At 68.9% G+C, this 171,823-nt stretch carries 142 protein-coding genes, 2 rRNA genes and 1 CRISPR repeat array (1 of these 145 only partly in view); of the genes, 65 read left to right on the plus strand and 79 right to left on the minus strand.

Features of this window, described 5'->3' with window-relative positions; genetic code table 11:
• The 3 genes in view from OZ403_RS37865 to OZ403_RS37875 are tightly spaced (each overlapping or abutting the next) and all read right to left on the minus strand, a layout consistent with a single transcriptional unit that may run on beyond the window.
• Positions 1-88: the start of a hypothetical protein gene (locus OZ403_RS37865; RefSeq protein WP_268783035.1), read on the minus strand. The gene continues 272 nt to the left of window position 1, outside the view; only the first 88 of its 360 coding nucleotides appear in the window; it begins with the start codon at positions 86-88; its stop codon lies off the left edge, out of view.
• Positions 85-783: a hypothetical protein gene (locus OZ403_RS37870; RefSeq protein ID WP_328285491.1), complete on the minus strand. Its 699-nt coding sequence runs from the start codon at positions 781-783 to the stop codon at positions 85-87. Before OZ403_RS37870 ends, OZ403_RS37865 begins: the two co-directional genes overlap by 4 nt.
• Entirely contained in the window at positions 780-1,694 is a 915-nt protein-coding gene (locus tag OZ403_RS37875) for a hypothetical protein (RefSeq protein WP_237077832.1), read from the minus strand. Before OZ403_RS37875 ends, OZ403_RS37870 begins: the two co-directional genes overlap by 4 nt.
• A 113-nt stretch (positions 1,695-1,807) precedes the next feature.
• On the opposite strand from OZ403_RS37875, the gene OZ403_RS37880 reads away from it, so the two are divergent.
• Positions 1,808-3,049 carry a glycosyltransferase family 4 protein gene (locus tag OZ403_RS37880; RefSeq protein WP_268783037.1) on the plus strand — a complete coding sequence of 414 codons (1,242 nt, stop codon included), beginning with the start codon at positions 1,808-1,810 and terminating at the stop codon, positions 3,047-3,049.
• On the opposite strand, the gene OZ403_RS37885 is transcribed toward OZ403_RS37880, so the two are convergent.
• From OZ403_RS37885 to OZ403_RS37920, 9 genes are all read right to left on the minus strand, one after another.
• A complete protein-coding gene (locus tag OZ403_RS37885) occupies positions 2,980-4,173 on the minus strand; it encodes a glycosyltransferase (RefSeq protein WP_268783038.1) in 1,194 nt (397 codons plus the stop codon). The two genes, OZ403_RS37880 and OZ403_RS37885, sit on opposite strands and share 70 nt — an antisense overlap.
• A gap of 21 nt (positions 4,174-4,194) precedes the next feature.
• Positions 4,195-4,284, minus strand: a complete 90-nt coding sequence (locus OZ403_RS39870) for a hypothetical protein (RefSeq protein WP_140800415.1) — start codon at positions 4,282-4,284, stop codon at positions 4,195-4,197.
• 21 nt (positions 4,285-4,305) lie between these two features.
• Positions 4,306-5,103, minus strand: coding sequence for a hypothetical protein (locus OZ403_RS37890; RefSeq protein ID WP_268783039.1), 798 nt, complete (start codon positions 5,101-5,103; stop codon positions 4,306-4,308).
• A 107-nt stretch (positions 5,104-5,210) separates the two neighbouring features.
• On the minus strand, positions 5,211-6,275 hold the full coding sequence (locus tag OZ403_RS37895; protein ID WP_268783040.1) for a nicotinamidase: 1,065 nt from the start codon (positions 6,273-6,275) through the stop codon (positions 5,211-5,213).
• A gap of 58 nt (positions 6,276-6,333) precedes the next feature.
• The gene (locus OZ403_RS37900) at positions 6,334-8,211 is read right to left on the minus strand and encodes a hypothetical protein (protein ID WP_268783041.1); all 1,878 of its coding nucleotides are present in this window, start codon (positions 8,209-8,211) and stop codon (positions 6,334-6,336) included.
• Positions 8,212-8,215: 4 nt separating this feature from the next.
• On the minus strand, positions 8,216-9,019 hold the full coding sequence (locus OZ403_RS37905) for a protein phosphatase 2C domain-containing protein (protein ID WP_140796042.1): 804 nt from the start codon (positions 9,017-9,019) through the stop codon (positions 8,216-8,218).
• Between the two features lie 207 nt (positions 9,020-9,226).
• Complete coding sequence (locus OZ403_RS37910) at positions 9,227-9,928, minus strand: NUDIX hydrolase (protein ID WP_328285492.1); 702 nt, start codon at positions 9,926-9,928, stop codon at positions 9,227-9,229.
• Positions 9,929-9,987: 59 nt separating this feature from the next.
• Positions 9,988-10,995, minus strand: a complete 1,008-nt coding sequence (locus tag OZ403_RS37915; protein WP_140800418.1) for a diacylglycerol/lipid kinase family protein — start codon at positions 10,993-10,995, stop codon at positions 9,988-9,990.
• A gap of 83 nt (positions 10,996-11,078) precedes the next feature.
• Positions 11,079-12,083, minus strand: a complete 1,005-nt coding sequence (locus OZ403_RS37920) for an SDR family NAD(P)-dependent oxidoreductase (protein WP_268783042.1) — start codon at positions 12,081-12,083, stop codon at positions 11,079-11,081.
• Between the two features lie 366 nt (positions 12,084-12,449).
• Here OZ403_RS37920 and OZ403_RS37925 point away from each other — a divergent pair, with 366 nt between their 5' ends.
• The 5 genes from OZ403_RS37925 to OZ403_RS37945 all read left to right on the plus strand — a co-directional run bounded on the left by OZ403_RS37925 (position 12,450) and on the right by OZ403_RS37945 (position 22,662).
• Complete coding sequence (locus tag OZ403_RS37925; protein ID WP_268783043.1) at positions 12,450-14,252, plus strand: Ig-like domain-containing protein; 1,803 nt, start codon at positions 12,450-12,452, stop codon at positions 14,250-14,252.
• Positions 14,253-14,301: 49 nt separating this feature from the next.
• A complete protein-coding gene (locus OZ403_RS37930; RefSeq protein WP_442929681.1) occupies positions 14,302-15,819 on the plus strand; it encodes a PEGA domain-containing protein in 1,518 nt (505 codons plus the stop codon).
• A gap of 156 nt (positions 15,820-15,975) precedes the next feature.
• Positions 15,976-17,394, plus strand: coding sequence for an IgA Peptidase M64 (locus OZ403_RS37935; protein ID WP_268783045.1), 1,419 nt, complete (start codon positions 15,976-15,978; stop codon positions 17,392-17,394).
• 119 nt (positions 17,395-17,513) lie between these two features.
• Complete coding sequence (locus tag OZ403_RS37940; protein ID WP_268783046.1) at positions 17,514-19,481, plus strand: Ig-like domain-containing protein; 1,968 nt, start codon at positions 17,514-17,516, stop codon at positions 19,479-19,481.
• A gap of 163 nt (positions 19,482-19,644) precedes the next feature.
• Complete coding sequence (locus OZ403_RS37945; RefSeq protein ID WP_268783047.1) at positions 19,645-22,662, plus strand: putative Ig domain-containing protein; 3,018 nt, start codon at positions 19,645-19,647, stop codon at positions 22,660-22,662.
• Positions 22,663-22,696: 34 nt separating this feature from the next.
• On the opposite strand, the gene OZ403_RS37950 is transcribed toward OZ403_RS37945, so the two are convergent.
• Positions 22,697-23,227, minus strand: coding sequence for a hypothetical protein (locus tag OZ403_RS37950; RefSeq protein ID WP_268783048.1), 531 nt, complete (start codon positions 23,225-23,227; stop codon positions 22,697-22,699).
• A gap of 524 nt (positions 23,228-23,751) precedes the next feature.
• Here OZ403_RS37950 and OZ403_RS37955 point away from each other — a divergent pair.
• Positions 23,752-25,647 (plus strand): hybrid sensor histidine kinase/response regulator, encoded by a 1,896-nt coding sequence (locus tag OZ403_RS37955; protein ID WP_268783049.1) that lies wholly within the window; start codon positions 23,752-23,754, stop codon positions 25,645-25,647.
• Between the two features lie 64 nt (positions 25,648-25,711).
• On the opposite strand, the gene OZ403_RS37960 is transcribed toward OZ403_RS37955, so the two are convergent.
• Both OZ403_RS37960 and OZ403_RS37965 read right to left on the minus strand, forming a co-directional pair.
• Positions 25,712-26,458, minus strand: coding sequence for an SIMPL domain-containing protein (locus OZ403_RS37960; RefSeq protein ID WP_140796053.1), 747 nt, complete (start codon positions 26,456-26,458; stop codon positions 25,712-25,714).
• 169 nt (positions 26,459-26,627) lie between these two features.
• A complete protein-coding gene (locus OZ403_RS37965; RefSeq protein WP_268783050.1) occupies positions 26,628-27,263 on the minus strand; it encodes a hemerythrin domain-containing protein in 636 nt (211 codons plus the stop codon).
• Between the two features lie 279 nt (positions 27,264-27,542).
• Here OZ403_RS37965 and OZ403_RS37970 point away from each other — a divergent pair, with 279 nt between their 5' ends.
• On the plus strand, positions 27,543-28,514 hold the full coding sequence (locus OZ403_RS37970; protein ID WP_268784930.1) for a PDR/VanB family oxidoreductase: 972 nt from the start codon (positions 27,543-27,545) through the stop codon (positions 28,512-28,514).
• 17 nt (positions 28,515-28,531) lie between these two features.
• Here the strand turns inward: OZ403_RS37970 and OZ403_RS37975 are convergent, their stop codons facing one another.
• Positions 28,532-32,656: a two-component regulator propeller domain-containing protein gene (locus OZ403_RS37975; RefSeq protein ID WP_268783051.1), complete on the minus strand. Its 4,125-nt coding sequence runs from the start codon at positions 32,654-32,656 to the stop codon at positions 28,532-28,534.
• 411 nt (positions 32,657-33,067) lie between these two features.
• Here OZ403_RS37975 and OZ403_RS37980 point away from each other — a divergent pair, with 411 nt between their 5' ends.
• Positions 33,068-33,739: a hypothetical protein gene (locus OZ403_RS37980; RefSeq protein WP_268783052.1), complete on the plus strand. Its 672-nt coding sequence runs from the start codon at positions 33,068-33,070 to the stop codon at positions 33,737-33,739.
• A gap of 31 nt (positions 33,740-33,770) precedes the next feature.
• Here OZ403_RS37980 and OZ403_RS37985 read toward each other — a convergent pair whose 3' ends face one another.
• Positions 33,771-36,080 carry a serine/threonine-protein kinase gene (locus tag OZ403_RS37985; protein WP_140877977.1) on the minus strand — a complete coding sequence of 770 codons (2,310 nt, stop codon included), beginning with the start codon at positions 36,078-36,080 and terminating at the stop codon, positions 33,771-33,773.
• Positions 36,081-36,429: 349 nt separating this feature from the next.
• On the opposite strand from OZ403_RS37985, the gene OZ403_RS37990 reads away from it, so the two are divergent.
• Positions 36,430-38,163, plus strand: coding sequence for a S8 family serine peptidase (locus OZ403_RS37990; protein ID WP_268783053.1), 1,734 nt, complete (start codon positions 36,430-36,432; stop codon positions 38,161-38,163).
• Positions 38,164-38,273: 110 nt separating this feature from the next.
• Positions 38,274-38,951: a hypothetical protein gene (locus tag OZ403_RS37995; protein WP_237080061.1), complete on the plus strand. Its 678-nt coding sequence runs from the start codon at positions 38,274-38,276 to the stop codon at positions 38,949-38,951.
• Positions 38,952-39,012: 61 nt separating this feature from the next.
• Here the strand turns inward: OZ403_RS37995 and OZ403_RS38000 are convergent, their stop codons facing one another.
• The gene (locus tag OZ403_RS38000) at positions 39,013-39,471 is read right to left on the minus strand and encodes a DUF2267 domain-containing protein (RefSeq protein ID WP_140796060.1); all 459 of its coding nucleotides are present in this window, start codon (positions 39,469-39,471) and stop codon (positions 39,013-39,015) included.
• 424 nt (positions 39,472-39,895) lie between these two features.
• On the opposite strand from OZ403_RS38000, the gene OZ403_RS38005 reads away from it, so the two are divergent.
• The 7 genes from OZ403_RS38005 (at position 39,896) to OZ403_RS38035 (ending at position 46,398) form a co-directional block, all read left to right on the plus strand.
• A complete protein-coding gene (locus OZ403_RS38005; protein WP_268783054.1) occupies positions 39,896-40,306 on the plus strand; it encodes a hypothetical protein in 411 nt (136 codons plus the stop codon).
• 173 nt (positions 40,307-40,479) lie between these two features.
• On the plus strand, positions 40,480-41,643 hold the full coding sequence (locus OZ403_RS38010; protein ID WP_268783055.1) for a cytochrome-c peroxidase: 1,164 nt from the start codon (positions 40,480-40,482) through the stop codon (positions 41,641-41,643).
• A gap of 60 nt (positions 41,644-41,703) precedes the next feature.
• Positions 41,704-42,234 (plus strand): RNA polymerase sigma factor, encoded by a 531-nt coding sequence (locus OZ403_RS38015; RefSeq protein ID WP_140796063.1) that lies wholly within the window; start codon positions 41,704-41,706, stop codon positions 42,232-42,234.
• A complete protein-coding gene (locus OZ403_RS38020) occupies positions 42,231-42,995 on the plus strand; it encodes a hypothetical protein (RefSeq protein WP_268783056.1) in 765 nt (254 codons plus the stop codon). The genes OZ403_RS38015 and OZ403_RS38020 overlap by 4 nt, the downstream gene beginning before the upstream one ends.
• Positions 42,992-44,524, plus strand: a complete 1,533-nt coding sequence (locus OZ403_RS38025) for a caspase family protein (protein WP_268783057.1) — start codon at positions 42,992-42,994, stop codon at positions 44,522-44,524. The genes OZ403_RS38020 and OZ403_RS38025 overlap by 4 nt, the downstream gene beginning before the upstream one ends.
• 63 nt (positions 44,525-44,587) lie before the next feature.
• On the plus strand, positions 44,588-45,700 hold the full coding sequence (locus tag OZ403_RS38030) for an Ig-like domain-containing protein (protein WP_268783058.1): 1,113 nt from the start codon (positions 44,588-44,590) through the stop codon (positions 45,698-45,700).
• On the plus strand, positions 45,658-46,398 hold the full coding sequence (locus OZ403_RS38035; protein ID WP_268783059.1) for a hypothetical protein: 741 nt from the start codon (positions 45,658-45,660) through the stop codon (positions 46,396-46,398). The genes OZ403_RS38030 and OZ403_RS38035 overlap by 43 nt, the downstream gene beginning before the upstream one ends.
• Positions 46,399-46,452: 54 nt before the next feature.
• Here the strand turns inward: OZ403_RS38035 and OZ403_RS38040 are convergent, their stop codons facing one another.
• The 4 genes from OZ403_RS38040 to OZ403_RS38055 form a co-directional block, all read right to left on the minus strand.
• Positions 46,453-47,859: a M24 family metallopeptidase gene (locus OZ403_RS38040; protein ID WP_140796066.1), complete on the minus strand. Its 1,407-nt coding sequence runs from the start codon at positions 47,857-47,859 to the stop codon at positions 46,453-46,455.
• Positions 47,860-47,980: 121 nt separating this feature from the next.
• Positions 47,981-48,355, minus strand: a complete 375-nt coding sequence (locus OZ403_RS38045; RefSeq protein ID WP_140796067.1) for a hypothetical protein — start codon at positions 48,353-48,355, stop codon at positions 47,981-47,983.
• Positions 48,356-48,477: 122 nt separating this feature from the next.
• On the minus strand, positions 48,478-49,551 hold the full coding sequence (locus OZ403_RS38050; protein WP_237077840.1) for a Kelch repeat-containing protein: 1,074 nt from the start codon (positions 49,549-49,551) through the stop codon (positions 48,478-48,480).
• A gap of 295 nt (positions 49,552-49,846) precedes the next feature.
• Positions 49,847-50,152, minus strand: a complete 306-nt coding sequence (locus tag OZ403_RS38055) for a DUF2171 domain-containing protein (protein ID WP_140796069.1) — start codon at positions 50,150-50,152, stop codon at positions 49,847-49,849.
• 273 nt (positions 50,153-50,425) lie between these two features.
• On the opposite strand from OZ403_RS38055, the gene OZ403_RS38060 reads away from it, so the two are divergent.
• Positions 50,426-50,623, plus strand: coding sequence for a hypothetical protein (locus OZ403_RS38060; RefSeq protein WP_140796070.1), 198 nt, complete (start codon positions 50,426-50,428; stop codon positions 50,621-50,623).
• Positions 50,624-50,629: 6 nt separating this feature from the next.
• Here the strand turns inward: OZ403_RS38060 and OZ403_RS38065 are convergent, their stop codons facing one another.
• A complete protein-coding gene (locus OZ403_RS38065; protein WP_268783060.1) occupies positions 50,630-51,643 on the minus strand; it encodes an ABC transporter ATP-binding protein in 1,014 nt (337 codons plus the stop codon).
• Positions 51,644-51,884: 241 nt separating this feature from the next.
• Here OZ403_RS38065 and OZ403_RS38070 point away from each other — a divergent pair, with 241 nt between their 5' ends.
• From OZ403_RS38070 to OZ403_RS38090, 5 genes are all read left to right on the plus strand, one after another.
• Positions 51,885-52,682 (plus strand): ABC transporter ATP-binding protein, encoded by a 798-nt coding sequence (locus OZ403_RS38070; RefSeq protein ID WP_140796072.1) that lies wholly within the window; start codon positions 51,885-51,887, stop codon positions 52,680-52,682.
• 70 nt (positions 52,683-52,752) lie between these two features.
• Entirely contained in the window at positions 52,753-53,529 is a 777-nt protein-coding gene (locus OZ403_RS38075; protein WP_140877991.1) for a DUF3142 domain-containing protein, read from the plus strand.
• Positions 53,526-55,760 (plus strand): hypothetical protein, encoded by a 2,235-nt coding sequence (locus OZ403_RS38080; protein WP_268783061.1) that lies wholly within the window; start codon positions 53,526-53,528, stop codon positions 55,758-55,760. Before OZ403_RS38075 ends, OZ403_RS38080 begins: the two co-directional genes overlap by 4 nt.
• A 155-nt stretch (positions 55,761-55,915) precedes the next feature.
• Positions 55,916-56,107 (plus strand): hypothetical protein, encoded by a 192-nt coding sequence (locus OZ403_RS38085; protein ID WP_140796075.1) that lies wholly within the window; start codon positions 55,916-55,918, stop codon positions 56,105-56,107.
• Positions 56,107-56,904: a sterol desaturase family protein gene (locus OZ403_RS38090; RefSeq protein ID WP_268783062.1), complete on the plus strand. Its 798-nt coding sequence runs from the start codon at positions 56,107-56,109 to the stop codon at positions 56,902-56,904. Before OZ403_RS38085 ends, OZ403_RS38090 begins: the two co-directional genes overlap by 1 nt.
• Positions 56,905-56,936: 32 nt before the next feature.
• Here OZ403_RS38090 and OZ403_RS38095 read toward each other — a convergent pair whose 3' ends face one another.
• Together OZ403_RS38095 and OZ403_RS38100 are read right to left on the minus strand one after the other, a co-directional pair.
• A complete protein-coding gene (locus OZ403_RS38095; protein ID WP_140796077.1) occupies positions 56,937-57,764 on the minus strand; it encodes an alpha/beta fold hydrolase in 828 nt (275 codons plus the stop codon).
• A gap of 117 nt (positions 57,765-57,881) precedes the next feature.
• The gene (locus OZ403_RS38100; RefSeq protein ID WP_268783063.1) at positions 57,882-59,123 is read right to left on the minus strand and encodes an AAA family ATPase; all 1,242 of its coding nucleotides are present in this window, start codon (positions 59,121-59,123) and stop codon (positions 57,882-57,884) included.
• A 458-nt stretch (positions 59,124-59,581) separates the two neighbouring features.
• Here OZ403_RS38100 and OZ403_RS38105 point away from each other — a divergent pair, with 458 nt between their 5' ends.
• From OZ403_RS38105 to OZ403_RS38140, 8 genes are all read left to right on the plus strand, one after another.
• Complete coding sequence (locus tag OZ403_RS38105; RefSeq protein WP_268783064.1) at positions 59,582-63,556, plus strand: hypothetical protein; 3,975 nt, start codon at positions 59,582-59,584, stop codon at positions 63,554-63,556.
• 627 nt (positions 63,557-64,183) lie between these two features.
• The gene (locus OZ403_RS38110; protein ID WP_268783065.1) at positions 64,184-65,662 is read left to right on the plus strand and encodes a TolC family protein; all 1,479 of its coding nucleotides are present in this window, start codon (positions 64,184-64,186) and stop codon (positions 65,660-65,662) included.
• Complete coding sequence (locus tag OZ403_RS38115; RefSeq protein WP_268783066.1) at positions 65,650-66,807, plus strand: efflux RND transporter periplasmic adaptor subunit; 1,158 nt, start codon at positions 65,650-65,652, stop codon at positions 66,805-66,807. The genes OZ403_RS38110 and OZ403_RS38115 overlap by 13 nt, the downstream gene beginning before the upstream one ends.
• A 9-nt stretch (positions 66,808-66,816) precedes the next feature.
• Positions 66,817-69,978, plus strand: coding sequence for an efflux RND transporter permease subunit (locus tag OZ403_RS38120; RefSeq protein ID WP_268783067.1), 3,162 nt, complete (start codon positions 66,817-66,819; stop codon positions 69,976-69,978).
• 69 nt (positions 69,979-70,047) lie between these two features.
• Positions 70,048-71,910 carry a patatin-like phospholipase family protein gene (locus OZ403_RS38125; protein ID WP_268783068.1) on the plus strand — a complete coding sequence of 621 codons (1,863 nt, stop codon included), beginning with the start codon at positions 70,048-70,050 and terminating at the stop codon, positions 71,908-71,910.
• A complete protein-coding gene (locus tag OZ403_RS38130; RefSeq protein WP_140796084.1) occupies positions 71,907-72,875 on the plus strand; it encodes a 3-oxoacyl-ACP synthase III family protein in 969 nt (322 codons plus the stop codon). Before OZ403_RS38125 ends, OZ403_RS38130 begins: the two co-directional genes overlap by 4 nt.
• Complete coding sequence (locus OZ403_RS38135) at positions 72,872-73,642, plus strand: lysophospholipid acyltransferase family protein (protein WP_140857953.1); 771 nt, start codon at positions 72,872-72,874, stop codon at positions 73,640-73,642. Before OZ403_RS38130 ends, OZ403_RS38135 begins: the two co-directional genes overlap by 4 nt.
• Positions 73,639-74,466, plus strand: a complete 828-nt coding sequence (locus tag OZ403_RS38140; RefSeq protein WP_268783069.1) for an SDR family NAD(P)-dependent oxidoreductase — start codon at positions 73,639-73,641, stop codon at positions 74,464-74,466. Before OZ403_RS38135 ends, OZ403_RS38140 begins: the two co-directional genes overlap by 4 nt.
• A 70-nt stretch (positions 74,467-74,536) precedes the next feature.
• Here the strand turns inward: OZ403_RS38140 and OZ403_RS38145 are convergent, their stop codons facing one another.
• The 4 genes from OZ403_RS38145 to OZ403_RS38160 are packed head-to-tail and all read right to left on the minus strand — an operon-like array spanning position 74,537 to position 80,333.
• On the minus strand, positions 74,537-75,409 hold the full coding sequence (locus OZ403_RS38145; RefSeq protein WP_268783070.1) for a methyltransferase domain-containing protein: 873 nt from the start codon (positions 75,407-75,409) through the stop codon (positions 74,537-74,539).
• Complete coding sequence (locus OZ403_RS38150) at positions 75,406-79,032, minus strand: protein kinase domain-containing protein (protein ID WP_328285493.1); 3,627 nt, start codon at positions 79,030-79,032, stop codon at positions 75,406-75,408. The genes OZ403_RS38145 and OZ403_RS38150 overlap by 4 nt, the downstream gene beginning before the upstream one ends.
• A gap of 53 nt (positions 79,033-79,085) precedes the next feature.
• A complete protein-coding gene (locus tag OZ403_RS38155) occupies positions 79,086-79,754 on the minus strand; it encodes an exopolysaccharide biosynthesis protein (protein ID WP_011557171.1) in 669 nt (222 codons plus the stop codon).
• Between the two features lie 36 nt (positions 79,755-79,790).
• Positions 79,791-80,333 carry a DUF2378 family protein gene (locus tag OZ403_RS38160; protein WP_268783072.1) on the minus strand — a complete coding sequence of 181 codons (543 nt, stop codon included), beginning with the start codon at positions 80,331-80,333 and terminating at the stop codon, positions 79,791-79,793.
• Between the two features lie 222 nt (positions 80,334-80,555).
• Between OZ403_RS38160 and OZ403_RS38165 the strand changes: the two genes are divergently transcribed.
• Positions 80,556-81,212, plus strand: a complete 657-nt coding sequence (locus tag OZ403_RS38165; protein WP_140878015.1) for an SDR family oxidoreductase — start codon at positions 80,556-80,558, stop codon at positions 81,210-81,212.
• Between the two features lie 36 nt (positions 81,213-81,248).
• Here the strand turns inward: OZ403_RS38165 and OZ403_RS38170 are convergent, their stop codons facing one another.
• Positions 81,249-81,425, minus strand: a complete 177-nt coding sequence (locus OZ403_RS38170; protein ID WP_268783073.1) for a hypothetical protein — start codon at positions 81,423-81,425, stop codon at positions 81,249-81,251.
• 122 nt (positions 81,426-81,547) lie between these two features.
• On the opposite strand from OZ403_RS38170, the gene OZ403_RS38175 reads away from it, so the two are divergent.
• From OZ403_RS38175 to OZ403_RS38185, 3 genes are all read left to right on the plus strand, one after another.
• Positions 81,548-81,769: a double-CXXCG motif protein gene (locus OZ403_RS38175; RefSeq protein ID WP_140796092.1), complete on the plus strand. Its 222-nt coding sequence runs from the start codon at positions 81,548-81,550 to the stop codon at positions 81,767-81,769.
• Between the two features lie 129 nt (positions 81,770-81,898).
• Positions 81,899-83,119, plus strand: a complete 1,221-nt coding sequence (locus OZ403_RS38180) for a hypothetical protein (RefSeq protein WP_140800855.1) — start codon at positions 81,899-81,901, stop codon at positions 83,117-83,119.
• Positions 83,120-83,379: 260 nt separating this feature from the next.
• Complete coding sequence (locus OZ403_RS38185; RefSeq protein WP_268783074.1) at positions 83,380-84,747, plus strand: hypothetical protein; 1,368 nt, start codon at positions 83,380-83,382, stop codon at positions 84,745-84,747.
• 350 nt (positions 84,748-85,097) lie between these two features.
• Here OZ403_RS38185 and OZ403_RS38190 read toward each other — a convergent pair whose 3' ends face one another.
• From OZ403_RS38190 to OZ403_RS38250, 13 genes are all read right to left on the minus strand, one after another.
• Entirely contained in the window at positions 85,098-85,838 is a 741-nt protein-coding gene (locus OZ403_RS38190) for an SMI1/KNR4 family protein (RefSeq protein ID WP_237077845.1), read from the minus strand.
• A 31-nt stretch (positions 85,839-85,869) separates the two neighbouring features.
• Entirely contained in the window at positions 85,870-86,967 is a 1,098-nt protein-coding gene (locus tag OZ403_RS38195) for a DUF4150 domain-containing protein (protein WP_140796095.1), read from the minus strand.
• Between the two features lie 9 nt (positions 86,968-86,976).
• Positions 86,977-88,029, minus strand: coding sequence for a 3-oxoacyl-ACP synthase (locus tag OZ403_RS38200; protein ID WP_237077846.1), 1,053 nt, complete (start codon positions 88,027-88,029; stop codon positions 86,977-86,979).
• Positions 88,011-89,033 carry a DUF2169 family type VI secretion system accessory protein gene (locus tag OZ403_RS38205; RefSeq protein WP_140796096.1) on the minus strand — a complete coding sequence of 341 codons (1,023 nt, stop codon included), beginning with the start codon at positions 89,031-89,033 and terminating at the stop codon, positions 88,011-88,013. Before OZ403_RS38205 ends, OZ403_RS38200 begins: the two co-directional genes overlap by 19 nt.
• An 18-nt stretch (positions 89,034-89,051) precedes the next feature.
• Positions 89,052-90,392, minus strand: a complete 1,341-nt coding sequence (locus OZ403_RS38210; RefSeq protein ID WP_268783075.1) for a TIGR02270 family protein — start codon at positions 90,390-90,392, stop codon at positions 89,052-89,054.
• Between the two features lie 386 nt (positions 90,393-90,778).
• Positions 90,779-93,814: a CRISPR direct-repeat array (repeat unit 36 nt; unit sequence GTGCTCAACGCCTTTCGGCATCACGGCGAGCGGGAC).
• A 250-nt stretch (positions 93,815-94,064) separates the two neighbouring features.
• A complete protein-coding gene (gene cas2, locus OZ403_RS38215; RefSeq protein ID WP_090495965.1) occupies positions 94,065-94,358 on the minus strand; it encodes a CRISPR-associated endonuclease Cas2 in 294 nt (97 codons plus the stop codon).
• A gap of 3 nt (positions 94,359-94,361) precedes the next feature.
• Entirely contained in the window at positions 94,362-96,023 is a 1,662-nt protein-coding gene (locus tag OZ403_RS38220; RefSeq protein ID WP_268783076.1) for a type I-MYXAN CRISPR-associated endonuclease Cas4/Cas1, read from the minus strand.
• A 61-nt stretch (positions 96,024-96,084) separates the two neighbouring features.
• Positions 96,085-96,783 (minus strand): type I-MYXAN CRISPR-associated protein Cas5/Cmx5/DevS, encoded by a 699-nt coding sequence (gene cas5, locus OZ403_RS38225; RefSeq protein WP_140796099.1) that lies wholly within the window; start codon positions 96,781-96,783, stop codon positions 96,085-96,087.
• Positions 96,784-97,686, minus strand: a complete 903-nt coding sequence (cas7i, locus tag OZ403_RS38230) for a type I-B CRISPR-associated protein Cas7/Cst2/DevR (RefSeq protein WP_140796100.1) — start codon at positions 97,684-97,686, stop codon at positions 96,784-96,786.
• A 26-nt stretch (positions 97,687-97,712) separates the two neighbouring features.
• Positions 97,713-99,254 carry a type I-MYXAN CRISPR-associated protein Cmx8 gene (cmx8, locus tag OZ403_RS38235; RefSeq protein WP_268784931.1) on the minus strand — a complete coding sequence of 514 codons (1,542 nt, stop codon included), beginning with the start codon at positions 99,252-99,254 and terminating at the stop codon, positions 97,713-97,715.
• On the minus strand, positions 99,142-101,679 hold the full coding sequence (gene cas3 / locus OZ403_RS38240) for a CRISPR-associated helicase Cas3' (protein ID WP_268783077.1): 2,538 nt from the start codon (positions 101,677-101,679) through the stop codon (positions 99,142-99,144). Before cas3 ends, cmx8 begins: the two co-directional genes overlap by 113 nt.
• The gene (gene cas6, locus OZ403_RS38245; protein WP_268783078.1) at positions 101,679-102,308 is read right to left on the minus strand and encodes a type I-MYXAN CRISPR-associated protein Cas6/Cmx6; all 630 of its coding nucleotides are present in this window, start codon (positions 102,306-102,308) and stop codon (positions 101,679-101,681) included. The genes cas3 and cas6 overlap by 1 nt, the downstream gene beginning before the upstream one ends.
• A gap of 98 nt (positions 102,309-102,406) precedes the next feature.
• On the minus strand, positions 102,407-103,876 hold the full coding sequence (locus OZ403_RS38250) for an SAVED domain-containing protein (RefSeq protein WP_268783079.1): 1,470 nt from the start codon (positions 103,874-103,876) through the stop codon (positions 102,407-102,409).
• A gap of 324 nt (positions 103,877-104,200) precedes the next feature.
• Between OZ403_RS38250 and OZ403_RS38255 the strand changes: the two genes are divergently transcribed.
• Together OZ403_RS38255 and OZ403_RS38260 are read left to right on the plus strand one after the other, a co-directional pair.
• Positions 104,201-105,124 carry a DUF2381 family protein gene (locus OZ403_RS38255; protein WP_268783080.1) on the plus strand — a complete coding sequence of 308 codons (924 nt, stop codon included), beginning with the start codon at positions 104,201-104,203 and terminating at the stop codon, positions 105,122-105,124.
• 30 nt (positions 105,125-105,154) lie between these two features.
• On the plus strand, positions 105,155-107,011 hold the full coding sequence (locus tag OZ403_RS38260; protein WP_268783081.1) for a serine/threonine protein kinase: 1,857 nt from the start codon (positions 105,155-105,157) through the stop codon (positions 107,009-107,011).
• A 12-nt stretch (positions 107,012-107,023) separates the two neighbouring features.
• Here the strand turns inward: OZ403_RS38260 and OZ403_RS38265 are convergent, their stop codons facing one another.
• From OZ403_RS38265 to OZ403_RS38275, 3 genes are all read right to left on the minus strand, one after another.
• Positions 107,024-108,112, minus strand: a complete 1,089-nt coding sequence (locus OZ403_RS38265) for an AI-2E family transporter (RefSeq protein WP_237077848.1) — start codon at positions 108,110-108,112, stop codon at positions 107,024-107,026.
• A gap of 149 nt (positions 108,113-108,261) precedes the next feature.
• Positions 108,262-109,179, minus strand: a complete 918-nt coding sequence (locus OZ403_RS38270) for a hypothetical protein (RefSeq protein ID WP_268783082.1) — start codon at positions 109,177-109,179, stop codon at positions 108,262-108,264.
• Positions 109,180-109,292: 113 nt separating this feature from the next.
• Positions 109,293-109,613, minus strand: a complete 321-nt coding sequence (locus tag OZ403_RS38275) for a MarR family transcriptional regulator (protein ID WP_237080068.1) — start codon at positions 109,611-109,613, stop codon at positions 109,293-109,295.
• Positions 109,614-109,644: 31 nt separating this feature from the next.
• Between OZ403_RS38275 and OZ403_RS38280 the strand changes: the two genes are divergently transcribed.
• A complete protein-coding gene (locus OZ403_RS38280; protein ID WP_268783083.1) occupies positions 109,645-110,730 on the plus strand; it encodes an aldo/keto reductase in 1,086 nt (361 codons plus the stop codon).
• Here the strand turns inward: OZ403_RS38280 and OZ403_RS38285 are convergent.
• The 4 genes from OZ403_RS38285 to OZ403_RS38300 all read right to left on the minus strand — a co-directional run bounded on the left by OZ403_RS38285 (position 110,724) and on the right by OZ403_RS38300 (position 116,215).
• The gene (locus OZ403_RS38285) at positions 110,724-110,996 is read right to left on the minus strand and encodes a hypothetical protein (protein WP_268783084.1); all 273 of its coding nucleotides are present in this window, start codon (positions 110,994-110,996) and stop codon (positions 110,724-110,726) included. The two genes, OZ403_RS38280 and OZ403_RS38285, sit on opposite strands and share 7 nt — an antisense overlap.
• Before the next feature lie 114 nt (positions 110,997-111,110).
• Complete coding sequence (locus OZ403_RS38290) at positions 111,111-112,109, minus strand: SWIM zinc finger family protein (RefSeq protein WP_268783085.1); 999 nt, start codon at positions 112,107-112,109, stop codon at positions 111,111-111,113.
• On the minus strand, positions 112,106-115,084 hold the full coding sequence (locus tag OZ403_RS38295; RefSeq protein ID WP_268783086.1) for a DEAD/DEAH box helicase: 2,979 nt from the start codon (positions 115,082-115,084) through the stop codon (positions 112,106-112,108). Before OZ403_RS38295 ends, OZ403_RS38290 begins: the two co-directional genes overlap by 4 nt.
• A 234-nt stretch (positions 115,085-115,318) precedes the next feature.
• A complete protein-coding gene (locus OZ403_RS38300; protein WP_237077851.1) occupies positions 115,319-116,215 on the minus strand; it encodes a VWA domain-containing protein in 897 nt (298 codons plus the stop codon).
• A gap of 72 nt (positions 116,216-116,287) precedes the next feature.
• Here OZ403_RS38300 and OZ403_RS38305 point away from each other — a divergent pair, with 72 nt between their 5' ends.
• Positions 116,288-117,139: a hypothetical protein gene (locus OZ403_RS38305; RefSeq protein WP_268783087.1), complete on the plus strand. Its 852-nt coding sequence runs from the start codon at positions 116,288-116,290 to the stop codon at positions 117,137-117,139.
• 9 nt (positions 117,140-117,148) lie between these two features.
• On the opposite strand, the gene OZ403_RS38310 is transcribed toward OZ403_RS38305, so the two are convergent.
• The 3 genes from OZ403_RS38310 to OZ403_RS38320 form a co-directional block, all read right to left on the minus strand.
• Positions 117,149-117,958 (minus strand): carbohydrate ABC transporter permease, encoded by an 810-nt coding sequence (locus OZ403_RS38310; protein ID WP_268783088.1) that lies wholly within the window; start codon positions 117,956-117,958, stop codon positions 117,149-117,151.
• Entirely contained in the window at positions 117,958-118,833 is an 876-nt protein-coding gene (locus OZ403_RS38315) for a carbohydrate ABC transporter permease (RefSeq protein ID WP_268783089.1), read from the minus strand. Before OZ403_RS38315 ends, OZ403_RS38310 begins: the two co-directional genes overlap by 1 nt.
• Before the next feature lie 118 nt (positions 118,834-118,951).
• Positions 118,952-120,232 carry an ABC transporter substrate-binding protein gene (locus OZ403_RS38320; RefSeq protein WP_268783090.1) on the minus strand — a complete coding sequence of 427 codons (1,281 nt, stop codon included), beginning with the start codon at positions 120,230-120,232 and terminating at the stop codon, positions 118,952-118,954.
• A gap of 243 nt (positions 120,233-120,475) precedes the next feature.
• Here OZ403_RS38320 and OZ403_RS38325 point away from each other — a divergent pair, with 243 nt between their 5' ends.
• From OZ403_RS38325 to OZ403_RS38340, 4 genes are all read left to right on the plus strand, one after another.
• Positions 120,476-120,895, plus strand: coding sequence for an STAS/SEC14 domain-containing protein (locus tag OZ403_RS38325; RefSeq protein WP_140857975.1), 420 nt, complete (start codon positions 120,476-120,478; stop codon positions 120,893-120,895).
• Positions 120,896-120,989: 94 nt separating this feature from the next.
• The gene (locus OZ403_RS38330) at positions 120,990-121,403 is read left to right on the plus strand and encodes an STAS/SEC14 domain-containing protein (protein ID WP_171410306.1); all 414 of its coding nucleotides are present in this window, start codon (positions 120,990-120,992) and stop codon (positions 121,401-121,403) included.
• Positions 121,404-121,785: 382 nt separating this feature from the next.
• Positions 121,786-123,075, plus strand: coding sequence for a cytochrome P450 (locus OZ403_RS38335; protein ID WP_140878041.1), 1,290 nt, complete (start codon positions 121,786-121,788; stop codon positions 123,073-123,075).
• Positions 123,076-123,385: 310 nt separating this feature from the next.
• Positions 123,386-124,438: a fatty acid desaturase family protein gene (locus OZ403_RS38340; protein ID WP_140796119.1), complete on the plus strand. Its 1,053-nt coding sequence runs from the start codon at positions 123,386-123,388 to the stop codon at positions 124,436-124,438.
• Positions 124,439-124,527: 89 nt separating this feature from the next.
• Here OZ403_RS38340 and OZ403_RS38345 read toward each other — a convergent pair whose 3' ends face one another.
• The gene (locus tag OZ403_RS38345; protein WP_268783091.1) at positions 124,528-125,544 is read right to left on the minus strand and encodes a DUF4846 domain-containing protein; all 1,017 of its coding nucleotides are present in this window, start codon (positions 125,542-125,544) and stop codon (positions 124,528-124,530) included.
• Positions 125,545-125,661: 117 nt separating this feature from the next.
• On the opposite strand from OZ403_RS38345, the gene OZ403_RS38350 reads away from it, so the two are divergent.
• Entirely contained in the window at positions 125,662-126,261 is a 600-nt protein-coding gene (locus OZ403_RS38350) for a CDP-alcohol phosphatidyltransferase family protein (RefSeq protein WP_140796121.1), read from the plus strand.
• 11 nt (positions 126,262-126,272) lie between these two features.
• Here the strand turns inward: OZ403_RS38350 and OZ403_RS38355 are convergent, their stop codons facing one another.
• Both OZ403_RS38355 and OZ403_RS38360 read right to left on the minus strand, forming a co-directional pair.
• Positions 126,273-126,494 (minus strand): hypothetical protein, encoded by a 222-nt coding sequence (locus OZ403_RS38355; protein WP_237077852.1) that lies wholly within the window; start codon positions 126,492-126,494, stop codon positions 126,273-126,275.
• Positions 126,495-126,563: 69 nt separating this feature from the next.
• A complete protein-coding gene (locus tag OZ403_RS38360; protein ID WP_268783092.1) occupies positions 126,564-127,202 on the minus strand; it encodes a hypothetical protein in 639 nt (212 codons plus the stop codon).
• Between the two features lie 273 nt (positions 127,203-127,475).
• Here OZ403_RS38360 and OZ403_RS38365 point away from each other — a divergent pair, with 273 nt between their 5' ends.
• Entirely contained in the window at positions 127,476-128,795 is a 1,320-nt protein-coding gene (locus OZ403_RS38365) for a DsbA family protein (RefSeq protein WP_268783093.1), read from the plus strand.
• Between the two features lie 12 nt (positions 128,796-128,807).
• Here OZ403_RS38365 and OZ403_RS38370 read toward each other — a convergent pair whose 3' ends face one another.
• From OZ403_RS38370 to OZ403_RS38380, 3 genes are all read right to left on the minus strand, one after another.
• On the minus strand, positions 128,808-130,388 hold the full coding sequence (locus tag OZ403_RS38370; protein WP_268783094.1) for a carboxypeptidase-like regulatory domain-containing protein: 1,581 nt from the start codon (positions 130,386-130,388) through the stop codon (positions 128,808-128,810).
• A gap of 73 nt (positions 130,389-130,461) precedes the next feature.
• Positions 130,462-130,830 carry a DUF2845 domain-containing protein gene (locus tag OZ403_RS38375; RefSeq protein ID WP_140878045.1) on the minus strand — a complete coding sequence of 123 codons (369 nt, stop codon included), beginning with the start codon at positions 130,828-130,830 and terminating at the stop codon, positions 130,462-130,464.
• A 40-nt stretch (positions 130,831-130,870) separates the two neighbouring features.
• Positions 130,871-131,962 carry a 2-oxoglutarate and iron-dependent oxygenase domain-containing protein gene (locus tag OZ403_RS38380; protein WP_140796126.1) on the minus strand — a complete coding sequence of 364 codons (1,092 nt, stop codon included), beginning with the start codon at positions 131,960-131,962 and terminating at the stop codon, positions 130,871-130,873.
• Between the two features lie 276 nt (positions 131,963-132,238).
• Between OZ403_RS38380 and OZ403_RS38385 the strand changes: the two genes are divergently transcribed.
• Positions 132,239-132,394: a hypothetical protein gene (locus OZ403_RS38385; protein ID WP_268783095.1), complete on the plus strand. Its 156-nt coding sequence runs from the start codon at positions 132,239-132,241 to the stop codon at positions 132,392-132,394.
• Here OZ403_RS38385 and mltA read toward each other — a convergent pair.
• Positions 132,378-133,613: a murein transglycosylase A gene (gene mltA / locus OZ403_RS38390; RefSeq protein ID WP_268783096.1), complete on the minus strand. Its 1,236-nt coding sequence runs from the start codon at positions 133,611-133,613 to the stop codon at positions 132,378-132,380. The two genes, OZ403_RS38385 and mltA, sit on opposite strands and share 17 nt — an antisense overlap.
• A gap of 50 nt (positions 133,614-133,663) precedes the next feature.
• Between mltA and OZ403_RS38395 the strand changes: the two genes are divergently transcribed.
• Together OZ403_RS38395 and OZ403_RS38400 are read left to right on the plus strand one after the other, a co-directional pair.
• Positions 133,664-134,245: a hypothetical protein gene (locus OZ403_RS38395; protein ID WP_268783097.1), complete on the plus strand. Its 582-nt coding sequence runs from the start codon at positions 133,664-133,666 to the stop codon at positions 134,243-134,245.
• Positions 134,246-134,247: 2 nt separating this feature from the next.
• On the plus strand, positions 134,248-135,441 hold the full coding sequence (locus OZ403_RS38400; protein ID WP_268783098.1) for a hypothetical protein: 1,194 nt from the start codon (positions 134,248-134,250) through the stop codon (positions 135,439-135,441).
• A gap of 9 nt (positions 135,442-135,450) precedes the next feature.
• On the opposite strand, the gene OZ403_RS38405 is transcribed toward OZ403_RS38400, so the two are convergent.
• From OZ403_RS38405 to OZ403_RS38420, 4 genes are all read right to left on the minus strand, one after another.
• Positions 135,451-136,215 carry a hypothetical protein gene (locus tag OZ403_RS38405; protein ID WP_268783099.1) on the minus strand — a complete coding sequence of 255 codons (765 nt, stop codon included), beginning with the start codon at positions 136,213-136,215 and terminating at the stop codon, positions 135,451-135,453.
• Positions 136,216-136,329: 114 nt separating this feature from the next.
• Positions 136,330-137,151 (minus strand): SDR family oxidoreductase, encoded by an 822-nt coding sequence (locus tag OZ403_RS38410; RefSeq protein WP_140796131.1) that lies wholly within the window; start codon positions 137,149-137,151, stop codon positions 136,330-136,332.
• 64 nt (positions 137,152-137,215) lie between these two features.
• Entirely contained in the window at positions 137,216-138,892 is a 1,677-nt protein-coding gene (locus tag OZ403_RS38415; RefSeq protein WP_268783100.1) for an isovaleryl-CoA dehydrogenase, read from the minus strand.
• Between the two features lie 94 nt (positions 138,893-138,986).
• Positions 138,987-139,871, minus strand: a complete 885-nt coding sequence (locus OZ403_RS38420; protein ID WP_268783101.1) for a LysR family transcriptional regulator — start codon at positions 139,869-139,871, stop codon at positions 138,987-138,989.
• Positions 139,872-139,959: 88 nt separating this feature from the next.
• Here OZ403_RS38420 and OZ403_RS38425 point away from each other — a divergent pair, with 88 nt between their 5' ends.
• Entirely contained in the window at positions 139,960-140,901 is a 942-nt protein-coding gene (locus OZ403_RS38425) for an MBL fold metallo-hydrolase (protein WP_268783102.1), read from the plus strand.
• A 12-nt stretch (positions 140,902-140,913) separates the two neighbouring features.
• Here the strand turns inward: OZ403_RS38425 and OZ403_RS38430 are convergent, their stop codons facing one another.
• Complete coding sequence (locus OZ403_RS38430) at positions 140,914-141,900, minus strand: extracellular catalytic domain type 1 short-chain-length polyhydroxyalkanoate depolymerase (protein WP_268783103.1); 987 nt, start codon at positions 141,898-141,900, stop codon at positions 140,914-140,916.
• Between the two features lie 32 nt (positions 141,901-141,932).
• Positions 141,933-142,748, minus strand: a complete 816-nt coding sequence (locus OZ403_RS38435) for an alpha/beta fold hydrolase (RefSeq protein WP_140796135.1) — start codon at positions 142,746-142,748, stop codon at positions 141,933-141,935.
• 86 nt (positions 142,749-142,834) lie between these two features.
• Between OZ403_RS38435 and OZ403_RS38440 the strand changes: the two genes are divergently transcribed.
• Complete coding sequence (locus tag OZ403_RS38440; protein WP_140800486.1) at positions 142,835-143,485, plus strand: TetR/AcrR family transcriptional regulator; 651 nt, start codon at positions 142,835-142,837, stop codon at positions 143,483-143,485.
• Between the two features lie 10 nt (positions 143,486-143,495).
• Here the strand turns inward: OZ403_RS38440 and OZ403_RS38445 are convergent, their stop codons facing one another.
• A complete protein-coding gene (locus OZ403_RS38445) occupies positions 143,496-143,669 on the minus strand; it encodes a hypothetical protein (protein WP_161604949.1) in 174 nt (57 codons plus the stop codon).
• A gap of 167 nt (positions 143,670-143,836) precedes the next feature.
• Here OZ403_RS38445 and OZ403_RS38450 point away from each other — a divergent pair, with 167 nt between their 5' ends.
• The gene (locus OZ403_RS38450; protein WP_268783104.1) at positions 143,837-144,598 is read left to right on the plus strand and encodes an outer membrane beta-barrel protein; all 762 of its coding nucleotides are present in this window, start codon (positions 143,837-143,839) and stop codon (positions 144,596-144,598) included.
• A 19-nt stretch (positions 144,599-144,617) separates the two neighbouring features.
• On the opposite strand, the gene OZ403_RS38455 is transcribed toward OZ403_RS38450, so the two are convergent.
• The 3 genes from OZ403_RS38455 to mhpA all read right to left on the minus strand — a co-directional run bounded on the left by OZ403_RS38455 (position 144,618) and on the right by mhpA (position 148,300).
• Complete coding sequence (locus OZ403_RS38455) at positions 144,618-146,234, minus strand: transglycosylase SLT domain-containing protein (protein WP_268783105.1); 1,617 nt, start codon at positions 146,232-146,234, stop codon at positions 144,618-144,620.
• A complete protein-coding gene (locus OZ403_RS38460) occupies positions 146,231-146,632 on the minus strand; it encodes a BlaI/MecI/CopY family transcriptional regulator (protein WP_140796139.1) in 402 nt (133 codons plus the stop codon). Before OZ403_RS38460 ends, OZ403_RS38455 begins: the two co-directional genes overlap by 4 nt.
• 87 nt (positions 146,633-146,719) lie before the next feature.
• Positions 146,720-148,300, minus strand: coding sequence for a bifunctional 3-(3-hydroxy-phenyl)propionate/3-hydroxycinnamic acid hydroxylase MhpA (gene mhpA / locus OZ403_RS38465; RefSeq protein WP_140796140.1), 1,581 nt, complete (start codon positions 148,298-148,300; stop codon positions 146,720-146,722).
• A 228-nt stretch (positions 148,301-148,528) separates the two neighbouring features.
• Between mhpA and OZ403_RS38470 the strand changes: the two genes are divergently transcribed.
• Positions 148,529-150,601, plus strand: a complete 2,073-nt coding sequence (locus tag OZ403_RS38470) for a BTAD domain-containing putative transcriptional regulator (RefSeq protein WP_140796141.1) — start codon at positions 148,529-148,531, stop codon at positions 150,599-150,601.
• Positions 150,602-150,616: 15 nt separating this feature from the next.
• On the opposite strand, the gene OZ403_RS38475 is transcribed toward OZ403_RS38470, so the two are convergent.
• Positions 150,617-151,522, minus strand: coding sequence for a LysR family transcriptional regulator (locus OZ403_RS38475; protein WP_140796142.1), 906 nt, complete (start codon positions 151,520-151,522; stop codon positions 150,617-150,619).
• A gap of 118 nt (positions 151,523-151,640) precedes the next feature.
• Between OZ403_RS38475 and OZ403_RS38480 the strand changes: the two genes are divergently transcribed.
• Together OZ403_RS38480 and OZ403_RS38485 are read left to right on the plus strand one after the other, a co-directional pair.
• Positions 151,641-152,690: an NAD(P)-dependent alcohol dehydrogenase gene (locus tag OZ403_RS38480; protein ID WP_268783106.1), complete on the plus strand. Its 1,050-nt coding sequence runs from the start codon at positions 151,641-151,643 to the stop codon at positions 152,688-152,690.
• 177 nt (positions 152,691-152,867) lie between these two features.
• The gene (locus OZ403_RS38485) at positions 152,868-153,161 is read left to right on the plus strand and encodes a FruA-associating protein, FapA (RefSeq protein ID WP_090495641.1); all 294 of its coding nucleotides are present in this window, start codon (positions 152,868-152,870) and stop codon (positions 153,159-153,161) included.
• Positions 153,162-153,215: 54 nt separating this feature from the next.
• Here the strand turns inward: OZ403_RS38485 and OZ403_RS38490 are convergent, their stop codons facing one another.
• Complete coding sequence (locus tag OZ403_RS38490; protein WP_140878067.1) at positions 153,216-154,466, minus strand: acyltransferase family protein; 1,251 nt, start codon at positions 154,464-154,466, stop codon at positions 153,216-153,218.
• A 159-nt stretch (positions 154,467-154,625) separates the two neighbouring features.
• On the opposite strand from OZ403_RS38490, the gene OZ403_RS38495 reads away from it, so the two are divergent.
• Positions 154,626-155,240 (plus strand): RNA polymerase sigma factor, encoded by a 615-nt coding sequence (locus OZ403_RS38495; protein WP_090495643.1) that lies wholly within the window; start codon positions 154,626-154,628, stop codon positions 155,238-155,240.
• Positions 155,237-155,725: an anti-sigma factor family protein gene (locus tag OZ403_RS38500; RefSeq protein WP_140857998.1), complete on the plus strand. Its 489-nt coding sequence runs from the start codon at positions 155,237-155,239 to the stop codon at positions 155,723-155,725. Before OZ403_RS38495 ends, OZ403_RS38500 begins: the two co-directional genes overlap by 4 nt.
• Positions 155,726-155,741: 16 nt before the next feature.
• On the opposite strand, the gene OZ403_RS38505 is transcribed toward OZ403_RS38500, so the two are convergent.
• Both OZ403_RS38505 and glpD read right to left on the minus strand, forming a co-directional pair.
• Positions 155,742-157,547: a S8 family serine peptidase gene (locus tag OZ403_RS38505; protein ID WP_140858001.1), complete on the minus strand. Its 1,806-nt coding sequence runs from the start codon at positions 157,545-157,547 to the stop codon at positions 155,742-155,744.
• A gap of 234 nt (positions 157,548-157,781) precedes the next feature.
• Positions 157,782-159,479: a glycerol-3-phosphate dehydrogenase gene (glpD, locus tag OZ403_RS38510; RefSeq protein ID WP_268783107.1), complete on the minus strand. Its 1,698-nt coding sequence runs from the start codon at positions 159,477-159,479 to the stop codon at positions 157,782-157,784.
• A 186-nt stretch (positions 159,480-159,665) separates the two neighbouring features.
• On the opposite strand from glpD, the gene OZ403_RS38515 reads away from it, so the two are divergent.
• From OZ403_RS38515 to OZ403_RS38530, 4 genes are all read left to right on the plus strand, one after another.
• Positions 159,666-160,079 (plus strand): hypothetical protein, encoded by a 414-nt coding sequence (locus OZ403_RS38515; RefSeq protein ID WP_268783108.1) that lies wholly within the window; start codon positions 159,666-159,668, stop codon positions 160,077-160,079.
• An 897-nt stretch (positions 160,080-160,976) separates the two neighbouring features.
• A complete protein-coding gene (locus OZ403_RS38520) occupies positions 160,977-162,932 on the plus strand; it encodes a TonB-dependent receptor (protein ID WP_268784932.1) in 1,956 nt (651 codons plus the stop codon).
• Positions 162,929-163,687: a hypothetical protein gene (locus OZ403_RS38525; protein ID WP_140800496.1), complete on the plus strand. Its 759-nt coding sequence runs from the start codon at positions 162,929-162,931 to the stop codon at positions 163,685-163,687. Before OZ403_RS38520 ends, OZ403_RS38525 begins: the two co-directional genes overlap by 4 nt.
• Entirely contained in the window at positions 163,684-164,523 is an 840-nt protein-coding gene (locus OZ403_RS38530) for a hypothetical protein (protein ID WP_140796149.1), read from the plus strand. The genes OZ403_RS38525 and OZ403_RS38530 overlap by 4 nt, the downstream gene beginning before the upstream one ends.
• 111 nt (positions 164,524-164,634) lie before the next feature.
• Here the strand turns inward: OZ403_RS38530 and OZ403_RS38535 are convergent, their stop codons facing one another.
• Entirely contained in the window at positions 164,635-164,862 is a 228-nt protein-coding gene (locus OZ403_RS38535; RefSeq protein WP_140796150.1) for a hypothetical protein, read from the minus strand.
• A gap of 211 nt (positions 164,863-165,073) precedes the next feature.
• Between OZ403_RS38535 and OZ403_RS38540 the strand changes: the two genes are divergently transcribed.
• The 3 genes from OZ403_RS38540 (at position 165,074) to OZ403_RS38545 (ending at position 166,966) form a co-directional block, all read left to right on the plus strand.
• Positions 165,074-165,499, plus strand: a complete 426-nt coding sequence (locus OZ403_RS38540) for a hypothetical protein (protein ID WP_140796151.1) — start codon at positions 165,074-165,076, stop codon at positions 165,497-165,499.
• Positions 165,500-165,617: 118 nt separating this feature from the next.
• Entirely contained in the window at positions 165,618-165,962 is a 345-nt protein-coding gene (locus tag OZ403_RS39560; protein WP_140796152.1) for a hypothetical protein, read from the plus strand.
• A 47-nt stretch (positions 165,963-166,009) separates the two neighbouring features.
• Positions 166,010-166,966 carry a tetratricopeptide repeat protein gene (locus OZ403_RS38545; RefSeq protein WP_268783109.1) on the plus strand — a complete coding sequence of 319 codons (957 nt, stop codon included), beginning with the start codon at positions 166,010-166,012 and terminating at the stop codon, positions 166,964-166,966.
• A gap of 18 nt (positions 166,967-166,984) precedes the next feature.
• Here the strand turns inward: OZ403_RS38545 and OZ403_RS38550 are convergent, their stop codons facing one another.
• A complete protein-coding gene (locus OZ403_RS38550; protein WP_140796154.1) occupies positions 166,985-167,287 on the minus strand; it encodes a hypothetical protein in 303 nt (100 codons plus the stop codon).
• Between the two features lie 70 nt (positions 167,288-167,357).
• On the opposite strand from OZ403_RS38550, the gene OZ403_RS38555 reads away from it, so the two are divergent.
• Positions 167,358-167,558, plus strand: coding sequence for a SlyX family protein (locus OZ403_RS38555; protein WP_002640911.1), 201 nt, complete (start codon positions 167,358-167,360; stop codon positions 167,556-167,558).
• Between the two features lie 3 nt (positions 167,559-167,561).
• Here OZ403_RS38555 and OZ403_RS38560 read toward each other — a convergent pair whose 3' ends face one another.
• The 3 genes from OZ403_RS38560 to OZ403_RS38570 all read right to left on the minus strand — a co-directional run bounded on the left by OZ403_RS38560 (position 167,562) and on the right by OZ403_RS38570 (position 171,636).
• Entirely contained in the window at positions 167,562-168,005 is a 444-nt protein-coding gene (locus OZ403_RS38560; protein WP_026114287.1) for a hypothetical protein, read from the minus strand.
• Positions 168,006-168,395: 390 nt separating this feature from the next.
• Positions 168,396-168,512: ribosomal RNA gene (gene rrf / locus OZ403_RS38565) — 5S ribosomal RNA — on the minus strand.
• A gap of 161 nt (positions 168,513-168,673) precedes the next feature.
• Positions 168,674-171,636: ribosomal RNA gene (locus OZ403_RS38570) — 23S ribosomal RNA — on the minus strand.
• Positions 171,637-171,823 lie beyond the last annotated feature (187 nt).

Consider the following 171,823-nt stretch of genomic DNA (forward strand, 5'->3'; position numbering starts at 1 on the left):
CGCACCGCATGCACGTCATGGCAGCGGGGCTCCCGCAGCCATGGGAGAAGAGGAAGCCCACGTTCTCCTGGCAGACCAATCCACTCATGGCTGGGCCAGCTCCTGGGACGGCGGCGCCTGGAGGTGGAAGAGCAGCGCCATGCGCAGCGGCAGCTCCAGCGCCTCGAAAGCGAGACACGCGGCGGCCTCCGCCGCCAGCAACGACTTGGTGGCGAGCAACGTGCGCCCCTGCGCATCACGCAGGGACACCTTGCCCTCGCGCACCTTCACGCGGGCCACGTTCGCGCCAGCGCCGTCCTGGATGCGAGCACCGTCGTCCTCCGGCCACACGGAGTACAGGAGCGTGCCCTTCATGTCGTTGAGGCGCCAGCCCGGCCCCTGCCGCGCGAGCGTGAACAGCACCTGCCGCTGCTCACCGTCCCGCACGGTGAGCGCCCCGCCCGCGGAGCCGACGACATATCCCAGCGCCACGTCATCCGGGCCGGAGACCTTCAGCGACGCGCCCTTCCACTTGTAACGCGCCAGCTCGCGCTCCTCGCCATCCACCAGCTTGGCGCCGTCATCCTTCGGCTTGAGGGAGAAGCGCTCGCGGTCGGCGTCGTCCTTGAACTTGAGCTTGCCCTCGAGGCCCTTCACGTCCGCGGCGGCGACGGGGGCGCCGGCGGCCTCCTGAGCGCGAACGGCTTGCGGCGCCTCGGCGTCACCGGACTTGGAGCACCCGGCGGCGCCCGTGAGCGCGACCAGGGAACAACAGAGAAGGAACCGGCCCATGCCCATCATCACGAAGCCTTCGCCTGCTGACGCAGTTGTCTGGAGGAGTTGAGGACCTGGTAGAGGCTCAGCAGCATCATCACCACCGTCTTCGGCGCATCCACCGCGTTCCCCTGGACGTTGGGCCCGGCATCCCAGTCCTTCTCCACGAGGGTGCGCAGGAACATCCGGTCCTCACCCAACTGAAGCTTGTCCACGGCGACGTCCTCCGGCAGGCGCATCGCCTGACGGGCCTCCGGCTCGAGCAGCGCCAGTCCCTGATGACGCTCCGCCTTCACGCGCAATTGGACCTGGAGCAACGCCCAGCTGTCCTGCCGGTGCTTCGTCTTGTACTTGCCGCTGATGCTGCGCCGGGTGCGCGACCGCTTCATGAGCCGCTGCACCATGGCGATGCGCAGGTGCGTGCCGTCCAGCAGCCGCGTCCGGAGGGTGAACCACGGGTCACCGAAGTTCTCCGCGTTCCAGCCGCTGGGCGTGGTGTGCTTGCCGAGCAGCTTCTCCGGGCTGTCCACGGGCGTGAAGTCGAGCTCCAGCCTCACCGGCGCGTCAGGGCCGATGTCACGACGCAGCCGATGGATGACCTGAGCGGCCAGCGTGTACCGCCGGTTCTCCAGGTCCAGGCGCCGGAAGCGAAGGTACACGACGAAGCACCCCACGGTCCCCGCGAGCAGCACGAGGCCCAACCACAGGGTGAGCCGCAGCGCGAGTGCGTCCTCAAGCCCCTCATGCAGCGTCATCCGGTAGATGAAGACGACGACGGTGGCGGCCAGACACACCCAGGCCGACTGCCGCCAGTTCCGCCGCGACTGCTCCACATCCATGTCCAGGAGGCGCAGCCGCTCGAGGTCGTCCCGCAGCTCCCGGATGGGTCCGCTGCACCTGTAGACGCGTTCCTTGCGGAAGCGGTCGATGTTGAATGCCACGGCGAGTCGCGCCCCCTCGGCGGAACGAAAGAAGGGGAAGCGTAAGGGGCCGTGCCGTAGGGGTCAAACCCTCCTGTTTGCCGGCCCGGCCGAGCCGCGATAGCAACGCGAGTGTGTCTCCCCCTCCCGGCACCGGCATCGTCTACGCGTCGTTCGACCGCTTCCCTTCTCCCAAGGGCGCCGCGGTGCACATCCGGGCCTTCGTGGAGTCACTGGGCGCGGCCTTTGGCCGAGTCGACCTGGTCGCGCTTCGGGACAACCCCACCGCGCCCACCGGGCCGCTCGCGCTGGCGGAGGGCGTGACGTACCACCCGCTGGAATCACGCGGGAAGGACCTGATGGCCCAGGCCCTGTCGTTCCGCTCGCACCTGGCGGCATGGTGGCGCGAAAGGCCGCGAGCCTCCGTCGTGCACGTGCGCTCCATCTTCGAGGGCTACCCCGTCGCCTGCCGGAAGGAAGCGCTGACGGACGCGCTCGTCTTCGAGGTGAACGGCCTGCCCTCCATCGAGCTGAAGTATCACTACCCGGACGTGGCGGATGACGCGGAGCTCTTGCGCAAGCTGGTGGCGCAGGAGGACGTCTGTCTCTCGCGCGCGGACCTGGTGGTGACACCGAGCGAGGTGACGGCGGAGTACCTCGTGACGACACGAGGCGTGGATGCCTCCCGGGTGCGGGTGATTCCGAACGGCGCCGACCTGGAGGTGTTCCGGTACGCGCCGCCGCGCCCGCTGGAGCCCGGGCGCCCCGTGCGACTGCTGTACAGCGGGACGATGACGTCCTGGCAGGGTGTGCACCATGCCATCGAGGCCTGCCGGTTGCTGCGGCGGGACATGCCCACGGTGCTGACGCTGGTGGGCCCGCTGCGCCGGCACACGCGACGGGCGCTGATGGACCGGTGCGGTGACCTGCTGCTGGAGGGCGCCGTGGAGTTGCTGGAGCCCCTGCCCCAGGCGGAGCTGGCGGCGCTGCACCATGCCTGCGACGTGGTGCTGGTGCCCCTGCCCTTCAACGACCGCAACTGCGTGCAGGGCTGCTGCCCACTGAAGCTGCTGGAGGCCATGGCCACCGGGACGCCCGTGGTGGCCAGCAACCTCCCCGTGGTGAGCACCCTGGCCGCGCCGGACGAGGTGATGCTGATACGGCCGGGCTCGGCGAAGGCGATTGCTGAAGCAGTGAAGGCCCTGCGGGAGGACCCCACCCTGGGCCCCGCGATGAGCGCGAAGGCACGGGCGCGAGTGGAGCGCGACTTCCCATGGAGCCGCGCGGGCGAAGCCCTGGTGAGCGCCTACGAAGAGCGGCTCGGAATGGCACGGGCCAGCACGCGACGGAGCACCTCCGCCTCCGCGTGGGCCTGAAAGCGCTCCTCGATGCGCTGACGGGCGGCGGCGCCCATCGCGGCGCGCTGTTCGAGCGGCAGGGAGAGGACATCCAGGCACGCCTGCCCCAGGTGATTGAGCAGGGCCTTGGAGACGATGAAGCCGTTGCGTCCGGCGTCCACGGCCTCGGGGATGCCGCCAGCGTCGCTGGCGATGACGGGCCGGGCACAGGCCATGGCCTCCAGCAAGGCGTTGGGCATGCCTTCCCACAGCGACGGCTGGAGATAGACGTCACACAGGCGCAGGTGCGCGGCGATGGCCTGCGGTGTGTCCAGCGGCCCGGAGATGAGGATGCGGGCGGCGTCCTCGGGATGCTCGGCGCGGAAGGCGACCAGGTGCTCGGCGTCGCGCGGTCGCACCTCGCCGATGACGAGCAGGCACGCGGGCCGGACGCGGCGCACCTCGGTGAGGGCGGAGAGCAGGAAGGGCAGCCCCTTCTTGTGCCGGAGCTCACCGGAGAAGCCGAGCACGGCTTCGTCGGGCGCGATGCCCAACCGCTCCCGGAGCGCCGGGTCCGCGGGACCGGGGGAGAAGATGCCGGTGTCGACGGCGTTGGGGATGACCTCCACGGTTTCGTCCCGTCCCAGGAGCATGCACATCTTCCGGCCCAGGTCCGCGGAGGCCGCGGTGAGGACGCGGGCACGTTGCAGCGTCCACAGCAGGCGCGCGAAGTCGCCCGGAGGGAACATGAACTGGTCCACGTCGTTGCCCCGGGCGCTGACGGTGGAGGCAATGCCCACGGACTCGGCGAAGGCCACGGCGAGGAACCCGGGCGGAGACAGGTAGTGACCCCACACCAGGTCATAGCGTTGCTTCGCGTGCAGGTAGCCGAGCACGTCGAGCGTGTGCTGCATGGACAGGTCCGTGCTGCCGAACAGCCCCAGCCGGTGGAGCGTCACACCCTGCGCGAAGGGTGAGACGTCCCCGGCGTCCTCCACCGTCTGGAGCGCGCCTGGCGCCGCCGTGCGCGTCCAGGCCAGCACGTCCACCCGGGCGCCCAGCTTCACCAGCGAGCCCGCGGTGCGCGCGCCACTGCGGGCCAGGCCGCCGATGTCGGGAGGAAAGCGTTCAGCGATGAGGAGGACGCGCGGGCTGTCGGACATGGCCGAGCAACGCTACCTCCATCACGCGCCATCGCCACCCGCAACCTGGGCCTGGAGCCGGCCCAACAGGCGCGCGGCTGTCTTGCGTGAGGCGCCCAGGAGCACGGCCACCGCCCCCCTGGGGGTGCCCCCTCACTGCCCGAAGCCCCCTAGCGCCGTACGGCTGAAGCTCGCGGCCCCCTGACTCACGCGCGCGGCGGACTGGCTGAACACCTGGAACGCCGCGCGAATCTCCTGTGCGCTCTGTCCCGGCGTGAGAATCCACTTATCGTCGATGCCCATCTCGCGGAACACGCGCCGGAAGTCCGTGCTCCCGTCGTTGATGCCCATCGCCGCGACGATGTGATTCTCCGCGCGCTTCAGGTCATTCACCAGCGCCGCCACGTCCTTTGCCTTCGCCGACGTCGAGTGCTGGTCCGAGCCATCCGTAATCAACAGCGTCACTGTCCGCACCGGCACGCCGTTGGCGCTGAACTCCTGCGCCTTCGCCAGCACCGTTCCCAGCAGCACCACCGACTGGTCGTACAGCGGCGTGCCATGGTCCGCCTGGTAGTTCCTGGCATGCATCCGCACCACGTCCTCCACCGGCCGGTACGGGTTCAGCACGAACCCGTTGAGGTAGCGCGTGTGGAAGAGGACGCCATCCTTCTGCTTGCTCGCCAGCAGCGCGTCCAGCACCAGGTTGTGCCCGTCACACACCGTCTTCGAATGCCCGGAGTAGTCGATGCTCCCCGAGTCATCCGGCATCACCGTCACCAGCACCACCTCGCTGGACTGCACGTCCTCCACGCAGACGCCGAGCCCCGCCTGAATCTGCGCGCCCAGGTCCACCACCGTCAGTGCCTGCAGCCCCGCCGGGCTCAGAACACCCTCCGCGTGTGCGTCATCGAAGAGCTTCCGGATGCCACTGCCATTCGCCTTGCTGCTCATGTCCCGTGCTCCTTCTCCCTCTCTCGAGGGCAGGGCTCCGCCTGTCCCGCGCGTGCGAGCGCAGGCGAAGCGATTGCGGTGTGTCGTCACGCCTCGCGCCGCGAGGCTCAGGCGATGCGCAGGTCCGGCCAGCTCGCCAGCGGGTCCGTGGACTTCACCAGGTGCATCCCCGCGTCCGCGAAGCGCTTCAGCGACGCCTCCGCCTGCGGGGTGAAGTCCGCCGCGAAGCCGCCCTTGCCGTCCGGCACCGTCACCGACGACATGCAGTCCGTCAGCAGGTACACCTTGCGAGCCAGCGCCGCGTCCTGCGCGACAATCTCCCCGAGCAGGTCGTCGATGGAGCTCTTCACGCAGTGGCTCGCCGCCTGCCCTGCGATCACCACCGCGTCCGCGGTGAGCAGCGTCTTGAGGAACTGGGTATTGCGCTGCGCCAAGGGCTGACCGTCATGCCGCCCCAGCACCTCCGGGCGCAGCACCGAGTAATTCTCCGTCAGCGGATTGCCGCCCTTCACCTCCGCCCACGACTGCATGCCACGCGCGAAGGAGTGGAACAGCCGCGCCTCCTGCACCACACCCGCCAGCGCGTGTCCGTCGCTTCCCAGCAGGCAGTGCGGCGGCCACAGGTACAGCGTGTACTTGCCCGCCCGCTCCAACTCCTCGCAGTAGTACTTCACCTGCTTGAGCAGCCAGGGGTAGTTGCCACCGCACAGCCACTTCGCCATCGCGGGGTTGGGGCGCGCCTGCCCACGCTCAATCTGCTCGCGTGTCACCTCGCGGTACGGAGTCAGCGGCTGGTCGTCCTGGTCCACCCAGAAGGACGGGAAGAAAATCTGGTACGCGAAGTGGGTATCGAGCGTCGCCGTCATGTTCGTCAGCGAGCCCAGGTTGCGGTAGATGAACTCCGCGATGCGACGGCTGTCATCCACCGCGCCGCGCCCGCTGCGGCCCGCCACGAAGAGCGAGCCCTCCGGGAAGCAGAAGTCCTTCTGCACGTCGATGAGCAACAGGTGCAGGTTGAACGCATCCGTCGCCGACATGGAGACGTCATTCGCCGCGCGCCAGCGCTGGGCCTCCACCTGGAGCTTCCCCGCGTCAGGGCTGTATCCGAACTGCCCGGCATGGGCCGCGTCGTAGAACCTCGGAAGCGGAAGCGCCTTCACTTGCGTCTTCATCGTCCTACCTCCTGTGAGGCGTGGAGGCACCCGCTCCACGCGGTTGTGAGAAGTCCCTTCAGTTCGTTCGCAGCACGGTGATGTCCTGCCGCCCCACCACCGCCAGCCCCTGCCGCACGAGGAAGAGCGAGCAACCCGCGTCCACGAAGGGCTCGGCATCCGGGAACTCGCGCGCCGCCTCCAGGCGGCCCTGCCGAAGCTCCACACGGGTGAGCCCCGCATCGGTGGCGCAGAACAGCGCGTCGCCCGCCGCGCACCGTCCACGCGGCGCGTTGCCCAGCCACGAGCCGTCACCGGCCTCCGCCACCGCGCTCGCACGCACGGCCCCGTCAGCGCCCACCACCACGCAGTGATGCAGCGTGCGCCCACCGGCTTCCTCCACCAGGAACAGCCACGCGGAGGACCCATCGAAGACACAGTCCACGTCCACGAGCTTTCCCATGGGCCAGGGGAGCGACAGTCCATCCTTCAAGCCCAGGCGTTCCGCATCGAAGACGAAGGCGCCGCGCAGGCCACCCGCGCGATGGAAGCCCAACCCGAAGTGTGGCCCCACGAAGAGCCACGTCTGTCCTTCGAGCACCGCGCCCACGTGCTCCGGCCCATACGTACCGTCCCGCCACAGCCCGCCGCCCACAGCCCAGTACCGGTGCCGCGCGTTGGTGGCGAAAGCGGACTGGCCCTCCGGCGCATCCACGCCCATGCGGTCCGGAGGCCGGCCGGGCGCCAGCACCGCCACCTCACCGCCCCGGCCCACCAGCGTCACGTCCCCTTGCAATGCCCAGCGCAGCGACGGGTCCAGCGCCCCGCGCAACACGACGCGTCCGTCCTCGCGCCGGTACGCGCCATCCGCGTGGTATAGCCAGCGAAGGACACCCGCCTCGTTGCTCGCGTGCACCAGCACGCCTCGCGTGGAGAACAACCGCGTCGCCGTCACCTGGCCTCGGACCGACGACACCGGCGTGGCGGCCGCGGTGGCGTGAGGCTGGCACGTCGGGCAGGCCGCTCGCGCATGCTCCACGCCGCACGACGCGCAGGAGGTGAAGCGCAGTCCTTCCAGCAGCGGATGCGGAAAGGCCCCGCGAAGGTCCTCCACGAAGACGCGGTGCAGGTGGTGCAGCACGTCGTCCGGCAAGGTCGCCAATGGCAGCGCGGGCTTCGGATACTGCACTTCTGGATGGAACACGGTGATGCGCTGGAGCACCCGGCCTGCGGAGGTCGTCCGCGCGGCCGCGCTCTTGGGCTTGTAGACGCCTCCGTGCGGCCCCACGCACAGCAGCGACTGCATCACCGCGACGGCATAGGCATACCAATCACTCTCAATGGACGCTGGCCGGCTGGGAACCAGCCCTTGCGTTCCCGTGCTCCCGAGCCGCAGCGGGTCGAGGAAACGCTCCGTGAACACCGGACAGAGGAACCCTCCGAACTGGAAGCTGTCCGCGTCGATGAGGTACGCCTCCGACACCCCCGCCACGAGCACGTTGAGGTCGTTGAAGTCCCCCACCACCACGCCCGACGCGTGCACCGCGTCGAGCGTCCGATGCAGCTCGCGCAGCACGTCCACCACCCGCCCGGACGCCGCGCCTGCCCTGCGGAACGACGGCTCTCCGAAGCGCCGCAAGGGCTCCACGCCGTCCAGCTTGCGCATGGCGTAGCCCAGGACCTCGCGCGCCTTCTTGTCCATCGCCAAGGACTGGGGCACCACCACGCGGCCGGGAAGTCCTGCCGGGAAGACGCGCAGCTTGCGCTGGTGCTCGTCCAACCGGACGCGCGCCGCGGCCTGCTCCGCGGGCAGGCCCGTGTAGTCGGGGTGCTCGGGTGGCTTGAACACCTTGAGGGCGCGGCCATCTCCCAGGTCGAATACGTCCGCCTCGCCGCCCTTGCCCAGCGCTCGGGCGGGGTTCAACCGCACCTTCTTGCCTTCGAGCCAGACGTCCATGGCCTCACGCCCTCCCCATGCGGCGGCGCAGCACCACCAGCGTGGTGTCATCCGGCAGCAGGCCCGGAGTTCGCGACAGTTGCTGGGAGGCGAAGTCCGCGCGCACGGCTTCTCGGTTGAGCAAGGCCAACCGGCGGCGCAGGGCATCCGGGTTGGCGAAGTACCGGTCCTCCGTCCAGAGCCGTGACAGCGGCCCGACGAGTTCGTCCCCCGCCGGCATGCGCGTGGTGGCCAGCCGCTCCAGGTCCGCCACACCGTCGGTGCCCAGCAGCAGCGCGTGGACGTCCTCCGTGGGCACCAGGGCCCGCGGGGTCAGCGCGACGTCCTCTCCGTGCATCAACGCATAGGCGAGATACGGCGGCGCGTTCCCCGGAAATGGCCCGAGTGGATGCACCTCGCCATTGAGCGCCCACACGCCGTCTCCCGCGGAGAAGACGAGCGTCAGCGAGGGCGTCACCACCGCGCCCACCACGGTGAAGAGGAAGTCCCCCATCACCTCCCGCCCCAGGTCCGCCCGGAGCTCACTGAGCAGACACAACACGTCCTCACGAAGTCCTGGCAGGAAGGTGGGCTCATCCACGCGCTCACCGTCCGCGAGCCGCACCAGCGCGGCCCGCGCCAATCTGCGCGCGCCCAGCTGTGCGCCCAGCTCACTGCAGGGCTGGCTGCCACAGCCGTCCGTCACCACGGCCACCAGGCCATGCTCACTGGCGCGGATGCACAGCGCATCCTGGTTGTTGCGACCCGCTCGGGCGTGCTCCCGGCCCAGCACCGAGGCAGCGGCGATGTCGAAGGGCAGTGCGGACATGGCTCTCCCGTGGCCTTGAAAGGGCACGTGCGGCGAGACAGGCGGCGATACGGCGGCACACTTCGACCCGTGGACACCCCACGGGCAGCGGCCCCTCACGAACCTGGGTTGAGCCCATGTTCGTGTCTCGGTGACACGAACATAGTGTCTAAATGACACGATGTCAATGTCACGAGGTCCCGGGGCGTCCCTGGAGCCCGCAATGGGTCAGAGCTCGAAGTTGAAGCCCGCCTTCTCCAGCTGCTTGTACTTCTTGTGGTCGAACCGGTAGAGGCGCGCGGCCCGGTGGGAGACGTCCTGCTCCACCTCGTCCAGTTCCTCGAGCAGATCCATGGCGAGGATCTTCTTGCGGAAGTTCCGCTTGTCGAGCTCCCGCTCCAGGATGACCTCGTACAGCCGCTGGAGCTGCGTCAGCGTGAACTTGGGAGGCAGCAGCTCGAAGCCGATGGGCTGATAGCGGACCTTGCCCTTGAGCCGATGCAGCGCCGTGCCGAGCACGTCCGCGTGGTCGAAGGCCAGCTTCGGCGTATCCCAGACGGAGAACCACGCCGCGTCCCGCGCGTCCGTCGCCGCATGCGGCACGTGGTCACTGAGCTTCACCAGCGCGAAGTACGCCACCGTGACGACGCGCCCGCGTGGATCTCTCCCCGGCGTGCCGAACGTGTAGAGCTGCTCCAGGTGGTTCGGCCGGATGCCCGCCTCCTCATCCAGCTCCCGGCGCGCGGCGTCGTCGAGCGACTCCTCCATCCGCACGAAGCCGCCCGGCAACGCCCACCGCCCCGCGAAGGGTTCCACCCCGCGGCGGATGAGCAGCACCTTCAGGTCCTCGTCATCCAGACCGAAGACGACACAGTCCACCGTCAGCGCCGGCCTCGGGTACTCATAGGTGTAGCTCACGGGTCCCGGCATAGTGTCCGGAACACACCCGGGTCAAGTCGCGGACGGAGTGGCCGCCGGGCCCACGCGGCCTAGGTCCGGACCATGCGCGACAGCTGGCGCCAGTCGACGAGCTGAACGCTCTCCTCGGCCAGGTCGAACTCCAGCGAGCGCCGCATGCCGATGACGTCGCCGCCCATCTGGAAGGGCACTTCCCGGTCGAAGTCCATGCGCAGGCGCTGGACGAACCAGTCATGCATGTGGGGCATCGGGTGCTCGCCGCGCCAGAGGCGGAACATGTTCCGGGTGGCCTCGATCACGCCGGCACCATAGACGCGCACAGACAGCCGGTGGGGCACCGCCTCCGCGAAGGGGAAGGCCTTGAAGCCGAAGCCCCACTCGGGCGTGGTGGCCGCGCCGGCGACGCCCGCGGGCCCCCGGTACAGGAGCGCGCCCTTGTCCCCATGCGGCACGGGCTGCACGGAACCCCGCGCGTCCACCGTGAGGGCGGGGTCGCCCAGGTTGTAGACGGACACCATGGGGTTGCCCTCGCCGAAGACGTGGCGAGGCACCGTCCGGGTGAACATGGCGCCCAGGTAGCCGCGCAGGCCGGCCTGGGTGCTGCGCAGCGGACCGGAGGCGGCGAGCTGGTTCTTGAAGTCCTGAATCATCTCCGCGTCCCAGCCGGTGCCGGCGAAGGGGGCCACCTTGCCCTCCACGCGGACCAGGGCGAAGGGGCGCAGGGGCGGCAGGCGCTCGCCCACGGCGGCAATCTGCTTCAAGGCCTCCGCGGGCCGGGGCGCGCCGGTGACGCGGGCCCAGGCGTTGCCGGTACCCATGGGGAGGACGCCAATGGCCGGCAGGGCCACCCCCGCGGTGCGCAGCTCGTTGAGCAGCCCGGTAATCGTCCCGTCACCACCGCCCGCCAGGAGGAGGGAGGGCGGATTGGGCCGGAGTGTGTCCGAAATCCAGGCACGGGCCTCCTCGAGCGAACGGGTGAGCGCCACGCGAGCCCGGGGCAGGAAGCGCTGGACCAGCCCCCCCATACCTTCGGAGCCCCGGCGTGCACGCAGGTTGACGAGGACGGCGATGTCATTCATGGCGAGCGGGACTCTCTCCACGCTTTGTCATGGCCCGGTCACGGCGCAGCAACCGGTGACGCGTCGTGACGCAATAATGACCCTCATACTCCCAGTGCATGGGCGAAACGGGCCTTCAGCCCCCGTGCCTCCCGCTTCTTTCCGAGAGAGAACGCCGCCGCGGCCACGCCCCCGGCGACCAGCAGTCGGCGCAGCCATTGCTTGCCCGCCGCGTGGTGGCCCCCCGAGGTCCCCGTTCCCTCCACCATCGGACGGAAGAGCGTCCCAGAGGTGTGGCCCTGGCGCTCCTTCTCGAAGTGATGGGCCTCGGTGACGCCGTTCATGGTGCGCTCGAAGGTGCGGGGCAGCAGGCCGTGCATGGCGGCGAAGCTCCGAGCGGCGGGGCCGACGAAGACCTCGTGCTTGGGGCTGCGGAGGACACGAAGGATGGCCCGCGCGACGCGCTCCGGCGTGTAGACGGGCTCCACGGGACGGATGCGCCAGCCGGTGTAGTTGGCAGTGTGTTGCCACAGCGGCGTGTCGATGGCCGCGGGGAGCACGGTACACACATCGATGCCGGTGCCGAGAAACTCCTGGCGGACAGACGCCGAGAAGCCGCGCACGGCGTGCTTCGAGGCCACGTAGGCGCTGACATACGGCGCGGCGACCGTCCCGAAGGTCGAGGAGACGTTGACCAGTGTGCCGTAGCCCTGCCGACGGAACTGGGCCACGGCGGCGCGGGCGCCGCTGACGGTGCCGAAGAAGTTCGTCTCCATCACCTGTCGGAAGGCGTCATCCGGCGTCTCTTCGAGACGGCCCATGAGGTAGACGCCCGCGTTGTTGATCCACGCATCGAAGTGGCCGAAGACCCTGCGCGCCTCGTCCGCCAGGTGCTGCACGGCGGCCGCGTCGGACACGTCCGTGGGCACGACGTGGGCATGGACACCGAGCACCTGACACTCGCGAGCCAGGTCCTCCAGCGGTTCCTCGCGCCGGGCGGCCAGGACGACGTGGGCCCCCTTGTTCGCCAGGGCCAGCGCGGTGGCGCGACCGATGCCACTGGACGCGCCGGTGACGACGACGACTTGGTTCTTCCAGGCTCGCTTCATGTCCGCGTTCTCCTTACCGGGCCGAGCCCCAGCACATGGCCTGAGTTCCCCTCGCGAAGATGGCGATTGCACACAGCGACGCACCGGGTCATCGAACACCTGGCTGGAGGGCAGGCGGCAGAGCGGCGCGAGAGTCCACGTCGCAGACCGCCGCCGGGGATGGGGGTCCACTGCCGGGACGGGGGCCTGGGCGCGAAGCGGTGCGTCCGCACGGGACGTGGAGGCGGGGCTCCACGCGGGTAAGGGGTGGAGATGGCTCGGCTTTTCGCGGAGCACGGGCGGGTTGGAGGAAGCGGAGCGGGCTTGGTATGTGCGAGCGACTGTCGGGCAGGAAACGGAACGCAACCTGCACTCGGCCCGCGAGCCATGAACATCTCCGAACGCTTCCTTCCGCCGCCCTGGACGGCGGCCGTCGTCCTCCTGTGTGCGTCCGCGTGCATCAACGTGCCAGCCGTCGAGCCCGCACAGGCAGAGGTGCGAATCACCGCGCCGGCGGGAACGGCCTACACGAATGGTGTGGTCGAGGTCCGACTCGACGTGACCGGCCATACGCCGGACCGAGTGGAACTGCTCAAGGACGGCGAAGTGATGGCGGAGCTGGCGCCGCCATACACGTACACCTGGGACACGGCGGGAGAAGCCGAAGGGACGTACCGGCTGGAGGCACGCGCGGCCCTGGGAGACCTCGCGTATGTGAGCGCGAGCCGCGAGGTGGTGGTGGACCGAACGCCGCCACGGGTGGTGTCCCGTGTTCCAGAGCAGGGCGCCCAGGAGGTCTGGGTGCAGAGCCCCATCCGCGCCGAATTCTCCGAGCCCGTGAAGCGAAGCACTGTGACGACGGAGTCCGTGCACCTGACAGTGGGCGACGTGGCCATGGCGCACACTGTGTCCCTGTCGGAGGACGGGAAGACGGTGACGGTGGTGCCCGTGACAGAGATGACCGCGCCGAGCGCCGTGGCGCTGGCCTTCTCTGGGACAGTGACGGACATGGCTGGGAATGCCGCTGTGAATCTGGGGGAGGCGTGGAACTGGGCTGTTCCTGAGTTCGTGCCGTATCCGGTGCATTCCAGGACACCACCCGGGCCCTATTCATGGACGACGGCCTACATCCAGCTAGACCCGAACGGGCACCCCATAGTCTTGACCCCCGTATTCGATGGCCAGGACCACCTATTCGTGAGCCGCTGGGCGGGCAATGCCTGGGAGCAACTTGGGGCTGATCTCAAAACAAGTACAAGCGACTATTCACTTCATTCCCCAAACATCCAGATAGCCTCAGACGGAACGCCCGTAGTTGCGTGGCAAGAAGACCTAGGCGCCGAATTCAACAACTATGTCCACGTCGCTCGCTGGACTGGACACACCTGGGAGCGCCTCGGGGGAGAGCAAGGAATTCTTCCAGAGCGGCCGCACGCATGGGAAATCTCCCTACAGCTCACCAGTCGAGACCACCCTCTTGTAGCCATCAAAATGGACCCAGAAGATCCCGAAGGCGGAACCATCCATGTATACCAATTAGCCGAAAACGATTGGCAGCGCATCGGCCCTCCGGTTTCCGGCCCAGTGAGCTCCGCACCAGGAAAACCAACACTTGCAATTGATCGCCTAGACAACCCCATTGTCGCCTTCAGCCATGCGGCCCCCGGTTCACAACTCTTCTCACAAAGATGGACCGGAAGCACCTGGGAGCTACTAGGCAGCACCGTCAACCCAAGCAATATTCCTCACAGTGGCAGGGGGGACAGCCTCATCACTTTCACTCCAGACAACCGCCCCACAATCCTCTGGTCTGGCCGCAGCAACACATCAACAACGAACGACTTCTTCTCCAGCCAATGGAACAACAACGAATGGGTCTCTCTTGGCTCCCCACCCAAGCGGTCTGAGTTGAACCACAGAGGAATCTATGGCGCGCACATCACTTCTCAGGGGGAACTAATCACTGCCTCGCTGGAGAACGAAGATGGGAAATTCACTCTGAGCATCAATCGCCACAAGGGCGACACCTGGGAGGAGCTCTGGAACACGCGTGACGCCTTCAATGGAACGCGGACTGACATCCAATACGCAAGCATGGCCGCGGACTCCCACGGGAACATTGCCATTGCATGGCTTGAGCAAAGAGGCGACCCGCGCCGAGAGGTCGTCATATATCGCCGCAACAGGTAGCCGCGCTCGCCCTAGCCCTATCAGCCATCTGTATCAAAGAGAGTCAACGATGAGGATCGCACCAGTAATCGCCACATGCCTTATATCAACACTGGCGTACTCAGCACCCCGCCGCACGGTGGTGGCCAGCGGCGACTGCAAGGACGCGGAGCTGAGCGGGCAGGCCAAGGCATTCCTGGGTGCCCTCGCCTCGCGCCCCGAGCAGGACACCCTCACCGCCAACCAGTTCAGCGACCGGCTCTTCCCGCAGCCCACCAAGAGCTATGAGGACCTTCAGCGACAGCTCGAAGCGGCCCAAGACCAGTTCTACGAAGGCCGCAACGCCAGGACGCTCCAGGCCGTCGACGAAGCCCTGCAGCAGATCACTCGGCTCCCCGTGGGAGACGCCCGCTGGAAGCTCTACGTCGAAGCCCAACTCCTCCACGGCCTCAACTACCGCGCCATGGGCAAGCCAAAGGAGAGCGACACCGCGTTCCGCAACGTGCTGAGGCTCCAGCCCGAGTACCAGCTCAACCCGGACTACTTTGCCCCTTCCGTTCGGCAGAACTTCGACAAGCTCCGGAAAGAACTCGCACAGACGCGCAAGGTGAAGCTGTCCGTGAAGTCCACGCTGCCCGCCGCGGACGTGTACCTGGATGGGCTCAAGCTGGGACAGACGCCGCTGTCACTCGATGCCGTCCCGGGCACCTATCACCTCACGCTCGTCAAAGGAGCAACCACGAGCTTCCCACGGCACATCCAGGTGCAGGGCACGGAGACGCCGTTACTCGTCGACGTGGCCTATGAGGGCGCTGTCTCCGCGAGCCCCTTCCCCTGCCTCGCCACCTCCGACGGCAACGACGAGCGCACGCTGAGCCATGCGGTCCGGCTGGGCGGCACGCTCGGCGTGGAGGAAGTCATCGTCGTCCGCCTCGAGCGCCCGAGCAGCGGGCCCAAGTGGTTCGCGGCCACCGTCCTCAATGTCGAAGGAGGACAGAAGCTTCGCGAAGGCGGCTTCAAGACCCAGGGCACGGACGCTCCGGACGAGGCACTCGCGGCGCTGGTCGACTTCGTCACCACCGGCCGCTCGCCCTCCAACCTCGTGGTGATGAACGCCAATGGAAAGGCCCCATGGGACACGCCCGGAGGCGTGAGCCGGAACGGGAGCGCGTCAGCAGGCGGCATGGACCTGACTGCCCCCAACCTCATGTCAGAGAGCGACGCGTCCAGGACACGTTCCACCTCCGGACTTCGCACGGCCTCGTATGTCGCGCTGGGAACGGGAGTGGCCGCATTCGGTGGCGCGGGCATCGTCCGCCTTCTTGCCCAGAAAGATGTGAACGCACTGGAGAAGCGGCTCGACAACGGCCGGATTCTGTCCAGTGACAAGGAGGCGATGGGGCTTCGCGACTCGCTGGTTCAGAAGAGCAACGTCCTCAATGGGTTGCTCATCAGTGGAGGCGCGGCGGTTGTCACGGGTGCGGTGCTCTACCTCCTGTCTCCTGATTCGAGCTCGGCACCGCCCGTCTCGGTCGGGCTCTCCGCGGACAGCCACGGCGCGGCGGCCTCACTGTCTGGTTCGTTCTGACGCACTATTCACGAATCCAAGGACACGCATTCCGCGAGAGGTGGACCATCCGAGTCAGCCCACCTCCTGAGCAGGCAAGCAGACACGTCGAGTGCTGGATGGGAAAGGCGCGTCAACACACACCCGCAGGCGACCACGGCGCATAGAGTGCCGCCCATGATGCGAGCCCTCTTCGTCCTGCTGCTGGCCACGAGCGCCTCCGCGGCCTCTCCCCGAACCCTCCGGGTCGACTACTTCCACACCGGGAACGCCACCGAGGAACGGTTCAGCCTCGACAAGGTCGTCGTCGAGCCGTTGCCCTGGCCCGGCCACCCGGAACGCGCCATCGACGAGACGAACCTCGGCAAGTACCTCTTCGAGGTGCGGGACCGGGAGAACAACCGGCTCCTGTTCTCGCGAGGCTTCGCGTCCATCTACGGCGAGTGGGAGGTCACGAACGAGGCGCGCAGCAACAACCGCACCTTCCATGAGTCGCTCCGCTTCCCCGCGCCTGAGCGCCCCGTGCAGGTGCTCCTCAAGAAGCGGGATGCCCAGAATGCCTTCCGCGAAGTGTGGTCGCTGATTGTCGACCCGAAGGACATGTTCGTCGACTCCTCGTCACCTCCCGCGCCCGGGCCGCTGCTGAAACTGCTGGAGAACGGGCCGTCAGCGCAGAAGGTCGACTTGCTCATCCTGGGGGACGGCTACACGAAGGCCGAGCACGCCAAGTTCGAGAAGGATGCCCGGCACATGGTGGACATCCTCTTCACCTTCTCTCCCTTCAAGGAGCGCAAGTCGGACTTCAACGTGTGGGGGCTTGTCCCCGCCGCGGCCCAGTCCGGCATCTCTCGCCCTTCGACGGGAGTCCACCGGCGCTCTCCCATCGGCGCCACCTACGATGCCTTTGGCAGTGAGCGCTACGTGCTCACCTTCGACAACAAGGCCTTCCGCGAGGCAGCGGCCTTCGCGCCCTACGAGTTCGTAGAGATCCTGGTCAACGGCAACACCTACGGCGGCGGCGGCATCTTCGGGCTCTACGGCACCGTCGCCTCGGACAGCCTGTGGGCGCCCTATGTCTTCGTGCACGAGTTCGGCCACCACTTCGCTGGGCTGGCCGACGAGTACTACACCTCTGAATCCGTCTATGCGCCCGCCGCGGACCGCCTGGAGCCCTGGGAGAAGAACGTCACCGCGCTCCACTCCCCCGAAGACCTGAAGTGGAAGCACCTGGTGTCACCAGGAACACCCCTGCCTACCCCCTGGAACAAGGAGGGATACGAAAAGCATGCCACCGCCGTGCAGAAGCAGCGCGGCCAGATTCGGGCGCAGCGAAAGCCCGAGTCAGACATGGACAAGCTCTTCCTGACCCAGCGGGACTGGGAGGAAAAGTTCCTTTCCTCTCAGAAGTATTCAGGCCGGGTCGGGGCCTTCGAGGGGGCCATGTACGAGTCGAAGGGCTACTACCGGCCACAGGCAGACTGCGTGATGTTCACTCGGGATCGCGTTCCATTCTGCGCGGTGTGTCAGAGCGCCATCTCCGAAGTCATCGACCTGTATTCCGGGCCTTCGGCCAGGTCTCCTCAGGCCAATCCCTGAACCCCTGAAAACCAGGAAGCGGCTTGTGTGAAATGCCCATGTCACCAGGAGCGGACATTGGATTGCCCTCCGGTTCAGGTGTAAGGGGGACACAACCTGCTTCCCATGGAGGGGAACTCATGCAGAGACGATTTTGGCTCCCGGCGGTCGTCACGGCCGTGATGGTCACGATGGGCACGGGATGTGGCGACGAATGCGTTGACCAGTTTGACTGCCGCAGTGACAAGGGCTCGCCGGCCGCCGGCAAGCAGTGGACCTGTAACTCTGGAACGTGCGAGCAGCGCGACATCTCCCAGGGCCCGGATGCGGGCACCGAGGAAGACGCGGGCACCGAGCCGGATGCCGGCGAAGGTGACGCGGGGACCGACCCGGACGCCGGCACGGAGGGCTGCACCAGCAACGCGACCTGCGCTCTGACCGAGACCTGCAACACCACGTCGAACACGTGCGAGGACTCGGGCTTTGCCACGCCGGTGGCGACGACCAGCACGCAGATCCAGGCGGTCCGGGATGCAGCGGATGGCGCGCTCGACCCCGCGCTGCCCATCGAGGGTGCGTTCGTCACGTTCATCAAGCCTGCCGTCACGGGCAGCAGCGAGCTCCCCGGCTTCTTCGTCCAGGCCGAGGCCCAGGGCCCCGCCCTGTTCGTGTCCGACGCGACGGCGCTGGCCGCGGTCGCCGTGGGTGACCGGGTCAGCTTCTCCGTGTCGTCGAAGGCGACCACCGGCGGTCTGCGCTCCGCGGTCACCGTCACCGGGACCACGGTCATCAGCCAGGGCCACCCGGTTCAGACCCAGTCGACGGCCACCCCGGCCGGCCTCGCCGTGAACCGCTCCGCGGACACGTCGGACACGCTGGTCACCGGTCTGGACTCCGTGGAGTCCGAGCTCACCTACCTGACGGGCACGATTGCCGCGGCCGGCAGTGGCATTGGCGCCGGCTACACTGGATTCCAGATCACCACCGAGGGTGTCATCGCTGGCGCCGCCAACTTCCGGCTCCGCGTGCCCACGACGCTCGCCACCGAGCTCGACATCATCCAGGGCTGCACGTTCACGCTGAACGCGGGCCCCATCTGGCGGTTCGATGCCAACGCCCAGCCGTCCGCGTTCACGGCCTCCGAGCTCACCCTGTCGGGCTGCGCCGCGCCGACGTTCACGTCGGCTTCGGCGACGTCGATGACGGAGCTCGTGCTCAGCTTCAGCCGCAGCATCTCAGCGGCGAGCATCACCAACGCGCCGGAGCAGTTCACGCTCACCGAGGGGCTGACGATCTCCGAATTCCGCGTCGAGGGTCAGCGGGTCGTCCTGACCACGAGCGAGCAGACCCCGGGCACCACCTACTCCGTCACGGTCGCGAACACCGTGACGGACGTGGCGGGAGGCTCTGTGGCTTCGGAGGCCAGCACGCAGACGTTCCGTGGCTACCGCACGCCGGCCGTTCTCCAGCTGACCGAGGTGCAGCCGAACGGGGGCACGAGCCAAAACCCCAAGGACCTGGTCGAACTTCAGGTCATCACTGCGGGAACCACGTCAGGTCTCATCTTGGTCCAGGACAGCGTCACCGCCACCCCCGGTACACTCGCTAGCTTCCCCGACGTGGATGTCGCGGTCGGCGACATCATCGTGGTGCATCTCAATGTAGCCTCGGACTTCCCTGTCGAAACGCAGGCCAAGAATGAGCACCCGCAGAGTGCCAATTCGACGCACTTCGATACTGCCTGGGATTTCAAGGGCAATGGCGCCAACTCGATCACCTACTCCAGCCGGATCATTCTCGTGCAGGACGCGGCCGGAACCATTCAGGACGCGGTGCCCTTCCGGTCGACAGGCACCCCGCCTGGTGCGTTCCCGGGCCACCTGCAGGCTATCCAGGCGGCCGGTAAGTGGCTGCCGGTGAACTGCGAAGGTGCTCCCTGCACCAACACGTCCACGCCTTCCGCCGGTGACGTGTCCGCATCCTGGGCTGGCATTCCGAACAACGCGGGGCCCACGAGCAACAGCGTCCGCCGCATCAGCGCGACGGACACCAACATGAAGGAAGACTGGGCGGTGGGCGCTCCTTCGTGGGGCCTGCCCAACTTCTAGTCTGACGGTTTCCACATGAAGCCTTCGGGCCGCGGCTCCTTGTGAGCCGCGGCCCTTTTCTTTGCCCTGGGTTCGGTGGGACCCTGTGCGCCGTCGTCACGGCTGCCTCTACAGTGCCGACACTTCATCCGTGGGCCCGACTCCTTCGCGGGCCGGAGTCTTCGTGCGCGCCCATCACGCCCTGCTCCCCATCCTCGCGCTGCTGCTGACCGCATGTTCTGACTCCGCGCCTCCCCGCACTGACGACACCGGACCGGGACTGGCCATCACCACGGAGGCGCTCCCCGCCGCATCCGTCGCGCAGGCCTATCGCAGCTCGCTCACCGCTTCGGGTGGCACACCTGCCTATTCGTGGCGCGTCGCGCAGGGCGCATTGCCCACCGGACTCAGCCTCTCCACCTTGGGCGAAATCACCGGGACGCCCCAATCCGCTGGCACCTCATCCTTCGACGCGGAGGTCCGTGACTCCCGCGGCCGGACTGTTCGCGCCACGTTCGAGCTCGAGGTGCTCAACGCCGCCCTCCAGGTCGCGTCGTCCACGCTCCCCGATGCATACGTCGGCGACAACTACGCCGCGCAACTCGACGCTTCGGGCGGCACGGCGCCGTACACCTGGACGCTTGCGGAGGGCCCTCTCCCGTCGGGCGTGCGCCTCGACGCACAGGGGAGCATCTCCGGCGTTCCCGCCAGCTCCGGCACCTTCTCCGTCACCGTCCACGTGCAGGACGCCACCGGGCTTTCGAGCCAGCGTGCCCTCTCGCTCTCCGCCTTCACCGCGCCCTATCTCGCGGGCGGCACGCTCCCCTCCGCCTCGCTCGGAGCGGCCTACTCCACGGAGCTTCACGCCGTTGGCGGGCGACCACCGCTCACGTTCCGCATCACCTCGGGTGCCTTGCCCACGGGCCTCCAACTGGATGCCAGCCTTGTCCGAGGGACGCCCAACGCTCCAGGAGCCGACTCCTTCACCGTCGAGGTCCAGGACGCCAATCGCCGTGCGGCGTCCGCCACGTTCAACCTCACCGTCCAGGGCGGCATCACCATCACCCCCAGCGCGCTACCGGATGCCTATACCGATGCCGCGTATCGACAAGGCCTGTTGGTGATGGGTGGACGCGCGCCTTATGCCTGGGCGCTCAGCGCGGGTTCACTTCCCGCCGGAATCCGGCTCACCAGCGCCGGCCTGCTCGAAGGCACCGCGTCCACGACGGGTACCTTCTCCTTCTCCGTCCAAGTCACCGACGCCGACGCACGCGTCGCCACCCGGGCGCTCGACCTTGTCGTGTACCGGCCTCCGTCCGCGAACGGACCGGCGCTTCAGCTCGACGGGTATGTCTCGCAGTCCTTCAGCGCCACGTACACCGTCACCGGCGGAAAGGCGCCGTATTCGTTCGCTCCAGCCAGCCCCCTTCCCTCCTGGCTGCAGCTGTCCTCCTCCGGACAGCTTTCGGGCACACCGCCCGCTCCTGGAACCACCAGCGGACAGGCCGTCGTCACCGACGCGAACGGACGGACGGGCACACGGGACTTCACCCTCACGGTCTACGAACTCCCCACCGTCGTCACCACGTCGCTGCCCGATGCGCGCAAGGACGTTCCCTACTCCACCCAACTGCAAGCATCCGGCGGCAAGGCGCCGCTTTCCTGGCACATCGTGTCGGGGATGCCGCCTTCGGGGCTCACGCTTTCAACATCAGGAACACTCAGCGGCACCCTCTCGGAGCTCGGGTACTCAGCGTTCACAGTCACAGTGACGGATGCAACGGGCCAGCAGGGTTGGCACGCGATGGTCCTCCACGTGCGCACCGCCAGCGCACCCCTCACAGTGGCCCATTGGAACCTCGAGTGGTTCGGTGCCACCACCCAAGGCCCTCCGGACTCCACCTCGGAGGGCGGAACGCCGGACGACCTTCAGATTGCCCACGCGCGCGACATCATTCGCGACTCGGGGGCCAACGTGTGGGGCCTCGTGGAGATGGTGGACGCCGCGGACTTCGCCACCCTCAAGGAGCAGCTCCCCGGCTTCAATGGCTTCCTCGCCAATGACACGTCCTTCGTCCCCAACGGAACGGCCTACTACAGCAATAGCGAGCAGAAGCCCGGCATCCTCTACGACAGCACCCTCACGCTTCAGGAGGCGCAGCTCATCCTCACCGCGAACGCCGCGGACTTCGGTGGCCGGCCGCCGCTGCGCGTGAACTTCACCACCACCGTCCAGGGCGTGAGCACCCAACTGGTCGTCATCGTCGTTCACCTGAAGGCGTTCGACAACGAGACCGCCTACGGACAACGGCAACGCTCTAGCGCGGCGCTCAAGTCGTATCTCGACACATCCCTGCCCACCGAACGCGTGCTCGTCATTGGCGACTGGAATGATGACGTCGACCAGTCCATCACCCGAGGCAGCGACGGCGGCTATCTGCCCACTCCCTTCGCGCCGTTCGTGGCCGACACGCAGCGCTACACCTTCATCACCGAGCCCCTATCCCGGCTCGGCCAGCGCACCACCGTCGACTATCGCGACGCCATCGACCACACGCTCGCCTCCAACGAGATGGCCACGAACTACCTGCCCGGCTCCGTCGAAATCCTGCGGCCGGACGGGTGGCTTCCCAACTACGGCAACATCGTCAGCGACCACTATCCCGTCATCAGCCGCTACGACCTGGGAGACTCCGGTGGCGGCACGGACCCAGAGCCCGTGCCCAACCTCATCATCAACGAAGTCCTGCCCAACGAGCCCATCCCGCCCGGGCAGACCGTGTCGGACACCCATTACGAATTCATCGAGGTGTACAACGCGGGGACATCCACCGCGGACCTGTCCGGCTGGAGCCTGTCGGACTCCGCATCCGTGCGGCATGTCTTCGCTCCTGGCACCACGCTCGCTCCCGGCCGGGTCTTCGTCGTCTTTGGTGGCGCTCGAGGCTTCCCGGCCGGTACGCCCGCTACCGTGGCCGCATCCTCGGGCGGCCTGGGCCTCAACAACGATGGCGACATCGTCAGGCTCCTCGCGCCCGATGGGAGCAACGTCAATGAGATGTCCTACGGAGGCACCTTCGACAACATCTCCTTCAACCGGTCGCCCGACGCCACGCCCGACGCGGCGTTCGACTACCACCACCTGATAACCCCGGGTCTCAGCTCATCCCCGGGCCTCCGCGTGGATGGCCGCGCGTTCTGACCCGCTCACGCGAAAGGCGCCTCCGACCTCGGTTTCAGCGAAGTGAATCGAGCGGCGAGCCTGGGCCCGTGGTGTCCTCGCGTGGGACTGACTCTTGCTGACGCGGTGGTTCGGCACCGGGCCCCGGCATCCCATCCACGAGGTGCGCCACCAGCCCTCCGGGACCATCGCCGTAGGTGACGCGAACCTCGTCTCCCTCGTGATACTCCCGCAGGCCCGTGACGGGCTCGCCCTTCATGTAGAGGCGGGTCTGCTCATCCACTCCGACGTCGTACTCCACGCCGTCGTTGCCGCGGATGAGCAGCTCATTGTCACCCACCCACTCCACGCGGCCATGGAGCAGGTCCGTGGGCGCTGGCCGTCCCGAACCGCCCTGACCCGCCCCCAGCGTTCCCACGGGAACCGAGCCGGAGCCAGGCGCCCCGGATTCCGGGGGCCGCTCGCGTGAGGCCATGAGGCCGCGAAGAACATCCGAGCGGCCTTCTCGCTCGCTCGCGGACGGAGGCCCTCGGTTCTCGCTCCGCTGGCCGCAACCGAGCCACGCGGCGAACAGCCCGAATGCCATCAGCCTCCAACCGCGCGTTGCCCTCATCCGCTCGTGCCCCCGCGTGTGGAAGTTCATCGCGACGGCCGGCCCGCACCCGGACGCCTCCTGTCTCTTCCTCAACATGCGGATGGCCCTGTCGGGCGAGAACCCAGTGCTTCCCAAGGCGCGCCTTGATGGCGACCAGGAAAGCGGTAGAACGCTCCGTCGCACGGCCCCTCTGCCTGCGTGGACGCCCTGACCTCGAACGCAGCCGCCGGCCGTCCCGAACCAGCGCGCCCCAAGCGCCGCGGAACTCCGCATCAAGCCTGCCAGTGAAGGGCCTCCCGCCATGGGCGCCATCCATCTTCCTTTCGCGCTCCCAGGAAGAGCGGGATGGAGAGCAGACGCCCCTGCTTGAGAACTCGACGTACCTGCCGGGCCCTGCCTAATTTCTCGTCTGGCAGCACCCCTCGAGCACAACGGTCCCCGTACTCGTGAGCAAGACAGCAGCCTCCCTCCCAGTCTTGAAGGCTGGCCCGGCACATTCCGCGCCTCCATCATGCGTGTGGCTGGTCGATGACAGTCCCACGCAACTGGCGCAGGCCCGCGAACTGCTGTCGAAGCACTACGCGATTGAGACCTTCAGCAACGCCGAGCAGATGCTGGAGCGGCTGTCCCTGGGGCAGCCTCCCGAGGTGCTCCTCTTGGACTGGCAGTTGCCGGGCATCTCGGGGCTGGACGCGTGCCGCTACGTCCGCGAGCACTACGATGATGTCACCCTCCCCATCCTGATGCTCTCCACCTGGGGAACTCACGATGACTTCACAGAAGGGTTGCGGGCGGGAGCCAACGACTACATCGCCAAGCCCTTGCACGGCGCGGAGCTGCTCGCCCGAGTCGCCAGCCTCCTGCGCATCCATGCTCAGGGCGAACGGCTGAGAGAACGCGAAGCGTACCTGTCCACGACGCTCTCCAGCATCGGTGACGCCGTCATCACCACGGACCGCGCCGGACACGTCGTCCTCCTCAATCCCGCCGCCGAGCGCATCACCGGCTGGCGCACCACGGATGCCCGGCAGCGGCCCATGGCAGAGGTCTTTCGCATCATCGACGCCGCCAGCCGCCAGCCCATCGAGCTGGCGCCCGTTCTGGATACGGAGACGGGGTACGCGGGGCCGACGCTGCTCATCCGCCAGGACGGGACAGAAGTCCCCATCGAGGGCAGCGCCGCGCCGATTCGCACGGGGCCACATGAATTCGCCGGCGCCGTGCTCATCTTCCGCGACGTCTCCGAACAGACCCAGGTGCGTCAGCGCAACGAAGCCCTCACGGAGCGACTGCGCGCCAGTGAGGCGGAGCAGGCCATGCTGCTCGATGCAATCCCCGTCCTGGTCTCGTTCGTCAGCGCGGACGAGCGTTACGGTCGCGTCAACAAAGCGTATGAGGACTGGTTCGGGCTTTCGCAGGAGCAACTCCGGAACCAGAAGATTCGAGACATCATCGGAGAGGCGGCCTACGCCGTGCTGAGCCCCTTCGTGAAGCGGGGGTTGGCGGGAGAGAGCATCTCCTTCGAGCAGCATGACGTGCCCTATCGGTTCGGAGGCAAACGGGACGTGAAGGTGTCCTTCATCGCGCACCGCGAGCCGGGGCAACCCGGGGCCGGCTACGTCGCGCTCCTCCAGGACATCACGGTGCAACGGAAACTGGAGCAGGAGCGGGAGCTGCACGCGCGAAGGCTCCAGGAGCAGGCGGAGTTCGAACAGCAGCTCATCGGCATCGTGAGCCACGACCTGCGCAATCCCCTGGGCGCCATCCTCCTGGGAACGGAACGGCTGAAGCGCTCAGAGGAACTGGATCCAAACGCCCTCAAGACCGTGGACCGCATCCACGCGTCGGCCTCCCGTGCCGTGCGGATGGTGAAGGAGCTCCTCGACTTCACCCAGGCCCGGCTGGGCGGCGGCATCCGGCTCGAGCGCAACCCCGTCGACATCCATGCGCTCGTCCGGACCGCCGTGCAGGAAGTGGAAGAAGCCCACCCTTCCGCCCACGTGAAGGTGGTGACGAGCGGCGATGGACAGGGCGCGTGGGACGCGGACCGGCTCTCCCAGGTGATTCAGAACCTGGTGACGAACGCCGTGAAGTACGGCCAGCCCGAGGCCCCCATCGAGGTGACGCTCAAGGGCGACGGCGACCAGGTGACCCTGCGCGTCCACAACGAAGGTCCCCCCATCCCGCCCGAGCGCCTTCCGAACCTCTTCCAGCCGCTCCAGCGAGGCACCGATGACGTGGACGTCGCGAGCCGCAGCGTGGGGCTGGGCCTCTTCATCGTGAAGGCGGTCGTCGACGCGCACCAGGGGCACATCGACGTGAGCTCCGCGCCAGGAGAAGGGACCACCTTCACCGTCACGCTGCCACGGCGGGCGGCGGTGAGCCCGGAACAGGCGGGGCACACCCGCTGAGCGGAGCCCCTCGACGCGCGCACTCCCATCGGGGGCACCGGTCAGCCCCCGACGGTCCTCGGAACTACTCGATGGCAAAGATGAGCGTCACCTTCGCCTGCACCGTCTGCTCCTCGGGCTGGATGGGCGTCGCCATCGCGCGGGCATCCGCTGCCTCGGCCATCGCGAAGCGCGCCGGGTAGAGCTGCGGCGGCTCCGTCACCGTGCTCGCGTCGAGCACCGCGCCCAGCTTCACGTTCAGCGACGCGGCCAGCACCTCCGCCGACTTGCGAGCCCGCGCCACCGCCTGCCGCAGGGCCTCGCCCTGCACCGCCTCCTGGCGGCTCAGCCCGAAGCGCACCGAGTCCACCCGGTTCGCGCCCGCCGCCAGGGCCTGGTCCAGCAGGTTCCCCACCCGCGACAGGTCCTTCACGTGGACGCTCACCAGATTGCTCACCCGGTAGCCCTTCAGCTTCGGCTCCGTCTGGTTCGGCAGCGGCGGCGCGTACTCCGGGTACACCGAGTAGTTACGCGTCTGGATGTCCCGCCGCGCGATGCCCGCGGACGTCAGCGCCGCAATCACCTTCTCCATCCGCTTCGCGTTCTGCTCGCCCGCCGCCTTCGCGTTCGGCGCCAGCGTCTCCACCGCCACGTCGATGAAGGCCTCGTCGGGCTGCGCCTTCACCTCACCGGTGCCTTCCACGCGAATCGTCCGCACGCCCGCCGGGGCCTGCGCACGCGGCGCGGAGACGGGCTGGGGCTGTGCGAAGGCCGTCAGGCCAGTGAGCAACATCGCTGTCAGCAACAGGGGTCGAACAGGTTGAGCGAACATGGTGCCTCCTCATGAATGGGCCGCTGCGGGTCGTACTGCAACGTCCTTACCCCTTGGAACGGCCGTCAACGGGTGACATTCATATTCCTCGTGCCCGTGCCCGGGGCGCTCCTTCTCCCTCCTGGAAGAAGGAGCGCCGGACTGGCCGGAATCTGGTCCCGGCGGAATGTCACGGACTGGCGGCTTCGGCGCCGGCCATCTCACGCACCACCTGACGGGGGCCCCGGCTCGCCACCGAGCGCACCTTCGTGGTGGCCTTGCGCCGCGCGGCCCTCAGCGCATCCCGGCCCATGTCCATCACCGCCGACACCGCGCCGGCGACCAGGTTGGCGGGCGGCGTGTCCGGCGCCATCGGGTGCGGCCGCGTGGGCGCCGCCTTCCGCGACATCTCCAGGACGTCGCCCATCGTCCGAAGTTCCTGCGGACGGAAGACCTTCTTCAGCGCCGGGAAGAGCTCGCTCTCCTCCTGCAGGACGTGCGCGCGCACGTTCTCCATCAGCACCTGCACCTTCGCATCGAAGCGCTCCGCTTCCGGAGACATGCCGTCCAGTTCCGCCAGCAGCAACTTCACCACGTGGTGCTCCTCCAGCGAGCGCAGCACGTTCGGCCCCAACTCCTCCGAGCGTGAACGAACCGCGGGGTAGAACACCTGCTCCTCGATGGTAGCGTGCACGGACAGCTCGGTGACCATCTGGTCCACCAGCCGACGCTTCAACTTGTGGGCATTGGGGCCCGCCTTCTCGAACTTCCGGAACAGCTGCTCCACCGTCTTGTGGTCCGCCTTCAGCAACGCGATGGCATCCATGGGCTCACCTCCCTGAGAGTTCGTTGGCCGCCGGCTTCCTGGCGCAGTGCGGCATGCCGTGGATGGTGGGGATGACGCCGCTTGGATGCGCGGGCGGTGAACGGACGGCCTGACCGCACGGCTGCTCAACGGGCAACCCGCCGCGCCGCTGGGGATGCGACGGGCTCCGAGACTCCCGGGCAATCACCCGTGGGCGTTTCGCGGGCCAATGTCCGTGCCACCGTACCTCGGGAGGATGGGGTGCGCCGCTGGTGGGACTGGGGAAGGGAGAGCACCGTGATGAATGACATCCTGCGCGTCCGGGTCGCGCGCGTGACTCGCGAGGCCGAGGACATCCTGTCGTATGAGCTGGTCGCGACGGAGGGCGGCACCCTGCCCTCCTTCGAGGCCGGCGCCCACCTGGAGGTCCGCGTCCCAGGTCCGGGAGACTTCCTGCGCTCGTATTCACTCTGCAACGACCCGGAGGAGACCCACCGCTACGTCATCGCCGTGGCCCGCGACGCCAAGGGCCGCGGGGGCTCGAACGCCATGCACGAGCGGGTGCACGAGGGCGACGTGCTGGAGGTGAAGCCTCCTCGCAACAACTTCCCCCTGCTGTTCGCGCGCAGCTACGTGCTGGTGGCGGGAGGCATCGGCATCACCCCCATGCTGTCCATGGCGCGCGCGCTCCAGCGCACCGGCGCGGACTACACGCTGCACTACTGCGCGCGCGAGCCCGGCCGCGCCGCATTTCACGAGCTGCTCTCCCAGGCGCCCTTCGCCGAGCGCGTGCGCTTCTCCTTCGACGGAGGAGACCCGGCCCGGGGCCTGGACGTGAAGGGACTGCTGGCCACGCGACTGCCGGGGGCCCGGCTGTACTGCTGCGGTCCCACGGGGCTGATGAAAGCCGTGCGCGACGCGGCCACCCTGCACCGCTGGCCTTGGGAAAAGGTGCACTTCGAATCCTTCACCGCCGAGGGAACCAGCGCCGCCACGGGCCGGGAGGAGCAGGGCTTCGAGGTGACCATCCGCAGCACGGGCCAGGTGCTGCAGGTGCCCGCTGGCCAGTCGGTGCTCAACGTGCTGCGCCGCAACGGGGTGCGCATCCCCAGTGACTGCGAGGCCGGGACGTGCGGCACCTGCGTCACACGGGTCTGCGCTGGCCAGCCCGACCACCGCGACACCTTCTTCCAGGCGGAGCCCGCGGGTGACCAGCGCATGCTCGTCTGCGTGTCACGCGCCCGCTCCAAGCGGCTGGTGCTGGACCTCTGACACGGCCGGGCCGGGAGCTATGCCGCCCGGCCCGACGCCTCCCGGCGAGCACGCGCCACTTCGGACCGGACGAGCTGACGCAGGGCTTCCGGGTCGAAGGGCTTCTCCACGCGTGGGTTGCCCACGCGCTCCAGGAACGTCCGCGCGGTGGCAGTGAAGGCGCCACCGGTGATGAACACGATGCGTTCCGCCGCTCGCGAGTCCACCTGCGCGAGCGCGTCGTACAGGTCCATCCCGGTCATCTCCGGCATCATCAGGTCGCAGAGCACCACGTCGTAACGGGCCTCTGTCCCGGTCAGCTTCTCCAAGGCTCGCCGCGCGCTCACCAGCACATCCACGTCGTTCTCTCGCGCGAGGGTGCGGCGGATGGCGCCACTCACCAGGGCATCGTCGTCCACCACCAGCACGCGGCCTCGCGTTGCCGCCTCGGTAGGTGCTGGAGCCGGAGCGGACTGGGCGGAGAACCGTCCACCCTCGCCCACGCTGTCTGGAGGCGGCCCGTCCGCGCTCGCGTGGGTGGACGACGGCGCTCCCAGGTGCGAGCCCACGGTGCCCGCATCCGGTGACCGTGACATGCTGGATGTGACACTGGCGTCCTGCGCGGCCATCCACCCTCCGTTCTCCTGGCTTGCCGCCAGGGCGTCGGAATCCGCTGCCCGACCGTCCGTGGACTTCGCCTGTGGCGGCGTGAGGCCCCACCCAGCGTCTTGCGCCCGCTCCGGAGCAGGGGCCCGCGGCGTCGAGTCCATTTCGGCACGCGGAGCTGCCTCGCCACGCAGGCGCATCGTGGTCGCGTCGCTCGCCGCCACACCGTGCTCGACAGACACGTCGGGCGTCGCTGCGATGTGTCCCGAAGACGCTGGAGTCTCGGGCGCCGCGGACGACGCCACGCCTCGCTCCGACGTCGCGGGAGTCTCCACCGAGGCACCGTCCCCTCCAACCCGCTGCGCCTCCGCCGCGGCCCTCAGCGTCACGCGGAACACCGAGCCCCGCCCGGCCTCGCTGTCCACGGCGATGGTGCCGCCCATGGCCGTCAGGTAGGCGTGGCACAGCGACAACCCCAGCCCCGTGCCCACGCCCACCGGCTTCGTCGTGTAGAAGGGGTCGAAGATGCGGCCGAGCAACTCCGGCGAAATCCCGCTGCCCGTGTCGCGCACCTCCGCCACCACCCGCCCATCCAGGCCCCTGCGCGTGACGAGCCGCACCTCGTTCGACTCCGCCTGTCCCTCCGGCAGCGCCTGCGCCGCGTTGATGAGCAGGTTGAGGAACACCTGTGCCAGGCGCGCCTCGTTGCCCTCCACGCGCGGCACGTCGCCGTAGTCGCGCACCAGCTTCGCGCGTGGGCGCAGCTCGCCCATGGCAATCTTCACCGCCGAGTCGAGCACCGCGTGCAACTCCACCGGCCCCTGCTTCTCGTCATCCGGCCGGGAGAACATCTTCAAGTCCTGGACGATGCGCCGCACGCGGTCCGCGCCCAGCAGCGCGTCACGCAGTGCCTGATTCACATCCTTCAAGCGAGCGCCCACGTCGCGCGTCCCGTCCAGCTCCCGCGCGAGCGCGTCCGCCTCCTCGCTGGCGTGCTCCAGGTTCGACACGATGTACGCCAGCGGGTTGTTGATTTCGTGCCCCACGCCCGCCGCGAGCTGCCCCACCGCCGCCAGCCGCCCGGTCTGCACGAGCTGCGCCTGCGCCTGCCGGAGCGTGCGCATGTTCGCCTCCAGCTCCGCGTTGGCCCGCGCCAGCGCCTGCGTGCGGTCCTTCACGCGCTCCGCCAGCCACCGCTCGCGGTCCTTCAACTGCCCCACGCGCAGCAGGTACACGCTGACGCCCAGAATCCCCACGCCCAGCACGCACAGCAGCCAGAAGCCCGTGCGCTGCCACAGCTTCGGCTCCAACACGACGTCCAGGGCCACCGGCTCGGTCCACCCGCCGTCCCGGCCCTTCGCCTGGACCTCGAAGCGGTAGCTGCCCGGCCGCAGGCCGTTGTACAGCGCCCGCCGCGCCTCCGCGTGCACCCACGTGTCGTCGTGGCCCGCCAGCCGGTAGCGGAAGGGCAGCCGCGCCGTGTCCACTGGCGTGAAGGCCGTGAAGCGAATCTCCAGCCGCGAGGCCCCGGGCTCCAGCTCCACCGGCCCCTCCACCGGCACCGGCGTGCCCTGGACGCGCACTTCTTCAATCCGCACCTCGGGCGGCTGCCGGCTCGCACGCACCCGCACCGGGTCCACCACGATGGCGCCGCGCAGGTTGGTGAACCACAGCCGCCCGTCCTGCCCCCGCCACGCCGACGGCTGCGTGTTGCCGTTGCACTCCGCGCTGCGCATGCCGTCACGCGTGTCGAAGTCCAGCGTCGTCAGTCGTGGGCGCACGCCATCCGCCACGTCATCCAGGTCGCGCCGGGACACGCGAGACACGCCCTTGTTGCTGCTCATCCACAGCGAGCCGTCCCCGTCCGACACCAGGCTGAACACCGCGTCGTCGTACAGGCCCTGCGCGACGGTGAAGCGCGCCCAGGTGTCCTCGCGCCACCGGCCCAGCCCCGTCTCCGTGCCCACCCACACCGTACCGTCAGGGTCCGCGTGCAGCGCCAGCACCAGGTCGCCCGGCAACCCGTCCTGCTGCGTGAAGCGCTGGAAGCCCTTCTGCTCGCCGTCCCAGCGCACCAGCCCCGTGTCCGAGCCGAACCACACCCGGCCGCGCGAGTCCTCCACCATGACGATGATGGGGTTGGTGAAGCCGTGCTTCGGGCCGTACACCGTCACGCCGCCGCCATGCATCCGCGCCACGCCCGCTTGCGTGCCCAGCCACGTGTCCCCCCGCGAGTCGACCAGGATGGCCGTCACCACGTCGTGCGGCAGCCCCTGCGCGCGCGACACCCGCGTGAAGCGCTGGCCGTCATACCGGTATGCGCCAGTGAGGGTGCCCACCCACAGCGTCCCGTCAGGCGCCTCGTGCATCGCGGGGATGACGCTCTCCGGAAGCCCCTGCTCGGCGCCCACGTGATGGAACGTGCTGTTCTCGTACCGGAACAGGCCGCTGGTGGTCCCCAGCCACAGCGTGCCGCGGCGGTCCTCCAGCACGGCGCTGACCGTCTCGTCGGCCAGGCCCTCGGGGATGCCATACGTGGCGAAGGGGCCGTCACGCAGGCGCATCAGGCCCGAATAGGTGCCCACCCAGAGGTGGCCGTCCCGGTCCTCCAGCAGCGACAGCACCGCGGACTCCGCCATCCACTCCATGCCGGGCACCGGCTCGCTGAAGCCCTTCGTGTTGTGCCGCGACAGGCCGCCGCGATGCGTGCCCACCCAGAGGTTGCCGTCACCGTCGGCGTACAGCGCGTTGACGGACAGGGACGGCAGGCCTTCATCGGTCGTGAAGCGCCAGGCCACCACGCCATTCCACGAATAGAGGCCCGCTTTCGTCCCCAGCCAGAGCACGCCCGTCGCATCGCGACGCAGCGCCATCACATAGGGCCGGGACTCCGGCCCGGGGAAGGGGAACGGCGCCGGCTCCACGCGCCCATCCACCCAGCGGGCCAGCCCCTCCGGCGTGCCCACCCAGAGCGACGTGCCCTCACCGGGCGTCAGCGCCGTGATGTGGGAGGCAGGCAGGCCATCCGCCACCGTGTACTGGCGCGCCACGCCCTCGCCCAGCGGCACCTGCCAGAGGCCCGTCGTCGTCCCCACCCAGAGCACGCCATCCGCCGCCACCAGCGTCTCCACCCGCGCGGAGTCCAGCGGCGCGGCGGCGCCCGGCGCGCGCTCGAAGTGGCCCTTGCGGTACGCCACCAGCCCCTGGCCCGTGCCCACCCACAGCGTGCCCGACGCATCCTCCGCGAGCGCCTTGATGGTGTGGTTGCGCAGCTCCGGCGCGTTGCGCTTGTCGAACACGGTGAAGCGCGCGCCGTCGAAACGGGCCAGCCCCTCCCACGTGCCCAGCCAGAGGTAGCCGTCGCGCGTCTGCACCATGGACAGCAGGCTGTTCTGCGGCAGCCCGTCGTCGCTGCGCCACATGTCCTGGCTGTACTGCGAGACACGGCGCTGGGGGTCCAGGGCCATGCCCGGCGTTGCCAGGACGAGTCCCACGACGAAGAACCACCCGATGAACCCCCGCCCGAGAGCGCGGGCTCGCTGCCCCGGAGTGCGCATGTCGCCCGCAGTGTCCGGCAGAAACGGCCCAGAGGCCACACGCCGCCGAATTCACCGGAGGTGGAACGTTCAGTGAACGGTCTTGGCGGCAGCGGCGAGGGACCGGCCTCCTCCCCCTGTACAGCCCCACCGACTTCCCCCCGCCGCTGCCGCCGCGTCCGCCACCACCTGTGAAGCCGGGAACCGCACCCCCGGCTCCATCATGGCCTTGGCCATTGCGCGTCCGGCGAGGAGGCCCCGGTGGTGGCGGAGGCCTCCGACGCGTCGCGCAGTGGTGAAGATGCGAGCCACGCCCCCACCGCGCCACTGCGGGAATGCGACACCCTGGGTGTCCCCCGGTCGAACCCAGTGGAGCCATGAGGCGCACGTCCTCCTGTCCGGTCTATGCTCCGCGCGCCGAAAAGAGGGTGGATGAGCAACGGGTCGTTGTTTGCGACGGACCAGGTGACCACGCAGGCGCGGTACCAGTGGCACCTGTGGGTGGCGGATGTGCTGGACCTGGGGACGTCCGTCCTCGTGGGCTGGGGCGCGTTGCGCGCGCTGGAGCAGGACCGGACCCCGCTATCGATGCCCCTGGCCATGGCCCTGGCGTGGCTCACCGCGTCCGCCGTGGGCGGGGTGACGGGCCGGACCTTCTGGCGACAGGTGGCCGGGGTGAAGTTGGTGCACGCGGAGCGCACGCCCGGGTTGCTCCGCGGCCTGGCCCGCGCCTTCACCACGCCGCTGGACCTGCTGCTGAACGGGGTGCTGATGCGCCGTCCCCTGGACACGCTGCTCGGGCTCCACGCGGAGCCCGTCGTTCCCGGCGCGGGCCCCCGCCTCAAGGGCGTGGCGCTCCAACTACCCTGGCTGGCGGTGCTGGCGGGCGCGGTGTGGCTGCTCGTCACCCCCACCAAGGCGGAGATGCTCCAGTACCTGGGCCGCACGCTGACGGGCTGGCACTGCTGCCACGACACGCGCGAGGTGACGTGGCAGTGCCGCACGTCCCTGGACCGCGCGGTGCGCAATGCCCGGAGCGGGGACGCCGAGGTGAAGACGCTCGTCGCCGACTGCCCCGTCGCCGGCGCGCGGCTGGGGCCATGAGCCTTCCGCGCCCGTCACGACGCGGAGCGCCTCAGCGCACCTTCACCCGCAGCTCGCCTTCCTTGCAGATGACGCCCAGGTAGCCGGAGCCCACGTCGAAGTTCGGGTTGTGGCGGAAACGGCTGGCCGTCTTCCGGTCCCCGGCCTTCACGACGCCCAGCCACGCCGCTTTGCGGATGTCCTTCACCACGTAGCAGTCAGACCAGTCGATGGACTCGTTGTTCTGGACCTCCACACCCGGGTCCAGGAAGCCGCCCACCCCGCCCTGCACGCTCACGTGCCCGCGCAGCGTGCGCTTCGCGGGGGCCGCGGCCACGACGGCCTCCACCTCGCCCTTGTCGGGCTCGGCGACCTGCGCCTGGGACTCCTCGGTCGCCGACGCGCCGGCGGGGGCGTCATCCCGTCCAGGCGCCGCCACGAAGAGGTCCACCGAAGCCGCCAGGGCACGGTCATCCAGTTCGATGAACGCCCGCGTGGGCCGCATCGCGACGCCGCGTCCCGGCCGCACCACCCGGGCCCGCCCCAGCACCTCGCGCTTGCCGTTCTTCAACGGCCCCAGCACGTCCATCTCCGCGCCCGGGAGGAAGCCCCGCCCGATGATGCCCCGGTCGACATAGTTGCGCCCGTTCGCGCTCTGAATCGGGAGCACCTTCGCCGGCGTGGCATAGACGACGGCGGGCTCGACGGGGACCGCCGGCTTCTTCGCGGGCGTCTTCACCGACGCGGGGCGCGGCGCCCGAGCCCGCTCGGGCTCCGCCTTGTCGTTCTCGGCGGCACCCGGCTCGCCCGCGGCAACCACCGCCGCACCGGCGTCAGCGCCCGTGCCCGCGTCGGACAAGGGCGCGGCTTCCGCGCTCGCCCCCTGCCGCGCGGCGGCGCCGGGCGTCTCCACCCCCTTGTCCGAGGCCAAGGGCGGCGCGACCTGCCCTGAAGCGCCGGCCACGGGCCCGGTGGCCACCGGCGCCACACCCGACGACTGGACGAAGAGCGCGGTGACGGCGGAGGTGGCAATCACCAGCAACACGGCAATGGCGGCATAGAGCCCCACCGGCCGCTTCCGGGACGCCCGCTCCTCCAGCGCCGCCGCGGACACGACGGTGGGCGCGACGAAGGACTGGGACGCGGCGGGCTCGCCACCCGAAGCCACCACGACGCTGGAGGACGAGCCGGAAGGCGGCCGCACCGAGGTGGTCCCGGTGCCCAGGTCATCGCCGTCCGCATAGATGGCGCCGGGACGGGCCACGCCTCCCGAGCCGAACCCGGGCTGCGCCGCCGGGCCGCGCATCAGCGTGGGCTCGAAGCCCGCGGCCTGCTGCGGCCCGGTGCCATAACCCGGCGCGGGGGTGCGGCGGTGGTTGGAGGACGAAGACACCTTGGAGATGAGCTTGCGCTGGGCGTCGAACGCCTCCGGGCACAGCCCGCGCACGAAGTACCCCACCTCCTCGGCGCCCATCGAGGCACCCGAGCGCACCAACTCCGTGTTGAGCGCGCGCGCCAGCTCGTCCGAACGCATGTAGCGGTCATCCGGACGGGCCGTCAGCGCGCGGCGCACGACGGCGTCCAGCGCGGCGTCCACGTCCGGCCGCAGCTCGCTCAGCGACGGCACCACCGGCTGCGACATGGCCGCCATCATCTCGCCCACCGTCCCGTGGGGGATGAGCGAGCGGCCGGCCAGCATCTCCCACACCACGACGCCACATGAGTAGATGTCGCTGCGGTGGTCCAGGGGCTCGGCGCGCACCTGCTCGGGGGACATGTACCCCAGCTTCCCCATCACCGTGGACGGCAGCGTGTACTTGCTGCGCGCCGCGGACTTGGCGAGGCCGAAGTCGATGACCTTCACCTCGCCCTCGTAGGACACCATGACGTTGTGCGGGGACACGTCGCGGTGGACGATGCCCAGCGGCGAGCCGTCCGGCCCTGTCTTGCGGTGCGCGTAGCCCAGGCCCTCCGCGATGCGCTGACCCAGGAACAACGCCACCGGCACCGGCACCGCCACGCCCTGCGAGCGTGCCTGCTCCAACAGGTAGGCCAGATCCACGCCGGCCACATACTCCAACGCCATGAAGTACGTGCCGTCCGCCTCACCCATGTCGTAGACCTGGGCAATGGACGAGTGCACCAGGTGCACCAGCACCTTGGCCTCGTGGTGGAACCGGTCCAGGAACTGACGGTCCTTCAGCAGCGCCGGCAGAATCGTCTTCACGATGCACGGCTTCTCGAAGCCGGCCGCGCCGCTGATTTTCGCCAGGTACACCTCCCCCATGCCCCCCTGGCCCAGGGGGTGGACGAGCTCATAGCGCCCAAGGAAGCGGGAGGACTCTGTAGGGACGGTACTCATGGCGTCTGGCGGCAGCGAAGCACCCGAAAGCGGACGGAATCAAGCAGCGGGCGACTTCCTTCCCTCAGACACCGCCAGGGCCTTGGACGGAAACTCGCCCTCCGACAGTGCGCCCGCCGCGTACCCGTCGGGCAGGGTGGGTGTTCAGGAGAGCGGCGAATGCCGGGTGCGTGCGTGAAGGCAACCCCGACTTGGGCCGCGATTCCGCCGCTCAACACATGCGGTGTGAACCGCCGCACCTCAGGCAGGGGGGCGCCCCCCAGTCCGTTGCCACGCTTTCGCGAAATGCGCTCCCTGGTGGATGCGCGCCCGGTGTCTCCGCCGGGCGCCGTTCGAGAAGGAGCGGCTCATGAAGCGGTGGGGACTCATGGGACTGTTGGCACTCGCGGCATGTGGGCCGGACGACTCCTCAGACAAGGGAGCCCAGAGCCAGGTCTGCCCGAACATCATCGCGGGCTCCCTGTCCGAACCCGTGGAGACACGGCACGTCCAGGCCCCCCTGACGGATGACGACGGCCGGCAGCGGGTCATCATCCGTTATCGGAATCAGGGGGTGATGGCCACCGCCCGCGTGCATCAGGTGGGTGGACAGGTGACAACCACCTTCCGCTCCACGCCCGCGGTGGCGGCGCGCATGTCGCTCCAGGAACAGCGAGCGCTCCTGGCCGAAGACCCGACAGTGGAGAGCATCGAGCTGGACCAGGAGTGGCGCGCCCTGGCCCCCGCCACCGTACCGATTCATCCCGTCCTGGCCTCGGTAGCGCGGGGCGCCACGCCACGCGAGTTCACCCCCGGGCTGCGCAAGGTCCAGGCGCACGAGGTGTGGGACGTGGATGGGGACGGACTGCCGGACCCGGACCGGCCCACTGGTGCGGGCGTGCGGCTGTGTGTCATCGACAGCGGCCTGGATTTGGAGCACCCGGAGCTGCGCGACGCGGTCGTCGCCGGCCGCGACCTGCTGGAGAACGATGACGACCCCTCCGACTTCAGCAGCGGCCACGGCTGGGGCACCGGCCACGGCACGCACGTGGCGGGCATCATCGCGGCGCGGCCAGGCCACGGCGGGCGCGGCTCACCCCAGCTGCCGGACACCGGGGTGATGGGTGTGGCACCGGGCGTGGAGCTGGTCATCGCCCGGGTGCTGGACATCCACGGCCTCACGCACATGAGCTTCGTCCTGGCGGCGGTGGAGTACTGCGCGGAACAGGGCGCCAAGGTCATCTCCCTGTCGCTGGGCGGCGGCGTGCCCTCCAAGACGACGTTCGAGGTCTTCGAGGCGGCCCACGCGCAGGGCATCCTGGTGGTGGCCGCGTCGGGCAACAGCAACGCCCAGCGGGTGGACTACCCCGCGTCGGACCCGCACGTGCTGGCGGTGGGCGCGGTGGACGCCCTGGACCAGCGGGCCACCTTCTCCTCCGGCGGAAGCCAGCTGGCGCTGGTGGCCCCGGGCGTGGACGTGCTGTCCACCTTCCCGCGCGGACAGGGCGCGTTCTCCACGGTGGACGTGCGGGACACCCAGCCGCTGTCGCGCTCACTGCTGTATGCCCCCATCGAGAACAAGTGGGGCAAGCTGGTGGACTGCGGGGGCGGCGCGACGCTGGACTCGTGCCAGGGCAGCACGTGCAACGGCTTCGTCGCGTACGTGCGGCACGGCGAGGTGCCCACCGACATGGCCATGGTCAACGTGATGAAGCAGGGCGCGCGCGCCGTCATCTTCGGCAACTCGAGCTGGGAGGGCGGCGTGGACATCCTCGCCATGCCTCGGCGAGGGCAGTGGGTGCCCGCCGTCACCATCACCCAGGCGGGGGGCACCGTGCTGCACCGGATGCTGGGAGAGCTGGCCCGCATCAGCATGAGCCCGGCGGACTACGCCTATATGTCCGGCACCTCCATGGCCACGCCCTACGTGAGCGGCGTGGCCGCGCTGCTCTTCAGCGCCCGTCCCTCCGCCACGCCGGACCAGGTCAAACACGCCCTGTTGTCCTCGGCGAAGGACCTGGGGCCTTCCGGCCATGACGAAGACTTTGGCCATGGGCTGGTGCAGGCCCGCGGCGCGCTGGAGGTCCTCACCCAGCTGCCCTGAGGGGTGGGAAGGACAGCCGCACCAGGTGCCCCACGGCCCGCGTGGGCCTGATTGCCAGGCCCTCCCGCGCGGACCACGTTGCCTTTCGGACGCGAACAAAGGAGTCCGTCATGAAGGCACTCGTACGTGGCGCGTTGTGCGCGGCGGCGCTCTGGGGCGGCGCCGCGCTGGCCCAGGCGGAGGACCGCCCCATCGCGGAGCCGCGCATGCGGTCCGCGGAGACGGTGGAGTTCAGCGACAGCGGGCGGAAGCGGGCCGACACCGGCATCTATGCCCAGCTGGGCGGCGGCCTGGAGGGCTACACCGGTCAGCTCGCCCCGGAGGTCACGCCGGGCTTCTCCTATGGCGCCGCGCTGGGCTACCGGCCGCACGCATTCTTCGCCGTCGAGCTGGGCTACAGCGGCGGCCTGAGCGACATCGACAGCCGCATGGGGCTGCTCGACGACGGCGAGGGCGGACCGGACATCGTCCGCAACGCCGGACAGGCCGTCGTCGTGGGCAGCTTCACCGACACCCGGCTCCAGCCCTACGTCCTGACGGGCATCGGCCTGGACCGCTACAACGTCCGCAACGACGCCCGGGGCGCCGTCCGCGGCTTCTCCGATGACACCAGCGGCTACGTGCCCGCCGGCGCGGGCCTGCGCTACCAGATGGGCAACCTCATCACCGCCGACGCCCGGGTGAACTACAACTTCCTGTTCGACCAGGACTTCGCCCCGGGCGGCCGGGCTCCCGGCGCGCTGGACGGCCGCTACTCGGCGATGCTTTCGCTGGGCGGAACCTACTGACGGCGGCGGCGGAAGCGTCCGGGGCCTTCTCCCCCGGGTGCCCCGCCCCCCTCGAACGGCCTCAGTAGGGCCGGTCGACATGCATTCGCGCGGCGGCCCACGTCCCCTGGAGCCAGGCGGGGAGCTGCTGCTCCAACTTCTTCGCCTCCCCTTCGGTGATTTGGGCATGAAGCGCGGAGAACACGCCGTGGAGCACCAGCCGCACGTTCTCCGGTTCGGCGTTCAGGTGGTTGGCCACCATCAAGTAGAAGTCGTCGCGGTCCAGCTTCGCGGGCGCCTCGCCGCGGTGCCTGTGACAACCGCGCAACAGCTCGCGCACGTCCGGCGAGAGCTGCTCGCGCAGGTGCTCCACCCACGAACCGGACAGGCGCTCCGACAACGCACAGAACACCGCCTCGGCGGCCTTGTCCGCCTCGTAATCCGGAATCTGGGAGGATATTGCGTCCAGAAACGATTTGCGGTCCGTCCCCACGCCCAGTCCCGTCCACGAAGGCGTGCGCTCCTGCTTTTGTATCGACATGATGTCGTCTCCTCTCCCTGCCCTTCACCGTGGGGGTGCGCGGGAGCGCTGACAGCAGACCGCGCGGCGGAGGCAGGGCCGCCCGTCACGTGGGAAGAACCTCCGCGCGCCAAGACCAGACATGCCCGGATTCGGGATTTACGTGTCCGTCATTGGGACCGAGGTGGCAGCCAAACGCGTCAAGCGTTTGTGTTTGATTCGACCGATGATTCCATCTGATGGAGCGCCACGCGGCGTGCTTCGCCGGAAACACATGGCGTTCAAAACTGCCCGGAACTCCTGGGGAACTGTTCAAATCCCGGCCCCGCGAAGAATGCGAGGGGTGGCTGGAATGAATTCCCATCGCAATTGTCTTGGTCGCGCATCGTAGACCGCTTGCACGGCGACCTTGCCGCCATCTCAACCATCAAGAATTGAGGATTTCATGTATCGCATTGCCGTAGCCGCCCTGGTCCTTGCCTCGTCCGGTTGCGCCACCACGGGCGGTGGCGGTGGCCGTGAGGGCAACGCCACCATCGCCGGCGTCATCCGCCTGCCGGAGAGCGGGCTGCGTGCCGATGACGCTTGCGGGCAGCTCCAGGTCATCGTGGCCTCGCCGGACGCGCCCACCAACGGGCTGGGCCGGGCGATGGTGAAGCCGAGCCGCGGCAACCGCTGCTCCTTCACGGTGTCGGGCGTCCCCAGCAACACCAACCTCCAGGTCGGGCTCGCGGCGGGCGGCGGCCTGAAGTGCGAGACGGGCGCCACGCCGACCATCACCCCGGAGCCTTCCACGGTGAAGGTGAACGATTACGGCACCGCCACGCGCGACTTCGCCCTGAGCTGCGGCGCCTGAGGTCCTGAAGCACGCCTGTGACGCCGCCCGTCCAGCCCTCCCCATGGGGCAGGCTTGGCGGCGTCACGCCATCAGCACGAACTCGTCCGGCGGGCAAGGGGCCCTTGTGGATTGATTCGCGTCGAAGGGGACGCGAAGCTTCCCGGGTCCTTCGCAGAAAGACGAGTTGGGTGATGAATCCGTACCGCTTGCGCGCCGTGACGCTCGCCCTGGCCCTGGGCGGGTCGGGCATGGCGTGTGAATCCGAAGAGCCGTTCCCCAACCTCGACGAGTTGGACCAGCTCCGCAGCCTGCACAGCCTGGGGCGGCAGCCGCCGAAGGACAGCACCAACCGGATGGACGGGCTCGCTCGCGCCGAGGCGCTGGGCGACGTGCTGTTCCACGACAGCGGCCTGTCACGCTGCGGCACGGTGTCCTGCGCGAGCTGCCATGGCGGCGAGGGTCTGACGGTGCCCACCGCCAAGGCGAAGGGCTGCGACGGGCACCTGTCCGAGCGCAACCCCCCCACCCTGCTGAACGTGGCCTACAACCGCTGGTTCATGTGGGACGGACGGGCGGACCGGCTCTGGAGCCAGGCCATCCTGCCGCTGCTCAACCCGGTGGAGATGAACACGGACGCGCAGGTGGTGCGCGCCCGGCTCACCGCGGTGGAGTCGTACACCACGGAGTACCAGGCCCTCTTCGGCAAGGCGCCCGCGGACGAGACGGACTCCGCGCTGCTGGCCAACGTGGGCAAGGTGATGGCGGCCTACCAGCGGACGCTGGTGCGCATCGACGCGCCCTTCGACGCGGACGTGCGGCGCTTCATCACGGCGGCGGAGGCCGGCCAGGCGGATGCGGACCCGGCGTACCTGGGGCTGAAGACGTTCCTGCGCAAGGGCCAGTGCATCGTCTGCCACAAGGGGCCGGCGCTCACCGACGACCTGTTCCACAACATCGGCGTGCAGGACAGCAGCCCGGGCGCGGGAGGGCAGTGGAGCGTGCTGACGCCGCTGCTGGACTGGGAGTTCAACGCCGCCAGCCGCTACAGCGACGCGCCCACCGGCACCATCGCGGCGCGGCTCCAGACGCTGCGCACCCAGGCGGACCGGGTGACGCTGGAGGGCGCGTTCCGCACGCCGTCGCTGCGCAACGTGGCCCTGACGGCGCCGTACATGCACACCGGCGCCCAGGCCACGCTGGAGGAGGTCATCGACTTCTACAACGAGGGCGGCGATGCGGCCGGCAGCTTCGTGGGTCAGAAGACGGTGACCATCGTGCCGCTGGAGCTGACGAACGAGGAGAAGCGCGCGCTGGTGACGCTGCTCCAGTCCATGACGGGCACATCGCACCACTGACGGTGACGCGGGGCCCCGGCACCTTTTCACACGGGAAATGTCCCAGTTGTCCCGGCCCCCGTGTCCAAGGTGGCGAAGATGCCGCCAGGGTTGAGCGCCAGGGAGCTCCAGGACCTGTACGACCGGTATGCCCCTGGCATGTACCGGAGGGCCTTCGCCTTGCTTCAGCGGGAGGCGGACGCCTGGGACGCGGTGCAGGAGTCCTGCATCCGCGTCCTCCAATCCGCCGCCGCATTCCGGCGGGAGGCCCGGCCGATGACGTTCATCTACCGGGTGACGACCAACGTCTGCCTCAACATGCTCCGCACCCGGGCCCTGCGGGATGTCGCCCCGGAGGATGCCGGAAGCGAAGGCGCTGTGGACGCGCTCGCCGCCACCGAGTGCCGCGACTTCCTGATGAAGCTGGCGCGCGAGCTGGACGAGCGGGCCCTCACGGTGGCGACGCTGCACTACCTGGACGGGATGTCCCAGGAGGAGATTGCCCAGGCCCTGGGGCTCTCGCGGAAGACCATCGTCCGCGACGTCCAGCGCATTGGCGCCCTGGCCCGCGCGTTGGGCGAGCCCGAGGGGATTCGAAGAGGTGCTGGATGAGTGAACACCTGTCGGACCTCGTCTTGGACGAGGTGGTCGCGGGCGGCGCACAGCCGCCACACCTGACGCACTGCGCCACCTGCCGTGCGCGGCTGGAGCAACTGCGGACGCACGCGGAGGAGGTTCGGACCCGGGCGCACTTCTCCCGCGTCCGGGCCCACGTCCTGTCCGAGGCGGCGGCCCTCCCTCAGGAGCGCGCCACGCCGTGGTTCGCCCGGTGGATGCTCGTCCCCATCCTGGCCACGCTGGCGACGGTGGTGGTCGTCCGAGGCTCGATGACGGAGGTCCCCGAGACCACTCCCGCCGGCCCCGAGACGCCGCCTCCCCTCCTGGGCATGCGGGTGAAGGGACCTCCCCACGTAGAGCTGCTCCGGCTGAAGGACGGCGCGGTGAATCCCCTGCTCCAGGAGGGCGACGAGGTGGCGCTCCGACTCAGGAGCGGAGGCCAGCGCTATGCGCTGGTCGTCGTCATGGACGGCGGGAAACAGGTGGAGGCACTCTGGCCACAAGCGGGCCTGCAGAGCGGCGAGTTGGCCACCGCTCAGCCCGCCCCGTTGTTCCAGGTCACCCAGGGGGATTTCGTGGTGCACGCGCTGTATTCGGAGACACCGCTGCGGCTCGACACGGTTCGGGACTGGTTGAGCACGCTGCGTCCGGAGTGCCGCGCCGCGCCGATGTCCGCGGCCTGTCTGTCGCTCGCCAGCACCCCGCCGGGCGTGGCGCATGCGGCCGTGTCGCTCCAGGTAGAGGCCCGTCCATGACGCTCGCACTGCTCCTGGCGGCGGTGGTGGCGGCGCAACCCACGGCGGCGGACGCGGATGGAAATCCGCGCCGGTTCGCCCTGGCGGTGGGCAACAACCGGGGCTCCAGCGCGGACGCGGTGCTGCGTTACGCGGAGCGCGACGCGCGCACGGTGATGGACGTGTTGTACGAGGTGGGCGGCGTGCGGCGGGACGACGCAGTGCTCGTCCTGGGCCATGACGCGGACACGGTGCGCCAGGCGGTGGCCCGCTTCGAGCGCCACCTCCAAACACAGGCACGGAAGGGCGACCAGCTCTTCGTCTACGTCTCCAGCCACGCGGACGCGGGCGAGCTGCACCTGTCCGGCACGAACCTGCCCCTGCACGAGCTGGTGCGCTTCATCGAGCGCGCGCCCGTGAGCGTCGCGCTCCTCGTGGTGGACTCGTGTCAGTCCGGTGAGGCGGTGCGACTCAAGGGGCTGAAGCCCATCCCCGGCGTCCTGGTCAGCGTGGAGCGGCCGGAGCTGGCGGGACGGGTCATCATCACCGCCTCCGCCGCGGATGAAGCCGCGCAGGAGTCGGACGCGCTCGGAGGCTCCGTCTTCACGCACCACCTGGTCGCGGCGCTGCGAGGAGCAGCGGACGTCTCCGGGGATGGTCGCGTCACGCTCGCGGAGGCCTATACCTACTCCTACGCGCGGACGGTGGAGTCCTCGCTGATGTCCCGCGCGGGCGCGCAGCACCCCAGCTTCCACTTCGACCTCCAGGGAAAGGGAGACCTGGTCCTCTCCTCCCCCGCCCTGGCCACGTCGCTGTTGACGCTCGCCATCGACGAGCCCGGAGACTGGACCGTGTTCACGCTGGCGGGAGAGCCCTTCCTGGGCAACCTGCGCAAGGGCGCGGGCGCGGCCACGCTCGCACTCCCGGCGGGTGGCTACATCGTCACCACCCGCGGCGAACACTCCGCGATGACGGCGCGCGTGCAGGTGCCCGACGCCGGGCGCGCCCAGCTCACACGGGCCCAGCTCCGCCCTCAGCAGTTGGAGGTGAACGCGCTCAAGGGCGAGGCGTCTCCGGCGTGGCGGGTGCATGTGGGGCCCAGCATCGGCAAGCCGCTCGTCCCATCCTTCGGCGCCATGGTGGGTGGCACCGCCGCGCTCCACTACCAACGGACCGCGCCCTGGGCGAACCTGCTGACCGCTGGGGTGGACGTGCGGCATGGGCGGCACCCTTCCGGCAACCTCCGGCAGAACGACCACACGCTGCGGCTGGGCGTGGGACATGACGCACGCGTCTGGCGGAACCTGCGGCTTCACGGCGCGGTGGAGGTCGGCGCCACCCTGTCCCAGCAGTGGCAGCCCAGCAATGGGGAGAAGGCGCTCGCCCTGCAGCCCACCGTGGGCGCAGTGGGAGGTGCGTGGCTCCCTGTGTACGGAGCCTTCGGGATGTCGCTGCTCGTGAACGCGGGACACACCTGGGTGCGTGAGGAGGCGGGCACCGCGTCCGCGCTGTCGCTTGGGGGCAGTCTCGGAATCGGCTTCATGCGCTGAGTCCCAACTCAGAGGCTTCGCGTGTCCAAGGCATGACTCGCGAAATCCTCCGAGAGGTTTCTCATGCCCCCCCGCAGCACTCGCGTCCGCTGGGCGATCCCGTTGCTCTACCTGGCCCTGGGAACCGCCGCTTGTGACACCCTGAAGTCAGAGCCCAAACCTGGCCAGCCTCCGCCCATTGACGAAGAGGAACCGCCTCCCGAGCTGCGCGTCACGGTGCGGACCGAAGGGCCCGAATTCTGCCGGGAAGGACAGTGGACGCTCTCCGTCACCGTGGAAGGCGGCACGCCAGAGCGCGTGGAGCTCCTCACGAACGAGCAGGCGCCCATGACACTGGAGGCGCCGTACCGGCACGTCATCGACTGCGCCACGCACGCCGAGGGCCGCTTCTCGTTCCTGGCGAGAGCCGTGGGCGAGGAACAGAACTTCGAGGCGGAAGAGGCTTCCGTGGTGGCGGTGGACCGCACGGCGCCCACCATCGTCTCCCGTCGCCCGCTCCTCAGCCACCCGTCGGTGAGCGCTCCACTGGCGTTCGTCTTCTCGGAGCCGCTGCTCCCAGGCTCGATTCAAGCCTCGCCCACCCAACTGCGCGACCAGGACGGATTCTCCGTCGCCCATCAAGCGGTCCTCCGTGAGGACGGAACGGTCCTTGAGTTGGTGCCGTCGTCGCCGCTCCGCCCGCCCGTCACGCTCCATGCGGAGCTGCTCCAGCGGACACTGACCGACCGGGCTGGAAACCTGCTCGAACCCAACCTGACAGTCTACACCCGCACCCACAGCGCCACCTACTGGCCGTTCAGCCGCGTCACCGAGCATGAGGGCCCGCTCAACACCTACTATCCCGTGTCCCTCGCACTCGGAGGTGTCTTTCCCAGGACGATGCCCGTCGTCGGATTTGCCAATCTTTACTCACCGGAATCGGACGAGCCATCCGTCGCGCGGTGGGATGGCCATACATGGCAGCAACTCCCTCCGCTCCGAGCGGCGACTGAACGGACTCGGCCCGCCCAGAATCTTCAGGTTGCCGCGCACGGCGAATCCACGTCGCGACCTGGCTCGAGCGGGATGAAGAAACCGGGTTCGACCATATCCATGTGGTGCGCTACGTCGGGACGGACTGGGAACGCGTGGGGATGCCCCACGCCGTTGAATCCGACTCCACCCAGGTCAAGATGACGTTGGGCGAGTTTGGAAGGCCCGTCCTCGCAGTGGAGCGGCTCATCGACTTTCTCGAGACCGAGTTGCGCGTCATCCGTTGGACAGGCACGGAGTGGTTGGCCTTGGGGGACGCGCTCGGCGAGAACCCGGAGCGATTCAGCTCTTCGCAGCACGCAGCCATCGTCGCTGACTCGAAGGTGGTCGTGAGCTGGGTAGAGCGATCCGTCAGCGGCGACACCCTCAACCTCCACGTCCGCGTCTTTGAGGACGGAAGCTGGTCTCCCGTGGGCGAGCCCCTCCCCATCACGGAAGGCACACTCGTGGAGCGAGTCGAGCTCGCGCTTCAAGACTACGACCGCGTCGTCATCGCCTGGAGCGAGCGTCACACCAATGCAAACGTCAGCACCCTCCGGCTCACGTCCGCGGCCCTGGACTCCTGGCGAGCCGAGTGGGCCCCTATCGACCAAGTCGAGGTCTTGAGCAGCGTCAGCACCCATGACTCGCTCAGGCTGGTCGTCGATCGCGACAACGAGCCCTGGTTGGCCTGGAGCGAGCACACGCCGGCTTCTGACACCAAGAGCTACTACCGCAAGCGCCGCGCCACCGGCTGGGAGCCCAAGCAAATCATTTCAGGAGAGACGTTGTCAGGGTTCCTGCTTGATGGGAACGCATTCCCCTGGGCCTTGTCGGGCGGCGCCGTGGTTCGCCCACAGTAAGACGGCGAGCGGCGCCACCCTGGTGCCGCTCGCCATGCCTCACGCGCCCCGTGCTCAGCGCACCAGATGGAAGTCCGTCTGGCGCTTCCAGCCCCAGTGAACGCGGCCCTCGGCGTCGATGGTGATGTCCTCTTCCTGCGCCGAGCGTACCCGCTGGCCGTTCCACTCCGGCACCGCGGACGTGGCCTGCAGCTCGATGGAGTACCACTGGTTCGCAATCACCTTGTGGTCTCCATTGCCGGGCACGCCCTCCTGGCGGTCCCACAGGCCCACCATGGGGCCGGCGCCGTGGCCGTGCAGGCCAATGGGATGCGAGTACACGGTGCCGTCGATGCCCTCGGCGCGCATCCGCTCGAGGGAGGCGCGGAGGATGTCGTTGCCCGTGCGGCCGGGACGCAGCTCCTCGAAGACGATGTCCTGCAGCCGGTTGGACGTCTTCAGCGCGGCCTTCAGCCCTGCGGGGACGTCCTTCTCGCCCTCGCGCAGCACATAGCCCATGTGCTGGGTGTCCGTATTGAGGCCCAGCGCGGTGACGCCGTAGTCACAGTGCAGCACGTCGCCACGCTGGATGATGGGGTCGTCGCCCAGTTCCTGCTCCGTGACGCCCTGCCGCTGGATGTCCACCGAGGGCTGGAACCACGTCTCCAGGCCCAGGTCCGCCAGGCGCTGGCGCATCCACCACTCCACGTCACGGGTGGTGGTGACGCCCGGGGTGATGACCTGGTTGGAGAAGGCGGTCTCGATGATGTTCCACGCCAGCTTCGTCTGCGCCTCGTAGAAGCGGGCCTCGTCCGCGCTGCGCCAGGCGATGAAGTCCACCGCCAGCCCATCCACGGAGGTGAAGCGCTTCACCCAGTCCGGGCCGAGCGCCTCCGCCATGCCCTCGTATTCGCCATGGGTGAGGCCGTCCGCGAAGGCGAAGGTGCGCGACACGTTGAGGGCAATACGCTTCGGCTGGCGCTCCTCCACCACCTGCTTGAGCACCTGCCACTGCTCGGGGCCCCACAGCTCCGCCTCCCGATTCACACCGCCGCCGTCCACCTGCCGCTGCGCGCGGCGCGGCGTGTAGAGCCCTCCCTGCGAGCCACCTCCCAGCGCGAGCCGCTCCACGCCCTGCTCCGGACCTCGGTCGAAGAAGACGTAGATGGTCCGGCGGCGCGCGGCGAACGTCGTTGGCGAGACGAGCGCCTTGAAGACAGGGTCCTCGTTGTACTCGCGCATGGGGATGACCCACATGTCCACGCCGTGCTGGCGCATGAGCTGGGGCAGGGCCTTCTCCACGCGCTCGGCCAGCCATGCCTGCTGGCGCTTCGCCTGCTCACGCAGGGTGCCAAAGGGACGCTCGGGTGCCGGGGACTTCGCCTCGGCGGTGGTGGCGTCCGGTGCCTGTGCCTTCGGAGAGACGGTGGCGCAGGAAGTGGAGAGCAGCAACGGGGCAAGCAACAGGGTCCGAGTGCGCATGGCCGCGCAGTCTGTCACGCACCGGCACGCGGCGCGCGCGGAGTCCGCACGCCGTCAGCGGCTCACGCCCCGAGAGGCCCGCGACTCCGGAACGCAGGGAGCAGCCGTGAAATCGCCGGAGTCAGGGCACGCCCGCACAGGCCGCGCCATCCACGCCGCACACAGCGAGCAGACGGGCTTCGTCGATGGATTGCAGGCAACCGCTCGCGGTGACCGCGTCGAGTTCATCGATGCGCACGCGCATGCACTGCACGCAGCCCGCCTTCGCACCACTTTCGGTTCGCGACAGGTCCGGCTCCACCGCCGCGTAGGCCGCGATGCGGTCAGCCTCACACTGCTCGCGTGACACCGTCAGGGTTCCGCACTGTTCCTCATACGCGCACGCGGATGCCGCCACGCGCTCCGACCAGCCAGCGTAGGAGCGCTGCGGCGCCTCCGAGCCACCACACGCCACGAGCCACACGCACACCACCAGCGACGCCTTCCACGGGTTCATGCCCCCATCTCACCCGGCGCTAGCGCTGGAGTCACCCTCAACGCCTGCCTGCCCGTCCGCCCCCCAGCGACATCGAGCCTCGCCGCGCTCGCCCACACACAGCGAGGCCCGCGAGACGCGCGTCACTCGACCTGCCCGGCCACGGAGAGTTCCATCACGGCCTCGGCGCCTCCCATCTCTCGCGCAGCACACGGCACCACGCCACAAGCATCAGGGACATAGCGCTCGCTCTCGGACAGCATGCCCGCCGCCTCGTTGCCACCGCCCATCACCAGCACCGCGCCATCTCCCAGCGCCAGGGCGCCCAGCTTCTCGCGCGGCTCGTCCAACGCGGGCGCGGAAGACCACGTCTCCGTCTTCAAATCGAAGCGCTCCACCGACGCGAGCGCCCCCGTCGTGTAGTGCTCGCCGCCCATCATCAGCACCGCGCCATCCGGCAGCACCACCGTCGCATGATGCTCACGAGGCACCTTGGGCGCGCCCACCAGCGTCCACACACCCGTCTCCGGCGAATACACCTCCGCCGTGGCCGCCGCGCGGGCCGTGGTTCCACCCACCACCAACACGCGCCCATCCGGAAGCAACGTCACCGAGTGCGCCAACCGGTGCGTGCCCGCCGCCCCACCGGTGAGTCCCGCCTTCTCCCAGAGTCCCGTCACCGGGTCATACAGCTCCGCCTGCAGGCCACTCACGAACAGGGCCTTGCCGTTGGCCAGCACCACCGCCGTCTGGGCCCCACCCCGTGAGAAGCCCGGAGGCGACGCGGCGCTCCACATCCCCTTCGCAGGATCGAACAACTCCGCCGAACGCAGCGGCCGCTGGTCCACATCCGTCCCACCCGCCACCAACACGCGCCCATCCGCCAGCAGCACCGCGGCCGGGTCATTGCGCGCCACGCCCATGGGGCGCACCTCCGTCCACGTCCCGGTGTCCGGCGCATACACCTCCGCGTCCGCAAGCGCGCCCATCGCCAAGCCGTTGGAGCCGCCCATCACCAGCACTCGGCCGTCCGTCAGCCGCACCGCGGCGTGGTTGCGTCGGCGTGTGTGCATGGCCCCCGTCTCACGCCAGCGGCCCGTCTCCGGCTCGAACACCTCGCAGCTGCCCAGCGTTCGGCTCCCGTCATGCCCGCCCGAGGCCAACACACGCCCGCTCTCCATCACCACGAAGGGCAGGAGCTTGCGGGGTGTGGACAAGAACAGGCCCTGCTCCGCCGCCCCGTTCCCCCCGTCCTCCGCGCGTGGACCCGCGCTGCAAGCGAACGAGACAGCGAAGAGAATGACCGTGACACATGATGCCGAAAACCGTTGCATGACCCCACCTGGAATGCCCGTCGAAGCAGTCATGTCTAGACTGACCGTCTGACATTCCAGGGCGGTCCAACCTGAGTGATTCCCGACGCTTACCCGGCCCCCAGCGCCTGTCCGGCGACCTGTCTAGAGCGGGCCGGAGCGAGCGTGCAACGCCTTGCGTCACTCGTTTTCTCGCGGCTCAAGACTCCACGTCGACATTCACGGGCTCGCGCTCCAGTCCGTTGGAATGGCGAGGTGGGAGCGCGCCGCCGTCGTCATCCACCTCCAGCGTGAGGAGCGGATGGTCCGCGTTGACCAGGTAGACGTCGTGGCCGCGGATGAAGTCCACGTCGGAGAACTCCACCAGGTAGTCGCGCCGGGGAATGGGCACCAGCCCCTGCTCCAGTTCGAAGTGCGTGTCCCCGATGCCCGCCACGCGCCCGATGACATGGCCTGTCGCCGTCCGCACGGTCATGCCTTCGTGTACGTCGTCTGTCCGAATCATTCCGGCCTCCTCGCGCTCGGGTGCCCGGCCCGTCCGGGACTCCCAGACAACAGTGCGAGCGGGCATGACGGGACGCACCTGCAACGGTGCACGCGGTGGAGCGCTCGCGACGACGGCCCGCCGCTCCACCACCGCGCGAACGCGGGGGCCGCCGGGCCTCATGTCCTGCCAGGAGAACGCGAGGCGCCAGGCCGCCAGCCCTGGCGTACTCCGGGCAGGCGTCGAGGCCACATGGACATGTGCGTGCCTAACGTTCCAGGCAGGAGGTGCACCATGTTGCTGGAACTGTCCGCCGTGGAGGCGCGCGAGATGAAGCAGGCGCTGGACACAGCGCTGCTCGCGCTCTTGGAAGAGATGGCCCATGCGGACCCGCGCGCCCATCGCGACCTGCTGCGCGAGCGATATGAGCGGCTGGACCAACTCAACCGCCGGCTCGACATGAGCCTGGAGGGAGAACAGGTCTACGCCTGAGGCCCGCTACAGGGCCCGGCCCGACTTCGCATCGAAGCGCCGCGGCTTCGCCGCGTCATACCGCAGCCACACCGGAGCGCCCGTGGGCACACGGAAGTCCCCGGCGGCGCGCGCCACCATGCGCTCCCCGGCCACGTCCACCGTCACCCAACTCTCCGCGCCCATGAGTTCCACCAGGTACACGCGGCCCTCCAGCGCGTCCAGTGGCGGCGTGCCCTGCCCCACCTCCAGGTGCTCGGGGCGCAGCCCCAACACCACGTCCGCGTCCGGCAGCCCCAGCGTCCGGGGCCTCACCAGGTTGATGCGCGGCGCGCCGAAGAAGCCCGCCACGAACAGGTTCGCCGGTGCGTCGTACAGCTCGCGCGGCGGGGCCACCTGCAGCACCTCGCCCTGGTTCATCACCACCACGCGGTCCGACAGCGTCATCGCCTCCGCCTGGTCATGGGTGACGTAGACGAAGGTGGCCTTGAGCTGCTCGTGCAGCTTCTTGATTTCCCCCCGCATCTGCGTGCGCAACGCCGCGTCCAGGTTGGACAGCGGCTCGTCGAAGAGGAACACCTTGGGGCGGCGGACCAGGGCGCGCCCCAATGCCACGCGCTGCCGCTGGCCTCCCGACAGCTCCTTCGGCCTGCGCGACAGCAGGCCCTCCAGCCCCAGCAGCGAAGCCACCTCGCGCACGCGCGCGTCGATGTCCTCCTTCGCCATCCCCGCCACCTTCAGCGGGAAGGCGAGGTTCCGCGCCACGTCCAGGTGCGGGTAGAGCGCGTAGCTCTGGAACACCATGGCGATGTCCCGCTCCCGCGGTGACATGTCATTCACCACCGCGCCGTCGATGCGCAGCGTGCCGCCCGACATCTCCTCCAGCCCGGCGATAAGGTTCAGCGTCGTGGACTTGCCGCAGCCCGACGGGCCCACCAGCGAGATGAACTCGCCGTCCGCGATGTCCAGGCTCACGCCCTTCACCGCGACCACGCCGCCCCGGTACACCTTGCGCACGTCCTCCAGGGACACCGTCGCCAAACGCCTTGCCTCCCGGGCGCCCGGCCTCTGGACGCCCCATGTGTCATTCCGTCTCACCCACGGGGCCTCGAAGCATCGCGCCATCCGCTCCCAGGGCAAGCCCCGTGGCGAGAGGCCGCCCCGCCTCTGACCGCCATTCCACACCGGGATGGAAGCCGGGCGGCCGGGCGCCCCTTCCCCACGCCAGGCAGCCGCTTCTTGGAGGCGGAAGGCGGCGGACGCGCACTATGTTCGCGCGGCCATGAGTCCCTCGAGCCCACCGTCCTCCCGCAAGCTGGCCATCGAAGTGCGGGACCTCCACAAGTCCTTCGGAGACCAGCACGCGCTGCGTGGGGTGAATCTGGAAGTGCCAGAGGGCACCACCTGTGTGCTGATGGGCGTGTCCGGGTCGGGCAAGACAGTGCTGATGAAGCACATCATGGGCCTCTTGCGGCCGGACCGGGGCACCGTCCAGGTGGATGGCGAGGACATCGCGCGGATGAACGAGGCCGCGCTGGACCAGATGCGCCGCAAGCAGGGCATCCTCTTCCAGGCGAACGCCCTCTTCGACTCGCTCACCGTGTTCGACAACGTGGCCTTCCCCCTGCGCGAGCGCACCCGCATGCCCGAGGCGGAAATCGCCGAGACGGTGAACAAGACGCTGGAGCGCGTGGGCCTGTCGCATGCGACGCAGCGCTTCCCCGGCGAGCTGTCCGGCGGCATGCAGAAGCGCGTGGGCTTCGCGCGCGCCACCATCCTCCAGCCGAAGATTCTCCTCTACGACGACCCCACCGCCGGACTGGATCCGCTCACCACCGCGGCGGTGAATGAAATCATCACCAGCGGCAAGCAGCAGCTCGGCGCCACCTCGCTGGTGATTACGCCGGACGTGGCCTCCGCCTTCGGCATGGCGGACCACCTGGCCCTGATGCACGAAGGCCGCATCGTGGAGTACGGCCCGCCAGACGCATTTCGCGAATCGCAGCACCCCGCGGTGAAAGCCTTCCTCCGCAACTGGCTCCAGCGTCGCGCGCAGAGCCGTCGCGCGGCCCAGGCCTGAGACGACACACGTTCGGAACGCGCGTTGCACACAATCCGGTCCGCCGCGCGAGTGCGGCCCGACGACCACGATGAGTCTCCCATCTCCTTCGCCCCACGCGGCAGCACGAACACGGCGCGGCCGGCTGGCCACCCTCGCCGTGCTCATGTCGTGCAGCACGCCCACGCCGCCGCCAGCGCCTCCACGCGTGGTGCTCTGGGCCTGGGAGCGGCCGGAGGACCTCCGCTTCCTCGCGACGACGGAGCGCCCGGTCAGCGTGGCCTTCCTGCTGGCCACGCTCGCGCTCACGGAGACGGAGGTGCGCGAACACCCGCGCAGGCAGCCGCTCCACGTTCCGCCCGGGACACCCTTGAGGGCCACGGTGCGGATGGAAGCCCAGCCGGGCGCGTCGCTCGCGAAGTACCCGCCCGAAAGACTGCACGCGCTGGCGGACCGGCTCGCCACGCTGGCGCGCCTTCCGGAGCTGACGGCGCTCCAGATTGACTTCGATGCCCGCGCGTCCGAATACGACGCCTACGTCGCGCTGCTCCAGGCGCTCCGTCAGAAGCTGCCCCCATCGATGGCGCTGTCCATCACCGGCCTCGCCTCATGGTGCACGCCCGGAAGCTGGCTGACGCACGCGCCCGTGGACGAGGTGGTGCCCCAGCTCTTCCGTATGGGCCCGGAAGCCCCCACGTGGCGGGCCCGCTTCGCGCGCGGACTGCCCGCCCCATGCCGGGGCAGCGTGGGGCTCGCGCTCGATGAGTGGCAGCCCGTGCCCCCTGGCGTCTCCACCCTCTACGTCTTCAACCCCCGGCCCTGGACGCCCGAGGCGTTCGCGCGCGCGGTGGCGGAGCTCCATCCATGAAGAAGCTACTCATCACCGTCACCAGCGGCCTTGCGTTCCTGCTCACCCCCACCGAAGCGCGGGCGTGTGCCTACGATTCCGCCGGGCCCGTGTTCGTCACCAGCAGCCATCCCGACTGGCCTCTCTCCACCTTCGCGGCCGGGCGGCTGGGCGTGGTGCACGGCTCGATGCGCACCGCCTACCTCGCGTTCGCCTACCGGACGATGATGGGCATTCCCACCACGCCCGAGGAGCAACAGCCCCTGGTGACGCGCTGGGAGCTCATGCACCAGGCGTTGCCGGAACACCTCTCCCTGACACCTGGATTCCAGCGCTGGCTGGCGGTACGGAAGCAGGTGGCGCCTCAGCTCCCGGAAGCCTCGCCCGAGCATTCCCGGCAGGTGAAATACGCACAGGTCCCCCGCATCCAGGGTGACGCGTTTCAGCGCGCCGCGAACACCGCCACCGACCTGGCCCAGGCGTGGAAGAAGCACCCCGCGCTGGTGGAGGAGTGGGTGCGCAACCAGGACACCGTCTTCGGCCCGTGCGCCATCCTGCCGGAGCCCGACCCGCGGCTGGATGAAGGCGTGAGCGCGCAGCACCAGGCCCGCCGGCGGGACGAGCGCGCCTACCAGGAGGCGGCCTCGCGCTTCTACTGCGACGACTATCCCGGCGCCCTGTCCTCGTTCCAGAAGCTCGCTGCGTCGAAGGAATCGCCCTACCGGGCGCTCGCCGCCTACCTCGTGGCGCGCACCCACGTCCGGCAGGCGCTGATGGAAAAGAAGGGTGAGTATCACTTCGAGTCGCGGGAAGACGCCGTCTTCCTCTCGCGGCTGAGCGAGGCGGACCGGGTGCTCGATGGCGTGCTCGCCTCCCAGGAGCTGCGGAGCGTCCATGCGCCCGCGCGCGGCTTGCGGAGCCTGGTGCGCTACCGGCTGCGACCCAAGACCTGGCACTGCGAGCTGCTGTCGCACGTGCTCGAACCCGGGACGGGAACCGCCCTCGCCGCGGAGCTGGGCGACCTCGACCTGATGTCGCGGGAAGCGAGCACCTGCGAGGGCCTCCCCGCGCCCGCCGAGGCGCTCCAGGCGTGGCTCCACGCCATGAAGGACACGCCCTACAGCACGGCGCCCGATGCGGAGCGCCGCGCGCAATACGACGGAGCCCTGGCCCGCTGGAAGAAGACGGCGCACATGCCGTGGCTCGTCGCCGCGCTGCGCAAGGCGACGCCGGACGCTCCGGGCGTGCCGGAGCTGCTCGCCGCATCCGCGAAGGTCGCGCCCACGTCTCCCGCCGGCCTGACGGTGGCGTACCATGCCGCGCGGCTCTTGCATGGCCGAGGCGAGGTGGAGGCGGCGCGGGCGCGGCTCGCGACGGTGCCCGCCGAGCTGACCCGGGACCTTCCCTCCACGGACAACCTGCTGCGCGAGGAGCGGCTCGCGGTGGCCAGAGACCTGGACGAGGCCATGCGGGAAGCCGTCAACATCATCGCCGACTATGAAATGAGCAGCAGCTACTCCGAGCCCTACACCACGCCGCTGGCCGAACGGCCCCGGCTCTTCAGCCCGCGCGCAGTGGCCATGCTGGAGCCCCGGCTGACAGCGAAGCGCATGGGTGAGCTGGCTGCGGGGGACACCCTGCCTCCGCCCCTCCGGCGCCAGCTCATGTGGACCGCCTTCGCGCGCGCCACCGTCGCGGGTGACGGCGCGACGATTCAGGCCGTGGCGAAGCGCCTGGCGGAGACGGAGCCCAAGGCCAAGGCGGAGCTGCTGGCGCTCGCCAACAAGCCCACGCCCGAGGAGCGTCAATTCGAGGCCCAGCTGCTCCTCATGGGACTGCCCGCCGTCTCCGCGCGGCTCCACTCGGGCGAGGACCGGCTGGCGAACACGCATCCGAACCTCAGCCTCACCATGGACATGTCCTACCAGCGCAATTGGTGGTGCGGCCCGAAGCCGGACGCGAGCGTGCCCGCCGTGCACTTCGAGGACACGCCCGACGCACCGGACGCGGCGCGGGAGTGGAAGGCCCTCCAGGACGCGGGCAACTCGGTGCCCTACTTCGCCCGCGTCGCCATGGCCTGGGCCCGGGCCCACCCGGATGACCCGCGCTCGCCCATCGCCCTGTTCCGCGCGGTCCGCGCCAGCAAGCGCGGCTGCGGACAGGCCACGCGCGAGGCACGGGATGCCTTCCGGTATCTCCACAAGCACTACGGCAAGACGAGCTGGGCGAAGCGCACGCCCTACGTGTACTGACGGCCCGCCTACAGCACGCTCTGGGTGGCCTGGCGGATGCGTTCGGGATGTGGGGGGACTGTCTGGACCATCTTCTCAGTCACTGAGCTGTTGTGCGTTTGCGTTCGAATGGCACGCGTGGTGTAGCCTCCCGGACAACGGGAGTACGCGTGTCCATGCAAACACAAGGCAGCAAGGTTCTTCGTACGGTGACGGTGGTCCTCGCGGTCCTCCTGCTGGGTTTCGTGGTGGCGACGGCGGCTGGAACCTTCTTCGGTGGGACCAAGATCCGCCCGCTGTTCGGCATGCCGGAGGGCGGCCCGCCGGCTCTCGATGACGGTGACGCGGCGCCCCCGGCCACGCCGTGATGAGCCTGGAGGTCCTAGGCGGGGGGGCCGCGATTTCCTTCGGGGTGCTCGCGTGTGTCTTCTGGCCCTTGGAGAAGGCCTGGGCCGCGCGCCCCGGCCAGCCGCTGCTGCGTCCTGCCTTCCGCACCGACCTCGCCTACTTCGTCGCGCAGTACCTGGTGCTCGCGCCACTGGCGCTGCTCGTGCTGAGCCGCGTGAAGGCGCTCTGCCATGTGGACGTCCTGACCGGGTTCCAGGCCGCCGTGGCACGCCAGCCCTGGTGGCTCCAGGCGATGGAAGCGGTGGTGCTCTGCGACCTGCTCGTCTACGGCTTCCACCGCCTGTCCCACCAGGTGGGCTTCCTCTGGCGCTTCCACGCCGTCCACCACTCCGCCGAGCACCTCGACTGGCTCGCCGCGCACCGCGAGCACCCCGTGGACGGACTGCTCACGCAGTTGGTGGTGAACCTTCCCGCGTTGATGATGGGCTTTCCGCTCGAGACGCTGGCGATGCTCATCGCCTTCCGCGGGATGTGGGCCATCTTCATCCACTCCAACGTCCGGCTGCCGCTGGGGCCGTTGGGCTTCCTCTTCGGCGCACCGGAGCTGCACCACTGGCACCACGCGCGCGAACGGCACACGCGGCACAACTTCGGCAACCTCGCGCCGTGGACGGACTGGCTCTTCGGCACCTACCACCGGCCCACTGGGCCCGAGCAGTATCCGCTCGGGCTCGTGGAGCCGTTTCCCCGGCGCTTCTGGGCCCAGCTCTTCTCGCCCGTGGCGCGGGCGACTGACAGCAGGAATACGCAACGCTGAGCAGGAATTTCGTTCCCGCTGACGGCAATCCGTCACCCCGCCCTGGAGGTCCGCGTCTCTGATTGCGCGTCCAGGAACGTCCCCAAGGTGGCATTGACGAGCGCGGGCTCCTCCACGGTGGAGGAGTGCCCTCCGCGCGGCAGTGTCACCAGGCGTGAGCCGGGGATGAGCCGGTGCAAGCGCTGCGCCTTGGCGGGGACAGTGGCCGTGTCCTCGGCGCCGACGACGACGAGCGTGGGCACGCGGATGTGTGGGATTTCGTGGGCCACGCCGCGCCGTTCGATGACGCCGTTGACGGCGCGCCAGATGTCGCGGCGGTTCTCCATGAGGCGCGTGCGCCAGCGGCTGCGCTCCTCGGCCCGATTGGGGTCCGTCATGAAGCTGCGGCCGAACATGATGCGCATCACCGGGTCCGCCACCGGGCGCAGGCCCGCCAGGCGCGCGGTGAGGTTGAGCAGCGTGTAGCGCGGCACGTTGTGAAGGGGCTCCGGGTCGGCGGACGTCTCCATCAGCACCAGCGAGCGCAGCAGGTCCGGCCGCCGCGCGGCGATGCGCATGCCGACGAAGCCGCCCATGGACAGGCCCACGAAGTGACAGGGCCCCACGCCCAGCCGCTCGATGAGTGCCACCGCGTCCAGGTACACCGTCTCCATGTCGATGACGCGCGCCGGAGGCACGGCGCTCTGGCCCTGGCCCCGGTGGTCATAGGCGATGCAGCGGTAACGTCCGCTCAGCGCTTCCACCTGCGGATCGAAGAGGCGGCAACTCCACAGCAGGCCGTGGCTGAAGACGACGGGCACGCCCGTGCCACCCGAGTCCTCGTAGTACAGCTCCGTTCTGTTGACGGTCAGCATCGGCATGCGCGGCACCCTCCCCGGCTGGCGAGGATAGGCGAGCGACTCGCACGAACGGGTACGCCCCTTCGCGGAGCCGTTGGCCGGATGACGTCCCGCGGCCCTCGGGGCCGACGCTGATGATTACCAGAGGCCTTTGGCTTGAAGCAGCTCGCCCACGCGGCGGGGCTCGGCGCGCCAGGCGGTGAAGAAGTCCCCGGCGGCGTCGGGGGACAGGTTCTCCCAGATGAGGCGGCCGGTGTCCTCCTCGCGGCGGCAGCGCACGAAGGTGGAGCGCACCTGCTCGGGCGAGTCGAAGGTGAGGCTGTCGAGCAGCTCTGGGCTTTGGCTGGTGAGCAGGGCCTGCCGGGGTTCGAGCTGCTCGAGGATGGCGCGGACCTGCCGGGGGTGGAAGGCGTGCGCGACCTCGTCCGCGATGACGACGGCGCGGGCGTGGGCCAGATAGTGGAGGAAGGCCACCAGGCGCTTCTGACCGTAGCCGAGCTGACGGGCGGAGATGCGCTGGCCGGCGGCGGTGACGAAGCAGAGGTCCAGGTTGCCCAGGGACAGCGTTTCGTATTTGCCCTGGGGTTGGGTCTCCAGCGGGGACAGGAGCGCCTCCGCGGACGCGAAGCCGAGGAGCCGGGCGGCGTCACGGAGGAAGGGGACGTTCTCCGAGGACAGCACATAGCGGGCGGCGCCCCACTGCGCGGCGGCGACCTTGCGCAGGCCGTCGAGCAGGTCCTCCGAGGCCACGCCCGTGCCCGTGGCGAGCACGCCCTCCGCGCGACGGGAGAGCCGCAGCTCGGCGCGCCAGAGCTGGTCGAAGTGGGCGAGCCCCTCGTCGAAGCGGCGGAGATCGGCCTGCGCGGAGACTTCCCGCGCCATGGCCAGCATCGGCTCGACGGCGGCGGTGCCCTCGCCCGTCTTCTCCACCCAGGCGATGCCGCCCGTCATCAGGACGAGCCAGAGCCGGCCCCCGACTTCGGGAGCGATGCGCTCATGCACGACATCGGTGGTGTCGTCCTCACGGGAGACGCGGAGCTGCTGGCCCTCGCGGTGGATGACCAGCGGCCAGGCCATGTCGCGCGGGGCCACGGTGATGTCCATGGAAAGGCCGCTCGTGCCTTCCGCGCCCGAGGGCACGTTGCGCACGCGCACGGTGATGCGGCCGGTATCCGCGGCCAGTGCATATTCGAGGTCGAACGCCTCATGTCGCAGCGGCGTGAAGTCCGAGCTGACGACGGCGGCGGCGAGGTCCAGCAGCATGGACTTCCCGGTGCCGTTCTCCCCGAGCAGCACGTTGAGGGACGGGCTGAAGAGCAACCGCGTCCCGGACTTCACCGTGCGGAACTGGTGAACCTGGAGCCACTGGAGCTTGAGCATCAGCCTGGAGACTGGCGCCCGGGGCGCTTCAGCGTCAACTCGCGCCGCACGGCGGCACGTCCTCCTGGGAGCCCCAGATGTGCCGGCGCTCGTCCACCCACGCGAACACCTTTCTGGAAAAGGCCGAGTGACTGAGTCCGCTCCGACCCCGGAATGTCCACACCGAAAAAGCCACAAATTCCAACAAGGTCATATAAAAACGATAAAGCTGAAATCACAGACCCAGTCCATCACGAACTGACACCGCGCTACTGGAGCGCCGAAGAAAGCACATGAAAGAAGTCGACCTGCAAATCCCTCACGAAACACATGTTTCAACACATCCGCCCGCGAGAGTGCGCGCCCTGGCACAAACAAGTGTCGCGGCCTCTCCCCGTAGGCAATGGGCGCGGGGCTGGCTGGCCACCCTGGGGCTGTTCACCGCGTGCGCTGTCGAGCCAGCCACATCAGACGAGGCCGTGAGCCAGAGTTGGGCGGCGATAGAGGTGCCACGTGGGTTGGATTTCGGCGGGGCCTTTGGCTACTTCAACAACGGTGTGCTGTCACCGAATCCGGCGACCGGCGCCGCCTCCTGCCCGGAGGGCTACACCCAGACACAGACCTATGGAAAGTCAGGGCTGGACTGGCCGGTATACATCTGCCACCGACCCTCCGAGGAGGGGCGCGCCTCCCTCTACGACTTCGGCGGCATGTGGGGGCACGTCAACAGGAACCAGGTCCTCAACCCCATCACCCAAGCGGCCCGGTGTCCGGCTGGCTATACAGAGCAGAAGTTGCTCGGCACGAACCAGCAGGATTACGGGCTGCATCTGTGTTACCGGCCGCATGTCCCGGGAGTGCCCTCGGAGTACCGCTTCGGCGGCGCACATGGGCACATTGAATCCGCGGCCACGAAGAACCCCGCGACCGGTGCGGCGTCATGCCCGAATGGCTTTGAGCAGACGCAGGTGCTCGGCACCCACAACGTCGACTACCCACTCTATTTCTGCATGGCCCGAGCGTCCCATTGGGACTTCGGCGGCTTCATCGGCACGCGCAACGGCGGTGAGCCTGTCCTGAACCCCGCGACGGACGCGGCGACCTGTCCGGACGGCTATACGCGGACGCAAGTGCTGGGCACGGGCGCCGTCGACCAACCGCTCCACCTCTGCGCCCGCCCCAATTGGGATGGCACCGAACCGGCGCTCGACTTCGGCGGACTGTGGGGCTTCGTCAACGACACCGCCGTGAACAATCCGTATACGAATGCGCAAACCTGTCCGGCAGGGTTCACGGCCCAGAAGGTCCTCGGGACGACGGGGCAAGATCACGACCTCCACGTCTGCTACCGGCCCCATGTCCCCGGAACGGGCCCGACGCTCCCGTTTGGTGGCCTCTGGGGTCACGTCGAGGGCACCCAGGTGCCGAACCCCGTGACGGCCGCCGCGTCGTGTCCCAAGGGATTCACTCCGAAGCAGGTGCTTGGCACGTCCGGTGTCGACGCGGCACTGTACCTCTGCGAGCCGCATTCTGATGCCTTGGAGTTCGGCGGAGCCTTCGGCTACTTCAACAACGGTGTGCTGTCGCCGAATCCGGCGACCGGCGCCGCCTCCTGCCCGTTCGGGTATACCCAGACGCAGGTCCTTGGGACCTGGGGGACCGACTGGGATGTCCACATCTGTCAGCGGCCCGCACGCGAGGGGAGCACTCCCCTCTACGACTTCGGCGGCATGTGGGGGCACGTCAACAGGAACCAGGTCGTCAACCCCATCACCCACGCGGCCCGGTGCCCGGCTGGCTATACAGAGCAGCAGTTGCTCGGCACGAACCAGCGGGATTACGGACTGTATCTGTGTTACCGGCCGCATGTCCCGGGACGGATTCCCGAGAATCGCTTCGGCGGCATGCATGGACATGTCGAGCGGCTCCCCGTGGCCAACCCCGCGACGGGCACGACGGCATGTCCGCCTGGCGCGGTAGAGGCGCAGGTACTGGGGACCCATGGCATGGACTATTCGCTGCACTACTGCATGACGCGCGCGCCGAAATGGGACTTCGGTGGAGTCTTTGGCTATCTCAATGGTGGCAGCCCTGTATCAAACCCAGCGACGGGTGCCCCGTCCTGCCCGGGCGGATATGTCCAGACACAGGTGCTGGGCTCCAGCACCATGGACGCCCCGCTCTTCCTCTGCTCCCGGCCGAACTGGGACAACGCTGAACCCGCGCTCGACTTCGGCGGCATGTGGGGCATCGTCAACGCCGCCTGGGTGAACAACCCCTACACGAATGGGCAGTCCTGCCCGGCGGGCTTCGCCGCGCTGAGAATACTCGGGACAGCGAGACAGGACTCGGACCTCCATGTCTGCTACCGGCACCACGCGCCCGGGATAGTGCCTCCGTATCCGTTTGGCGGCATGTGGGGCTACGTCAACGACGCTCCGGTGTCGAACCCCACGACGAGCACCGCCTCATGCCCCACGGGCTTCATCCCAAGGCAGATACTAGGGACCGCGCACATCGACCACCCAGTGTACTTCTGCGAGCTGCCGGCCAAGAGCCTGGACTTCGGCGGAGCCTTTGGCTTTTTCCACAACGGCACGCTCTCACCGAACCCGGCGACCGGCGCCGCCTCCTGCCCGGAGGGCTATACTAAAACACAAGCGTATGGCACCCATGGGCGCGACTGGAGCGTACACTTCTGTCATAGGCCGTCCCTGGAGGGAGAGGCTCCGCTCTACGACTTTGGTGGCATGTGGGGCTATGTCAACAACACCCTGGTGAGGAACCCAATCACAAACGGCGCCAACTGCCCGGCTGGATATACCGACCAACTCCTGCTCGGCACGAGTCGCCTCGATCATGAACTGCACGTCTGTTACCGGCAACATGTCGCGAACTCACCGGCGGCCGCCCGTTTTGGTGGCATGTATGGATATGTCGAGCAAGCCCCTGTCCCGAACCCCGCGACAGTCACCACGGAGTGCCCGAGCGGATTCGAGCAGACGCAGGTGCTCGGCACCCACAACATCGACTACCCGCTCTACTTCTGCATGGCCCGGGCGCCCCATTGGGACTTCGGTGGCTTCATCGGCACGCGCAACGGCGGTGAACCTGTTCCGAACCCCGTGACGAACGCGGCGACCTGCCCGGACGGCTATACGCGAACGCAGGTGCTGGGCACGAGCGCGGTCGATCAGCCGCTCTACCTCTGCACGCGTCCCAACTGGGGGGATGCCGACCCGGCGCTCGACTTCGGCGGAATGTGGGGCTACGCCGACGGCGTCGCGGTGAACAACCCCTATACGAATGCGCAGACGTGTCCGGCGGGGTTCATCGCCCAGAAGGTGCTCGGGACCACCGGGCAGGACTACGACCTCCACGCATGCTACCGGCCCCACGTTCCCGGGCAGGCCTCTCCGTATGCGTTCGCGGGCCTGTGGGGCCATGTCGAAGGAGCCCAGACACCGAACCCCACGACAGGCGCCACGTCGTGCCCTCGTGGGTTTGCCCCAACGCGGGTGCTGGGCACCCAGGGCACCGACTATCCGTTGTACTTCTGCGAGCTACTCCAAACGAAGTTCGCGCCCCGGCTGCGCTTTGATGGGTCCGCGCGCGGCTACCCCATGTCGGCCCAGGTCTTCTATGACGCGGCGGTCGTGAACCCGCAGCAGGGCATCATCCAGAACACGGACGCCACGACACTGGGAACGGGGACGATTCCCACGTACTACCAGCTCATTGAGTGCGGCCAGCAGGTGCGCATCAAATACTGGTGGTTCTACGGCTACCAGAGCACCTGCGACGACTTCGGCAATGGTGCCCACCACGGCGACTGGGAAGATGTCACGGTGACATTGAGTGAGGACAAGACGACCATCGCCGCCGTCACCTTTTCGATGCACGGCAAGTCCTATACGCGGCTCGCCAGCCGTGGAGGCTTCCAGGTGGAGAACGGCACGCATCCCGTTGTCTACGTAGGGAAGAACTCTCATGCCGCCCACTACAAGCAAGGTGGGAGCGGCGTGACGGACAACTGCCTGCCTTGGGAGGAGTACCGCAACAACTCGACAGGCACGCACCTGGATAGCTGGCTGAACCTGGTGAGCCTCGACACAGGAGCCGAGCCCTGGATAATGGCCGACCGCATCAACAACTTCGCGTGGGGGTACAATGGAGTGAATACCCACCCGACTCGCTCCGGCCCCAGTTGCCGGATGAATGCCGCCAATTGGTCCGCCAATGTACCGACCTGGTGGCACAGCCAGTGCAAAGCGGGCGACCGCGACGACGGGACGACTTGCCACTCCGCGTGTCGCTCCGGGTATACAGACATGGGGCTGACGTGTACGAATTGGAGCATCACCTCGCTCCACACGTATGGGCAAAACATCTATCGGTATGACTACACACTGCCGACGTCGGACCGCGGACTCTTGATTGGAGATCCGCGCTGATGCTGCCGTGGGCGGCCCCTTCAACACCGAGGCGCGGCCCGCAGACCGTTGACCAGGAGTTCAACGGCAACTGACGCCGCCTCACTGGCGTCCAGACCAGCGGGTCGCGGTCCGCAATCCATCTTCTCATGGCTGTCCATCCTCCCAGAGGCAGCCATGAGAAGATGCTTCATCCAGACACGACGGCCCAGACGGAGTCGTCGCCGAGCAGGAAGGCGGCGCGAAGCGCCCTCTGCGGCCTCCTGGATGCACTCGGCCACCGGAGTGACTTCTTCGGTGGGTACAACAATGAGCACCACCATGGCGGCCGGGCGCCCCGGGCCGAGGTGCTCGTCGAGTCCTACGCCGCGCCCCCTGAGCGATTCCTTCGCGGCGTCCCCATGTCGAAGGCCCCGCCAACCGTCATCTGGATGAACGCCCCGCGCGACGCGCCTCCTCACAGGGGCTGCGCAGTGCTCTTTCGGGCTCGCTGTCTCACTCGCGCTGACAGGTTCCGCGGTCGCCCATGCCTGTCCGCCGTCCATCACTGGCGGACAGTGACATCCAAGAATCTGTCCACCAGACGCAGGGCAGCCCCACCGGCCGTGGTGGCTGGGCAACGCGCTTCCTACCTGTGCGCGCGCTCCCATGAATGCCCTGCTGCTCGCAGCCCTGCTGTCCCACGCCTCCAGCCTCCTGCTGGCCCAGGCGGGCCCCGGCACCGACGCGGGCGTGGAGCCACCCGCGACCCGCGCTCCCGTCCTCTCCCCGGAGACACCCGAGCCGCCGCGGTTCCCGGTGTCCGACCCGCTGCTGGAGCCCATTCCCCCGGCCGAGATGCAGGTGGCGACCTGGGACGAGGCGCTGCACCTGCTGCGTCAACGCTCCACCAGCCTGTACACCGCGCTGGCCCAGGTGGAGTCCGCGGCGGGCGTGCAGCGAATCGCCCTGGCCGCATTGCTGCCCACGCTCACCGGCACCGTCTCCGTCCAGTACAACGTGCTCAATCCCAACGCGACGCCGCTCCTGGGTGGTGGCGGCGGTGGCGGCGGCGTGGGAGGCGGTATCGGCGGGGGCATTGGCGGCGACGTCGGAGGCGCCCAGTCACCGGGCCTCACCCGCCCGCCTTTCCTGGGACTGCTGAACGCCACCCAGCCCCTGTTCAACCTCCCGTCCATCATCGCGCTGGGCACCGCGCGCGAGGCCCGGCGCACCGCCAACCTGTCGCTGGCGGAGACGCGGCGCCAGCTCACCAGCGCGCTGGCCCAGTCACTGGTGCTCGTCGCCGCGCAGGAGCGGATGGCCGAGGTCAACCGCGTCAACCTGCGCACCGCCCTGGAGCGGCTGGCCCTCACGGAGCGCCGCTTCGAGCTGGGCGCGGGCACGCGGCTGGACGTGGTGCGCGTGCAGCAGGACACGGAGACGGCGCGCAACCTCGTCGTCCTGGGTGACGAGACCCTGCGCAAGGCCCGCGAGACGCTGGGACTGGTGCTGGGCATTCCTCAAGGCGTGGGACTGGTCCGGGGCGTCCAGTTGGAGACCCTGCTCCAGCACTCGCGGCGGGACTGTCAGCAACTGGAGTCGCTCGACCGGCGCGCGGACATCGCGGTGGCGCGCTCGCGGCGCACGCTGGCCGAGCGGCAGGTGTCGGAAGTGAAGGCGCGTTATGCCCCGACGCTCGCGCTGACCAGCACCACCCTGGCCCTCACCGTGGAAGAGGGCTTCGTGACGGTGCCGGTGTGGAACATCGGCGCCAGCCTGGTGCTGCCCTTCTGGGATGGCGGCGCGCGTGAGGGCCAACTGCGGCAGACGCGCGCGGGCGTGGAGGTGGCGAAGCAAGGGCTGGTGGAGTTGGAGCGCACGGCCTCGGTGGAGGTGCTGCAGGCCCGGCGCGCCGTGGAGGTCGCGGACGCGGCCGCGCGCATCGCGGGCCGGGGACGCGCCCTGGCCGAGGAGAACGACCGGCTCACCCGGCGCAGCTTCGAGGTGGGAACGGGAACCAGCCTGGAGCTCATCCAGACAGCGTCGGACCTCCGCCAGGCGGAGCTGCTGCTGGTGGTGCGCGAGTTCGAGCTGGAGCAGGCGCGGGTCGCGGCGTTCCTCACGGAGGCGGCATGCGATTGGTGAGGACGTGGAGCACGGGGCTCGCCGTACTGCTCCTCGCGGGCTGCCGCTCGCAGGGCGACTCGGGGCCGCAGGGGGGCCAAGCGGCCACGAACCAGCCCATGCCGGTGGAGGTGGAGCGCCTGGCCCCCGCCGAGGTGCGCGAGTCCAACGAGTACCTGGGCGCGCTCATCTCCCGCAGCAGCATCACCGTCTATCCGCAGGTCGCCGGCTACGTGAAGGCGATTCCGCTCGAGCCGGGAGCACGCGTCGAACAGGGGGAAGTGCTGCTCGTGGTGGACCCCCGGCGAGAAAGCGCGGGCCTGCGCGCCACCCAGGCGCAGCAAGCCGCCGCCATGGCGCAGCGAGAGTACGCCCAACAGACGCACAAGCGCAGTGAGCAACTGCTGAAGGAGGGACTCCAGAGCCGCCAGGACTATGACCAGGCGGTGGCGCAGGCACTGCAAGCCGAGGCCAGCGCGCGCGCCATCGAAGCCCAGGTGCAGGCCCAGGAGGTCCAGCTCGGCTTCTACGAAGTGAGCGCGCCCTTCGCCGGCATCGTGGGCGACTACCCGGTGAACGTGGGCGACTTCGTGACGCAGCAGACGGCCCTCACCACACTGGACCAGAGCAACACGCTGGAGCTGTCCGTCCAGATTCCCGTCGAGCGGGCAGGCACCGTCCGGGTGGGCACCACGCCAGTGGAGGTGTTGGACCCAGAGGGCCGGCTCGTGGTGTCAGCACCGGTGTTCTTCGTGGCGCCCACGCCCAACGCCACCACGCAGTTGGTGGAGATACGCGGTGTCTTCGAGAACACCGTGGGCCTGCGCGCCGGACAGTTCGTGCGCGCCCGGGTCGTCTATGCCACGCGGGAGGCTCTGCGCGTCCCGACCTCCGCCGTCACCCGCATCAGCAGCCAGTCCTTCGTCTTCGTGGTGCAGGACTCGGACGCGGGCACCGTGGCGCAGCGGGCGCCGGTGAGCCTGGGCCTCGTCTCCGGCAATGACTACGAGGTGACGGGCGGACTGGACGCGGGCACGCCCGTGGTGCTCAGCGGCATCCAGATGCTCCGCGATGGCCAGCCCATCCAACCCAAGGCCCCCTCGCGCAAGCCACCTCAGGGCGTGGGCGGCAGCGGGACCGACGGCGGCACCCCGCCGGCACAGTGAGGGGCCGCCATGTTCACCGACTTCTTCATCCGCCGTCCCGTCTTCGCCAGTGTGGTGTCCATCATCATCACCCTGGTGGGGGCCATCTCCATCCCCAACCTGCCCGTCGAGCAGTACCCGGACCTGTCCCTGCCCGTGGTGCAGGTGACGGCGACGTACATCGGCGCCTCCGCGGAGACAGTGGAGAGCGCCGTCACCACCGTGCTGGAGCGGCAGCTCAACGGCGTGGAGGGCATGCGTTACATCGCCTCCACCAGCAGCAACACGGGCGTGAGCACCATCACCGTCACCTTCGACCCGGGACGGGACTTGGACATCGCCGCGGTGGACGTCCAGAACCGCGTGGCCACCGCGTCCGCGCAGCTCCCTGCCGCCGTCAACGCGCTGGGCGTCACCATCACCAAGGCCCAGACGCAGCTGCTCATCGCCTTCGGCCTGTTCGACGAGGAGAACCGTTACGAGACGGGCTTCCTCAGCAACTACGCGGACGTCTTCATCCGGGACGCGCTGCTGCGCGTGACGGGCGTGGGCGACGTGCGGATTTTCGGTGAGCGGCGCTTCGCCATGCGGCTGTGGCTGAACCCCACGGAGTTGGCCCGGCGCGGGCTCGCCGCCACGGACGTGGTGAACGCCCTGCGCGCGCAGAACGTTCAAATCGGCGCCGGACAGGTGGGCCAGCCGCCCGCGCCGCCGGGACAGACGTACCAGTTCACGGTGCGCGTGCTGGGGCAGCTCACGTCGGCGGAGGAGTTCGGCAACATCGTGGTGCAGCAGGGGCCGGACGGCTCGCTGGTGCGGCTGAAGGACGTGGGCAGCGCGGAGCTGGGCGCGGAGAACTACGGACAGCTTCTGCGCTTCAACGGCCGCGAAGCCGTGGGCCTGGGCATCTTCCAGCTCCCCGGCTCCAACGCGCTAGACGTGCGCGACGGCGTCGTCGCCGAGCTGGAGCGGCTCAAGGGCAACTTCCCACCGGGAATGCGCTACCAGCGCGCCTTCGACACCACGGCGGCGGTGCAGGCCTCCATCGAGGAGGTGCTGGTGACGCTGGGCGAGGCCATCTTCCTGGTGGTGCTGGTCATCTTCATCTTCCTGCACGGCTGGCGCAGCGTGCTGGTGGTGGCCACCACGCTGCCCGTGTCGCTGGTGGGCACCTTCCTCTTCGTCAACGCGTTCGGCTTCTCCATCAACACGCTGACGCTCTTCGGCCTCACGCTGGCCACGGGCCTGGTGGTGGATGACGCCATCATCGTCATCGAGAACGTCGAGCGCACCATGGAGCAGGACAACGTGGGCCCTCGCGAGGCCACCCACCGGGGCATGAAGCAGGTCGCCGGCGCGCTGGTGGCCATTGCCCTGGTGCTGTCCGCGGTGTTCGTGCCGGTGTCCTTCTTCCCCGGAACCACCGGCATCATCTACCGGCAGTTCGCCCTCACCCTGGCCTTCTCCATCAGCCTGTCCGCGCTGGTGGCGCTCACCCTGTCCCCCGCGCTGTGCGCCATCCTGCTGCGGCCCCACGAAGGCCAGAAGTGGAAGGTCTTCCGCATGTTCGACCGGGGGCTCGACGCGTTCCGAGACGCCTACGGCCGGATGTTGGCGAAGCTCATCGGACCGCTGCGCTGGCCGGTGGTCATCGCCTTCGTCGTGTGTCTGGCCGGCACCATCCTGGTGTACCGCCTCACGCCCACCGGCTTCATCCCGGGCGAGGACCAGGGCTACCTCATCATCGCCGTGCAGGGGCCGGAGGGCACGTCGCTGGACTACACGCGCAATGTGCTGCTCCAGGCGGAAGACGTGCTGCGCCAGCAGCCGGAGGTCGCGGGCATCTTCACCGTGGGCGGCTTCTCGCTGCTGGGCACGGGCGTCAACTACGGCACCCTCTTCGTCAACCTGCACCTGTGGGATGAGCGCAAACGGCCGGACCAGAGCGTGGCGGGACTGGTGGAGCGCCTGAGACGCCCGCTGAGGGCCATTGGCGGCGCACGCGTGTTGCCCTTCGAGCCCCCCGCCATCCGCGGCGTGGGCAGCGTGGGCGGCTTCGAGTTCGTGCTGGAGGACCAGCAAGGTGGCCGAACGCTCGCTCAGCTCGCGCAGACGACGGACATGCTGGTGGGCGCGGCCAGCCAGGACCCGGGCCTGCGCGGCGTCTTCTCCTCATACACAGCGAACACGCCCCTCCTGGACGTGCAGGTGGACCGGGAGAAGGCCCTGGCGATGGGCGTCCCGCTGGATGGCGTCTTCTCCACGCTGCAAGTCTATCTGGGCAGCCAGTACGTGAATGACTTCACCTTCGCCAGCCGCGTGTACCGCGTGTACGTGCAGGCCGCCGTTCCGTTCCGCAACGAGCCGCGCGACATCGACGCGCTCTACGTCCGCTCCGCGAAGGGAGAGATGGTGCCGCTGGAGTCGCTGGTGCAGGTGCGGCCCATCACCAGCGCGCAGAACATCCAGCACTACAACCTGTACCGCTCGGCGACCATCAACGGGCAGGCCGCGCCGGGCTCCAGCTCCGGGCAGGCCCTGGACGCGATGGATGCGGTGGCGCGCAAGACGTTGCCCGTGGGCTACACCTTCGAATGGACGGGCCTGTCCCAGGAGCAGCAGGAGGCGGGCCGCAGCGTGCTGCTCATCTTCGGGCTGGGCGTCGTCTTCGTCTACCTGGTGCTGTCCGCGCAGTATGAGAGCTTCGCCCTGCCCCTGGTCATCCTCCTGGGCGTCCCCGTGGCCATGCTGGGCGCGCTGGGGCTGCAGAATTTGCGCGGCCTCCAGAACGACGTGTTCTGCCAGGTCGGGCTCGTCATGCTGGTGGGTCTGGCCAGCAAGAACGCCATCCTCATCGTCGAGTTCGCCGAGCAGCTCCGCCACGAAGGTCGGAGCGTCGTGGACGCCGCCATTCACTCCGCCCAGACGCGCCTGCGGCCCATCCTGATGACGTCCTTCGCGTTCCTCATGGGCGTGGTGCCGCTGATGCTGGCCTCGGGGGCGGGGGCCTCCGCGCGCAAGTCCCTGGGCACCACCGTGTTCGGCGGCATGCTGCTGTCCACCTTCGTGAACCTCATCTTCATCCCCGTGCTGTACGTGGTGCTGGAGACCGCCAGGCTCCGCGTCCGCCGGCATGGCGATGTCAACACGCCACCGCCCTCCGTCCGCCCACCGGAGCCCCACGCACCCTGAGTGCTGACCAGGGGCCTGAGGGGCCCCTGGATGCCCCGCCGGAGGGGCTTCGTTATCCTGCGGGGTGCCATGTCTCACTTCCCGTCACGCGACGACCGGCGGCGCCAGCGGCTGTATGCGCTCAAGCGTGCGCCCGGGCTCCGTCACCATGGCAACACCGCGCTGCTCCAACTGCTGGGCAAGGGCCAGGACGTGTCCTGGGCTCGCGGCCAGGTGCTGTGCCGGGAAGGCGAGCCCCCCGAGGGCTTCTCCCTCCTCCTGGAGGGCGAGTTGGAGGTCATGCGCGGTGACGCGCTCCTGATGACGCTCCAGCCCGGCACGCCCCTGGGACTGGAGGCGCTGTCGAGCGGCAGCAACGCCTTCACCATCCGCGCGACGACGGACTCCGAGGGCCTCTTCTTTCCGAAGGACGCTGTCGCGAGCCTGCTGCACGCACCCACCGGCGTGCAGGAGCGGCCCCGTCCGCCAGCGGAGGTCATCGCCTTCGAGAGCGACGTGCGCGGCGCGCCCCTGTCCTCCCTCATCGAGTTGGTGGCGAAGGTCATCCACCGCGACTTCGGCGACCGCGTGCTGCTGCTCCGGAGCGCACCGGGCGGGCATGACGCGCCCGTCACGAAGGGGGCGGATGGCGTCCTGCGCGCCACGCTGCCTCCAGCTGAAGCTGGCGGTCCCGGCCTGCTGACCCCATCGGTGCTCCAGCGGCTCACGGCCGAGCACGGCCTCCACTACGTCCTGCTCGACGGCTGCGGCGTGGCGGACGTCGGGATGACAGGCAAGACGGCGCGGCTGGTGACGACGTTGGACGCGCGGCAGACGTCGGCCCCTCGCGTGCTTCCCACCATGGTGGTGGACCCCCGCCGTGCGTCACGCGAATCAGCGCTGAGTGGCCAGTCCCTGCATCCCCAGTGGCTGCCGCCCTGCCCCTTGCGGTTGAGCCTGGACAGGATGGCGCGGGTGCTCGTGGATGACCGACCGCTGGACACCACGATGCTGAGCCCCGCCGAGCAGGACGCCCTCTCCCGCTGGGCCCGTGCCCTCACCCACCGGCGCGTGGGCCTGGCGCTCAGTGGCGGTGGCGTGTGGGGCTTCTACCACGTCCACATCCTGCGCTGGCTGGTGAGCCAGGGCGTGCCCATCGACATCGTCAGCGGCGCCAGCATGGGCGCGCTGGTGGGCGCGTACTTCTGCGGCAGCGCGCTGGATGGACATGACGGACTGGAAGGACTGCGACGGCTGGAGGAGCGGGCCATGAGCCGACAGCTCACCCTGGCCGCCACGGCCGCCATCGTGACCACGTATTCGCTGGAGCGCTTCGTGGAGCAGGACCTGGGCCGGCTCTGCCTGGAGGAGCTGGCCATCCGCTTCCTGCCTGTCACGACGGACCTGACCAGCGGAGACTGCGTGGCGCTGGAGCAGGGGCCGGTGGCCCTGGGGGTGCGCGCCAGCGGCTCGGCGCCGGGTATCTGGGGCCCCACGGTGGTGCCTCCCGCGCGGTACGTGGACGGGGCCTTCACCAGCATGGTTCCCGCGCACGTGCTGTTGAATGCGGGCGCGGACGTCATCTTCTCCAGCAACATCTTCCCCTTCGGCGTCCGGCATGCGTCCCCTCAGCGGCGGTCCGGCCTGGGGCGCTTCCTGGCGGGACTCAATCCGGTGGCCCGCGCGCTGGACCTGGCGGCCAGTGGCGTGCTGCTATTGCACCGCAGTGGTGACGTGGAGAGCCTGCTCGCGGACGTCCGCTACGACATCCAATCCGCGGAGGCACCGCTGCTGACCGCCATGGAGTTCACCAAGGCCCGGGACATCCTCGGACGGGCGGCGGCGGATGCGTCGCTCGCGAAGCGGCTGGAGGAGATGAAGCAGCACTGGCTCCAGGTCAAGGCCCGGGGTGCCCGTGCCCACGCGCATCCAGGAGGACAGCAAGCCGCATGATTCCCGTTCGCATCCTGGGCACCGCCAGTGTCCTTCCCGGCCCCGCAGTGACGACCGCGGAGCTGTGCGCGCGCGTGGGACGTGACGCCGCGGAGGTGGAACGGAAGACAGGCATCCTCACCCGCCACTTCGCGCCACCAGGGACGAAGGCCGCGGACGTGGCGGCACAGGCGCTGCGGGGCGCGCTGGACGCGGCGGGGCTGGAGGCCCGGGCCCTGCGCCGAATCCTCTGCGTCACCTCCATGGGCGGCGACGTCACCACGCCCGCCACCGCCAACCGCGTGGCCGCGGCGCTGGGCCTGTCGGGAAGCTGCGACGCGATGGACCTGAGCAACGCCTGCATGGGCTTCCTGAGCGCCTTCGACCTGGCGGCCCGCTCGGTGGCCACGGGGCTGGGGCCGGTGGGCATCGTGTCGGTGGAGCTGCTGTCGCGCACCACCACGCCCGAGGAGCCCCGCCCCTACCTGGTGCTGGGCGACGCCGCCGCCGCCGCCGTGATGGGCACGGGCCGTTCGGGAGAAGGCGTCCTGGGCGTGGCCCTGGGCAATGACGGCACGCTGCCCACGGACGTGGTGCTGGAGAACCCGACGGCCACCGGCAAGCTGGAGCGGATGCGCTTCCTGACGCCCAGCCAGGAGATGACCCGCGTCGCGCTGGGCGCGCTGGTACGGGCGGCGCGCGCGGCGTTGGACGAGGCGGGCGTGGCCCTTCGCGACGTCGAGTGGGTGCTCACGCACCAGCCGAATGGCAGCATGCTGGAGGCCATCCTCCAGGCGCTGGAGGTGTCACCGGAACGCAGCGTGCGCGTGGTGGACACGGTGGGCAGCGTGGGCTCGGCCTCGCTGGGAACCAGTCTGGACCGGCTGCTGCGCACGCGTCCGGTGAAGCCAGGGCACCGCATCCTCCTGGTGGGCGTGGGCGCGGGCGTGGCCCACGGCGCGGTGTTGTACCAGGTGGGCGGATGAAACAGGCGGGCGGTTGGCCCCTGACGGCATGGCTGACCACGTTCCGGCTGCTGCGCCGGTATCACCGCTACGAGGTGGTGAACCTGGAGCCGCTGCTCCGTCCCGGCGCGAAGCTCATCGTCGGTTACCACGGGCGGCCCCTGGCCGTGGACCTGTGCATGCTGACGGTGACGCTCCACGAACGCCTGGGCTATCTGCCGCACGGAGTGGCGCACGGCGCGTTCAATTCAATTCCGGGCATGCGCACGGTGGCGGACGGACTGGGCTTCGTCACGGGGGATGACCCGCGGCTGGCGGAGGCGGTGGCGCGCGGCGAGCACGTGTTGTTGCAGCCAGGAGGCACGCGCGAGGGCTGCCGTGACTTCCGCCACCGCTACCGCGTCGACTGGGGCGAGCGCATGGGCTACCTGCGCCTGGCGGTGCGCTACCGGCTGCCGATTGTCCCCGTGGGCGGCAGCGGCATGGACGACGCGTACGTGGGCCTCAACGACGGGTACGCGCTCGGCCAGCGGGTGGGGATGCCCGCGCGGCTGCCGCTGTGGCTGGGCGTGGGCGCCACGGGCCTGTGGCCCTTGTCGCTTCCCTTCCCCGTGAAGATGACGCAGTGGGTGGGCGAGCCGCTGACGCGCCACCTGGAGCCAAACTTCGACGCGGGCAACCGGGACGCGATGCGAGCGGTGCATCAGGAAGTGGCGGACGCGGTGCAGGGGCTGCTCGACAGGGCTCGCGACGTGGACAAGGGCAGCACACGGAAGGCGGTGCAATGAGGGAAGGTGAGGGTTCCGAGGCGCGACAGTGGGCGCTCATCCTGGGAGCTTCGTCTGGCACGGGCGCGGCCATCGCGGAGGCGGTGACTCGGAAGCCCGGGTTGAATGTCTTCGGTGTCCACCGGGGCCGGTACGCGGAAAGTGCCGTGCAGTTGGAGCAGCGGGTGCGGGACGCCGGTGGACTCGGTGTGATGTGGCAGGCGGACGCGTCGTCTCCAGAGGCTGCTGAGGCAGGCGTGGCGGCGCTGCGGGAAGTCGCCGGGCCCCGGAGCGTGAAGCTCTTCGTGCATTCGATTGCGGGGGCATCGGTGGGGCGATTCCTGTCCGAGGGCGAGGACCGGCTGCACGCGCGGCGCATCCGCCGGACCTTCGACACGATGGCGCACTCGTTTGTCTTCTGGGCGCAGGCCCTGGTGAATGAAGACATGTTGGCGCCGGAGGCCCGGCTTCTCGGTCTACAAAACCCGCTGGATGAAACGCACCTGGGGAACACAGGACTCATCAGCGCATCGAAGGCGGCGCTGGAGATGTACGTGCGCTACCTCGCCATGGAGCTGGGCCCGCGAGGACACCGCGTCAACCTGCTGAAGTTCGGCACGGTGATGACGCCCGCGCTGAAGCACGTGTACTCGCCCGGGGCCCTGGCGCGCCTGGAGGCGGCCCACGCGAGGATGAATCCCGCGGGACGCATGGGCACCGTGGAGGACGTGGCCCGCTTCGTCACGGTGCTCGCCGGCGAGGAGGCGGGCTGGTTCAACGGCGCCACCATCGACTTCACCGGTGGGATGACGCTGCGGCTGTTGGACCTGGTGCTGAATCCGTGAGGTCAGCCCTGTCCGATGGCCGAGAGACAGGGCTCGGCATCTCCCCCAAGACAGACATGTACGTCGGCCGTCAGGCCCGTGCGTCTTGCTCCGGCATCCGGAACGACAGACAGTAATAAAACGGCGCCACCTGCTCCTCGGTGACGTCGAACGCGCCCGGAGGCAGCAGCTCCCGGGGGCAGTGTGGATCCCACGAGTAGAACGTCATCGCGCGGAACGCGGCGCGCTGGAACAGCGAGGGCCGGAAGGCCGGGTCCATCTGCTCGTCCACGACCACCAGCGGCGTGCCCGGCTTCGCCACGCGCGCCATCTCCGCCAAAGCCCGCTCGGGTGCCCTGTAGCCGCCAATGCCGCCCACGTGAAACACCCGGTCGAACGACGCATCCGGGAACGGCAGCGCGTGCGCATCCGCCATCATCAGCCGCACGCCCGCATAACCTCCAGACCGCAGCCGCCGCTTGCAGTGCTTGAGCATGCCCTCGCTCAGGTCCACGCCCCACACGTCCACGTCGAGCCCCGGCGGCAAGCCATCACGCAGGAGCGGCAGGTTCGCCCCCGAGCCCACGCCCACCTCCAGCACCCGCACCGGGCTGCCGTCCTCGTGCGGCGTCAGCGAGCCGAGTTCCACGCGGCGCATGTATCCCGCGCGCATCCGCGCTTCCGAGACGGATTGAAACAACGGCGTCAGCAGCGTCGTCAGCGGGTCATGCAGCACCGGGAGCCCGTCGTAGATGACGCGCATCAGCCGGTCCGTACCGCGCACCGCGTCCTCGCGATACAGCCGCGCCATGCCGCGCGCCACGCTCCACGCCTCGCCGCAGCCACCGCAGCGCAGCCACCCGTCGCGGATGCGGCCATCCGCCTCGAGCCCGTGGAACACCAGCGCCCCACCACAGGCCGGGCACGACAGCAACGCCACGTCCCGGACACTCACACCGTTCATGAACGCGCGTGCGCCTCCGCGCGGGCCTGCTCATCCCGCATGCCCAGCCGGGTGAACGACTCCACCGCGCGCTGCTGATGGACACACCGCGCCGGGTCCTCCGATGGCAAGTGCCTGGCCAGCGCCAGCCGCGCGTGGGCCTCCTCGAAGGATTGTCCCTTTCTCGATGCGACAGCGATACACCGTCGCCACGCCTCGAAGGCCCGCGTGGCGTCGCCTTCCAGCCAGGCCTCCCGCCCACGCCACAAGCGCGCCGCGGCCTCTCCAAAGGGGAACACCTTGGCGAAGACCTCCGCCTCCCGGCGCGCCGCCTTGGCGCTCGCCACCAGCGAGGCATCCGTGCCCCGCTCCCACAGCGTCAGGAGCACCTCCGCCACCGACATCACGCCGAAGTAGACGAAGTGCGCCACTGGCTTGCCGGACGACATTCTCGCCAGCGCCTGCTCCGCCGCGGCCCGGGCCCCTTCCGCGTCACCTTCACGCAGCCGCAACAGCGCCAGCGTCCCCTCCACGATGATGCGGTCCGTCTGCCCGCCCTGCGCCTCCGTCCACGCCAGCGTCTGGGCCAGCGCGGCGCGAGCCTTCGCGTAGTCGCCCAGCCGCAAATGGATGTGCGCCTGGTAGTGCAACGCCCAGTGCTCCGTCTGGAGCGCCCCGCGCCGCCGCGCCGAGTGCTCCAGCCACGCCATCAGCGGCAGCCCCCGCGCAAACTTCCCCTGGTAGCACGACACCACCGTCAGCAGCGCGCGGCACTCCTCCGCCAACCGCACGTCGCCCACCGAGTCGACGATGCCCATGGCCCGCTCCAGCCACGCCTCGGCCTCCGCCCACCGCGCCACGTACGCGCCATACACGGCGTTGCGGCACAGCACGAAGGCCAGGTCCGCGGGGTTGCCCACGCGCTCGGCCACCTCCAACGCGCGGCGGGACCACGTCTCCGCCACCGACCGGATGGGCAGCGTGCCCGCCACCACCGCCATGCTCGTGTAGCCCCGCGCCAGCTCCGGCGACGCGCCCGCCGGCTCGCACAGGTTCAACGCGCGCAGGCCGGACCAGAGGACGGGCAGCGCCTGGTGCGCATAGATGAACGCATCGAGCAGCCGCATCAACAGCCGACCCGCCACGCGCCGCACCCGCCGCCGCTCCTCGGTCTCCTCGTCGTAGTCCTCCGGCCGGGAGCTCTGCGCCAGCCGCAGCAGGCCCTGCCCCAGCGTCCCCAGCGCCCAGCCCATGCGGCTGGACGGCACGGGCCAGCCGAAGTGCCGCAGCGAACGCTCCGCATGCTCACGGAAGGACTGGAGCTCCCCCAACTGGAAGCGCGTCTCCGCCAGGAGTGCCTCCAGGTGCCCCAACGTCATGGCGTCGCCGCCCACTTCGGTCACCCGCGTCAGCGCCCGGGTGAGGAAAGGCAGTGCTTCGCGGCAGGCGCCCACGCGAAGGGCATCCTCGCCCGCGCGCTGCGCATAGCGAGCCTCACGCAGCGCGTCCCCGGCCATGCCCCAGTGGTAGGTGAGCGCCGCCGTCCACTCCGCCCGCTGCCCATGCGCCGCCTCCATCGCCAGCGCGGCGCGCTGGTGCAGCGCGGGCCGCGCATCCACGGGCAAATCATCCAGCACCCCTTCGCGCAGCTTGTCGTGCGCGAAGCGCCAGCGCCCATCCGCCACGTCCAGCACCGCCGCCGCCGCGCAGTCCGTCAGCCAGTGCTCCACGTCCACATCCGGCGCGGCCTGTTGGAGCAGCGGCACATCCACCTGCCGCCCGACGATGGCGGCCACCTGCAGCAGCTCCCGCGAAGGAACCGGCACCTTCTCCAGCCGCCGCTGCACCAGCCTGCGCACGCCACCAGCGAAGACTCGCTCCGGCAGCGCCATGTCGCCAAGCCGGTCCAGCCCTCCCGCCTCCTCCGCCAGCGCCCGCACCACCTCCACGAGGAAGAAGGGATTGCCCTCCGTCTCGCGCAGCAACAGGTCCACCAGGTGGGGACGGGCCCCGGGTGCCCCCATCATGGACTCACTGAGGATGGAGACCTCCCGAGCGTCCAGCCGAGGCAGCCGCAGCAGCGGCAGGCCCGGCAGCGCCGCGGGAAGCGAAGGCGCCTCATCGTCACGGAAGCTGCCGATGAGCAACAGGCGCAGCGCCAACGCCCGCGCGGCGAGCCGAGAGAGCAGATGCAGCGACTCATCGCCCGCCCAGTGCAGGTCCTCCAGCACCACCACCACGGGCTGAGTCAGCCGCGCGAACACGTCCTCCACCACCTGGAGCAGCCGCGCCTGCACCACGTCCGCGCCCACTTCGGCGGGGTCCGCGACGGGGTGCCCCAACAGCGCCTCGATGTCCGGCACCAGCGGCTTGAGGATGCTGGCCTCGCGCTCGCTCAGCGTGGTGAGGATGGCCAGCCAGCGCAGCACCGGGCGCCATTCCTGGTACGGACTGCCGCCCGCCGCCACGCCCTGGCCCCGCAGCACCACCGCGCCCTTCACCAGCGCCAGCGCACGCAGCTCCTCCAGGAGCCGCGACTTGCCCACGCCGCTCTCCCCACCCACCAGCCACGCGCCGCCGCGGCCCACCATCGCCGACTCCAGCACTGTGGACAGCCGCGCCTGCTCCGCCACCCGGCCCACGTAGCGCGCGGCCTGGAGGAAGCTCTCGCGCGTGGCGGCGGACTCGGGCGGCACCGGCTCACCGGTGGCGGCGCAGAGCTCGGCAATCACCGCGTCCGCGCTGCGGGGCCGCAGCTTCGGGTCCGGTGACACCAGCCGCTCCAGCACGGCCTTCAGCTCGGGCGGGAAGTCCGGCGGCGAGGGCACCTGTCCGGCATGCGGCAGCCGGCCGAACATCATCTGGCTGGCCATGGCGCCCACGCTGAAGAGGTCCGTCACCTCCGAGGGCGGCTGCTCCTCGAACAGCTCCGGCGCGAGGTAGCCCGGCGTGCCGCCCGGCTGCGCGTGGTGGACGTGCTCGCGCCCCACCGCCAGGCCGAAGTCCAGCACCTTCACCTGCCCGTGGGCCACCAGCACGTTGGCGGGCTTGAGGTCACGGTGGATGATGCCGCGCCGGTGCAGGTACGCCAGCGCCATCAGCGTCTGCACCAGCAGCCCCACCTGCACACGCAATGGCTGCCCCGTGCCCGCCTGCACCAGGTGCCGAGCGTCCTCCAGCAGGTCCATGGCCAGATAGGGCCGGTGCTCGGCGTCGAAGCCGTAGTCCAGCACGCTGATGACATGCGGATGGCGCAGCGAGGCGAGCGTCTGGAACTCGTGCGCCAGCGACAGCGCCAGCTCATGCCGGGCGATGGAAGACGGCGTGTACTCGCCCTCGGGCAGCCGAGGCAGCCGCGCCAGGTCCTCCAGCGTCTGGTGCAGCCGCTTCACCGCGACGGGGCCCGCCAGCAGGTCCTGCGCGCGCCACACCGTGCCCGCACCGCCCCGGCCCAGGAAGTCGAGGATGCGGTAGCGCCCACCCACGACCTCGCCTTCCGCGTGGCGACGCGTCGCATCCTCCGGCCGGTGCCGGGTTTCATGAGGAAATTGCCGCATCAGAGGGGGGCCGCCCGCCCCCGATGATAACGGGAACCCCTGGTGGCGGTAGGACTGATTCCAGACGCACCGTAATCCCCGGCTCACCGGGCAAATAAGGCGAGCCCGGGCGGCAGGTCAGCCACTACCCAGGCGCGGGCTCAGCCCCCGCCGAAGACACTGGCCAGGCTGCGGCCCCCCTGCACGGCGCCGTAGATGATGACGGTGAAGTAAGTGAGCGACCCCACCGTCATCCCATGCCCCATGAGGATGAAGTAGCCGTCGCGCTGCAGGATGCCGATGGCGAAGAAGAGCGCGGCCAGCGCGGGCAACGTGTTGCTGAAGGGAATCAGGCCGAACGGCATCATCAGCAGCACGCCCGCGAAGAAGAGCATGAAGCCGTTGAAGCGGTTGGTGCTGGAGCCGTGCGTGAGCGCCAGCAGCCGCGGCTTGCTCATCTTGTCCACGTACTTGGTGAAGACGTCCGCGCCCTTGTCCAACGCCGGGGCCAGGTTGGTGCGCAGCAGCGGCTTGTCCAGCAGCTTCCGGGGCAGCCAGGGCGTCCGGTTGAACGTCACGCCCACGCCGATGAGGACGATGAGCAGGCCGAACACCGTGGACACGCCCGGAATCGACACGGGCAGCAGGAAGGGGAAGGTCAGGATGCAGCAGAAGAGCAGCAGGCCTTGCTCACCACACGCCTGCATCAGCTCCCGCACCGTCAGGGATTCGGGCAACCGCGCGGACAGCGCGCGGAGGGTGGCGGAGAGCTGGGCCTGGGTGTCCGAGAAACCCGTGGACGAAGAGGGGGTGGGCGAAGGCGTCGACATTTCAGGCCGTCACTACCACGCCCTCCCCGTCAATGCTCAGCTCCAAGCGATGTCGTACACCGCTTCCTCGCCCTCCCTCCGGACAATCTGGACCGAGGGGTGTTTGGCCCCGCTGGCCTCCAGCCCCGCCAGGAAGAGCCCCACGTAGAAGCCCGCCACCACCACGGGCCGGCAGGTCAGCTCATACCGGGTGGGCCCCAGCTGCGCCATGTGCGTCTCCAGATAGTTGGTGCCCGTGCGCAGGTTGCGCGTCATCCGCGCCAGCATGCGCTGCGGCCCCAGGAGCCGCACGGTGCCTAGCAGCGCGTTGCCGATGAGCGTGGAGCTGAAGCCCTCCACGAAGCGCCGCCCCACCACCGCGGCGGCCTCGTCCAACGGCGCCTCCGGTGCCAGCGTGGCCGCCGCGACCTTCAGCGCGGCCACCCAGATTTTCAAGGGATAGGCCAGGGCCAGTGAGCCCCGGGCGTCGAGGCCCACCTCGCGCAGCCGGCATACACACGCGTCATCCAGGTCATCGCCCAGGGCGCGAAGCAGCCCCTGGAAGCTCTGCTGGAATACAAGGGGTTCGGGATTTTCCAAGGCGCGGCAATGTATCGCCTGGATGACAGCGCCTCAACCCGGTGGGTGACTGTCTATCGATGGTTATTCAACACCCGGCTTGGGGCGCGGCGTGTGCCTCATTCGACACGGAGCGCCACGCCGCGCTGGGCTCTCGCGACGCAGTGTGATGAAGAGCCGACGGCCCGCGTCATCCCGTAGGCTTGCTCGACACGCCGCCCGTCTTCGCTGGAGTCCGCCATCATGAACACGCCCCCTCGTCACCTCTTCGTCGCTGGCGCCACGGGTGCCACGGGCCGCACGCTGATGCGACAGGCGCTGTCGCGCGGTGCGCCGCCGGTCCTCGCGCACGTCCGGCCGAAGAGCGCGGACAGCGATTTGGTACGCCCGTGGCCCCACAAGGCCGTGGTGGAGCTGTCCGACGGTGAGGCGCTGGTGGAGATGATGCGCGGCTGCACCACGGTGCTCCAGTTGATTGGCACCATGCGCAAGCGCTTCGGGTCGGGCGACACCTACGAGACGAGCGACATTGGCACCACGAGGCAGCTCGTGGAGGCGGCGAAGCGCGCGGGTGTGGACCACCTGGTGCTGCTCAGCTCCGTGGGCGCGGGCCGGCCGGTGGGCGCGTACCTCAAGGCCAAGGCGGAGGCGGAGCGGCTGGTGCGCGACAGCGGCATCCCGTGGACCGTGGTGCGCCCGCCCGCCTTCGAGGGCGAGTACCACCACATCAACCCCGTGCTGCGAGCCCTCACCCGCCTGCCGCCATTGCGGAACATGCGGCCCATCCACCTGGACCAGCTCGCCGCCGTGCTGCTGCGTGTCTCCGAGCAGCGCGCGCCGCTGAACCAGGTGCTGGAAGGCGACACGCTCTGGGCCGAGGTCGCCGCCGCGGGCGCCTGAGCCGTCCTCCGGCGCAGGGCCTGTGGAGTACGTGCTTCAGCGCAGCGAGTCCCAGTGGCACATGGGGTTGGAGCCGCCGGTGAGCACGCGCCAGCCATGCATGATGACCCACAGTTTCCGGTACTGGGAGGGGTCCTGGTTGGACCACCAGAACGGTGACGCGTTGGGGCGCTTGTTCAGCTCGTGGAACGGGCGGTACAGCACCCGCGTCAACGACCGACTCAGGCAAAGCAGGAACAGCCAAACATTTGCATCCGGCGTCATTTCTCGATGCAAACGTTGATTGCTGAGGGCAGCGCGGCGAACGGAGTACCACCAGGATCAACTGCGGACGAATGACCCGCTACTACTTGCTGGAAGAGGACAGCGCCGCGACGGCCCGCCACACCGGGGACTTCAACGCGACACACCGGTGGAAGCTGCCAGGACTCCTGGCCTGCCCTGGCTGTGGCGCAACGTGGGCGAGCGTCGGCCACTACTACCCCGCTGACTGGAGGGCATTCGCTTCCGCGAACTTCCGTTGCGATGAGCATGGAGTCCAGCGGGAAGGCCCTTGAAGCGAGCTCCGGCGACCGGCTGGCACAATGCCTTGCTCCTCGCTCCCCGCACCGGCAAGGTCATGCGCCGAGCCCGGGCGCCGTGCCGGGTGCGCCAGTCCCCCTTCACGGCCAGGAGGACACTCGGTGATGGTGAAGGCCGTGTCACACAAGTGGGAGTTCAAGGCGCGCTTTCGCCGTCACGCCTTCGGCTGGAAGTCGCAGCCGGCCATCACCCGAATCAAGCAGGCGGTGACGGAAATCAAGCAGGCCGCCAAGAAGTCCCCCGTGCTCGCGGCGGAAGGCGCGGTCCTCTTCATCGAGCGCGTGTCCCCCGCGCTGGCGCACGTTGATGGCTCATCGGGTGCCATTGGCGCGGCCGTCAACCATGCCATCGACGCGCTCGTGCCCCTCATCGCGAGCGCGCCCGTGGATGCGGTGACCCGCGACGCGTGGCTGGAGCGGCTCTGGGAGGCCTACCAGGCCGACGACATCCCCTACATCGAATCGCTCGGCAACCACTGGGGCGCGCTGTGCGCGGCGCCAGACGTCGCCTCGGCCTGGGCCGACAACCTCATCGGCACGGTGCGGCTGTCCTGGTCGCCTTCGCCCGACCTGCGCGGCTTCTTCAAGGGCACCACGAATTGTCTGAGCGCGCTCGTCGCCGCCGGGCGCTACGACGAGGTGCTCGCGCTGCTGGAGCTGGCGCCGTACAAGATGTGGCATGACCGCCAGTACGGAGTGAAGGCGCTCGCGGCGCAGGGCCGGACGGAGGAGGCCCTCCGCTACGCCGAGGCGGAGCGCGGGCTGAACGACGCCCCCTTCGCCGTGGCGCGCGCTTGCGAGGCCCTGCTGCTCGCCGCGGGGCGCGCCGAAGAGGCGTACCAGCGCTATGGCCTCCTCGCGAACCAAGGAGGCACCTACCTGGCGACCTTTCGCGCCGTCGCCAAAAAGTATCCTCACAAGGCCGCGGGCGAGGTGCTCGCGGACCTCGTGAGCAGCACACCGGGGGACGAGGGCAAGTGGTTCGCGGCCGCCAAGGACGCGGGCCTCTACGACGAGGCGCTCGGCCTCGCGCGCCAGACGCCTTGCGACCCGAAGACGCTGACGCGCGCGGCCCACGCCTTCGCGAAGACGCAGCCCACCTTCGCCCTGGAAGCGGGCCTGCTCGCGCTCCATTGGCTCGTGCAGGGCTATGGCTACGAGGTCACGCGTCTCGATGTGTACGACGCGTACCAGGCGACGCTCGCGGCGGCGGAGCGGCTGGGCGACACCGCTGGCGCGAGTGCCCGCATCCGGGCACTGCTCGCGGCGGGAGGACCGGGGCAGGACTTCGTGGCGAAGGCGCTCGCCAGGGAGCTGGCTTCGTAGAGGCCCTGGACACCATGCAACGACGCCCCCGATACCGAGGACGTGCCGTGCGCGGGGAGCGCGCCTCGACGCTCGTGGAGGCCCTGGCCGCGCTCTCCACGGAGGAGCTGCGGACCTTCGTGAGCGATGCGCTCGACCGACTCGATGAGGGGCCCCGCGCGGACCTCGAAGACCTGCTGCTCCAGCGTGCTGCCCGGAGCGCCTCTGGATGGAAGCCAGCGGCGCCACCTTCAACCTTCGTCGAGGAGGCCACGGCGTTCGTGGCCGCCGCGCGCCGCGCTGGAAAGGCGGAGCCCTCCGCCGCCGACCATCACCTCCGGCAAGCGCTCACGGCCTCACTCGCGGGTGACTACCACGCTGCCCGCGTGGTGTTCGCGGCGCTGCTCGAACCCATTCGCAACGGAGACATTTATCTCGGGCAGGATGAGCTGGCCGACGAGGTGCTCTCCGTGAATCTTCACGAATGCATCCGTCAGTTTGTGACCACCGTGTACGTGACGACTCCGCTCGCTGAGCGTGCCGACGCGGTGCTCCAGGCGCTCGACGCGGCGCAGGGGCTCTCCTTCGTGGATGACCCACTCGACGAAGTCGCGGCCTCGCTGGGCGGAAACCCTCCGGAGCTCGCCGGCTTTCTTACCCTCTGGATCGCGCGCCTCGAGCGCGACGCCAGACCTGGCGGGGAATGGGAGTCCCCTCGCGAGCGCTGGCTGCGCGCGGCGGTTGTCCGGCGAGAGGGGCCCTCGGGCCTGGCGCGTCTGGCCCGGGCGACGCGACAGCCCTCGACGGCACACGCCTGGTGCGACGCGCTCGTCGCCGCTGGCGACTGGGAACAGGCGCTGCGCGCCTTCGAGGAATGCGCCGCGCTCGTCCGAGACAGCTACTCCCGTGGTGACTTCCTTGATGGAGCCGCGCTGTGCGCGCAGCGGCTCGGCACGACGGACCTCATCGACAAGCTCGAGGCGGCCTGGCTCGGCGCACCGTCGCTCCCGCGGCTCTTGCGCTGGCTGGTCTCCGGTGCCCCCTCGGCGGCGGCCATTCGCGACCGGGCGGCGAGGGCGCTCGGGAAGCCGACGACGAAAGTACCCAGCCTCATCGGACTGCTCCACCTGCTCACCAGTGAACTGAACGACGCCGCGAGGCTTCTCTCTGAGGCGCCAGGGCTGGGCTGGTCACAGGACGAGCATCCCGGTCACGTGCTCTTTCCCGCGTTCGCCTGGTTGCTCGGAGACGCGCGCCCCGGCTCGGCCCATGAAGCGCTGTCGTTGGCGCTACCTGCCCCCACGCCGTCCTCCCCAGAGCTCCCCACCCCGACGCTGCGCGACCTGCTTCAGCGCGCCGGGGTCATGAGCAGATGCTCGGAAACGGACCGCCGGACGCTGCTCGAGGCCATGAAGGCCGCCGCCACGCGAAGGACCGAAGACATCCTCCGTGAGAAGCGGCGCGGCCATTACAGCCAGGCGGCGATACTCGTGGCGTGCTGCGTGGAGCTCGAGGCCGGCCCCGTGACGACAGCCGCGCTGCCCGCGTGGGCGGAAGCCCTGCGCACGAGCACCTCACGGTTTCCGGCATTCCAGAGGGAACTGAACGAAGCAATCAGCAAGGCTCTGCGGCTACCATCCACGGACTGAAGCATTGAAGGGAGCCACCTGGGGTCAGGGCCTCTGCCAACGGTTTTCACAAGGAGAGAAGCGGGGGCTCGGGGGGATAGGCGTCCGGTCAACGACTCTTTCAGACGCTGGGATGCGCCCAGGGAGCCCATCACGGCCACTTCACAGCGACCCTGGCGTTCTCGCAAAATTGCTCAACGCCTTTCGGCATCACGGCGAGCGGGACTTGCCGTCCTCTGGGATGGCAACGGCGGCCGTATCCATCCGGCCAATGACGTGCAGAGGGGCGGGGACACGACCGCGTAAACTGGGCGGGCGTCATGCTCCGTCAACACGGGGCGACCGCGCTCGATTCATCTGACCGGGTAGTACTATACAAGAGTCGTAGAATCCTGGATGACTTCGACCAGCCTCCCGAATTCTCGCTCATCTCGTGCCGCCAACTCGGCGGACAGTCCCCCTCCCAGTGAAGAACGGTCGACGTAGAAGGCTGCGTCACCGCGCTCGTAGAGCGGAGTCAGTGGGCTGGTATGGGGCAGCTTCTGGAAGCCGAGCTGGAGAAGCGTCTCGTCGATGGCTCCCACCAAGGAGGGCGCCACGATTCGGACATTCCCCGTTCCGCTGCTCACGAGCGAAGGGAGGAACCGTCGCCGATGCTCCAGAAGGGCCATCCGCTTCCTGCTGAAGGCCAGCAGGAAGAGCATGTCCTTCAAGGAACCATACAGGGGAACGATGTGGTCCTCGTTCTTGAACGGCTCTTCAGGGTCCGCCTGGACAACAGGACAGTCAGCCTGCTCCGTGGCCTCCCCGCAGTCGAGCAAGAACCTCCCGTAGGTGTCCACGAGCTGGGCGCCAATGAAGATGTACCTCCGAGGAGGACGCCGCTTGCTCGTTTCGTAGAACTTCAGGATCCGGCCGATAGCGAAGTCGGTATCTTCCTCGCGGAGGCTTCCCATGCTTCGTCCCATGCTGAGGAGGAAGTCCTTGTAGTGGGAGGGAAGGGGCCGCTTGAGCAGGCTCTCGAGTCGGGAGACCTCCACTGCCGACGCTCCCTGGGCCTGACTGGAAAATGCGGGTTCGAATCCATTGATGTAATTGAGCAGTTCTTTCATGGCGTAGGGCATCAAACGGGAGCAAGAGAGTTCAGCATGACTTCTTGTTGATGTCGCAGAGCATCTCCGTCAACACCACCTTGCAGGTGTCGCACGAGGGAACGCTCTCGCGGTGTCGGAAGTCCTTCTTGACGTACTCTCCGTTCCGAAGATGTTCGACTGTGACCGTCACGCCAGGCTGCTTGAAGCGCTTCAGGATTCGTGGACGGAACCAGAGCTCGGACATGGAAGAGGGGATATGTCCCTCCCGCAGCGCCTTCTGGACGAGCTGTGGTCCCGCGCAGACGCCGGGCAGGTTCTTGCCAATCTTCTTTTGGCGGAACGAACTCAGGGGGATTTCGTCGCCTCTGGGATTGGTTATCAGCGCGCCCTTGGCGAGTGGCTGACAGAGGCTCCATCTCCCATCTTGGGTTTGCAACCGGTTGACGGCCTCGCCAAATCCATCGAGATAGTAAGAGCCGGACATTGCGGCGTAGATTTTATGATTGAGCCTGCAGATGAGCACGCCAATCATGTACCCCCTAAAGATTTCCGAGCCATCCTCGTCGACATCTGTCTTGAGGATCGAAAGCTTCTTCTCTCGGGTCACTTTCAGTAACTCCCGGAGAAGCTTCCTGGCTTGTGTCAGCGAAAGGTGGGTTTCTGGCAGGCGGTGCTCTGCCTTGTCTTCATTGCAGTTGGGGCACCGGATGTTCCCGTCGACGGGGTCGTCACCATAGACCAGGCCGGTGCCCCCTGCGGAAATGAAGCTCGTGTTGAAGGTGTTCCCATTGTGTAGCGTCGGGTCGAGGAATCGCACCACGCCCTTGCCCTCCACCTTCACGTCCATGCTGCCGCTGCCCCAAGTCATCTTTCCTTTGAACTTGGAAGAGATGAGTCCACCGGCCGTGCCCGGTTCGTCGCCGGAGCTGGTGCTCAGCTCGGAACTCGTCAAGGCGACGGGGTTGCCCTCAATCGTCGTCTTCTTGCTCCCCTTCGCGAGCATTGAGTCCTGGGCGGAGTTGACGAATGGCGTAGGCACCGGCCCTGCCGGTGTCGGGACCTTGCAGACGTCCGGCGCCGCCGAAACATGCGTGTTGCCTGCACCCTTATGCAGAATCGAGCGCCCATTGGCGAAGACCTTGGTCATGGCTCCTCCTCAGTTCCTCGGAATCAGCTCCACGATGCACGCTCCGACGCGACCTCCATCGGAACTTCCGTAGATGAGCGTCCTGCGGCCACCGCGCTGCTTCCACCGCGCCCGGTGCAGCGCCACACCCAGCATGACGGGGCCCGTGCCCGCTCCTGCGTCCCCGAGGCCCTCTCCCGCCACTTCCACGCACAGGGGCTCGGGCATCAGGGCTGTGTTGCGTAGGTACGCCCGGGAAAATTCGGTACCCCAGAAGGATTCTCCCGGCTGGCAAGCCAGGACGCCATCCACCCGCCGTGCCCCGGCCTCCCTGCTCTGCCGCAACTGCCGCAGCACCTTGGTCAGGCCCTCCGCCATGCTGGGGGCCTGTTGGGTGAACGGGGTTGGCTCCACGCCCAGCGCCGTGCCGAGCAGCACGCCCAGGGGCTCCAGTCCCAGTGACGTCGTCGCGCCCGGGCGTGCCAAGGCGACGAATCCCGCGGCCTCGCCCGGAATCCTCCCGTCCCGGTTGACTGGGCCCAGCGTCAGCCGCGCCGAGACCAGTGCCTCCAGCGATGTGGGGTCGCCCAGCGAGTCCACGGCCCCCACCAATGCGAGCGCCCCTGCCTTCCCGGAGCGCAGGTCCACCTGGGCCGCGGTGAGGGCCTCGAAGAATGCAGCCCGCCCCGCCGCGTACGTCTTCACCACCCGTAGGCGTCCTCCCGTGTCCGCCAGTAAATCCGCCAGCAGCGACTCCTGCTGTACCTCCGCTCCCATGCCGGCTTCGGGCAATCCGAGATACAGCGGCAGGGGCCCACCGGGCAGGCCCGTCAACAATGGGAGGAACTCCGAGAGCGCCTGCCGTCCCAGGGCTGCCATGCGCCGTGTCCTCGAAAGGGACGGTGTGAGCAGGCTCAGTCGCGAAGCGCGTACGGGCTCGCCCAGGGCGTCCTTGACAGATGTCTCGGCGAAGCGCACGAGTCCCGCGCGCAGGGATGCGAGCGTCATTCGCGTCGAAGTACCCACGGGCGTACACATGCCGAGGCCCACCACCAGCTCGCCGCTCACGAGACGTCCTCCCATGGCTCCAGCAACCGCACGGAGCTGACCTCGTGCGTGGCCAGCTCTCGGTGAGCAGGGAAGGTCGCGCGCCAGGTGAGCACTACCCGGCGCTCCTCCGGCTCCAGCAACACCGTGTCGAGCATCATGCGCCGACGCTCACGGCGCCGGACAAAGGTGCAGCGCGCCAGCAGACGGAACGAGGGAAGCGTGAATGCGATGGGGCCGTCCGGTGAGACGCCATCCAGCGCCACGAGTTCCCCGCCGCGGAGGTAAGGCGAGGCCTGCAACGCCTGGGGTGCCGTCTGGAGGAAGCGGTCGTCGAAGTCCTCGGGCCAGAGCGGCGCCCGCTGCTCCACCCACGCCCCGTTGTACGTCCCCGCCCACCCGAGGCGAGGCTGCCAGTGTCGCGCCACTGGGCCAAAGCCACACGGCGGCGGCCGGTCCGTCCATTTGTGGATGGGATGCAGGGGCTCCTCGATGGCGGGGAGAGGCTTGTCGATGGCGTCCTTCGCGCTCTCGTAGCAGCCCCGGCCCACGGGGTTTCGCGCCTCGCGCCAGGCCGCGGAGGTACCGCCGAAGCTGTACTCGTACTGAAGCGGCACGGACTCGAAGGGCAGCGGGTCCGACGCGCTCAGGCCCACGAGGCTCCGGTACCAGACGCGTGCGCCCGAAACGAGGGCCTGCTTCTCCAGTGCGCCCACCCGCACCGTCACCTGCGTTCGTGTCACCTTGCGGCCTCGGGGTGCCCACGCACGGCCGTGTAGCAGCACATCGGTAGCCATCCGGGTGTATGCGGCTTGGGACTCGTAGCGGAGGCTCGAATTTTCTGGCTCGCCCCAATACGCGTCGGCCTTCGGTGGAGGAACCTGCTCGTCGCACGGGGACAACGGCGTGGTGGCAAGCCGCCCGGGTAGGGGGAGGGTGAAGCTGCCCGCGACGACGAGGACGAGGCACTCCTCGCCCTGCTTCGTCAGGGAAAGGAAGTCCGTGGCCGCGAACGGGGTGAAGTTCTTGAGGGCGGGCATTGCGTATCGCTCCTGGCCTCAACGCAGGGTATGGATGAGTGGCACGTCCCGCACGTGCGCGCAGTCCGCTCGGGCATTCGCAAGGGCCACGCGCTGGCGGCGGGAGAAGGCGCGCGTCGGGATGACGTGCTTGCCGCGAGTGCGAATGGCCAGCTCTCGCGCTAGAACGTACCGGCGCCGCATGGGGCTGGATTCCAGCGCGTCCACCAGGACGGAGCCGCTGAAGGGTTGTCCCAGCAAATAACGCGTTCCCTTGTCGAAGCGCTTGCGTGCCTCACTCCACCACGCGGTGATGGCGGCCACGTGAGGCCAGGGCAAGTCATCCTCAGGCCTGGGCTCAAGGCTTGCGTCCGGGTCATCCGATGGTTCGGGATGCGTCCTTGGCGGCAGTGCATATGCGCCCTCCAGCCGCAGGCCCGTCATGGTTGAGAAGGCCTCGCCGGCCAAGCGCGCCACCGAGGGCTCCGCAAGGTATTCCAGGCAGGCTTCCACGGCCGTCACGCGTCCACTGAATCCCAGTGCCCATAGGACATCCGGACGCAGTTCTGGTGACTGCAGCAGTTCCACCAGCAGGGCAGTGTCCGCATCTGCGCTGCCAAGCGCGAAGAGCGTGAGGGCTTCGGGCATGCCCGGCTCGCGGCGCTGCACCGCCTTGCGACACGCGTCCCAGGCCAGCCGCACGCCTGATGCCAAGCCCGCTTCCATCGCGGCCGCGCGGATGCCAGGGTGGGCGGAGTCAAGCAGCGCCGGCAACAGCCTGCTCACGGCATCCTCGGGAAGGGGCATTGCCGCACGCAGGGCCGCCATTCGCGCTCGGGGCTCATCGTGCATGAAGAAGCGGGCCAGTATTTCCGGTGGCACCTCCTGGCGGAAGACCAACGCTTCCAGGGCGTGGGCCTGCGCGTCCAAGTCGTTTCTCTTCAGCACCTCCCTCAACTGTGCGCCGAGGCCGGGAGCCTCACTCAGCTCCAAGGCGCGGCGGATCCCGGCGCGAACCTCCGTCGACGCCCCCTGGAATCGTGCAAGCGATTCATCCAGCCCGCCCAGGGACAGCAATGCGTACGTCGCCGCGCTCTGGCGTGAAAGTTCCTCGGAGTCGAAGGCTGGGCGCAACACCAGGGAGAGTGCGGCGGCATCCCCCAGTCCTTCGAGGTGGGCCAGCAGGCGCTCCTCGCGCTCCGCAGTCTCCGTCAGCGTGAAGTCGGGAGCCACCAGGGCTCGCTCCCACTGCTCCCAGTGAAAGGAGGCTTCGTCAAGATGCTCTTCCCATACGTCCACCAGCACCATGTCCCCCCCCTTGGACTGCTGCCGTGATTCTAGTTCCAATGGCTGACTCGCAGGAAGGTAGGGAGCCGTCATACCCAGACGTAAGGAATGGGGGACGACACCTGGCTTCCGCTGAAGACTCTGCGGGCTAGCAAGGAGCGTTCATGACGCCCCTGTTGCCTGACTACGGCCGCCTCCCGATGCCCCATGAGAGTGATAGGGGCCCCGCGGAGGGGAAGGAAGCAGAGGGTCCGAGGAGAGCCGCTGACAAAGCCGCCCGAGGGATGCTTCAGGCCGCGCAGCCCGCGCTGGCCCCCTCCACACCTGCTTGGGGTACCAGAAATGGCCGCAGTTCATCGCCTGGAGCGAAGAGGCCATGGAACCTCGTGAGGCTTGCCCGAGGCGGAGGCACCAGGCACCTCTCGGCGTCACGACGAGAGGGACGAAGCCGGGACTTGCGTTTCAACCACCCACTCCCCGTGCTCAACGCCTTTCGGCATCACGGCGAGCGGGACCGCCGATTCGTCATCGAACATCCGTCGCCGTTCGTGTGCTCAACGCCTTTCGGCATCACGGCGAGCGGGACTGATCCAGACAACTCCCGCATCCCAATCAGCTTCCACGTGCTCAACGCCTTTCGGCATCACGGCGAGCGGGACACGACCCGACGCTGCGCCGCTGCGTCGGTTTCGCCCGTGCTCAACGCCTTTCGGCATCACGGCGAGCGGGACCGGTACACGTCGTCGCCCAGGTCTTCGGTTGCCGGTGCTCAACGCCTTTCGGCATCACGGCGAGCGGGCCCCTGTGCGCTCGGTGTACTCGAACGAGGTTCGCTGCTTGTTCCAGTGCTCAACGCCTTTCGGCATCACGGCGAGCGGGACGCACAAGTTCTCCTGGGCACACGGCCGTCAGGAGAGTGCTCAACGCCTTTCGGCATCACGGCGAGCGGGACTGGTAGCGCGCATCAACGCGCAGCGGCAGCATGTGGTGCTCAACGCCTTTCGGCATCACGGCGAGCGGGACAGAACGTTGAGGCCATGTCGTCCTGCACGAACTTGTGCTCAACGCCTTTCGGCATCACGGCGAGCGGGACGGAGCCGGCCCAGGTGCTTCGCGTCGCGGCGCTTCGGTGCTCAACGCCTTTCGGCATCACGGCGAGCGGGACGCTTGTCGAGAACTTCGACCAGTTCAAAGCCGACCTGTGCTCAACGCCTTTCGGCATCACGGCGAGCGGGACCAAGGCAGCAGACGCGCTCACAAAAGCCGCAGAAGCGTGCTCAACGCCTTTCGGCATCACGGCGAGCGGGACTGAAACTTGCCGCTGCGCAGGTCCACAAGGGCCGCGTGTGCTCAACGCCTTTCGGCATCACGGCGAGCGGGACAGCACGCGGCGCGGTGGTCCTCCCTCCACCTGGAGTGCTCAACGCCTTTCGGCATCACGGCGAGCGGGACCGAGCTGTCGGGCACGCTGGAGAGCGTGTTCCTGTGCTCAACGCCTTTCGGCATCACGGCGAGCGGGACGAGGCGCCGGAGAAGTTCATGCCTCTCGAGTTCGGGTGCTCAACGCCTTTCGGCATCACGGCGAGCGGGACCACCGACGGTACAACCTGTACCTCGAGCCCAGCACCAAGTGCTCAACGCCTTTCGGCATCACGGCGAGCGGGCCCCGCCGCAGCCGCTGGAGGCTGACGTCGAGTCCACGTGCTCAACGCCTTTCGGCATCACGGCGAGCGGGACGACCGTCAGTGCGCCGCGCACCATGGCCGCGACAGCATGTGCTCAACGCCTTTCGGCATCACGGCGAGCGGGACCAGGGCGATTGGCGGCGATTGAATCAAAGTTGGAGTGCTCAACGCCTTTCGGCATCACGGCGAGCGGGACGACAAGGAGCTGGAGCACCAGTCGAACGAGAAGAAGACGTGCTCAACGCCTTTCGGCATCACGGCGAGCGGGACCACGAAGGTGTGTCCCTTATCAACAGAGGGACGAAGTGCTCAACGCCTTTCGGCATCACGGCGAGCGGGACTACACCCCTGCCCAAGTCCTCACCACATACAACTCGTGCTCAACGCCTTTCGGCATCACGGCGAGCGGGACGTGGAGCCGCTGAGCGCGAGCTGCGAGCGCGGTGCTCAACGCCTTTCGGCATCACGGCGAGCGGGACCAACCGTGACCTCGACAGGGAAGAGGTCATTGCCGTGCTCAACGCCTTTCGGCATCACGGCGAGCGGGACGCGGCAGAAGCTGTGCAGTCAGTACCGAGGATGGGCGTGCTCAACGCCTTTCGGCATCACGGCGAGCGGGACTTCGCTCGCCTCTCGGTCGAATCCGCCACCACCCTCTGTGCTCAACGCCTTTCGGCATCACGGCGAGCGGGACGGGCATCGGAGCTTCTGGCCGTGGCGCCGGAATCTCGTGCTCAACGCCTTTCGGCATCACGGCGAGCGGGACTCGATGAGCAGGTTCTGTCCCCACTCCATCGACTGGTGCTCAACGCCTTTCGGCATCACGTCGAGCGGGACTTCCTTGAGTGGTTGAGCTCAGCGCTCGATACCCGGTGCTCAACGCCTTTCGGCATCACGGCGAGCGGGACCGGCTTCGCGGCACGCCATTCGCCGCGCTCCACGTGCTCAACGCCTTTCGGCATCACGGCGAGCGGGACTTACTTCCCGCGCTTGTTTACTACCGTAACCGCAGGTGCTCAACGCCTTTCGGCATCACGGCGAGCGGGACGCGGTCCATGATGACCATGACGAAAAGGGGGTGTGCTCAACGCCTTTCGGCATCACGGCGAGCGGGACTCCTGTTTCTCTATCGCGAATGCTGGGCGGCGTCTGTGCTCAACGCCTTTCGGCATCACGGCGAGCGGGACCAGCAGGGCCTTGAGTTCGGCCACCTGTAGCGGGTGCTCAACGCCTTTCGGCATCACGGCGAGCGGGACTTCCGATACCGTGCCACGGCGTGGCACCGGCGTAGACGTGCTCAACGCCTTTCGGCATCACGGCGAGCGGGACCGGAGCTTCCCAGCATCGGTGTCCCTGTGTGCAGTTGCTGGTGCTCAACGCCTTTCGGCATCACGGCGAGCGGGACGCAAGAGAGTCGTGAATTTCAGAAGTACCAGATGAGTGCTCAACGCCTTTCGGCATCACGGCGAGCGGGACCGAACCACCCCTGCCCGAAACCGAGGCCCAACTCGTGCTCAACGCCTTTCGGCATCACGGCGAGCGGGACCGAGCCAGCCATCACCCGTGCGGCGACGGCCCAAGTGCTCAACGCCTTTCGGCATCACGGCGAGCGGGACCCCACGTCCGGTGGCAAAGCCGTCTACTGCGGCCTGTGCTCAACGCCTTTCGGCATCACGGCGAGCGGGACCAATGAAAATTGTTTGCAGCAATAGAACACCGAAAGTGCTCAACGCCTTTCGGCATCACGGCGAGCGGGACGCTCCCGCCCAGACGTCGCGCTTGGCGAACCCTCTAGTGCTCAACGCCTTTCGGCATCACGGCGAGCGGGACAGCCCGCCTGAATTTCCCAGCAATTCCGGCACCTTACAAGCCCCTTTTCAAGCACCTCCCCCTCCTTTCCCTAGGTTGGCCATTTCAGACCCTACCCGAAATCGCCAACCCCATGAAACCACTCGGCTTTTCATCGATCATGCACCTATTCACCTGTCAAAGAGCCTCAACCCCATGAAACGACAGGGGAATCCGCCACTTTCGCCGTCACGGACCTCCGCCACGGCGAGGTGCTTGATTGTCGCCCACGCTACAGCACCTTGAACGGTGCGGGCTCCTCCGGCCAGTCCTCCTTCGCGTTGATGGCGCGCACGCGCTCCACGCACCCGCCGCACAGCCCAATCACCAGCAACGTATCCACGGCATCCATCCGCCGCGACAGTTCCCAGCGCAGCTTCTCCCGGTCCCGATCCGTCAGCGAGCAACGGAACACGGAGAGCTGCAACCACTCCCCATAGCCCTTCAGCAGGGCATGAACCTTCCGCCACCGCCGCGGGTCGCGGATGTCATAGGTAATCAAATACCAACGCCTCGGCTCGGCCATGGCTCACCTCAAGCGGAACGTCGCGAACAGCCCCGGCTTGCCGGTCCACTCCTTCTCCAGCAGCCGCACCTCCAGTTCCACCAGCCGCGCGTAGCTGAGCGAGTACCCCAGCACGTTGTGCTTCCACGTCTCCCGCTTGCGCCGCTCGTACAGCTCGATGGCCTTCGCCCGCCCCGCCTTGCTGAGCCAGACGTGCTCGGACGTCACCTCGAAGTCCGCGTCCGGGTCCCACGCCCGCCGGTTCACCGAAGCCACCAGCGGCATGTCCGCCAGCGGCACTCGGAACAGCTCCATCACATCCAGCCCCAGCGGCCCCGCCGTGCCCCGGGGCTGGTGGTAGAAGCCAAACGCCACGTCCAGCCCCACCGCCCGGATGGCCGCCTCCACCTCCCGGTGGACCTGGCCATACAAGAAGCCAAGCACCGCGTTGAACCGGTCCCTCGGAGGCCGCCGGTTGCGCCCCTCGAAGCGCAGCCGCGCGTCCACGTCGTCGCCTTGGAGGTACGGCAGCGCGCCGAAGTACCGCGCCGCGCCCGCGCCCTCCAACCCCAGGAGCACCTCCAGCGACGGCGCCTCCTCGCACTTCGGCAGCAGCGCCCGGAGGTCCCGCACCGCCGAGGCCAACACCTGACGCGACTCCGAGTCCCCTCGCGAGGAGCGCAGCAGGAAGCGGAGCTGCCCCTCCAGCTTCGCCGACACTAGGCGACGGGCCAGCCCCAGGCACACGTCCTGCTGCCGTAGCGCCTCGAACTGACGCAGCCGCCGGTGGACGTTGCCTCCTCCGCCGCCCAATCCCCCCAGATAGCGCCCCCCGGACGTGAACCAGTGCACGCCGATGTCGTTCTCCACGCAGTACGCCAGCGCCTGCGCGCTCACCTGCACCGCCCCATGCGCGATGAGCGCCGACACCATGCGCCCTGGCTGCCTCGACGGTGCGCCCTCCCCTTCCGGCGGCGTCACCACCAACTCCTCCGCCGCGCGCCCCACCCGCGTCCCGGGTGTCGCGACGTGCAGCACCTGCCGCACATCATCCTCCGGAAAGAGCCGGGGCCGCTCCTCCCCCGCCACCTGCCGCTCCTCCTCCGGCAGGCACACGGGCGCCAGCGAGCACTTCGCGCACTTGCGCTCCTCCTGTGTCACGGGTGGCCGCTCCCGCGACGCGCGCAGCAGCCGGGCCCTCGCCACGGCCGCCGCCACGGCGCCCCGCAGCGTCGCGTCCAACGGGAAGCGCACCGTCGTATCCGTCTGGTGGTAACGGACCCGGCACTCCACCGGCGCCCCCGGGAAGCGCTCCTCCACCAGGAGGGCGTAGGCCCCCGCCTGGAGCCGGTCGCTCGGCCACGCCTCCGGCGCGTCGCCGCCAGGCGCGTGGCGTCCGCGCTTGTGCTCGTAGACGACCAGCGTCCCCTCCCGCGTCCTCACTGCGTCCACCCGGCCGTGCAACCCCAGGGCCTCGCTCACCAGTTCCAGTTCGACGCGCTCGCCCTCCTCCTGGAGGAGGACGTGCAGCCTCCGCCCCGCGAACACGGCGGCGTCGGCCACGCGCAGCTCCTCCACTTCCTCCAGGTAGAAGAGCCGCTCGCAGTACGCCAACGCGTGCAGCGCGTGCGTGCGGATGGACGGCTCGCCGACGACAGACTTCGGACTCGTGGATGGTGCGTTCATGCCTTGGGGCCCCCCGCCCCCTGGAAACACGACGTGTGAGACCTCCGCGACCGCGCGCGGCTCAGGAAGCAGGCGCCCGGGGCGTCCACGTCCAGGCCCGCTCGGGTGGCTCCCGGGTGGGAACCTCCAAGGGCGCCATCAGCGCGCGCGTCGTCCGGCTGGCATCCTCCCGGTTGATGCCCACCGTCATCCGGTAGGCGCCGCGCCGGGGCTCGGCGCCGGGCTCCAGCCGCGCGTACCAGCGCGCCTCGGGCGGCGCCTCCAGCACGTCCAGCCTGTCGAAGAGGAAGTTGTTGTCTCCCGCGAAGGGCAGCCCATACCGCGCGGCCCCCTCCCCCCGCAGCCCCGCGCTGACGCGGCCCAGGAGCGCATCGTCCTCACACTCCACGCCCACGACGGCCCGCAGGCCCACCAGCAGCTCCCTGCGCACGGGGACAATCCAGTACTTCGCCCCGTGTGTCCGAGCCTTGAGCTCCTGGCCGGAGTTCCCCACCGGGTAGGTGTGGAGCTGCTGGTAGAGGCTGGACACCTCGGGCGGCGTGCCCACCAGCCCCACGGCGATGCGGAGACAAGGACAGTCGTCGCGCATCCGGGTGGTGGCCTCCGGACCTGGGGCGCGCGTCTCCACCCCCGCCAGGTTGAGCACCAGCCCATAGGCCGCGGACGGGGGCATGAAGGGCGCCGTGGAGCGGAACACCCCCGCCTGGAGCGGCCGGAACGCCGCGAAAGGCGCCTGGGCGAGCAACCAGAGGCGTCCCATCTACGCCTCCGAGAACGCGGCCGTGGCGAGCTTCTCCAGCAGCGCCTGCGGGTTGTCGTGCAGGTGCGCGCCCCGCGCCTCCAGCGCCCGCCGCTGCTCTGCTTCCATCTTCCGCACCAGCTCACCGCCCAGCCAGAACTCGCGCGCGTCCAGGTCCGGCGGTCCCCCCACCAGGCGCGACAGCTCCGGGAACTTCCCCTCCTCGTTGAAGCCGTAGCTGTCGTACCCCGCCACGAGCGAGGGCGTCAGGCGCGCCACCACGCTGCGCGGCGCCATTTCAAAGAGGCTCCGGGCGTGGCCTCCCGCCACACCAGACAGCTCACCCAGGGCCTTCAGGAGCTGCGTGGCCCACCGCTTCCCCTCCGGCACCGCCACGCAGTCCCCCACGGCGAGCGCGAAGGGATACTGATAGGCCGTGTACGCCACCTCGCGATGCAAGAGGGCCGAGTTGGCGGAGTTCTTCCACGGGCTCTCCCCCGCGTTGAGCGGCGACTGGTGGAAGGTGGCGTCGAAGCGGTAGGGCAGCAGCGACACCGCCATGTTCATCCGCAGCACGCTGTCCCGCTTGGAAGGATGCGACTTGCCGGGCTTCTTCGCCTTCGAGTCGGCGACCATGTAGCCGAAGAGGAAGTCGTCGGCGTACTTCTCCGCGTGAGGGAACTCCTTGAACTCCACGGCGAGCTGGTCCTCGTCGTGAAGCCGGCGCCGGTTCATGGGCAGGCCATACTTCGTGAGGATCTCCCGCAGCGCGTTGCGCATGGACTCCGGGCTGATGACGGTGTGCTCCGCGCCTCCCCGCGAAATCTTCTGGAGGACGGTGCGGTTCTCCTCGCTCTCCCCCCGGTAGTTGGAGCTGGGCGCGGCATAAGTGAGGACGGTGGCGAACAGGTTCTTGTGGGGCATGTCAGGCTCCGGGGAATGAGACAGGCTCAAGCGGTGGCGGAGAGCGCCAGCAGGGTCAACGTCCGCACGTCTTCGGTGCGCTCGTGCAGCGCGCGGGATAGCCGCACGAACTGCTCGGCCTTGAGGTGGTGGGGCACCGAGCACAGCGTCCCGGCGAAGTACGCGATGAAGTCCGGCCCCGTCCTGCTACGCACGGCGAGGAAGGCGTCCCGGGCGATGCGCTCCTTCTCCTTCTCGTAGTCCGCCTTCTTCTTCGGGTCGTCCTTCACACCGTCCCACTCCATGCCGTGCTTGAGCTTCAGCTTGCGGCCCACGTAGGTGCGCGCGACCTGCAACACGAGCTGCTCCAGGCCCGGGCCCGTGGCAGCGGATTCATTCGATTCCATGTCTTTGTTCCTCTCGAAAGACACCCGGGCGTCATGGCGAAAGCCCTTGGCGCCGAAGGTGGCCGTGTACGGCAGGGTGGAGGCGATGCGGTCGAAGCCGGCGTACCAGGGCCTGCCCCCCACCAGGTTCTGGAGCCGGGTGCGGCGGAAGAGCGGGTCCCACAGCGCCGGATGCTGGAGCGCCTGGTATTCATCCACCATGGACACCGTCGGCTCGAAGCGCGAGGCGCTGTAGGTGCGAACGTTGTTGCCTTCCTTGTCGAGGTGGGCGAGCTCGTAGCCCAGCACCAGCGCGCTGTAGGCCCGCGCGCCCTCCGTCTGGGAGAGCCGCTCGCGCAGCAGCCGCCCCGTCATGAGCGCGGACTCCTCCACCAGGTCCACCAGCGCCGCCCGGGGCCGGAAGCCGCTCACCTCCGTGCTCCGCTCGCGCAGCGCATGCGGCAGCTCTTCACAGAAGGACTGGAGCAGGCCCACGTCGGGAATGACCAACGCGAACCCCGCGTGCTCCTCCTGGATGACCTTGTCCTTCAACTTCAACGCCCGGGGTACATGGACCTGGGTGACGTAGGGCCAGAAGTGCAGGAGGAACCACTCACGCGGAGCGTCCTCGAAGGAGACGCCATCCGCGTTGCGGTCCATGGCGCCGAGGTAGTCGGTGCTGGAGAGCTGCACCGTGCCCGCCTTCTTCGACGTGAGCCGCTTCCAGGCCTTCTCCGCGTCTCCATTGTCTGTCCCCTGCGCCCGGGCGATGAAGGGGAGGCGCGTCGCGGGAACGCCTCGCAGCGTCCTCCAGAGCATGTCCCGCCACAGCTTCACCCACAGGCCCGCGTCGTTCGCGCCTGGCGCGTGGTCGAGCAACAGCCCCGCGCGCGGGACGGGCACCTTGTAGATGAAGTACTTCTTGCGCTTCACCTTGCCCTTCGCGTCCGTCTGTTCGACCTCCTCCTCGCGCAGGGGCGGCTCGTCCTTGCGGGGCTGTGACTCCTTCTGCTCCTCCATGCTCGCGGCGTACAGCTCGTCGAAGAGGCGCCTCATCCCCTCGATGTCCAACTCCACGCGCGCGCCCGCGTCATCCAGGTGGAGGATTCGGGCGATGCCACGCGTCTTCTCCGGGAGGCGCGCCAACCACTTCAGCATGAGGACCAGCCCCGCGAGGCCCGCCCGGTGCTGCGCGCTGGGCAGCGACGCGAGCGAATAGTCCAGCGTCAGCACGGTGGACGCCTCGGCGGGGGCCGTCTCCGCGCGCGTCCGCCCGGGCGGCTTCGCCGCGACGCGCTGGTTCGATGTGCGGGTGCTCATGAAGCAATCTCCTCTGCATGGAAGCCCGACCACTCGTCATAGGCGGCGCCGTGAGCAATCCCCACGTGGGCAGGGAGCCACGGGGGACGCGCCACGTCCTTCGCGACGCACCGCTTCGGGACGGAGACGATGAGCCCGTCCCAGGGTTCGCGCGCCACCCGGGCCACGCGCGCCTGCTCCAGGTCTGGTCGAGGACACACGGTCGCGTGAAGTCCTCTCCATCCCGGAAGGAGCCGGGCGTCGCGAAGTACCCTGCTTCGAGGAAGCGCGTGGAGCCCGACGGCTCCGGCTCTCCACGCGCGTGCGCCTCCAGCGCCTCCGCGAGTCGTCGCTGACAGACAGCGCCCGACCCCAGCGCGCGCAGCATGGCCTCGCTCGACGCCAGCTCCGCCTCCGCATAGGGCGCGGCGCCCAGGGGCGCGTAGGTGACGAGCCGCGCCTGGAAGTCCAACCCTCGCGAGAGATGGCGGTTGGCCCGCCCGAAGCGCTGCACCAGCGAGGTGGGGGGCGCCAACTCGGTGATGAGCACGTCCGCGTCGAGGTCCAGGCTCATCTCGCACACCTGCGTGGTGACGGCGATGGCCGCGCGCGACTTCTGCTTGAAGTCCGCGACCGCCAGCTGGTGCGCCTCCTGCCGGTCCGTGAGCTTGAACCTGCTGTGATAGCAGCGCACGCCTTCCCCCAGCGCCGCGCGCAACCGCGACGCCAATGACTGGCAGCGCGCCACCTGATTCACCACCCAGAGCACCCGGTGTCCCGCGTTGAAGGCCTCCCGGGCGATATCCATCGCCTGGGCCTCACCCTCGACGGGCTCCAACCGGTAGCGCGGATGGGACTCCTGCCACTCGAGGTCCTCGAGCTTCGCCCGCTCCTCGGTGGAGGGATAGACACGCAGCCCGCTCCGCTCCAGCGCCTCCCGGCGCGAGGCCGGAAGCGTGGCGGTCATGCACAGCACGGGCAGGTCGAAGGACTTCAGGAAGCCCACCAGCGTTTCGAACATGCGCGCGTCGAAGCTGTGGACCTCGTCAATGACGAGCGCGCTGTCCGCCAGCATCGGCACAAGACAGGTGCTGGTGTAGCCGTGCTCCATGAAGGACAGGAACTGGTCCGCGGTGGCGCTGAGGTAGCGCTTGTGCCAGTGGCCCAGCGCATGGAGCCGGGCATCCGCCTCGTCCGTGTACTGCTTGCCCGCTGTGCTCTCCGACGGGTTGCTCCGCATCCCTTCGAGCTCATAGCGAGCGAAGCCATGCAGCAGGGCCGCTTCATCCGCTGGCGCCCACCCCGCGTAGTCCCGGAAGCCCTCCGTGGCGGTGCCGCGCGTGGGGTAGAGGAAGATGACCCGGCCGATGCGCCGCGCCTGGGCCTGCGCCCACATCCAGGCGGCCAGCGTCTTGCCCGTACCACACGCGGCAAGCAGCAACGCGCGCGGCCCCAGCTCCGCAGCGCCGAGCTGAAACGCCCGTGGCGTGAAACCGCCCTCCCGAGCCCGGACGAAGTCGATGCGTCGCTCGACGACACCGCGAGCGATGTCCTCGGAGGTCAGCGCTGGCATGTGGGTGAGGTCGTAGAGCCACTCCTGAATGGAATGGCCTTCACGCACCAGCCCGGACGCGGCGGCATCCGCCGCGATGAGTCCTGCCTTCACGGCACGCAGCAAGGCAGCGCGGGAGCCATCGTCGCCTCGGCCGGGACGGAACCGTCGGGCGGCCTGGCGGCCACTCAGATAGGCAGGCTCCCATGGCGCTCCCGGGCCCCAGGGCTCGGGCGGCAGCGCGGGTGGCTGCCCCAGGTCCGCCACCTCCGCGACGCGGAGCAGGATGGCATGCACCTCCGGGTGATCCAGGTGCAGCGCGAACCGCGCCGCCCCTCGGTGCTGACACCAGCGCCACTCGCCCGCGTGCTCCGAGGCCTTGAAGTGGTGCGTGAGCACCGCGGCGGTGATGACGTCGGGGTCCACCTCCGCGTTGGCCGCCAGCCACTGACGGACCTGGGGCAGGTGGAGAATCAAAGCCGACAGGTGCTCATGCCGAAGCGTCTGGAGCACGGGCGCGTTCAACGTTACGGCCCGGAGGAAGTCCGCGTTGGCCTTCCCCACGTCATGGAAGAGGCACGCGAGGCGCAGGTTCAAGAGGAAGCGGGCGGCGGCGGTCTCCTCCACTTTGAAGAAGCGCCGGAAGTTGAGAGCCCATCGGCTGTCTCCCGCGAACAGGGAGATGGCGGCCCGCTCCGTGTCCAGCAGGTGGGCCTCGAGCGTGACGGGGGCGGCGCCTTGCCGAACGCCCTTGGCCAGGAGATGGGAGGCCGCCATCACATGGAGCTCCCCACCGCCGCGCCCTCCCCCGCCTTCAGCGCCACGCGCAGCCGTGGAGGGAGGAAGAGGCCACAGCCCATGTGGCGTCGGCCGCCGAGCCCCCGCTCCTGGAGCAACAGGGAGGACTCGGGAGACAGCGCGCTCACGGTGAGCGCGAAGCCGACCACTTTCTTCCCGGCGATGGAGACAATGCGCCGCCGCCCCACGTAGGGCGTCCCTGAACAGCCCAACTCCGTCATGAACCTCAGCGTGGAGGCATGAAAGGCCGCCTCGTCCATCGCGTGCTTGAAGGTGACGATTCGCGCCGAGAGCGTCGTGGGTGTCGCCAGCAGCGGGTAGACAGTGGGCATTCCCACGCGCAGCTCCCGGCCCGCGAGCTCCAGCGTGCTCCCCGCCAGAGGCAGGAGGTCGGAGAGCGCACCCGGGCCACAACGCAACCGCAGTGTTCCCTTGTCAACCTGAAGCACTTGCTTGTCCTTACGCCTGCCGCGCAGATTGAAGACGCCCACATCCTTGCGTTCGTGCAGCGCGGGGAGGTGACGGGAGAGCGCGGAGAACAAGAGGTAGCCGTGGTCGAGCGGCACCGGGCCGCCCTGCACGGGGAACAGCAGGTCAATGGCAGGCATGAAAGCGACCTTTCCAGAGCGGCATCAGGAAACAGGAAACGTGTGGAGAATAGAGAACGCGACACGAAGTCGGTGAGCGGGCGTCGGCGGCCTGAGGTTCACCCCGTCTGCAATGTGAGAGAGTATGCATACCCACTTGAGCCGGTGCGCTCGTAGGCCACGACCGGGCCCACTGCGTTGAGCCGCTGGCCCAGGAACAGGCAGCACGCAGCGGGGGCATAGAGGATGAGATGTGTGACCGCCGTGCGCAGCTCGTTGCGCGCGCGCCGGAGCTGTTCACGCGCCTGGACGGCGAACGCCACCGCGTCCGCGTCCGCGCCGACGGCGCCGTCATGGGGCCCGTCCTCCGGCTCCAGGTAGAGCACGGCGCGGAAGTGCCCCGGCCGCTCGGCCATGAAGCGCTCCACGTCCGCGCGAGCATCCCCGGTCATCTGGAACACCACCAGCAGCCCCGCAGCGCCCGAGTCGCCCTCGTGCCCCGTGACACGCAATCGGCGCGGAGACGGCTTCGCGTCCGAGCGCCACAAGAAGGTCTCTCCCCTCGTGGGCTGCTCGACGCGAAAGCGGTAGCCGCCCACCTCCGGGAAGTGGAAGCCCACCGCCAGCACCGTGCTCAACGGCAGCTTGCCCCGCAGATCAATCAACGCGCCGTCAGGCCGCCTCGACAGCCGCTGTCGCACAGCCAGCAGCGAAGGCAGCAGCACGTCCCGCCACACTGCCTCCGACGGCACCGCCCGCGTGTCGCGGTCAAAGTGAGGCGTCCAGTCCAGCTCCTCGGTGGGAGGCTGCTCCCACACACGTCGCGCCCACCCATGAATCCAGAGGCTCACGGCGGGCACGTCCTCCCGTGAGGTCAGCAGTCCCCACGCGCGAATGGCATCCCGCAGCGACTCCGGGGTGACGTGCTTCCTGCCGCCGCCGACCTCAATCCACTCCCGGAGCCCGTCCACCGCGATGGCGCGCGGCTGCCGTCCCATGCGCAGGCCAAGCCGCCCCATCCGGTCGTCCACCTGCTCTTCCAATTCGGCGATGCCGCCCACGCCGAGCCGCAAGCGCAAGTCCTTGCAGAACGCCCGCAGCATCTCAGCCGATACACCGAGCCGTTGTTCCCACTCCGCCCAGTGTTTCTTCAGGGCGCCTCGCGGCGGCTGCTCGAAGAACGCGTCCGTGAAGCAGTGGTCCCTTCCATGCAGATAGCGCCCCAGGTCCGCCGCCGATGCCCAGTTGCTCAACAGCCAGATTTCGACGGGCCCCAGGGGCCGCAGCAGCAACCAGCTCTCCAGGAGCTTCCGCAGCAAGGAGTTGCCCACCCGAGGCGGCGTCACCAGTCCCGCCAGGGAGTAGGTATCCCGGTGGTCGACGTGCCACTTCACCTGCATGTATCGGCTGGCCACGCCGGAACCGGGCCGGGCGTGCAGCGTCACGTCATCCGCCGAGCCCGCCGCCGGGTGCTCAACGAAGCCGTGCTGAAAGGGACAGCCTGCGTCGAGCAGCCGGAGCAGCTCGTACCAGCTCAACAGATGCTGATAGCGGTCGCCCTCCAGGCGAGACGCGCTCTGCTCTCCCATGACGCTCCCTCATAGCGACGCCAGGGACGGCGGTGGATACCTCTCCAGGGGTATGGAAGGCGGCGCTCGAAAAGGAAGACGCCAACGCGCGGGGCAACCCATCGCGGGCCCGGTGATTTTTCTTCCGGCGCATGGAGGGAGTGCTCCCGATGCCCCCTGAACGTCCTGCGTGGTTCTGACTACCTTTCAGGTAGATATCGCCCATCCCGAGGTGCCAGACGGAAGCGCGTTCTTCCTCGAAGACAACGGGACATTCGCGCTCCTCCAAGCGTCCCGCAGTGTCATCCCCGTCGAGTAGGTTAGAACCCTGGAGGTTGCCCCTGCGTGTTCCCCCCTGGCTCGTTGGCAATGACGGCGGTGGTGCTCCTGCTGAGCACGGCGGCGCTGGCCCAGACGCCGAACACGAAGCGTTGGCGGCGTATCGAGCGGGCCATGGTCCTGAGCGCAGGCGCGGGCGAGCCCGTCCAGCGACTCCGGCTTGCGCCCGGCGTGGTGACGACGGTGCTGCTCGACTCGGACACCGTGCTGGAAGGTGAGCTGCCCGAGGTCCTACGCGGGCTGTTCACCCGGCTGGACGTCACGGGGACGCATCTGCTGCTCCAGCCCGCCGTCGCGATGCCCGCACGGGGCGTTCCGCCGCTGGTGCTGCGCTTCACGGACGCGGCCGCGCCCCAACGGCTCGTCCTGGAGCTGACCACTGAGGGCAGCGTGGTGGACTCGGTCGTCGACGTCCGGCGCCACCCCGCTACCGTGGCGCAACTGGAAGCCGAGCTGGTGGCACTGCGTGAGCGCAACGCACTGCTGGAGGCCCGGCTGGCCATTGCGCGTCGGCCGGTGCCACACCCGGGCCTCGCGGGCGCCATTCTCTCTGGCGCCATCGGCATCACGGGGGTTCTCGGTACGTGGATGGATACCCCAGCCAGCGAGGCGGAGCTCAAGGTCCGCCAGCTTGATAGCTATCGCTCCGGCTCGTGGGTAGCGCTCGCGGTGAATCTGGAGAACCCGCCGGGCGAGGCGCCCTGGCAACCGGGCATTGCGCGGCTGACCTCGCTGGACTCGAACGGGCGGCCAACAGGCGAGCCGATGGAGCTGCCCCTGTTGCTGCAGGAGCCGCGTCTGTTGCCTGGCCAGAGCGCGGTCGCCGTCGTGCAGTGGCCCGCCCCCACGCGCCCGCCACCCGCCTACGCGCTGGAACTTTGGGACACGGACCGGCGCCGCGGCGCGCGATGGACGCGACTGAAACCGTAGACGTGCTCGATAGCCTCAAAGGAATCCGTCATGCGACTGGAGTCGAACGCAGCTTCCCCAGGCCCCCTCGTGCTGTCTCCTCATGCCCTGCCTGCCGGCACGCGCGTGGAGCGCTGGCGCGTGGAGCGCCGCATCGGCGGCGGCGGCAATGGCACGGTGTATGAAGTGCGCTCACGCCCCAAAGGCCGCAGCTATGCGCTCAAGCTGGCCCACGCCCCCGGCGATCCCCGCTTCCAGCGCGAGGCACGGACGCTTCACCTGCTCCGCCACCCTGGCGTGGTGCGGCTGCAAGCAACGGGGACCTGGCGCGCCGGGGCCTCCGCCTATCCCTACCTCGTGATGGAGCACGTGCGAGGCCGCACGCTGTACGACTGGTCTCGGGCACGCAATCCGACGGCGCGGCACGTCGCCAGTCTGTTGGCGCAGGCCGCGTGGGCCTTGGACGCCGCGCATCGCAGACAGGTACTTCACCGCGACTTCAAGGGGGAGAACCTTCGCGTCGAGGAACGCGGAAGGCTGGTGGTGCTGGACTGGGGCGCGGGCTGGCATCCCCGTGCCGCCCCCATCACCTCCGCCGCGCGGCTGCCGCCCGGGACCGGGCCCTATCGCAGCCCCCAGGCCATCCTCTGGAGCATGAAGGCTCCACGGCAGACCGCCCGCTCCGATCACTACCTCTACACGGTGGCGGACGAACTGTACGCGGTGGGCGTCACCTTTCACCGGTTGGTGGTGGAGCAGTATCCGCCGCTCGTCCTGGACAAGGCGCACTCCCCAGTGACGTCCGCCACCTTGAGAGCCCTCAACCCACGTATGCCCGAGCCGCTCGCGAGCTGGATTGAGGGACTGCTCGCGTTCGCCCCCGAAGCCCGGCCGCGCAGCGCGGGGAGCCTCGCCCGGGAGGCCCAACAGGCCCAGGCGCACGCGGGACCGGACTGGGACATCCCGCTGTTCGACTGGTACGAGGGGCCCTCCACGGCGACACGCACGACATGTGACGAGGACACCTGGGGCCTCGTGGCGCCGGGAGAAGAAGTGGCCCTTCTCCATGCGAGGGCCCTACGCGCGGCCCGGGTTCAGCACCATCGAATGGGCCGCTGGCTGCGGCGCCGGGTGTTCTCGGAGGTCCAGACGCAACCTCGCACGGAGCCAGCGGGCCCGCCGGAGCCGCGGCACGAGAGCCGGTGGATGCGAGTCGCTGGAGCCCTGACGTTGGTTGCGTGCATGGCCTGGGGACTGACGCTCGCGGGCCCGCCTCATGCCGCCCCCACTCCGTCTCATCCCGTTCAGCAACTGGCGCAGACCGGAGGACCAGCCGACACTGGCTCGCCCGCCACGGCCCTTCCGTTTTCCACCGCCGAGCCGCCATGGCCGGAAGATGCCATGTCCACGACCGAGCCACTCGCGCGCTGTGTCCCCCGACTCCACCGTTACCTGCTGGCTGCATTCACCGCGGCCAGTCTCAATGCCTGCTCAGGCACGCAGCTCCGGCCCGAGCCCGCGCGCTGCCCTTCCGAAGCCCTGGAGTCCATGCGTCAGCTCGGGCTCGACCTGAGGTCCCGCGGGCACATCCAGCTCGACATCCAGCAGCCGGACGACTCGTACCAGACGAACTACAGCATCGTCGTCAGCGACGGCCCCATCACCAGCCGGCTCGATGGGCCCATCGACCGCCTCCCGGCCAACACGCTCTTGTACGGGCGCATCTGGACCGGCGGCGAGAAAATCCAGGGCCGCTACACACGCGCGCGGACGCCAGACGGCAGCGAGTACCCGGTGTGCTTCATCCTGGGCAACGAGACAGGCATGTCCAAGTACCGGGGCTCACGGCCCGGCCATACCCGCGCGCACCCGTGGTCCAACGCCCAGGTGGTAGACCACTTCCCCTGACGCAGCGCCGGCTCACGGCGGAGCAACCGTCGAAGGCTTCTCCAGGACACGCGCCTCGTTGCGCAGGCGCAGCTCGTTGCCCGCGGCGGAGAGGACCGCGGCGACGGGCACGGAGAGAAAGGCCCCGGCGACGCCGAAGAGCACGCCCCCGGCGGTGATGGACAGCAGGATGACCACCGGATGCAGCGGCACCGCGCGCCCCATCACCACGGGCTCCAGGACGTTGCTCTCCAGTTGCTGCACGCCCAGCACCACGACGAATGCCAGGAGCGCGTCGAGCGGCCCATTGGTGACGAGTGCGACCAGCACCGCGACCCCGCCCGCCAGGGTGGCGCCGATGACGGGAAAGAACCCGCCCACGAAGGTGAGCGCCGCCAGCGGGAGCACCAGCGGCACGCCGATGATGGCCAGGCCCGCGCCAATGCCCACCGCGTCCACCAGCGCGATGGTGACGACCCCGCGCAGGTAGCCGCTGAGCGTCTTCCAGGCGCGCAGGCCCACCGCGCGCACGGTGTCCCTTCGCTCCGGCGAGGCCCGCGCCAGCACCCAGCCTCCGAGCCGCTCGGTGTCCTTCACGAAGAAGAACAGCAGCGTCAGCGTCAGCAGCCCGCCCGCCACGGCCTGCGCGGCGAAGTTGGCGCCCGCGAGCACGCCGGTGGTGATGCGCCCCAGGTTCGACTTCAAGAAGTCGAGCCCCTTCTCGAACAGGCCGTCGATCTGCTCCCGGGACACGGGGAGCTCCTGCGTCATCCACCCGACGAGGCCCTCCATTCCCTCCTTCACGTTCGAGCCCGCCGCGCCGACCTGCTGGACGATGCGGGGCACGAGCAGGAACACCCCGGCCGCCACCACCAGGAGCAGCACCAACACCGCCAGCAGCGTCGCGAGCGCCCGGGGCACCCGGTGGGCGGACAGCCACCGGACGGGCGGATACAGCAACGTCGCCAGCAGCAGCGCCGCCACTGTCGGCAGGACGATGAGGTAGAGCCGCGCCAGGAGCAGCACGAGCGCCACCACCGCGGCCGCGATCACGAGCAGCTTGCCGCTGAACAGCGCGCCGCGCGTGAGCCAGGAAGCAGAAGGAGGGTCCAGGGTGGCCATACGTCGTGCGCACCCTATGCACGAAGCGGCGCATGGCACCGGGAGGCCACCTGCCGGTGTGGCCTCATGAACGGACGCGGTGGACGCGCGGCTGGAATCCAACGGATGGCCAGGGCGGCCCGTCCCTCAGCGGCGCGCCTTGCGGAAGCTCAAGGCACGTCCACCGGGATGGTCTGCATGAGGGGCACCTGGAGGTCCGTGGGGCGCATCAGCTCGGGGCGGCCACCCGCGGTGCCACCATTCTTGTAGGTGTTGAGCTGACCGGCGATGGTCCACTGCCCCGGCCGGTTGCTGGACCCCTGGGAGTAGTGGATGAAGGGCGTGGCGCCCGTCGGGTCGCCATACTTGCCGGTGGGGTGCGAATAGTCGCTGGGCGTGAAGCTCCCCGCCGGCTTGAGGTTCGGGTGCTGCGAGAGGAAGCCGTCCAGCTCCGCCTTGCCGTTCTTCGAGTAGTCCGCGTGGTGGAGAAAGGACAAGCTGTTGTTCTTCGTGTCGTGCAGGGCGTGGACGGCGCAACCGTTGAGCGCGCCCGTCACCACCGTGGTCGGCTCGCCCGGACGCGGATGCAGCGGCACCCCCTGGATGCCCGCGAACTTGCCCTCACCCGTGGAGAGGTAGTGCATGTAATGCGCCGGGATGCCCTGACCACCGGCGGGCGAGACGGACAGGTTCGTGTTGCCCTGGTGCTGGTGGGCATTGAGCGTCACCACCGAGTCACTGGCGTTGACGAAGGGCTTCTGGGCGGTGGGAAGGGCCACGCCCTGGGGCGCGCCGCCTGGGAACATGTTGTAGGCGTTCAGGACGTTCTGCCCCGAGTAGCCCAGCGGGTTCGCACCGAACGACGAAGTGACGTCCTTGCCCGGCTGCTGCGTGGGCTGGGGGCTCACCTTGCTCGTGGAGGGCTTGCTGCCCTGCGCGTCGAACCCGTCCTTGATGGGGCTCGGCTTGGACGCGGGCTTCGACTCCACGGGCGGAGGGGTGCTCGGCTTGTTCGTCCCGCTCCCGGAGACAGCGGGGCTCTTGGGGACGGAGGGGCTCTTGAAGCCGCCGAACTTGATGCCTTTCATGGGGGATTCCTGTCGTTGATGGGGGTTGAGGGCGTATCGAGGGAGACTGACTGAACCCCACAGCAACTCTCAAGCCAGGCGAAGAGCCAGGAGTCCCCTCCAGGGATTTCCTGTCAATACCAGCGCTTGCGGGCCGCGGATGAAGACAAGGCCCCCACCCGAGGCCGCGCGAACTGGTGACGGGGGTTCGTGCCCTGGTGAGTCCAGTCACCACCCCAAGGCCTCGCTGCGCTCCTTGTGGAGGTGTCGATTTCACGGCGCAGGAAGCCCGCCGCCTCGAGCCGCTTCACGTACAGCGTCACCGAGGGCTTGGGGATGCACAGGACGGCCGCCAGCTCGGCTGGGTAGGGGTGTGCATCCACCTCCGCGAGCACGAATAGTTCCTTCGTCTCGAGCCCCAGCGCGGCGATGTCCGCGGCGACGCTGGAAATCACCGCCCAAGGTAGCACTCCCCAGGAGCCCACCATGCCGCTCAACCACTACGTGACGCTCGGCCGTTCCGGCCTGCGCGTGAGCCCGCTGTGCCTCGGTGCCATGACTTTCGGTGAAGACCTCGGTTGGGGGTCCAGCGTCGAGGAGTCACAGCGCATCATCGACCGGTACATCGAGCGCGGCGGCAACTTCATCGACACCGCGAACTTCTACACGAAGAGTCACTCCGAGAAGATCATCGGTGACCACGTTGGCCGACACCCGGCCCGGCGAGACCGGCTGGTGATTGCGACGAAGTTCAGCGGGAACCTCTATCCGGGAGACCCGAACGGCGGCGGCTCGGGCCGCAAGTCCATCATCTCGGCGGCGGAGAACTCGCTGCGTCGCCTGCAGACCGACTACATCGACCTGTACTGGCTGCATAACTGGGACATCCACACGCCCATCGAGGAGACGATGGCCGCCCTGGAGGACCTCGTCCGGGCTGGCAAGGTCCGCTACATCGGCGTCTCGGACACGCCCGCCTGGAAGATTGCGCAGGCCAACGTGATGGCGCACTTCCGGGGCTGGTCCTCCTTCATCGGGTTGCAGATTGAGTACTCCCTGCTCGAGCGCAGCGTGGAGCAGGAGCTCGTGCCGATGGCCCTCGAGTTCGGGCTTGGAATCACTCCGTGGTCACCGCTGAAGAGTGGCGCGCTCAGCGGCAAGTACACCCGCGCGAACGCCGGGCAGCAGAAGGCCGACCGGAGCGCCTTCCTGGACCAGGTCCTGAACGAGAAGACCTACGCCCTGGTCGACGAGCTGGGCGCCATCGCCCGCGAGCACGGGAGCACCGTGGCGCGTGTGGCGCTGGCCTGGGTGCAGGCGCAGCCGGGCGTGAGCTCGACCATCATCGGCGCGCGGCGGCTGTCGCAGCTGGAGGACAACGTGGGCGCCCTGGAGGTGAAGCTGACCGCCGAGCAGCTCGCCCGGCTCGACGCGCTGACGAAGCCAACCTTCGGGTTCCCCCAGAGCATGCAGCCCATGTTCCCCAGCATCCACAACGGAGGCACCACGGTGAACGGCGTCTTCGCGGAGCCGTCCAACTTCGGGGTGGAGAAGGGCGACAAGGTCTACTGACCCTCCGCCGCGCCCGGGCGCCAACTGGACTTACGGATGCAGATCTTCTTCAAGGTCGCCGCGTAGGTGTTCTCCAAGGCCTTGTCGCTCGTCTTGTCACCGACCAGGACGGTGTACTCCGCGTTCATCATGTTGAAGCGGACGCAGTCCGTGGCGGCGTGCTCGCTCTCTGCCTTTCCCTTGGCGGGCAGCGCTTCGCAATCCGAGGCGAAGGCCGGGCTGACGGCGAGGCACACGACAGCAGTGGCCATCCAGACGTTTCTCATGATTTCGCGTTCCCCCCTCAGGTCGCTTCCCCATGCGTTCACGGCGACCGTGTCGACCTGGCCCCCACCATCGCGTCGAGATGTTGAGGGAGCGTGGAGAGGCTGCTGAGACGGCTACGTTGAGGGCCCACGCTTCGCGCGCCGGGCCGGCTGCTTCGCGCGACTCCGGCCACGCGGCGCCCTGGCTGGCGCGCTCGCATCCCCCGGCTCCCGAAGCGCGATGCGCCGCGCCACCTCCGCCGCCGCGCGGACCGGCGACGCGAGCACGTCCTCCGGCGAAGCCTTCGCGCCCCATGACGCCGGCGCCCCCAACTGCCGCAGCACCGCGCCATGGGTGGCGGGCGCGTCGAACGAGAAGCTCAGCGCCGGTAGCGGCTCGCGAGGGACGTCGTAGCCGTCCCGCGTCAGCTTGCCCGGCTTCACGCTCGGGACCTCGGGCGCCGCCGCCTTCGCGTCCCGCGCCGCCCGCTTCCGCTTCGCCGCGCCGCGCGGCTTGAGCGCCGCCCCGGCAGAGCCAGCCTCACGCGCGGCCCGCAGCGCGCTCAGCACCTGCTCCTTCGTCCGGCCGCGCAGCTCGAACAGGAGGAACGGGTCGCGGTCCAACGCCTCGCCCAGGACGTAATGCGTGGCGGCGACGTGCTTGCACGGGTCTCCCCAGTCCGGACACGAGCAGCCCGTCACCAGCTCTTCGCGGCTCCGCGGGAAGAGGCTGACACCCGCCGCGTGGAAGACCTCGTCGATGGCCTGGGGCATCGTCCCAGCGAGCAACTCCGCCGTGTACTGCGCCCTGCCAGCCATCCCCGCGATGGCCTTCTCCCAGGCGTCCTCGCCGTGCGGCCTGAGCGCCAGCGACACGGCGTAGGGCGTCGGGCGCGAGCCCGTCACCCGCGCGGTGACCTTGCCGCGCCGGATGACCAGGTCATGCGTGCGTCCCGCCCGTGCATACGTCCGGCCCCGGGCCAGCCGTCCCGACTCCCCCTTCAGGACGCGCTCGAGCGCCTCCAGCCACCGCTGGCCCCACCAGGTGGCGCCGGCCTTCTTCACCTTGATGCCATGCGCGGGCGGCGGCCGCTTCGGCGCGGACGTCCAGCCCCAGAACTCCCGGTAGCTCATCGCGACACCGCCTTCTCGTTCGCACGGCCGCGCCGTCGCGGGGCGCGCACCCGCGCGTCGTCTTCCCCTTCCGCCTCGCCATCGTCCGCCACGGCGCCCTCGGACAGCGAGAACAGCTCGCGCAGCGCCGTCGTGTCCAGCTCGGTCACCCAGTGCTCGCCCGTGCCCACGACCTTCTCGGCGAGCTGGCGCTTCTGTTCGAGCAGTTGGTCCACCTTCTCCTCGACGGTGCCCGCGCACACCAGCTTGTGGACCTGCACCGCGCGCGTCTGCCCGATGCGGTACGCGCGGTCGGTGGCCTGGTCCTCGACGGCCGGGTTCCACCAGCGATCGTAATGAAACACATGGCTCGCCGCCGTCAGGTTGAGCCCCGTGCCCCCCGCCTTGACGGACAGCACGAACACGCGCGGACCGTGGGCGTCCTCCTGGAAGCGCCGCACCATCTCGTCGCGCGCCTTGCGGGACGTGCCGCCGTGGAGGAAGAGCACCTCGTGGCCCAGGTGCTCCGACAGGTGCGCCACCAGCTTGTCGCCCATCTCCCGGAACTGCGTGAAGACGAGCGCCTTGTCGCCGGCGGACAGGGCCTCCTCGAGCATCTCCACCACGCGCGCCAGCTTCCCCGAGCGCCCCGGCAGGGGTCCGGACTCCCCGAGGTACTGCGCCGGGTGGTTGGCGATCTGCTTCGTGTACAGAAGCAGCGCGAGCACGCGGCCCCGGCGGGCCATGCCGTCGGCCTCCTCGATGCGCCGCAGCTCCTCGTCCACCACGGCCTTGTAGAGCGAGGCCTGCTCGCGCGTGAGCGTGCAGACGACCTTCATCTCGTTCTTCGCGGGCAGGTCCGTGATGATGGCTGGGTCGCTCTTGAGGCGGCGCAGGACAAAGGGGCTCACGAGGCGGCGCAGCCGGGCCGCGGCCTCTTGATTGCCATGGCGTTCAATGGGCAGCGCCAGCTCGCGCCGGAACGTCTCCATCGGCCCGAGCAGACCCGGGTTGGCGAACTCGAGGATGGACCACAGCTCCGCCAGGCGGTTCTCCACCGGCGTGCCCGTGAGCGCGAAGCGCTGGCTGGCGCGCAGCGCCCGGGCCGCGCGGGCGGTGGCCGACGCCGCGTTCTTGATGTTCTGCGCCTCGTCGAGCACCACCGCGCCCCAGTCCACGCGCGCGAGCAGCGCGGCGTCCCGGCGCAGCAGGCCGTAGGTGGTGAGCACGACGGCGCCGGGCGCGCGGGGGAAGCGGTTCGCCGCGCGGGCGCGCTCGGCGCCGTAGTGCGGCGTCAGGCGCAAGGTGGGAGCGAAGCGGGCGAGCTCACGCTCCCAGTTGCCCACCACGGAGGTGGGGGCCACCAGCAGCGTGGGGCGTGCCTCGCGAGGCGCCTGTTCGAGCCGCCGCAGTAGGAAGGCCAGCACCTGCACCGTCTTGCCGAGGCCCATGTCGTCCGCGAGGCAGGCGCCGAGCCCCAATGAGGCCAGTGTCTCCAGCCAGTGCAGACCGCGCGACTGGTAGGGCCGCAGCGTGGCGCGCAGCGCGCGGGGGGCGTCCTGCGCGGTGGCCCCGCCCTCGCGAAGCAGGCGCAGGCGCTCCTCCAGCGCCCCGGTGGCGAGGACTGTGACGGGAAGCTGTCCGTGGCGCGTCTCGCCGAGCAGGGACACCCGCACCGCCTCGCTCAGCGCCATGCGGCCGGGGCCCTGGGCGAGGTGGCGCTGGATGGCGTCGAGTTCGAGGGGATCCACCGCGACCCACTCGCCGCGAAAGCGCACGAGCGGGGCCTTGCGCTGGGCCAGCAGCGCCAGCTCCTGGGCGGAGAGGGGTTGGTCGCCCAGCACGGCGTCCCAGTCCACGCGCAGCAGCGCGTCGAGCCCGAGTCCCGCGGTGCCACCCACGGCCCCCGCGGCCTTCGTGCTCGCGCCCACGCGCATGCGCAGGCGCAGGCGGCGCCGGCCCGAGGTGGTGAGTTCGCCGGGGACGATGACGCCGAAGCCGGCGTCGGAGAGCACGCGGGCGCCCTCCGAGAGGAACGTCCACGCGGTGTCGGGCTCGAGCAGGAGGGCCTGGGGGCGTGGGCTCTCCAGCACGAGCGCCAGCGGGGGAAAGAGCCGGGCGGCGCGGCCGAGCGCCTCGAGCAGGGACTCCTGCGGGTCACGGAAGGCGCGGCCGAGCTTCTCCAGGCTGCGCCCGCGCGTCTTCCAGACCTCCGCGGCGGGGACGAGCAGGCTCGGGTCGTCCGGGGATTGGAGGTGAAAGCTCAGCACGAAAGGCTCGCGCTCCTCCGTCGGGGGCTCCAGCCGGAAGCAGGCGCGCAGCTTGTCCCGGGCGCCGAGCGCGGGTTCGCTCCAGCGCGTCAGCTCGTCGACGACGGAGCGCTCGGCGAAGCCCTCCGGCGCGAAGTCGCGTCGCGCGCCGGTGAGCGCGTCGCGCCAGCGCTCGTCCCACGAGGCCGCGCGCCGGGCCGGCAACGAAGGCGCACCGCGCGCGGCGCGCACGAAGGCGTCGACGGTGGCGTCGAGGAAGGCACGCAGCAAGGCGTCCGGGGCCCAGACGGCGCGGCCTGGCCTGGCGCCCGCGGGGACGGCGTGCGCGCCGGGCGGCATGCTCCTGGCGAGCGCGGTAACGCGGCTGGCGTCCTCGGTCGCGGAGAGGGCCGCCGCCCAGCGCGCCTCGATGCGCTCGCCCCGCCGCAGGAGCGTTGGCACCACGCGCTCGCGCGCCACCAACTCCAGCGCGAGCTTGCTGGCCAGCGTCCACAGGGCGATGGAGCCGGGAAAGGACTCGGCCTCGGAGGTTTGCACCACCGCGAGCCGCTCGACGGTGGCGGCCAGGGGTAGCCCGCGCCCCTCGCACTCACGCAATCCCTCGGGCGTCACGAGCAGCGCGGAGGCGCGGTCTCCCGTCTCTGGCAAGCCGGCGAGCTCGCGCGGCAGCGGGTCGGGCCCCCAGAGGAACAGCGTCTCGGCGTCGGGCAGGAACACGAGGGGCATCGATGCGAATGTAACCTCCGTCCGGGCAAGCGGCACACTCAAGCAAGCCCGCGAGCGTCCCTGCACGGGGTTGCCGGCACCTCGTGCGGTGGGCCTGCCGAGAAGCCGACACTGCATGGACGATCCGAAGGGCCTCCAACTGGCCCGGCGGACCCACCAACGCAAAGTGGTTTTGCCGCGCGCCGCACCTCGACCTTCTTCGGCGCGAGCATGAGGCTCATGAATGGTGGTGCCCTACCACCCGCCAACGGCCGCCCAATCCTGGAAGACGTGGACCGGGTCGCAGATGGCGTGAAGACCGGTGCGGCCCCTGTTGCCAATCTGGACGCCGTGAAACCGGGTCCCCGCCTCGCGCGCCTGCTCGACCAGGTGGGGGAGGCTGACTGGCACCGGCCACTCGCCGTCACTGACGAAGAGCACGTCCGCCCGCTTCCAGTCCTTCTCTCCGAGACGCTGGACCACCTTGGCCGTGACCTCGGATACATCGCTGCCGCCTCCGAAGGATTGGCCGAGGAACGCCAGCAGCCGTCCGAGGCCACCCTCGGTCAGCGACAGCTCGTGCTCCAGCACCTGCCCAGGACCGCTGTAGGCGTAGAGGAAACACCGGCGCTTCTCCGCATGGGCGGTCCGAAGTGCCTCCAGCACCAGGGCCTTCCCCACCTGTTCCGGAAGACCGTGCATCGAGCCGGACGTGTCCATGACAGCGATGATGGGACCGCGCCGAGGGCGTGGACTTCGTTGCTCGACGGCCTCTTCGCTGTCACGCTCGACGAGCGTTCGCTCCACTTCGAGACCTTCGACGCGATACGTGAGCAACGCGCGCTCGGCCCGGCGCGCGTGCCACAGATGCCCGAGGTTGACCACTTCCACAGGCAGCATTCGCGCCAGCTCCCCGCTCCGCTCGATGCCTCGGGTCTCCGCCGGAACGTGCCTCGTCCAGACCTCGCGACGCTCCTCCTCCAGCCGTCTCATCGGGACGAAGATTGTCTCCGCGATGGTCTCTTCGGCGTCGCTCGCGTGGAGCCGTCCCAGCGAGCGCACCACTTCGGTGAGCTGCGGCAGCTGCTCGACGAGCTCACGAAGACGAACGAGATCCGTCCACCCCAGGTGCCTCAGCACGCCGATGCTCAAGTCCCAGCCGCGCCCCGCCTGTACTTACGAAGGAGCCCTTGTCAGCCCCTACCTCTAGGGTCTCTACACTTCATGACCACCGTCTTCGACCTCATCCTGCGCAGGCTGGTGCAAGGCCATCCCGAGCAACTGTTGCTGCTCCTCTTCGGTGGCCAGCCCCCGGACTTCATCAGAATGGCGGACTCCAGCCTTCCACAGTCCGAGCGGCGCGCGGACACGGTCATGGTCGTGGAAGCCCATGGAGCGCGCTTCGCGGTGGACGTTGAAATCCAGGCCCAGGCAGACCCGCACTTCGCGGCGCGACTGCTCGACTACACAGTCCGCATCCACCGCCGGGAAAAACTCCCCGTGCTTCCGGTCGCCATCTACCTCACGCCTGAGGCAGAGGGTTCGCCACCTCCATATGGTTTCGAGTGCCCCGGAATCCGCGTCCTCACCTTCGACTTCCAGGTGGTCCGCCTTTGGGAAGTGGACTACCTCCAGCCCACCTTGCAAACGGCCGCCGCCCTGCTTCCCCTCTCTGTCCTGGAATCACGCGCGGGGCCCGAGCGAATCGCCTGGGCCGAGTCCCGGATCCGTCAGGCACCGAGCCTTTCGACGGAGGAACGCCTAGACTTGCTCGTGGTACTCGGCACGCTGGCATCCCGCCGGTTCGGGCAGGACAGGCTCAGTCATCGCTTGAGGGACATCATGATTGATTCACCGTTCTGGGAAGAGCAACGCGCGAAGGAGAGAACCCGTCTTTGGAGTCAGCTCCTGCTGACCTTCGCCGAGGCCCGAGGCCTTACGCTTCCTTCCGATGCCAGTGAGTTGCTCGCACTGTTGGACGCGCCCGCCCTCGAGTCCCTCGTCAACAAGGCCGTCACCACCCCGGACATCGCGGCCACCGAGCTGCGCGCCATCCTCACGCGCCAGGGCCACTGAACCCGCCCGCTACTCCTTCACCGCCCCCGCCGTAAGCCCGGACACAATCCGCCGCTGGAACAGCAGCGTCAGCGCCACCAGGGGCAGCGTGGCCACCACGGAGGCCGCGGCAATCTCACCCCACGGTTCACGGTACTCGCTGGCGAACAGGCTGATGGCCACCGGCACGGTGCGCTTCTCCGGCGTGGAGAGGAACGTCAGCGCGTAGAGGAATTCATTCCACGCGAAGATGAAGACAAGAATGGCCGTCGTCGCCAGCCCCGGCGCGGCCAGGGGCAGCAGCACCTGCCGGAAGGCCTGGAACGGCGTGCAGCCATCCACGCGCGCGGCGCGGTAGAGCTCGTCGGGCAGCGCGCGGAAGAACGACGTCAGCACCCACAGCGTCAGCGGCAAAGCAAACGTCGCATACGGCAATGCCAGTCCCACCAGGCTGTCTCGCAACCCCACCGTGCGCAGAATCAGATACAGCGGGCTCACCGTGGCAATCGGCGGGAACATGCTCACCGCCAGCGCCGCGCTCAGCAGCAGCCCCTTGCCGCGGAACTCCAGCTTCGCCAGGGCGAACGCCGCCGCCGCGCCCACCGTGAGACAGAAGCCCGTGGTCAGCGCCGCCACCACCAGCGAGTTCAACACCACGCGCAGGAAGGGCCGCCCCCACAGGACGCTCGCGTAGTTCTCCAGCGTCAGGTGCGAGGGCCACGGCCGGGTCAGCTCGCCATCCGGCCACAGGCTCGTCAGCACCTGCCAGCAGAAGGGCCCCAGAAAGAAGGTCAGGAACGCCACCACCGCCAGCGCGGTGCCCAGTCCCGGCCGCTTCATCACGCCGCCTCCTCTCGCCCCAACAGCCGCAGCCACACCGCCGCCAGCAACACCACGCACAGGAAGGTCGCCACCGACAGCGTGCTCCCGTACCCGAAGTCCCCCGAGCGCATCAGCGTCTTGTACGCGTAGATGCTCAGCGTCTCCGTCGTGTTCGCCGGCCCGCCCTCCGTCAGCACGTAGATGGCGTCGAACACCCGGAACGCATCCAACGAACGGAACAGCAACGCCAGCAGCAGCGCCGGCTTGAGCAACGGCAGCGTTATCGAGACAAAGGTCCGCCACGGCGAGGCCCCGTCCACCCGCGCCGCCTTGTACAGGTCCTCGGAGATGCCTTGCAGGCCCGCGAGCACCAACAGCGCCACGAAGGGCGTCGTCTTCCACACGTCCACCAGGATGGCCGCGTGCAACGCATACCCTGGTGCCCCCAACCAGTTGATGTCCTGCCCGGGCAACAACCGGTTGATGACGCCGTACTCGGGGTTGAACATCCACGCCCACAGCCGAGCACTCACCACGGTGGGAATCGCCCACGGCACCAGCACCGACGCGCGTAAGAGCCCCCTGCCCGGAAACGCCTTCTGGAGCAGCAACGCCAGCGGCACCGCGAGCACCAACTCCACCGTCACCGCCACCGCCGTGAAGTACGCCGTGTTTCCCAGCGCCGCCCAGAAGCGCGAGTCCCCCATCAGGTACGCGTAGTTCTCCAGCCCCGTGAAGCGCCGCTCGCCGAAGACGAGGATGAAGCGGTGCAGGCTCAGCCACACCGCGGCGAGGATGGGGTACAGCGCCACGCCCCCCAGCACCAACACCGCCGGCGCCACCAGCAGGTATGCCTGCCTCCGCTCCCGCGCCAGCGAGCCCCTTGGAGTCATCGCCGCGCCTCCCCCGGAGGGGCCACCCCCACCCGCGAGCCGCACGCACGCAGGGCGCCACCACCCGCCGTCATCGTGCCAGCGCGCCGCCGCCCTCCTCCGCTGAAACGGTGCGTGCTCACGGCCCCTCCCCCGTCAGGTGGTCCACCTGCCGCTGCGCGCGCTTCAGCGCGGCCTCGGGCGTGCGCAGCCCGGCCACGGCGGCGGAGAACTCGCTCTGGAGCACATCCGAAATCAGGTTGTAGTACGGCGTCACCGGCCGAGGCTTCGCGCGCTCCACCATGGGCAGCAGCCCGGCGATGAACGGCGCCTCCTCGCGCAGACGCGCATCCTGGTACACGGCGGGCCGAGGCGGGTTGCGCGCATAGTTCAGCGCCAGCACCCGGTTGGCCTCCGGGGACGTGAGGTGCGCAATCAGCCGCGCCGCCAGCTTCCGCCGCTCCGGCGACACATGGGCATTCACGGCCAGCTGCCACCCGCCCAGCGCCCCCGAACCCGGCTCACCGCTCACCGTCGGCAGCGGGGCGATGCCCACCTTGCCGCGAATGGGCGAGTCCGGCTTCTGCGCCTCGCTCCACGCATACGGCCAGTTGCGCATGAACACCGCGCGCCCTTCCTGGAACACCCGCCGCGACTCCTCCTCCGAGAAGCCCGTCACCGTCGCGGGCGACACCCCGCGCTCCACCAGCCCTCGCAGATACGCGAGCGCCTCGCGCGCGGGCGCGTCATCCAAGAGCACCCGCCCATCCTCCGACAGCGCCCGGCCGCCGTGCCCCCACAGCGCCTCGTACACATTGCAAGACAGTCCTTCGTACTGCCGCCCCTGCCACACGTAGCCCTGGAGCCCGGGCGTCTTCGCCATCGCCTCGCGCGCGAAGCGCTCCAGCTCCGCGTAGGTGCGCGGCGCGCGCGGCACCAGGTCCGTGCGGTAGTAGAGCACCCCCACGTCCAGGTACCAGGGCACCGCATACGTGCGCCCCTCCACCACCACGGCCTCCACGGGGCCGGGGAAGAAGTCCTCACGCAGTTGCTCGGGCGGGAACTCCGCGGACAGGTCCGCGATCCACCCCGCGCGAGCGAACTCGGGCACCCAGACGACGTCCGCCACCAGCACGTCGAAATCCCTCGCCCCACCCTCCAGCGACGTGAGGAAGAACTGGTGCGCCAGGTCGGACGCGTTGGGCAGCGCCTCCGTGACGAGCTCCACCTCCGGATTCTCACGCTCGAAGCGCGCCAGCAGCTCGCGGAACGGCTCCGGAGGCCCCCACAGCGGCTGATACTTGAAGACCAGCCGCGTGCGTCCCCCGGCCTCGCCCGACGCGTCCTGCCGCCGGCAGCCCCAGACGCCCAGGCCCACGACGAGGCCCAGCGCGAGCACGATGGAGGAGACGCGTCTCATGCGCGGGCATGACTCCAGCCACCCCCACCCCCGTCAAGCCCGGGAATCCGTGGTCGGTCCGCGCGTCAACATCCCGGAAGTCTGGCGCACTGAATGAAAACAAACTTTCCAGACATCCAGGCACGTCGCGCAAAGACAATCACGCCCGATGAGTCATCATGAACCAAGGGAGAGCCACGATTCGCTTGGAGGCTGCCTGAGCGGTATTCTCCCCCAGGCAGGAACAACTGGGAGGGGGAAGCGATGAAACAGCAGCCTCGGGATTGGCAGTGCGGAGCCCACCGGGCCCACTTCGAGGAGCCAGACACCCTGGTCGCGGAGTTCAACGGACTCATCACCCTGGAAGAGGTGAAGGAGACGGTGGCGCTCTACCAGCAGACGGCCACCGACCACGGTCAGTACTACCTCATCGCGGATATCGGCCGCTCGCAGCTCGAAGCAGCCGGCCGCAGGTACATGTCGGAGAAGGCCAGCTCCGACTGGTACCACGCCATCCTCTACGTCGGCGCCGACATCGTCATGCAGACCTTCGTCAAGGCCATTGCCCTGGCGCTGCTCTTCACCGGCAAGTCGACCTTCGAGACGGTGTTCGTGAAGACGCAGGACGAAGCCCGCGCCTGGGTGGCCCAGCACCGGCTCCGCCTCAAGAGCAAAGCAGGCTAGCGGGTCAGGAATTCCACGCCCAAATTGACAGGCATGCATCTCGCGCTATTCCCTGGTGGGCGTTATGCTCACCAGGGTTTCTGGAGGGAGTGACATGCAGCAACTGGAATGGAAATTCGGTTCCCACTCGGTGCGCTATGAGGCGCCCGACGTCGTGCAGGCGACCTTCGTCGGTCCCATCGACCTGGATGAAATCAAGCGCGCGGTCGACGTGTACGGGGAGATTGCCCAGCAATACGGGCCCTACTACCTGATCGCCGACATCGGCCGCTCCCAGTTGGGCGCGGAGCCTCGGCGCTACCTGTCGGAGAACGGCAAGGCGGACTGGTTCAAGGGCACCGTGTACGTCGGCGCGGACGTGGTGCAGCAGACCTTCGGCAAGGTCATCGCGCTGGGCATGCTCTTCACCGGCAAGGCGCGCTTCGAGACGACCTTCGTGAAGGACCACGAAGAGGCGCGCGCCTGGGTGGCGCAGCACCGCCAGAAGAACAAGAAGAAGCTGGGCTGAGCCTCCGCCCTATTTCCCCCCCTCATGCCCTGGAGTCCTGACCACCCCACCCGGTGGGCACGCTCCAGGTGCGCCCTCAGTCCGCCCGAATGGCACGCTCTGAGTGAACTTCCGCACACTGTCCGGCCCTGGTCGCATTTTTACTGGAATCAAACGTCAATACTAAAAACCAGTGAAGATGAAAAAGTGTGCCCTTACTGGCAATAAAGCCAGGATTCGTTGTATAGGCGGATTAGGGGAGCCCCACCCTGCCCGGTCGTTCCTCGCTGGCTCCCCACACCCCTGACCCACCGCCTGTAGGGGCCTGGCCCCTCCATTGCCATTCACCCGTTGCAGACGAACCGCGTGCCGGGGGGGCCGCGCTCGTCTGGCGAGCCACGCCATGCCTGTGTCCGTGCAAAAGCAGGAAGAGACCGGAGTTCCAGCCCACGCGTCCGCGGGCCGTTGTCCCCACCTGGGTGCCCAGTACAACCCGTTCACGGGCCCCCACGCGGAGGACCCGCACGCCTTCTTCGAGAAGCTGCGCAAGGACGAGCCCGTCAGCTTCAGCCCCATGCTGAACATGTGGCTGGTCAGCCGCTACGAGGACATCTCCCAGGTGCTGAAGAGCCCGGCGCAGTACTCCAACCGGGACATGCTGGCGAGCGGCACCCACCTCACGGACGAGGCCAAGGCCATCCTGGACCAGGGCTTCCCCACCGCGCACGTGCTGCTGGGCATGGACCCCCCCGAGCACACCCGCCTGCGCCGCCTGATGAACCGGGGCTTCACCGCGCAGCGCATCGCCGGCATGGGCCCCTTCATCCAGGAGATGGCCACCACCCTGGTGGACCGCTTCGCCCAGGACGGTCAGGCGGACCTGGTGCAGCAGCTCGCCTGGCCGCTCCCCGTCCACGTCATCCTCGGCGTCATGGGCGTGCCGCAAGAGGACGTCTGGAAGATCAAGCGCTGGAGCTCCGACTGGCAGCAGCTCGTCTTCGAGTACGTGGCCCCCGAGCTCCAAGTGGAGATGGCGAAGGGCGTCATCGAGTTCCAGCAGTACTGCATCCGCCTCATCGAGGACCGGAAGAAGAACCCGCAGGAGGACCTCACCAGCTACCTGGTGGCCGTGGAGAGCGACGGCGAGGCGCTGAGCATGCACGAGTTGGTCATGGCCGTGGGCGCGTCCATGCTGTCGGCCGGCCATGAGTCCACCACCGCGCTGATGGCCAACGCCTGGAAGCTGGCCCTGCAGCATGGCCTGTGGCAGCGGCTGCGCGACAACCGCGACCTGGTGCCGAAGTTCCTCGAGGAGTCCAGCCGCTACGACTCCGTCTCCCACGCCATGATTCGCACCGCGAAGGAGGACGTGGAGCTGAGCGGGGTGAAGATTCCCCAGGGCTCGCGCCTGCTGCTCCTCTTCGCCGCCGGCAGCCGGGACGAATCCCTCTGCCCCCATTCCAGCAAGCTGGACGTGGACCGGGAGAAGGTGCCGCAGCACCTCACCTACGGCCGCGGCACCCACTTCTGCCTGGGCGCGCCCCTGGCCCGGCTCCAGTTCGAAATCACGACGAACATCCTCCTGGACCGGCTGCCGGCCCCGAAGCTCGTCCCCGGCCAGGACTTCGGCACCTGGCAGAGCCTGGTGCTGCGGCAGATGAAGCACCTGAAGGTGGAGTGGACCCCCACCTGAGCCCACCCTCCCGGGAGTGAACGAGGGCCTGGCGACCGACACTGGTCTCCAGGCCCTTGTCATGTCCGGAGCCCCATGACTTCCAGCGCCGAGCGGACGATTTCCTACAAAGAAGGGTAGAAACCCACCCCACTTGGAGTGAATGGGCGGGACAAATCAGACCCCCATGGGGTACAGGATGACCCGAACAGGCGCGCTCACTCTGGAATGCGTGCATTCCAGAAAGAATTTTCTTGCCTCACCACCCATTTCCGCGCGAAAGAGTCCAGGAACACCCTGCTTCCGAGTAAAGCAGAAGGAGCCCCCCGACATGTACGCTCAAGTGGTGGATGAGGCAGACATTCAGTTCGCGCACCGAGTGGACCGCAAGGCGCTGGCGGCCATCACCCGGGAGATGTCGAAGGTGAACAATGGTCGGGCGCTGTGGGCCATGGCCTGTCAGTGGCTGGTCATCGCGGCGGCATTTGCCTTCGTTCTATTCGTGGACCGCTGGTGGGCCTGGCCGCTGGCGGCGGTGCTCATCGCCACCCGGCAGCACGCGCTGCTGGCGCTGATGCACGAGGCGGCGCACTACCACTTCCTGTCCAACCGCAAGGTGTCGGACGTGGTCAGCGACCTGCTCTGCGCCTTCCCGCTGAACATGACGACGGCGGGCTACCGGCACGAGCACATGCTGCACCACCGCTACGTGAATACGCCGAAGGACCCGTACCTGGCCGGCCAGTTGGTGGACGCCTCCTGGCACTTCCCCCGCACGCCGGTGCGCGCCACGGCCGTCTTCCTGGCGGACGCGCTGGGCCTGTACGCCCCCAACCACCTGAAGGTGGTGCTGCCCTGGACGTACTGGGGCCGCCTGGTGGGCCGCGCCCAGCCCCGCATCTCCGCGGGCGAGCACCTGCGCTACTGGCTGTACGTGGCCACGCTCGTCACGGTGCTGGTGACGACGGGCGCGTGGCTGCACTGGCTGCTCTTGTGGGTGCTGCCGACGACGACGGTGATGATGGCCTTCTTCCGGATGCGCGCCCTGGGTGAGCACCCCATCGAGGAGACGACGTCCGGTGACGAGACGCGCGAGACGCGCGACGTGCTGGGCACCGCGCTGGAGAACTTCTTCATCGCGCCGCTCAACGTGAACCTGCACCTCACCCACCACGCCTTCCCCTCCGTGCCCTTCTACAACCTGCCCGCCATGCACGCGCAGCTCGACAAGGCCGGCCTGTTGGAGGACGGCGTGAATCAGTTCGACACGTACCTGGGTAGGGAGAACAGCCTCATCCAGTACCTCACGCGTGAGCCGGAGGCCTCCGCCGCCGCGGCCGCCGCGGCCCAGCCGTCCCGTCTGAGCCAGCCGCTCCACTCGTGAGGGTTGCCGCGAGCCAGGCCTCGCCCCGTGCCGTCCAGGTGTAGCCGGGGGGCTCCACCCAGGACGGCCGGCGAGGCTTGGGCCCGCGGTCAGAAGCGCCGCAGTGAGGACCAGGGGAAGGGCTTCCAGAAGGGCGTCACCACGTCCTCGCCCTCCAGCGGAAACCAGGGTCCGGTGTCGCCTCCCGCGGAGAGCACGTGGAAGTCCTGCGCGGGCATGAACCCCTGCCCCAGCAGCGCCACCTTCTTCCCCGCCGCGTTGGCCGCCACGTCCAGCACCAGCACCGCGTGCCCGGGGCTTCCACCCAGCACGAAGAAGTCCCCGGGCCGCACGTCTTCGCGCGAAGGCCGCCCCTTGAGGGATTCCAGCGAGTGCGTGCCCGCGTAGGTGAAGACCATGTCCAGCCACGCGCGGAAGCTGGCGCGTGAGGCATCCGGCGCCGCGCCACGCACCCACGACACCTTCGAGCCCGCTACCCGCGCCCGGTCCCCTTCCGCGTACCGAGGCCACTCCGCCAGGTGCCCGCTGGTGAAGCGGTAGGCGAGGCGCTCCCGCTTGCCGCTGGCCCAGAGCCACTCCGCATGGAGGCGGATGACGGAATCCGCGCACTGCTGGAGGTTCGCGGTGCCCACGTCCAGCTCCGCCACCGCCGCCAGCCGCGCGTCATCCGACGCCAGAATCCGCCCACCCTGGTGGCTGAGCACCGGCGTGCCGTCCGGCCTCAGCGGAAGGCCTCGCAGCCAGGCCCCGAAGGACCCCTTCACCACCGGCACCCGCGTGTAGCCCTCCGGCGGCGCCACCGCGGCATCCAAGGGGCGCACCACCGCCTGGGCCGGCAACCATGCGTAGCGCGCCAGCTCCTCCCGCGTCGCGGGCCGGGGCTGGCCCTCCTCCGCGGCCCCCTCGGATACAGGGAGCAGGCACAAGGCCCACAAGAGCGCCCAGGCCCACGGACGAAAGCGGCCCTCGGTGGCGAGCCAGGACGAGGAGGACGAGCACGGCGAGCAGTCGAACGCGGACACGAAGCAGCCATCTCCAGGAGTCAGGGCGGCACGACAGGTGGCGCCGTGGGTTGGAGGTTTCTCACGGGCCTGGAGTTCCCTCACGCTCGCTCGAGCCCAGTCGCTCCCTGACTGCCCCGCGTTCCCGGGGGTGGGTCTACCGCTGAACGCTCGCCGCCCCCGGAACGTGCGCGGCTGGGACCGAGCACTACCTTGAGTCGTATGCGCCGACAGGCGAGCCTCGCGCTGCTCAACACCTTGTCGCTGACCCGGCTGCCCCTGGCGGTGGCCTTCATCCTCGTCCCGGATGCCTGGGTTCGCGCGGGGCTCGTGGTGCTGGCCGCGTTCACGGACTTCCTGGATGGGTGGATTGCCCGGCACAAGGGGCTCGCCACGCGGCTGGGCGCGCTCATCGACCCGGTGGCCGACCGCGCCTTCATGGTGACGGCCATCCTCGTCTGCTACCTCGACGGGCTCATCAGCGGGGTGGCGGTGCTGCTGCTGGTGCTGCGCGACGTCGGCACCACCGTGGGCTTCTTCGTCGCTCGCCTGGCGCCCAGGTTGCGCTCGGTCGAGCTGAAGGCGCGGATGCTGGGCAAGGCCGTCACTTCCTTGCAGCTGGTGACGCTGCTGTGCGTGCTGCTGTTTCCTCCCGCGGTGGTGCCCCTGGTGGCGCTCATCGGCGTGCTGTCCTTCGCGTCGGTGGTGGACTACTCCCACGCGGTGCTGAAGGCCCGGGAGCGGGACGCCGGACCGCGGCGGATGAAGCCGGAGTCCGGCGCGGCATCCTCGGGTTCCTCCCTGCCGCCGGTGCGCAAGTAGGGCCGCGGGCGTCAGGGCTGCGCCGCCGAGTCCGCGGGCTGGGCTTCGGGAAGGCCCAGCACCCGGGCCCTTTCGATGGCGATGGCGGAGCGCTCGCCCTCGCTCATCTCCATCCAGACTTCATCCATGTCGTCGAGCAGACCGTCCTCCTCGGGTGAGTCGCCTTCTGGGTGCCGGGTGCGGACGAGCCGCAGCTTGTTCAGGAGTGCACGGTAACGGTCGTAAGCAGACATGATGGGAACCTCCCCCTCGGGGACGAGCATCGGGCGTGCGACTGACGAAGCGTGGATGGGCCTGGCACCTCACTTCCCAGCCGGAGTGGAGGGGAGCACGGAAATCTCCATGGTCCGCTCTTCATCCAGCAGGTTCACCACCGCTCGGACGTGCTCGCCGGGCTTGAGCTTCCGCAAGGCGATGTTGCGCCCGTCCCGGAACACCCGCGTCCGAGGGTCCACGCGCAGCGTCAGCGGCGGACCGTCCCCGACGGCGATGGCCACCTCCGTGTCGCCCACGGAGCGCACCACGCCGGTGTAGACGGCATCCACCACGGCCGTCCCCGGAGGCGACGGCACGTCCGAGCCCTCAGGTGGCACGTCATTGACGACGCCCGCGGCGCCGGTGCCTCCCGTGCCCTGCTGGGCAGCCGTTTCCCGCTGAGGACTCACCACCCTCGCGCCTGGAGGAATGCCCGCGCTGCCCGTGCCCGTGACTTGCCCCCGGAGCTGCGTCACCTCCTGGCGGAGCTGCAACAGCTCGGCGCGCAGCTGGTCCACTTCGCGCTGGAGCGCCGCGGCGTCCGTCGAAGTCAGGGCTTGTCCTGCTGGCGCCTGTTCCGTCCGCGCGGGCACCTGCTGTGTGCCTTGCGCCGTCGCCACGCCGCCACAGAGCAGCATGGACAGCCCCACGATACCCAACACCCACAAGCTTGCTTTGCGCAGCATGAAGCCCTGACCTCCTTTCCGCTTCAAAGGTGGGGCCTGCCGGGTGACGGACAACCACCGGCCCGGCCGGGATGCGCTGGGAGAGCCACCCACCTGCCGGGCCACCGCCTGCTCCCATGGGGACCGCCCGCAGCGCGGAAATTCTTCGAGGCCGCGCTGAAACTCCAAATCGCCTCGCGTCACTCCATGGGCGCCGGGCCTGAGCAAGCCTGGTCCGGTGGTGTCACGCGGCGGACCGCGGCGCCACGGGTGTGTCTTTTCCTGGAGAACACCATGTCCAAGTCGTCTGTCTGGGTGAGCCTGAGTGTCGGTCTGGCGTTGGGTTTCGTGGGGGGGCGCGTGGCGCGTCCCACGGAGCTGGCCACGGGAACGGCCCATGCGGCCAACCTCGCGGCGAAGACGCCCGCCCCCGGCGCGCGTCCGCGTGCGCCGATTTCGCCCACCGTCTACAAGGTGCCGGTCAATGACTCGCCGACGGCGGGAGCGGAGGACGCGCTCGTCACGTTGGTGGAATTCTCCGACTACGAATGCCCGTTCTGCGCACGTGCGAATGGCACGGTGAAGCAGCTCCAGGAGCGCTATGGCCGCAAGCTGCGCGTGGTGATGAAGCACCACCCGCTGGCCAACCACCCGCGCGCGCGGCCGGCGGCGCTGGCGGCGCTGGCGGCGGGTGAGCAGGGCAAGTTCTGGGAGATGCATGAGGCGCTCTTCACCAACTCGCGAGCGCTGAGCGAAGCCGACCTGGAGCGTTACGCCATGAAGGTGGGCCTGAACATCTCGCGTTGGAACCAGGACCGCGAGGACCCGCGGCTGGCGGAGCGCATCCGCCAGGACGAGGCACTGGCGATGCAGTTGGGCGCCACCGGCACGCCGGCCTTCTACGTGAATGGCCGCTTCATCAGCGGGGCCCAGCCGCTGGAGGTCTTCACGGGCGTCGTGGACGAGGAACTGAGCAAGGCGGAGGCCCTGGTCCGGACGGGCGTGCGGCCGGTGGAGGTCTACGCACGCACCATCTCCGCCGGAAAGGACAGCCAGCCCACGCAACAGATGATGCCCGAGGAGCCGGCCATCCAGCAGGTGGACGTGGGCACCGCGCCGTCCCGGGGCCCGGCCGACGCGCCGGTGACGGTGGTGGCCTTCTCAGACTTCGAGTGCCCGTTCTGCGCCCGCGTGGTGCCGACGATGAAGGCGCTGGAGGCCGCGTATCCCGGCAAGCTGCGCGTGGCCTTCAAGCACCAGCCCCTGGCGCAGCACCCGAATGCGCAGATTGCGGCGGAGGCAGCCATGGAGGCGCACGCGCAGGGCAAGTTCTGGGAGTTCCACGACGTGCTCTTCGCCAACCAGCGCAAGCTGGACCGGGCGTCGCTGGAGGACTACGCGCGGCAGGTGGGCCTGGACGTGGGCCGCTTCAACGCGGCGCTGGACTCGCGCAAGCATGACGCGCACGTGTCCGCGGACGTCGCCCAGGCCATGCGCGTGGGCGCCACGGGCACGCCCACGTTCTTCATCAACGGCCGTCCGGTGACGGGCGCCCGGCCGGTGGAGCACTTCCGCGCCATCATCGACGACGAGCTGCGGAAGGCGGCGCGGTAGTCACGCGGCAACTCACGGCTCCGAGGCCGCGACCTCTGAATCAGAGACCGCGGCCTCCGGCTCCGGCGGCCGTCTCAACACGCCCACGTTCGTCACCTCGCGGGCGTTGACGTTGAACTCCACCGTCCCAAGAGAGGTGCGCAGCACGTGTTTGCCCGGCTTCAGCCCCGGCACGAAGATGCGGCCATCCAACAACGTGTAGTGCGACGCACCGACCCACTCATGGTTGACGGTGATTGCCTCGCGGGAGCCCCAGAGGTGGTCGTCGCCGAAATCCATCATCCCGGCGACGGCGCCCGTCTCCTCCAGGTGGATGTCGACGGACACGCGCTCCCCCTTCCCGCCTCGGACCACGGCGCTGCCCGCGCGGCCATCCGGCAGCCACGCGAAGATTCGCCCCGCGCCCACCCGGGGCGTCACCACGAACTCGGGGCCATCGAAGCGGACGTGCGCATGCTCATCGGCTGAGTTGCCACACCCCCGCCCCCGTGGACCGGGCGTCTGAGCCCCAATCCAAGCCCCCTTCACTGGCGTGCCGTCCGGGAGGAAGACGCGACCGGAGACCTCGAACTCGCCAGGGTCGCTGGAGAACCACGGCCACACCTTCCCTCCTTCCTTCATTTCGGAGAAGGGGAACGCGATGACCGCCGGAGCACCGGGCGCCAGCGTCACGTCCTTCCGTGCCGACACCGCCCGTCCGTCCCGGCGGCCCCACACGGAGACGGAGTGGCGCCCCGACTCGGTGATGCCCGTGAAGGTGCCGTCCTCCTGGGGCCGGAGCTGGACATTCACGTGGACGGACTCCACCGACTCCGCCCCACGCCGGCGCCCCATCACCGGCTTGACGGTGACCGGAACGAACGCGCCCAGTTGGAAGTCGAACCGCCGCACCTCGCCGGCGGTCAGCTCCGCGCCCACGGACCGGCTGAGCCCCTCTCCCTCGGGGGAGAAGGGCGTCATGCTGACGGAGTAGCCCGGCGTCACGCCATCCAGCGTGTAGCGCCCCTGTGCATCCGTCGTGGCCCAGACAGGCGTCATCTCCAGCAACATCGCGTCACCGTGCGCGACCAGCCGGACACCCGCCGCCGGCCTCCCGTCATGCTGGAGGACCTGCCCCTCCACGGCGGCCCCTGGCGGCAGCTTCAACTCCACGAAGAGCGAGCCCCCGGCAACCACGCCCACGTCCCGCTCACAGAGCTCGGCGTGTCCGGCCCCTCGCGCACAGACGGTCATCACGCCCGCGCCAGGCGCCATGAAGGTCGCCTCGCCCGACGCGTCCGTCAGCGCCGTCTCGTCGGGCAACTGATGTCCCAGGCCAGTCGTGAACAGCCCTCGGAGGAGGGATACCCTGGCGCCCGCCAGCGGCGTGCCGCTGTCCTTGGAGACGGCCCGGACCCGAATCGAATCCGCCGCGCCATCCATCGTCGGCGGCGGCAGGGGGAGCGGCGGCAGGGAGGGGAGCCGCGCGAACTCCGGAAAGGGCACCTCCACGAGCACCGGCTGCGCCGCCCGCTCCGCGCGCCACATGCCCAGGCCTCCGAGCACCGCCGCCATGGCACTCAGGCCAATGCCCCAGCGAAACCCGTGCATCATTGAACGGCCCCCAGCTCCAGCAGTGGAACCGGGAGGCTATCACTGTCCGTCCGGGTGGCACATCCCGGCCCGGCTACTCGCTGCCGTAGCCCGCGCTCTGAACGTCGATGAGGCGGCCGTTCTCGAACGTCACCACCTGCATGAAGCGGCGCGGCCCGAAGTTGTAGGTCCACTCCTCGTACTCCCGGGTGACGGAACGCCGCTCCGTCGTGACGCCCCCCGTATTCCTGTCCGGCGTCACCGAGCCCGCCGAGTCCGTCACCGTGCGGAAGTTCTTCGCCGCCGGCTCCCCGCACTTGGCGAGCACCTCGGTCTTGAGCGCCCCATCCGCCACCAGCGCCTGGCCACAGCGGAGCGAGGCCGCCTCCGCCGCCACCGGCACCCCGGCCATTGAAAGCACGACCGCCAATCCGAGAGCACGCATGAGTTGTCTCCTCTCCATTCAGGTCAAAGGGGCAGGATGTCCGCGGGGGCGGAGCACGCTACGCGTAGGGGTTGTAGAACTTCGCGAACGTCGCCTTGGCGAAATCGCCGAAAGTCATTCCAGGCTGGAAGGCGCCCACCTTCTGCTCGGCGGGGTCCACGCCCTCCGGCGGACGCAGGTGCATGTCATTGTCCGGCTGCATGAACACCGCGAAGGTGGCGCGTGAGATGTTGCGGCTGGCCGGATGGGCCAGCGCCTGCACCGCGTGCGGCGTGGACCGCAGCAGCCCGCCGGTGACAATCTGGGAGCTTTCGCCAATCTGGAAGGCCAGGCTGTCCTTCGGGATGACGACCTTGCGCTCCTCGCCCGTCCGCGTGCGCACGTACAGGCCCGCTTCCGGGTCAGGCACCGGGATGTCCTTGCGCGCCGGCTCCTGCGCGCCCGGCTCGGCCTCGAAGTACATGGCCGGGCAGAGCGCCGTGAGCGAGCCGTGGTCGCTGTGCCAGCCGCACCACGAGTCCCGCGTGCGCGGCGTCGCGTCCTCGTTGATGGCGAAGTAGTAGAGCAGCCGCGCCTTGCACGCGCGCGAATCGCGAATCGTCCGAGCCAGCGCCGCGTCCGGTGCCAGGCGGCTGCCCAGCCTGGACTGCACGTACTTGTCGCATTGCTCGGCGACCAGCACGCCCACGTCCACCATCCGCTGGCCCAGCGCCATGAAGGCGGGCCGCAGCTCCGGGAAGTCCGCCTCCGGCCACACGTTGGGGTGGTAGTTCTCCGGGTGCTTCTCGATGAGCGCCGCGTCGGTGTGCGGCACGTCGTACTGCGGGTTGTTGTAGTACGAGCCCTTGAACTCGTCGAACTGGCCAGGGCGCAGCAGCTCCTTCCCGTGGCTCCAGCCGAACGAGTAGCTGCTGCGCGCGTGGACGTAGCGGTCCTTCACCTCGGTGGGCAGCGCGGCGAAGCGGAAGCCCAGGGGCAGCAGGTTGTCGCGCAGCTCGGCCAGCTCGGGAATGCCCCGGACGACGAGCAGGCCAATGCCGTCATGCCCGTAGGCGCGCTCGATGGCGGCGCTCAGGTCCGCGCCCGCCGCGAGCTGCGCATAGTCGAGAAGAACCACTCCGTCTTTCGTTTCCGCCACGTCGCTGCTCATCCCAGGTGCCTCGTGTCTTCTCCCCACGGCGCCACACCGGCATCCGCGCCGGGCAGGGTGTGCACAGGCCACCCGTGACAAGGGAGACGGGTGCCATACTGCCCGGTTTGGGCGCATGCGTGCCACCTGCGTCTCTCGGTGGCGGGCGGAAAGCCCCTGCCCCCCTCCCTGCTCCCGTGCCAGGCCCCGCTCCCTCGTCCCCAAGGGCAGTCGCGCGCGGCGGCAACCAGGCTTCACATGGGGGGACGTATTTCCTCTCACAAGGAGAACCCCGCGATGGAAAGCCCGCTGTATATCGGAGAGGTCCGTACCGTCGGAGAGAGCATGGCGCGCAGCAACACCGACGCGGGCGCCTTCAAGATATTCATGGACGAACCCGTGGAGCTGGGCATCCCGGTGACGTTCGCCGGCAAGGCTACTTCGGGGGCGTGACGGGCACCGGTGCCACCAGGGGCGCGGCGCGGCCGGGCCGGGGGACGAGGAAGAGCAGCCGCCCCTTCTGCTTCATCATCCCCGCCGCCAGCTCCGCCTGCGGGCCCGCGCCCCAGAAGACGTCCACCCGCCCCGCGCCCCGGATGGCCCCGCCCGTGTCCTGGTTGAGCACGAAGCGCGACAGCGGCTTCCACTGCACGGAGCCATCCGCCATGCGCACCGGGCGCTCGGTGTGGATGAAGGCCAGGCCGCCCTTGGGGAACAGCCGCGCGTCCGTCGCGATGGAGCGCCCCGCCGTCACCGGCCGCCCGAGCGAACCCACCGACGCGGTGTTGAGGAAGCGAAAGAACACGTAGGACTCGTTATGGTCGAGCACCCGGTGGCACTGCTGAGGATTCGCGGCCAGCCACGCGCGCAGCGCCTGCATCGACATCTCCTCCTTGGGGATGGCGCCCTCCTGGATGAGCAGCGAGCCGATGCTGCGGTACGGCTTCCCATTCGACGCGGCGTAGCCGATGCGGCGCAGGCTCCCATCTGGCAACAGCAGTGAGCCGCTGCCCTGCACCTCCAGGAAGAAGAGCGCCACCGGGTCCTTGGCCCATGCCAGCTCCAGCTTTCGTCCGCTGAGCCGCCCCCCACGGATGTCCCCGCGCGACCAGTACGGCACCACCTTCCGCCCGTCGAGCCGGCCGAAGACTCGCTCTGACTTGAAGCGCTCCGCGAAGGACTCCAGTGGGACTTCAATCAAGTCGGACGGAGGCCCGTGGATGGGCACGTTGTACACGTCCGTGCGCGTCAGGCTCGCCTCGATGGTGGGCTCGTAGTAGCCGGTGAAGAGCACCTGGCCGTCCTCGCCTCCGGCGGCCTCCAGCGGCTCGAAGTCCTCCAGGACCAGGGCCCACAGAGCCTCCTGCGTGAGGTCCTCGCGAAGCCGCGCGTGCAGGCGCTCCAGGGCGGTCCGCAGCTCGGCGATGGTGACCTGCCGCGCGCCGTAGATGAAGCGATGGTCGGATGGGCGGCTGCGCAGCCACACGAGGCTCTCCGCGACGGCGGTGCGCAGGGACGCGACGTCGCCGTCGTCCCGGGGCTCCATCTTGCGGGACAGGCCGACGAGCGCGTCCTCGGGCTTGGTGACGGGAGCGCGGGTGGGGCTCGGACAGGCCGAGGCGAGGAGCCCCAGCGCCGACAGCAGGAGGATTCGGAGGTGCCGCATGTCCATGTGGCTCCTCTACCTATCGCACCTGCCCCGGTGCGCGAATGGGGACTGGCGTGTGCCGGAATGAGCGAGCAGCCAGCCGTCAGCGGCCGTGGCCGACCGACTTCGCGGCCCGGGCCACCTACGGCATCAACCAGAGCCAGCGCTTCGAACGCTACGCGCGCGTGGGCCCCGACGGCGAAGAAGTGGGCCAGGCCGAGGGCTACCTGCCCTACGCCTTCGAACAGGCCCACACGTTCAAGGCCGCGCTCAGCTACCGCTTCCCTTTCGTCACCGTGGGCGCGGTGGCGCACTTCAACACCGGCCGTCCGGAGAGCGGCCAGTTCGGCTACCGCACCATGCAGCCGGGGACCACGGAGGACGGCACGCCGGAGTGGCGGCCCGTGAGCCGCGACGCCGTGGGGCGCCTGCCGCCCTTCTTCCGGCTGGACGTGCGCGCCTCCCACAGCTGGGCCTTCAACAACTTCGTGCTCGACGTCTACCTGGACGTCTTCAACGTCACCGCGCGCAGTGAGGTCATCAGCCGCAAGTACGGCTTCGAGGAGGCCTCCACGGGAGCCATCGACAAGCTGCGCGTCAGCACCATCGACGTGCCGGTCATCCTGCCCACCCTCGGCGCGAAGGGGACCTTCTGACCATGACTCGCCTCAGGCCCCTGCTCCCCCTGTGCCTGTCGCTCCTGGCGTGCGCGATAGAGCCGGATGACCCCGTGTTCCTCTCCGGCACCGCGCAGGAAGCGGATGGCTCGCCCTGGCGAGGAGGGCCGCTCCTCCTCACCCGCCCGCTGCCCGTTCCCGTCCCAGCGAATGCACCGCCCCGCGTGCGCTTCGAGCCCTGGGCCGAGGTGACACCCGACGCGGACGGCCTCTTCCTCCACCGCCTCACCGCGAGGGAGACCGGCGCGGACGAGATTGTGCGTCCCATCCCCTGGGCAGCACCCAATGCCTTCCAGCTCCTGCTGCCACCGCGCGCGGACGGTGGCAGGGACCTGATCGCCATGGAACTCAACCGGGACTCGGACGCGCCGCCCCTGCGCCTCTGGAACAGCAACGTGCGAGCGGCCGAGGCCCCAGGCGGCGTCATGCTGGCGTGGGATGACATGCCGCAGGTGGCGGACATCCCCGAGCCCGACTACTTCGTGGAGGCGCGCGGCCCCACGGGACGTGCGTGGCTCATTCGGACCGGCGAGCAGGAAGCGCCCTGGCTGGGCCCGGAAATCCTCGAGGACTTCACGGACGGACACGCCCACGTCCAGGCCTTCTCCTCGGGCGCGCGCGTCTGGGTCCACACGTCGCTCTACTACTTCGCCGTCCACGACGCCCCGCCCTTCCGGCTGCCATTCGAAGGACGCGTGCCCATCAGCCGTGGCGCGGACTGCCGCGGCGGCCGGAACGTCGTGAGCCCCTGCCCCTTCACGGATGGCCGGCTCGAGGCCGTCAACGTCCCGGGGCCGCCTCAAGCACTGGCCACGGAGCTCACCCTCATCCTGCCCCAGCCTCTGCGGCCCCGGCAGGTCGTCATCCGGGGTGCCCGGGTGGTGGGACCTCCCGAGCAGGTGCTGCACGTGGAGGGCTCGGTGGACGGGAATGACTGGCAGCTCCTGAGGACGAGCCCCGTGCTTCCCGACCCTACCTCCGGGCCCTACCTGGACGAGACGAACTCGGACTCAGGTAGCCAGGAGCTCTATGTGCGGCTGGAGCTGCCGGTGGACGTGCCCGAGGTCCGCGAGGTGCGCGTGTGGTTCGGGAAGCCGCTTCCAAACGGCGGGCCGCCTCCCTTCAAGCAGAGCATCAGCACGCTCCGAGAGGTCTCCCTCTTCGGAGCGCCCTGACGTCGCCGCTCAGTTGGGCGGGGCGGGCACGACGAAGCGCCCGTCCGCGCCCAGGCGCAGCCGCGTGAGGTAGCGCTGCTGGATGTCCACGTAGAGGTCCTTCCCATTCGGGAAGAGCTTCACCGACGGCACCAGCAGATGGTGCTCCGGAGGCGTGCCCAGGGCCGCCCACGCGCGGCGGCCATCCGTGCCCAACACCACCCAGCGGGTGTTGTTCGCCAGGGAGTCCTCGGTCGGCGCCAGCTTCATCAGGAAGATGGCGTGCTTGCCATCCTGCGCCGCCCAGGTGTCCACGAGCGACGCCTTCCCTTCCATACCGCCCAGCCCCCAGGAGCTCACGATGCAGTGGCCGCCCTCGAAAGGCCGGGCCAGCGTGACCAGAACCCAGGGACTCGGCTTGCCCTCGTCGGTCGTGTGTCGATGAACCACCAGGTCGAGGGGACCACTGGCGAGCGTGAACTGCTTGTGGAAGTCCCGTGGAATGGGGTCCCTTTCGGACCGCGGACTCAGCAGGTCTACGTTCGCATGCCAGGTGCGCGCCTCGCGCCCCTCGTAGGCCTTGTCCTCCAGCGCGGGCTCGTCCGCGATGTCATCCGGACACGCCTTTCCCGAAGGCGCCACGGTGGCCGCCGCGGAGCGCTCACCGGGCAGGTCCAGCTCAATGGGTCCCGACCGAGAGCCCTGCGGCGCGGACGACGTGCCCGAAGACGTGGCACACCCCGACCACCAGCAGCCCAGCACCAGGCCACCCAATCCCAACCACTTCCTGTTCATGAAAGACAGCCCCCTCGGCGCGCGCGGCGCCCCTGACAAGGGCCGTGAGCATGCCACGCCCTCGCGCGGGCTACAGCGACTCCGCGCGCGAGGACGGGCTGGGGCGATGCAGACTCAGATGAAGTAGTCGGGGAGCAGCTCCGCCCCGGGCACCAGTTGGTACTTGTCGAAGTCCGTCACGCCCACGCCGCGGAGGACCTCCTCGTCGATGCAGAAGTTGCCGGTGAACTCGCGGCTCGGCTTGGTGAGGATGGCGTAGGCCGCGTCCGCCATGATTTCCGGCGTCCGGCAGCCGCGGATGGTCTCATCCCCGCCCAGCAGGTTCTGCACCGCCGCGGTGGCGATGACGGTGCGCGGCCAGATGGCGTTCACCGCGATGCCGTCCGAGCGCAGCTCCTCCGCCATGCCCAGCACGCACATGCTCATGCCGAACTTCGCCATGGTGTACGCGACGTGGGGCGCGAACCAGCGCGCCTCCATGTTGAGCGGCGGCGAGTTGTTGAGGATGTGCGGGTTGCTGGCCTTCTTCAGGTACGGAATACACGCCTGCGAACACGCATACGTGCCACGCGTGTTGATGCCGTGCATCAGGTCAAAGCGCTTCATCGGCGTCTCGAGCGTGCCCGTCAGGCTGATGGCGCTGGCGTTGTTCACCAGGATGTCAATGCCGCCGAAGGTCTCCACCGCCTTGGCCACGGCGGCGGCAATCTGCTGCTCGTCGCGGATGTCCACGACACAGGGCAGCGCCTTGCCACCCGCCTTCTCGATTTCCTCCGCCGCCGTGTAGATGGTGCCGGGGAGCTTGGGGTGCGGCTCCGTCGTCTTGGCGGCGATGATGATGTTGGCGCCATCCCGGGCAGCGCGGAGGGCAATGGCCTTGCCGATGCCACGGCTGGCACCGGAGATGAACAGCGTCTTTCCCTGGAGATTGGACATGGGGTGTTCTCCTATCACGAACGGGCGTATGGCTTCCGCAGCGCCACCTTGGCGAGGGACCCCATCACTTCGCCTCCTCGGAGAAGGCGCGCTCGATGAGCATCTGCATGGGGGCGTGGGCCGGTAGCGTGCCAAACGTCTGTCCATGCGCCCCGCCCAGGCGGGACTCGCAGAAGGCATCCGACACAGCGGTGTTGCCCGCACGAATCAGCAGCGACGCCTGGAGCGCCAGCGCCAACCCCTCCACGATGGTGCGCGAGCGCGCCTCCATCGAGTCCGTGTTGGCCAGCTCCTTGTCCAGCCGCGCGGTGGCCTCGTCGTAGGCGGGGTGCCCGCCCTGCGCGGCCAGGAGCTCGGCGAAGAGGGCTTCCCGGCTGGCCGGCTCGCGCGACGCCGCGCGCAGCACGTCCAGGCACTGGATGTTGCCACTGCCCTCCCAGATGGAGTTGAGCGGGGCCTGCCGGTACAGGCGAGGCAGGTTCGTCTCCTCCACGTAGCCCGCGCCGCCCAGACACTCCTGCGCCTCGTTGACGAAGGAGGGCGTGCGCTTGCACACCCAGTACTTCCCCACCGCCGTGGCGATGCGGCAGAACGCGGCCTCCTTCTCATCCCGAGGCGTGGCGTCCACCGCGCGGGAGACGCGCCCGGTGAGCGCGACATGGGCCTCCAGCTCCAGCGCCAGGTCCGCCAGCACGTTGCGCATCAGCGGCTGGTCGATGAGCCGCTTGCCGAACGCCACGCGGTGGCGCGTGTGGTGGATGGCCTGCACCAGCGCCTGACGCATCTGCCCGCTGGAGCCAATCATGCAGTCCTGCCGCGTCAGCGCGACCATCTCCAGGATGGTGGGGACACCGCGGCCCTCCGCGCCCACCATCACCGCGTAGGCACCGTGCAGCTCCACCTCCGAGCTGGCGTTGCTCCAGTCGCCCAGCTTGTCCTTCAGCCGCTGGACGCGGATGGCATTGAGCGCGCCGTCCGGCGTGAAGCGCGGCATCAGGAAGCACGACAGGCCACCCTCCGCGTGCGCCAGCACCAGGAAGGCGTCGCTCATGGGCGCGGAGAAGAACCACTTGTGGCCCACCAGCGCGTAGGGCTGACCGGGCCCACGGCCTTCACCCATGCGGTGCGCCTTGGTGGTGTTGGTGCGCACGTCGGAGCCACCCTGCTTCTCCGTCATGCCCATGCCAATGGTGGCGCCTGACTTCTGCGCGGCGGGGATGAAGCGGCTGTCGTAGGACGCCGAGCTCACGCGCGGCAGCCACTCCATCGCCACCTCCGGCTGGTGGCGCAGCGCGGGCACCGACGCGTACGTCATCGTGAGCGGACAGCTCGTTCCCTGGTCCGCCTGATTGTGCAGATAGAAGAGGGCCATGCGCGCCACGTGGGCGCCGGGCTTGTCCTCGTTGCGCCAGGCGAAACCCGAGACGCCGTGGGCCATGCCCAGCTCCATCAGCCGGTGGTACGCGGGATGGAACTCCACCTCGTCACGGCGGTTGCCATAGCGGTCGAAGGGCCGGAACTTGGGCTTGTTCTCGTTGGCGAGGAACGCCAGCTGCTGCATCTCCCCGCCCACCACGGGGCCGTACTTCGCCAGGTCGGCCTCCGCCCAGCCGCCGCCCTCGCGGGCCACCACCTCGCGGAGCACGGTGTCCGTCGTCCACGCGTCGTACACGAGCGGTGGAGGCTGGTTCGTGACTTCGTGCGTGAGGAAACCGGCGGCAATGGCGTTGCGTTCAGTCATGGTGAAGGTCCTCCTGGGGACAGTGCCCTGTTCCCCTGGATTACCGTGAACACGCGCGGCAGGCCATCGCAACCCGAGGGGCGGATGCGGCGTGTCACCGCTTCTTCGCCTGCTCCAGCTCCTCGACCAGCAGCTCCGAAACCTTCCGCACACGCGGTATGTCGAGCGCAGACTTTGCGCACACCAGGTGCAGCTCGCTCGTGGCGTAGGGCCCCAGATCCACGTCGAGTGGCACGAGGCTCCGCTCCCGCACGAAGCGGTGCCGCAGGTCGCCCAGCACCATGGCCCCCACGCCCGCCTCGGCCGCGGCCAGCATCACCAGGTAGTTGTCCGCGGTGAACACGGGCGAGAAGCCGGGGATGATGGACTCCAGCTGGGGATTGGGCGGCGTCGCATCGAACGGCGGCGCCCAGGCCACCCACGGAATCTGCTGGAGCGCGGGCCGCTTGGGCAGCTTCGCCTTGAGCGACTTCGCCACGAAGACGGCGTTGCGAATCTGCACCCCATACACGCGCTTCAAGTCCGCGTTCGGCGGGCACCGGGCCCGCAGCGCGAGGTCCGCCTCGCCGCGCCCCAGGTCCAGGTACTGAATCCCGGAGAGCACCTCCAACCGCAGCCCCGGGTACTTCTTCGCCACCGCCCCTGAGAAGGGCGCGAGGAAGTCGAAGCACATGTACGGCGCCGCCGTCACCCGCACCAGGCCCCGAGGCGACGTGTCCGACGACTCCGCCGCGCGGTGCAGCTCTCCCGCCCACTCCGCCATCTTCTTGGCCGGAGGCACCAGCCGCTCGCCCGCGGCCGTCAGCACCGCGCCGTCCACGCCTCGGCGAAACAAGGAGGCGCCCACCGCGTACTCCAGCGCCGCCAGCCGCCGGCTCACCGTGGGCTGACCGATGCGGAGCCGCCGCGCCGCCCCACTGAAGCTGCCCGTCTCCGCGATGGCGAGGAACAGCCGCGCGTCATCCCAGGAGATATCCATGAATGCATGACCTCATGCCTGAATCGCCATTTTCCATCCATTCTCGCATCGCTACCTTGCGCCTGTCTCGACGTGCAGGAGCCCCACCATGCGGAACCGTTCCCTCGCCCTCTCGTTCGCCACCGTGTTCGTCACCGCCGCCCTCACGGGCTGCGCCGTCACCTCACACGGCGTGCAGCCCTCCTCCCTCGGCAAGGCGCGCCCCTCTTCGGAGCTGCTGCCAATGCTGGCGCAACCCGGCCCGGTGGAGCTGGAAACGGTCGTCTCTTGCGACTGGGCGGTGGAGCGCGGAGGCCTCATCAACCTGGACCACCCCACCGCGAAGGCGGCGAGCCTGAAGGACGAGGACGAGCCCGTCCAGGTCTTCTTCCACGCCCTCCGCCACCCGGAGAAAGGCCTCTTCATCGTCGACACTGGCGTGGAGACGGCGCTGCGGGACGCGCCGGAGAAGGCCGCCATGCGCGGGCTCGTCGCCAGCGCCATGAACATGGAGAAGATGACGGTGCACGCGCCGCTGGGGGAGTGGCTGGCGAAGCAGCAACAGCCGCTGGCGGGCGTGTTCCTCACGCACCTGCACCCGGACCACATCACCGGCATGGCGGACGTACCCGCCGGGACGCCCGTCTACACCGGACCGGGTGAAGCCTCCGACCGCGCCTTCGTGAACATCGTCGTCCAGGGCAACAGCGACCGGGCCCTGGCCGGCAAGCCGCCGCTGTCGGAGTGGACCTACGCGCGGGAGGACGCCGGCCTGTTCGACGGCGCGGTGGACATCTTCGGGGACGGCTCCGTGTGGGCGCTCTGGCTGCCCGGCCACACGCCCGGCACCACCGCGTACCTGGTGCGCTCCACGAAGGGCCCGGTGCTGCTCGCGGGGGACATCAGCCACACCCGCTGGGGCTGGGAGCACGACGTGGAGCCCGGCTCGTTCAACAACGACGCGAACCGGGCCACGGTGAGCTTCAAGAAGCTGCGCGCGTTCGCCCAGGCACACCCCGAGGTCGAGGTGCGCCTGGGCCACCAACACTGACGCGCAGGTGCCTCAGTTCCGGGCGTGCTGCCGGAAGAAGTCCCACATGATGCTGGTGCCGTCCGGTCCGGACGGGTCGGCGAAGGGATAGCGCGAATCCCCACCGGGCCAGGCGTGGTCCATCCCCTGGATTTCGATGTGCCGCGCCACCAGCGAGCCACCGTAGACGTAGTCCTCCACGGTGTACCCGCGCCCGCCGGGCACCGTCGCGCGCGTCACCTGCGTGGCCACCGGACGGATGCTGTCATTGGCCACGCCGTCATCGCCGTAGTCACTGGTCTGCAGGAACTGCCGCACCGCTTGCCGGCCGTTGACGGAGTCGACCACGCTGTCCTTCGTCCCGTGCACGACAAGCACCGGCACCGTGTGACGCGGACGGCCCGAGCACACCCACGCGTCCCGGCCCCGGTCATCCGGGTGGTAGATGCTGCCGAAGAGCATGGCGAAGCCCGTGCCCGAAATCGTGGTGGCCGCCTTGTACATGGCCCCCGCGCCAATCATCCCCGCGGCGAACACGTCCGAGTAGCAGGCCAACAGCGTCCCCGTGAGCACCGCGCCGGAGCTGACGCCGCCCACGTAGATGCGGCGCGCATCCACCGCGTAGTGCCGCTTCACCTGCTCCACCATGCCCACAACGAGCGCGGGCTCACCGTGGCCCCGCGTCTGGTTGAGCACCAGCATGAAGTTCCAGCACTGCGTGGGGTTCGCGAACGTCGCCTGGTTCGGGTACAGCACCAGGAACTTCTCGGCGTCCGCCTTCTCGTTGAGGCGCGAGAGGCCGGCGAACTGGCTCGGGTTCTGGAAGCAGCCGTGCAGCGCCACCACCAGGGGCAGCGGCGTGTCGGCCTGGTACCCCGTGGGCACCCAGAGCTGGAAGCCCCGGGTCCCTTCGATGCCATGAACCCAGGTGCCGGCGCGTGCGGGCGCAGCGGCGGTGAGCGTGAGGACGGCGAGCAGCAACAACCACGTGCGCGAGCACGCGACAGTGTTCCGCTTCATTGGCTGACTCCTTCGGGGTGGGGGAACCGCGCTCAGCCCGGCTGCCGCGCATCCACCGCGGCGTCCTCGACTCCGGCCAGGAAGGCCTCCACGGCTTCGGCGACCTTGTCGGGCTGGTCATGCGGTGACGCATGGCCGGAATCACTCAACACCTGGAGCCGCGCGTTCGGCAGCAGGTCCACGTAGGCCTGCTTCGTGGACACGGGCGTGTAGTCCCTGTCGGACGCGAGCACCAGCACCGGGCAGGTGATGCCGCCCAGGTGCCGCATGACGCTCCACCCCACCAACCCCTTCGTCGCGCGCAGGTACGCGTCCGGGTCGTTGGCGCTGAATATCTCCAGCGCGCGCTGACGAAGCGCTTCCTGTTCGGGCTTGGGAAAGAGCTTGGGCGCCAGAACCTTCGCCAGCACCGAGGGCCCCAGCAACTTCAGCAGCGTCAGGCGCAGCCCGAACTCGAACTTGCGGCGCAGCGTGCGCGCCACCAGCTCCGGCCCGCTGTTGACGATGACCAGGCTGCGCACCAGCTCCGGCCGGTCCACCGCGAGCTGGAACCCCATCATCCCGCCCATGGACAGGCCCACCACGTGGACGCCGGTGAGTCCCAGCGCGTCACACAGCCCGGCGATGTCCCGGGCGAAGCGCGGCACGCCATAGGCGCCCGGCGGCTTTCCGCTGCGTCCGTGGCCCCGCGCATCGGGAACGATGACGCGATGGCGGCCCGTCAGTCTGGGTGCCACGGACTCCCAGTCCCGGCCTGAGGAGCCAAGGCCGTGAAGAAGCAGCACAGGGGTGCCCTCACCCGATTCCTCGAAGTAGAGGGAGAGCGCCTCGAACTGGAGCAACGGCATGTTCGGACCCCAGATTCAGGTAGGAAGCGTGTCGAACCGCAGGCCCGAAGCTACATGAACGAACGTTCGTTTTTCAAGAGTACCCCATGAGCACCTCCCCCCGCTCTCGCCTGCGCGCCACGGCCGCCCGCCTCCCCCCCACGGCGGCGGCGCCCCCCGAAGGCACGCGCCGACGCATCCTGGAGACGGCCCTGCAGCTCTTCGCGAGCCGCGGCTATCACGACACGTCCATTCGGGACCTGGCGTCGGCCCTGGAGCTGCGGCCCAGCGCGCTGTACGCCCACTTCGCGGCCAAGGACCACGTGCTCGCGGAGCTGGTGCGCATTGGCCACGAGGCCCACTTCGAGGCGTTGGAGACCGCGTTCCAGGGCGCGAAGCCCACGCCGGCGGACCAGGTGCGCGCGCTGGTTCATGCGCACACGCGCGTCCACGCGGAACATCCGCAGCTCGCGCTGGTGGTGAACGAGGAGTTCTACGCGCTGTCGCCGGAGCTGGCGGCGCCCGCGCAAGCGCTGCGGGACAAGGCCAACGCCATGTTGATTGACGCCATCCGGCGCGGCATGGCCCAGGGGCAGTTCTCCCCGCTCCATCCCGAAATCACCGCCGCGGCGATTGTCGGCATGGGCTCTCGCATCCCCCACTGGTTCGAACCCGGCGGCCCCATCGCGGTGGAGACCCTGGCGAAGACCCACGCCGAGTTGGCGCTGCGGATGCTGGGGAGCGTCTCCGGCGCGTGAGGCCGGGCGGTTAACCGCGCATCTGCCTGCGGCCGGACGCCACCTGGAACGCGTACACCGCCAGCGCGGCGATACCCACGAGAAGGACGACCCACAGCAAGCCGCCCACGACGGCGCGAGTCACGGTGAGCACGACCCAGAGCGCGAGCAGCCCCAGTCCCACGTAGAGCAGCCCCTTCATCATCGGCCTCCATGCCACGGGAAAGTCTCTTCATGGTAGGGACGCCCCGCGCGCGCGACAGGGCCCGGCTGCACGGTTGGTTGCTGACCGTTGAATTTTCCAGGCAGGCTGGCGTCAGAAGGCGCATCCACCGCAACGGCGAATCCTTCCTCACGCTGGATACCCTCACCATGACCACTCGCATGCTCTGGAAGCTCACGGCGCTCTCCCTCACCCTGTCCGCTCCCGCCTTCGCGGCGGACTGGCGCAAAGACGGCAACTTCCGGCGCAAGGAGGTCAAGAGCACCGAGGACATCGGGCAGGCGCAAGAGGACCGGGGCTTCGCGCTGGGTCTGCGCGCCGGCTACAGCCTCCCGCTGGGAAGCGCCGTGGCTTCCGAGCGGGGTGAAAACCCCAAGATGAGTGACGCGTACAGCGGCGCCATCCCCTTGCAGGTGGACCTGGGCTACTTCTTCAACTCGAACGTCTACCTGGGCGCCCACTTCCAGTATGCGCCCGTGCTCCTCGCTGAAGACTGCCGCTCCGAAGTCAGCTGCTCCGCCAGCCAGATGCGCTTCGGCATCAACGCGTCCTACCACTTCCGCGCGGGTGAGAAGCTCATGCCCTGGCTGGGCCTGGGCATCGGCTACGAGATGCTCAACATGAAAATCTCCGCGAGCGAGGGAGACATCGAGACCACCATCGGCACGGGCGCCCGCGGCATCGAGTTCGCCTCCGTCCAGGCCGGCGCCGACTACCGCGTCAACGACACGTTCTCCATCGGGCCCTACCTGTCGCTGGCGGCCGGCGTCTACCAGACGGCGACCAGCAGCATCGAGACGAAGAACGTGCCCATCCTCGGCGACATCTCCGAGTCGGACTCGGAGAGCATCGACAACAAGGCGGTCCACGCCTGGATGTCCGGCGGCGTGCGGATGCAGTTCCGCTTCTAGGCCACTCCCGCGGTCCGCATCAGTCCAGCAGGTGCGGGTTGCGCAGGATGAGCAACCCCGCCTGCACGGTGGCGGCGTAGTCGTTGAGATGCCCGGCGTCGACGAGCACCGTGGCATCCCGGCTTCCGCCCGCGACCAGCGCCGCATCCACCTTCTTCGCCCCCTGGTTGTACGCGGTGAGCGCCAGCCGCCAGTCGCCATAGCGCGCGTGCAGGTCCGACAGCAGCGAGGCGGCGGCCTCCGTTTCACGCGCCACGTCCAGCCGCTCGTCCCGCGCGTCGCTCACCTCCAGCCCGTAGCGCCGCGCCGTCTCCGGGATGAACATCCACACGCCCGCGCCACGCATGCCCGGTGCCAGCGAGGGCCGGCCATCCGTCTCCGGCATGTTCGTCGCCGCGGATTCGACGACGGCCACGGCCAGCAGCCCCTCGGGCAGCCCCTTGTCACGTAGCGGCGCGGAGAGCGCCTCCCGCTGCGTCACCAGGTTCGCCAGCGCGCGCTTCATGAACGCGCGTCCCTTCTCCGAACCGGTGAGCGTGTTGAGCCGCGCCAACACATGCGCGTCCACCACCACCGGCAAATCTCCCTCCGGCTGGCTGGACCGGGCGAGCGCCTGTGCCTCCGCGAGCGTCACCGCGCGGCCCTGCGCCACGCCTTGTGACAGCGCCGCGAGCGGCACCAGGACGAGACACAGCGCGGCCAGGAGCGCGGAAACACCCTGGGCACGGGCGGGACGAGGCTGGAAGAGCATCTGGATTCTCCGGGTGGTGGGGTGGGACATGCCGGTGACACCGGCGGGAAGGGAGGACTCGGGCCGCACCGACAAGGCCGCCTGGAGCAGACACCGCGCGTAGGCCTGCGCCTGGGCCCGGCCACTGGCCACCAGCGCTTCGTCACACGCCAGCTCCTGGAGCGAGGCCATCCACCGGGACAGGGCATATGCGCCCGGATGCCAGAAGAAGGCGCCCGTGAGGACGAGCCGCGCGAAGGCCCGGTGTGTGTCGCGCTGACGGTGGTGCTGAAGCTCGTGAAGCACCGTCAGCCGGAAGGACTCCGCGTCCTCCAGCAGCGCGGGCGGCACCACCACCCACGCGGAGGGCTGACGCCCGGCGCGAGGAAACCACGCGGAGAAGGCCGGCATGCCCGCCTCGCCCAGCACCACGGCGACACGCCCCACGCCGCGCACGCGGGGCAGCGACTCCAACTGGCGCAGCATGCGCGCGTGCCGCACGAGCGCCCGCGTGATGAAGGCGCCTCCTCCCACCAAGAGCGCCAGCGCCGCCGCGGGCAGCACGGGAGGCAGCGCGGGCGCGGACTCCCGAGCCCGCGCAGGCTCCGCCACCGGACGCGGCTCCCACAAGGGCGCGGGCAGCCGTCCCGCGTGGCGCGCCACGGAACGCTCGAAGGTGAAGCGGGGCCCGGTGGGAACCAGCGCGTGCACGGCCGCGGCCAACAACGGCAGCACCAGCGTGAGCAGCAACACGCCGCGCGCAACCTTCAAGGACTGCCGCGCCGACAAGGGACGCCCCAACCATGCCAGCAGCGCCAACGCCAGCCATGCCAGCGGCGGCGCCACGGCGAGCAGCAGCGCCTGCGTCAGATAGAGCGACGCGAGCTCACGCAGCACGGCGCTCACGGCTTGCGGCCCTTCGCGTCGAGCAGCTTGCGGAGCTGGTCCACATCCGAGGCGGACAGGGGCACCGCCTCCACCAGCCGCGCCACCAGCGCGGAAGGCGTGCCGTCGAACACCGTCTCCACCAGGTGGCGCACGCTCTGCGCCTCATAGGCGTCGCGCGGCAACACCGCCGAGTACAGGTGGCCACGGCCCTGCTTGCGGCTCTCCACCACGCCCTTCTGCTCCAGGATGCGCAGCACCGTGGAGACGGACGTGTACGCCAGCGCGCGCTCCGGCGGCAGCGCGGCGAGCACGTCCGCCACACTCACCTCACCGAGGCGCCAGACGATGTGCATCAACTCCAGCTCCACCGGCGTCAACGGCCGTGGAGCCACTTCGGGCTCAGGCTTGCGAGTCACGAGCGAACCTCCGTGACGCGCAAACTACTAAGGGCTTAGTTTCAAATCAACTAACCCTTTAGTTCTCCACCGGCGGAGCACCCGGCCCTACACACCGAGCGCCTCCCGCAGCTCCGGCAGGCGCCGCGACTGCACCGCGCCGTAGACGAACCGGTCCGGCCGCAGCACCACCACGTCCGCGGCGCGCTTGGAGAACCAGTCCGCCAGCTTTCCGGTGACGTCCACCAAGGTGGGCGCGTCCTCCTCGGCGCCGTCCACGGCCTCCGCCGGAGGATGGAACGTCAGCATCCGGCCCCCCAGCGACTCGGCCAACTCACGCGCCGCCTCCAGCTCCGCCGACGGCGCGTTGCCCCGGCACAGCACCGTGAACTCATTGCCCAGGGTGTCGTCCAACAGGACCTCCTCACCCGACGGCAGCTTCACGCGCGGCTGGATGAAGTACTCGCCCTTGTCGCCGAAGTAGTAGCCGCTCGCGTGCGCCGGGGCCTCCTTGAACTCGAAGCCCTCGATGAACTTGCGCACCCGGGGGATGCGCTGAAGGGTGCGCATCAGCGCGTCACGCGCGGAGGCCACCCAGGGGTTGCGCGCCAGGAACAGGTGCCCCACCCGGACACACAGCTTCTGCACCGCCTCCACGTGCGGCCGGCGCTCCTGCTCATAGGTGTCCAGCAGCGACGCGGAGGACTGCCCGTGCAGCACGCGCTTCAGCTTCCACGCCAGGTTGGACGCATCCCGCATCCCCGACACCAGGCCCTGGCCCATGAAGGGCGGCATGGTGTGCGCCGCGTCGCCCAGCAGGAAGACGTTGCCCTGGCGCCAACGCGCCGCGTTGAGGCAGTGGAAGGTGTAGACCTGCGCCCGCTCGATGCGCACCCGCTTGGGGTCCACGTACGGCGCGATGAGCTCGGCGATGGTCTCCGACTTCTCCAACTGCTCGCGCGTCTCGCCGGGCATCATCATGAACTCCCAGCGAATCTGATTCACCGCGCCGGTGGCCACGAAGGCCGGACGCTTCGGGTCGCACACGAAGCGGCAGATTTCCGGCGCCTCCCCGTCCACCACGGTGCCGGACACCGCCAGCCAGGGCTCGCCGTAGGCCCGTCCCGACATCGGGATTCCCATCACCTTGCGCACGGTGCTGCGCGCCCCGTCACACGCCAGCAGGTACTTCGCGCGGATGGAGCGCTGCTCCCCGGTGAGCGAATCGCGGTAGCGCACCGTCACCCCGTCGGAGTCCTGCACCACGGCCTCCACGCTCACGCCCTTGCGCAGCTCCACGTGCTCGAAGCGGTTGAGCCCGTCGCGCAGCGCGCCCTCCAGCAGCGGCTGGTGGAAGAACCACAGCGGCGTGTGGCCGAAGCCGAAGTCCGTCTCGCCGGTGTGAATCTCCGCGAAGCGCTTGCCCGTGCCGCCCACGTACTCCGCGAAACGGCTTTCCCGCATGTTGCTTTGCAGCAAATCCAACAGCCCGGTGGACTGGTAGATGCGCAGGCCTTCGTCGTCGCACGAAAAGGCCCGGGGCTCGCCGTGCGGCGTCACGTCCCGCTCCAGCAGCAAGGTGCGTACACCCATGAGACCCAGCAGGTTGCCCGTCAACGCTCCCACCGGACCACACCCGCTGATGATGACGTCCACCTGCGTGTCCGTCTGCTGACTGTCACAACCCATGGATGCCTCCCGGGGCAATGTCTGGCATTTTTAATAACGAATCAGGTGTGACCACGGTGTGACGGGTACGGAAGTCTGGATCAGCATCCGCTCAGAGCGGCGAGCTGCCGTGTGACGGAAAAACCACACGCAAAAATTGTCACTGCTGGGGCAATCCCTACCCGTGACGGAGGTTTTCGGCGGACGTGTTACCTTAGGGCCCCGCCCATGCGAGGAATCCCGGAGGACATGGCAGCCGACGGCCTGGTAAATACACAACGCTTTCACCTGGAACTCTTGGGCGAAGCCCGGCTCCGGGTCGGCGACACACGCATCCCGCTGGAGCGGCGGACCGCGGGCGTCCTCGCATGGCTGGCATTGGAAGGCCCTCACCCGAAGTACCGCCTGGCCGGACTCCTGTGGGCAGAGTCCGGGGAGACGACCGCGCGCAACAACATGCGACAGCTGCTGCGCCGGCTGCGGCTCGCCTGCGGCTCGGAGCTGGTGCAAGGCACCGACGTCCTCTCGCTGTGTGAGGGCGTTGTCTCGGACGCCGCCGAACTCCAGGCCCACGTGCTCGCGGGGCGATTCTCGGAAGCCCTCATGCTGGATGGCGTGCTCCTGGGCGCCCTGGAATACGAAGATTGCTCGGAATTCCAAACATGGTTGGAAGGCGCGCGTGAGCGATTGGACAAGCTTCGCCGCCGGGCCGCCGTGGCGGAGTCGGAGTCGCGGGAGAAGCGGGGGGACCTGACGGGTGCGCTGGCGCTCGTGGAGCAGCTCCTCACCATGGACCCGTATTCGGAAGAAGCGTGGCGCCGGCTGATGCGGCTGCACTACGTGGCGGGCGACCGAATGGCCGCGCTCAACGCCTTCGAGCGGTGCCGCCGCCTGCTGCGCGAGGAGCTGGACACCACGCCGCTGCCGCAGACGGTGGCCCTGGCGCGCGAAATCGAGCGGGGCCCGCCCGCCCCCAAGCAGGTGCCCCCACCCACGAGCCGGCTGCCCCTGTCCGTGCTCCGGCCACCCGTCCTGGTGGGCCGCGAGCGCGAGTGGGCGAGGATGGAGGCCGCCTGGGAGGCGGGGCAGACCATCTTCATCTCTGGCGAGCCGGGCGTGGGCAAGACGCGCCTGGCCCATGACTTCGCGGCGTCGCGGGGCAGCTACCTGCTGCTGGAGGCGCGGCCCGGTGAACAGAGCGTGCCATACTCCTCGCACGTGCGGCTGGTGCGGCAGATGCTGGCCCGGGTTCCCGATCCAAACCTGCCGAGCTGGGTGCGGCGCGAGCTGGCGCGCCTGCTGCCGGACCAGGCCGGGCAGGAAGGCCTGCCCCCGCCCATGGCGGACGAGGCCGACCGCAGCCGCTTCCTGGAAGCGCAGTGCCAGCTCGTCTACCAGCTCGCGGCCAGCATGGACGCCATGGTGGCCGACGACCTCCAGTTCATGGACAGCGCCACCGCGGAGTTCGCGGTGCTGATGCTGTCGCGCCGCCACGCGCCCGAGCCCGGCGGCCGTTTCCCGCGCTTCATCGACACCTACCGGACGGATGAGCTGTCGCCCCAGGCCACCGTCTTCGTCCAGCAATTGGTGACCGCGGGGCTGGCCATCCTGGTGGAGTTGCAGCCCCTGGGCTCCGCTGCGGTGGGCGCGCTGCTCCAGAGCCTGGAGCTTCCCGGCGCGGAGAAGCTGGTGCAGGACGTGACGCGGCACACCGGCGGCAACCCGCTCTTCATCACCGAGACACTGAAGTACCTGCTGGAGACCGGCGGCCTGGAACGCGGCTGGCCCGAACACGTCCCCGCCTCCGGCCGGGGCCAGCAGCTCATCCAGCAGCGGCTGGAGCGGCTGTCCCCCTCCGCGCTGCTGGTGGCCCGGCTGGCGGCGCTGGCGAAGACGGACTTCACGCTGGAGCTGGCCAGCGAGGTGCTGGAGATGAACCCGCTGGCGCTCGTCACGCATGTGGCGGAGCTGGAAGGCGCGCAGATTCTGAGGGGCGAGCGCTTCACCAATGACTTGCTCTTCGAGGTGGTGCGCCAGGGCATCCCCGGCGCGCTGGGCACGCTGCTCCACCGCCGGCTCGCCGTGGCCCTGGAGCAGCGCGGCGCCGCGCCCGTCGTCGTGGCCCAGCACTGGCTGGACGGCCACGAGCCACGCCGCGCGGCCCCCTTCCTCGTCTCCGCCGCCAACGCGGAGGCCGCCGCCCTGCGCCACCTGGAAGCCGCCCTGCTCTATCACCGCGCCGCCGCGCTGCTGGACGAGACGGGCCACGCCGACGAGGCTGCGCTCGTGCGGGGCCGCGTGCGCAACATCCCCACCGCGTAGCCGGGCCGGCTCGGCTCAGCGAGGTGCCGCCGTCACCTCGCGCGCCACGTCCAGGAAGGCGCGGAAGGCGGGCGACACCTGCGCGCGGCTGGGGAAGTAGAGGAAGAAACCCTCCACACGCGCCGCGTAGGGCTCCAACACCAGGCGCAAGGTGCCGCGCGCCAGCTCCGCCTCCACGGACGGCTCGAACACGTAGGCGAGCCCCAGGCCCGCTTCCGCCAGCCCCACGTGCGCCTTCCAATGCGCGCTGATGAACGGCCCGCGCACCGGCACGCGCCAGCTGCGCTGCCCGCGCTCCAGCTCCCACTGGTAGATGGAGCCCGTCGTCTCGGAGCGGATGCAGAGACAGTCGTGCGTCAGCAAATCCCTGGGCCGCTCGGGCGTGCCCCGCCGCTTGAGGTACGCGGGCGCGCCCACCACGACGAAGCGGAAGCCGCCCGACAGGCGCACCTGCACCATGTCGCGCTCCAGCGCCTCCGACATGCGGATGCCGGCATCCAGCCCCTCCGCCACCACGTCCACCAGCCGGTCCTCCACGCGCAGGTCCACCTCCACGCGCGGATGGAGCTGGAGGAAGCGCGCCAGGATGGGCGTCACCACGGGCGTGACGGCGACGGTGGGCACGGTGAGACGCACCGAACCAGACACCTCGCCCGGCTGGGCGGTGGCCGTCTTCAGGGCATCGAGCGCCTGCTCCACCGGCGGCCCGGCGGACTCCAGCAGGCGGCGGCCCGCGTCCGTGAGGGACACACTGCGCGTGGTGCGGGTGAGCAGCACCACGCCCAGCCGCGTCTCCAGCTGCCGGACGGACTGGCTCAGCGCGGACGCGGACACGCCCAGCTCCGTGGCGGCCGCGGCGAAGCTGCGCTTGCGGCCTACCACCAGGAAGGCATTCAGGGCGTTGAGCGGCGTGAAGGCCATTGTGAAGATTTCCTAACCAGCGCGTCCCGATTTCACCTGTTTCGCGCGAGCGAGAGCGGGCGCATATTCCGTTCCGCCGAGCAGTGACAACACTTCAAGCGCCAGGAGAGCACCCCTCATGATTCCCGTTCGCGGCTACGCCGCCCAGGACGCGAAGTCCCCCCTCGCCCCGTTCCAGTTCGAGCGCCGCGAGCCCGGCCCCAGCGACGTGCAGATTGAAATCCTCTACTGCGGCGTCTGCCACTCCGACCTGCACCAGGCGCGCGACGAATGGGGCGGCTCCCTGTTCCCCATGGTGCCCGGCCACGAAATCATCGGCCGCGTGGTCCGCGTGGGGGACCAGGTCAAGAAGGTCAAGGTCGGAGACATGGCGGGCGTCGGCTGCATGGTCGACTCCTGCCGCACCTGCCCCAGCTGCCAGGAAGGCCTGGAGCAGTACTGCGACAAGGGCAACATCCAGACGTACAACGGCAAGGAGAAGGACGGGCGGACGGCAACTCAGGGCGGCTACAGCGAGGCCATCGTCGTGGACGAGGCCTTCACGCTGAGGATTCCGGAGAACCTGGACCCGGCCGCCGCCGCGCCGCTGCTGTGCGCCGGCATCACCACGTACTCGCCGCTGCGGCACTGGAAGGTGCAACCGGGTCAGCGCGTGGGCGTGGTGGGCCTGGGCGGGCTGGGTCACATGGGCGTGAAGCTGGCCAAGGCCATGGGCGCTCACGTCACCGTCTTCAGCCACACCGACCGCAAGAAGCAGGACGCCGCGCGCCTGGGCGCGGACGCCGTCGTGGTGTCCTCGAACAAGGAGGAGATGGCCGCGCAGACGGGCAGGTTCGACTTCATCCTCGACACCGTCTCCGCGCAGCACGACCTCAACGCGTACCTGCGGCTGCTGCGCCGGGACGGCCACCTGGTCCTCGTCGGCGCCCCGGAGAAGCCGCTCGACGTCCGCCCCTTCTCCCTCATCCCCATGCGGCGGAGCTTCTCGGGCTCGATGATTGGGGGTATCCAGGAAACACAGGAAATGCTAGACTTCTGCGGCAAGCACAACATCGTCTCCGACATCGAGCTGATTTCCATCCAGCAGGTGAACGACGCCTATGAGCGGCTGCTGAAGGGAGACGTGAAGTACCGGTTCGTCATCGACCTCGCGAGTCTGCGGAAGTAGCCGCCCGGGAGCTCCGGCTCCCACCTCGCGGGACAACAGCCGCCAGGCAACGACTGCCCCGGCTCGAAGTCGCGCCCCGCCCACCGGCCTTGGAGGGCAGGACAGTGCACGCCATTGCACATCGTCCTGCCCCACTGGTCAGGTGCCTGCTCGCCGTTCGGTGCGAATTCTCAGAGCATGACTACGACGATTGCGCAGGCCGGTTTCGTGAAGGTGACGTCCCCGTACCCCGAGGAGCAAGAGCTGCTGGATCCGGCGCTCGCCGCCCCCACGCCCCAGAAGGCAGCCCAGCTTCGCCAGAAGGCGAGCCATTGGCTCAGCCGTGCACAGAAGGAGCTGCACGACGCCATCTTCGCGCGGGACGGCTCGGAGGCCGGACTGGACCGTTATGCCAGCGCCCGCGCGGAGCTCGACTCGGCGGAGACGTGGGCCCTGCGCGTCGCGGAAGCCTTCTCCATGCGCCGTGATTGACGACGAGCCGGGGGCCCTGGCGCCGGACCGTGGCGCCGGGCACCCCAGCGGACGTCACGCCACCCGGGCGGGAGCCTCTGTCCTTTCGGCCTGGGCGCCCTCCGTCAGCGGCGCCGTCAGCGGCGCCGGAGCGGGGCGCTGGCCGTAGGGGAAGTGGTCCTTGAGCTTCAGCATGTGCTTCTCGAAGAGGTTCCAGCTCACCAGCGCGAGCCCCAGCGAGAGCCCCGCGGCCACCACGTAGAACACCAGCTGCATGGGCATGTCCGAGCCCGCCACCGTCTTCAGCGGCGTCTTCAGCACCGTGCGGCGCAGGATGGCGTCCAGCGGCGAGTGGATGAGGTAGATGGCGTAGCTGTACTTGCCGAAGGTGAGCAGCAGCCGCGTCGTGAGGAAGCGGTGCAGGACGTGGCCCTTGGAGACGGCCACCGCCTTGTACACGCACACGGCGTAGAGCACGGCGATGGCGGTGTAGCCGCCCGTGCGCTTCACCAGCTCGAAGGTGGGGCCCACCGGCAGCACCACCAGCGCGAGCACCACCGGCACCGAGGCCCAGGCCGCCCAGCGCATCCACGGGAACGCCTTCAGGCCCAGCCCTTCCGGGTGGCGCAGCGCCATCGCGAGCAGGCCGCCCATCGCCAGCGAGTCCACGCGGCAGAACGTCACCACGTAGGTGCTCTCGATGCTGGCCCCGTACAGCGTGAGCCCCACGCGCACCAGGATGGCCATGGCGATGGTGCCCAGGCACAACCGGATGGCGCCCCGGTACGACACCGCGGCGATGAGGAAGGGCCAGACGATGTAGAACTGCTCCTCGATGGCCAGCGACCACACCACGCCGAGGATGGGGTGCGTGGTGTCCACCCACAGCTGGTAGAAGTTGGAGAGGTACAGCAGGTACCAGACGGCGCCGTCGGTGGTGATGCGCTCGTCCAGGCCCAGCCGGCCCGCCAGCGATGGCAGCACCAGGAACGACACCGCCAACGCCAGGTAGTAGAGCGGGAAGATGCGCAGGAAGCGGCGCATGTAGAAGTTGCGGAAGAAGTACGGCTGCCCCTTCGCCTCCCAGAGGATGCCGGTGATGAGGAAGCCGGAGAGGACGAAGAACAGGTCCACGCCCGTCCATCCGGCGCCAGCCAGCCACCACGTCACGCGTCCCGCCACGCTCTGGTCGCTCAGGTGGGTCGTGTGGAAGAACACCACCAGCAGGACGGCGAGGCCTCGCACACCGTCCAGCACGGGCAGGTGGCCCTGCAGGCGCGGAGCGTGCGCCGTGGGTGCATCCACACGGCCAGAGTTCAAGGACATGAAAGTTCTCTTACCAACAACGACTGTCATTCAACAAGACCACCACCCAGCGTGCGTGGGATTGCGATGCGGGGTGTCCGTCCTGCCACCAGGCAGCCATGCGCGGGAAAAACGCACGCGCGCGTGAAACTCCCGGGCGGCTCGTGACACCTTGGTGCCGTGGCCCTCCTTTCCGCGATGAAAATGGTGCTAGCAGGTGCGCCCCCGTCCGACACGGACCGGGAGCGGACGCTGCTGCGCCGGGCGCGCACGGGTGACCCCGCGGCCTTCCGCTGGCTGTTCGAACGGCATGCCGCGGGGGTGTGGCGCTTCTTGAAGGATTTGCTGCGCGACGAGGCCGCGGCGGACGAAGCCACGCAGGAGACCTTCGTCCGCGCCCACGCGCGGCTGGGCGCGCTTCGCGACGAGGACCGGCTGGGCGCGTGGCTGCTGGGCATCGCCCGGCACGTGTACCTGGAGTCGCTGCGGCACCGGGGCGTCCACGTGGACATGGACGATGAAGTCCATGGCAGCCAGGTGGAGGCGGTGCTGCCCACGCCCACGCCAGAGGACCTGCTCCTGGACCGGGAACTGGAAGGACTGCTGGCGGGCGCGCTGGGGACGCTGCGCGAGGACCGGCGCGCGGCGCTGCTGCTGCGCATCGACCACGGCCTGCCCTACGAGGAGATTTCAGCGGTGATGGGCTGGTCGCTCCAGAAGGTGAAGAACGAAATCCACCGCGCGCGGCTCCAACTGCGCGAGCACCTGGCCGCACACGTTGGAGGCCACTCATGAGCGCTTGTCGCGAAACTGAACTGGACGCGCTGCTGGCCGACGAACTCTCCCCCGAGGACGCCGCGCGCGTCCGCGCTCACACCCAGGCCTGCCCCGCCTGTCAGCACGCGCTGAGTTGGCTGCGCGCGGAGCGGGGGTGGATGGCGCAGCGAGCGCGGCGCATGCCGGCGCGGCCCGCCCTGGACTTCGCCGCGTTGGAGTCCCGGCTGCGAAAGCCCGTGGTGCCCGCCGCCCCGAAGGTCAGCTGGATGCACTGGGGGAAGATGCTGACCGCCGCCCTGGCGTCGGTGGCCTTCGTGAGCATCACCACGCTCCAGGTGACGCGCCTCCCAAGCGCCGACGAGCCCTGGTCCCGGAACGACGCGCGCACCACCGCCACGCGGACCGTCGACTGGTGTGACGACCCTTCACGGGAAGCCGTGGCGGCGCTGGAAGCCCTGGTGGGGGCGTGCCTGGTGGCCTCCCCCTTGATAACCCTGCGCTGACGCCGGCCGCGGTGACCTACGGCGCCGGAGGCAGCCGGCTCTCGGCGTAGTCGATGGCCTCCACCGCCTGCACCAGGCCGTTGCCGTAGTTCGGATCCCACCCGGTCGGCCCCAAATCCCTGGCCGTATTGAGCAGGGCGTCGCGCACCATCTCCGCATTGAGCCGCTGGGGATTCACGCTCCACACCAACGCCGCCACCCCGGCCACGTGCGGTGTCGACATGGAGGTGCCCGTCTGCAGCGTGTAGTCCAGGCCGGAGACGTCCAACGTCACGTCCTGTCCCATGAGCTCGCGGAGTACGTTGGCCGACTCCAAGGACACGGAGACGGTGGGCACCCACAGCTTGGACGGCCCGTTGAGGGTGAAGTTGCCCGTGCCCTCCTCCGCGGTGTGGTTGCCGATGATGACGGCCTTCGCTCCGGCACGGATGGCGTTGCGCACCTTCTCCTCGAAGAGGATGCCGCCGCCGCGGTCCACGTAGGCGACGAAGCCATCACAGGTGGCGGCCTCTCCACAGTCGGAGACGCTGCTGCCCAGGCCGCAGTTCACCAGCCGCCCCGAATAGGCGCCCACGGCCGAGAACTCCAGGGGGTTGGACACGAACTGCTGGCTGCTCGCGGCCACCTCGCCATACGGCGCCCCGCCGATGATGGTGGCGCTCAACACGCCCACGCCGGGGGCCACCAGATTGATGCCCAGGCCGTACTGGGAGAAGCTGGCCCACTCCTCAGCGAAGGTCACCGCTCCCACGCCCACCACGGAGTCGTACCTGGCCGGGAAAGCCACCTCGCCCGCGCCGGAGTTGCCCGTCGCCGCGATGGCCAGCACGCCATTCGCCTTGGCCTGATTGAAGGCCAGCTCCTCGGCATCGCTTTTCGACCCGGCGCCCAGCGACAGCGACACGATGTTCGCCCCCTGCTCCTGGCACCACTGAAGCGCGGCGATGACATTCACGGTGTCACCCGTGCCGCGCTCGTTCAGCACCCGCGCGATGAGCAGCGACGCGGTGGGGGCCACGCCCACCGTGCCGTTGGGGTCCTCGCCCAGCCGCACCCGGCCGCCCCCGCCCAGCTGCGCGGCGATGGTGGCCGCGGTGTGCGTGCCGTGTCCGCCGCCCCACAGCAGCACGTTGCCCTTCGAGTCCACCTGCGCGTCCAGCGCCAGCGAGTTGGCGGACCCGCTGATGAAGTCCTTGCCCCCGATGAAGGCGGCCTGCAGCTCCGGGTGGCGGTTGTCCCAACCACTGTCGATGACGCACACCTTGATGCCCGTGCCTGAAGGCCGGCCCGGGTCAAGAGCCCCGTCGTTGTCGGCGTCCCAGACCTGGTTGGCCTGCACCATCTTCAGGCCCTCGGTGTACTCCCCCACGGAGCCCACGGTGTTGGGGGGCGGCCGCGGCTCCGCGCCCAGCCACGACTGCGCGGGCAGTGGTGGCCGCGACATGCCGAGCGCGTACACCGGACGGTTGGGCGACACCGACACCACGTCCGGATTCCGGGCGAGCGCCGCGCGTGCCTCGGGAGACACCCGGGCGGACAGCATGTTCAGCGACGGGACGCGCTGCTTCACCTGGCCTCCAGCGCGCGTCACCTCGTTGGCGAAAGCATCCGTGTTGGCCTGCGCGGAGGCGAAGACGCGCTGCCGGAAGGCGATGATGACGTCCTCCGTGCCATCGTCCGTCAGGGCCGCCTCGCTTCGCGCCGCGGACACCACCGTCGGCAACTGGGACATCCCCTCGGTACCGGGGCACGCCTTGGGCTCCTGCTCCGAGCCACATGCCATCAGCCCCCCGACCAGACCCAGCCAGACGCAACGCTTCATTTCACGCTCCTCGAGTGCCCGTCCAGCAGGCGTCGTACGTCACGGCGCGGCTGATGGATTTCCAGGGACGCGCATGAACGGGAGGACACCTGCTTCCGTTCCCGGAGCGCAAGTTAACCACGTCAGCGAATCGGCCGCTCGCGCCCCTGTTCGTGGCAGGACGTGCTGGGCAAGCAGCCGATGGGTGCGGCCGTGAGCCAGCGAACGCTCCCCTGAGGGGGAGCGTTCGCCCTTTCACGCCTCGGCCGGATCCACGCCAAAAAGGCGGAGCGCATCGGCGGCATAGACGTCCAGCTGCCGCTGCGTCTCCGCGGCGTCCCAGCCCAGCCGGGGCGCCATGACCTCGGCCGCCACACGCGCGGCCGCATTCCCCTGGTCGCGCGTCTCGAACGCCACCTTGAGGCGGCGGATGAGCAGGTCCGACAGGGTGTGCACCAGTTCGTGGGTGACACCCCAGGCGGCCTCGGCGGCCCGGTAGGGAAGCCCCTCGGCGAGCGGCCGGGACAACGTAGCGTCCTCTCGCGTCAGGGCCCACACGCGGCGCCAGCGGCTGCCATAGGCGCGCACCAGGTGTACGGCCGTGGCGTCGTCCCCCACCTCGGCGCGAGCCGCGGCGAACTCGGCGTCCAGCGCGCGGATGTCTCCACCCGGCAGGGGCAACGCATCCGTGGGCGAGCGGCGACGGGGCTGGCCCAAGCGTCGCTCCACGGCGTCCACCACGTCGCGCGCCATGACGCGATAGGTGGTGAGCTTGCCACCGCTGATGGCGAGCACGCCGGAGGGGCTCACGTCGATGGCGTGCTCGCGGCTGGCACTGCCCGCGTCGGCCTGCGTGCCGTGGTAGCCGCTGGCCACCAAGGGACGGATGCCGGCCCACGCGCTCACCACGTCCGCGCGAGTGAGGCGCGCCTCGGGGAAGAAGGCGTTGGCGGACTCCAGCAGGTAGGCCACGTCGGACTCGCTGGCGCGGACCTCCGCGGGGTGCGCGCGCGTGGACGTTTCCGTGGTGCCGATGATGGTGAAGTTGTCGGCGGGCAGCACGAACATCACCCGGCCGTCCTTGGGGGACAGCAGCGTGAAGGCGTCGCGGTGGTTGATGCGCTCGCGCGGCACGGCGAGGTGGACACCCTTGCTGCCGCGCACGGCCGGGCTCGTCCCATTCGGCGCATCCAGCCGGCGAATCTCATCACTCCACGGGCCAGTGGCGTTGACGATGACCCGTGCGCGCACGGTGACTTCCTCCCCGGTGAGGTGGTCCACCACCGTCGCGCCGTGCGCTTGTCCCTGCTCCAGGACGAGCCCCTTCACGGACGCGTGGTTGAGGACGACGGCCCCCGCCTCGGACGCGCCCACGGCATTGGCCAGGGTGAGGCGCGCGTCGTCCGTGGCCGCGTCGTAGTAGCGGGCGCCGCCCTTGAGGTGGTCGGTGCGCAGGCCGGGCTCTGCCGCGTGGACCTGCCGGGCGTTGAGCCGCCGGTAGCCCTTCACGTTCCGGAAGAGGGAGAGGGCGTCGTAGAGCATGAGGCCCGCGTTGAGCTTCCAGCGGGGCACGCGGGCACCCGCGTACACGGGCCAGATGAAGGCGAGCGGACGCACCAGGTGCGGGGCGAGCCGCAGCAGGCGTTGACGCTCGATGCTGGATTCGAAGACGAGGCCCAGGTGGCCGTGCTCCAGGTAGCGGAGGCCGCCGTGGATGAGCCGGGACGAGCGGCTGGAGGTGCCACTGGCGAAGTCATCACGCTCGACGAGCGCCACCTTGAGGCCCCGGAGCGCGGCATCCCGCGCCGAGCCCGCGCCGGTGACACCGCCCCCGATGATGAGGACGTCGAAGGCCTCCGTGGCCAGGGCCCGCAGGCGTGCTGCGCGGGACGGAGGCGGGGGCACATCTGCTTCGGAGACAACACGGCTGAGCGCGACGGATTCAGAACGCACGGCATAAGTGTAGCGACGTTGGCCGGCGAGGGCAGCGGAAACCAATGCACTGCGTCAAGCGCGCTACACGGAGCGAGGCTACATGTGTCCGCGAGGCACCCATCCGAGGGGGGACGGTGCCTTGCGCGTCCGGATGAAGACAGATAGGAGGCGGCCGACCCTCCCCTCACCCCGGGCTCCACGGCCTTGTTGAACCCCCACGACCGACGCGACCTGGCCAGCCTGGGACTGATGGTCCTGGTGTACGGGCTCGTGGTGGCGCCGGTGCTGCACGCGGTGGTGGAGCACGGCGATGGTGGTCATCACCCCCCCCATGCCCATTCACACCCGCACGGGCGCGCCCACGCGCACGGTGCGAGGAACGAGCACGCACACCGTGGCGATGAGGGCGCGGGGGAACCCGCACCCGACAGTGAGCGAAAGAGCGGGCACGAGCACCTGACGGGCTCCGTGGAGCACCTGCAGGCGGTCGCGCTGGCCTGGGCGGTGATGAAGCTGCCGCGCGTGCGTGAGGTGTCGTGGTTGGCGGAGCTCCAGCGAGGCCCCACGAGGGCCCCCGGCTCCGCGGTGCGCCCGACGGCGATGCCCCAGGGCCCGTAGCCGTCATCATCCTTGCGCAGCCAACGCAGGGAGCCACGCGTGCGGGGCACGCATGGGTCCGTGTGTCCTGCTCGCTGACTCACTTCTAAACCCGTCCCGGTGGGGTCACTCCCTGAGGCGTCGTGCGCCGCGCGAAGTCCGAGCGTGCGCAAGACGCCCCAGCAAGGGGCCTGCGCCGCCGTGTGTCCGTACGTGCCCGTGCTCCTCGTTGCCGCAATGTCGTCGTGTGTCCTCGCCCTATCGCCCTCGAACCGTCCGCCAGACGTGGCACGAGAGCCACCTCCCGCGTCCGAGCGTGCCGCGGCAGTCACGGGCACGAGCGCACATGACGACGTGCCGCCCTCTGTCAGCACGGAGCGCCAGGCATCTGGCTGGTCAGCACAAGCCCAGTCCGCAGCGTCCGCTGGCGAATCCGCCGCGCATACGCCCCAAGCCAATTCGACGGCCCAACTGCCTGCCGCGCCGAACACGCAGACGCGTGCACCAGAAGCGACGAGACACGGAGCCGCGCAACTTCCCGCCGTGCAGCCATCCAAGGCCATCCAGTCCACGAGCACGGTCGCGCAGCCAACCCATCCACCCGCAGCCAGCGCCATCACGTCCGTGAACTCTCCGGCGGAAGCGGACACATCCCCAGCCAACGAGCCCGGACAACTTCCCAAGGAAGCATCCCCCCCTCACCCCATCGCCCAAACCGCCGACGAAGTCTCGTCGGAGGCAGGCCCCGGTCCGCGCTTCTCCAAGCAAGACGCCCAGGCCGAGGAGTCCCCATCCATCGCGCAGACCGCCGACGCCCCCTCGTCGGAGGCAAGCCCTCGTCCTCTCCCCTCGGAGCAGGAGGCGTCCCTCACCAGCGCATCCGCTCTCGAGGCCAAGGAGCCGCCGTCAAAGTCCACGGTGGTGCGCGGCGCGCGTCCCGCGCAAAGCGCGTCCGAGGTGACGCTGGGCCGGGACATCCTGGACGCGGCGCCACGCAGGAACGCGGTGGACCTCCTGCGAGCCGTCCCTGGCCTCGTGGCCTCGCAACACAGCGGAGAGGGCAAGGCCCAGCAGCTCTTCCTCCGAGGCTTCGACGCACTGCACGGCCAGGACGTGGAACTCGACGTCGGCGGCCTGCCAGTGAACGAGGTGAGCCACATCCACGCGCTGGGCTACGCGGACATCAACTTCGTCATTCCAGAGGTCGTGCAGGCGCTCGAAGTGACGGAAGGTTCCTACCGCGCCGCGCAGGGTGACTTCGCCGTCGCGGGAACGGTCCGCATGGACCTGGGCGCCGCCGAGCCCGGCGTCCACCTCTCTGGCACGCTGGGTCAGTACGGTCAGCGCCGGCTCGTGGCAACAGTGCGGCCGGGAGATGACGCGGGAACCTTCGCCGCGGTGGAGCTGGGTGAAGGCAGAGGCTTCGGCGCGCAGCGGGGCTACGGCCGCGCCTCTCTCCTCGCGCAGGCCAGTGCGACACTCGGAGATGGGCTGACGGTCCGCGCACTCGGAGGCAGCTACGTCACGCGCTTCGACTCTCCGGGCGTGGTGCGCGAGGACGACCTGCTTTCGGGCCGCAGCGATTTCTTCTCCGCCGCCCTGGGCCGCCAGGGCGGTTCGGTGTCACGGCACCAATTGCTGCTCGGCGTGGACCTGCCCCGCACGGGGACCGGGCGCACGAAGCTGGAGGTCTTCGGAATCCTCTCGGACCTGCGGCTGCGCAACAACTTCACCGGCTTCCGTGTCGACGAGCGCGGTGACGGCCTGGAGCAGACGAACAACGCCACCACGCTGGGCGCCCGCGCCGAGCATCGGAGGTCCGTGGCGGCCTTCGGTCGCCCGGTCGCGCTGGCGCTGGGATTGGGCGCACGGCGAGACAGCGTGGAGCAGACGCAGCGGCGCTACCGCGAATCCGACGGCACCTTCTTCTCCGACGAGATTGACGCGGCCTTCACCCAGACAGACGTCTGGGGCTGGGCCGAGGCCCGCATGCCGCTGGGCCGCTGGAGCTTCCGGTTGGGGGGGCGCGCGGACGCGTTGGGTGTGGAGGTCTTCGACGCGCTCGCTTTCCGGGACCCGCGCTACTACGACGGACAGGGCTATTCGCGCAGTGCCTTCGGCGTCCACCTGGGCGCGAAGGCAGGCGTGGAGTACGCGCTGGGAGATGACGCGGACGCCTGGCGCCTGTTCGCCAGCTACGGTGACGGCTTCCGCTCGCCGCAGGCACGCAGCCTCTCTGAGGGCGAGCGCGCCCCCTTCGTCTCCATCCGAGGCGCGGAGCTGGGCTCGCGCAAGGACGGCGAGCACTGGGCCCTGCAGCTCAGCCTCTTCGGCTCGCAGGTGGACAACGACTTCTTCTTCGACCACACCGTGGGCACGACTGTGTACACGGGCCAGACGCTGCGCTCGGGCGTCTCCGCCGCGCTCCAGGCCCGTCCACTGTCAGGGCTCGTCACCTCGGTCAGCGCCACGTTCGCCCACGCCTACGTGCGAGCCTCGGACACACTGCTGCCCTACTTCGCGCCCTTCGTCGCGCGCGCCGACGTGGGCTGGGACGGCCCGCTGACCTGGACGGGGTTCGGCGGTAGCACGCTGTCGCTGGGCACGGGGCTCACCTTCATCGGTCCACGCCCGCTGCCCTTCAGCGAGCGCAGCGCCACCGTGTTCCTCGCGGATGCGCACGTCGCCATCCGCCGGGGCGAGCTGGGGCTGAGGCTGGAGGTCTCGAACCTGCTCGACGCGCGCTGGAGGGATGGCGAGTTCGTCTACGGCTCGCGCTTCGACCCTGCCGCCGCGGCGAGCCTCGTCCCGGCAAGACATTTCACCGCGGGGTCGCCTCGGATGGCCTCGCTTTCCCTGGAGGTCCACCTATGAATCGCAGACACATCCTCACCGGCGCGCTGGCCCTGGCCGCCGCGGCCACGGTCCTGAGCGGCTGTGGCAGCGAAGCCGAGCGGCGCACGTTTCCCGTGGAGGTGACTTCCACGCCCATGTCGGGCGCCAACGAGCGAGGCTGGACGGTGACGGTGGAGTCCGCGCACCTCTCCGTGGGCCCGGTGCGCTTCTTCGAAGGCCGCGCGCTGACGGCCCGCCGCTTCGACTGGTACACGCTCATCGGCGGCACGGCCCATGCGCACCCCGGACACTACTCACCGGGCGACGCGCTGGCCGAGGTGCTGACCACCCGCACCGTGGACCTGCTCACCGGCGCCACGCTGGGCGACGCGAGCGCGGTGACCGGCGAGTACGGCTCCCTGGAGCTGACGCTGACGGCCCCCACGCAGGCCACCGACGCCCAGGGCGTGCTGAGCGGACAGGCGATGCGCGTTCGCGGCACGGCGCGCAACGCGGAGGGCGTCGAGCGGCGCTTCGACGCGCTGACAAGCCTGCCCAAGCCCATTGAGGGCGTGCGCTTCGAGAAGTCGCTGGGGATGGAGGCGGGCCGTGTGCGCATCGCCGTGAAGCTGGGGACGTGGCTGGGCCGCATTGACTTCGCCACCGCGACCGATTCGGACGCGGACGGCGTCTACACCTTCCCCGCCGACAGCCAGGCGCAGAACGCGCTGGTGCGCGGCGTGGAAGACACCACTGCCTACGTCGTGACGTGGGTGGAAGGAGCTGCGCAATGAAGAAGTGGATGCTGGGGCTTTCCTGTCTGGGACTGATGGCGTGCAGTGACGGCGCGGGCACGGTGACGTTCACCACCTACGGCGAGGACTACATCGAGAAGGAGATTCCCGCGGCCGTGGGTGACGAGGACGGCATCGTGGACGGCTGGACGGTGCGCTTCAGCAAGTTCCTCGTGGTGCTCGGCGAGGTGAAGGTCGGCAACCACGACGAGACCGCCATCGAGATGACGCAGGCGCGGGTATTCGACGTGCACAAGCCCGGCCCGGTGGTGGTGGAGACGTTCCGCGATGTGCCGGCGCAGGAGTGGGACCACGTCAGCTTCGCCATCGCGCCCAATGCGAACGCAGTCGCGGGCAACGCGGATGCCGCGGACGTCACGCGGATGAAGGACGGCGGCTACTCCGTCTACATGGAGGGCACGGCGACCAAGGGTACGACGACCAAGCGCTTTGCCTGGGGCTTCACCACCAACACCGTCTACGAGCACTGCAAGAGCCCGGGCCTGGGCGAAGGTGTGACGGTGCCCAAGGACGGCGAGGAGACGGTGCAGCTCACCATCCACGGCGACCACCTCTTCTTCGATGACCTGCAGTCGCCGGACGCGCAGATGCGCTTCGACGCGCTGGCCGCCGCGGACAACCTGGGCATCGCGGGTCCCGACGGAGAGGTGACGCTCGAGGAACTGGCGGCGGTGGACCTGACGGAGCTGCCGTCGGGGCAGTACGGCACGGGTGGCGTGGGCAACGTGCAGACGCTGCGCGACTTCGTCACGGCGCTGACGCGCAACCTGGGGCACTACCGCGGCGAAGGTGAGTGCGAGCCCCGGGCGCGCTGACCACGCGGTGGGATGCTGGCGCGGTGGCACGGGCACGAACGGCCGGCCACCGCGCCAGCATGAGCCCCCAGGCCCGGGGCCGACCCTCCCCGGGCCTGGAGCCTTCAAGGCTCAGCTCTTGTTGTGCGAGGAGCCAGACGAGTTCGCCGCGGAGTTACCCCCCGCCGGGTTGTTCCCGCTGTTATTGCTCCCGCCATTCGGGTTGTTGCCCGACTGCCGAGGGCTGTTGGGGTTCATTTGGTTGGAGCGGTTGTCCTGCGACGCCTTGTGCGCGGGGTTGTTGGGATTCTTGGAGTTGGCGCGCTGGTCGTTCTGGTTCTTGCCGCTGTCCTTGCTCATGGACCTACCTCGGGAGTCCCCAAGCGAAAGTGCCGGGGAGGCCTGAAACTAGGAAGCGGCCCAGGTGGAAACACTCGTGCGGAGGTGTTCGTCCGGTGTCGGGAAGCACACGACATCGCGCGGAGCCGGACACGGAATGCGCGAGCCGCCGCTTTGCCGGATGCGGCGACGAGCAAGGGTGCCTACCTCGTGCCCATGGAGGTGACGCGGCGTGAGGACGGTCACGTACGAGCGCAGTGGGCGAACGAACACGGGCGCACAGGCGCTCCGGCTGGAAGGCATGAAGCACCTGAAGGTGCTGGAGCAGGGTGAGGTGGTCAGCGAGCGCGACCTCACGGGAGCGGAAGTCCAGCGCCTGGGCCCGCTCTTCGAACAAGCCAGCCGCGCCCCGGCCCCCGTCGTCATGGTTCCGCAGGCAGGTGGGCCGGACGGTCTCGCGGTGACGCTCGCGTTCGAGGACGAAGAGTCTCCTCGCGTGCGCGTCGCGGCCGAGCGACTTCCAGCCCAGGGCGCAGGCCCCCTCTACGACACCCTGCTCGAGGAACTGGACCGGCTGCTGACGACCGAGTTGCATGCCCGGGCTCCGCGCCACGCACACGCGGTGCTGCCGCACCAGTTGCGCGAAGAAGAGCAGTAGCGCCTCAGGGCCCGACGCCTCGTGCCGCCCGTCGTCCAGGCAAGCCGCTCATCGGGCGGGCGGGAGCGAGCCCGTAGCCGGGGTTGCTGGCGAGCTCGGCTTCTGTGAAGACAGGAGCATGAGGCGCGTGCAGTTGTCCGTGCATCGCACGGTGGGAGAAGCACGGCTTCTGGCGGGTGCGCTGGAAGCCATGGGAGTGTCAGTAGAGGTACGCGGAGAAGCCCTTGCCCCTTTGAGCGGCGAGATTCCGAGCGCGGAGACCTGGATAGAGTTGTGGGTGGACCCGCGAGACCTTGAGCACGCGAAAGGCCTCCTGGCGGAGCTCCAGGAGAATCAAGAGCAGGCCGAGCGGTCGGTGGAGTGTCCACGGTGCCGCGAAGAGAACCCCGGCAACTTCGAGCTGTGTTGGAGCTGTGGCCTGGAGCTGCCCTCGGGGCTACGTCCAAGACTGCGGGCAGTGTAGTAGCTGGATGCAGGGTGAGGCGGAGCGCGCCTCCAGGAGAATCGGAAGTGCAGGAAGCAGAGGGAGCGCGTCGCCACAGGCTGAGCCGGGGGACCCGAAGCCTGCTCATCGTGTGCACCGTCGTGACGCTCATCCACCTCATTCCACTCTTCCTCCCCAGGAACATGCCCGAGCAGCAGCTGTCCATCGCACGGGCCATGTCGAGCGTGTCGCAGCGTGTCCCTTTCCTGCGGCCCCTGAAGGACGACGCGACGGCCACGCCGGCGGAGCTGAGAGAAGCCGCGACGCTGCTGCTGGATGGGGCGCCAGATGACGCCCATGCGCTGGCCCTGGAGGCGGAACGCCGCAATCCCCAGGAGGTCGAAACCCAGCTCCTGCTGGCGAGAATCTGCGACGTCGAGCGGATGAGCCGGTGTGTGAGCACGGCCCTGTCACGAGCAGAGACGCTGGCCCCACGAGACGCACGGCCGGACCTGCTCCGAGCGGAGCTACAAGAGAAGGACGGGGACGTCGTGGGCGCGGCCGAGGCGATGGGGCGGGCGCATGGAAAGGCGCCCGGCGACCCGCTTGTCGGACTGCGTTACGTCCACCTGCTGAGCGCGGCGAAGCGGGGCGAAGAGGCGCTGGCCGTCCTCCGAACGCTTGAAGGGCGCCTGCCGCATGCCAGGCTCCTGGTGGAACAAGGCCGGGTGCACAGCCGGGAAGGGCACGACGCCGAAGCGGTGAAGCTCTTTCGCGCGGCGGTGGCCGAAGACCCGAAGCTCAGCATGGGCTTCTTCGAGCTCGGGCTCGCCTGGCATCGGCTGGGCAAGGTGGCCACCGCGGAAGAGGCTTTGCGCCAGGCGGACCGCCTGGACCGGGCAGACCCCAAGGCGCTGGCGGCCCTCTGCGCGATTCAGGTCAAGGAGCGGCGCATCGACGATGCCCGGCTCACGCGAATGGACCTTGAGCGGCGCTTTTCCGGCCAGCCGGAGCTGATTCGGAAGTCCTGCAGCATCCCCTGACGCGAAGGGGCCGGAGACCTACTCCCGAGGCTCGATGCCGCGGATCTGTCGGAGCATGCGGGCGGAGGCCTTCACCTCGACGTCCACGGCTCCATCGACGCGCTCGGTGCGCACGACGGCCTGCAGGTAGGGAACCGCCTCCGCATCGCGCGCTTGCTGGAAGAGCAGCTCCCCCAGGGCGAAGCGAGCCCGCGTTAGCAGGACGATGTCCTCGGCGGCGACAGCGGCATCAATGGCGTCGCTGAGAGCGGACTCGGCCATCTCGGGCTGGTTCCGGGCGAGCAGCTCACGAGCACGCTGGATGTGTTCGTCGACGTTCATGCGCAGAGAGCAAGGTTCAACCAGGTGGGGACGCAGGCCGCCTCGCCGGGATAGATATGGGTGGGTGCCCATGGACGAGAAGCGAATCGCCGAGCTGGAAATCCGATACATGCACCAGCAGGAACTGCTGCAGGAGCTCAGCGGCGTGCTGTACGAACAACAGAAGGTCATCGACCAGCTACGAGCAGAGGTGGACCGGCTCAAGCAGAAGCTGGAAGCCGAGCCCGGCCTGGTGGACGCCCGTCATGACGAGCGTCCACCGCATTACTGAGGCTCAGAACTTGTAGCCGAGCCGCAGACCAATGGTCGGGTTGGGCTCCAGGTAGCCCACCTCGAGGCCGATGCTCGCGGCCTTGCCCTGAAGGCCAAAGCCAAACGCGGCGTGCGCCCGGAAGGTGTCGCCACGGCCAAACACGAGCCAGGGACCGACCATGCCTTCGATGTAGACGCCGGACTTGGCGAGGTTCGCACGCAGGACCAGGTCCAACGGAACACCGATGTCGTTGCCCTCGGTGATGAGCATTGCACCGAACCGAGCCCCAACAGACAGCGGCCCCGCGAGCGGCGTCTCAACGCCCAGCGTGAAGTTGAAGACCGCGCTGTCATCAATCCAATAGTCAGCCCCAAGCCCGACACGGACCGCAGCCTCGGAGTTCGTGGGAACGAGGAAGAGGCCGGCCGCGAGCAGCGCGCCAAGGCAAGGACGAAGCAGCTTCATTCGAGAGGCTCCTCTCAACACAGCGGGGGAGCCCACACTCAACCAAGCCGAGCGCGTCGATGCCAGCCACACGGAGGTCCAAATCGTCAAAGGCAGTCGTAGCGGAAGGCAGCGACTCTCAGCGGACGAAGGGCGTTCACTGCAATACGACGCGCGACTCAAGTATCCGCGTCGCAGCTATGGAACCGGTTGGCGTCGTGACAGGAGCAGCGCGGGCCGAGCACCTGTTGGTGCTGGCCACCACGGCGGCCCTGCTGGCGGTGGGGGGCGTGCGCCGGCTGCGCACGCGGCGCCTGGCCCAACGCCCGCGGTGAGGCGCCGAAAACCCAAGACGCCCAAAACAGAAAACCCCCGGTGTCCACGAGGGACACCGGGGGTTTCTCAAAAAGAATCCGGCAGCGACCTACTCTCCCGCGCGGTTTCCCGCGAAGTACCATCGGCTCTGGAGGGCTTAACTTCCGTGTTCGGGATGGGAACGGGTGGGACCCCTCCGACATAGCCACCGGAAAACAAGCGACAGTGCATACAAAGGGTAAGTTTCGAATTTCTTGCTAAGCGAAGTCTCGCTGTGCGTATTTCAGTCTTCCAGGCGAGTGCGTGAAGCACTCGAGCCTCGGCCTTGGCCCCGAGTCCCTTACTCCCCTTGAGGGGGCATGCAAGAGAATGGGGAAAGTAAGCCTCACGACCAATTAGTACCGGTTAGCTGAACGTGTTACCACGCTTACACACCCGGCCTATCAACGTCGTAGTCTTCGACGGGTCTTCAGGGGCTTGCGCCCGGGATACCTGGTCTTGAGGTCGGTTTCCCGCTTAGATGCTTTCAGCGGTTATCCAATCGGCACATGGCTACCCAGCGATGCCTCTGGCGAGACAACTGGTACACCAGCGGTGCCTCCAACCCGGTCCTCTCGTACTAAGGTCAGAGCCTCTCAAGTATCCTACGCCCACAGCAGATAGGGACCAAACTGTCTCACGACGTTTTGAACCCAGCTCGCGTACCGCTTTAATTGGCGAACAGCCAAACCCTTGGGACCTGCTCCAGCCCCAGGATGCGATGAGCCGACATCGAGGTGCCAAACCTCCCCGTCGATGTGAACTCTTGGGGGAGATAAGCCTGTTATCCCCGGAGTACCTTTTATCCGTTGAGCGATGGCCCTTCCATTCAGGACCACCGGATCACTATGACCTGCTTTCGCACCTGCTCGACGTGTCCGTCTCGCAGTCAAGCTCCCTTATGCCATTGCACTCGACGCCCGGTTTCCAATCGGGCTGAGGGAACCATCGCGCGCCTCCGTTACTTTTTGGGAGGCGACCGCCCCAGTCAAACTACCCACCAGACAGTGTCCCAATCCCGGCTGACGGGACATGGTTAGACACCAGAAATCAACAGGGTGGTATTTCACCGTTGCCTCCACCGAACCTAGCGGCCCGGCTTCAAAGGCTCCCACCTATCCTACACAGTCAATCCCTAGTGTCACTGTCAAGTTATAGTAAAGGTTCACGGGGTCTTTCCGTCTTGCTGCGGGTAAACTGCATCGGCACAGCTATTTCAATTTCGCTGAGTCCCTCTCCGAGACAGCGCGGAAGTCGTTACTCCATTCGTGCAGGTCGGAACTTACCCGACAAGGAATTTCGCTACCTTAGGACCGTTATAGTTACGGCCGCCGTTTACTGGGGCTTCGGATCATCGCTTCACCTTGCGGCTGACGAATCCCCTTAACCTTCCAGCACCGGGCAGGAGTCAGACCCTATACGTCGGCTTGTCGCCTTCGCAGAGTCCTGTGTTTTTGGTAAACAGTCGCTACCGCCATTTCTCTGCAACCTCTCTCAGCTCCGGCTGTACGCCTTCACCTACCAGAGGCCCACCTTCTTCCGAAGTTACGGTGGAAATTTGCCTAGTTCCTTGGAGGAGAGTTCTCTCAAGCGCCTTAGGATTTTCTCCTCGCCCACCTGTGTCGGTTTACGGTACGGACACCCTGCAAGCTCCCTACGGGACTTTTCTTGGAAGCAGAGCATCAGCGACTTACCCCTTACGGGGCGCCATGGAGTCTCGGGGATAACTGCCGCGCCTTTATTCGTACGCGACACCCCTACACCTTTAGACTGACACAACCACCGGTCAGCTCGCCTAGCTTTCTCCGTCCTCCCTTAGTTCAACGCTCACAAGATGGTGCAGGAATATTAACCCGCTTTCCATCACCTACGCCTTTCGGCCTCGGCTTAGGTTCCGACTAACCCTGGGAAGATTAACTTGACCCAGGAAACCTTGGGCTTACGGCGAGGGGGTTTCTCACCCCCTTTATCGCTACTCATTTCGGCATCAGCACTCCCAGTCGCTCCAGCCGCCTTTTCAGTCGACCTTCGCTGCAACTGGGACGCTCCCCTACCGCCACACGTTTTACGTGTGACCCGAAGCTTCGGCACTAGTCTTGAGCCCCGTTACATTTTCGGCGCGGCCTGTCTTGACCAGTGAGCTATTACGCTTTCTTTAAAGGATGGCTGCTTCTAAGCCAACCTCCTGGTTGTCAATGACCTGCCACATCCTTTCTAGTGTTCACTTAGACTAGATTTGGGGGCCTTAGCTGTCGGTCTGGGTTATTCCCCTCTTGCCAATGGACGTTATCACCCACTGACTGCGTCCCGGGATAACAATTGCCGGCATTCGGAGTTTGGTACGGTTTGGTAATCTGGTGAGACCCCTAGCCGTTCCAGTGCTCTACCTCCGGCATTGAATTGCCCGAGCCGATACCTAAATATCTTTCGGGGAGAACCAGCTATCACGGAGTTTGATTGGCCTTTCACCCCTACACACAGCTCATCTCAGAAATTTTCAACTTTCACGAGTTCGGTCCTCCATGCGGTGTTACCCGCACTTCAACCTGGCCATGTGTAGATCACCCCGCTTCGGGTTATAATACACGCAACTAAACGCCCTATTCGGACTCGCTTTCGCTCCGGCTCCACCTAACGGCTTAGCCTCGCTACGTATATTAAGTCGCCGAATCATGATGCAAAAGGTACGCTCTCGCACTGGGTTGCCCCGTAGTGCTCGAACTGCTTGTAGACATGCGGTTTCAGGTTCTTTTGACTCCCCTTACCGGGGTTCTTTTCACCTTTCCCTCGCGGTACTTGTTCACTATCGGTCGCCAAGGAGTATTTAGCCTTACCGGATGGTCCCGGCTGATTCAGGCAGGATTGCACGTGTCCCGCCCTACTTGGGTAACCCACTCAGCTCCAACTCGCTTTCGCGTACGCGACTATCACGCTCTTTGGTGCCTCTTTCCAGAGGCTTCCGCTAGCAAGTCAAAGTCCTACCGTGGACCCACTACCCCGACGCCACTTTCGTGGTTTCGGTTTGGGCTTCTCCCATTTCGCTCGCCACTACTTTGGGAATCACTCATTGTTTTCTCTTCCTCAGGGTACTGAGATGTTTCACTTCCCCTGGTTAGCTCCATCCCACCTATGTATTCAGTGAGAGGTAACGCCGCTATTCGCAGCGCTGGGTTTCCCCATTCGGACATCCCCGGATCAACGCTCGGTTGACAGCTCCCCGGGGCTTTTCGCAGCCACCCGCGTCCTTCATCGCCTCTTGGCACCTAGGCATCCACCGCACGCCCTTAGTAGCTTACTTGCCCTAATCTCTTGTTTCACGCCCGCCTCCCGGCGGATTGTCGAAACTCGAAACCAAGGCCCAGACTCCTGCTCTTCGCAGCAAGCCTGGAAGACTTCTTTTTACTTACGCTTGATTAAAAGCACCTGACTCCTTCCCCTCACCTTCGCCTCACGGCGTCGGCTGGGTACTTTCGTCAGGGCTTCTG

Origin of the sequence: Myxococcus sp. NMCA1, assembly GCF_026810205.1 — a bacterium.
Taxonomy (GTDB): Bacteria; Myxococcota; Myxococcia; order Myxococcales; family Myxococcaceae; genus Myxococcus; species Myxococcus xanthus_A.

Coding starts and splice junctions, on each gene's coding strand:
- OZ403_RS37885 (WP_268783038.1), bottom strand. CDS start 4,173: ATGTCCGACAGCCCGCGCGTCCTCCTCATCGCTGAACGCTTTCCTCCC.
- OZ403_RS37890 (WP_268783039.1), bottom strand. CDS start 5,103: ATGAGCAGCAAGGCGAATGGCAGTGGCATCCGGAAGCTCTTCGATGAC.
- OZ403_RS37895 (WP_268783040.1), bottom strand. CDS start 6,275: ATGAAGACGCAAGTGAAGGCGCTTCCGCTTCCGAGGTTCTACGACGCG.
- OZ403_RS37900 (WP_268783041.1), bottom strand. CDS start 8,211: ATGGACGTCTGGCTCGAAGGCAAGAAGGTGCGGTTGAACCCCGCCCGA.
- OZ403_RS37905 (WP_140796042.1), bottom strand. CDS start 9,019: ATGTCCGCACTGCCCTTCGACATCGCCGCTGCCTCGGTGCTGGGCCGG.
- OZ403_RS37910 (WP_328285492.1), bottom strand. CDS start 9,928: ATGCCGGGACCCGTGAGCTACACCTATGAGTACCCGAGGCCGGCGCTG.
- OZ403_RS37915 (WP_140800418.1), bottom strand. CDS start 10,995: ATGAATGACATCGCCGTCCTCGTCAACCTGCGTGCACGCCGGGGCTCC.
- OZ403_RS37920 (WP_268783042.1), bottom strand. CDS start 12,083: ATGAAGCGAGCCTGGAAGAACCAAGTCGTCGTCGTCACCGGCGCGTCC.
- OZ403_RS37925 (WP_268783043.1), top strand. CDS start 12,450: ATGAACATCTCCGAACGCTTCCTTCCGCCGCCCTGGACGGCGGCCGTC.
- OZ403_RS37930 (WP_442929681.1), top strand. CDS start 14,302: ATGAGGATCGCACCAGTAATCGCCACATGCCTTATATCAACACTGGCG.
- OZ403_RS37935 (WP_268783045.1), top strand. CDS start 15,976: ATGATGCGAGCCCTCTTCGTCCTGCTGCTGGCCACGAGCGCCTCCGCG.
- OZ403_RS37940 (WP_268783046.1), top strand. CDS start 17,514: ATGCAGAGACGATTTTGGCTCCCGGCGGTCGTCACGGCCGTGATGGTC.
- OZ403_RS37950 (WP_268783048.1), bottom strand. CDS start 23,227: ATGGCATTCGGGCTGTTCGCCGCGTGGCTCGGTTGCGGCCAGCGGAGC.
- OZ403_RS37960 (WP_140796053.1), bottom strand. CDS start 26,458: ATGTTCGCTCAACCTGTTCGACCCCTGTTGCTGACAGCGATGTTGCTC.
- OZ403_RS37965 (WP_268783050.1), bottom strand. CDS start 27,263: ATGGATGCCATCGCGTTGCTGAAGGCGGACCACAAGACGGTGGAGCAG.
- OZ403_RS37970 (WP_268784930.1), top strand. CDS start 27,543: ATGAATGACATCCTGCGCGTCCGGGTCGCGCGCGTGACTCGCGAGGCC.
- OZ403_RS37975 (WP_268783051.1), bottom strand. CDS start 32,656: ATGCGCACTCCGGGGCAGCGAGCCCGCGCTCTCGGGCGGGGGTTCATC.
- OZ403_RS37980 (WP_268783052.1), top strand. CDS start 33,068: ATGAGCAACGGGTCGTTGTTTGCGACGGACCAGGTGACCACGCAGGCG.
- OZ403_RS37985 (WP_140877977.1), bottom strand. CDS start 36,080: ATGAGTACCGTCCCTACAGAGTCCTCCCGCTTCCTTGGGCGCTATGAG.
- OZ403_RS37990 (WP_268783053.1), top strand. CDS start 36,430: ATGAAGCGGTGGGGACTCATGGGACTGTTGGCACTCGCGGCATGTGGG.
- OZ403_RS37995 (WP_237080061.1), top strand. CDS start 38,274: ATGAAGGCACTCGTACGTGGCGCGTTGTGCGCGGCGGCGCTCTGGGGC.
- OZ403_RS38000 (WP_140796060.1), bottom strand. CDS start 39,471: ATGTCGATACAAAAGCAGGAGCGCACGCCTTCGTGGACGGGACTGGGC.
- OZ403_RS38005 (WP_268783054.1), top strand. CDS start 39,896: ATGTATCGCATTGCCGTAGCCGCCCTGGTCCTTGCCTCGTCCGGTTGC.
- OZ403_RS38010 (WP_268783055.1), top strand. CDS start 40,480: ATGAATCCGTACCGCTTGCGCGCCGTGACGCTCGCCCTGGCCCTGGGC.
- OZ403_RS38020 (WP_268783056.1), top strand. CDS start 42,231: ATGAGTGAACACCTGTCGGACCTCGTCTTGGACGAGGTGGTCGCGGGC.
- OZ403_RS38025 (WP_268783057.1), top strand. CDS start 42,992: ATGACGCTCGCACTGCTCCTGGCGGCGGTGGTGGCGGCGCAACCCACG.
- OZ403_RS38030 (WP_268783058.1), top strand. CDS start 44,588: ATGCCCCCCCGCAGCACTCGCGTCCGCTGGGCGATCCCGTTGCTCTAC.
- OZ403_RS38035 (WP_268783059.1), top strand. CDS start 45,658: ATGCCCCACGCCGTTGAATCCGACTCCACCCAGGTCAAGATGACGTTG.
- OZ403_RS38040 (WP_140796066.1), bottom strand. CDS start 47,859: ATGCGCACTCGGACCCTGTTGCTTGCCCCGTTGCTGCTCTCCACTTCC.
- OZ403_RS38045 (WP_140796067.1), bottom strand. CDS start 48,355: ATGAACCCGTGGAAGGCGTCGCTGGTGGTGTGCGTGTGGCTCGTGGCG.
- OZ403_RS38055 (WP_140796069.1), bottom strand. CDS start 50,152: ATGATTCGGACAGACGACGTACACGAAGGCATGACCGTGCGGACGGCG.
- OZ403_RS38060 (WP_140796070.1), top strand. CDS start 50,426: ATGTTGCTGGAACTGTCCGCCGTGGAGGCGCGCGAGATGAAGCAGGCG.
- OZ403_RS38070 (WP_140796072.1), top strand. CDS start 51,885: ATGAGTCCCTCGAGCCCACCGTCCTCCCGCAAGCTGGCCATCGAAGTG.
- OZ403_RS38075 (WP_140877991.1), top strand. CDS start 52,753: ATGAGTCTCCCATCTCCTTCGCCCCACGCGGCAGCACGAACACGGCGC.
- OZ403_RS38080 (WP_268783061.1), top strand. CDS start 53,526: ATGAAGAAGCTACTCATCACCGTCACCAGCGGCCTTGCGTTCCTGCTC.
- OZ403_RS38085 (WP_140796075.1), top strand. CDS start 55,916: ATGCAAACACAAGGCAGCAAGGTTCTTCGTACGGTGACGGTGGTCCTC.
- OZ403_RS38090 (WP_268783062.1), top strand. CDS start 56,107: ATGAGCCTGGAGGTCCTAGGCGGGGGGGCCGCGATTTCCTTCGGGGTG.
- OZ403_RS38095 (WP_140796077.1), bottom strand. CDS start 57,764: ATGCCGATGCTGACCGTCAACAGAACGGAGCTGTACTACGAGGACTCG.
- OZ403_RS38100 (WP_268783063.1), bottom strand. CDS start 59,123: ATGCTCAAGCTCCAGTGGCTCCAGGTTCACCAGTTCCGCACGGTGAAG.
- OZ403_RS38110 (WP_268783065.1), top strand. CDS start 64,184: ATGAATGCCCTGCTGCTCGCAGCCCTGCTGTCCCACGCCTCCAGCCTC.
- OZ403_RS38115 (WP_268783066.1), top strand. CDS start 65,650: ATGCGATTGGTGAGGACGTGGAGCACGGGGCTCGCCGTACTGCTCCTC.
- OZ403_RS38120 (WP_268783067.1), top strand. CDS start 66,817: ATGTTCACCGACTTCTTCATCCGCCGTCCCGTCTTCGCCAGTGTGGTG.
- OZ403_RS38125 (WP_268783068.1), top strand. CDS start 70,048: ATGTCTCACTTCCCGTCACGCGACGACCGGCGGCGCCAGCGGCTGTAT.
- OZ403_RS38130 (WP_140796084.1), top strand. CDS start 71,907: ATGATTCCCGTTCGCATCCTGGGCACCGCCAGTGTCCTTCCCGGCCCC.
- OZ403_RS38135 (WP_140857953.1), top strand. CDS start 72,872: ATGAAACAGGCGGGCGGTTGGCCCCTGACGGCATGGCTGACCACGTTC.
- OZ403_RS38140 (WP_268783069.1), top strand. CDS start 73,639: ATGAGGGAAGGTGAGGGTTCCGAGGCGCGACAGTGGGCGCTCATCCTG.
- OZ403_RS38145 (WP_268783070.1), bottom strand. CDS start 75,409: ATGAACGGTGTGAGTGTCCGGGACGTGGCGTTGCTGTCGTGCCCGGCC.
- OZ403_RS38155 (WP_011557171.1), bottom strand. CDS start 79,754: ATGTCGACGCCTTCGCCCACCCCCTCTTCGTCCACGGGTTTCTCGGAC.
- OZ403_RS38165 (WP_140878015.1), top strand. CDS start 80,556: ATGAACACGCCCCCTCGTCACCTCTTCGTCGCTGGCGCCACGGGTGCC.
- OZ403_RS38175 (WP_140796092.1), top strand. CDS start 81,548: ATGACCCGCTACTACTTGCTGGAAGAGGACAGCGCCGCGACGGCCCGC.
- OZ403_RS38180 (WP_140800855.1), top strand. CDS start 81,899: ATGGTGAAGGCCGTGTCACACAAGTGGGAGTTCAAGGCGCGCTTTCGC.
- OZ403_RS38190 (WP_237077845.1), bottom strand. CDS start 85,838: ATGAAAGAACTGCTCAATTACATCAATGGATTCGAACCCGCATTTTCC.
- OZ403_RS38195 (WP_140796095.1), bottom strand. CDS start 86,967: ATGACCAAGGTCTTCGCCAATGGGCGCTCGATTCTGCATAAGGGTGCA.
- OZ403_RS38200 (WP_237077846.1), bottom strand. CDS start 88,029: ATGGGAGGACGTCTCGTGAGCGGCGAGCTGGTGGTGGGCCTCGGCATG.
- OZ403_RS38205 (WP_140796096.1), bottom strand. CDS start 89,033: ATGCCCGCCCTCAAGAACTTCACCCCGTTCGCGGCCACGGACTTCCTT.
- OZ403_RS38210 (WP_268783075.1), bottom strand. CDS start 90,392: ATGACGGCTCCCTACCTTCCTGCGAGTCAGCCATTGGAACTAGAATCA.
- cas2 (WP_090495965.1), bottom strand. CDS start 94,358: ATGGCCGAGCCGAGGCGTTGGTATTTGATTACCTATGACATCCGCGAC.
- OZ403_RS38220 (WP_268783076.1), bottom strand. CDS start 96,023: ATGAACGCACCATCCACGAGTCCGAAGTCTGTCGTCGGCGAGCCGTCC.
- cas5 (WP_140796099.1), bottom strand. CDS start 96,783: ATGGGACGCCTCTGGTTGCTCGCCCAGGCGCCTTTCGCGGCGTTCCGG.
- cas7i (WP_140796100.1), bottom strand. CDS start 97,686: ATGCCCCACAAGAACCTGTTCGCCACCGTCCTCACTTATGCCGCGCCC.
- cas3 (WP_268783077.1), bottom strand. CDS start 101,679: ATGGCGGCCTCCCATCTCCTGGCCAAGGGCGTTCGGCAAGGCGCCGCC.
- cas6 (WP_268783078.1), bottom strand. CDS start 102,308: ATGCCTGCCATTGACCTGCTGTTCCCCGTGCAGGGCGGCCCGGTGCCG.
- OZ403_RS38250 (WP_268783079.1), bottom strand. CDS start 103,876: ATGGGAGAGCAGAGCGCGTCTCGCCTGGAGGGCGACCGCTATCAGCAT.
- OZ403_RS38260 (WP_268783081.1), top strand. CDS start 105,155: ATGCGACTGGAGTCGAACGCAGCTTCCCCAGGCCCCCTCGTGCTGTCT.
- OZ403_RS38265 (WP_237077848.1), bottom strand. CDS start 108,112: ATGGCCACCCTGGACCCTCCTTCTGCTTCCTGGCTCACGCGCGGCGCG.
- OZ403_RS38270 (WP_268783082.1), bottom strand. CDS start 109,179: ATGAAAGGCATCAAGTTCGGCGGCTTCAAGAGCCCCTCCGTCCCCAAG.
- OZ403_RS38280 (WP_268783083.1), top strand. CDS start 109,645: ATGCCGCTCAACCACTACGTGACGCTCGGCCGTTCCGGCCTGCGCGTG.
- OZ403_RS38285 (WP_268783084.1), bottom strand. CDS start 110,996: ATGAGAAACGTCTGGATGGCCACTGCTGTCGTGTGCCTCGCCGTCAGC.
- OZ403_RS38290 (WP_268783085.1), bottom strand. CDS start 112,109: ATGAGCTACCGGGAGTTCTGGGGCTGGACGTCCGCGCCGAAGCGGCCG.
- OZ403_RS38295 (WP_268783086.1), bottom strand. CDS start 115,084: ATGCCCCTCGTGTTCCTGCCCGACGCCGAGACGCTGTTCCTCTGGGGG.
- OZ403_RS38305 (WP_268783087.1), top strand. CDS start 116,288: ATGACCACCGTCTTCGACCTCATCCTGCGCAGGCTGGTGCAAGGCCAT.
- OZ403_RS38310 (WP_268783088.1), bottom strand. CDS start 117,958: ATGAAGCGGCCGGGACTGGGCACCGCGCTGGCGGTGGTGGCGTTCCTG.
- OZ403_RS38315 (WP_268783089.1), bottom strand. CDS start 118,833: ATGACTCCAAGGGGCTCGCTGGCGCGGGAGCGGAGGCAGGCATACCTG.
- OZ403_RS38320 (WP_268783090.1), bottom strand. CDS start 120,232: ATGAGACGCGTCTCCTCCATCGTGCTCGCGCTGGGCCTCGTCGTGGGC.
- OZ403_RS38325 (WP_140857975.1), top strand. CDS start 120,476: ATGAAACAGCAGCCTCGGGATTGGCAGTGCGGAGCCCACCGGGCCCAC.
- OZ403_RS38330 (WP_171410306.1), top strand. CDS start 120,990: ATGCAGCAACTGGAATGGAAATTCGGTTCCCACTCGGTGCGCTATGAG.
- OZ403_RS38335 (WP_140878041.1), top strand. CDS start 121,786: ATGCCTGTGTCCGTGCAAAAGCAGGAAGAGACCGGAGTTCCAGCCCAC.
- OZ403_RS38340 (WP_140796119.1), top strand. CDS start 123,386: ATGTACGCTCAAGTGGTGGATGAGGCAGACATTCAGTTCGCGCACCGA.
- OZ403_RS38350 (WP_140796121.1), top strand. CDS start 125,662: ATGCGCCGACAGGCGAGCCTCGCGCTGCTCAACACCTTGTCGCTGACC.
- OZ403_RS38355 (WP_237077852.1), bottom strand. CDS start 126,494: ATGTCTGCTTACGACCGTTACCGTGCACTCCTGAACAAGCTGCGGCTC.
- OZ403_RS38360 (WP_268783092.1), bottom strand. CDS start 127,202: ATGCTGCGCAAAGCAAGCTTGTGGGTGTTGGGTATCGTGGGGCTGTCC.
- OZ403_RS38365 (WP_268783093.1), top strand. CDS start 127,476: ATGTCCAAGTCGTCTGTCTGGGTGAGCCTGAGTGTCGGTCTGGCGTTG.
- OZ403_RS38370 (WP_268783094.1), bottom strand. CDS start 130,388: ATGATGCACGGGTTTCGCTGGGGCATTGGCCTGAGTGCCATGGCGGCG.
- OZ403_RS38375 (WP_140878045.1), bottom strand. CDS start 130,830: ATGGAGAGGAGACAACTCATGCGTGCTCTCGGATTGGCGGTCGTGCTT.
- OZ403_RS38380 (WP_140796126.1), bottom strand. CDS start 131,962: ATGAGCAGCGACGTGGCGGAAACGAAAGACGGAGTGGTTCTTCTCGAC.
- OZ403_RS38385 (WP_268783095.1), top strand. CDS start 132,239: ATGGAAAGCCCGCTGTATATCGGAGAGGTCCGTACCGTCGGAGAGAGC.
- mltA (WP_268783096.1), bottom strand. CDS start 133,613: ATGGACATGCGGCACCTCCGAATCCTCCTGCTGTCGGCGCTGGGGCTC.
- OZ403_RS38400 (WP_268783098.1), top strand. CDS start 134,248: ATGACTCGCCTCAGGCCCCTGCTCCCCCTGTGCCTGTCGCTCCTGGCG.
- OZ403_RS38405 (WP_268783099.1), bottom strand. CDS start 136,215: ATGAACAGGAAGTGGTTGGGATTGGGTGGCCTGGTGCTGGGCTGCTGG.
- OZ403_RS38410 (WP_140796131.1), bottom strand. CDS start 137,151: ATGTCCAATCTCCAGGGAAAGACGCTGTTCATCTCCGGTGCCAGCCGT.
- OZ403_RS38415 (WP_268783100.1), bottom strand. CDS start 138,892: ATGACTGAACGCAACGCCATTGCCGCCGGTTTCCTCACGCACGAAGTC.
- OZ403_RS38420 (WP_268783101.1), bottom strand. CDS start 139,871: ATGGATATCTCCTGGGATGACGCGCGGCTGTTCCTCGCCATCGCGGAG.
- OZ403_RS38425 (WP_268783102.1), top strand. CDS start 139,960: ATGCGGAACCGTTCCCTCGCCCTCTCGTTCGCCACCGTGTTCGTCACC.
- OZ403_RS38430 (WP_268783103.1), bottom strand. CDS start 141,900: ATGAAGCGGAACACTGTCGCGTGCTCGCGCACGTGGTTGTTGCTGCTC.
- OZ403_RS38435 (WP_140796135.1), bottom strand. CDS start 142,748: ATGCCGTTGCTCCAGTTCGAGGCGCTCTCCCTCTACTTCGAGGAATCG.
- OZ403_RS38440 (WP_140800486.1), top strand. CDS start 142,835: ATGAGCACCTCCCCCCGCTCTCGCCTGCGCGCCACGGCCGCCCGCCTC.
- OZ403_RS38445 (WP_161604949.1), bottom strand. CDS start 143,669: ATGATGAAGGGGCTGCTCTACGTGGGACTGGGGCTGCTCGCGCTCTGG.
- OZ403_RS38450 (WP_268783104.1), top strand. CDS start 143,837: ATGACCACTCGCATGCTCTGGAAGCTCACGGCGCTCTCCCTCACCCTG.
- mhpA (WP_140796140.1), bottom strand. CDS start 148,300: ATGGGTTGTGACAGTCAGCAGACGGACACGCAGGTGGACGTCATCATC.
- OZ403_RS38470 (WP_140796141.1), top strand. CDS start 148,529: ATGGCAGCCGACGGCCTGGTAAATACACAACGCTTTCACCTGGAACTC.
- OZ403_RS38475 (WP_140796142.1), bottom strand. CDS start 151,522: ATGGCCTTCACGCCGCTCAACGCCCTGAATGCCTTCCTGGTGGTAGGC.
- OZ403_RS38480 (WP_268783106.1), top strand. CDS start 151,641: ATGATTCCCGTTCGCGGCTACGCCGCCCAGGACGCGAAGTCCCCCCTC.
- OZ403_RS38485 (WP_090495641.1), top strand. CDS start 152,868: ATGACTACGACGATTGCGCAGGCCGGTTTCGTGAAGGTGACGTCCCCG.
- OZ403_RS38490 (WP_140878067.1), bottom strand. CDS start 154,466: ATGTCCTTGAACTCTGGCCGTGTGGATGCACCCACGGCGCACGCTCCG.
- OZ403_RS38500 (WP_140857998.1), top strand. CDS start 155,237: ATGAGCGCTTGTCGCGAAACTGAACTGGACGCGCTGCTGGCCGACGAA.
- OZ403_RS38505 (WP_140858001.1), bottom strand. CDS start 157,547: ATGAAGCGTTGCGTCTGGCTGGGTCTGGTCGGGGGGCTGATGGCATGT.
- OZ403_RS38525 (WP_140800496.1), top strand. CDS start 162,929: ATGAATCGCAGACACATCCTCACCGGCGCGCTGGCCCTGGCCGCCGCG.
- OZ403_RS38530 (WP_140796149.1), top strand. CDS start 163,684: ATGAAGAAGTGGATGCTGGGGCTTTCCTGTCTGGGACTGATGGCGTGC.
- OZ403_RS38535 (WP_140796150.1), bottom strand. CDS start 164,862: ATGAGCAAGGACAGCGGCAAGAACCAGAACGACCAGCGCGCCAACTCC.
- OZ403_RS39560 (WP_140796152.1), top strand. CDS start 165,618: ATGAGGCGCGTGCAGTTGTCCGTGCATCGCACGGTGGGAGAAGCACGG.
- OZ403_RS38550 (WP_140796154.1), bottom strand. CDS start 167,287: ATGAACGTCGACGAACACATCCAGCGTGCTCGTGAGCTGCTCGCCCGG.
- OZ403_RS38555 (WP_002640911.1), top strand. CDS start 167,358: ATGGACGAGAAGCGAATCGCCGAGCTGGAAATCCGATACATGCACCAG.
- OZ403_RS38560 (WP_026114287.1), bottom strand. CDS start 168,005: ATGAAGCTGCTTCGTCCTTGCCTTGGCGCGCTGCTCGCGGCCGGCCTC.